Origin of the sequence: Megasphaera elsdenii DSM 20460 (assembly GCF_003010495.1) — a bacterium.
In the GTDB taxonomy this organism is placed as follows: domain Bacteria; phylum Bacillota; class Negativicutes; order Veillonellales; family Megasphaeraceae; genus Megasphaera; species Megasphaera elsdenii.
In genome coordinates this window covers 287,474-518,159 of record NZ_CP027570.1, presented here as the reverse complement: position 1 = coordinate 518,159, position 230,686 = coordinate 287,474, and the positions used below count along the sequence as shown (strand labels likewise).

The window sequence follows — 230,686 nt, the reverse complement described above, 5'->3', positions numbered from 1 at the left end:
AAGGTCGACTATACGCGCTCGAAGAACCTCATCCTCACGGCTGTCACCATGATTTCCGGCCTCAGCGGGGCGACTATCATCCTCGGGCCGGTCCAGCTCAAGGGCATGGGCCTGGCTACGGTCGTGGCCATGGTCATGAGCCTCGTTTTCCTGTTCTTTGAAAAAATCCATTGGGCCAACGAATAAGGCGGCCTGAAAGGAGTTCCGTCTATGACTATTTCCCAACCGAAAACCCGCGACGATTTGATTGCGCTCCTCTCGATTACCGATCCTGATGAACTCCAGGCTCTCTATGATGCGGCTTATGCCGTCAAGGCTGCCAATGTGGGCCGCGTCGTCTATTACCGGGGCCTTGTCGAATTTTCCAATTACTGCATCAAAGACTGCAAATACTGCGGCATCCGCAAGAGCAATGACGAAGTGGAACGCTTCGACACGCCGCGCGACGATATCCTGGCCATGGCCCGCTGGGCCTGGGAAAACCGTTACGGATCCCTGACCCTCCAGTCCGGCGAACGGCAGGATGAAGCCTTCATCGACTACGTCGAAGGCCTCGTCCGCGACATCAAGGACCTGAGCCACGGCGAACTGGGCCTGACCCTCTGCGTCGGCGAACAGACGGAAGACACGTACCGCCGCTGGTTCGAGGCCGGTGCCCACCGCTATCTCCTGCGCATCGAAACGAGCAATCCTGACCTCTACGCCACCCTCCATCCTCAGGACGGCCATCACCGCTGGCAGGTCCGCAAGGATTGCCTGGACAGCCTGCGCCGCATCGGCTATCAGGTAGGGACGGGCGACATGATCGGCCTGCCCGGCCAGACCCTGGGTGACTTGGCTGATGACATCCTCTTCTACCGCGACATGGATATCGACATGATCGGCATGGGGCCGTACGTCGTCCATCACAATACGCCTGTCGGCAAACAGGTACTGGCCGGCGGCCTGGACAGCGACGAGGAAAAACGGCGGCGCCTGGAACTGGGCCTCAAGATGATTGCCGTCACGCGTCTCTTCCTGCCCGACGTCAACATCGCCGCCACGACGGCCCTCCAGGCCCTCCATCCCCTGGGACGGGAACTGGGCCTCAAAGCCGGGGCCAACGTCCTCATGCCCATCGTCACGGTCCCCAAATACCGGCCGCAGTACCTCTTATACGACAACAAACCCTGCGTCGACGAAGTACCGGACCAGTGCAAGAACTGCATCAGCGCCCGCGTCGCCTCCGTAGGCGACACCATCGGCCTGGGACAATGGGGCGACTCGCCGCACTTTTTCCATAAAAAGTAGGGGCGCCCAAGTGCGCCCCGCCGGTCGCAGTTCGCAGGCCGCAGGCCGCTTCAGAATCAGATTGACAACATCACTTCAGAATACTCGTGACTCGTAAAAAAAGCCCCGATTGGGGCCTTTGCTAACCACTCAAAAAGGGCTGTCGCATGTGCGACAGCCCTTTTTGGAAGCTGGCGGAAAGGGTAATACAATGCCTTATTTACTCTGCTTTTTATCAATATTTTTATAAATTAAGCAAGAAATAAGCAGTTATCATATTTATTGCGCTTTTTGTTATCTCTGCCAGGTGGCCCGGTTTATTTTGCCGGGCTTTTTATATGGTCGATTTTTTCGATAAAAATAGGTGAATGTGATATAATGGAAAAAAGATTGTTGGGGGGGAGATGTGTACCTAATGCCTTTGATTAGTATGTTCTTTGGTATCCGTATCACTATTTATTATAGCGACCATAATCCACCACATATCCATGCAGAATACGCAGGAAATAAAGCCTTGATTGATATACAAAATGCTTGTATTATTCGTGGGTTCTTACCGAATCGGCAATTAAAAATCGTGTTAGCTTGGTGTGTGATGTATCAAGATGAGCTTATGCAGAACTGGGAACTGGTTAAAGATGGAAAGGAACCCGTCCCCGTACCGCCAATGAGAAAGGGGTGATTTTATGAACGATTTCATTCCGGAAGTTTTACAAGCCATTCCTGGTGAAGGTTATTCTATCTTCGTATATTTTAATGATGGAACCGTACGGCAATATGATGCTTCCCAATTAATTACTCAGCCCGGCGTTTTTCAAAAGTTACAGGATTTAAATACATTTCGCTCGTGCATGACTGTATTGAACGGTACTGTTGCCTGGGACTTGGAGGGGAATCGCGACGAAACACGGTGTATAGATATTGACCCCTTTACTGTGTACGATTCGCCAGTCGTAAAGGACCCGTTGGATAACGCACAAACAGCATAATTATGAGTTCGCTAGAAGCCCTGCAATCAATGCCGGGCTTTTTTTGCTTTATAAAAATTATCTCGATAATCTCAATGGCGAATGCTATAATAAAGGCATAAGGAACGAATCAAAAACAATTGGATGCGCATTTACCCATGTCTCTCCGAGACGTGGTCATGCGCTTTCCGCCAGCAGCGGAAAGGGCCTCCTTCGGAGGACGCCTGCGGCGTAGGCCACAAGTGGCCTGTCAATATATGGAATGCTATTTATAAATTTTCTATAATCTTTTGAGGTGGGCTATGGCACTCTATTATTTCGGCAATCATCCCCATGCAACAAGGGCAGACGGAACAAAAATAAATACGCGTGCACATTATGACTACATATGCCGTGAGGGAATCTATGCCAATATGAAGGGCAAGAAGGAAGACCTCGTCTTCACCTGTTCTGGGAACCTGCCGGAATGGGCACAGGATGCTGGGAAATTCTGGGATGCTGCCGAAGCCAACCGTCGTGTCAAAGGCCGGGCATACCGTGAAATTCGCATGGGATTGCAGGAAGAATTGAGCCTAGATGACAATATCGCCTTAGTCGAAGAGTTCCTAAAAGAATCCAGAATCGGCAAAAATCACGCCTTTACCTATGCCATTCATGATAAAGAAGCTGCCTATGATCCTGACCACCGAAACATTCACTGTCACCTTATGTTCTGTGAAAAAAGCATAGAAAAAGACCGTCCCCTTGGTCCGGATATGTATTTCAAGCAGTATGCCGTCAATCAATATGGGGAACCTTGCTCCGGGTATCGGGCCGACCGATTTTATCATGACAGACATGGAAATATTACTATGCGCAAGATGTGGGCTGACATCGTCAATCGCAAATTCAAGGAACTGGGTCTAAATCAGGAAATCAGCGAAAAATCCCTGGCTGCCCAGCGTCAGGACATGTTGGACCAGGGACGTTTTGAAGAAGCTGAAAAGCTGGACAGGATTCCTGCGCCTCATTTAGGCGAAGCCTACAAGAACCCGAAAGTCATGGAACGGATTCAGGAACGGGTACGGGAAATCGATGAACAGACGGACTCTGTGGATAGTGATGAAGCTGGAACCACGGCAACGGATACTACGGATACAGAAGACAGCGTCATGGAACAGAAAATTACCTGTTTTGCCATTGATAAGGTGCTGCGCCGGGTCATCAAGGAAATCGAACAGGAAGAACAGCGCATCCGTCATGAAGAAATCATGGAAATGGAAGCCAAGCTGGCTGCCGAAGCCGATGATGAACAGGCAGAAGAACTGGCTAATGAACCGATTGTTGTCACGGCAAATGATGTCTATGCTGGACTGAAGGCACGGGCTAAGGAACAGGCGAAGAAACAGGCGGAACAGCTGGCAGAATATAAAGAAATCAAGGCTAGAGTCATACCAGAAAGCTTATTTAGACACATAGCTATCGAACGTGTCGTTGGCAGGGACTATTATAATCTCAAAAAACGCCATCAGCGCATTCAGGAAGAACTCAAGCCGATGGAAAAGAAATATATCGAGCTGAAAGATGTTCGATATGAACAGAAAAAGGAATTCTATCTGGCTTATTCAGACAAGCTGCGTCAAAAACAGACTATGGAAAAACAGTTGAAGGCGTATGATGAAGAACTGCGCAATAGAGAATCTGACATTCAGCACATCGCGGACGAACTGTCCCAACAGAACAAAACTATCCAGGAAGAAGCCAAAAAAATCTACTGCGAAGTCGTCAAGGCCAAGAATCAGGAAAAAATGTACCTGGCAAAAGCTGCCGAACTTAAAGAAAACGTCCCAGATTCGGATACTATTCTGTATTCACGGCAGCTGCCGAAGCTCGTTATGCGCCACAGCAAGCTAGAAGGTTGCAAACCGTTGAAAGACTTCCAAATTCTGTCACGAAACGGGCGGGCTTATGTGGTCCTGAGTGATATACAGGCGGAGAAATTGGAACCCAAAAAAAAGACGGCACTCCTTTTGGGAGATACCGTTGAAAAAGGCCGGGCCTCTGTGTATATGCTGACTATGGGAACCGATGGGAAGGAAATTCTCGATGTTTCACGGACTAAAGAAAGCGTCTGTCTCTATGGCGATGCCAAGAAAACAATTCTCAAACGAGGAACGGAAAATCACTATCTGCCTCATGCGGAAGCTGTCAATCAACAACATCAGACGGAAGTCTTGGGGAAAATCAATCAGTTCCTGGAAAAAGCTGTCGAAGATACTCGCAGTCGCTATCAGGCCTGGTGGGATGACGAAGATCATAGCCAAAAGAAAGATGAACTGAAACGGGTCGAAGAAGAAATGTATCGTGGCTGGAGTATGTAGATTTCATTCATGAGTCTCTATTTTCATGATTCCATAAAACATGGGATTGACTCTTTTTTCTGACTATGGTATGGCTATATATATAGATAGTACGGCAAATTGCCCACTCGGGAACGAATGTTCTTAAAATGCGTGTCGTGGCCGTGGTTAAGCTGTGCAATGACATTTTAGGGAGTGGGCAATTTGCCGTACCGGAACCGCCAGTTTTTATGTTTCAGACTGTTAAGCAGTGGGCAAATTGCCGTACTGGTAGTGGGCAAATTGCCCACTCGACACTTTAATTTTATGGGGGCTTATAGCTTTCCCAATCGGCTGTCATTTTATATATAGCATGAGGAAAATGTTCACCGTTAGAGGACATATTTTGATATGGGGGATTGCTCTCCGAATCTTTCTTGATAGGATCTGACATAACTTGCACAATACTTGAAAAACGCTCTATATGCAATTTTAACGCTATTTTGGCGATTGCCGGTGAATTTGTATAAAGACGTAATAAAAACGACTTAAAACGCCGCATGGAGCAAACGGCCTTCCAATCGTTGCGCTGCAATGATGGGGGCTTTTTGTTTTCTTAAAGCTCTCTACGGTCTTTTTCGGTAACCCTGCAAGGCATTAGGTAACAGCTTGCGACGTCGAGTGATGATTGTTCAAAGGACGAAAATATCAATCTTTTCTGCTGGAGTAAGAGATAATTTTGATATGGACGATTGCTGTCCGAATCTTTCTTGAAGAATCCCTCTTGACTCGTATAATGCTTGAAAAACGCTCTGTATGCGATTTTGACGCACTTTCACAATACTATAGATAAAAATTACTAAAGGCACAATAAAACGCATTAAAACTCCGTATAAGACGAAATACGCATACATGACACAAGACTGTTTCTCTTTCGTCTGCTTATGGGCCTTCAAATCGCTGGGTTGCGATAATGGGGGCCCTTTTTGATTGCTAAAAGCTCTCTAAGGTCTTCTGCGTTGACCATGCAAGGCATCGGGAGACGGCTTGCAATGTCGAGTGATGATTGTTTTTTGCCGATAGCACCTCGTTCCTTTTCCAAAGCTTGAGCTGTTCAGAGGCGTTTCAGAGGCCGAAAATATCAATCTTTTCTGCTGGAGTAAGAGACAATAATTCGCTAAACAAAATGGCATCATCACAAGTAATCGCTACTCTCCCGTTCATTTTGTGAGCAATAGAAGACCGAGAGCAGCCAAGCGCCTTTGCAGCGTCTGCATACGTCTTTCCTTGTTCGACAAACTTTCCTTTCAATTTATTCAGTGCTACCATACTTTCACCTTCCTACTGTCTTCATAAGTACAATAAAACATGGGTTGACTCTTTTTTCTGACTAGGGTATATGCTGTATTGGTGGTGGGCAAATTGCCCACTCGACGTTTTAATTTTTTTATGGCCCTTGAAGAGTGCCCCAATTACGGGGGGAGATGGTATATCTATAGATATATGTGCCTAATGGGAGAAAGTAACGTGATATTGAGAATGGCTTAACCATCGCATTAACTCGTGTTATTATTCTCCTAATTGGAGAATGAAAAGTGATTTTCGTTGAAAATTTTTGCTATCATTCACCTAATTGGAGAATGATTAAAAACAGCTATTAATGGCTTAAGCAAGCCATTTAGTCGACTTTTTGGGGAAAATCATTATTCTCCCATTAGGCACATGGGATTTTAATCGTTTGGGCGGTAAGACTGCCACTTATCTGACAGCTTATAAATCGACAGAGATTGCGTTTTTTTGCCCGTACTCAACCGTTCAATGAAGCCAACTGTTTCGAGGGTCTTTATATCCGCGTAGTACTTCCGATTTGTTGGCTTGTATAATCCGTATTTGACAGCGACAGCCAGCCCCATATAAAAAACTTCATCGCGACGGTACTTGTCTACTCCTGGATAATCGTCTCTTGGCAAATGCTTTCGGGATGGATCATTGGCCTTATAATTTCCACGTCGCCAACAGCAAAAAAGTAAGCGAATCTGATTGCCAGATAGTTCTCGAAAAGCAGAACTGTGTTCCACTGATTTGGGGATACAGATGAAGCCGCCTTCTTTTTTATCCTTAGCTTGCCACGACGGCCAGTTGCGCCCTTTTCGACTCATGTAACCACTCCCCCGTCAATCGCTTGAAGGTCGCTTTCTGGTTATTTTCATTGCTCAATCGCCTCAATTCGTATATAATCAAATAGAAAAGTCGTTAGCTGCGGCTTTCTTTTTCCCCTGTCGAGTCTGCACACTCGCCAGGGGATTTTTCATTTTTGCAAATACTTTTTATCCTGATTTGTAAGCCATTCTTGAAAACGGTAAAGCGGGACGAGTTTCAGTGTTTTACTGATTTCAATAACCGCGTGTTCATTGCCTTCTTCAGCAGCAAAGGCGTTTAAAAGCCGCCATACAGTAGTTCTTGACAGGTGCAAGAGTTTGGCCAGTTGTGAGGGCCTTACATATACCATTGAATCGAGATTATTTTTTGATTTATAGACTTCCATGGTTTCATTCTCCTTTCAAATATGGGTGCATAATGAGCTTGCTTAATTCCTGGCAGGGAAATTTTATTCGTTATCTTTTTTGGGGAATTTCTGAGTGACGCCCCAAGTTTCGGGGATATACAACAGGCAGCAGCCGACACTATCAAAAGGGCATCCCTGGCAGTCAGGGTTGTCCAATTTAAAATACAAGCAGAATCGTTCAAGATACTTCGCTGTTTCTATTGCGCATTTCTTCGTGTATTTCATAGCTATCCTTCTTCCTTAATCAGCATTTGTGGTTCAACATTCAAGGCATGAGCAATTTTATAGGCAGTTATCATACTTGCACGCCGCCGCCCGGCTTTTAAAGCGAATAAGGTCGATTGAGTTACAGATGAATGGCGGGCCAGTTCTGCCCATGTCCATAAATGCTCATGTGACAACTGTTCTACTTTTTCCATATCTATAGAGACTGTGTTTTTCATTCTTTTTACCTCCCATTAATACCTTATAAAGGTATAATACATTAAAAAGGTATTAATGTCAATATCTTTTTATCGTTTTTTATTGACCTCTATACGCGTTTTAGGTAAAATGGGTATAAAGGAGGGAGGAAACTATGATATTCAATGAAAATCTAAAGCGGTATAGAGAAAATACTGGATGTACTGCAAAAGAATTTGCAAAAATTATTGATTTACCATATACGACATACATATCATATGAGAATCAAGGTCGTGAACCTAAATACGATACATTAAAAAAAATTGCGTCTACGTTACATGTTTCTATAGATGATTTATTAGGGTATGATCCAGGTCAGATAGACGATTTAGAAGAAGAGCTGGCTTTCTGTAAAAATAATGGTTTTACTGTTTTTCGATGGAGAGATTCACATGTTGTCATTGCATATAATCCAGAAAATCAACCTGTGCAGATACCTGATTTTACAGAACAACCGGACTTTATATTTAGCGTTTCTGATTTAATTTTTTTTACTTTCGATAATGAATGGTTTATGGACATAATGCGTGAGGCTACTATTTCTAAAAAATATACAAAAGCTAAAGATGCGCTATTGGCCAATACACTGCAAATGACTATTTTTAATATCGTTTTCAACTTACTCAGTAATTCACTTAATCATACTAAGGATGCTTTGGATAAAAAGTTATATACGGAGGCTTTGAATAAACTCAAACATCAAAAAAGATAATACTTTATTTCATGATGAAATTTACCTAAAAACGAAAAAAACGCCGTATATCTCCATTCATGAAGATTACGCCGTATACCCATAGACCAACCATAACGAGTTTGCTTAATTCCTGGCAGGGATACAAGAAGACGCGTGAAAGGTAGGGTTACTATGTGGATGGTTGAATTAAAAAATAGTAAAGGTACAAGATACTCATACCGGGAACGGTTTACGGATCCGGTGACAGGGAAGAAGATTCCCCTGTCCGTTACGATGAACAGCAAATCAAGGCACGCTCAACGAGTGGCCCGGCAACTGTTGCAAGAAAAGTATGATAAGCGTTTAGCTGCTGTGGGGGCGGCTCAAAAGCATAAAAAGAACCTTCTTTTTACGGCTGTTTGTGATGAATGGCAAGAAGCGATTGCGCCAACGGTCAAGATTGAAACACGCCATTCGCAAGACTGCTATTGCAAGCGTATCAAACGGGGCGTACCCGATGAATTATTGTTTGCTGATTTTACCCCGGCCATGGCCGAAAAACTTGTTTCCAATATGTATTATAAAGAAATGCTGTCTTACTCCTATTCCGTGACGACATTAGTCACCATCAAGCGAATTATGCGGTATGCGAAAAAGGCAGGCTACATCGATGATGTATCTGATTTTGAAGAGCTTACTTTAAAACGCCGCCCCGCGACGCCGCAAGAATTGGAGAAAAGAACCAATAAATTCTTGAATGAAGATGAAAGGCAGGAATGTTTCAGACAGCTTCGCAAAATGTCCCCGCGGCTGGCCCTGGCAATGGAATTTATCACCTTGACGGGCCTTCGCTGCGGCGAATTACTGGCCCTGCGCTGGCAGGACGTCGATATAAATAAAAGACAGGCCAATATTAATGGCACGCTTTTAAAGTCGGCCAGGAATGGGGAAGACATACAGCGCGGCACGCCAAAAAACATTTATTCTTATCGGACAATTGACTTGAACAGCCGGTCCATTGCTATTTTAAAATGGTTCCAGGTTGATAATAAGCGCATGGAATTGTGGAGGCCACGCACGAATTGCATTAGCCGTACATACAAGGATAGAGGCTATATCTTCACGACCAGGACGGGCGCGCCCTATAATATTCAGTTCATCAATACCAAGCTTCGTCAAGTGGTGATTCCAGGCAAAAAAATAAGCACGCACATTTTCCGGCATACCCACATCAGTATGCTGGCAGAAATGAACGTGCCCTTGAAAGCCATCATGCAGCGCGTCGGCCATAATGATCCGAATACGACGCTACAAATTTATACACATGTCACTAATGCCATGCGTGAAGATCTGCAGAAGAAGCTAGAGATGATTCAATAAGCGTGGCATGGCTCAAAACGATTAAGCAGAAATTAAGCAGAATTAAGCAAAAATGCGAAAAAGCAGGAAACGCTCGACATTCTCAAAAAGCCCTGTACATGCGATAAATAAAAGGGTTTTCAAAAGTGTGAAACGTTCCTGCTCCCTGCTAAAATCAATGGCGGAAAGGGTGGGATTCGAACCCACGGTGCGTTGCCGCATCACTAGTTTTCAAGACTAGCTCCTTAAACCACTCGGACACCTTTCCATAACGAAACTATTATAGCAGAGTTTTTACAATTCCGTCAAGGACGGCGCAGGGACTTGCTAATTGACTTTTATATGGTATATAATTAGGTGTATCTTTATGTCTAAATCTTTTGTTTATAGAAAAGGGGCAGTGATAATGTATCACATAAGTGTTTTGACAGGACGTCAGGATGAAGATGATTTTGGAGAGAGACTGCGCGATGTAGCGCGCGTTGAATATTGTCCTCCCGGAGATGAAGAAGAAATGGCCGACAGGCTCGAAGATGCGGACATCATCGTCTGCAAGTCCGAACCGATTACGGCTTCCCTTCTGAAAGAATTGGATGATCTGAAATTGATCGTCGTTTTATCGACGCGGTCGGATAATGTCGATTTGGAGGCTGCCCGGGAAAGGGGCGTCATGGTCATCAACAATACGTCGTACTGTGTCGACGACATCGCAGACCATACGTGTGCCATGATCCTGGCCCTCATCCGCCAGCTGCCGGAATACCAGAGCGATATCCGCACCAACAGCCGTTGGGAATACGGGTCCGTTTCCTGGCCCATTCACCGTGTCAGCAGCAATCTCATCGGCCTCGTCGGATTTGGCCATGTCGGCCGCGCCGTCGCCGCCCGTCTCCAGGCTTTTGGATGCAAGATCCAGGCTTATGATCCGTTTGTCAGTGAAAAGGTCATGATGGAACGCAGTGTCCGTCCCGTCGATTTTGACAAGCTTCTTCAGACCAGCGACGTCGTATCACTTCACATGCCGCTCAACGAAACGACACGTTACATCTTCCAGGACGAACAGTTCGAGGAAATGAAAGAAGGGGCCATGTTCGTCAATTGCTGCCGCGGCGGCCTGGCGGATGAAGCGGCCCTTTATCATGCTGTCGACGACGGCCACATCCGCAGTGCCGCTCTCGACGTATTATCTATGGAACATCCGAGCCCGATGCTGCTCAAGATGATCGCCCGGCCGGAATTCCTGCTCACGCCCAATGTCTGCTTCCATTCCGTAGAAGCCGACAAGGCCGTCCGTGATGATGCCGAACGGTATATCCGTTTGTTCCTGGCCGGCCATTACGACGAGCTGCCCGTTGTGACCCGGCGGGACAGCGAAGAATCTTAACGAGAGGGGCTGTACAATTTGCGTATATGGAAACTGGCCTGTCTGGCCGTTCTTTGCTGCTTCATGCTGGTTGGCTGTACGCCGACGCAGAGCGGCGATACGGCCAAGGCGGAAAAGCCGCAGCCGGCGCAGGTAGAAATGGCCGTGCCCAAACAGGGCATCCCGGTCCTGATGTACCACATGATCGGCGATGTGCCGGACAACGACGCGGTCCTCTTGGAATCGCACTTCCGGGAACAGATGAAGTTCTTGAAGGACAATGATTTCCATCCCATCACCATGGATCAGCTCTACGACTATATGGTCCACGACAAGCCCGTACCGGTCCGGCCGGTCGTCCTTACCTTTGACGACGGCTATCCCGATACGTACAGCATCGTCATGCCCGTTTTGAAGGAATACGGCTTTGCCGGGACGGTCTTCGTGCCGACCTATGATACGGACCAGGCGACGCGCCTGAACTGGCAGCAGGTCAAAGAAATGAAGGCTGCCGGCCTGACCATCGCGTCCCACAGTCATCATCATGAACGGGCGACGGACATGACGGGCAGTACCTTTGCCGATGAAATCAAGAAGAGCCAGGCTGAACTCAAGGAACAGCTGGGCATTACCAACGAATATTTCTGCTATCCCTATGGCGGCTATACGAAGAGCGCCGGCGACGCGTTGAAGGCAGCCGGCATCAAACTGGCCTTCACCATGGATCCAGGCTGGGCCAAATACGGGGACAACCCCTATGCAGTCAAGCGCATCTGGATCGGCAATGCCGTCGACATAGAAAACTTCAAGCAGCGCGTCACGACACCGCACTATGAAGAACGCTAACTTTATTATTTTCGAGGTTACTTATGAGGAAACACGTAAAAGAAATCGGTAAGTTTTTTGTCTTTGTCGCCATTTTCTTCGCCTTGACATCGCCTTTTGTCGTCCTCTTCGGACCGTTCGACAATCTGAAGCGCACCGTCGTCGGGGCCATCCTCAAGAGCCGTCATCCCCAGTACATTACCTGGCTCTTTTCGCAGGAAGAAATCGACAAGATCCTGGGCGGCATCAGCTCGACGCCGAAACAGGAATTGTTTAAATTCAAAGCCCGTACCGATTCGACATTGACTTTGAAGAATATCGATTCCAGCCGTTTCAAGGGATTCCTGCTGGAAATCCCGGATCCGCACCGCGTACAGGTCGCGACGGCTGAGAACATGGATGAAAAGGGCGATACGACCAGCGGCATCGCCGAACGTGTCGGCGCCGTAGCTGCCATCAATGCCGGCGGCTTCTACGATGCCAACGGGACCGGCACGGGCCGTCAGCCCTATGGCTTCATCCTCCACGATGGCAAATATCTCCTCGGCCAGGATGCGTCCGACGAGGAAGAAAATGAATTTGTCGGCTTCACCAAGGATGGCAACCTCATTGTCGGCAATTACTCCAAGGCCGAATTGAAAGAAAAAGACGTTGTCGAAGGCATTTCCTTCGGGCCGGCCCTCATCGTCAACGGTGAAAAGATGATTACCCGCGGCGACGGCGGCTGGGGCGTCGGTCCCCGCACGGCCATCGGCCAGCGCAAGGACGGGACGGTCCTGTTCCTGGTCATCGACGGCCGCCAGCCCGGCTATTCTGTCGGGGCGACACTGCGTGACATACAGAACATCATGTATGAAGAAGGCGCGGTCATCGCGGCCAACCTGGACGGTGGTTCCAGCTCGACCTTGTATTATAACGGCAAAGTCATCAACAAACCGGCGGACCTCTTAGGTGAACGCATGATTCCGACGGCGTTCGTCGTCAAGTAGGAGGCAGGCTATGAAAATACGAAAGTTCATCGCAGTCTTTCTGGCAGGCATCGCCGTCCAGGCTGCTATTTATCTCTATCTCGATCAGGTCCTGTTTGCGCCGACGTCGGACTTCCAGATCGGCGGCACGAACCAGCAGGAAGCCATGGGCGAAGGGACGGAACCGAACGGCCGCAGCTTCTATTCCTATGACAAGCGCTTCATGGCGACTATCGTCGACGACAGGGTCACGATTTACGAAGCCGGAAAGAAGAGCGATCCCCAGCGCATCAATCTCCACGGCCGTAAAGTTTCTTTCTTTGAATGGCTGCCCGACCGCAACCTGGCTATTTTCGCTACCTATGGCCGCGACAGGAAAAACGGCAAGTACGGCGTCTACATCGCCCAGTACAACCCGATTTATCCGGACCGCGAACTCGATACGCCTATCGAAGACGCACCGGTCGACAGCAAGATTACCGATGTCGCTTATTCGACAGCGACCAATGTCGTTTACATGAAGCTCCAAGTTGGCGAAAATAAATACCGCATCTACCGGACCGATGCCAACTACGATACGCGCCGCATCCACGTCCAGGCAGAAAACATCGGCCGCATTGCCGTCTTCTACGACTCGGATACCTTCTTCTACGACAACCTGAGGACCGGCGTCGTCTACATGTTCGACGGAGCGACCAGCAGCTGGCGTGAAATCTCGCCGAGCGGCAACTTCCGCCTCATCGGCATCGACGGCCAGGAAATCTACATCGCCGAAATGAACCACGACGACAAGGTCGTAGCCGCTTACCGGGGCCGCCTGCGCGTCGGCTTCAAGAAGATTGCGACGTACAAGACGCCGGAAGAATTTAATAAGATTACCCTTAATAGTATGCACGAAGCGTCGGAAAAATCCGACAAAATGGAAAAGAAGTAGGTGATTGTCATGGCAAAACATAAGATTCCCAAGAACCGCTCCATTGAAGACATGTTCCAGGGCGTTGAAGAAGAAGCGACTTTTGAAACGACGGGCTGGGAAGACGACGAAGTGAGCGTCCGCCGGCCGCAGGCCAAAAAGTCGGCCAAGAAGCAGACCGCATCGGACTTCCGCCGCCAGTTCTTCACGGATGACCTCCAGGAAAAAGTCGGCTCCATCCTGTTGGACATCAAGATGGCTTACTTCAAGGACGGCGTCGGCGACATCTCCCTGGAAGTCGTCAAAGACGGCCGCAACGTCGTCATCAAGACGGCGCCGAAGACGAGCAAGAAACTGAGAAAATGAAAAACGAGGACCTGGAAAAGCGCTTCCGCTGCGGTCCCGTCGAGGCGGCCTATGAGAACTCCAAGTGGTTCTCGGTCTTCATGAAGGTCCTCTTCCTCCTGGTGGCCATCTATTTCTTCTGGCTTATGATGGGCGAACAGCACCTCGTCGAGCACCTCGACAACTGGGCCGTCCTGGCTTTCTGCCTGTGGCGCATCCACCGCCAGGACGACGTCATGTGCTACGTCACCCGGAAAGGCCTCGTCGTCCGCCGCCAGTTCCGGTCCCTCCGCGAGTTCTACGACGATCAGTTCCATGAAGAGCGGAGCCTCGTCTTCCTCCCGTATAAGGATATCTTCGTCATCGGTGACAGCTGGCAGGAAATCCAGCTGGGCGAAGCCGAAGAAGGGGGGCTGGCCGTCCTGCCGGTCCACTTGCAGTTCCTCTCCAAGCGGAACAAACAGCGCATCATCGACCGCATCAAGCAGGCCCATGAGCGCGATGACGACGACAGCGCTCACTGACGGCGCCTGTCATATGTATGGTATGCATAAATCGGCATGGAGACATGCCGATTTTTTATACCCTAAAGCCTTTATCTTTTTAACGAAATAAAGTAAAATAAGGCTTGTACACAACGGTACGTCTAGATGATCTCAAGGGAGCGGATAATCATGGAATGGAGAAAATACGCAGCTGCCGGCATGGCGGCACTTCTGACAGCAACCTTCGTCGCCGGGTGCGGCGCTGACAAACAGACCGACAAGGGGGCGACGGCTCAAAAGGGGAAAATCGTCATCGGCCTCGATGATAACTTCCCGCCTTTCGGATTCCATGATGAAAGCGGCGAGCTCGTCGGCTTCGACATCGACATGGCCAAGGAAGCCAGCAAGCGCCTGGGCATGGAAGTCGAATTTAAGCCCATCGACTGGGACAGCAAGGAAACGGAACTGAAGAGCAAGAAAATCGATGCCATCTGGAACGGCCTGTCCATCACGCCGGAACGGGAACAGAACATCCTCTTCTCCCGGCCTTATGAAAACGGCCCGCAGATCCTGTTAGTCAAGAACGACTCGCCCATCCAGGGCAAGGCCGACCTGGCCGGCAAGATCGTCGGCACCCAGCAGGGCAGCACTGGGTTGGAAGCCATCGAAGCCGAACCGGAACTGCGCGATTCCTTCAAGGAATTGAAACAGTATTCGGATAACGTCACGTCCTTCATGGACCTGGAAGTCGGCCGCATCGACGCCGTTGTCGTCGCCCAGACGACAGCTGCCTACTTCATCAAGAAGAATAACGCGCCCTTCCGCATCATCGACGTCGGCTATCCGGACATCCCCAGCGGTGTCGGCATGCGCAAGGATGACACGGAACTGAAGGCCCGGATCGACAAGGTACTGGAAGATATGCACAACGACGGTACGTCGAAGAAGATTTCTGAAAAATGGTTTGGCATCGACGTCACGATGTAAGGAGGAATTTACATGAATTGGAAAAAAGCACTGGCTGCGGGCACCCTGGCTGTCGCAGCCGTTACCATGATCGCCGGCTGCGGCGGCAATACGGATAAACAGGCAGCACAGAAACTGCCCGATAAGATCGTCATCGGTCTCGACGACAACTTCCCGCCCATGGGTTTCCGCGATGACAGCGGTCAGCTCGTCGGCTTCGACATCGACCTGGCACAGGAAGCGTCCAAGCGCCTGGGCATCCCCGTCGAATTTAAGCCCATCGACTGGGACAGCAAGGAAGCGGCCCTCAAGAGCAAACAGGTCGACATGCTTTGGAACGGCTTGACCATCACGGACGAACGGTCTCAGCAGATTGCCTTTTCCAAGCCGTATATGAATAACGCTCAGCTCCTCGTCGTCCGCGCCGATTCGCCGGTTAGCGACCGGGCCGGCCTGGCAGGGAAAGTCATTGGCACCCAGGAAGGGAGCAGTTCCATCGACGCCCTGGAAAAGAACGCCGAATTCAAGGATTCCCTGGCAGAAGTCAAGAAATACGGTGACTTCGTCAATGCCTTCATGGACCTGGAAATCGGCCGTACCGACGGCATCCTCGTCGACAGCGTCGTCGGCCGTTACTACATGGCCAAGAAGCCGGGCAAATTCAAAGTCATCGACGACAAGATGGGCGACGAAAAATTCGGCGTCGGCATGCGCAAAGAAGATACGCTCTTGCAGGATAAACTCAACGACGTCTTGAAACAAATGAGCGAAGATGGTACAATGACTAAGTTGTCCCAGAAGTGGTTTAACGAAGATATTACCATTAAAGTACAGTAAGCGGAGATTCGCAGTTCGCAGTTTGCAACGGTCCTATGGACCGTATGTAGGGGCCGCCCAAAAGGGCGGCCCGCCTTGCGTATATAAGTGAATCCTATGCCGTATATGTGTTAATTCCCAAAAAGGAGCCAACATGGACTATTTATTTCACATCGTGCCTGCCGTTGCCGTAGGCCTTCAGATTACCCTGAAAATTTTCATCATCACCATCATCCTGAGCCTGCCCTTGGGCATCCTCATGGCTATCGGCCGTATTTCCAAAATCGCCATCCTGCGCAAGGCCATGTACGCCTATATCTATGTCATGCGCGGCACGCCGCTCATGCTGCAGATCCTGTTCATCTACTATGGCCTGCCTTTCATCATCGACGGCCTGAAACTGCCGGCCTTCCCGGCGGCTATCATCGCCTTCGTCCTCAACTACGCCGCGTATTTTGCCGAAATCTTCCGCGGCGGCATCCAGTCCATCGACCGCGGCCAGTATGAAGGTGCCAAGGTCCTGGGCATGACTTACGTCCAGACCATGCGCCGCATCATCCTGCCCCAGGTCATCAAGCGCGTCCTGCCGCCGGTATCGAACGAAACGATCAACCTCCTCAAGGATACGTCCCTGGTCTACATCCTGGCCATGAACGACATCCTGCGCATTACCCGTTCCATCGTACAGCGCGACTTTGATACGACGGCCTTCCTGGTAGCGGCTGTCTTCTATCTGTTCTTTACCTTTATCCTGACTAAGGTCTTTGGATATCTGGAAAAACGCTATGCCGTTTACGATGAATAAGGAGGATTATCATGAGTTTTATTGAAATGGACCATATCCGCAAGACCTTCGGCAGTCTCGAAGTCTTGAAAGACGTTACCCTCCACGTTGAAACGGGGGAAGTCATTTCCATCATCGGCCCGTCAGGGAGCGGCAAGAGTACCTTCCTGCGCTGTCTCTGTCAGTTGGAAACGATTAACAGCGGTTCCATCGTCGTCGACGGCCGGACCATGGTCAGTACGCCGGAAGGAAGCCAGCGTGCCGTCTATGCCCCGGCAGCCGAAGTCCGGGCCATCTGCCGCCGCATGGGCATGTGCTTCCAGCACTTCAACCTCTTCCCGCACATGACCGTTTTGGATAACATTCTGGAAGCGCCGCGCATCGTCAAGAAGATGAAGACCGAAGACATCATGCCCAAGGCCGAAGAACTCCTGAAGAAAGTCGGCCTCTGGGACAAACGCGATGCCTATCCGTCGCGCCTCTCCGGCGGCCAGCAGCAGCGTGTGGCCATTGCCCGCGCCCTGGCCATGGACCCGGACATCATGCTCTTCGACGAACCGACGAGTGCCCTCGATCCGGAACTGACCGGCGAAGTCCTGCGGACTATCAAACAGCTCGCCGATGAACACATGACCATGATCATCGTCACCCACGAAATGGCCTTCGCCAAGGAAGTCGCCGACCGGGTCATCTTCATGGCCGACGGCATCATCCAGGAACAAGGCAAACCGGAAGACGTCTTCGAACACCCGCAGAACGAACGGACCCAGAACTTCCTAAAATCCATGCTGCATTTTTGATTGCAAAATCGCAATTCGCAGGCCGCCAAAGGCGGTCTGAGAGGTTGCCATAGCCGCTTGCGGGAATCCCGTTATCAATCATTTACATGAACGGGCTCGCCACGTGCGAGCCCCTACAGCAAAAAAGGACTTGTCGTCATGCGACAAGTCCTTTTTCCACATCGGGCCCGTCCCCGTCCAGGAGGTAGCCCGTGCGCCCCGTTTTGTGCTATAATGACCTTATACGTGAATCAGACATTATTCTATCGAAAGGTAGGGAACTCACATGACCCAATTGAAATTACGTTCTGGATTTACTTTTGACGTAACCAACCTCTATGGTCCCAATGAAGTAACTGAAGATGAAGTAAAGGCTTTCGCGCCTGTCTATACAAAAGCCCACGAAGCCGTTATGAATATGCGCAAGACCGGTATCATGCCGGGCCATCTCTCGAAAGACGGCGAACCGGAAGAAGTCCTCTTCCCGCAGCTGCCGTACATCGAAGACGGCAACATCAACAGCCCGGAACGCATCTTTGCCCTGGAAGAACTGGCACGGACGACGCGCAACCGCGTAGACGCCGTCGTATTCCTCGGCATCGGCGGTTCTTATCTCGGCGGCAAGGTCCTCTTCGACGTCCAGTGCGGCGAATTTTGGAACCTTAAGAGCACGGCAGAACGCAAGGGCTTCCCGAAAGCCTTCTTTGCCGGCAACAACGTCGACTCCCATAAGATGACGGGACTCATCCATTTCCTCAAGGCTGACAGCCATACCAAACCGAACTACACGGTCATGGCCGTCGTCATTTCCAAATCGGGCTCGACCATCGAACCCATGTCCAACTACATGGTCCTCAAACAGGCCATGAACGACGCCGGCATCGCCCTGGAAACGGTCGCCGTTACGGACCCCCACGACGGTGGCGATAAAGAAACATTGCTCCACGGCCTGGCCAAGAAATCGGGCTGGCCCATCTTCTACGTTCCCGATGGCGTCGGCGGCCGTTTCAGCGTCTTCTCCGAAGTCGGCCTCATCGTCGGTGCCCTCACGGGCTTCGATATCCGCCAATTCCTCGACGGCGCCCGCGACATGGACCACGCCTGCCAGAATCCGGATATCTGGCAGAACCCGGCCCTGCTCAACAGCGTCCTCAAATTCCTGGCCGGCAAGAACCACGGCCGCGACCTGGAAGTCCTCATGCCCTATGCGGACAACCTGAAATCCCTGTCCGAATGGTACATCCAGCTCCTGGCTGAATCCCTGGGCAAACGCCTGGACAAACAGGGCAACGTCGTCAACTACGGCCGCACGCCGATCGTCGCCGTCGGTACGACGGACATGCACGCCCAGACCCAGGAACACCAGGAAGGCCCGCAGGACAAAGTCGTCCAGTTCGTCTCCGTCGAAAACTGGCCTGACGACGTCACGGTCCCCCATCTCTATGACGAATACCCGAAACTCGCTGCCTTCAGCGGCCTGCCCTTGAGCCAGATCCTGGAAGCCGCCCGTAGCTCCAATGCCGAAGCCCTCGCCGGTGACGGCCGCCCCAGCGCGAACTACATCTTGCCGGCCCTGACGCCGTATCACTTGGGCGAATTGATGTTCATGCTTTGCTTGTCCATCGCATACGAAGGCGAATACGCCAACGTCGACGCCTTCAACCAGCCCGGCGTCGAAGTCTATAAGAAATTCCTCGGCGGCCGCCTGAAGAAATTACAAGAAAAATAGATGATAATATAAGAAAGGCAGATTCTCAATGAATATTCTCGTTACAGGCGGCGCTGGCTACATCGGCAGCCACACGGTCAAAGCTTTATTGGCTCAAGGCCACGACGTCGTCGTTATCGATAATCTTTCCCGCGGCCATCGAGCAGCCGTCCCGGAAGAAATCCCTTTTTACGTCGTCGACATCCATGACATCGACCGGGTACAGCACATCATGGAAGACATGAACATCGACGCTGTCATGCACTTCGCCGCCCATAGCCAGGTCGGCGAATCCATGGAAAACCCGACGATTTACTATGATAACAACGTCGTCGGCTCATACAGCCTCTTGGAAGCCGTACGCCGGGCCGGCGTCAAATACTTCGTCTTCTCGTCGACGGCCGCCGTCTATGGCGAACCGGAACAGACGCCGATCACGGAAGACATGCCCTACCATCCGACCAACGTCTACGGCCAGACCAAGCTCATGATCGAAACCATGCTGGCCCAGTTCAGCCGGGCTTACGGCCTGCGCTACGTGGCCCTGCGCTACTTCAATGCCGCCGGGGCCGATGGAAGCGGCACCATCGGGGAAGACCATACCCCGGAAACACACCTCATCCCCTTGATCCTGCAGACGGCCCTGGGCCAGCGGGACAGCATCAAAATCTTCGGCACGGACTATCCCACGCCCGACGGCACCTGTATCCGTGACTACATTCACGTCACAGACCTCGCAGACGCCCACGTAAGGGTCCTCCAGTATCTCGCCGAAGGGGGAGAATCGCAGTACTTCAACTTAGGCTCTCAGAACGGCTTCAGCGTCCGTGAAATGATCGAAGCCGCTAAGAAAGTCACAGGCAAAGACTTCAAAGTCGAAGAAGCACCGCGCCGCGCCGGCGACCCGGCCATCCTCATCGCCGGATCCGAAAAGATCCGCCGCGTCACAGGCTGGCAGCCGACACACAGCAAAGTAGAACAAATCATTGCCGATGCCTGGAACTGGCATCAGCATCATCCGCAGGGCTATGGAGATAAGAAATAAGGTCTTATCCGCTCTGCCAAAGGTAAGGAACGGTCTCGTTCACCATCGCAAGACATGGCTTCCCTATGTGGGGATACTTGTCTGTCTTGGCGCCATCTGGTTGTGGTGGGACGAGCCGCAAGGACAAGAATACATGAAACGGGATGCTGTCCAGCATACTGCTGGAGCGCATCCCGTTTTTTCTGCCTCTGAAAAGGTGGAAAAGGGAAACGATAAGGGAAACCTCGTCTATGATGTCCGCCCGGCCTTGCGTTACAAATCCTTACCTGATTTATTTGCCGGCAGTCTGCCGAAGAAGACTGCTGCGCCTGAAGCGGTACAGCTGCCTGTTCCGGCGGCAGCGCCTAAAAAAGATAAGGAACCACCTAAAAAAGATAAGAAAGAATGGACATTGCCCATCGTTTGTGGGGCTGTCCACGAAGGAGAAGTCCATTTAGTCATTTTGAAATGGCAGGGACAGACGGCGACGTGTGCTGCCGGTGAATGGTGGAACGGCTGGTATGTCGCCTACGTCAACCGTCAGGCCACCGGCCTGCAGCGGGATGGACGGGTTTTTGAAATTCCTTTGTAAGGAAAGGCAGGGATGGTTGTGAATGAATGGAAAAAGTGGCTGGCTGTCAGCGTCTGTTGCCTTTGTCCCTGGACAGCGGGAGCCGTCGATGTACAGGTCCAGGATGTGCCGACGCGGACGGTACTGGAAGGACTGGCCAGGTCAGGGAATATCAATCTCGTCGTCGATGACAGCGTGCAGGGGGCATTGACGATGAACCTCCACGATGTCACCTTGGAAGAGGCCTTGCAGGCTATTGCCGACAGCCAAGGCTTGTACTATGAAAAATCCGGACTTATCCGGACGATGACCGGACCCAAAGCGGGAAAAGGCGTCAAGACGTTCCACACCTGGTCTCTGCGCTATGCCGACCCGGCCGTTTTGAAAGAAGCTGTCCAGGCGGCGGTACCGGAAGCCGATGTGCGCTGTCATAGTGATACGAATACCCTCGTCGTCGGCGGGACCCACCAAGTGCAGGCCGCTGTTCATTCCCTGGTGAAGCGCCTCGATGTGCCGGCGCGGCAAGTTGATGTTTCTGTAGAGGTCGCCTCCGTCGATGACAGCCTGTTGAAACAGACCGGTATGGAATGGAATTGGTCGACGGTGGAAGGCGGAGCGGACCACGATGTCTTTTCCCTGGCCGGGACAATCCACGCCCTCGAAGAAAAGGGACGGGCTCAGATTCTGGCTTCGCCGCATATGGTGGCCAGCAATGGCCGGGAAGCGCACATCCTCATCGGCGATAAGGTTCCCGTCCAGACAGAGCATCTGTCTGGCAAGGAGACGGCTGTGAGCACGACTTACGAAGAGGCGGGCATAAAATTGACCTATACTCCGCAGATCCATCCGGATAACTCGGTGACGGCCCAGTTGGTGGCAGAAGTGAGTACGCCTGTGTTTGTACCGGAAATGAAGGCCTACCGCATTGCGACGCGCCAGGCCCGGACGGTCGTGCGTCTGCGCGATGGCGAGCCCTTGGTCATTGGTGGTCTGATCCGCCGGGAAGAGGTGGAGCATTTCCGCAAGGTACCCATTCTGGCGTCATTGCCGGTGTTGGGGAAATTGTTTCGTTATCACTATAAGTCGCATAAAAACACAGAAATTGTTTTGGTTCTCAAGTCTCACGTTTTACTTGATTCGTAGTACGTTTTACGTGATTTTCTTTACATTTTTTCGTTACTTTTTCCTTGACTTTATTTTATTTTCCTGTATAATCATGGTCAACAACAGATTTCCTGATAACAGTTGTGATGGAAAAAAGTAGTGTCTTTGAGCTTTTCAGAGAGTCCCCGGCCGGTGTGAGGGGACAGGGGAGAGGGCATGAAGTTCATTCCTGAACTGTACGGCTGAACGTGAGTAGGCTGTACCGGGACGGCTGCCGTTATACGGCCATGAGTTGATCGATTCGAGATAATTAGGGTGGTACCGCGGAATCTTCCGTCCCTGGCGTACCACTCTTTTTTTATCCATATATCGATAAATTGGGTGGTACCGCGACTGAGTCGTCCCTTTTGTGAGGGGCGGCTTTTTTTTCGGGAAAGTATTTCAGAGAGGAGTTTTTTACTATGGGAACCACAGGGATTCAAGTCTTCATTATTTTAGTGTACATCGGCGTTCTCTTCGGTATCAGCTGGTATGTCAAGCATAAGGCTGCCGCTTCGACGGAAGCTTACGTATTGGCTGGCCGTAAATTGACGACGCCCCTCATCATGGTGTCTATCGTCGGCCTGGCTGTCGGCGGGGCTTCGACTATCGGCGTTGCCGAACAGGCCTACAAAGTCGGTCTGTCGGCCGGTTGGTATACGGCTGCCTGGGGCATCGGGGCCATCGTCATGGGCCTGACGGTCGCCAAGAAGTATCGTCAGCTCAACATTACGACGGTGCCGGAATTGTTGGAACGGTATTATGACCGCCGCAGCATGGTTGCCGGTATTGGCTGTCAGGTTTTGGTCCAGCTGGTCATCATGAGCTTGCAGTACGTCGCCGGCGGCGCTATCCTGGCCGCTTTGATGCCGAACATCTTCACGCCGGTTACGGGGATGCTCACCAGTGCCGTCGTCTTCATCGGCATTACCCTCATCGGTGGTATGTGGTCGGCCAGCCAGTCTAACGTCCTCAATGTTACCTTGCAGTACATCGGTATTACCGTCGCTGCTTTCCTTATCCTGAGCATGGCCGGCGGTATCGACGTCGTCGCTATCCAGGCTCCGTCCATTACGTCCATGGACCTCATCAGCGGTGTCGGCCCCATGACTATTGTCACGTGGATCGTCGTCCTCATTACGGTCAATGTTTCGCTTCAGGCTATTATCCAGATTTCCCTGGGTGCCAAGGATGTCCAGACGGCCCGCAAAGGCTTCATCATCGGCGGCCTGGTCATGCTGCCCGTTGGCTTCATCGCAGCACTCCTCGGCGTCATCGCTGCCGAAATGTATCCGGCTATTTCGCCGACGACGGCTTTGCCGAAACTCATCATGTCCCTCAATCCCTGGATTGCCGGCGTGACGTTGGCTTCGCTGTGGGCTGCCGATGTCAGCACGGCTTGCAATCTCCTGCTGTCGGCTGCGACGCTCTATTCCCATGATATTCATAAACAGTTCATCGACCCCAATATGTCCGATAAGAAATACATGACCGTTACCCGTATTTCTGTCCTGCTCCTGGGCCTGCTGACCTTGGGCTTCGCCCTGACCATCAGCGGCATCATTTCGACCCTCATGGCCGGCTTGTCGCTTATGACGGCTTTCGCAGTCATCGTCCTCATGACCATGTATGCACCGAAATATTGCTCCAGACAGGCTGCGTTCTACACGATTTTGGCTTCCATCATCGTCCTCGTCGCCTGGATGTTCGTACCGGCTGTCCGCGTACTGCCGCACGTCATCTATGCCGAATGGATCGTCTGCGCCGTCACTTTCTGCGGCATCAGCTTCGTATCCAAGAAAGCCATCGCAACAGACGGCCTCGTAGAAGAAGCCAAGACTGTCGGCGCACCGGCACAGCATTAGGAAAGTATCGGCCTAAAGTAAAAAAGGGGGCTGTCGCACGAAGGCTTTTGCCATCATGCGTGGCCCTTTTTCTTAAATGTTTGAGGTTTGATGTATGATGTTTGAGGCAATGGCTTTTAAAGTTTGTCCCATCCACATCAAACTTTCAACTTCAAACTTCAAACTCAAAAAGGCGTTGTCTTCATGCGACAGCGCCTTTTTTGCTCCCTTGAGAGGTTGTTTTTAAATCACCGCGTGGAAATTCAACCTCTCCGGCCCGTTGGGCCACCTCCCCTATGAGGGGAGGCTTTACGGCCTGCGGTCTGAGGGGGCCTTTCCCAAGGCTCGCCTCATAGGAGAGCTGTCAGCGAAGCTGACTGAGAGGTTGCTTTTGAAGTAGTGTGCGGAAATTCAACCTCTCCGGCCCGTTGGGCCACCTCCCCTATGAGGGGAGGCTTGCGGCCTGCGGTCTGAGGGGCCTTTCCCAAGGCTCGCCTCATAGGAGAGCTGTCAGCGAAGCTGACTGAGAGGTTGCTTTTGAAGTAGTGTGCGGAAATTCAACCTCTCCGGCCCGTTGGGGCGCCTCCCCTATGAGGGGAGGCTTGCGGCCTGCGGTCTGAGGGGCCTTTCCCAAGGCTCGCCTCATAGGAGAGCTGTCAGCGAAGCTGACTGAGAGGTTGCTTTTGAAGTAGTGTGCGGAAATTCAACCTCTCCGGCCCGTTGGGCCACCTACCCTATGAGGGGAGGCTTGCGGCCTGCGGTCTGAGGGGGCCTTTCCCAAGGCTCGCCTCATAGGAGAGCTGTCAGCGAAGCTGACTGAGAGGTTGTTTTTGAAGTAGTGTGCGGAAATTCAACCTCTCCGGCCCGTTGGGCCACCTCCCCTATGAGGGGAGGCTTTACTACGAGCCCCTAGCCACGAACCACTAACACTATCCCCACAAGGCGTTGCCCGTGGCGAAGCCTAGCCAGCAGCAGACGAAGCCGCCGATGACGTTGAAGGAGAAGTAGGCCAGGGCCGGGAAGAGGTCGCCGGTGCGGACGAAGGTGAGGAGTTCCATGTTGTACGTCGAGAAGGTCGTGAAGCCGCCGAGGATGCCTGTGACGAAGAAGAGTTTGACGACCGGCGGCAGGTTGCTGCTTTCGGAGAAGAAGACGAAGAAGACGCCGATGCAGAAGGAACCAATGATATTGGCCAGGACGGTGCCGTATGGGAAGAAGGCGCCGCCGTGAAGGTTGGCCAGTTCCGTGAGTAAATAGCGCAAGCCTGCGCCGATGCCGCCGCCCAGGGCGACGAAGAGGACTTTTTCCATGAAGAGGACTCCTTTTTTATGAAATAAGCGGGCCGCCCTTTGGGACGGCCCCTACGGAAGCGGTCCGTGGGGGTCTTTCAAAAGGCCCGCCTCATAGGAGAGCTGTCAGCGAAGCTGACTGAGAGGTTGCTTTTGAAGTAGTGTGCGGAAATTCAACCTCTCCGGCCTGTTGGGCCACCTACCCTATGAGGGGAGGCTTTGCGGCCTGCGGCCTGCGAACGGCGACCTGCGGGCCGCTCTTTTGAGCGGCCCCTACATCAATTAATACCATACCACGATGGAGAAGGCGATGCAAGACGCTGCTGGCCCATCGGGACATTCTGTGATACAATATAGGTTACCTATAAAGGATGAACGAAAGGGGAGGTGTATACATGAGCTGGCAAGTCGAAAAGGCCCTGGATGATTTGATGGCCCAGGAAACGGGAGCCGTATGCTATCCGTTCGGGACGCGTCACGCCATGGCTATCTGTTATCCCAATACGTACGACGTGGCCATGAGCAATCTGGGGATGCAGATCATTTACCGCGAAGTGAACGGCCGCGAGGACTGGCTCTGTGAACGGGCCTTCCTGCCGGACAAGGACCTCATGAAGGTCTTCGACAAGACGGGGGAACCGCTCATTTCCCTGGAGAACCGCCGGCCCCTGTCGGATTTTGAGATCCTCGGCTTATCGGTCAGTTTTGAAATGGATTATTTCAACGTGCCGAAGATCCTGGAAATGGGACGTATCCCCATCCTGGCAGCTGACCGCGGCGATGAGGATACGCTCGTCGTCATGGGCGGGCCCGTCGCCTTTTTCAATGCCGAACCGCTGTCGCCCTTCGTCGACGTCGTCCTGGTCGGCGAAGGGGAACACTTCATCCATTCCTTCCTCGATGCCTATGGGGAAGGCAAGGCCCGGGGCCTGGGGCGTCATGAACTGCTGCGCTATCTGGCCATCCACGTTCCCGGTGTCTATGTGCCGTCTTTGTACCGTCACGAATACGATGATGACGGCCATGTCGTGCGCATCGTCCCGGAAGAAGGCATCCCGGCCAAGGTCGAACGGCAATGGCATGAATTGGACCAACCGGCCGAGACGGTCATCGCCACGCCGAATACGGAGTTCGGCGCCATGTACCTCATCGAGATTGCCCGGGGCTGCGGCCGTCACTGCCGCTTCTGCATGGCCGGCTACTGTTACCGCCGGCCCCGCGTCCGCCCCTTGGACTATGTGAAGTCTGCCGTCCTGCGCGGCAAGGAGCTGGGCAAGAAGATCGGCCTCATGGGGGCAGCCATTTCCGATTATCCCTACATCGACGAACTGGTCACCTTCATCCGCGACCAGGGCCTGGCTTTTTCCTGCGCGTCCTTGCGGGCCGATTCGATTACGCCGACTATCGTCAAGGGACTGGCCGAAAGCGGCCAGAAGACGATCACCCTGGCGCCGGAAGCGGGCAGCAAGCACATGCGGGACATCATCAACAAGGGCATTACCGAGGAGCACCTGCTCCAGTCCATCGACCTGGCGACGGCCGCCGGCATCCGCCACGTGCGCATGTACATCATGGTCGGCCTGCCCATGGAGACCGATGACGATATACAGGGCATCGTCGACATGACCCGCCGCGTCCAGCAGCACATGGCGGCCATCGGCAACCTGAGCCGCATCACCCTGAGCATCAACCCCTTCATCCCCAAGCCCTTCACGCCCTTCCAGTGGATGGCCATGACGGAAAAGAAAGTCGTCGAGAAACGGCTCAATTTCCTCAAGAAGGCCCTGAAGGACAAGCAGATCGAGCTGCTCATCGAGCCCCTGCGTTCGGCCTATATCCAGGGCGTCCTGTCCCGGGGCGACCGCCGCGTCGGCGACCTCCTGGTCAAGGCCCATGAGTACGGCGGCGTCAAGGGCTGGAAGCGGGCGGCCAAGGAACTTCATTTCGATATTAAAGGATTTTTATATGATCAGCGTCCGACCGATGCCGTCATGCCCTGGGATACGATCGACACGGGACTGGTGCCGACGTACCTGACGGACGAGCTGAAGAAGGCCGAGACCGGCGAATTTACGATTCCCTGTTTTGACGGCTGCCGGCGCTGCCATATTTGCGGAGGTCATCATGACGAAGTGGGTAGAACATAAAAACGGAATCTGTTGGGAAGAAAGTACCCTCCTGGCCGGGGCCGGCCTGCGCCACGGCGTGACCGGCAAGAGCGGCGGCGTGAGCGAAGCGCCTTTTACATCGCTCAATCTGGCCCTTCACGTCGGTGACCGGCCCAAGGACGTCCTGGAGAACCGGCGCCGCCTGTGTGCTCTCCTGGGCTATCCCCTGCAGAAGCTGACGACGGCCCAGCAGACCCATGAAGACCACGTCGTCGCCGTCGGACCGGCTGAAATCGGCTGCGGTGCCGGCAGTTATGCCGACGCCCTGGCCCATACGGACGCCATCATGACAAATCTTCCCGGCGTGCCGCTCCTGCTCTGCATCGCCGACTGCGTGCCGGTCATCGTCTACGACCCGGTGAAGCAGGCCGTCGCCGTCATCCACGATGGCTGGCGCGGCACGGTACAGCGCCTGGCGGCCAAGACAGTCTTTGCCATGCGCCTGGCCTACGGGTCGGACCCGAAGGACCTCCTGGCCTATGTCGGGCCTTCCATTTCCCGATCCCATTACCAGGTCAGCGAAGACACGGCCATGGCCTTCCGCCGCCTGGGCCCGGACTACGCCGCCTGTGCCGGCGAGACTGACGGCGTCTGGTCCGTCGATTTGTGGCAGGCCAACCGCCTGCTCCTGCTGGAAGCGGGCCTCGCGCCGGACCACGTGGAAGTCACGACGAGCTGTGCCTTTTCCGAAGCGGATAAGTTCTTTTCCTACCGCCGCGATGGCGGCCATACGGGCCGCATGGGGGCCTTTGCCGTCCTTTGAAAAGCAGATGGGACAAATTTTTAAATATGACTAGCTTTTATAGCCTTAACTATATATAATAAAAGAAGTGTAATGTTTTATAAATATATATAATCACATGCACTACGGAGGGATAGGCTTGATTAAGGAAAATCTTGAGGCAGTAAATAAGAGAATTGCCGATGCAGCTGCCCGTGTCGGCAGAACTGACAAAATTACGCTTGTCGCAGTTACGAAGAATCATCCCGTAGAAATGATGGAAGAAGCCGCCAAATGCGGTGTCACGGACGTCGGTGAAAATCGGGTCCAGGAAGCACTCCAGAAGCTGGAAGCCTTTCCGGATAACCATTTGACCTGGCACTTGATCGGTCATCTGCAGACCAACAAGGCCAAGCATGCCGTCGAACACTTCGACCTCATCCACTCGATCGATTCGGAACACCTGCTCAAAGCTGTGGATAAGGAAGCCGGCAAGATCGGCAAGGTACAGGATATTCTCCTGCAGGTCAATGTGGCCCGCGAAGAAAGTAAATTCGGTATGGAAGTAGAGGACTTCCCGGCTATGTGCGAACTGGCCAAGGGTATGGAACACGTCCGCGTCCTGGGACTCATGTGTATCGCCCCGAATTACGACAATGTCGAGGATGTACGGCCTGTATTCCGCATTGCCCACGCTTTGTATGAAGACATGAAGCCAAAGTTTCCGGAAGGTCAGATCCGTTACCTGTCTATGGGCATGACCCATGATTTTGAAATAGCAATCGAAGAAGGCGCCAATGTCGTCCGCGTAGGTACGGCGATCTTTGGGCCCCGTAATTACTAAGGAGGAGTATTCACCATGGGAGTAAAGAAAGTTTGGGATAAATTAGTAGGTACTGTAGGCGGCGTCAACGAAGACGACGAATTTGAAACGGACGAATACGAAGACGAAGAAGAAATGGAAGAAGAACGTCCGCCGCGCCGCACGCCGGCCGTAGCTCCGCGCCGTTCCAGCGTCAACTATGCAGCACCGCAGGAAAAACCGCTGCGCATGGTCATCGTCGAACCGGAAACCTTTGATGATTCGCAGAGCATTGCCGATTACATCCGCGACCGCAAGCCCGTCGTCATCAACTTCGAATCGACGCCGGACGACATCGCCAAACGCGTCGTCGACTTCGTCAGCGGCGCTACGTATGCTCTTGACGGCAACATCCAGAAGGTCGGCAAGGAAATCTTCCTCTGCGTACCGAGCAACGTCACCGTCGATCACGGCAAACGCGACGATTACGGCGATTTCAACACGCCGCCCCTGTCCTGGAATGGCGGCAGCAACAATAACAGCAACGGCAATAACACGCCGCAGCACTAGTAATTGAGGGATTATCTTGAAGAACAGAGATCGGATTATCCGTTATTATCAGGGGACCGATAATGGCGAGCTCGCTGCCCGCCTTATCGATCTGGCTGACAGCACGGCCAAGGGCCGTCCTTATGCTGTCAGCGAGTTCGTATCTCCCGGCGCCGTCCAGATCGGCGAGACCATCCAGGCCCATGTGCCGTCCCTGGTCCTCCGGACCTTTGGCGGCTACGAAGGGGCTGAACGGGTCAAACTGGCCTTTGTCAGCGCCGATTACGACGGGCCTGTCGATTTCGGCATCACGGCCTGCCGTCTGTCCTGGGATGACCGCTACCGGCTCCTGGGGCACCGCGACGTCCTGGGCTCGCTCATGAGCCTCGGTGTCGGCCGGGAACGCTTCGGCGACATCATTATGCAGGAGGCCGGTGCCATCCTTTTGGCAGATACGAAGCTCGTCCCCTATTTACAGCAGAATTTCACAAAAATCGCTATGGTATCCATTGCCATCGAAGAGATGCCCCTGGAAGACATCGCGCCGCGCCAGGAAAAGGTCAAGGAAATCAAGACCACTGTTGCATCGCTCCGCCTCGATGCCATTGCCTCATCGGGCTTTGGCATTTCCCGTACCAAGGCGGCCGAAGCCATCAAGGGCGACCGGGTCCAGGTCAATTGGCAGCCTGCCAAGGGGCCGAGCCAGGACGTCAGTGAAGGCGATGTCATTTCGCTGCGCGGCAAGGGCCGGATGGAACTGGCCGAGATTACGGGTACGTCGAGAAAGGGCCGTATCGGCGTCTTGCTGAAGCGGTATATGTGATTCCCTTTTTCATACGGAGGAAATGCCATGCTTACACCAATGGATATTCACAACAAAGAATTTAAACGCGGCTTCCGCGGCTACAGCGAGGAAGACGTCGATGCCTTCATGAACAACATCGCCGGCGACTACGAAAAGGTATACCGGGAATATTGCGAATTGAAGGAACGCTGCGACAGCCTGCAGGATAAGCTGACGCAGTACGAAAAGATGGAAGCGACCATGAACAGTACGCTCATGCTGGCCCAGCAGACGGCAGAAAATGTCAAGGTCTCGGCCCGTAAGGAAGCCGACCTCATCCTGCAGGAAGCGGAAAGCAAGAAGAAGCAGATGCTCGACGAAACGATGATGAATCTGCAGAAATCCCAGCAGGAATGGGAAAAGCTCAAAGCCCAGACCGGGGCATACCGTGCCAAATGCCGCGCTATCCTGACCAGCCAGCTCAAGCTGCTCGACGATATGGCCCTCGACGGCGAAGCGGCGGCACCTGTCGCTTCGGATAAGGCTGTTGCCGTCAAGCCGGCAGCGGCTGCTGTCGCCGTTTCGGCCGAAGCGGCACAGAAAGCCGTACCCGACCATGGCAGCCACGACGGCAAGGACGCCGAAAAGGACGCCAACAAAGCCAAATAATACGTATTTTCTGGATATGCTCTCTTTCAGGTATGACGCACGTTAGACCCGGCAGGGAGTATATTTGTTTATAGAGGGGGGACCATCATGAAAAGACTCTTTCTTTTACTGGCAGCCTGGTGCTGCCTGGGCCTGGGCACGGTCCTGGCCTACAATCCCTACGCGCCGAACCAGTTCGACGCCGTCGACCGCCATACGTGGGAATACAAGGCCGTCTATGACCTGTCCAAGGCCGGCCTGACCGGGGCTCCGATGGAGCGGTTCGCCCCGTCGTATAATCTGACCCGCTATGAAGTGACGGAAATGATCGCGACGGCCATGAAGAACCGCAGCCGGGCTACGGCAGACCAGCAGCAGGAAATCGATAAGCTGGCCCAGAGCTATGCCGATGACCTGAGATATGTCACCGACGCGGCGCAGGAAGCCAATCAGACGCCGAAGGGCGTCGTATTCGACTGGAAGGAGGGAACCCTCGGTGCCGGCCATTAAGATGATCACCATCGACCTCGACGGGACCCTCCTGCGCAGTGACGGCAGCGTGTCGGACCGGACGGTGCGGACTTTGCAGGCCGCCCGCGATAAGGGCGTCGTCGTCGCCATCGCCACGGGCCGCATGTACCAGACGGCCCGGCCATACGGAGAACGGCTGGGGCTGGGCGACAGCCCGCTGTTGCTCTTTGCCGGCGGCCTCATCGAGACGCTGGAATCGAAGAAGATTCTCTTCCAGCAGGTCATCCCCAGGGAATGGGCGCAGGAACTGGCCGATTTGGCCCGCCGCCGGGGCTGGCAGCTCCAGACCTATATCGACGACGTCCTGCGCGCAGCCCGGGACGACGAGTGGATCCGCGACTATGAACGGATCACGCACAGCAAGGCCTGCATCTGCGGCGATGACTTTTACCACGTCCAGGGCGACTGCAACAAGCTCCTCAGCCGGGGCGGACACGACGACCTCGTCGCCCGCAAGGCCCTCATCGAAAAGACCTTCCCCGGCCGGTTCAATGTCCTCTTCTCGGCGCCGACGTTCCTGGAAATCATGCCCCAGGGCGTCGACAAGGGCGAGGGCATCCGCCGCCTGGGCGAGCTCTACGGCATCGGGACCGATGAAATCATGGCCCTCGGCGACTCCCAGAACGACCTGGATATGCTGAAGGCTGCCGGTTTCCCCGTAGCTATGGCCAACGCCGCCGAAGAAGTGAAGGCCGCAGCGGCTTATGTCACGGCGTCCAACGACGACGACGGTGTCGCCGCAGCTGTCGAGAAATTTGTATTATAACTCATTTAAAATAGGAGGTTCTTATGGACCATTTTCATTTGATCATTGTCACCGGCATGTCCGGTGCCGGTAAGAGCCATGCCGTCCAGGTACTGGAAGATATCGGCTATTTCTGCATCGACAATATCCCGCCGGTCCTGATTCCCAAATTCGCGGAATTATGCATCAAAGGCGGCGAACGGGTCCGCCACGTGGCCCTCATCGCCGATATCCGGGGCGGTGAATTTTTCGATGCCATGAGCCAGTGCCTGAAAGACCTCAAGGCCGAAGGCATTTCCTACGAAATCGTCTTCATCGAAGCCTCTGACCAGGCCCTGGTACGGCGTTACAAGGAAACGCGCCGCGTCCATCCCCTGGCCCCGCACGGCCGCATCAGCCAGGGCATTGCCGAAGAACGAAAGCGCCTGGCCAGCCTGCGCCAGAAAGCGGATTTCATCATCGACACGTCGAACCTCAAGCCGAAACAGCTCAAGGAAATCCTGGTCAAGCGCTATGCCATTACGGACAGCAAGAAGAACATGACCGTCACGGTCGTCTCGTTCGGCTTCAAGCACGGCATGCCCATCGACGCGGACATCGTCGAAGACGTGCGCTTCCTGCCCAACCCGTACTATATCGATGAATACCGTCATAAATCGGGCCGCGTGCCCTGTGTGCGCGACTATGTCGAAAGTTTCCCCATTACCCAGACGTATAAGGAAAAGTGGTTCGACATGATCGACTTCCTCCTGCCTAACTATGAACGGGAAGGCAAAAGCCAGCTGGTCATTGCCGTCGGCTGTACCGGCGGCATGCACCGCAGTGTCTGTATGGCTGAAGCCATGTATAAGCATTTGCGGGATAATGGTGTCGACGTATCCATCGAACACCGGGATATCCAGAAGAACGACGTCGAAGAAGATGCGCCGGGGTACGAAGGCGAAGCGTAGGAGGTGCTGTCATGCGTTTTATGAAATGGCTGCATCCGGGCTTGCACATCAAGCGATGGCTCTTCCTCTTCGGCCTGGGCATGATGTGTTCCAGCTTCGGCATTATCCTGACCTTTAACTACCAATGGCTGGGAGAATTGGAAGAATGGGCTTTCCGCCTGCTCTACGAAATGACCGGCCATTATAACTATACCATCCTGGCCAGTCTGGGCATCCTGGTCATCCTCCTGGGGCTGGTCGTCATGGCCTGGGCCACGCGGCGCCTGATCCGCACCATGATCGGCGTCGTCATGCCCGGCGAATCGGAGAACCTCAGCGACTTGATCTTCTCCAACCTGCAGCTGTCCAAAGGGCCGAAGGTCGTCGTCATCGGCGGCGGCACGGGCCTGTCGGTCATGCTGCGCGGCCTCAAGGCCAAGACCTATAATCTGACGGCCGTCGTCACCGTTGCCGATGATGGCGGCTCGACGGGCCGTATCCGCCAGGACCTGGATATCATCGCGCCTGGTGACCTGCGCAACTGCCTGGTCGCCCTGGCCGATAAGGAAGGGCTCATGGAAAAGCTCTTTGCCCACCGCTTCGGCGGCTCCGGCAACCTGACGGGCCACAGCTTCGGCAATCTCTTCATTGCCGCCCTTATCGAAGTCCTGGGCGACGTCGAAGAAGCCATGGATGCGACGAGCAAAGTCCTGCGCGTCCGCGGCAAGGTCATCCCGTCGTCGGCGGAAAAGATACGCCTCAACGCTGAAATGACCGACGGCCGCATCGTCGAAGGGGAATCACAGATTCCCCATGCCCACGGCAAGATCAAGCGCGTCTTTACGACACCGGAACATCCCAAGGCCATCCAGTCCGCCGTCCGGGCCATCCAGGAAGCCGACGCCATCGTCCTCGGACCGGGCAGCCTCTATACGAGTATCATGCCCAATCTCTGTGTGCCCGATATCGTCCAGGCCGTCCGCACCAGCAAGGCGCCGAAAATCTATATCTGCAACGTCATGACCCAGCCCGGAGAAACCGATGATTACACCGTATCCGACCACGTCAAGGCCATCAACCGCCAGGCCGGCGGCAGGGTCATCGACTTCGTCATCGCCAACAACGGTGACGTCGATCCGGCCGTCCTCCAGCGCTATGTCGCCACCGGGTCCCATCCGGTCATCATCGACAAGAAGGAAGTCAGCCAGGCCGGGGCGACGCTCATCCTGTCGGACCTCATCAACAAGGAAAACAGTGCCACCCACGATACGAAGAAGCTGGCCAACGTCCTCTTCGACCTGATCAATGCCTTGCGGACCGACTTATCGCCGGAACTGTTGCATTACTATTTGAAACGTTACACATTTACCCATCGTTAGGAGGCGGCATCTTTTGTCTTTTGCAGAAGAAGTGAAGAATGAAATCGCCCACTGCAAGCCGGAAAATGCTGCCTGCCGCTTTGCCGAACTGGCGGCGCTGCTCTGCATGGGCGGGTCCCTCATCCTCGGATCGCGCGGGACCATCGGCATCGAATTCAGTACGTCCAATAATGCCGTCGCCCGCAAGGCTTTGAAGATGTGGATGGAATCCTTTACGGTCCGGCCGGAAGTCCGCGTCCGCCAGGGATTGCGCCTGCGCAAGAAGAACTATTACATCCTGCGGGTGACGCCGTCGCCGGAGAGCACGGCCATTTTACGGGACCTGTCCTTATTTCCGACGGATGCGGAATTTTCCGCCATCGATCTCCGCAAGGCCGACTGCCAGCGGGCTTTCCTGCGGGGCGCTTTCATGGGCGGCGGTTCCGTCAACCAGCCCAAAGGGGACTATCACCTGGAACTGGTGACGGGCAATGCGGCCTTTGCCGAAAAACTGTTGAAAATCATGCGCCGCTTCCATCTGCCGGCCAAGACGACAGACCGCAAGGGTGATTATCTCGTATATATCAAAGAGGGAAATGGCGTGTCCCAGTTCCTGCAATATATCGGCGCGGCCCAGGCTTATCTCAAGTTTGAAAGCGTCCGCGTCGTCAAGGGGATGCGCAATAACGTCAACCGCGTCGTCAATTGCGAAACGGCCAATCTTCAGAAGACCGTCGACGCCGCTGTCCGCCAGCGCCGGGCCATTACCTGTATCCAGGAATCGGGCCTGTATCCGCGCATGTCCCCGAAGCTTCGGGAAGCGGCGGAACTGCGCATGGCCAATCCGGAAGCGTCCATGAGCGAGCTGGCGGCCCAGTCGGGACTGACGAAATCCGGCTTGTCCCACCGATTCAAAAAAATCGCTGATATAGCGAAACAGATAGAAGGTCAAAAAAAAGATGAAATTTAAGAAACTATGTACTTATATAGCCGGCCTGCTGACGGCCTGCCTGCCTCTGGCAAGTGCCCTGGCGGCGGACCTGCCGGCTGTGGACGATCCGGAGGTCATGGACCGCGTCGTCGCCCAGCGCATGCTGCCCATTTCCATGACGGCCCCTGTCGATACGGGGACGCTGCTGCTGTCAGACAGTCCGGAATACGCCGATGGTGACGGTATCCTCTATGGGGATATGGTCAGCGGCGACGTGCGCCTTTATTTCTATCATGTCAACCAGCATCCGTACAACCGGAAAATCGTAGCCATGCTCTACAACCCGCATCCTTATCCGCTGGAAGCCGTCCTCCAGGGCTATCAGTACACGCGGCCCAGCACGGATTACTACCAGGTTGGCAAGGAATTGTCCACCATGTATTATGAAGGCAATATGACGGTCAATAAGATTACCGTCCCGGCTCATAACTATGCCGTCGTCGGCCAGCGCCTCAACGAGACCGTCGTCCGTCCGGACCAGCTTTTTTCGGGCATCGTCAATGTCAGCCTGCCGGAACCGATGATCCTGTCATCCATGATCCTGCCGCCGCAGGAAGATCCTGTCGCCTTCATCCGTAAGCAGCAGTACCTGGCCAGCGACTCGGTTCAGCTGCGCGGTACCTTCCACGGCAAGGACCGCTATCTGAGTACGCTCATCCCGTACTCGACGGACAGCGGCATCGGCTATATCCTCCTGGCCGACGGCGTCTGGGACCGTTTCCTCCAGGGGCGCGACGTCATGGACAACCGGGCCTCGGAAGACACGGGCAACTACGGCGTCGATTACACCATCCACCTGCGCACGACAGGAAACGGGGATGTCCACTTGTATTTCAATCCCCAGGGCGGCGAATATGCCGGCGTGACGGAACTCATCTACAGCGACCCCAAGCGGGGGGAAGACAAGAAAATCGTCGAACTGCCGCGCCACCGCCATTCTATGGGCCTCAATGACCCGTATGCCATGGAATACGTCGATACCTTCCCGGCCGGGACAGACATGACCATCCGCATCATGCCGCCGGGAGCGGCCAACCTGCCGGTCCGCTTCCTCGTCGTCCCGGACAATAAACTCCAGCCCATCCGCGAAGCCGTCCAGGCCGAACGGACTGCCAAAGAAAAACGAACTGCTGCCGCTGCAGAAGCAGCTAAACGGAAAGCCGCCTACAAAGACACGACCATCCAACCCGAAGCCGAACTCCAGTCCGACAACCAGGGTGAGTTCACATCCCTGAAAGACCGCTTGGCCAAACTCCAGCAGAAGGATAAAAAATAAGTGGTTCGTGGCTCGCAAAGCCTCCCCTCATAGGGGAGGTGGCCCAACGGGCCGGAGAGATTCTTTTGCCTTATTGCTGCAAACTAAAAACTACAAACTTAAAACTCAAAAAGGCGCTGTCTTCATGCGACAGCGCCTTTTTTTACTGCTTCGGTTCTTCGCCGAACCATTTCTTATAAATCTTAGCATACGTTCCGTCCGCTTTGAGTTCCTTCAAAGCTTCGTTGACCTGCTTGCTCAGTTCCGGTTTATCCTTGCTGATGCCCATGGCTACGCCGCGGGACGTAATGGCTTCGCCGACGATTTTGAGCTTGTCTTTACCACCTTGCTGGAGGTAATATTGGGCGACGGCTTTATCGATGGAGACCGCGTCACACGTGCCGGCTTCCAGTTCCATCCAGCCCTGGGTATTGGTGTCAAATTCCTTGACGTTGGCACCGTGTTCACGGGCGTAGTCGGCTGCTTTGGAACCGACCTGAGCGCCGACGGTCTTACCGGCGATGGAGTCATAGCCGGTGATGTCCGTATTGCCCGTCGGGACGACGATGGTGTAGCCGCCCTGGTAGTAGACGTCGGTGAAGTCGATCTGTTTCTTCCGTTCATCCGTAGCGTCCATGCCGGCAGCGATGAGGTCAATCTGGCCGCTCTTCAGGGCCGGGATGAGGGCATCGAAGCCGAGGTTCTTGACTTCCATCTTGTAGCCCAGTTTGTCGCAGACGGCCTGGGCCAGGTCGATGTCGAAACCGACGTCTTTTTCGTTTTCCGTGAATTCAAAGGGCGGGAACGTCGGTTCCGTGCCGACGATGAGGGTCTTGTCACCTTTGGCAGCACCGTCTTTTTTGTCGGCTGTACCATTCGAGCCGCAGCCGGAGAGAAGGGTCAGGGCTGCCAGGGAGGCAGCGACGAGGGTCGTAACTTTTTTCTTCATCATAATAGGTTCCTCCATTAGGGAATAGTAAGGATTTCACTGAGATCCTTCATGATTGCCACATGGGGCAGGGGAGCAAATTCCTGGCTCGTCGTCGTGCCTGTCGTCACGGCGGCAAAGGCGACGCCTGCGTTTTGGGCCGCTTTGGCATCGATCGTGTTGTCACCGATATAGAGGACGTCTTTCTTGTCCAGCCCGAAATGGCGGCAGACGGCGTTGATTCCGTCCGGGGCGGGTTTTGCCTGGGCGACGTCTTCCATGCCGACGACGAGGTCGATGAGGCTTTCCATCTGATACTTCCGCAGCGTTTCACCGATGCGCGACCGGGTCTTGGTCGAGACGATGCAGCACAGGGCACCGGACTCTTTCAGGGCGCGGAGCGTCGGCAGGGTCTGCGGATAGAGGTGGGTATTGGCCGTCATGTATTTATCGGAGAAGCGGACCTTGTATTCCGTAGTCAAGGCCTGGATGCGGGCCGGGTCCGTTTCTCCGGTCAGGCTGGCCATGGCGTCGTACATGGTCATGCCGATCGTGCGGCGGATAGCTTCTTCGTGGATACCGTCATAGCCTTCGGCTTCGAAGAGGAGCTGGAAGCACATGACGATACCTTTTTCCGAATTTGCCAGGGTGTAGTCGAAATCGAATACGTAGGCTTTATACATGGATTATTCCTTGGGGTCTATGCCGAACCATTTTTTGTACAGTTTGGCGTAAGTCCCGTCGGCTTTGAGGTCGGCCAGGGCCTTGTTGACTTTTTCCAGGAGTTCCGGTTTATCTTTGGAAACAGCCATTGCGATGCCGGCATCGGCTTTCTTGGCATCGCCGACGATCTTCAGGTCCTTATCACCGCCTTCTTTCATGTAATAGAGGGCAACCGACGTGTTGATGACGACGGCGTCACACGTACCGCTCTGCAATTCCATCCAGCCCTGGCTGTTGGCGTCATACTGTTTGACCGTAGCGCCGGCTTCCGTAGCCAGGTCTACGCCCTTCGTGCCGACCTGGGAACCGACGGTGCGGCCTTTGAGATCATCAAAACCATTGATGGTCGTGTTGTCCTTGCGGACGACGACGGAGTAGCCATCATGGAAATAAGGATCCGTGAAGGAAACCTGTTTCTGCCGTTCCGGCGTAGCGTCCATGCCGGAAGCAATCATGTCAATCTGGCCGCTGCGCAGGGCCGGGATGAGGGCGTCGAAACCGAGGCTCTTGACTTCGACCTTGGAGCCCATCTTTTCGCCGATGGCATTGGCCAAGTCGATATCAAAACCGATATACTTGTCGTTTTCTGTAAATTCAAAAGGCGGGAATGTCGGTTCCGTGCCGACGACGAGGGTCTTCTGTTCACCTGAAGCGCCGTCTTTTTTATCTGCCGAAGAACCGCAGCCGGCGACCAACGTCACAGCTGCCATGGCAGCAGCTGCCAAAGCTAAACATTTCTTGTTCATGTGTAACAACTCCTGTTCATTGCCTAATAAGGAAAAATAAAATACAACTACTCGACATAATTATACTATATATAGCGCAAAAAATATAGCATAAAATGCGTAGGGGCCGACCTGAAAGGCGGCCCGCTGCGAGATTCGGCCACACCTATCCGAGTATAATGGCAGGTTTTTACGAGCCACGGACCACGAACAACGAGCCACGGCTTTTTCCTCGGACTCAGATGCGGCGTTCCGCCGCGACAGACTCAAACGGACAACGACGCTTCGGGATGCCCTCAGCGCGTAGCGGGACGCCCTTTGGCCGTCCCCTACGGATGCCGTTGCACAGCGGCATCTCAAACTGACAACATCGCCTCGAGTAACCCTCGGCTCGTAAAAAAATGCCCCGACCGGGGCCATCGTAGGGGCCGTCCTGAAAGGCGGCCCGCTGCGAGATTCGGCCACACCTATCCGAGTATAATGGCAGGTTTTTACGAGCCACGGACCACGAACTACGAACCACGGCTTTTTCCTCGGATTCAGGTGCGGCGTTCCGCCGCGACAGCCTCAAACTGACAACGACGCTTCGGGGAGCCCTCAGCGCGTAGCGGGCCGCGGCCTCTACGGATGCCGTTACACCGCGGCATCTCAAACTGACAACATTGCCTCGAGTAACCCTCGGCTCGTAAAAAAATGCCCCGACCGGGGCCATCGTAGGGGCCGACCCGGCTAGGGCGGCCCGCTGTGATATTTGATCATGGCCTATTCGGAATGATGGTGAGCTTTTACGAGCAACGAACCACGAACCACGGCTTTTTTCTCGGAATCAGATGCGGCGTACCGCCGCGGCAGACCCAAACTGACAACGACGCTTCGGGAAACCCTCAGCGCGTGGCGGGCCGCCTTCACAGGACGGCCCCTACGGATGCCGTTGCACAACGGCACCTTACACTGACAACGACGCTTCGGGATGCCCTCGGCGCGTAGCGGGCCGCCTTTACAGGACGGCCCCTACGGAATCGCGGCCAGGCGATGTTACGGATTGACGACGAACGATGAACGACGAACACATCGCCGCAGGCGATGATTCGCGGCCGGCGTCAAGGATTTGAAAAAATCCTTGACATATTCTTTACATAGTAGTACACTAAATGAGCTGTTGGGGCAAGGCCCTGACGCCGCAGGATTTTGAATTTTAAAAAGTTCAAATTAATCCTTGACAAGCTCTTCCGAGTTTGTTAAAATAAACAAGTCGTCGCCACCCGGTGATGACAACGATGACCTTTGAAAACTGAACAATGAACTGAATGAACGCCAGAGTGCGAGGTTCTATTTTATAGAACGTCAAACAATGAGTAATACCAATCAATAAACAAGAGCCAAACAGCTCTTCCATATATCATGGAGAGTTTGATCCTGGCTCAGGACGAACGCTGGCGGCGTGCTTAACACATGCAAGTCGAACGAGAAGAGATGAGAAGCTTGCTTCTTATTAATTCGAGTGGCAAACGGGTGAGTAACGCGTAAGCAACCTGCCCTTCAGATGGGGACAACAGCTGGAAACGGCTGCTAATACCGAATACGTTCTTTTTGTCGCATGGCAGAGAGAAGAAAGGGAGGCTCTTCGGAGCTTTCGCTGAAGGAGGGGCTTGCGTCTGATTAGCTAGTTGGAGGGGTAACGGCCCACCAAGGCGACGATCAGTAGCCGGTCTGAGAGGATGAACGGCCACATTGGGACTGAGACACGGCCCAGACTCCTACGGGAGGCAGCAGTGGGGAATCTTCCGCAATGGACGAAAGTCTGACGGAGCAACGCCGCGTGAACGATGACGGCCTTCGGGTTGTAAAGTTCTGTTATACGGGACGAATGGCGTAGCGGTCAATACCCGTTACGAGTGACGGTACCGTAAGAGAAAGCCACGGCTAACTACGTGCCAGCAGCCGCGGTAATACGTAGGTGGCAAGCGTTGTCCGGAATTATTGGGCGTAAAGGGCGCGCAGGCGGCGTCGTAAGTCGGTCTTAAAAGTGCGGGGCTTAACCCCGTGAGGGGACCGAAACTGCGATGCTAGAGTATCGGAGAGGAAAGCGGAATTCCTAGTGTAGCGGTGAAATGCGTAGATATTAGGAGGAACACCAGTGGCGAAAGCGGCTTTCTGGACGACAACTGACGCTGAGGCGCGAAAGCCAGGGGAGCAAACGGGATTAGATACCCCGGTAGTCCTGGCCGTAAACGATGGATACTAGGTGTAGGAGGTATCGACCCCTTCTGTGCCGGAGTTAACGCAATAAGTATCCCGCCTGGGGAGTACGGCCGCAAGGCTGAAACTCAAAGGAATTGACGGGGGCCCGCACAAGCGGTGGAGTATGTGGTTTAATTCGACGCAACGCGAAGAACCTTACCAAGCCTTGACATTGATTGCTATGGATAGAGATACCCAGTTCCTCTTCGGAGGACAAGAAAACAGGTGGTGCACGGCTGTCGTCAGCTCGTGTCGTGAGATGTTGGGTTAAGTCCCGCAACGAGCGCAACCCCTATCTTCTGTTACCAGCGGTTCGGCCGGGGACTCAGGAGAGACTGCCGCAGACAATGCGGAGGAAGGCGGGGATGACGTCAAGTCATCATGCCCCTTATGGCTTGGGCTACACACGTACTACAATGGCTCTTAATAGAGGGAAGCGAAGGAGCGATCCGGAGCAAACCCCAAAAACAGAGTCCCAGTTCGGATTGCAGGCTGCAACTCGCCTGCATGAAGCAGGAATCGCTAGTAATCGCAGGTCAGCATACTGCGGTGAATACGTTCCCGGGCCTTGTACACACCGCCCGTCACACCACGAAAGTCATTCACACCCGAAGCCGGTGAGGTAACCTTTTGGAGCCAGCCGTCGAAGGTGGGGGCGATGATTGGGGTGAAGTCGTAACAAGGTAGCCGTATCGGAAGGTGCGGCTGGATCACCTCCTTTCTAGGGAAAACCTAAGAAGTCGGCGCTTTGGCAATTCATTCATTGTTCAGTTTTGAGAGGTCATCCTCTCAATCGTACCTTGACAACTGCATAAAAATGTTAGAAAATACCTCTTTTTAAAAAGAGATCTTAACGAACCTTGAATTCTTGTTTATAGAAATTAGTCAAGTAAGTAAGGGCGTACGGCGGATGCCTTGGCCATATCAGCCGAAGAAGGACGCGATAAGCTGCGATAAGCTGCGGTGAGGTGCAAGTAACCTTTGACCCGCAGATTTCCGAATGGGGAAACCCGGCAGCAGTAGTGCTGTCATCCTCTATGAGGAAGGGCACCCGGTGAACTGAAACATCTAAGTAGCCGGAGGAAAAGGAATCAACAGAGATACCCCTAGTAGCGGCGAGCGAACGGGGCAGAGCCCAAACCGGAATGGGAAACCAATCCGGGGTTGTGGACTGCTATCAAATGCATGAGTGAAGCAGAATGAGCTGGGAAGCTCAGCCAGAGAGAGTGAGAGCCTCGTAGGCGTAAGCAAATGCATGGAGCAGGATCCAGAGTACCACGGGACACGAGAAACCCTGTGGGAAACTGGGGGGACCACCCTCCAAGGCGAAACACTGATATGGACCGATAGCGCATAGTACCGTGAGGGAAAGGTGAAAAGAACCCCGGGAGGGGAATGAAAGAGAACCTGAAACCGTATGTCTACAAGCAGTCGAAGCACTTTATAGGTGCGACGGCGTGCCTATTGAAGAATGAACCGGCGAGTTACTTCAGCTAGCGAGGTTAAGCGGAAAACGTGGAGCCGAAGCGAAAGCGAGTCTGAACAGGGCGTATAGTTAGTTGGAGTAGACCCGAAACCACAGTGATCTACCCATGTCCAGGTTGAAGCACAGGTAAAAATGTGTGGAGGACCGAACCAGTGAGCGTTGAAAAGCTTTTGGATGAGATGTGGGTAGGGGTGAAATGCCAATCGAACGTGGAGATAGCTGGTTCTCCCCGAAATAGCTTTAGGGCTAGCCTCATGGCGAGAGTACAGGCGGTAGAGCACTGAACGGGGTAGGGGCCTATCCGGCTACTGAACCTAATCAAACTGCGAATGGCTGTACTTATCCATGGGAGTCAGACTGTGAGTAATAAGGCCCATAGTCAAGAGGGAAACAGCCCAGACCAACAGCTAAGGTCCCCAATGCCGTACTAAGTGGCGAAGGATGTGGAATTTCGAAAACAACCAGGATGTTGGCTCAGAAGCAGCCACCATTAAAAGAGTGCGTAATAGCTCACTGGTCGAGAGACTCTGCGCCGAAGATGTCCGGGGCTAAAGTACGGAACCGAAGCTTTGGCAATTGACATTAGTCAATTGGGTAGGGGAGCGTTCCTGCATGGGAGAAGCCTGACCGGAAGGACAGGTGGACAGGCAGGAAGAGAGAATGCCGGTATGAGTAGCGAAAAGAAGGGTGAGAATCCCTTCCACCGAAAGCCTAAGGGTTCCTGGGCAACGATCGTCGTCCCAGGGTAAGTCGGGACCTAATCCGAGGCGGAGACGCGTAGGAGATGGACAACAGGTTGAAATTCCTGTACTGGCTGAGGCCGTTTGAGCGAAGGAGTGACACAGGAAGGAAGGCGCGCGTGCGATTGGAAGAGCACGTCCAAGCAGGTAGGTTGGGAGACAGGCAAATCCGTTTCCCGAGAGGCCGAGATGCGATGGGGAGCTTCTGGAGACAGAAGCGAAGGGGCTGGCACTAAACTGTCGAGAAAAGCTTCTAGTGAGGACTCAGGCACCCGTACCGAAACCGACACAGGTAGGCAGGATGAGAATTCTAAGGTGCGCGGGAAAACCCTCGTTAAGGAACTCGGCAAAATATATCCGTAACTTCGGGAAAAGGATAACCCAGCGTACGTGAAGTGCAGAAGCGCACGGAGCGGAGATGGGTGGCAGAAGAGAGGCCCAAGCGACTGTTTACCACAAACACAGGCGTCTGCTAAAGCGAAAGCTGATGTATAGATGCTGACACCTGCCCGGTGCTGGAAGGTTAAGAGGAAGTGTTAGCGCAAGCGAAGCAGTGAATTGAAGCCCCAGTAAACGGCGGCCGTAACTATAACGGTCCTAAGGTAGCGAAATTCCTTGTCGGGTAAGTTCCGACCCGCACGAAAGGTGTAACGATTTGGGCACTGTCTCAACGAGGGACCCGGTGAAATTGAAGTACCTGTGAAGATGCAGGTTACCCGCGACTGGACAGAAAGACCCCATGGAGCTTTACTGTAACCTGAGATTGGATTCCGGTAAGAGATGTACAGGATAGTTGGGAGGCTTAGATGCAAGTACGCCAGTATTTGCGGAGCCATTGGTGGGATACCAACCTTGTTTTATTGGAATTCTAACGAGAAGCGTAACGAGCTTGCGGACAGTCTCAGGCGGGCAGTTTGACTGGGGCGGTCGCCTCCGAAAGAGTAACGGAGGCGCCCAAAGGTTCCCTCAGCGCGGACGGAAACCGCGCGAAGAGTGCAAAGGCAGAAGGGAGCTTGACTGCGAGACGGACAGGTCGAGCAGGGACGAAAGTCGGGCTTAGTGATCCGGTGGTAGAGAGTGGAATTGCCATCGCTCAACGGATAAAAGCTACCCTGGGGATAACAGGCTTATCTCTCCCAAGAGTCCATATCGACGGGGAGGTTTGGCACCTCGATGTCGGCTCATCACATCCTGGGGCTGAAGTAGGTCCCAAGGGTTGGGCTGTTCGCCCATTAAAGTGGTACGCGAGCTGGGTTCAGAACGTCGTGAGACAGTTCGGTCCCTATCCATCGCGGGCGTAAGAAACTTGAAAGGGGCTGCTCCTAGTACGAGAGGACCGGAGTGGACCGACCAATGGTGTACCAGTCATGGCGCCAGCCGTGCAGCTGGGTAGCTACGTCGGGGACGGATAAACGCTGAAAGCATCTAAGCGTGAAACCAGCCTAGAGATGAGGTTTCTCATTGTTTTAACAAGTAAGGTCCCACAAAGACGATGTGGTTGATAGGCCGGGAGTGGAAGTACAGCGATGTACGGAGCGGACCGGTACTAATAGACCGAGGACTTGACTTAAGCAGAGAATCCTACCGAATGGTAGGGGTCGCCATGTGGGCGACCCGTTAAGAAAAACATTTTTATGCAGTTGTCAGGATACGAACATCCTGAACAATATAATTCAGTGGCGATAGCTGCGGGGATCCACCTGTTCCCATGCCGAACACAGCAGTTAAGCCCGCAAACGCCGAAAGTACTTGGGGGGAGGCCCCCTGGGAGGATAGGAAGCCGCTGATTAAAGAAAAAAGCACTAGCTTATGCTAGTGCTTTTTTGTGATTCGTGGTTCGTGGTTCGTAGCTCGTAGGGGCCGACCTGGTAAGGCGGCCCGCCTGAAATGTGATGTACACGTAATGCATGGTAAGTAAAGGAGCCTTGCGACGCGCAAAACCGTGTGAGTCGCTTATGCCGAATCTCGTGACCTGATGGTGTGAAAGTATACAGCCAGACAGAGATACCCTGGATTCGGCTGGATAGGTGGGACGACGGCTAGTGCTTTTTTGTTGTTAGTTGTTCGTGGTTCGTAGCTCGTAGGGGCCGTCCCGAAGGGTGGCCCGCTGTGATATTTGACCACAGCCCATTCGGAATGATGGTGCGCTTTTACGAGCCACGAACCACGAGCCACGGCTTTTTTCGCGGACTCAGATGCGGCGTACTGCCGCGACAGACGCATGATTGTATTACGACCGAGTGTCATTCGTCATAAATTCCGACTATACCCACGATTCACAGCGGGACGCCTTGATCAGGACGTCCCCTACGATATCGCATACAGGCGATGGAAATGCCATTAAATTTCCCTGGCCTTTCCTCGGCAGAACGTCTATAATAGAAAGAGCAAAATGACAAAGGTGGTAATAATATGACTGAATCTGAAATCCGCGATGCCGTCCGGGAAGCAGCGAAATTGGCTAAGGCGTCGAATCCGTTGACGCCGTCCATTACGAACACAGTGACTATTAATTTCGTCGCCAATGCTCAGCTGGCTGTCGGTGGTTCGGCTGCGATGGTCTATTTACCTGACGAAGGCGTCAGCATGGCCAAAGCCGGCGCGGCTATGTATATCAACGTAGGGACTTTATTCCCGATTTATGCGGAAACACTGCCGAAAACAGCAGCCGTACTCCATGAAGAAGGAAAACCTTGGGTCCTGGACCCCGTAGCCATTGGCATGGGCCAAATGCGGACGGACCTTTTGATGACCTTCAAGGACTATAAACCGTCTATCATCCGTGGCAATGCATCGGAAATCATTGCTTTGGCCGGCTTATGGGGCTTAGAAGGTGGTACGGACACGTCGGATGTGCGCGGCGTCGATTCGACCGATTCCGTCCGCTCCGCAGCTCATGCTGCCGCTGCGCTGGCTCAGTGGACAGGCGGTGCTGTCGCCGTTTCTGGAGAAGAAGATTTAATTACCGATGGCCGACAGATTGTCCTTTCCCAGGGCGGTTCAGAAATGATGCCCTGCATTACCGGGACGGGTTGCTCCCTGGGCGGTGTCATGGCCGTTTATGCTGCCGTAGCCGACCCTTTCATTGCCGCCATTACCGGGGCCGCTGTCTATAACCTGGCCGGGACGAAGGCCGCAGCCCATGCCAGTGGGACAGGCTCCTTCCAGACGGCGTTCATCGACGAATTATATATAGCTACACCTGATGCGATTGCCCAGAATCCATTAGCTGTAGAGGAGGTATAATATCATGAATACATTAATTGCCGTAGCGATTGCGCCGTGCGGGACAGGCGATGAATTTGCCCCTTATGTTGCTGAAATCGTGCGTATCATCCGGGAATCGGGCTTGCCGAACCGGACCAATTCCATGTTCACTGAAATCGAAGGCGAATGGGACGACGTCATGGCTGTCGTTAAAAAAGCGACACAGTACCTGACCGACCAGGGCTTGCGGGCAGAAGTCGTCTTGAAAGCCGATATCCGGCCAGGATATACGAATATGATGAACAATAAGACCAAGGCCGTAGAAGATATATTGAAAAAATAACTTGACAATCTCGCTCCATCGTAGTATACTGACATAGTCAGTTGACGCATGGAGTGATACTCAAGAGGCTGAAGAGGACGGTTTGCTAAATCGTTAGAGGTCGTAAGGCCTGCGAGAGTTCGAATCTCTCTCACTCCGCCAGATTACTGGACAGAGAGCACCTAGGAAATTTTCCTAGGTGCTCTTTTTTGGCTACGCAGGGGCCTGTTTTTTTGGTACAATATTCGTGGAATCTTATTTTCACGAGGTGTCTGACATGGATATAAAGTATTATGATATTGGACTCAATTTATTTACCCGATCATTTCCTAAGCCGGAAAAAATCATTGCCGATGCGGCGGCAGATGGTATTTGTTGCATCTTGACCGGGTCGGAAGCCCGGGAGAACCGCTTAGTCGATCAGTTTGTCCGCAATCATACGGCTTTTGGCACGGCTGGTATCCATCCTCATGTGGCCGATGAAGCGACGGATGCAGATTTAGAAGAAATCCGGCGCATCGTCATGACGAATCCGAAAGTCGTCGCCGTCGGTGAAACAGGGCTCGATTACGATCGCATGTATTCTAAGAAAGAGAATCAGCTCCATTTTTTCAAGGCCCTCATTGCTATGGCCGAAGAATTGGACAAGCCTTTGTTCCTGCACGAAAGGGACGCAGCTGACGATTTCCTGGCTTGTTTTAAAGGGCATGAAGCGATTTGTCCGAAATCCGTCGTCCATTGTTATACGGGTGATAAGAAGACGCTGGCAAAAATGCTCGACTTGGGTTTTTATATCGGTATTACCGGCTGGATTTGTGATGAACGGCGGGCCGCTCCCCTGCGCGATGCCGTGTCCATCCTGCCCTTGGACCGGGTCCTCATCGAAACGGACGCGCCCTATTTGACGCCGCGGGGATTCCACTTGCCTCGGACGAATGTTCCTAATAACATCACCTATGTGGCTCGGACGTTGGCTGGGTATATGGATGTATCTGTTGAAGAACTCATAGCCCATGCTAAGGAAAATACAGAAAAACTTTTCAAATTACCATAAAATTTCTTGACAAGTATAACGTTTGTTTTTATAATATATTTAAATTTAAAATTTATAAGTTTTAAATTCTTTAGATTTAATTTAATATGTTTGGCAATGACGCCTGGTCGTTTTTTACGGTCAGGCGTTCTTTTTTTTGCAAAAGGGGGAGGTTTTTATGGGTAAATTCAGACGTATCCTTCGGCGCGGCAGTCTGGCAGCTGTCTTGACCTGTAGTCCTTTGGCTGCATTGGCAGCAGAGGCTGAACCGGGCCGGTATTCATCGGTCGATACGATTTGGATTCTTCTCGGCGCTGCCCTGGTCTTCTTCATGCAGCCTGGTTTTGCCATGTTGGAAACGGGCTTGACGCGGGCTAAGAACGCCGGCAATATCGTCATGAAGAATTTCATGGACTTTGCGCTGGGGACTGTTTTCTTTTGGTTCCTCGGTTTTGGCCTTATGTTTGGTACCGATTTTCACGGTATCATCGGGATTCCAGATCCTTTTGTCCAGAACTTCCACGTCGCTGATGACGCCGGTTTCCCGGACATGGCTTTCCTCATTTTCCAGACTGTCTTCTGTGCGACATCGGCGACTATTGTTTCCGGCGCTATGGCAGAACGGACGAAGTTCTCTGTTTATTGTATTTATTCTGTCTTAATCAGTCTGCTCATTTATCCGATTTCCGGTCACTGGATCTGGGGCGGTGGCTGGCTCCAGGAATTAGGTTTTCATGATTTTGCCGGTTCCACTTGCGTTCACATGGTCGGCGGTGTCTGTGCTCTCGTCGGTGCCTGGATTTTGGGACCTCGTATTGGCAAATACAATAAAGATGGTAGTGTCAATGCTATTCCGGGTCACAGCCTGCCGTTGGCCTGCTTGGGCATGTTCATCCTCTGGTTCGGCTGGTTCGGGTTCAATGGCTGCTCAACCGTTTCCATGACCGGCGATGAAACGCTGGTATCGGCTTCGATGATTTTCGTTACGACCAACATGGCGGCTGCTGCTGGTGCTTGCACGGCTATGATTGTCACTTGGATCCACTATGGCAAACCGGATGTTTCCATGACCTTGAACGGCGGCTTGGCTGGTTTAGTCGCCATTACGGCTGGCTGCGATGCTGTCAGCGTTACCGGTGCCTTCATCATTGGCGTCATTTCCGGGGCTGTCATCATTTTCCTCATCGAATTCATCGACCAGAAATTGAAAATCGATGACCCTGTCGGTGCTGTTGCCGCTCACGGTGGCTGCGGTGCTTTAGGCACTATCCTGACGGGATTGTTCAGCGTCAAAGATGGCTTGCTCTATACGGGAGAAACCCACTTCTTCCTCATTCAGGTTCTCGGCGTCTGTGTCGTCGCCCTCTACGTCTTCGTCGCCATCAATATTGTCTTCCGCATCCTCAACGCCACCATGGGCTTGCGCGTTACGGCAGAAGAAGAAATCAACGGCTTGGACTTGGAAGAACACGGTATCGCTTCGGCTTATGCCGGCTTCATGATTACGCCCGATACGGTTACGCAGGCTATTGATGCAGGCAAGGCTCCGGCTGATGCTGTTGAAGTTCCTCTGGATAAACCGGAAGCGGCTCCGTCGGCCGTTACGGTTACGTCTATGCCGGCTGACGGCCATCATCTGTACAATGTCACGATCATTACCGATGAAAAACGCTTTGAACCGCTCAAAGCAGCTATGGAAGCTATCGGCATCACTGGCATGACTATTACCCGGGCCCTGGGTTTCGGCATTGAAAAAGGCCGTCCGGAAATGTATCGTGGCGCTAAAGTATCGGCTAAACTCCTTCCGAAAGTACGCGTCGAAATGGTCGTTTCCAAAATCTCGCCACGGAAGATCATCGATGTCGCCAAGAAAGTCCTGTACACCGGCAAATACGGCGATGGCAAAGTCTTCGTCTCAACCATCGACAATGCCGTTAAGATCCGTACTGGCGAAGAAGGCTATGAAGCCTTGCAGGATTATCCTATTAATAAGTAAGTATTCTATCGTAGTTCATCGCTCATCGCACGGGATTGATATTTTTAATTTCCTACGACAAATGATGAACGACCTACGACCAACATCAAAAGACGCTGTCTTCATGGGACAGCGCCTTTTTTTATGAGAAAATACTGAAATTTCCTATTTTTCAAGGGAATTTGGCCGATATTTTTATAATTCGAGGAGGAACTATGCGCAAAATCGTCAACTATCCCCACCTAACGCTTTCGGCGTTTGAGGTGGGAGCTTGTAAGTCGGAACTACATAGGTACTAACGACATCTAAAAGATGTCTTCCTAAATCCGCCTACATCATCGGGTGGCTGACAACACCCGCTTTGCTAAGGAGTTTACTCCGAAGCAGTTGTTATTCTTTCATAACGAGGATTGTTGTTCCCAGAAATCCACATGGTTCCGAGAAGCTGAATGTTCATGGCTCCAATACGGTCATCGTTGGACTTGTAACCACATTGGCAACTATACAGATGTCTGTGGTGGTCACGATTTTCTTTATGGATAGTACCGCATTTGGGACAACGTTGAGAGGTATACTTAGCAGATACCGTCAGAACTTCGGAACGATTTTCATGAGCCTTATAGGTCAAGAATTGCTCCAACTGATAGAACGCCCAGCTGCGCAGGTCGTAATTTTGTTTAGCAGTTTTTGAAAGATGGGACTCTTCGAAGCTAACGCCGGTCAGATCTTCAAGCACAAACAGCGTATCTTTGCCGTATTTTTCAACGAGTGTCTTAGAAATCTGATGGTTTACATCAGACATCCAACGGTTCTCTCGTCCTGAAATGGCTTTGAGTCTACGCTTTGCTGATTTTGTACCTTTAGACTGGAGCTGGCGGCGGACTTCCTGAAATTTATGGCGTTTAGTAGCCATCTTCTTACCAGAGACGAATTCAGATTTGCCCTGTTCGTCATAGCTAACGGTCAAAAAACGTAATCCACGGTCAATACCGACAACGTGACGGACGTTTTCTTTCTGAAAATCTTCGACAGCTTGGGTTACGGGAATGTGGAGATACCATAAACCTTTGAGTTCGACCAGTTTTGCTGTTCCAAGGTCATAAGCGCCATCAAGGTATTCAGCGAAATGTTCGCCCTCAAAAGTGCATTTGGTTCTTTTGCCGAGTGTATTGATAGATAGGATTTGACCATCATTAACGAAACTGTAATCTCGGTTACGGACCAAGTCTGCTTGTGGACGGCTGAAGAATACTGGCTTCCAGAGCCATTCCAAAGTTTTGGTAATGCGTTGCCAGTTGCCATTCCTATCCTTATATCTGTAGGGATTTTGGAAGAGCTGTTGTTTTACCGTTTTATATCTGGCAATCGTCGTCTTGATAGAAGACTGGGCCAGCTGCGATTTCAGACCGAACTGGCTGCGTAGGTCACTGTACAGCTCTCTGTTGAGACTTTGGTAGGCCATGTTAAATCGGTTGTTGAAGATGTACTGCGACACGAAGTTACAAGCCTGACGGTATTGTTCGGTCATCTGACGGAACAGAAACTCTTGTTCAGAAGTAGCATGTATACGAAGTTTTATCGTTTTAGTTAGGTTAGACATTTTTTCACCTGCCTTTCTAAAATCTATATTATTTCATTAAAATTATTATATCATAATTTTTTTGCTAAAAGTCTATTATTTATTATTGAAAGGAGGAAGCGGGCATTCCTCCCCAACCTAAGAGGTCAGGGTCTCCTGCCCGCGATATGATGAAAATTCTTTCCGGCGCCGTCGCAGCCGGCATCATCCTGGTCGTCGCCGGGGCGGTGTCGCTCATGGTACCGTCGACGTCGGCAGCCAAGCAGCGTCCCCAGCCGACTTTTGACAACAATGCCTGGATTGCTTATTGGGATTACGACAAAGGGCTGAAAGAAGCCAAGGATATTAGCAGCCAGCTCAATTCGGTCAGCTATTTCGGCGGGGCACTCGATCGTCAAGGCCAGGTCATCGTCCTGGGGCCGGCCAAGGCGTTCGCGGCAGAGAAACTGCCCCGCTATAAGGTGACGGTCAAGAAGTACCTGACCGTCGTCAACGATGTCTATGACAACCCGCAGGACCCGAAGGGGCAGACCAAGGTCAAAGATACGTCAATCCTGGAAACTATTCTGGCCACGCAGGCTTCGCGTCAGGCCCATATTGACGATTTGTTCCGGACTATGAAAGCCTATGGCTATGACGGCCTGGAAATCGATTATGAACAGGTTTGGAAGAATCCCCTCGTGGCATTCCGTTATGTGAAATTCATTCAGGAAATCGCCGCGGCAGCTGACGAACAACAGGTGCCTTTGCGCATCATTTTTGAACCGTCTGTCCCGGCCAACAAGCTCATTTTCCCGGAAGGTCCGGAATACGTCATCATGTGCTATAATCTCTATGGTACGCATACGAAAGACGCAGGTCCCAAGGCGGATCCGGACTTCATCAATACCGTCCTCGGACGGGTGGACCGTCTGCCGCGGCCGCACAGCATCGCCTTTGCTACTGGTGGCTGTATCTGGGAAAGCGGACAGAGCCCGCGTATGGTCACGGAAGGAGAAGCCCGGGAGCTGGCTAAATCCCTCCATGCCAAGGTCCAGCGCGAACCGTCCAGCCAAGCCTTACAGTTTGAAGGACATCGGGCCGATGGCACGGCCGTTACCGGCTGGTATGGTGACAGTGAGACCCTCCGGGCTTGGAAACAGCAGGCATTGGAACATGGCGTCGACGGCATTTCCCTGTGGCGCTTAGGGGGAAATGACCACATCAGGACATACTATGTTGGCTTGATGCCATAGTATATTTATGCTTTTGTATGCTGTTTATTGACACAAATTTAGGCTGGGTATATAATGCTTGATGTAAAAAGTAAACATTAAATTCGGCAAACCCGGGGAAACCCGGCGACGCAAAGCTATAGGGCCTCTGCTGGCAGCCAGTTGCAATCTCTCTTTTTTGTGTGCAAAAAAGGAATCAGGTTTCTGATGACGGCCGCCGTACAGCCAGTATGGGGCCGTTTTTTTTGTGTGTATCAGACAGGGGGATTCCATGTACTGTAATCAGAAAAAGATGATGACGCTTATTGCGATTTTGCAGGATGCCGTGTGTCAGGCTATGACTAATGATGATCCAGACGACATCCTCTTTTCCTTTGTTGCCCGCATTGGCTCATTTTTAGGCGCTGGAAAAGCGTTTCTCTTCGATGATACGCCTATCCACTTCTATTGCTGGACCCCGGACGGCATGACTTATGATACGGATCGTGTCATCCCGAACGAAGATCGGCAGAAGCTGCGGGGCTGGTTCAAGGACTTGGCCAGTCGGGGCCATCCGGTCTTCATTGCCAATACGGCGGACTGGCCGGACCTGGATTCTTCTATAAAGGAACATATGCATCGCGCTCACATCCACAATGTAGCGGCGATGGCTTTTTTCATGCCGGGCAACCGGATTGGCGCGATTGTCTTGGAAAATATTCATCCCGATGCAAGAGAACAGGCCGATGAATTACTCCGCCTGGCAGGCAGCTTCCTTTTGGTGCTGCTCAAAGGCCGGGACCATATCTATCAGATGCGGAACCACAGTTTCATCGATCAGATGACCGGCGTGTCTAACCGCAATGCCTTCGATGCCTATCAGCAGCACGTCAACTGCCAGGTCAGCATGGGCGTCCTCTTTGCCGATATCAATAACCTCAAGAAGACGAACGATGAAGAAGGTCATGCCAGCGGCGACCGGCTCATCTGTCATACGGCGTCGATTCTCCAGCAATACCGCCATGGCGGAGAAGTCTTCCGCATCGGCGGCGATGAATTCGTCATCATCTGGCAGCATGTAGAAGAACGGGATTTCCATCAGGCTTGCTGTCAGATCCGCAGACAAATCGCGTCCCAAAACTTGAACATTGCCCTTGGCTATCATTGGGTAGCCGAAGCCATCCAAGGCTTGCCTCCTGTCCTGCAAGCCGCCGATAAGCACATGTATGAAGAAAAACGACGTTACCATAGGCGGCAAGTCATCCGCCCGTAGGGGCCGACCCGGCCAGGGCGGCCCGCCACGAGCCACGAGCCACGAGCCACGAGCCACGAGCCACGAGCCACGAGCCACGAGCCACGAGCCACGAGCCACGAGCCCTTGCGGCCCGCCCTTCTTTGCTGGTATAATAAACTTGATAAATTATGCATTGAAGTTTATTTTTTACCCTGCAAAGGAGGGTTTTTTATGAATATTGCGCAATATACGAAAGCGGCATCGCTGGAAGAAGCGTGGAAACTCAAGCAAAAGCGGTCCGCTGTCGTCCTCGGCGGCTGCTGCTGGCTCCGCTTGTCGCCGCAGCGGCGCATTGCCCAGGCCATCGACTTGTCCGGGCTGGGGCTGGACCAGATCGAAGAAGGAGACGATGTCTTCCGCATCGGCGCTATGGTCACGTTAGGGCAGCTCGAAGGTCATGAAGGGCTGGCCGCTTTTACCCAGGGGGCTATGAAAGAAGCCGTCCGCCATATCGTCGGGACCCAGTTCCGCAACATGGCGACTGTCGGCGGCAGTATCAGCGGCCGCTTCGGCTTTTCTGACATCTGGACGCTGTTCTTGGCCTTGGATGCTCAAGTCGAATTGTACAAAGGCGGCGCGGTCAGCCTGGCAGACTTCGGCCAGACCGGGCCGGGTACGGATATCGTCACGCAGGTGGTCATCCCGAAAAAGGCCTGCCAGACGGCGTATGATTCGCTGCGCCTCAATGAAACAGACTTCCCTGTCATTGCTGTCGCCGTGTCGGCTGATGCAGAAGACGTGCGCTGTGCTATCGGTGCCCGTCCGGCTCGGGCCCAGGTGCTCTGCCAGTCCGTGAGCGACGTGCGCCGCCAAGGACTGGAAGGGGCTGCTGAAAAGATGGCTGGCTCCCTGAACTATGAAAGCAATATGCGCGGTTCAGCCGATTATCGCCACGATATGGCTGTCGTCCTCTGCCGGCGCTTATTGACGAAAGTACTGGGAGGTGACCAGTGATGACCATTACGTATTGGCTGAACGGCAAGAAGGCGACGGCTGACGTCGCGCCGGGCCTGATGCTCTATGATTTTCTTCGCAGCCAGGGCTGTTACAGCGTCAAATGCGGCTGTGAAACGACGAACTGCGGCCTCTGTACGGTCTGGGTCGATGACGTACCCGTCCTGTCCTGTGCCATGCTGGCCGTCCGCATCGACGGCTGTCATGTGACGACCCTGGAAGGCTTGCAGGACGAAGCCAAAGAATTTGCCCTCTATATGGGCCGTGAAGGCGCCGATCAGTGTGGCTTCTGTAATCCCGGTTTCGTCATGAACGTCCTGGCCATGGTCCGTAAGCTGGATGCGCCGACAGAAGACGAAATCAAGGAATTCCTGTCAGGGAATCTTTGCCGCTGCACCGGTTATATAAGCCATATGCGGGCTATTAAGGCTTATTTCAAAGCCAAAGGGAAGGAGGTCCGGGCATAATGGAATACAAAGTCATCAATCACGGCGTCGCTAAGAAAGATTCTCAGGCCCTGGTCACGGGACAGCCAGTCTATACAGATGACCTGCGGCCCAAGGACTGCCTCATCGTCAAGGCCCTGCGCAGTCCTCATGCCAGAGCCATCGTCAAGAACGTGAACAAGAGTGCGGCCGAAAAGGTGCCGGGCATCGTCTGCATCGTCACGGCCGATGACGTACCGCAGTCGCGGTTCACCATTGCCGGCCAGACCTATCCGGAACTGAGCCCGTATGACCGCCTCATCCTGGATAAGCAGATCCGCTTCGTCGGTGATCCCGTCGCCCTCGTCGCCGGTACGAGTGAAGAAGCCGTCGACAGGGCCCTGCGCGTCCTCCGCGTCGAGTACGATGTCCAGGAACCGCTCCTGGATTTCACCAAAGCCTTGGATAACGATATCGTCGTCCATCCCGAAGACAACTGGAATCCCCTCGTCGACGTCGGCGGCGACAACAAGCGCAATCTCGTCGCCCAGGCCTGTGATGAACACGGCGACATCGATGCCGTCCTGGCTTCATCGGACGTCGTCATCGACAGGACTTATCATACGCGCCAGAACCAGCAGGGCGCTATGGAAACGTTCCGGGCCTATGCCTATAAGGACGCCTTCGGCCGCCTGACCATTGTCAGTTCGACGCAGGTTCCGTTCCACGTCCGCCGCATCGTTGCCAATGCCCTGGAAATCCCGAAATCGAAGATCCGCGTCATCAAGCCGCGCATCGGCGGCGGCTTCGGCTCCAAGCAGACAGCCGTCATGGAAGTCTATCCGGCGTATATTGCCTGGCTGACGGGAAAACCGGCGTATATGATTTACAGCCGGGAAGAATCCATGACCGTATCGACGCCGCGCCATGAATCGCAGATCCGCGTCGTCCTCGGCGCCAGCAAGGACGGCCATATCCGCGGCATCTTCGTCGATTCCCTGTGGAACGCCGGTGCTTATGGCGAACATACGCCGACGACGGTCACGTTGTCGGGGCATAAATCGATTCCCTTGTATAATGCAGCCGAAGCTTTCCGCTTCAGTTATACCTGCGTCTATACCAATACCATCGCCGCCGGTGCCTATCGCGGTTACGGTGCGACCCAGGGCTTGTTTGCCCTGGAAACAGCCGTCAATGAACTGGCAGCAGCCCTGCACATGAGCCCTGTGGCCCTGCGCCTGAAGAACCTGGTCCGTCAGGGACAGGTCATGCCGGCTTATTTCAATGAAACGGCCCTGAGCTGTACCCTCGACAAGTGCCTGGAACGGGTGGTCCAGATGTCCGGCTGGCACGACGACTGCCCGCGTCAGGTCCTGCCCAATGGCCATATCCGGGCTATCGGCATCGCTGCGGCCATGCAGGGGTCGAGCATTACCAACGTCGACGTCGCCTCGGTCACCATCAAGGTCAACGACGACGGCTTCTATTCCCTCAATATCGGCGCTACCGATATGGGGACGGGCTGTGATACTATCCTGGCCCAGATTGCTGCGGAATGTCTTCTCTGCCCGGTCGACAACATCGTCACCTATGGCGTCGATACGGATACGTCGCCGTATGACAGCGGCTCCTATGCGTCGTCGACGACGTACCTTACGGGCAATGCCGTCGTCAAGACCTGCCAGAGCCTGATACAGCGCATGAAAGAACGGGCTGCCGTCAAACTGGGCTCGGCCGGTATCGACAATCTGGAATTTGACGGCCAGGCCATCACTGACCTGGCGACAGGGAAGAAAATCACCATCAAGGACCTGGGCAACGACGCCATGTTCATGAATGACATCGCCCTGGAAGCGACGGAATCGTGCTACTCGCCGACCAGTCCGCCGCCGTACATGGCCGGTGCCGCTACCGTCGACGTCGACCCGGAAACGGGCCATATCTCGCTGGTACAGTATGACGCCGTCGTTGACTGCGGCACGGTCATCAATCCGGCCCTAGCCAAAGTCCAGACCGAAGGCGGTATCGTCCAGGCCATCGGCATGGCCCTGACTGAAAATATCCAGATTACGCCGTCAGGCCGTATCCAGAACAACTCCTTCATGCAGTACCGCATGCCGACGCGCATGGACCTGGGCCAGATCAACGTTGAATTTGAACCGAGCTATGAACCGAACGGACCGTTCGGGGCCAAATCCATCGGCGAACTCGTCATCGACTCGCCGGCGCCGGCCATCGCCCATGCCATCTATAATGCCACCGGCATCTGGCTGCGCGACCTGCCCATGACGGCAGAAAAACTCTACAAAGCGATGAGAAAAAAATAGTGGCTCGTGGCTAGTGATTCGTGGCTCGTGTAAGGGCGCCCGCAGGTCGCACTCCGCAATGCAGGCGCCGTCCTGTACGGCCTGCCCTGGCTCCCTTTATAGGGGAGCTGTCAGCAACGCTGACTGAGAGGTTGCTTTTTCTCAGAAATTTCAATGGAAAGGGGCTATCCCATTAAGTATTTTTGCTTAATGGGATAGCCCCTTTTTATGTATTCGGGTGTATTCGGAGAACTACGGCCTGCGTTATCCCCATCATTCAGGGCGGGCCGCCTTAGCAGGACGGCCCAGGGGACCGTTGCGGTCTACGAACCACGAACCACTAGGCCGCAGGCCGAAGCCACGAGCTCATCATTTTACAATCATGACGGGCAGGCCCGAATGGGTCGTGATGTAGCGGCTGACGCTGCCCAGGAGAATCGAGGTCAGGCCGCTGCGGCCGCGGCTGCCCATGATGAGCAGGTCCGAGCCGTCTTTTTCGGCTTTTTTGAGGATTGTCGGACCAGGGCGGCCGATGTTGGCGACGAAGTGGATGTCCACGCCGCCTTTATGGTCGGCTACGGCAGCCTTGCACAGGGCAAAGACGCGGTCGGCGCTCTGGCGCAGGCGGTCTGTCAGGTCTTCCAGGCCGTGTTTTTTCTGGTCCAGTGCCGTTTCTTCGGCAATGAGGTCGCGCATGTTGGCGACGTGGAAGACCGTCACCGATGCGCCGTCGGCTTTGGCAAATTCTACGGCGTAGCGGACGGCTTTCAACGATTCTTCCGAGCCGTCGGCCGGGACGAGGATGCGCTGATACGGGCCTTCTTTTTCATTATGTGCCAGCAGGACCGGGCATTTGGCATGGGCCAGGACATACGTGCTGGCGCTGCCCAGAATCTGTTCCGACAGGGAATGGCTGCCGCGGCGGCCCATGACGATGAGATCGGCGTCGCATTTTTCCGCTTCGCTGAGGATGCCGATTTCCGGTGTGCTGACCAGCTGGACCGTGTGGACCATCAGATTTTCCGGAACGGCTTCCATGGCTTTTTCCAGGACGTAGCCGCTCTTGTCCTTGGCCAGCTTGGTCAGGTCCTTGACTTTTTCGTCCGTCATGTCTTCGAAGACATCGAAGCTGTCCAGAACGGCATCGGCATTGGTGATATTGACGATGGTCAATTCAGCGTTGTAGACGTTGGCAATGTCGATGGCATGCTGCAAGGCGTTGTGCGACGGATGGGAACCGTCAATGGGAACTAAGATGTTTTTCATGATACATACCCCCTTTTTATTGGAACTATTTTTCCAGTGAGCTGTTGATGCGGACGCCGCTCATGAAGGGCAGGACCGGTTTCGCATCTTCCTGCACCGGTTCGCGGATGCCTTCAAAGGTCGTCGTCAGCATCAGTTTCAGACGGTTTGTCTGGTTGACTGAGCTGGCACTGGGGTCATAGTCGATAGCGACGATGTTCGTTTCCGGGAAGGCGGCCTTCAAGGTCTTGATCATGCCTTTGCCCGTAACGTGGTTCGGCAGGCAGGCCCAGGGTTGGAGGCAGACGATGTTCTTGGCTCCGCGGTGGATGAGGTCAATCATATCCCCCGTGAGGAACCAGCCTTCACCGGCTTCATGGCCCAGGGACAAGTATTTCTTCGCTTCGTCGGCGATATCGTAGATGGATGTGATGGAATCGAAATGGCGGCTCTTGGCGACGGCCTGTTCATAAGGCTTGCGGTACCATTCCAACAGGCGGACGGCGGTCTTGCTGAGGAAGGAATCCTTCCAGCTGCCCGACAGGTACTTGTGGCGGAACTGGCTGTCCAGCTGGCCGTAGAGGAAGAAGTCTGCCAGGCCGGAGACGATGATTTCGCCGCCTTCTTCTTCAATCATGCGGACGATATGGTTATTGGCGATGGGGTGGAACTTGACGTAGATTTCACCGACCAGTCCGATGCGCGGCTTCATGGTTTCGCTCATGTCGATGTGGTCAAATTCGTCGACGAGGTCGCGGATATTTTTCCTGAACGATTTGAAATCGGCTTTCTTCAGCTGTTCGGCGCACTTCTTCTGCCACTTGTGGAAGAGGGCTTCGGCCGTGCCCTTGACCTTTTCATAAGGCCGTGTGCGGTACAGGACCTGCTGCAGGGCGTCACCGTAAATCATGCCCATGACCAGGCGGTGCCAGAAACCGATGCCGGGCTGGAAGCCGGGCTGCTTGTTCATGCCCTTGAGGTTCAGCGACAAGATGGCGACTTGCGACATGTTGGCGTCGTTCAAGGCCTTGCGGATCATGCCGATGTAATTCGTCGCCCGGCAGCAGCCGCCGGTCTGGGAAATCATGACCGTCGTGTGGTCCAGGTCGTATTTGCCCGACTTGAGGGCCGTAATGATCTGGCCCAGGCTCATGATGGCCGGGTAGCAGGCGTCGTTGTGGATATAAGCCAGCCCCGTATCGATGGCTTTCTGGCCCTGGTGGGGCAGGAGTTCGACGCGGTAGCCTTCGTGTTCGAAAGCGGCCATGAACAGCGGGAAATGGATCGGCGTCATCGACGGGGCCAGGATGACGTTCTGCTTGGCGTCTTCCTTGGTGAATTTCGTCTTTTCGTAGGAATACGGTTCGATGACGTGATCTTCTTTGGGCCGGTGATTCATGACGAACAGCAACGAGCGGAGGCGGATGCGGATGGCGCCCAGGTTGGACCCTTCGTCGATCTTGAGCAGGGTGTGGATTTTGTGACCATGGGCCAGGATGTCCTGGACCTGGTCGGCGACGATGGCGTCGAGGCCGCAGCCGAAGGAATTGAGTTCTACCAGTTCCAGGTTCGGATGCTGCGTGATGTACTGGGCCGCCCGGTAGAGGCGGGAATGGTACGACCACTGGTCGACGACGCGCAGGTGGCCCGGGAACTGGCCCAGCGGTGCCACGCCGTCTTCGGTGAGGACGGCCAGGCCCAGGCTGTTGATGAGTTCCGGTATGCCGTGGTTGATTTCCGGGTCGATATGGTACGGGCGGCCGCAGAGGACGATGGCCCGCTGACCGGTCTTTTCCAGGTTGTCCAGGATTTTCTTAGTCAAATCATAGATTTTCTGTTTATACGCTTCTTCTTCGTCCCAGGCGGCAGCGGCAGCGGCTTTGATTTCGTGAGCCGGCAGGTTCCAGGCCTTGAGTTCTTCCGCCAGGCGCTTGCCGATGCGCTTCTTGTCGTGGAGCGGCAGGAAGGGGCAGAGATAGGGCGTATTGGTTTCGGCCAGGCGTTCGCCCATGTTGTTGCGGATGACTTCGGGATAGCTCATGACCATGGGGCAGTTGAAGGTATTGTCCTTGCTGCCTTCGCTGGGGCCGTTCTGGATGCAGGGATAGAAGATTCGGTCGACGCCTTTTTCCAACAGGTTTTCGATGTGGCCGTGGACCAGTTTGGCCGGGTAGCAGGCCGAATCCGACGGGACCGTGTCCATGGCCTTTTCAAAGAGGGGTTTTGAGGACGGGTCGGAAAGGACGACGGTATAGCCGAGTTTGGTGAAGAACGTGAACCAGAAGGGATAGTCTTCGTACATATTGAGGACCCGCGGGATACCGACGGTGCCGCGCGGCGCATTTTCTACGGGCTTGTAGCCGAAGAGCAGGTTGTATTTCACCTTGTACATATTGGGCAGGGGCTTCTTGCGGGCCGATGTCGAGCCGGCGGCGCCGCGTTCGCAGCGGTTGCCCGTGATGAAGGACCGGCCGTCGTTGAAGGTATTGACTGTCAGCAGGCAGTTATTGGTGCACAAGCCGCAGTGGCGGATGGACGTCGTGACCTGCAGTTCTTCCAGGGCCTTCGGGCTGACGATGGTCGACTTGGCGTGGTCCTGGTGATAGGCCGTGCGGCAGACGAGGCCCATGCCGAAGGCGCCCATGAGGCCGGAAATGGCCGGACGGATGACCTGGCGGCCCAGGAGTTTTTCGAAAGCCCGCAGGACGGCGTCGTTGTAGAAAGTGCCGCCCTGGACGACGATGTGCTTGCCGAGCTTGGCCGGGTCTTTGACCTTGATGACTTTATACAGGGCATTCTTGATGACCGAGTAAGAGAGGCCTGCCGAGATGTCGGCCAGTGTAGCTCCTTCTTTCTGGGCCTGCTTGACTTTGGAGTTCATGAAGACCGTGCAGCGCGAGCCCAGGTCGATGGGGCTCTTGGCCAGGAGGGCGGCCTGAGAGAAGTCCTGGATGGACATTTTCAGGGATTTGGCGAAGGTATCCAGGAAGGAACCGCAGCCCGACGAGCAGGCTTCATTGAGCAGGATGTCTTCGATATGGCCGTCTTTGATGCGGCTGCATTTCATGTCCTGGCCGCCGATATCGAGGAGGAAGTCGACGTCCGGGCAGAAGTGGGACGCTGCCTGATAGTGGGCAATGGTTTCGACTTCGCCCAGGTCGAGGTGCAGCGCTTCCTTGAGCAGGGCTTCGCCGTAGCCGGTGATGCCGGCTTTGGCGATGAAGGCCTTTTCCGGCAGGCGGCGGTAGACTTCGGCGACGATGTTCTTGGCCGCTGTCAAAGGGCTGCCTTCATTGTTCTGGTAGTGCGAATAAAGGATCTTCATGTCTTCGCTGAGGACGACGGCCTTGATGGTCGTCGAGCCGGCGTCGATGCCCAGGTAGCACGGGCCGCTGTAGGTGGTGATGTCCGCCTGCGGGACCGTGTGCTGGCTGTGGCGGGCCCGAAATTCGTCGAGTTCGGCCTGGTTGTTGAACAGCGGTTCGACGCGGTCCGATTTGGCCAGGGTCGATTCGTCGACGTTCTTCAGCTGGCCCATGAGGTTCATGAAGGAAACGGGCTTCGTATCTATGCTGCCCAGGGCGGCGCCGATGGCCACGTAGACCTGAGCGTTTTCCGGGGCAATAACCTGTTCCGGCGTCAGATGGAGGGTCTTGGCGAATTGTTCCCGAAGCTGGGACAGGTAGGTCAGCGGACCGCCGAGGAAGCAGACCGTGCCTTTGATGGGACGGCCGCAGGCCAGGCCGGTGATGGTCTGGAAGACGATGGACTGGAAGACGGAAGCGGCGACATTTTCCTTGCTGGCCCCTTCGTTGAGCAGGGCCTGGATGTCCGTCTTGGCGAAGACGCCGCAGCGGGCGGCGATGGGATAAATGGTGTCGGCTTTCTTGGCCAATTCATTGAGGCCGCTGGCATCGGTGTCGAGGAGGGTCGCCATCTGGTCGATGAAGGCCCCGGTCCCGCCGGCACAGTTGCCGTTCATGCGGTGTTCGTTGCCGCCGGTCAGGTAGGTGATCTTCGCATCTTCACCGCCGAGTTCGATGATGACGTCCGACTGGGGATAATAAGTGCGGACGGCTTTGGTACCGGCAATGACTTCCTGCAAAAAGGGAATGTGCAGGTAGTCTGCCAGGGCGATGCCGCCAGAGCCGGTGATGGCCATGGTGATTTGACGGTCGCCAAAGATTTCATAGGCGTTTTGGAGTAAATCCCAAACTTTTTGGCGTATATCCGTATAGTGGCGGACATAGCATGCGTGAAGGCATTGTTTGGCATGGTTGAGGACGGCAATCTTTACCGTCGTCGAACCGATGTCGATGCCGATATGTAAGAGATTTTTCATGTTTTGTCACCCTATCGGTTTACCAACCGATTCTTTCTTATAAATTTCTATATTATAAAGACTGTATATAAAAAGTCTACTTTATATTGTACCATAATCCCCTTGTTCTGTAAGGGGGTGGGAGAGAGGATTTTTTGCTGCGCCATAAAATGAGTTACGACAAATCCTGGCAAATATGATAGAATAAAGGTGTCCCTGTCTTAATGAAAGCTATATTTTTATCATAAAGGAGCCCTGTCATGAGAAAATTCGTAAGCGAACACCAGTCCCCGTATTTGGATTTGACGACGGAAGTGTCGGATATCCTCTATCGCGGTCACTCGCAGTTCCAGGACATCATCGTCGCCGATTCCAAGGAATTTGGCCGCATGCTGGTCCTGGACGGTGTTTTCCAGACGTCTATCAAAGATGAATTTATGTATCACGAAAGCATCGTCCACATCCCCCTGTTCCTCCATCCCAATCCGAAGAAAGTCCTCATCATCGGCGGCGGCGACGGCGGCGCTGCCCGGGAAGCCGTCCGTCATCCGGAAGTCGAATCGGTCACCATGGTCGACATCGATGGCCAGGTCATCGAATTGTCCAAGAAATATTTCCCGGAAATCTCTAAAGCCATCCTTGAAAAGGATCCCAAACTGACCGTCAAAGTCGGCGACGGCATCGCCTTCATGCGGGAAGCCGAAAACTATTACGACGTCATCATCGTCGACTGCTCGGACCCCGTCGGCCCTGGCGAAGGACTGTTCTCGTATGATTTCTATAAGGACACCTTCAAGGCCCTCAAAGAAGACGGTCTCTTCGTCCAGCAGACCGAATCGCCTTTCATGCACCGCAAACTGGTCAAGGACATCTTCGACTGCGTATCGGACATCTTCCCCATCACCCGCCTGTACACGGCCTTCATCCCGCTCTACCCGTCGGGCATGCACTGCTTCACCATGGGCTCGAAGAAATACGATCCCTTGGCATGGGAACCGAACCGCAAACGGACCTTCCCGACCAAATACTACAACGAAGGAATCCAGAAGAGCGCCTTCGTCCTGCCGAACTTCGTCAAGGACTTATTATACGGAGAAAAAGAAAGATAAAAAAGTTTGAAAAAGTGCTTGACTTTGTGAAGGGTTCATGGTAAGATTATCTACGTTGACGGCGCTAATACAGCGCGGCCGACGCAGATAATCTCATATGGCGGGTATGGTGAAGTGGTTAACACGGCGGATTGTGGCTCCGTTACGCTAGGGTTCGAATCCCTATACTCGCCCCATAGGGGTATAGCCAAGTGGTAAGGCACCGGACTTTGACTCCGCTATGCGCTGGTTCGAATCCAGCTACCCCTGCCAGCCATGATTCATTAGCTCAGCTGGTAGAGCACCTGACTTTTAATCAGGGTGTCCCGAGTTCGAATCTCGGATGGATCACCAGTTAAAAAAGCTGTCGCATTTGCGACAGCTTTTTTGTGTGTTTGTAGTGGATGGTTAAAAAATTAAAACCATTGCGGCTGCAGCCGCAATGGTTTTTTTATCGCCTGCATGCGATTTCGTAGGGGACGTCCTGATAAGGCGGCCCGATACGCGCTGAGGGTTATCCCGAAGCGTCGTTGTCACTTTGAATCCATCGCCGCATAGCGGCATCTGAGTCCATAACGAGCCACTAGCCACTAGCCACGAATTACAAGAAGAAGACGACCATGTCGATGATGAACAGCGGGATGAGGATGGCTACGGACCAGCCCATGTAGCCGAAGAAGCTCGGCATTTTGATTTTGTTTTCTTCTGCAATGGATTTAACCATGAAGTTCGGTGCATTGCCGATATAGGTATTGGCGCCCATGAAGACGGCACCGGCCGAGATGGCTTCCAACATGATCTGGGAGACCGTCCCGACGGACGTCGTAATACCCTGGGTAGCACCGAGGGCACCGGCTGTCTGGAGGAAGACCAGGTACGTCGGCGTGTTGTCCAGGAAGGACGACAGGGCGCCGGTGGCCCAAAACATCTGCCACGGATGGGACAGGCCCAGTTCAGCACCGTGGGCTTTGAGCAAGATCAAGGCCGGAATCATGGTGACGAAGATGCCGATGAACAGTTTAGCCACTTCCAGAATCGGGGCATACGTAAATTCGTTGAGGTCCCGCGTTGATTTCCGCGTCGTCTTGATGGACAGGAAGGCCGCGACGAGGATGATGGCGATTTCTGCCAAGGTGGCATAGGGGAAGACGATTTCATCGTAAATGTGCAGGCCTGCGCCGTTGGCGAAAGCCGGGAACATATCCGGCAGGAGGCCGTTGGCCAGGACGCCGATGATGATCAAAGCGATGAAGATGAGGTTGTGAGCGCCTTCCAGGCGAAGGGGCTGTTTGTCGTTTTCATCGATCAAGTCGAGCGGAGTCCGGCCTTCTTTTACTTCCTTATTATAGAAGTGTTTGTCCAAGAAGGCGAAGAGGGCGAACATGAGGACCAGGTTGAGCACCAGGATGGGCAGGAGATGGAAGGTCCAGGTAAAGGGGACGCCGCGCTGGAAGCCCATGAACAGGGGAGGATCGCCGAGCGGTGTCAGACAGCCGCCCATGTTGGCGACGAGGAAGATGAAGAACACCATGAGGTGTACTTTGTTCTTGCGCCAGGCATTGGCCCGGATGAGGGGACGGATGAGCAGCATGGCAGCGCCGGTCGTACCAATCCAGCTGGCCAGGAACGTGCCGATGAACAGCAGGAGGCAGTTGATCTTCGTCGTACCGGCTAAGGTGCCGCGGACGGCGATGCCGCCGGCGACGACGAACAGGCCGAAGAGGAGGACGATGAAGGGAATGTAGTCGAGGAGGACCGATTCTAAGAGCCGGAACCACGATTCACCGACGCCATAAGCTGCAGCGAAGGGGATGAGGAACAAAAGAGACCAGGCGATGGCTGCACCGAGCATGTGCTTTTCCCACCATTCCGGGCGGACAAGGGGCACGATGGCGATGGACAAGAGCATCCCGGCGAAGGGGATGATACTCCATACGGGCAAGGTCGCACTTACGAGTTCATGTGTCATAAAAACCACCTTTCTTATTATCTGATTGCAGAGAAACTTAAAAATATTACAATCATATTCAGTATTATAGCATAGAGACATGAAAGTTTATACTCATTTTTCAGATTTCGCATGGTCATTTAAGTATAGGCCGGATAGATTTCTAAAAATAAAAAGCGGACATTTTCTGAAAAAATTTTGGATGACAAAGAAGGAATCCATAAAAGTCATGGCGAATATATATATCAAGGATAAGTACAGGCCTTAATAAGGAGGGATTCATATGAAAAAATATAATAACATCATCGTACCGACGGACGGTTCTGTTAACTCAAAACGCGCGCTGGAACATGCCGTCGTCATCGCCTCGTCCTTAGGCGCTACGATTACGCTGGTCTATGTCGCCAACATCGTATCGGTCATTTCTAACTTCGACCAGATCCCCAATGCCAGCGGCTACGTCACGGAACAGGTCGCTTTGGACATGGAAGAAGAAGGGAAGGGCATCCTCGACGAATTTGCGAAATCCATTCCCCAGAACATCGAAGTCAAGAGTGTCTTTGAAGTCGGTTCGCCCGGTCCGGCCGTCTTGTCGGTGGCCAAGAAATACAATGCCGACCTCATCGTCATGGGCAGCCGCGGCCTCGGGCCGTTGAAAGGCTTGTTCATGGGTTCCGTCAGCAGCTATGTCGTCACCCATTCGGTCTGCCCCGTATTGATCGTTAAATAGTGAGTAGTGGTTCGTAGTTAGTGGTTCGCGGAGAAGCAATCTGTATTGCTAACCCCTAGCCACTAGCTGCTAACCACTAAAAAAAGGCTGTCGCACATGCGACAGCTTCTTTTTTTTTAAAATTTCACGTCGTGCCATAGGGGAATTGTTCTTTTTGTGGTATACTGGGTACACAGGTATGCCTTTTTTTGCCTGTTTGAAAAATGAGTGCCTGGAGGCAACTATGGAACGAAATACCAATGTATGGCTCGACAGAAAAGTCGATGACTGGGTTTCTAAAGGCTGGATCAGCGAAGAAGCCCGGCAAAAAATACGAAAATCTTATGGCAGGGACGAACAAAGGAAATCTCTTTTGACGACCCTGCCTTTATATGCCCTGCTGGCCGTCATCGGCCTGGCTGCGGCCGGTATCGCCCTGATTTGGGGCGTTTCCCAGTTCTGGTACTACGTGTCGATTACGGTCCGCATGGGACTGGCCTGTGTCCTGCTCCTGATTACCCAGATCGGCGTCGGCGCCGCCATGTTCCAGGAACGGCAGGGAAGCCTCGTCGCTGAAGGCGTGGCCCTGGTCCATTGCCTGGGCATCTTTGCTGTCCTGGCGATGGCCGAGCAGTCTTTTTATATCGGCTGGGATGTGACGGCCTATGTCGCCGTCTGCGCCCTCCTCTGCCTGCCTGTGGTCTACCTGCTGCGGTCCCTGGCGGCCCTGGTCGTCTATGATTTGTCTCTCCTGTATTGGACGGCTGCCGGCGGCCCCATGAATACGCCCGGCGGGACGGCGCTGTTATGGGTCCTGCTCCTGCTGGCCGTACCTTTTTATAATACCCTCATCACCATGCGCGATGAACGGCGCCTGTCCGGTTTTTCCTGGCTCATGACCATGACGGTCTTCGCCGCCTTTGGCTTGTCCGCCCGGGCGACGGACTATATCCCCTTCCTCTTATTGGGGAGCCTGGCCGTGACAATCATGCTGATCGGGTATTCTATCGACATCCATCAGTCCTGGGGTGTCCCTTTCCGCTGGTTCGGCCGTTTTGCCGCTGCCGGATCCCTGCTCATTTCCTGTCTGCCTGCTGCCTGGGACGGGATTGCCAGGGTACACGAGTTCCATTGGGTGACGGCTTTGGTGACGCTCGTCCTCTTTGCCGTGATGATCGCCCTCATGGCCAGGACCGTAAAGAAACGCTTGTGGGGACCGGTCTTGTACTTGGCCGTCCCGTTCATCCTGGCCTTTGAAACCCTTCTCGTCCGGGCCGGGCTCTATTCTTCGATTCCCCTGGTCTTGTCGTCGCTGTACATGGTCGTCTTAGGTTTCTTTGAAACGTCCCAGGGCTTTAAGCCCGGTCACAGCCTGCATATGAAGTTCGGCGTCGTCCTTTTTGTCAGTCTGATCCTGGCCTTCATTTTTGGGACCCAGTTCTCACCGCTGGCACCGCTGCTGGCAATCGTCGTCCTGGCACTGATCCTTTTCCAGTTCAAACGGACCCGGAAGGCTAAGGCCTGGGCAGCTTTGCGCGCAGCCCGGCGGACCGGCCTTCGCCATTCGTCGACGCGCGTCCGCGGCCAGGTGAAAGAAGACCGTGAGGCCGACGTGCCGCCTAAGGATGCGACGCCGTCCTGGCAGGTCCAGGATGCGGCCAGTGATGCCGACAGTCTGGCCGAATGGATGAAGGACGTCCGTATCCCATCGCCGGCCGAATTGGGGCTGTCTGCGGAACCGGCTGGGGAAGAAAAGGCAGACGATTTGCCGAAAGCACCGCCTGTACCAGCCGAACCGGCAGAAGCTCCGCCAGCTTTCACCTTTACGGCTCCGGCTGCCGATACAGAGAAATCTGACGTAACGCCTATAGTGCCGGTCAGCCAGACCGTCCACGAAACGACGGAGGCCGTGCCGCAGCAGATGGCTGTTCCTCAGGAACCGGTGCCGGAAGAAAAGCCGCGGATCACGGAATCGCCGTGGAGTTCGATGAAGCCGGCTCCGAAACGTAAAAAATACTTTACCCACTCGCCGTGGTCTCATCAAGGAGGCAATCGAAAATGAAATTTTCACCGCCTTTGCAGGGACTCCATCTTTCCTTTTCGCTCGACGGACGGTATCGCTGGATCTTTTTCACCCTTGTCGTCCTCATCCAGTTCGCCGTCGTCGCCTATATGGGATGGCGCTGGCATAACATCGCTGTCGATGGGATCCCTTATCAGTGGCGCTGCGTTCCCCGTCTGGAAGTAGCTTCTTTCGGGACGGATTATGTCCGCGTCGTCTTCCCCGAAGATACGACCCGGTGGCGGGACGACACGCCGCCAGAAACGGGACAGCAGATTTATGTTTATATTTCACGGGATGCTTCAGGCCTTATGGAAATCCAGGGGGCTTCGGCATCCAAGCCTTTCGTCGGCGGCGACTATATGCAGGCCACCGTCGTTTCCTATCAAGATGGCTACGTCCAGTTCCAGGTCGGCTTTGACCGCTACCGCCTGGCTCCGGAACTGACCGATGGCATCTATGGGCTCCGCCAGGATGACAACATCATCGCCAGTATCCGCATCAAGCGGGGGGAAGGCGTCATCGAGGGCATCTTCGTCAATGGGATTCCCTTGGCGGATATCAGCAATGGCGCGGCCATGGCCAAGGCCCGCCAGGAGAAAGAGGCCCAGACCTTATTTGACCGGCCTCATCTCGTCGATACCGGAATGGTACCGCCGAAAGAAGAATGACGGCACAGAAAGAAAGCGAGGAGACTATGAAAGCATACGCGAAAATTGCCAAGATTGCTATGACGGTCATGCTGTTGGCAGCGTTCTTCCTCTTATCGGGGTTCCGGGCGCAGACCATCATCCACGACGATGGCAGCGAAACACAGGATGTCCTGAAGGTGTCCGATTCGGCTCAGGGACAGAAGTCCTTGAAAGATGATGCCGATGAATTCCAGAAGCGCAATTATACCATTATGGATTATAACAATGATAATGGCGAAGGCTTCCGGGCCATGAAGACCATCACCAAAGACGGGGCCAGCAAGAGCTCTGTCGACCATATCGTCCACAAGACGCACGACGGCCTCATCTGTTCGACTTATTATATCGATTATAATTTTGATGGAGACAGCATCCAGAGCCTGCGCTTAGGCGCACCGATGCCGGAAAACGGCGTCGACCTGGAATACATCGTTTCCTTCCCGTCCGGAACCCGCGTCGTCAGCAACAGCGATAAAGCCGACGACCAGGGCAGCACCTATCTGTGGAATCTGTCCAATTCCAACCCGACGGAAATCAAGCTTCAGGCCACGGTCTGGCATAAATTGTTCATCTATATCGCCTTGTTCCTGGTCGTCCTCGTCCTGATCATCGTCCTCATCATGGAACACCGCCGCAAGAATGTCATCAGCTGGAAGCGGGCCGCCCATATGCGCAAAGTCGAAATGATGCTTCTCTGTATTCCACTCATCATCTTGGGCTACATGGGCTATGAATACTACGTTGGGACCCATGTGACGGCGGCGTCCCTGGATAAAGTGGCCGAACAGCAGCAGGAAGAACTGCTGGAAAACCGGGAAGAAGACAAGCGCCTGCAGGATGCTGATGCCCGGAAACAGCGCAGCGGCGAAATGGTGGCTGCCCGTATCCGCAGCAAGGCCAATGACATTTCCAATGAACTGCGCAGCCTGAAGGTCCAGTACCGCAACGGCTCCATCAGCCGCAGCTCGGCCCGTTCCCAGGCTCAGAGCCTGGCTCAGCAGGCCAAGGATATGCTCAATGAAAGCACGAACCTGTCCCAGGCCGACCGCGAGGTCCTGGAACAGCTCATCGACAACGTCGTAGCCGAAGCCGATTCCATCGGTGCATCGGCGCCGAGCCGCAGCTCTTCTCAGGAAACACGGCGCAGTGAATCGACTTCCAGCTCCCAGAGTACGACTCGCAGCCGGTCTGACGATAAGTCGACGAATACTAAGAGTTCCGATTCGTCGAAAAGCCGTCAGTCGTCCGATAACAACCGCGATACAGGCAAAACAAATAAACAATAAGGATTTTTAATTAACTTTTTTCTTGTTAGTATTTCCTATTTGTCCAAAAAATGGTATGATATGGGTATGAGAATTGCCATTACAGCAGGACTGCTGCTTGTACTTTTTAAGGAGGTCATATCAATATGCATTGTGTAGAAGAAATTAAAAATGGTATTTATTGGATGGGATGCAACGATTTCCGTACCGAACTGTTTGAACGGATTTTCCCGATTCCCGAAGGCGTAACGTACAACTCCTATTTCATCGATGATGAAAAGACATGCGTCGTCGATGCCATGGATAAATCGTGCCGCGACGAATTCCTGGAAGATGTAGAATACTTGCTCAAAGGCCGTAAACTGGACTACTTCGTCCTCCAGCATATGGAACCGGACCATGCCAGCTCCGCCTTGGCTCTCTTGGAAAAATATCCCGATGCCAAGATCATCGGCCAGCCGCAGACGTTCAAACTCTTTGAACAGTTCTTCCGCCATCCCATGACGGACCGCTACGTTGCCGTCAAAGAAGGCGACCAGCTGGCTTTGGGCAAACACACATTGCAGTTCGTCAAGGCTCCTATGGTCCATTGGCCGGAAGTCATCATGTCCTATGACTTGACAGACCACGTCCTCTTCAGTGCCGATGCCTTTGGCCAGTTCGGTACGGTCGGCAATGTCTATGCAGACCAGGTCGACTTTGAAGAAAACTACCTCGATTCGGCCCGCCGTTATTATGTCAACATCGTCGGCAAATACGGCCCGCAGGTCGTCAACGTCCTCAAGAAGGCATCGGGCCTTCCCATCGACTTCATCTGCCCGCTCCACGGCTTCGTATTCCGCACGCCGGCTACGATTAAGTACATCATCGACAAATATCTCCACTGGGCTAAATACGTACCGGAAAAGAAAGGCGTCGTCATCGCTTTCTCGTCCATTTATGGCAACACCGAACGGGCTGCCTGCGTCCTGGCCCATAAATTGAGCCAGCGTGGCATCCAGGACATCCGCCTCTACGACGTAGCCAAGATCCATTCGTCGTACATCACGGCAAAAGCCTGGGAATACAGCCACCTCGTCCTGGCTGCTCCGACGTACAACCTGAACCTCTTCCTGCCGATGGAAAACTTCCTCCACGACTTGAAGACCCTCATGTTCCAGAAACGCACCATCGGCGTCATCGCTTGCCACAGCTGGGCATCGGCTGCTTACAAGACCATGGTGGACTACGTCGAAAATCAGTTCAAATGCTGCGAACTCCTGGAACCGACGATGGATATGAAATCGTCCCTCCGCGACGACCAGGAATGTGAACTCGACGAATTGGCTGACAAACTGGTTGAAAGCATTAAAGAATATCCCGATCCGAAAACTTTGATCTAAGGTGGTGTAAGCGTGATCATCCGTGACGATAGCGCCAAGAGCGGCGATAAGCACGAACAGGACAAGGCCCGCAGTAATGGGGAAGAACTCCACATCGACCTGGGCCGGGACCTGACCGAAGACGAACAAAAAATCTTTGAAAAATTGCGCGAAGGATTACATATGTAAGGAAAAAGGACTTGCCCTCATGGGCAGGTCCTTTTTCACTGTGGTCGATTTGAAATGAAGCGAGAAAGAAGTGAAAAAAAGTATTTCTTTTTCCCGGCACTTGTTATATAATAGTAACATTGGATTTGTGATAGGAAAGGTGGAATACATTGAAACCTGTCTTAGTAAGTGTAAAGAGTATCCAACGTAACAAAGAGGGAGAAGAGCTGAAAATGGAGCTCGTTTCCGAAGGCAAATACTACGTCAAAGACGGGACGCAGTACATCGTCTACGAAGAGAGCGAGCTGACGGAAATGAAAGGCGTTACGACGGTCATCAAGGTATTACCCGGAGGGTCCGTCTTATTGTTGCGCCTCGGGAAGCTCCGCCAGCGTCAGGAATTTCGCAAGGGAAAGGTGACGCGCTCCCAGTATGACACACCGGTCGGCACGTTCGACGTGCAGATGAAGACCTATGAATGCCGTGCCGATCTGCTCGATGGGACCGGTACGATTCAGTTAGGCTACGACGTCCATATCGAAGGCGTCAGCGCCAATTATACACAATTAACCATAACCGTGCAGGAGGATCAAGCGTAATGGAAATGAAGGATTTATTGAAGCAGGGCATTACGGAAGCCCTGAACAAGGCTATTGCAGCCGGCACGCTTCCCGCTGGCGACTATCCCGATGTCGCCCTGGAAGTACCGCCGCAGAAGGAATTCGGTGATTTTGCCAGCAACATCGCCATGCAGTCGGTCCGCGTCGCCCACAAGGCACCGCGCATCATTGCCCAGGCCATCGTCGACGGCATGGATTACCCCTGGCTCGACCATGCTGAAATCGCCGGTGCCGGCTTCATCAATTTCTTCTTGAAGAACGACGTCATCTACGATACGCTCAAACAGATCCTGGCAGCCGGTGACGCTTATGGTCATGCACCGCTTCGGCAGGAAGACACGATCCAGGTCGAATACGTCAGTGCCAACCCGACGGGGCCGCTCCACGTCGGCCACGGCCGCGGTGCCGCTTATGGCAGTGCCCTGGTCAACCTCCTGCGGGCTGCAGGCTATAACGTCCAGGCTGAATATTACATCAACGATGCCGGCAACCAGATGAACAACCTGGCTGCGTCGGTCAACGCCCGTTATCTGGAACTCCTGGGCAAGCCGGCGGAAATCCCGGAAAACGGCTATCACGGCCATGACATCATCGAAACGGCCCAGGCCATCATCGACCAGGACGGCGATAAATATTTGGACATGCCGGAAGCAGAACGGCTGGAACTGTTCAAGGACCGGGCCTATGCAGAAAAACTCAAGGCCCTCAAACGGGACCTGGCTCATTTCAACGTCCATTACGATAACTGGTTCAGCGAACGGACGCTCCATCCCGATGCCATCCAGGCAGCCTGCAAGGTCTTGGAAGAACGGGGCAAGATTTATGAAAAAGACGGTGCGCTGTGGCTGAAATCGACGGACTACGGCGACGACAAAGACCGTGTCGTCATCCGCGACAACGGCGTACCGACTTATTTGGCAGCCGATATCGCCTACCATAAGAATAAGTATGACCGGGGCTTCAAGAAGATGATCAACATCTGGGGCGCCGACCACCACGGCTATGTAGCCCGCGTCAAAGCGGCCATGGCAGCCCTCGGTTACGACGTCGATCAGCTGGAAGTGCTCCTCTTGCAGATGGTCAGCCTCTTCCGCGACGGCAAGCCCGTCAAGATGAGCAAGCGTACGGGTCAGGCCATTACGCTGAACGAACTCATCGAAGAAGTCGGCACCGATGCAGCCCGCTACTTCTTCATCATGCGGTCCCTGGATACGCAGCTCGATTTCGACCTGGACCTGGCGAAATCCCACAGCAACGAAAATCCGGTCTACTACATCCAGTACGCCCATGCCCGTATCTACAGCATTTACCGTCAGGCCAAGGAAGCCGGTGCCAACCTCAGCATGGACTGGTCCGACGTCAAATGGGATACGCTGACCAATGAATACGAACTGGAACTGATCAAGAAGATGGCCGCTTTCCCGGAAGAAGTCCAGCGCGCAGCCCGCGAACGGGCGCCGCACCGCATCGCCCACTTCGTCCACGAACTGGCCGGCATGTTCCATACGTTCTATAACCACTGCCGCATCATCCAGGAAGATAAGGACTTGGAAAAAGCCCGTCTGGCCCTGGTCACGGCAGTCCGCATCACCATTGCAAACAGTTTGGCTATTTTAGGGGTTTCTGCTCCTGAAAAAATGTAATATAATAAAATAATAAGCGATTTGATTTTTGATTCGATGAGCAGAAGCTCAACAGGGAGGAAATATGGCTAAATACATCTTTGTCACAGGCGGCGTCGTTTCTTCGTTAGGGAAAGGCATTACAGCAGCATCGCTGGGCCGTTTGCTGAAGAACCGCGGCTATAAGGTCACGATCCAGAAGTTTGACCCTTATATCAACATCGACCCGGGTACGATGAGCCCGTACCAGCACGGCGAAGTCTTCGTCACTGACGACGGTACGGAAACGGACCTCGACCTCGGTCATTATGAACGCTTCATCGACATTAACCTCGGCAAGAACTCCAACGTCACGACCGGCAAGATTTACTGGTCTGTCCTGCAGAAAGAACGCCGCGGCGATTATTTGGGCCATACCGTCCAGGTCATCCCGCACATCACCAATGAAATCAAGAACCGCGTCTATCGCGTCGGCGACGACGACAATGCGGACATCGTCATCACGGAAATCGGCGGCACTGTCGGCGACATCGAAAGCCTGCCGTTCCTGGAAGCCATCCGCCAGATCAAGAAGGAAGTCGGCCGCAATGACGTCTTGTACATCCACGTCACCCTCGTGCCGTACATCGGCGCTGCTGGCGAACTGAAGACCAAACCGACCCAGCACAGTGTCAAGGAACTGCGCAGCATCGGTATCCAGCCGGACATCATCGTCTGCCGTACGGAACGCCCCTTGTCGGATGAAATGAAAGAAAAACTGGCCCTGTTCTGCGATATCGATAAAGATGCCGTCATCGAAAACAAGACCTTGAACAGCATCTATGAAGTGCCGCTCCTCTTGTCGGAAGAAGGCATGGACCGCATCGTCCTGGACAAACTCGACCTGCCCGACCGCCCGTGCGATATGGAAGACTGGAAGAAGATGGTTCACGCCATTTACAATACGGAAAAGACCCTGGAAATCGCCCTGGTCGGCAAGTATGTCGCCCTTCACGATGCTTACCTCAGCGTAGCCGAAGCCTTGAACCATGCCGGCATCGCCTATAAGACCAAAGTCAACATCCACTGGATCGATTCGGAAACCCTGGAAGATCCGAACCTGTCCATGGAAGAAGTCTTCAAAGGTATCGACGGCATCGTCGTTCCCGGCGGCTTCGGCAACCGTGGCGTCGAAGGCAAAATCCGCGCCGTCCAGTATGCCCGTGAAAACAACGTGCCTTACCTCGGCCTTTGCCTGGGCATGCAGTGCGCTGTCATGGAATTTGCTCGCCACGTCGTCGGCCTCGAAGGTGCTACGTCGTCGGAATTTCACGAAGATGCCAAATTCCCGGTCATCGACCTCATGCCGGACCAGGTCGACATCTCCGATAAAGGCGGCACGATGCGCCTCGGCCTATATCCCTGCAAATTGACGGAAGGCACCAAGGCCCACGAAGTCTATGGGACAAACCTCATTTACGAACGCCATCGCCATCGCTGGGAATTTAACAACAAATACCGTACGGAAATGGTCAATGCCGGCCTGGTCCTGTCGGGCACGTCGCCGGACGACCGCCTGGTAGAAATCGTCGAACTCAAAGATCATCCCTGGTTCGTCGGCTGCCAGTTCCATCCGGAATTTAAATCCCGTCCGACCAACGCTCATCCGCTGTTCAAAGGCCTGATTAAAACGGCCCTGGAATTAAAAGGGGAATAATTGGTGGCTCGTGGCTCGTGGCTCGTGGCTCGTGGCTCGTGGCTCGTAGGGGCCGTCCTAAAGGGCGGCCCGCCGTTAGCAGTCAGCCACTAGCCCCTAGCCCCTAACAACTAGCCACTCAAAAGGGGCTGTAACAAAATGAGCTTTTTAGCTCATTTTGTTGCAGTCTTCTTTCTTTCCCATAACTAACACAATAGCTGGCATTTTTCATTTTCGTGAAAAATGCCAGCTATCTGTTTTTAGGCGTACTTTAATAAGCCTTGCTGTTTTTTCTTTTTTTAGCAGGCTACTGTATGTGTTTCTTCTTTTTCTAAATAGTGTTGTTGTAATCGGTCCGTATCCCGGCGACTTCGGTATTTTCTCAGATTAAAGCCGAATGCCATGAACAACAGTTCCTTTTCTACACTTTCTTTTCCCTTATGTCTCACTCGGCGGTATTCGTAGTTTCCCTTTACTGTTCCAAACGCCCCTTCTATCTGTATGGAGCGGTTAATCCGCAACTGGATTCCTTTTTCACTATGAATGAAGTCGTAGTCCCTGTCCAATAAGGATTGGTAGTAAGGATTGTACTGTACCATTTTATTCTGTGTTGGTTTCTTTCCTGTACGGGTCGGCTGGCATTGATTCCGTTTTCCACAATACTGACAGTTTTCACATTGGTAAATTCGTACGGTCCGTTCATATCCGCTGGCCCTATCGCGCTGCTTTTTTTCCGTTATGAAATGCAGCTTCCTTCCTTTGGCACAGGTATAGGTATCGCTGTCTGCGTCATAGGCCATATTGCTTCGGTGCCCGATTTTTTTCTTGAAGGCAGACGTCTTCCGGTATTCATACTCCCGTGGCTTGATGCATACCGTGCTTCCTTTCTTTTCTATCCAGTCCATATTCTCTTCACTGTCATATCCGGCATCCGCCACGATATGATCTGCCAGTCTTCCATACTCTGATTCCAATGCCGTCAAAAACGGGATCAAGGTCCGGGTATCTGTTGGATTCGGGAATAGACCCAGTCCGATAATATATTCAGACTGTACGGCTAACTGAAGATTGTAGGCCGGCTTCAGCTGCCCGTTTTTCATGTGGTCTTCTTTCATGCGCATAAATGTAGCATCGGGATCGGTCTTGGAATAACTGTTCCGTGTGCCCAGTATGGTCAGGTGGGCATCATATTCTTGCTGTTTCTCCCGGATGGCTGCCACTTCTTCAAATAGTTTTTGTTCGACTGTTTTTCGGTGGCCAGACCCTTGCACGAATGTGATGCCGTTTCCTTGGCATACGTCTGCGGCAGACCGGAGTAATTCATCGTCATCCAGTGTACAGGTATCCATGCCCGTGAAAGCTAGCATCTGTTCCTGGATTTGCCGCCGTTTTTCCTTTAGCTTAGCGATCCCTTTTTCCACTCGCTTGCGCCAGACAAACGTATAGCGGTTCGCGTTGGCTTCCATCTTGGTCCCATCAATATACCATTCTGTAAAATCTACGGAATCCAGCAAAGACAGTTGATGCACAAACTGGGCAAACAAATGGCGGAGCACTTCTATGGGAATCCGGTGAAAGAAACGGCCAAACGTCATGTGGCTGGGAGCCGGATACCCTTCCAGCAACCACATATATTCTATATTGACACGGCATTGTTCGCTGATACTGCGCAGGGAATATACGCCCTGGGCTGCAGCAAAGACCCTCACTTTGAACAAGATCTTGGGCGGTACCTTAGGATTTCTGCCTTTAACAGAGTAGAGATGCTGTAATGCTGAATAATCCAACCTTTCTAATAATGCATCTACGATACAAACCAACCGATCTTGTTCTAGTGAAATGCCATAATCCAATGGCAAAACGAGTTGCCTCGGAGTGTAAGTTTTGGTATACTTTACGTGGTTGATTTTGTTTGGCATACAATAATTATACCAGCAAAGAGGCCCTTTGGGGCCTCTTTTGCTTAAAAAAAATGGGCTCAGATAACTGAGTCCATTTTTTAGATGAGGCTATTCTGTTACAGCCCCTTTTCACGTCTATGCCCTTGATGCATATGTGATGCATATATATGTGATTTCTTGAACATATGGCAAGTTGCTTTATTTCGGCAAAATACGATAAAAGTTAGTTACTGTGAAAAGAAAAATAAACTATTTTATGTTATTATGCATCCTTGTAAAATGAGATAAAACGGCCCTTTATAGTATACAAAACGGGTAATGTATACGGAAATGTAAACTGTAGTATCTCTTTGTATCTGGACCTTTTTTGACTTCTTTTTCCTTCGCATGGCAGGTCATAAAAATGAGTTAAATGTGTAACTTTGCTCTGATTTTCACATTGAATAATATGCTACATAATGATATAATGTAAGCGATTGAAAGCATGATTCATGTTTTTATTATTTTTCATTATATAATAATGAGGTGATTTTTGATGTTGAATACCTTTAAAAGAGGTGGGGTCCATCCTGACGATGGCAAGATCTATGCAAAAGACAAAGCCATAGAAACCCCGGCAGTACCGGCTCAAGTCGTCATTCCCATGAGCCAGCACTTTGGTGCGCCTTGTACGCCGACCGTCAAAGTCGGTGACCTGGTCAAGAAAGGCCAGCTTATCGGGACGAGTGACGCATTCTTGCATGCCGACATCCATGCATCTACGTCCGGCAAAGTCATCAAAGTTGCGCCTATGCCGCACAACATGATGGTTAAGTGCATGGCTGTCGTCATCGAAGCAGATGGCAAAGATGAATGGGCAGAAGGGATTCCTCAGGCTCACGACTGGAAACAGCTCGACAGCAAGGAAATCTTGGAACTCATCAAGAAGGCCGGCGTCGTCGGCTGCGGCGGTGCTACCTTCCCGGCTCATGTCAAACTGGCTCCGAACAAACCGGTCGATACGTTCATCGTCAACGGTGCTGAATGCGAACCGTACCTGACCTGCGACTATCGCGCCATGGTTGAAAAGGAAACGACGGACAAACTCGTCACGGGCGTCCAGATCTGCATGAAAGTCCTCGGCGTCAAGAAAGCATTCATCGGCATCGAAGACAATAAGCCCGAAGCCATCCAGAACCTGACCGAAGCTTTCAAAGATATTCCTGAAGTTACTGTTCTCGCTTGCAAGACGAAGTACCCTCAGGGCGCTGAAAAGATGATGATCGAAGCCTGCACAGGCCGTCAGGTCGAACCGGGCGGACTTCCTATGAACGTCGGCTGCGTCGTCAGCAACGTCGGTACGGTCATTGCCATCACCGATGCTGTCTGTCAGGGCATCCCCTTCATCGAACGTCTTACGACCGTCACCGGTGACTGCATCAAAGAACCGAAGAACCTCCGTCTCCGCATTGGCACGACTTTCCAGGAAGCCATCGATTACTGCGGCGGCTTCTCCAAACAGCCGGATCGCCTGATCGCCGGCGGCCCGATGATGGGTCTGGCCCAGTATCAGCTCGATGTACCGATCACCAAAGGGGCTTCCGGTATCCTGGCTCTCTCTCCGGAAAAATGCCAGGTCGGCGAAGAATCTCCGTGCATCCGTTGCGGCCGCTGCGTAGAAGCATGTCCGATGGGCCTCATTCCGAGCCAGCTCAGCATCTTCTCGTCCTGCCAGGCATGGGATAAATGCATGGAATACGGCGTCATGAACTGTGTCGAATGTGGCAGCTGTGTCTACACCTGCCCGGCAAAACGTAACATTGTCCAGTATATCCGCAATGCGAAAGGCCAGTGCAAAGCTATCCAGCGCGCAGCGCAGGCTAAAGCTGAAGCACAGAAAGCCAAGAACTAATTGGAAGAAGGGATATCATGAGTCCAGAAGCTAAAGGACAAACAAATGGAAAGGATGCTAAAGACATGCAGGAATTTAAACTTACCGTAGCATCTTCACCGCATGTTCGCTGTAACGAAACCATTCCTAAAATCATGTGGAATGTCGTCGCCGCCCTTGTACCGGCTGCTGCGTTCGGCGTCTACTATTTCGGTGTTAATGCTCTCGTCAATATCATCGTCGCAATTGTCTCGGCAGTTGTATTCGAATTTTTATGGGAAAAACTGATGCACAAACGCGTCACCATCACAGATGGTTCTGCCGTCATCACGGGCCTTCTCCTGGCTATGTGCTGCCCGCCGAGCCTTCCCTGGTGGATGAGCATCGTCGGTTCCTTCCTGGCAATCGTCGTTTGTAAACAGGCCATGGGCGGCCTTGGCTACAACATCTTCAACCCGGCTCACGTTGGCCGTGCTGGCTTGATGGTTTCCTGGCCGATTGCCATGACGACCTGGACCCAGCTCAACGGGACCGTCGTCGACGGTGTCGCTGGTGCTACGCCGCTGAACGTCTTCAAACACGGCGGCACAGACGCTCTCTTCAATCTCTTCGGCACGAACGATTGGGGCACCATTTATCAGAGCCTGTTCTTCGGGTTCCGCAACGGCTCCCTCGGTGAAACCTCTACGGTCCTCCTCATCCTCGGCGGTTTGTGGCTGATCTACAAAGGTTACATCAACTGGCAGGTTCCGGTCATCATGATCGCTACTGTCGGTATCCTCATGGGTGCCATCTATGGCAGTGCCAACGTTGCACTCTTTGAAATGATGGCTGGCGGCCTCATCATCGGTGCTTTCTTCATGGCAACCGATATGGTCACCGCTCCGATTACCCTCAAAGGCCAGATGATCTTCGCTCTGGGCTGCGGCCTCATTACGGTCCTCATCCGTACACTCGGCGGCTATCCTGAAGGGGTTTGCTACTCCATCTTGCTCATGAATACCTTGACTCCGCTCATCGACCGTCTGGTCAAACCGACCGTCTTTGGCGCAGTAAAAAAGGGGGCTAAATAAAATGGCAGACAAAAACGAAAGCGGGATCTTCAAGGTTGCGATGAACCTTGTCCTCACCTGCCTGGTTTCCGGCTGTATCATCGGCGCTGTCTTCTTCATTACCGGCCCGACCGCTACGGCTAAAGCAGAACAGATGAAACAGGATTCCATGAAATCACTCGTTCCGCAGGCTGAAAAATTCGTTCCCGTCCAGGGCGAAAAAGATACCTTCATCGCTGAACAGGGCGGCAAAAAAGTTGCTTATATCATTCCGACGGCTCCGAAAGGCTACGGCGGCCCCATCAAGATGCTGACGGCTGTTTCCATGGACGGCAAAGTCCTGGACTACACGGTCCTCGAAGCCAACGAAACTCCGGGCCTCGGTGACAGAGGTGCTAAATCTCCGTTTAAAGATCAGTTCAAAGGCAAGAAACTGGAAAACCTGGAAGTCACTAAAGACCATGGCGTAAAGGATAAGATCCAGGCCATGACCGGTGCTACCATTTCTTCCCGTGCTTTCACTTTGGGCGTTAAGCAGGCTGTTGAAAAAGCAGCACAGTTAGGGGGTAAATAATAATGAATCTTTGGAAAGTATTTACTAGAGGCATTATTGAAGAAAACCCGTACTTCGTCCTGGCCCTGAGCCTGTGCCCTGGCCTTGCCGTCACGACAAGCGTCATCAATGGTCTGACCATGGGCTGCACAGTATGGTTCGTTATCACGGCTAACAACACAGTCGTTTCCATCATCCACAAGTTGATCAACAAAAAAGTCCGTATCCCTGTTTACATCACCTGTATCGCTACCATCGTAACCTGCGTACAGCTGTTCTTACAGGCCTATGCTCCGGATTTGTACAAAGCCTTGGGCGTATACCTCGACTTGGTCGTCGTATTTGCTATCATCCTGGCTCGTGCTGAATCGGTTGCATCGAAAAACGGCGTCGTCGTTTCCTTCCTCGACGGCATGGGCATGGGCATTGGCTTCACCATTGCTATGTTCATGATTTCCTTCGTCCGTGAAATCCTCGGCAACGGCACTTTCTTTGGCATGGAAGTCTTCGGTCCGTCCTATCAGCCTGCTCTGATCATGGCACTGCCGCCTGGAGCTTTCATGCTCATCGGTTTCATCATGGCCGGCTTCAAGATCTGGAATGAACATGTTGAAAGACAGAGACAACTGAAAGGGAGTGAAGGATAATGGAATACTTTACGCTGTTCATCGGGGCTGTCTTGATTAACAACTTCGTATTGACCAAGTTCCTCGGTTTGTGTATCTTCTTCGGCGTTTCCAAGAACCTGAACGCCTCTGTCGGCATGGGCTTCGCCGTTACTGCCGTCATCACTTTGAGTACTATCCTGGCATGGTGCCTTTACAACTGGGTCCTCGTACCGCTTAACCTGACCTTCTTGCGGACGATTTCCTTTGTTATCTTGATCGCAAGTTTCGTACAGTTACTGGAAATCGTCATCAAGAAAGAATCGCCGACATTGTATAACATGTGGGGCATTTACCTCATGCTGATCGCTACGAACTGTATCGTATTGTCCGTCCCGGTCATCAGTGTCACCAGCGGTTATAACTTCCTGGAAAACATCGTCTTCGCCGTTGGCGCAGGCCTCGGTTTCGCCCTGGCTCTGATTCTCATGGCAAGCTGCCGTGAAAAATTGGACTATGCCGATGTTCCTCATGCTATGAAAGGCACACCGATCGCTTTCATCATCGCCGGCATGATGTCCCTGGCATTCCTCGGCTTCTCCGGTATGATTTAAGGCAAAGGAGTTGGAATTAAATTATGGATTACTCGTTCATTGCAATCATGGCCGTCGTTATCATGGCCTGCATCGGTATCGTCTTCGGCTTTATCCTTGCAAGTGCTGATAAGAAGTTTGCCATGGAAGAAAACCCGCTCATCGGCGAAGTAAAAGAAGCACTTCCTCAGGGCCAGTGCGGTGCCTGCGGTTTCGCCGGTTGTGCAAAATATGCGGAAGCCGTCGTCCTCGACCCGAACGTTCCGCCTAACCTCTGTGTTCCTGGTAAAGCTGAAGTCGCTGCTGTCGTCGCTAAATTGACGGGCAAAGTCGCTGAAGCTACGGAACCGAAATATGCTCACATCAAATGCCGCGGCGGCAATGGCATTGCCAAACTGGCTTATGAATACAAAGGTATTCATGACTGCGCGGCTGCTAAAATCGTCCAGCAGGGTCCGAAATTCTGTAAGTTCGGCTGTCTTGGCTTCGGCAACTGCACGCGTGCCTGCCCGTTCGGTGCTATGAGCATGGGCGAAAATGGCCTGCCGGTCGTCAACAAGACGCTCTGCACGGGCTGCGGCAAATGCGCTTCTGTTTGCCCGAACCACGTCATCGAACTCCTGCCGGTCAGTGCCAAAGTCAGCATCAGCTGTAGCTCCAAAGATTTCGGCGCTCCGGCTATGAAGAACTGCAAGGCCCTGTGCCTCGGCTGCGGTTCCTGCATGCGTAACTGCTCGCACCAGGAAGAAGGAGCTATCAAGATCATCGACCATCTGGCTGTCGTCAACCAGGACATCTGCCACAACTGTGACAATGCAACCTGCCTGACCAAGTGCCCGACCGGTGCCATCAACGAAATGATCAAAGGTTCTTTCAAGAAAGAAGAAAACGTAGGTTAATACATGGATAAGAAACGGTATGTATGGGTTCTTCTCACCATGGCGTTCCTCATCGTTTTAAGTTGCTCCGGATGCACTCTGCATCCGGAGTCTTCTTTTGATAGGAGCGGTGTCGCCATGGATACGACGGTGTCCCTGCGGGCGTCGGGGAAAGAAGCCAAAGAAGCAGTCGACGAAGGTTTCGACCGCCTGGATCAGCTGGATAAACTGGCCGGCCAGAATGAAGACAGCGATGTGAGCCGTATCAATGCGGCTGCCGGCAGGGAATACGTCCAGGTCGACCCGGCTGTTTATGAAATGATCGAATATGCCAAGGATTATTCTGCCAAGAGCCAGGGCGAATGGGACATCACGGTCGGCGTCATGACCAATTTGTGGCGCATCGGCAATGACGACCAGCACGTACCCTCAGCCGATGAGATTTCCCGGGCCTTGATGAAGGTCAACTATAAGGACATCCTCCTGCGGCCGGAAGACCACAGCGTCATGCTGGCGAAAGCAGGTATGGCCATCGACTTGGGCGGTGTCGCCAAAGGCTATGCGGTCGACGAAATCCGTAAGATCTATGAAAAGCACCACATTGAAAGCGGTCTCATCAATCTCGGCGCCAGCTCGATGTATGCCGTCGGCAAGACGAGTAAAGGCAAGCCCTGGCGCATCGGCATCAAGCATCCCCGGTCTGACGATGATAAGGCTTTCCTGGGCATCGTATCCATCGAGAACCAGGCCCTGTCCACGTCAGGCGACTACGAACGCTATTTCATCCAGGATGGCGTCCGCTACCACCACATCTTCGATCCCCGCACGGGTTATCCGGCCCGGTCCGGCGTCATGAGCGATTCCATCATCATCGACGGCTCGGTACCCCATGCCGGCATGCTCAGCGACATGATGACGACCATCGTCTTCGTCCTGGGGCCGCAGAAAGGGATGGAACTGGTGAACAGCATGGAAGGCGTCGACTGTGAAATCACGGGCACTGATAATGCCGTCTATATGACTCAGGGATTCAAGGATAATTTTTCCGATCTGAACGGTGATTTTCATTTTTCAGAATAAACCCGACTCCATAGAAGTAAAAAGTATAGCAGAAGAAAAATTAATATCTTTAAGTCTATTTACTTTTTCATTCGTTTGTAAGATAATAGATATGTAAAATTTAAGAACTATGGAGGGTAGTATCTACATATGGATCATATTGATGACAAAATTTTAACGATACTCAAACACAATGGCAAGGCTTCGGCTACGGAAATCAGCAAGGTCGTCGGCCTGTCCATCCCGGCTGTTGCCGAACGTATCCGCAAGATGGAACACAACGGCATCATTGAAGGCTACGGTGCCAAGATAAGCCGCCGCAAGACCGGCTATAACGTGACGGCTTTCATCATGGTCAACCTCGAACGGTCTGGCGATGTCGAAGAATTTCGCTCGAAAATCGTCCAGTACCCGGAAGTATTGGAATGCCATCACGTCGTCGGCGCCTTTGACTACTTATTGAAAGTCCTGGTCAAGACGCCAGATGACCTGGAACACTTCCTCATGCAGGTCCTGAACGAAATCCCGACCGTCGCCTCGTCGCAGACCTTCATGTGCCTGTCGACACTCAAAGAAGAATGGAACGTGTAAAATGAAAAAAGCTGTCCTTGCGGACAGCTTTTTCGTTTGCCGTGGGTCGTGGCTCGTTTGTCGCTAAATGTGGGATTTCTTCAGTAAACGAACCACGCCAAACGGACCACGGAAAGGAGCTGCCTTATAAGGGCAGCTCCTTTTCCTATGCCTTTATTTTCCCATCCAAACTGATGGTGTATACGTTCATGGGAATCGCCTTGCCGCTTTGCTGGAGGGCTCTTTTGGCGGCCATTTCCAGCCCGCCGCAGCACGGGACTTCCATGCGGACCAGGGTGAGGTCCTGGATATCGTTCTGACGGATGATTTCTGTCAATTTTTCGGCGTAATCGATGTCGTCGAGTTTGGGACAGCCGATGAGGGTGATGCGCCCTTTGATGAAGTCTTCATGGAAACGGGCGTAGGCATAGGCCGTGCAGTCGGCGGCGATGAGCAGGCTGGCGCCGTTGAAGTAAGGCGCATGGGGCGGGACCAGCTTCAGCTGAACCGGCCACTGGCTCAGGCGCGATGGCATGTCGGGCGTGCTTGCCGGCACTGTTTCTGCCGGTTCGAGGCAGCGTGCCTGGCTGCCCGGGCAGCGGCCACGGTAGACCCTTCCCTGGGCGGCCATGTGCTTCTTGACGGCTTCTTCGTCGTAGGCGACGGCTTCGCGTTCGATAAAGGTGATGGCATTTGTCGGGCAGTGAGGCAGGCAGTCGCCTAAGCCGTCGCAGTAGTCGTCGCGCATGAGACGGGCTTTACCGTCGACCATGGCGATGGCTCCTTCGTGACAGGCCGTGGCGCAGGCGCCGCAGCCATTGCATTTTTCTGAATCAATCTGTATAATTTTACGTATCATAGTTTCCTCCGCAGTGATGATGAATCAATAATCTTGGACCTTTTATGGTCTCAGTATATCTCATGGAGGAGGAATAAGCTGTTGTTTTTCCAACTATTATCTTTTTTCGGGAGGTTTTCCAATGGAACCCTATCTTTCCCTTATCAAAAAATCACCGCTTTTTTGTGGTATTACTGAAGCCGATGTCCTGCCGCTCCTGGAGCACTTGAAGGTGCGCAAAAAAAAGTATCAGAAAGGGGAATTTCTCTTTTATTCCGGCGATACTGTCCCCTATATCGGATTGGTTCTGGACGGCGCCGTCCATATCATCCAGGAAGATTACTGGGGCAATCGCAATATCCTGTCCCAGATCCCGGCGGGCTTCTTCTTTGGCGAAGCCTTTGCCTGTCTGCCTGAGTCACTGGCTACGGTCGACGTCGTGGCCGCGTCGGATACGGTCATCATGCAGGTCCACGTCGATAACGTCCTCCATGCCGGCCAGGTGCTGACGCCGGCCCAGGCCCGCTTCATGAGCAACCTCCTGGCCATGATGGCCGAAAAGAACCGTCTCCTGACCGAAAAGATACGCTACCTGACCCAGCGGTCGACGCGCCAGAAAATCGTCCTCTATTTGTCCGACCTGGCCCGCAAGAAAGGCAAGGCCACGTTCAGCCTGCCCTTCAACCGCCAGCAGATGGCCGACTTCCTTTCCGTAGACCGCAGCGCCTTATCGGCCGAACTGAGCAAGATGAAGAAAGAAGGCCTCATCGATTACCGAAAGGATAAATTCACTTTGCTGCAATAGGAGAGTGTGTTGTATGAAGGTTTCTGCCATCATGCTAGGTTCCTTTTACTTTATAGTTTGTAGTACGGAGTTTGTAGAAATTCCCGAGGCGTCACATCTGTAGAGGCTTGCACGTGGCAAGCTCTGCAAACTTCGAACCACATGCTGAAAGAGCAACCTCTCAGTCAGCTTCGCTGACAGCTCTCCTATAAGGAGAGCCACGAGCCACGAACCACGAAACACGAACCACGAAAAAAGGCGCTGTCTTCATGGGACAGCGCCTTTTTTCCTCGCTCTTAATGCAGATGGGGGAGGATGTGGCCCATTTTATTCTTTTTCGTTTCCAAGTAAAATTCGTCGAATTTCTGCGGTTTCATTTCAATGGGGACCCGTTCTACGATTTCGACTCCGAAGCCTTCGAGGCCGTAGACTTTTTCCGGGTTGTTCGTGAGCAGGCGGATTTCTTTGGCGCCCATGTCCTGGAGAATCTGGGCACCAATCCAGTATTCACGAAGGTCCGGTGCGAAACCGAGTTTTTCATTGGCTTCGACCGTGTCGTAGCCCTGTTCCTGGAGGACATAGGCCTTGAGTTTATTGATGAGGCCTATGCCGCGGCCTTCCTGGCGCATGTAGAGGAGGATGCCCCGGCCTTCGGCGTTGATCTGCGTCAGGGCAGCTGCCAGCTGTTCGCCGCAGTCGCAGCGGCGGGAGCCGAAGACGTCGCCTGTGAGGCATTCGGAGTGGACACGGCACAAGAGGTTCTTGCCATCGCCGATTTCGCCTTTGACCAGGGCGACGTGGTGTTCGCCGGTCAGGTCGTTGATGTAGCCGTAGATCTTGAATTCGCCGAACTTCGTCGGCATCTTGGCGACGGCTTCGCGGATGACGTGTTTGTCGTGGCGGCGGCAGTAGTTCTGGAGGTCGTGGATGGTGATGAATTTCAGGCCGTATTTATCGGCGATTTTCCAGAGGTCCGGCGTGCGCATCATCGTGCCGTCATCGGCCATGATTTCACAGCACAGGCCGACTTGTTTGAGCCCTGCCAGGCGCATGAGGTCGACCGTGGCTTCTGTGTGGCCATTGCGGGTCAGGACGCCTCCGCGTTTGGCGATGAGCGGGAAGTTGTGGCCAGGACGGCGGAAGTCTTCGGGACGAGCCGATTCTTCGACACATTTGCGGGCCGTCAGGGCGCGTTCGACAGCGGAGATACCCGTCGTCGTATCGACGTGGTCGATGGAAACGGTGAAGGCCGTTTCGTGATTATCTGTATTTTCACTGACCATCTGGGGCAGACCGAGCTTATGGGCATATTCGATGCTCATAGGCATGCAGATAAGGCCCTTGCCGTGGCTGGCCATGAAGTTCATGTTTTCGGTCGTGCAGTACTGGGCGGCGCAGATGAAGTCGCCTTCGTTTTCGCGGTCCGGGTCATCGGTGACGATGATGATATGGCCGGCCTGCAATTCTTCCAGTGCTTCTTCGATGGTGTTGAATTTACGTTTTTCTGTAGTCAAAATAAAGACCTCCTTAAAGTCTGTTTATCAGTTTTATGAATGGTATCAAAAAAGCCCTGGCCAGTGGCACAGGGCTTTGACATGCAAGGAAAGGCAGGCTGCAAGCGCAGCACGCCACATCTTCTTCCATCCAGACTATACTGTCGGTTTTGGAATTGCACCAAATCACGAGCCAGTGGCTCCTACGCCGTAGCGTTCGCGGACTATACCGCCGATCGGGAATTTCACCCTGCCCTGAAGATATATGTCTTATTCAGTTCTGTTATGTATTATACACGGTAGCCGCCATTTTTGCAAGTTACTCGACGTCGAAGATTTTCCCCGGGTTGAGGATGTCGTTGGGATCGAGGGCCTTCTTGATGGCTTTCATCATTTCCAGTTCGCCAGGATCGGTAAATTCCTCCATCAAGTGCTTGCGCTTATAGCCGATGCCGTGTTCGCCGGACAGGCGGCCGCCGTGGGCATAGATGAACTTGTACAGTTCCTGCTGGTTGGCCTTGACCCGCTGGTCCCAGTCTTCATAGGTGGCATCTTCGTTCTTGAGGATGTTCAAGTGGATATTGCCGTCGCCGGCATGGCTGGCGATGCGGGTGACCAAGTTATATTTCTGGGCCAGGCGAAGGATTTCATCGAGGAGGGCTGCTTCCTGGTCGACAGGGACGACGACGTCTTCTTTGCAGACGATGAGGCTTTCGGCACGGACGGCTTCGGCAAAGGCCTTGCGGGCCTGCCAAATCTTGTTGTGGTCGGCGACGAGAACTGACGAAGCGCCATTTTCCGTGCAGACTTCGTCGAGGACGACGGCTTTGTCGTCCAGGTCGTCTTCGCTGGTCCCTTCGACTTCGACGATGACGTAGTTGCCGTTGTCGCTGCCCTGGAGGTTTTCATTGAGGTACTTTTCGACGGACTTGATGGTGATGTTGTCCATAAATTCAACGCACGTCGGCGTGATGCCGGCTTTGATGATCTTGGTGACGACGCCCATGGCCTGGCGGCGGTCGTCGAAGATGGCCAGCAGATCCAAGGCGTATTTCGGCTTGGGCAGGAGTTTCAGCGTGGCCTTGGTGATGATGCCCAGGGTCCCTTCCGAGCCGATGACCAGCTGGTCCAGGGAATAGCCTGTCGACTGTTTCTGCAGCCGCGCGCCGAGGTTGACGATGCGCCCTGTCGGATTGACGACTTCTACGCTGTAGACCTGGTGGCGCGTCGTCCCGTATTTGACAGCCCTATTGCCACCGGCGTTGGTGGCGATGTTGCCGCCGATGAAGCATGAATCGCCGCTGCACGGGTCGCCGGCATAGAAGAGGCCTTTCTTTTCGGCTGCTTCCTGCAGGTCTGACGTGCGCACGCCCGGTTCGACGACGGCATAGAGTCCGTTTTCATTGATTTCCAGGATCTTATTCATCTTTTCCAGTGACAAGACGAGGCCGCCGTATTCCGGGACAGCCCCGCAAGCCAGGCCTGTGCCGGCCCCGCGGGGGACGACAGGGAAGTGGCAGGCGTTGGCCAATTTGATGATGGCACTGACCTGCTGTGCCGTTTCGGCAAAGACGACGGCTTCCGGCATGTGGTGATAAGCCGGATCGGTCACTTCGTCATGGGAGTAAGGCTGCATGGCATCGGCGTCGGTGACGACGTTCTTCGGGCCGACGATGGCCTTTAATTTTTCCAGGATTTCTGTCGTGATTTTTTCGTAATGCATAAGTGTTCCCCCTCGGAATAAGATACAAAATGTCGTGCCTCTATTATATATAACCTCTGCCCATTTTAAAAGGAATTTTGCAAAAAAACTTTATCTTGTGCTTAAAGCACGGTATACTATAAGGTAAGACTTTTTCAGTCTCTTGTTCTTAGAAAGGGTGATTGGGTGGAAACCAAGCAGTATCGCCAGCCTGGGCGCCGGAAGAAGCGCCGCAAGGTTCGCCGGAAGCGCCGTCCTGGCCTGCTCATCCGGCTTCGGCAATTGAGCTGGTACAATCTTTTTCTCATGGCCATCATCATTGCCGGGTTCTATCTCATCGGCATCCGCCTTTACCGGTTGTGGGAAATCCATGAGGACATGAATCAGACTTTGCAGCAGGAACAGACCTTGCGGGATGAGAACCTCCGGCTCCGGGAGCGGCGTGACGAGCTGAATGATCCCGATGAAATCGCCAAGGAAGCGCGAGAACAGTTTGGATTGGCCAAGCCCGATGAAATTCCTTATAAGCCGTAATCGCTATATTTTGTATTTTGATGATTGAATTTTTTAGTGATTATGAGTATAATGGCTGTATACGTTTAGCAATAATGCTGATATTACAAGGAGGAAATTAAAACAGCATGACAATCGAAGTAGGCAGTGTGATGGAAGGTACCGTTACAGGAATCACAAAGTTTGGCGCATTCGTAGAACTTCCGGATAAGAAAGTGGGTCTCGTACATATTTCTGAAGTCGCTAATGAGTATGTCAAAGATGTAAATGATTTTTTGAAAGTGCGAGATAAGGTCAACGTCAAAGTGTTGTCTGTAGACGATAAGGGAAAGATCGCCCTGTCTATCAAACAGACCCAGCCGGCGCCGGAAAAGAAGGAATTTCGCCCGAAACGCGATTTTCGCCAGAAACATGAATTTCGCCAGCATAATGGCTTTGATTCGCGCCGTTCGTCGGGTTCTCTTTCTTTTGAAGACCGACTCAGCAAGTTCCTCAAGGAAAGCGATGAACGCCTGATGGATTTAAAACGCAATACGGAATCGAAACGCGGCGGCCGCGGTGCACGCCATGCTGATTGAGTAAGTATTGAATAGCAGATGGTAAGAAAGGGGTGCTGTCGCACGAAGACAGCGCCTTTTTACGTTTTCCCCAGGGTCGTTTGAGAGAACCGGCCGTGGGGATGGACGAAATCGGAAAGGAGCAACTATGGAGTATCAGAAGTATGCAGTCATCGATATCGGCTCCAACTCCCTGCGCCTCATGACGGGCTGGCAGGAAGTCCCGGGTACGTGGATTTTTTCGCCGAAAGAACTGGCGACGACGCGGCTGGGAAAAGATATCGATGAAACACACCACTTGTCGCCGGCAGGGATGGAGGCGTCCTTTGCGGCCATGGAACGCTGGAAAGGGCAGCTGACGGGGATCCCCGTCTGTGCCGTGGCTACCAGTGCCGTCCGCGAAGCCGTCGACGGCCAGGCTTTCCTGGCAGAAGTGCGGGCCCGCTTTGGCTGGCACTGCCGGGCGATTTCCGGCCTGGAAGAAGCGTCGCTCAGCTTTACGGGAGCTACGGCTTCCCTCAATCCCGACGTGACGGCTGCCGTCATCGACATCGGCGGCGGCAGCAGTGAAGTCGCTGCCGGCCGGGGCGGGGACCTGTGCTGGTCCCACAGTTATCCCATGGGTGCGGTGCGCTTTACGCGGGGCGAGGTCATGAGCCATCAGGATGTGGCTCATCTGGAGCGCCATTGCTATCAGGAATGGCTGCCCATGAAGATACGGCCGGATCTGCTCATCGGCGTCGGTGGGACGCTGACGACGCTGGCCGCCATGGATCTGCAGCTGGCCGTCTACGATGCGGAAAAAGTCGAAGGCCACTGCATTTCTTATGAAGCCCTGTGCGGTCATATCGAACGGCTCCAGGCCATGACGCCGGAAGAACGGCGCCATGTGCCGGGCCTTCAGCCCAAGCGCAGCGATATCATCATCGCCGGCCTGCTCATCGCCAAGTCCTTTCTTCAGCGGTATCAGATCCCGGCGATTACCGTCAGTGAACGGGACCTCATGGAAGGCGTCTTTTTCCGCCATTCTTTCCATGATGCGGCCTGGAATTCCCGGGACCGCCAGCCGTGAACCTCGTCGAACGCGTAGACGCTTACGGCAGGCAGCACGACCTGTGGCAGCCGGGAAGGGCCCTGGTCGTCGCCTGCTCCGGTGGGCCCGATTCGCTGGCCCTGCTGGATATACTGAACCGCCTGGCCCCGTTATATAGGCTAAGCCTGACGGCCTGTTACGTCCATCACGGCATCCGCCGGGCTGCCGACGACGAAGTCGCCCTGGTTCGGCAGGAAGCCCTGCGCCGCCACTGTGGTTTTGCCTGGCAGTATGTCGACGTGCCGGCCCTGGCCCGGAAAGAAAAGGCTTCGGAAGAAGCCGTAGGGCGGCGGGAACGTTACCGCATCCTGCGGGAAACGGCCCGGGCCTGTGGGGCAGACCGCATTGCCGTGGCCCATCATGCCGATGACCAGGCCGAAACGGTACTGCTCCATCTCTTGCGTGGCAGCGGCCTCGACGGCCTTTGTGGCATGGCTCCCAGGCGGGGCGACATCATCCGCCCGCTCCTGGCTGTGACCAAGGCTGAATTGACAGCCTACGCCGCCCAGCGCCAGCTGCCGGTCTGCCACGATGAGACCAATGACAGCCGGCGCTACAGCCGCAACCGGATACGGCTGGATCTGTTGCCGCAGCTGCAGCAGTACAACCCGGCCATTACAGCGGACTTGAACCGCCTGGCCGACATCGTCAGGGCCGACGAAGTCTTTCTGGAAAACGCGGCAGAAGCCCTGTACCAGCAGCTCGCCCTTCCAGACGGCGCCATGCCGGCCCTGGATAAGAAAGGTTTGCTGGCTCAGCCGCTGGCCATGCAGCGGCGCTTGATCCGCCGCCTGTGGCAGGAAGGGACGGGCTCTCGTCAAGACCTGCCTTTTCATTATGTTGAAACCATACGGGACCTGGCTGCTAAAGGAGCGGGAAAACAGTTCCAGTGCGGCCGGGCCTGTGTTTATACGACCCGGACAGCCCTCTGCCTGGGTCCTGCCGTCCCCCGACGGAGACGGCATCGGTAATTCACTTTATTACGGAGGAAAACAAGATGCATCAGGATATTAAAGAAATTTTATTGACAGAAGAACAGATTGCTGCCCGCGTTCACGAACTGGGCGCCCAGATCACCAAAGATTATGCCGGCAAGACCATCCTCATGTGCGGCATCCTCAAAGGGGCCGTCACCTTTTTCACCGACTTGGCCCGCTGCATCGATGGCCCGGTCTACTTCGATTTCATGAGCTGCTCCAGCTACGGTTCGTCGACGACGTCGTCCGGTGTCCTCAAGATCCGCAAGGACCTCGACAACGATGTCAAGGATAAAGATGTCCTCATCGTCGAAGACATCATCGACACGGGCGTCACCTTGAGCCACCTCGTCCCCATGCTCAAAGAACGGGGCGCCCGCTCGGTCAAACTGGCCACGCTCCTCAGCAAGCCGGCCCGCCGTCAGGTCGAGGTGCCTGTCGACTACAACGGCTTTGAAATCCCCGATGCCTTCGTCGTCGGCTATGGCCTCGACTACGACAGCCGTTACCGCAACCTGCCGTATATCGGTATCTTGAAAGAAGAAGTATATTCCAAATAGTTGTTGCTTTACAAGAAGTGTGGTAATATAAGACTGTATTGGTTGGAATAAAAAGCATTATCATAAATTAAATGAAAGGAGCCATATTTTGAGTAAATTTGTGCGGAATGTAAGTTTATACTTACTCATCATCATCGTCGCCGTATCGATCATAGATGCCTTTACGAGCAGTAAGACAGACAAATCGGAAATTTCTTATACGAATTTCATGAGTCAGGTACAGCAGAAGAAAGTCGATGCCGTCCAGATCACAGCGGACCATGCCATCGTGGGCCAGCTGAAAGACGGAACGTCCTTTACTTCATACGCCCCGACCGATTCGTCCCTCTTGCCGGCTCTGCGCGATGCTGATGTCAACATCATCGCCAAACCGCCCGAACAGCCTTCGTGGTGGATGAACATGCTGACAGCAGTCCTGCCAATCCTGGTCCTTATTGCCGTCTGGTTCTTCATCATGCAGCAGACCCAGGGTGGCGGCGGCCGGGTCATGAACTTCGGCAAGAGCCATGCCAAGATGCACGGTGAAGGTAAGATCAAAGTTACCTTTAAAGACGTTGCTGGTGAAGACGAAGCGAAGGAGGAACTGGCGGAAATCGTCGAATTCCTGCGTAACCCCAGCAAGTATAATGCCATTGGCGCCAAGATACCCAAAGGGGTGCTCCTCTTTGGCCCTCCGGGGACCGGGAAGACCCTCCTGGCCCGTGCCGTAGCCGGTGAAGCCGGCGTGCCCTTCTTCAGCATCAGTGGTTCCGACTTCGTTGAAATGTTCGTCGGCGTCGGCGCTTCCCGTGTCCGTGACTTGTTCACTCAGGCCAAGAAGAATGCGCCCTGCATCGTCTTCATCGACGAAATCGACGCCGTCGGCCGTCAGCGTGGCGCCGGCCTTGGCGGCGGCCACGACGAACGGGAACAGACGCTGAATCAGCTCCTGGTCGAAATGGATGGCTTCGGGTCCAACGAAGGCATCATCACCATTGCTGCGACCAACCGTCCGGATATCCTCGACCCGGCCCTGCTGCGTCCCGGTCGTTTTGACCGGCAGATCACGGTCGACCGTCCGGATCTGCGCGGCCGCCGGGCTATCCTCGACGTCCACGCCAAAGGCAAGCCCCTCGGCAAGGATGTCGATCTCGACGTCATCGCCAAGAAGACACCGGGCTTTACCGGTGCCGATCTGGGCAACCTGCTTAACGAAGCAGCCCTCCTGGCTGCCCGGGCCAATAAGAAAGTCATCAATATGGCTGAACTGGAAGAAGCCAGTGAAAAAGTCTGCTTCGGTCCGGAACGCCGCAGCCATGTCATCAGCGATAAGGAAAAGCGTCTGACGGCAGTCCACGAATCGGGCCATGCCCTCATCGCCTATCTCCTGCCGGATGCCGATCCGGTCCATAAAGTCACGATCATCCCTCGCGGCCGGGCTGGCGGCTATACCATGATGCTGCCCGAAGAAGACCGGTCGTATGAAACGAAGTCGTATTACCTGGCTCAGATCCGCGTCGCCCTCGGCGGCCGGGCTGCCGAAGAAATCGTCTTCAACGAAATCAGCAGCGGTGCATCCGGAGACTTGCAGAGCGTCACCCGCATCGCCCGCCAGATGATCACCCGCCTGGGCATGAGCCCGAAACTGGGTCCCATGGTCTTCGGCGAACAGCAGGACCAGGTCTTCCTCGGCAAGAGCTTGGGGCATGAACGCAACTACGGTGAAAGTGTAGCCGAACTCATCGACAAGGAAATGCACGATACCGTATCCGAAGCCTATGCCGACGTACTCCACATGCTGCGCGAACACCTGGATACGCTGAAGCATATGGCCGACGCCCTGATGGAAGTCGAAACGATCAACCATCAGCAAGTCGACAACCTGGTCAAGTACGGTACCCTGGAAGGGCCGGAAGACCAGAAAAAGGAAACGGAAGCTGCACCGGCTGTCCCGGCGGAAACGACGGAAGCCGGAACACCGGACACCACAGCCGCTCCTGAAGCCAAGGAAGAAAAAGCCGAACCGGCTGCTCCCAAGGCAGAACAGACAGAAATACAGATCAGCCCCTGGGGCAACCCCGTCCCCAAAGGCGGCCTGACTACAGGCCTGACCGATAAAGACGACGAAGAGAAAAAGGCTGACGAAGAAAAATAGGAAACAAGTGAAAAAAGGGTTTGTCGCATGACGACAAACCCTTTTAAGTTGTTAGTGGATGGTTTTGAATTGAAAAAGAACACTACGTGGGCGATCCGCTGGATATTTGGAGATTCTTTCTACGGGCCACTAGCTGGCAGGCCACTGACTGCTGACTACTAACTGCTAGCCACGAGCCACTACCTCCCAGCCTCCCCTTGACAGGGGGATGGTTTATGTTAAAATTTTTACATAGAATAGGCATATTGTGCGCCGTTGGTGGCGCTTTTTTTTGAATGGGGCTGCCAGGGGCAGCGGCAGGGGTGATTGTGATGAGACAAGATATTCTCGATTTTTTGATACACCATAAGGATGAATTTGTATCGGGGCAGCAGATTTCCGACCAGCTCGGTATTTCCCGGACGGCCGTATGGAAACATATCCGTGCGCTGAAGCAGCGGGGCTATGTCATCGAGTCCTATACCAAGAAAGGCTATTGTCTGCGGGAAGCTCCGGAACTCTTGTCGGAAAAGGCCATCCTTGATGGTTTGCAGACGAAGTTCGTCGGCCGCCCTGTCGTCTATCGGGAGCGGGTCGATTCGACGAATAACGTCGCCAAGAAACTGGCTGACCAGGGGGCGCCGGAAGGAACGATCATCGTGGCAGAAGAACAGACGGGCGGGCGCGGCCGCATCAATCGGACCTTCCTCTCTCCCTATGCCAAGGGCGTCTGGTTTTCCTTGATCCTGCGGCCCGATATTTCTCCCATGGAAGTGGCTAAGATGACCTTGCTGGCTGCCGTCGCCGTAGCCCGCTCCATCCGCCGGCACGGCCTGGCAGACTGCGGCATCAAGTGGCCCAATGACATCCTGGTCCAGGGGCGGAAGATGGTCGGCATCCTGACCGAACTCAACGGGTCGGCTGAAAAGGTCAATTACATCATCATGGGCATCGGCGTCAACACGGACATCATGGCCGATGATTTGCCGGAAGACTTGAAATCCATCGTCACCAGCTTTGCCCGGGAAGGCATCCGTGTCAGCCGGCTAGCCCTGCTGGAAACGCTGCTGGCAGAAATCGAACGGCTCTACGATACGGTCTGCCGCCAGGGGTTCAGCCAGGTATTGGCCGAATGGCGGTCCTTGTCGTGCATGCTGGGGCAGGAAGTGACCGTCAGTTCCGTGAACCGGACTTTTTCCGGCATGGCACGGGATATCGATGAAAACGGCAATCTCCTCGTCGATACGGCAGCCGGTACAGAAGTCGTCATGGCAGGGGATATTCATGTCCGGCCCGTCTAATTTCTTGGGAAAAGACTATTCAAGACAGGAAAACTCTGTTATTATAATAGGCGTATTATCAACTTATAGTAGGCAGGAGATAAAGTTATGTTATTAGTCATTGATGTAGGGAATACCAATATTGTCCTGGGCATTTTCAAGGGAAAGGAGCTCATGGACCACTGGCGCGTATCGACGGACCGTCTCCGTACGACCGATGAATACGGCGTCCTCATCCGCAACCTCTTTTATTTGAACGGCGTCAACTCCGACGAAATCGATGCCATCATCATTTCGTCCGTCGTCCCGCCGGTCATGCCCACGCTGGAACGCATGTGCCAGCGCTATTTCGGCCTGACACCGCTGGTCATCGGACCGGGCGTCAAGACGGGCATGGACATTAAATACGATAATCCCCGTGAAGTCGGCGCTGACCGCATCGTCAACGCTGTCGCAGCGTATGAAAAATTCGGCGGCCCGGTCATCATCATCGACTTCGGCACGGCGACGACCTTCTGCGCCGTCGACAAGAAAGGGACCTACCTCGGCGGTGCTATCTGCCCGGGCATCGGCATCTCTACAGATGCCCTGGTACAGCGCACGGCGAAATTGCCGCGTATCGAAGTCGTCAGCACGGATAAGGTCATTTGCCGCAACACCGTCGAAAGTATGCAGGCCGGTGTCTTCTATGGCTTCGTCGGCCAGGTAGACGGCATCGTGGCCCGCATGCGCAAGGAACTGGGCTGTAAGGCCAAAGTCGTCGCTACCGGCGGCCTGGCTGTCATCGTCGCTCCGGCAACGGACGCTATCGACGTCGTCGAACCCATGCTGACCCTGGAAGGGCTGAGAATCATTTATGACCGCAACCATTAAGCCTTTCTCCATCGGCACGGTCGAACTCGAGGCGCCGGTCATCCTGGCGCCGATGGCCGGCGTCTGTGATGCGCCATACCGGGTCATCGCCCACCGCTATGGGGCGGCCCTGGTCTGTGCGGAAATGGTCAGTTCCCAGGGTATCCGCTATCGCAACCAGCATACGGAAGAACTGCTGCACATCGAAGACGGGGAACATCCCCTGTCCATGCAGATTTTCGGTTCGGATCCGGAGGTCATGGCCCAGGCAGCGGCTGTCGTCGAAGAAGCCGGCGCCGATATCGTCGACATCAATATGGGCTGTCCCGTCAAGAAGGTCGTCAAGAATGGCGATGGGTCGGCCCTGATGAAGGACCTGCCCCTGGCAGAGAAGGTCATCCGTGCCGTCGTCCGCGCCGTGTCCATTCCGGTCACGGTCAAGATGCGTACCGGCTGGGATGACGCTTCGTTTACGGCACCGGAGCTGGCCAAACGGGCTGAAGCGGCCGGTGCGGCTGCCGTCACGGTCCACGGCCGGACACGGGAACAATTCTATAGCGGCAAGGCGGACTGGCAAAAAATCAAAGCCGTCGTCCAGGCCGTATCCATCCCGGTCATCGGCAACGGCGATGTCGTAGATGGCCCGTCGGCTGCTGCCCTGATGAAGGAAACGGGCTGCGGTGCCGTCATGGTCGGCCGCGGTGCCCAGGGGAATCCCTGGATTTTCCCGCAGATACGCCATTACCTGGCGACGGGGGAAGTCCTGCCACCGCCGACGGCGATGGAACGCTATGAACAGATGTTGTCCCATTTCGAAGCCCTGCTGGCCTATAAAGGCGAATACATCGGCGTCCGGGAAATGCGTTCCCATGCGTCCTGGTATACGCACGGCCTCTACGGCTCGGCAGCACTCCGCGAAAGAATCAATCGCGCCGCTTCGGCTGATGAATTTCGATCCATCGTCCGCGATATGATGGACAAGGCGCGCTGAAGCGATACGAAAGCCGCTTTATTGACACAAGGGACAGATATGCATATAATTAAGAGTACGGTATAAATTAAAGATATCATAGTGAAACGTGATTATATCGCAGGAGGATCAGGAAAATCATGACTAATGAAACGCTGATTACCCAGGAAGGGTTACAGAAGTTAAAAGATGAATTGAATGAACTGAAATCAGTTCGCCGTATTGAAATTTCCCAGCGCATCAAAGAAGCAATCGCCCTTGGTGACTTGAGCGAAAATGCCGAATACGATGCCGCCAAGAATGAACAGGGCATCATCGAAGGCCGCATTGCCGAATTGGAAGCTAAAATCCGCACGGCGAAGATCATCAAGGAAACCGATGACGGTTCGGATAAAGTCCGCCTCGGTTCGAAAGTCATCCTGGAAGATGTCGAAACAGGCGACCGCTTCGAATACACCGTCGTCGGTACGGCTGAAGCCGATCCGTTCAACGGCCGCATCTCCAATGAATCTCCTGTAGGGAAGGCCATTCTCGGCCAGGTCATCGATACTGCCAATCCGGCTATCGTTACCGTCAAAGCACCGGCAGGTGAAATCAAATACCGCATCTTGCCGCCTGATGCAGAATAATCCTAGGAGGAATAACATGTCGGATACGAAAGAAAAAGAAACGCCTATTATTGAAGAAGAAAAATTGAATGACCAAATGAAGGTCCGCCGCGAAAAGATGCAGGAATTTATCGACGCCGGCGTCTATCCCTTCGGTCAGAAATACAACTGGGATCATCATGCACAGGAAGTCAAGGATGACGCTGCAGAACTGGAAAAGAATGAAACCGTCGTCAGTGTCGCCGGCCGCCTCATGGCTATCCGCCGCCACGGCAAGACGGCTTTCTGCGTCCTTCGCGATTTGAGTGGTGAAATCCAGCTCTATTTCCGTAAAGATGTTCTCGGTGAAGAATCATATACCTTATTCAAACTCCTCGATATCGGTGATATCGTCGGCATCGAAGGGACGGTCTTCGTTACTCATACCGGTGAAACGACGATCCGCGTCGAAAAATGGACCCTCTTGTCCAAATCCCTCCGCCCGCTGCCGGAAAAATTCCATGGCCTGACGGACAAGGAAACGCGTTATCGTCAGCGTTACCTCGACCTCATCGTCAACCCGGAAGTCAAAGATACCTTCATCAAACGGTCGAAGATCATCAAAGGCATCCGCAAATACCTCGACGACCGTCATTTCCTGGAAGTTGAAACGCCGATGCTCCATACCATTGCCGGCGGCGCGGCTGCCCGTCCGTTCAAGACGCATCACAACGCCCTCGATATGGACATTTATCTGCGCATCGCTCCGGAACTCCACCTCAAACGCCTCCTCGTCGGCGGCTTGGAACGAGTCTATGAAATGAACCGCTGCTTCCGCAACGAAGGCATCGACACGCGGCACAATCCGGAATTTACGACGGTTGAATTGTACCAGGCTTACGGCGACTTGGAAGATGTCATCAACATCACTGAAGACATGGTTTCCAAACTGGCTGAAATGCTCTATGGCACGATGAAATTGACCTATATCGACAAAGAAATCGACCTCACGCCGCCTTGGGACCGCATGACCATGATCGAAGCGGTCAAGAAATTCAGCGGTGCTGACTTCGAAGGCATTACAGACGTCGAAACAGCCCGCAAGATGGCTGACGAACATGACGTCGAATACGGCCAGTTCGATGGCGTCGGCAAGATTATCAACGCTTTCTTTGAAAAATTCGTCGAAGAAAACCTCATCCAGCCGACCATCATCACCGGTCATCCCCTGGAAATTTCGCCGCTCACCAAACAGGACCGCGATAATCCGCTCCTGACTTATCGTTTCGAAGCCTTTATCTACGGCCGTGAACTGGCAAACGGTTTCTCGGAATTGAATGACCCCATCGACCAGCGTAACCGCTTCATCGAACAGATGAAAGAACGGGAACGCGGCGATGACGAAGCGCATCAGATGGATGAAGACTACTGCCGCGCTCTGGAATACGGCCTGCCTCCGACAGGCGGCTTGGGCATTGGCATTGACCGCCTGGTCATGTTCCTGACCAACAGCCCGTCCATCCGCGACGTCCTTCTCTTCCCGTTGAGCCGTCCGGAACAGCATAAATAAGATAAGGACGGTTCCATGAAGGTTTCTGCCATCATGCACGATTCCTTTGACTTAACAGTTTTTCGTTCGTCGTTCGTCGTTCATCGCGATGGCTTGATATTGTTGGATCCCTTGCGACAAACGATGAACGGCTTGCGACCAACGTAAAACGGAGCTGTCTTCCTAGGACAGCTCCGTTTTCTCAATCCTACGAAGGAGGGACGCCATGAAACGTACAGCTATGGCTGCACTGGTCTTTGCTGTGTCTTTGGCCTGGGGAACCGCTATGGGAGCAGTTCCGGCGGAAAAAACGGGGAAAGCCCTGGCCGGGGCTGCGGCTGTTACGGCTGAGAAGGCCGGGACTAGCCAGACAGCCCCTAAGGCTGTCAAAGCCGCTGCATACGGGACAAGCGATAAAGACGGCAAGGTGGATAAAAAAGCGGATAAAACCGATAAAGACGGCAAAGATAGTAAAAAAGAGACGGCCCATGTACCGACGGATGATGACTGCGTCCTCCTCGACTCCCTGAATACGCTGTCTATCCCGCCGCTGCAGGCCAGCGATTTCTATATTGGCAGTATCCATCATGGCGACAGCCCGGCCAAGGTCAAACGCATCTTCGGGCCGCCGACGAAGTTTTCGCGCAGTACCCATTATACGACCATGCAGTACAACGACAAGGACTTGAAGATGCGCTTCGTCTTCCGCAACAAGACGGCGGACAGCCTGCGCTACAGTGCCGGGAACCGGAAAGCCGTCATTCCCGGGGCAGAATCGATGTTCCTGTCGTCTGGGACGAACATCCTCATCGGCCGGGATGTCCGCCTGAAATATCCGGCAGAAGTGCTGTTGCGCCAGTACGGCCTGCCCGATTCCGTCCTGCGCGACGCCGATGCCAACGTCTATTACTTTACCTATGAAAGCCCGCGGAAAGATGTCATGTACGTCTTTGCCATCGGCAACCGCCGCATCGAACGAGTGGCCCTCATGCCGGTACGGCCGCCGTACATTACGGGAGAAGAAGCGGCGGACCGCATGAAATTGGGCGAACGGGACTTTACCCTCATGGGCTTCGGCCTCAACCAGCCTTTTGAAGCGAACAAGTACAACATGTGGACTAACCTGGTCAAGCGCAACAACAGTAATTTCTGGCTCTATGGCGATTACGGCGTCGAAGTAGACCGGCGCAACATTGTGCAGAAAGTCTTCCTCTTGACGAATAACGCTTACACGGGCCGCGGCGCGACCTTGGGCTATCACGTCTCGACAATCCTGGCTTTATACGGCCGGCCGGACCGCATCGAATGGGGACCGGATAAGGAGAAATCCGTCGACGCCTATTACTATGACAGCCCGTATCAGAAGGGCGTATCCCTGGTCATCGTCGTGCGCCACAACGAGCCCTATGTCGATGACATCATCTTGACGGCGACGCCCATCAAGAACATCCAGGACCCGATGGAACGGTATGGTTTGAAATGATGCTACATACTGCTTTATCATATGTCAAAATAAAATAGCAAAAATGCTTTACTTATATGATGAAAGTTAGGTATAATAAAATAAATAATATAAGAAAACGAAGGTGATTTTCATGGTTACAGATGCAGATGTTTTAAAACGGTGGAAGTACATTGCCCAGGACGATGAAAAATTGTTGATTCTCATTGGCGGCCCTGGTTCCGGCAAGAGCAAACTGATTCGTGAACTGACTTTCCAGGACGGCTGGAAAATCTGTGAAGCCCGGGAACTCTTTGACGATGAATTTTTGGAAATTCCTCGTGCCGACCGCCCGGATAAGGCCATTGCCCTGGTATCGGCAGCAATCCACCGCCTCAATGCCCGTGTCGTCATGATTGATAACGTGGAATTTCTGTTCGCACCGATCTTGAACCTCGACCCCGTCGCCATGTTGAAGAAGTTGAGCCGGGAATGCCCGATCATCGTCAGCTGGCGCGGCAGTTTGGAAGGCAATACCTTGTACTTTGAACACAATGGCGATCCGAAATATGCTAAATTCGTCATCGACAACCCGAATCACGTCATTTGCCTGGATGAATAAAGGCCGTTTTTCACAGGCCCTCGTCTCTGTAAGTGCTGTTACGCAAAGAAGTACTCTTTGCGCAGCAGCACTTTTTTTTTACCTGCCATTGTGGTATACTTTCAAGTATTGTTGTAAGCTTTTCATCAAGTGTTCCGCGAAAAGGAGTTAGAAAAATGAGTGATTATATTATTGCCGTCATCCTGGGTATCGTCGAAGGGGTGACTGAATATTTGCCAGTTTCTTCGACGGGCCATATGATTCTCGTCGGCGATATGCTCGGCTTTACAGGACCCCGGGCCAGTGTCTTTGAAGTCTTCATCCAGCTTGGCGCCATCTTGTCGGTCATCATCATCTATAAAGAGAAATTCATCCGCATGCTCCACCAGTACCGCTGCTGGGACCTCTTCCGCCGGGAAAACTGGTTCCGCACCGATACGGGTCTGACCCTGGCTCACATCGCGGCCGGTATCGTACCGGTCATGGGTATCGGCTATCTGGCCCACCATGCCATCAAGACCTATCTCTTTTCAGCCGGTACGGTCATCATCGGCCTCATCATCGGCGGTATCTTCATGCTCGTCGCTGAAAAATCCCATACCAAGACGGTCTGCAACGACGTCGAAAGGATGACCATTGCCCAGGCTTTCCTGACGGGCATGTTCCAGGTCCTGGCTTTATGGCCTGGCTTTTCCCGTTCCGGTTCGACCATCGCCGGCGGCCTCTTCCTGGGCCTCAGCCGGAAGGCAGCGGCTGACTTTTCCTTCATCATCGCCGTGCCGGTCATGATCGTCGCCTGCTTCTACGACCTCTTGAAGAGCTTGAGCGACCTCAGCGGAAACGACCTGGTCATGATCATCATCGGCTTCATTACGGCCTTCATCGTCGCTTACATTTCGGTCCTCTGGTTCCTGAAGTTCATGAATAAATCGACGCTGGCATCCTTTGCCTACTATCGCTTCGTCGTAGCCGTCATTTCCTTTGTCTACTTCTTCATCCTGTAATTTGTGAGACTCAATTCGTAGGCTGCATTCGTAGGGGACGCCCAGAGGGCGTCCCGCAGGTCGAAATAAGGGGCTGAACTTTCAACTTCAAACTCAAAAAGGGCTTGTCGTCGTGCGACAAGCCCTTTTTATGGAACGAGATGCGGGATTCCCGCAACGGGCGCCCACGTGGTCGCCCCTACGGATTGCCGATGGTGGGATTCCCACAACGGGCCGCCCTTTGGGACGGCCCCTACGGACGGTCCTTACGATGCGGCCACTAGGCCGCAGGCCGAAACCACGAGCCACCAGGCCGCAGTCCGAAGCCACGAGCCACTAGGCCGCAGTCCGAAGCCACGAGCCACTAGGCCGCAGGGCGCCATCACGATCCGCTGCCGGCGAGCTGGCGAAATTCGTTGGCCAGTTCGTCAAGGAAGGGGATGATTTTTTCGTCTTCGATGTCGGCGTTGAAGGCTTCCATCATGTTGGGGAAGAAGATATACAGGCCCTGCATATAGACGTAGTAATAGTACTGCAGGTCGTCGTGGCTCATGATGGCCGAAGCCAGGGCGTCGTTGACGGCGAAGTTGAGGTCGTAGAAATCGAGGATTTCATCTTTGAAACGGCCCAGGTCGAGTTCGCCGCGCTGGTAGTCTTCCATGAGGTGGCTGCCCATTTCTCCCAGGGCGTCGGCGACGTCGCCGACGTTATCCGGGACGGCGATGCCGGCATCTTCCATGACGTGCGTCAAGGTATGGAGTGAGGTAATCAAGGATTCACAGAAAAAATTAAAGGTCAGGGCTCCTTCAGAGCCGCGCAGATTCGTAAAGACAGTAGATTCCATAAGGACCTCCTTAAAGTAATTTTTTCTATTATATCATATTTTGACAGAAATGAATTGAATCGAGGCCATGAATATAGTAGGATAGTACTGTAAGCATTTTATAGGAGGTAATCGTTGTGTCTCAACGCAATCAAAAAATTAAATTGAAGAAGCGGTCCCGCCAATCAGCCCGGATTCACCGCGGTTTTGCCATGCCTGTCGGTCCGGGGAGCGAAAACAGCCTGGTCAGTTTCCGTGACTTTGCCGATCTGAAGGCCAAGTATTTCCGCTTTACCGGCCGTATTCAGCGCCGGCCTTTTATTTTCCGGACATTGATTTTAATGTTCGCCCAGTTCATGTTCTCTATCATCCTCTACAGCAAGATCGTTGAATCTATTTTGATCAATCATATGGAATATGCCATCATTTTCGCGATTATCTTCGTCCTGCTGTCCATTCCGGCTGTCTGGTCCCAGATTTCCCTGGGCGTCCGCCGCTGTCACGACATCAACAAGCCGGGCCTCATGTTCGCCGTTCCTTTTATTTGTTACCTGGCCAGCTATGTCCTGCCCGTCCTGGGACAGGATACAGCCGCTATGGCAGCTCAGTCGATCATGGCTGTGTCTTATCTGGGCTTGTTTACCGTCAAGGGGACGTCCGGCGACAATGCCTATGGCCCGGAACGGGCGCGATAGGGGGCGGCAGTATGACTTTAGCAGAAGGGAAAATCGGTTGCGATTATATTGTAGAAAAATTGACCTTGCCGGACCAGACGGAAAAACGTCTGCAGGCCCTGGGCATGATCGAAGGGACGGAAATCTCCGTGCTCAACAATAAGAACGAAGGAACGGTCATCATCAAGATGCGCAGTACCCGCCTGGCTTTGGGCAAAGGGATTTCGTCGCACATCGAAGTAAGGGGGAAGGACCATGACTAGCGAAGTAAAGGCGCAGACGAGGGAAGCACAGGTTCCTAAGGCACCGGCCCAAGTGGAAAAGAAGGAAATGACAGTTGCTTTCATCGGCAACCCGAACTGCGGCAAGACGACTTTGTTCAACGCCTACACCGGGGCCAACCTCAAAGTGGCCAACTGGCCCGGCGTCACCGTCGAAAAGGTCGAAGGCGCCATCAATGCCCACGGTTATCACATCCACCTCGTCGACCTGCCCGGGACGTACAGCTTGACGTCGTATACCATGGAAGAACAGGTTTCGCGTAATTTCATCCTCAGTGACGATGTCGACGTCATCGTCGACGTCATCGATGCATCGGCCCTGGAACGCAATCTCTACCTGACCTTGCAGCTCCTGGAACTGGGCAAGCCCGTCGTCGTCGCCTTGAATATGATGGATATCGTCGAGAAGCGGGGTATGGAAATCGACTTGCACCGTCTGCCGGAAATGCTCGGCGTGCCGGTCATCCCCGTATCGGCCTTGAAACGCCGCGGCCTGAGCGTCCTGCTCCATGCCGCCGTCCATCATAAGGACCACGTCCATCCGGACCGGCTCATCCACAACCATTCGGATCAGACCAATCATCAGCACAACCATCACAGTGAATTTGCCATGGTCTACAGCGATGAAATGGAAGACCGCATCGACGCCGTGCGCCACCTTTTGCACGATAAATATCCGGACTTGTACAATCATCGCTGGCATGCCTTGAAGCTCCTTGAAAAGGATCCGGAGATTGCGGCCAAATATCCCGTCGACGACGTCCACCACGTCCTGGACCGCAGTTATGAAACGGATATCATTACGGAGAAATACGCCTTCATCGAAGAAATCATCCATGAAGTCGTCGTCAATCAGGCGTCGAAGGCGGCTGCTACGGACTCCGTCGACCGCTACCTGACCGATAAATGGCTGGGCATTCCGATTTTCCTGGCCATCATGGCTATCGTCTTCTTCTTGACCTTCTTCGTCGGCGACATGGTACAGGATTCCTTCCAAGGGTCCATCGATGCCCTGTCGGCCATGGCGGAAGGGGGACTGACCTCGCTGGGCGCTGATGATATGCTCATTTCCCTGGTCTGCGACGGCATCATCGCTGGCGTCGGCGGGATTTTGACTTTCCTGCCCAACATCTGTATCCTCTTTTTCGCCCTGGCCCTCTTAGAAGACAGCGGCTATATGTCCCGCGTGGCCTATGTCATGAATGACATCATGAACCGCCTGGGCTTATCGGGCCGGGCTTTCATCCCCATGATCCTCGGCTTCGGCTGCAGTGTACCGGCCATCATGGCTTCGCGGGCCCTGGAAGATAAGCGCGACCGCTATCGGACGATGCTGGTCACGCCGTTCATGTCCTGTAGTGCCCGCCTGCCGATTTACATCCTCTTTTCGGGTATGTTCTTCCCTAACGACGCCATGATCGTCGCCTATTCCATGTACCTCATCGGCATCGTCGTGGCCCTGGTCGCCTTGAAGGCCATGAATGTCTTCAGTCATGTCAAGAAGGAAAACGACCTGCTCATCGAACTGCCTGAATACAAGCGCCCCAGTGCCCACACGGTCTATATCTACGTCTGGGAAAAGATCAAGGACTACTTGAGCCGTGCCGGTACGGTCATTTTCGCCGCATCCATCCTCATGTGGTTCATCCTCAACTTCGGCCCCGCCGGTTATGGCGACATGGCCGACAGTTTCGGCGCTATCATCGGCAAGGCCATCGTACCTTTCTTTGCGCCCATCGGCCTGGGGTACTGGCAGATTTGTCTGGCCCTCCTGGCCGGTATTTCCGCCAAGGAAGTCGTCGTTTCCAGTTTTGCCGTCCTCTTCGATGGCGTCAACATCAATTCGCCGGCGGCCCTGGCAGCCCTGGCGTCCATGATGAGTCAAGGCGGGTTCACCCAGCTCAATGCCTACTGCATGATGCTCTTTTCCCTGCTCTATATCCCCTGCGCCGCGACAATCGCCACGATTCACGCTGAATCGCACAGCTGGAAGTGGACGGCCTTTTCCGTCTGTTTCCAAGTTGCCGTCGCCTGGGGCCTGACCTTCGTCGTCTACCAGGTCGGAAGCCGTATTTTTTAACCATGAATAACTAAGGAGTTAGTATGACAGAACCTATGATTAAAACGGATCATCTCAGCCATACCTATGAAGATGAAGACGGCAAGGTGGTCTATGCCTTGAAGGATATTTCCCTGGAAATTGGCAAGGGCGAATTTGTCGCCATCATCGGGACCAACGGTTCCGGCAAGTCGACGTTGGCCAAGCATTTCAATGTCCTCCTGACGCCGACGTCCGGCACGTGTGAAGTCTGCGGCATGCGGACCGATGACCCCGCCAATATCTGGAAGATACGCCAGCATGTGGGCATGGTCTTCCAGAATCCGGATAACCAGATCGTCGCCGCCGTCGTCGAAGAAGACGTGGCTTTTGGGCCGGAAAACCTGGGCATCCCGTCTGATGAAATCAAGGCCCGTGTCAGCGATGCCCTGCGCCGCGTCAATATGACTATTTATGCCAAACACGGGCCGCACCTCTTGAGCGGCGGCCAGAAGCAGCGCGTCGCCATTGCCGGTATCCTGGCCATGCAGTGTGACTGCATCGTCCTGGACGAACCGACGGCCATGCTTGACCCCGTCGGCCGCAAGGAAGTCATGGATACGCTCCATCAGCTCCATGACGAAGGCATTACCATCATCATCATCACTCATTTCATGGAAGAAGCCGTCCAGGCCGACCGCGTCGTCGTCGTCGACCGGGCCGAAATGAAGATGGACGGGACGCCGCGCGACGTCTTTACGCATGTCAAGGAACTGAAGGCTATGGGTCTCGACGTGCCCGTAGCTGCCGAACTGGCAGAACGGCTGCGCCAGAAAGGCCTTGATTTGCCGGATTCCATTATTACCGAGGAAGAATTAGGAGATGCATTATGTCGATTAAGTTAAGCAATGTGACCTATACCTACGGAATCGGGACGCCTTTCGAGAAGACCGCCCTTTACGATACGGATGTCGAAATCCATAAAGGGGAATTTGTCGGCATCATCGGTCATACCGGCTCGGGCAAGTCGACGCTGGTCCAGATCCTCAACGGCCTCATCAAGCCGACGGCCGGGACCGTGACCGTCGACGGGACGGATATCGGCAAGAAGACGAAAGAAGCCATGGCCGTGCGCCACAAAGTGGGCATGGTCTTCCAGTACCCGGAATATCAGCTCTTTGAAGAAACGATTGCCAAAGACATCGCCTTCGGGCCGCGCAACTTCGGCCTGAGCGAAGACGAAGTGACAGAACGGGTCAAAGAAGCGATGGACTTCGTCGGCCTCGATTACAAGACCTATGCCGACCGCTCGCCGTTCCGCCTGAGCGGCGGCCAGATGCGCCGCGTTGCCATTGCCGGCGTCATCGCCATCCACCCGTCGTATCTCATCCTGGACGAACCGTCGGCCGGACTGGATCCCATCGGCCGGCGGGAAATCTTTTCAGAAATCCAGCGCTGGCATCAGGAGAAGGGCATTACGGTCATCTTAGTCTCCCATAATATGGACGATATTTCCCGCCTGGCCAGCCGCCTGCTGGTCTTGTCCCAGGGCCATATCGTCCTCGACGGCGAACCGCTGGATATCTTTGCGACCCAGCAGCGCGCCTTGCACGATGCCGGTGTATCCGTGCCGCCCGTCACGGGAGTGCTCCAATACCTCCAGGGACGGGGCCTTGCCGTCGACGACCGGGTCCGGACCGTCGAAGAAGGGGCACAGGCTATTTTCGACTGCCTGAAAGGAGGCAAGGGCCATGCTCACTGATATTACGCTGGGCCAGTATTTTCCCGGCACGTCTTTCTTACATAAACTCGATCCGCGTATCAAGATCGTAGCTACGATGATTTTCATCATCGCCATCTTCTTTGCCCATTCCCTGGCCTCATATGCCCTGGTCACGGCTTTCGTCGCCTTGAGTTTTGCCATTTCCCGCCTGCCGGTGAAATTCATCCTCAAGTCCTTGAAGCCCCTGTGGGTCATCATCATCTTCACGATGGGCGTCCATATCTTCACGACGCCTGGCGATGTCCTCTGGCAGTACGGTATCTTCCACATCACCAAAGAAGGCCTGTACCAGGGGGCGCTCATGACGGCCCGCCTGGTCTTCCTCATCGTCTTTTCGTCGCTCCTGACCTATACGACGTCGCCAATCGTCCTGACCGACGGCATTGAACACCTGCTCAATCCTTTCAAGCGCATCGGCGTGCCGGCACACGAACTGGCCATGATGATGACCATCGCCCTGCGCTTCATTCCGACGCTCCTGGAAGAAACGGACCGCATCATGAAGGCCCAGACGGCGCGGGGGGCTAATTTTACCAGTGGCAGCCTCTTGCAGCGCGGCAAGAATATGATTCCCCTCCTGGTGCCGCTCTTCGTCAGCGCTTTCCGCAGGGCCGATGACCTGGCAACGGCGATGGAAGCCCGCTGCTATCGCGGCGGCGAAGGGAGGACGCGGATGAATGAATTGTCCTATACCTATCGCGACGGCATCGCCATGGCCGCCGTCCTGATTGTCACGGCCGTCCTGGCGGCTATGCGGTGGTTATGATGAAGAAGAATATCTGCCTCGTCGTTGCCTATGATGGCACCGATTTCCACGGCTTCCAGCGCCAGACCAATGCCGAATCGATCCAGCGCTGCCTCGAGCAGGGGCTGTCGGCTATTTTCCGGACACCCATCACCATTTACGGCGCCGCCCGCACCGATGCCGGCGTCCATGCCCGCGGCCAGGTCGTCAACTTCTACGGCCAGGGCTCGATTCCGACGGAAAAGATTCCGTATGCCATGAAGGGCTATTTGCCGCCGGAAATTGCCGTCTTATCGGCTAAAGAGATGCCGGACCGCTTCAGCGTCCGCCATGATAATGTCGGCAAGCACTATCGCTATTCCATCGACAATAACCGCATGCACGACCCTTTCCTCCTGCGCTATGCCTGGTTCATCCGCAAACCCCTGGACCGGCAGGCCATGCGCGAAGGCGCGGCTATCCTCTTGGGGACGCATGATTTTTCGGCGTTTGAAGGCCAGAATACGACGCCCATGAATCCCGTCAAGACCATGTACTCTATTACCCTTCACGAGCGGGGCCATGTCCTCGACATCGACGTCGTCGGCGACGGCTTCCTCTACCACATGGTACGCAACATCGCCGGAGGCCTCGTCGACCTGGGACTCCACCGCCTGACGCCGGACCGCTTCCGGGAAATCCTGGAAGGTGGCGACCGGACCCAGCTGGGAGCGACGGCACCAGCCCAGGGCCTGTGCCTGGAAAAAGTTTTTTACGAAGAACGGGAATTGAAACAGCGCATTGCCGAGTTAGAGGAAGAATGAGCCTTTTTGCGGCGCTGATGGGCATAATATGCTATAATAAAAGGGAATAGTACGGTTCCGTTTTTTCAGGCGGAGGTGAGTATGATGCTGACCAGTTTACTGAAAACCATTACTAAGGGAAAGGACCTTAACCAGCGGGAAAGTTCCATCGTCATGGAGCAGATTATGGAAGGGACGATTTCTGATGTCCAGTTGGCCGGTTTTTTAGCAGCCTTGACGACGAAAGGCGCGTCGGAAGAAGAAATCACGGCTTTTGCCCGGACTATGCGGCAATATAGTATGCACGTTCCCTGCACGATGGACGTCTTCGATATCGTCGGTACTGGCGGCGGCCGGACTAAGACCTTCAATATCTCGACGACGGCATCGTTCGTCATCGCCGCCGGCGGCGTCCGCGTCGCCAAGCATGGCAATCGGGCCAAGACGTCTCGCAGCGGGTCGGCCGATGTCCTGGAGGCCTTGGGGGCCAATATCTTCCTCAGTCCCGAAAGTTGTCTGGACATGCTCCAACAGATCGGCCTTTGTTATTTTTATACGCGGTATTACTACTACATGATGAAACGCATCGATGCTGTCCGCGAACAGTTGGGCATTTATACTGTCTTCGATGTCCTGCGGCCTTTGACCAATCCGGCTCACGCCGTATATGAGATCCTCGGCGTCAATGCACCGCATCTGGTCGAGCCCATGGCTCATGTCCTGGCTGCCCTCGGTGTCCGTCACGGCATGGTTGTCTATGGCCAGGATGGCAGTGATGAAATTTCGGCGTCTGCGGCGACGACGATCTGTGAATTTACGCCGGAATCGTTTTCGACGTATGAAATCAGGCCGGAAGATTTCAACCTGCCCAGGGCTTCGCGCGATGAACTGCGCGGCGGCCTGCCGAAGCATAACGCGGCCATTACCCGTGCCGTCCTCGATGGACACAAGGGCGGGGCCCGGACGGCAGTCCTCCTCAACGCAGGCGCTGGCCTCTACGTCGGCGGCAGCGTCCTCAATCTCTATGCCGGCATCCGCAAGGCGGCCCGCCTCATCGACAGCGGCCTGGCCCGGCAGAAGCTCGACGACTTCCTCGTCCTGAGCCAGCGCCTGGGACAGGCGGAAAAAGTGAAGCTCATAGCAGACAGGGAACCGGAAGATATGGTATAATAAAGGGTACGAAAAAATTCATTATTACGTGAGGACCGTATTTCTATGAATGATAAATATTTAGGCTGGCTCCTTCATATCGGCGGGGGTCTGCTCGTCATCGTGATGTTTTTGTCGATTCAGCTCATGGCACCTGATTTTTATTCCATCATGTGGCATCTGACTGTCAGCGGCGACTTGGATGGGTTAGCCGATTACATTGCTTCTTTTGGCTTCTATGCTATCGGCATCAGTATTTTCATGATTGCCTTTGTCAATGCCATTGGCCTGCCGTCCATTCCTTTCTTGACGGTCAATGGGATCATTTTCGGCCTCATCCCGGGCATCATCATTTCCTGGATTGGGGAAGTCATCGGCATTGAAATCAGTTTCCGTCTGACTCGGACGCTGCTCCGCAAACAGGCACAGAAAGTCATTTCCAAGAGCAAGATGCTGGAAAAACTCGATTCCTATAGCTGCATCAAGACAGTCATGATGGGCCGGGCCATCCCGTATGCGCCGAATGTCGTCGTCACTGCTTTCAGTGCCTTGAGCCATATTTCTTACCGTGACCATTTCATTGCCAACTTCTTTGGCAAGATGCCGGCTGTCCTGGTCGAAGTCTGGCTGGGCCATGATCTCCTGCGCATCCAGGAACATTGGGGCCGCCTGCTCATCCTGCTGGCCCTGGTATCTATCATCTACGGTATCATCTGGTGGCGCAAACGCCACATAAAAAAAAACCGCTATCATAGCGGAATGTAAAAAAGAGGCTATCGCATTAAGCAAAAAAATGCATAATGCGACAGCCTCTTTTTTGAGTTTGAAGTTTGAAGTTGAAAGTTTGATGTGGATGGGACAAAATTTAAAAGTTATTGCCTCACCCTTTTGGATATCCATGAAGGGCTTACGAGATTTCCTGTTCTGTCTGTTTTTTATCGGCCTGGATGATGTCAGTCCATAATTTATCGGCTGCCGGCTGCCAATGTTTGGCATAGGCCTGACATTTGGCGCAGAGATGTTCTACCGATTCCGGGGACTGCATGTCTGTCGATTTGGCGCCTGTCCGTTTGACCATATCGATGAGGGCCTGGGGATTTTCCAGCATCGGGCAGGGGCGGAGGTGATTATGGTTGAAGGGCTGTCCTTTGGCATATTCTTGGAACAGGGGCTGCTGGAGACAGGGGATGAGGTCCTGGTCGTTGATGTTGGCGCTGGAGTAGTGGATGAAGACGCACGGTTCGACGTCGCCGTTGGGATTGATATGGCAATAATTGCGGCCGCCGGCGACACAGCCGTCGATGAATTGGCCGTCGTTCTGGAAGTCGATGGCGAATATCGGCTTGCCGCCTTTGACGCTGCGGATTTCACGGATGCGGCGTACCATATAGGCCCGCTGTTCCGGCGTGGGCAATAAATCGATAGAAGCGTCGTTGCCGACGGGCATGTAGTGGAAGTACCAAGTGAACCAGGCGCCTTTGCTGATGAGGAGGTCCAAGAATTTGTCCGACGTGACGGTCTGGATATTTTTGCGGGTGTAGCAGATCGACGTACCGAAGACGATGCCGTACTGGCGCAGCAGGTCCATGGCATGCATGACCCTGTCGAAGACGCCTGGGCCGCGGCGGCTGTCATTGACTTCGCGGAAGCCTTCGACGCTGAGGGAGAAGCTCAGATTGCCGACTTTGACGACTTCTTGGCAGAAATCGTCGTCGATGAGGGTGCCGTTCGTGAAGGCGTGGAACTCACAGTCCGGATGCTTCCGGCAGAGTTTCAGGATATCGGCCTTGCGGACCAGCGGTTCGCCGCCGGTGAGGAGGTAGAAATGACAGCCGACTTCTTTCCCCTGGCTTACGATTTTGTCCATGACTTCATAAGACAGGTTCAGCGTGTGGCCGTATTCCGCAGCCCAGCAGCCGATGCAGTGCAGGTTGCAGGCACTCGTCGGGTCGAAGAGGATGGCCCAGGGGATGTTGCAGTGGTATTTGGCTTTGGCTGCATCCCGCGTGCGCAGGCCGTAGAAGCCTGATTCAAAACCGAGGTCCATGACGGCGGTGCGGACGACATTGGGATTCAAGGTGTCCAAGGCGCGGTTGAGGAACTGGAACCACTTGCCATCTTCGTCGATGAGCTTGCGGGCCTTGTCGAACGATTCTTTTTCAAATAAATCGCCGAAGAACGTTTCCATGATTGTCGTTAGGCGTTTCAAGGTTTTCTTGCGGTCTTCGGGATTTTTTTCGGCCATGATGCGGTTGACCAGCAGGGCGACCGATTCTTTTTGGGCTTTATGTACGAGTGTATTCAAGGGTATCATCTCCTGAGAAAATGAATGAAGCCGCTGTTAGCGGATGATGAGGACGGGCAGACCGGAATGAGAGGCCACGTAACGGCCGACGCTGCCTAAGAGGACGCTTTGGATGCGGTTCAGGCCGCGGCTGCCCATGACGATGAGGTCTGTATCAATATCGGCTGCGGTCTGCAAGATGACCGGGCCGGGAGAGCCGATTTTATAAAGACATTGTAAGGGGAGGTCAGACGATAGTTGTTCCTGGCAGCGCAGGAAGGCGTTATGGCCTTTGGACCGCATGTGGGCTGCCAGTTCCTGTAGTTTATGCGGTTCCATCGTATCGGGGACTGCTGTATCGTGCAGGCTGTCGCTGATGCTGGCGACGTAAAGGACGGTCAGCGAAGCCTGATCTCCCTTGGCCAGGATTTCGGCCTGCTTCAGGGCCTGGAGCGATGATTCCGAGCCGTCTACGGGTACCAGGATGTGACGGTACGGCCCCTTCTTTTCGTCGTGAGCCAGGAGGACCGGGCACGGTGCGTGGGTAATGACATAGGTGCTGACACTGCCGAGCAGGAAATTCTTGAGAGGCTGTTTACTGCCGCGGCCCATGCAGATGAGGTCGGCTGGCAAAGCTTTTTGTTCTTGTAGAATCGATACTTCCGGGGCACTGAGTTCAAAAAGGGATTGGACCGGAATCGACGTCGGGACCAGGCTGGCGAATTCTTTCAATAAGCCCGTACTGTTGACTTGAGCAGTTGCGGAGAGTTCGTCTATTGTCAATTCGCTCGTATTTTCCATTTGACTGAACTGATTGATGATGTCGGCCATATTGGCGACGTTCAGCAGCGTAATCGAAGCGCCGGTCAGTTTGGCAATATCGATGGCATGTTGTAAGGCTTGTTTTGCATAATCAGACCCGTCGATGGGGACGAGGATATGATGATATGATTTCATGAAAATACCTCCTTCAAGGGTATCTTTAGGATAATCTCGAAGGAGGCTGGCGTCAAAGTGGTTTTGTCGTATACGAGTTATAGTTTTTGCGTTATAATTAGGTATGCGAAGTATTTTTATTGCATAAAGGAGAGCTTATGGATTTTGAAAGAAGAGAATATGAATATGTCCGTAAAATTGCCGAAACAGGGAGTTTCCTGGCGGCAGCAGACAAATTATATATCACCCAGCCGTCGTTGAGCCAGTTCATCCGCCGTATCGAGCGCCATATCGGAGCCGAACTCTTTGACCGTTCCCATCAGCCCGTGACCTTGACGGAAGCCGGGCGGATTTATCTGGACATCGAAGGACAGATACAGGAATTGTGTAAAGTACGGGAACAACGGATCCAGGATTTGGGGCAGACCATTGGCGGGACCGTGCGCATTGGCAGTTCCAATTATCGGAGTTCGACGATACTGGCCAAGGCGATCCCTGTCATCAATGAACGCTATCCGCATATCGATATCTGCCTGGAAGAAGGGACGACGCGGGAACTGGAAGATTTCGCCCTCCAAGGGAAGACGGATTTTTCCATCGTCGTCAGGACGGCCGGCCATTCGGATTTGGAATATGTTGAGCTTTTCCAGGAAGAACTGCTCCTGGCCATCTCACCGGCCTGGGACCTGGAACGGGAACCGCTGTATGATAAGAAGCGCCACTCCCGCTACCCGGCCTTTGATTATCATAGCCTTGACGGCCATCCTTTCCTGGTCATGAAAGAAGGGCAGGAACTGCGCCATTCCTTTTTTTCCCTTGTCGAAGCCCTGGATATATCGCCGACCGTGGCTCTGGAAACGACGGACATGGCCACGGCGCAGACCCTGGCCGGCATCGGCGTCGGCGCGGCTATCGTACCGGGCGGCCTGGCTGTAGCCAATACGCCGGCCGTGGAACCGAAGTATTTTTCCCTGCGGGCCTATTTGGACGATTGGGACGTCGTCCTGGCCTATAAGCGGGGACGCTATTTGTCCAAGGCGGACAAAGCCGTCATCAGCGTCATCTGCGATGTCGCTGGGTGAGTGTAAAAAAAGGGCTGTCGCACGAAGGTTTTTGCCATCATGCAGGGCCCTTTTGCTTCATAGTTTGTAGTACGGCGTTTGTAGAAGATAGCTTTAAATTTAAAAACCTTCACTAAAAACTATAAACTGAAAACTTAATACTCAAAAAGGGACTTGTCGTCATGCGACAAGCCCCTTTTTTGCATTCCTAAACGGATTATTTTGCGAAGTAACGAGCCAGGAGGCCATCGAATACACGGCCGTGGCGAGCTTCGTCTTTTGCCATTTCATGAACCGTGTCATGGATAGCGTCGAGGTTGAGCTGTTTAGCGAGGGTGGCGATTTCTTTCTTGCCTGCGCAAGCGCCCTGTTCAGCAGCAGCACGCATTTCGAGGTTGGTCTTGGTGTCGTCGGTAACGACTTCGCCGAGGAGTTCAGCGAATTTAGCAGCGTGTTCAGCTTCTTCGAAAGCGATGCGTTTGTAAGCTTCTGCGACTTCCGGATAGCCCTGGCGGTCAGCGACACGGCTCATAGCGAGGTACATGCCGACTTCGGAACATTCACCAGTGAAGTTGAGGCGGAGGCCTTCAAGGATGCGTTCGTCGACGCCTTTAGCAACGCCTACGCGATGTTCGTCAGCGTATTCTTTGACGCCAGCGACGAGTTCCGTGAATTTTTCTTTCGGAGCGCCGCACTGAGGACACTTTTCCGGAGCTTCCGTACCTTCATAAACAAAACCGCAGATGCCGCATACAAATTTTTTCATCATTCATTCCTCCTGATATTATAATACATTTTGAATAAAATGGATATTAACTGAATACTAACAAATAACTTTTATTTGTTATGGCTACATTATAACAGACCGATAGGGGAAAATCAAGAGTAATTTTGTAAAACTTTTAATTGAAAATAATTATTAATTAAATGAGGCGGGGAAGAACCGGCCATTCACGGTCAATTTTATTGCAATTTAGACATCACTCCTATATAATGGAGATAGTATCCATAAAAGCCTAGACGATATCATGATTATAAAATGAGACTGAAATTTGGAGGTTACGCCTATGTGGAAAAAGAAAGCTGCCTGCATCCTGGCGGTCATGGCCCTGTGCGGGACCATGGCTGCCAGTGCAGCGAATTATACGATTCTGGAAAAAGCGGATAAAGTAGAAACGACGGTCTACGGGACGACGCAGACTGGATCCTTGAACGACCGTATTGCTGCCCTGGACAAACTGCTCAATGGGCAGTCGACCGTTTCGGGCAGCCTGCAGGACAAGACCAATGCCTTATATAAAGATGTATATGGAAATTCGGGTTCCGATTTATCTTTGCTGACGGCAGTCAATCTCATGCAGTGGCAGTACTCCGGCCAGATTACGGATGAACCTCTTCTGGTCCGGGTGGAATCGCTGGAACAGAGCATCGATGGCAAGACCTTGAGCGGTTCCCTGGAAGGCCGCGTCCTGTCCCTGCGCCAGGCACTCCTGGGCAATAAGAAGTACGTGTCCCAGACCGTCACGATCCCGGCCAATACACTGGTGACGATGACTAATATCGATGCCCTCAATTCTAAGACCATCCAGGAAGGTGACGTCGTCCGCTTTGCCGTGGCTGATGACGTCTGCGTCGGCGATGTCATCGCCATCCCTCGCGGCATGGAAGCGACGGGGACGGTGACGAAAGCCCGGAAGTCGGGCCGTTTTGGCAAAGATGGCAAGATTGAGATTACTTATGACAATGTCCGCGCTGCCGATGGATCACCGGTAGCCCTTACGGTGGGCGATAAGACCAAGGAAGAATATAAGCGGACGGCCGGCGCTGTCGGCGCGTCAGCAGCTGGCGCCATCATCCTCGGCCCGGTCGGCCTGGTCGGCGGTCTTTTCGTCCATGGCAATGAAGTCGATATTCCTGCAGGGACGACGATGTATGCCGAAACGAAGGAAAATGCCGAAGTCGTCGGATTCAAGGAAAACGGCGTCATGGACAATATGAAGACGGCCAATATGGCAGCCAGCGGCGTACAGGTCCCGTCCTTTGCGCCCGTTGCCAACAATGACGTCGACAATAGCGGGAATGGCGATACAGGGGCCTATACTGATACGGATACAGCTCCCCAGAGCAGTGGAGGCGATTTGCAGGCCGGCCTCCAAAATGGTACGGTAACGCCTGTCGACCTGGACAATAGCAAACACAACGATGACCAGCAGGCCGTCGTGACGATTCAATCCGATACCGCAGGTGACGCGAATGAATAAAACGTGGACAGCGGCGATGATCGCAGCCCTGCTGCCGCTGACTCTTTCGGCCAGTGCCGCTGATACAGCTAAACTTCATACGGATAAGGTCATGGCCGTTCCCGTGACAGAAAAGAAAATCCTGCCTGTCGATTTGGACCAGGCCGCCGCTTCGCAAGACGTCGTCCTGCCGCAGCAGCCCGTCCATATGACGGCCGATACCTTTTTCGCCCGTAATGCCGACGGCTATGTCAAGAGCCGGGGTAATGTCGACATCAAGCAGGGCATGGATGAAGTCCATGCCAACTATGTCGAAGGCAATATGAAAAGCGGCGTCTACCATACGAAAGGGCCTGTGGTCTATGTCAATGAGACCAATGCCCTGACCGGGCAGGATGTGACCTATAACAGCCAGAACGGCAGCATGAGCATGGATAAGGTCGAAGGCTTCATGGGTCCTACGACCTATATCCGCGGGACCGATGCCGAAATGTACGACAATATCGGCTACGTCAAGCACGGCCTGATTACGACGCCCCATGCCGTTGCCAAGACGCCGGACTATTATATTACCGGTGACGATATCCGCATCTATCCGGGGGAAAAGTTCACGGCTGAAAATACGGCCCTCTGGTTCAAGCACGTCCGCCTGTTCACCTATGGCCATTACGAGGGCCGGTTGGATAACAAGAATAAAACCAAGCATTACATCTTTACGTTGCTGCCGCGGCCGACGTATAACAGCGATGACGGCATCGGCGTCCGGGGGTATGCTGATGTACCGCTTAATCAGTCAGGTGACTTGAAATTCCATGCCAGCTATGCCTTGAACTCCAAGAATGGCCTCAAGCCGGCGGCACAGATACAGAAGGATACCAAAATCGGGTCCTTCCGCTTTGGCTACAGCAAGGAGGAAAGTACCGATAACGACGATAACATCTGGGCTACGAAGTGGCCGGAACTGGAATACTTTGCACCGCGCCTCCATCTCGGCGACACCGGCATTTACATCGATTCCAGTGCCAACTGGGGCCGCTGGGCCGAAGATGGCGTCAAGACGGGGACCCATAAAGGCTTCCGCACGGAAATCACTCATACGCCTATCCCCTTATGGCAGCGTGCCAATGTGCGCTTCTTCGCCGGCTACCGCAAGGATTGGTATTCTACCGATGATGCTCAGCGCCGCGATCCTTATTCCGGCGTCATCCTCAACCAGGGCATCAACGATCGCTTGTGGACCAGCTTCTGGTATAAGAAACACAACGTCAGCGGCTACACGCCGTATCGCTTCGATACCCTCGATGACCCCCGTCAGCACGGCCTGTCCATCGGCTACGTCCTGACACCGCGGGATACGGTCATCTTCTCCTGGGCCCAGGACCTCGACGATGATCACATTTCCGACCGCAACTACACCTGGGTCCGCGACCTCCACTCCTTCATTGCGACCATTACCTATAAACAGGTCGATAAAGAATGGCAGGTCAAGATCAAGGCCAAGGACTTCGATTTCTAAAAGGGGCACTGCCGCACGAAGGTTTCTGCCATCATGAGAGGCCCCGTTTACTTTATAGTTTGTAGCACAGAGTTTGTAGTTTGCAGAGAAAACCTTCAAATTTAAAGCCATCCGCTAACAACTAACTGCTAGCCACTAACAACTTTAAAGGGCTTGTCGTCGTGCGACAAGCCCTTTTTTTACCCTCTTTTTACACTGTTTTTAGCCGGTTTTGCGCTATAATGGAATAGAATGAGAAAACTGGATTTTACATGAAAGGACTGTAGCCCTATGCCTTTGATTTACTGTGTCGAAGATGATGAAAATATTCGTGAACTCGTCGGTTATGCCCTGCGCAGCCAGGATTTTGAAGTCGAGACTTTTGCCGACAGCAAGGAATTTTGGCCGGCCTTAGAGAAGCGGATGCCGGCTTTGCTCCTTTTGGACATCATGCTGCCCGGTGAAAGCGGCAACGACATATTGGAAAAACTGCGCAAGACCCAGCCGTATAAGACGCTTCCCGTCATCATGCTGACGGCCAAGACCAGCGAATATGACATTGTCAAAGGCCTGGACGGTGGCGCCGACGATTACGTCTGCAAACCCTTCGGCATCGTCGAGCTCATTTCCCGTATCCGCGCTGTCCTGCGCCGTTCGGGCCGGCAGAATACGGAAACGAATCTCTATACGTATGGGCCGGTTGCCCTGGACCAGGAAAAGCATGTCGTCACCGTCGAGGGCAAGCCGTGTCACTTGACGGTAAAAGAATTTGAACTCCTGCGCTATCTCCTGGTCAATACGGATATCGTCCTCAAGCGGGAACAGATCATGGAAGCGGTCTGGGGCTTTACCTATGAAGGCGAAAGCCGGACCATCGACATGCACATCAAGAGCCTGCGCCAGAAGCTGGGCGATGGCGGCAAGATCATCCATACCGTGCGCGGCGTCGGATACGTCATTGGAGGGAATGTATGAAGCGGAAAGTCTATCTCAGCCTGTTGTCCATGGGCCTGGCCTGTATGGCTGTGACCCTGCTCATTTCGACGTGGTTCTTCTGGCGTTCTACACAGCATCAGATCCAGCAGGAATTGACGATGACCATGGATGTCGTCGAAACGGCCCTTGAAGAAGGCCATGATACGTCCCTGTATTTGAAGAAAATCGGCATCCATCATACGAACGGCCTGCGTATCACTTGGATCAATGCCCGCGGCGATGTCCTCTTTGAATCGGATTACGATAAAGGAATCATGGAAAATCACCTGGCCCGGCCGGAAGTACGGGCGGCGATTGAAAATGGGGAAGGGACAGCCGTCCGCGATTCCCAGACCCTGTCTAAGGCCCTCTATTATTATGCCAAGAAATTGCCTGATGGGACCATCTTGCGGATCAGCTTGGAAAGGGATACGTTTTATGCTCACTTCCTCAGCCTCCTGCCGTGGGCCCTCCTGCTCTTGGGACTGTCGGCCCTGGCCTGTGTCAAGGCCTCGCGCCTGCTGACGGCGAGCCTGCTCAGCCCGCTCCGGCAGACGGCTTTGTTCATCCGCCAGATCAATGACAGCGATGTGAAGATGGTCCAGCCGCCGCGCGTCGACCATGAATTACAGCCCTTAGTGGACAAGGTCTTTTTGCAGAGCCAGACCATTGCGGATAATATGCGCAGTCTGGAACAACAGCGCAATATCATGCGCCTCATCATGGAAAATCTCCAGGAAGGCGTCATCCTGACGGATAAATCCTATGGCATTGCCGGCCTCAACCTGCGGGCAGCCCGCTTCCTGGGCGCTGGGAATACACAGGCTGTCCTGCAGCGCAACCTCCAGGAACTCCTTCCCGATGCGCCCTGGGACAGGCTGCAGCATATGGACAGTGTCTGTGAGACGAAACTCATGCGGGCGGACCGCCTCTATCTGCTGACTCTTCAGCCAGTCTATAAAAATGATGATTTCTACGGCATGTTGTTCATCATCGATGATGTGACCGAACAAGAACACCGGGAACAGCTGCGGCGGGAATTTACGTCCAATGTATCCCATGAACTGAAGACGCCGCTTACTTCCATCAGCGGCTTTGCCGAAGTCTTGTCGACGGGCCTCTTCAAGAATAAAGACGACGTCATCCATTTCGGGACGCTCATCCGTAAGGAAGCCCTGCGCCTCTTGCAGATGATCGAAGAAATCATGCACTTGGCCCGCATCGAAGACGGCAAGCGCCAAGTTAACCTGGAACGGCTATGCTTGCGCGACTTGGTCCAGGATATCGTAGAATTTATGGAGCCGGTCCTGACGGAAAAGAAAGTGACCGTCCAGTGTACCATGGACGACACCGAAGTGCTGGCCGACCGCGGCCTTTTCCGGGAACTGATCATGAATCTCCTGGACAATGCCGTCAAGTACAACCGCCCAGGCGGCCATGTCTACATCACTGTCCGCCACGACGACCATAAGGCCTTTTTCAGCATCTGTGATACGGGCATCGGCATCCCTGAAGACAAACAGCAGCGCGTCTTTGAACGCTTTTACCGGGCCGATTCCAGCCGGTCCCGCAAAATCAAAGGGACCGGCCTGGGCCTGGCTATCGTCAAGCACATCGTCGAACAGCATCACGGCACTATCGCCTTGAGCAGCAAGGAAAACGAAGGCACGACGATTACCATCACCTTACCGATGTAGGGAGGAGGGGCCATCCGTAGGGATGATTTTCCGGTCAGGGGCCCCATACCCGTCCGATACATCAAACATCAAACTTTCAACTTCAAACTCAAAAAGGCGCTGTCTTCATGGGACAGCGCCTTTTTTACAATATTTTACATTACATACATAAAGTCCTTACATCTCCTTGGTAGGATAAGACTGTATTCAGAATCAGGAACATCTCAGATTCGTTTATTCAAAGGAGAGGATTTTTTATGAAATGGAAAAAGTTAGTTCTTGTCGCCTTAGCTGCTACTATGGCCATTGGGGCTGCCGGCTGCGGAAGTCAGCAGAAAGCAGATGCCGGGAAAGGTTCGGCTGTTTCCGGCAGTATTACCGGTTCGGGTTCTTCGGCGCTGCTGCCTTTGGTCAAAGATGCAGCTGAAAAATTCAAGACGACGAATAAAGACGTAACGATCACCTTGAATGCCGGCGGTTCTGGCACGGGTCTGAAACAGGTTTCCGATGGTTCTGTCGATATGGGCAACTCCGACGTACCGGCTGAAACGAAACTAGATAAAGCCAAAGCGGAAAAATTGGAAGACCATAAAGTCTGTGTCATGACGGTCGCTACGATCATCAATAAAGACGTAGGCGTCAAGAACCTGACCCGTCAGCAGTTACAGGACGTATTCACGGCGAAAGTCACGAACTGGAAAGATGTCGGCGGCAAAGATATGCCAATCGTCCTGGTTACCCGCCCGAAGACGTCCGGTACGCGGGCCCTGTTCAAACAGTACGCTATCAACGGCGCGGAAGAAGCCGACAATAAATCCCTGGAAACGGATAACTCCGGTATCCTCATCCAGAGCGTCGCTCAGAATCCGGGCGCTATCGGCTATGTTGCACTGCCGTACCTGCTCAATAACGACACAGTCGACTCCGTTTCCATCGATGGCGTAGCACCGACCCTGGAAAATACCTATAACGGTACCTACAGCGTCTGGGGCTATGAACATATCTACACCAGCAAAGAACCGAAAGCTGCCGTCAAAGCCTTCATCGAATACATTACGGGCGCCGATTACGGCAAACGCATCGAAGAACTCGGCTATGGCGTAAGCTCGAAGATGCAGACCAAAGAAGTTCACTAATTTTACTGGAGGAACGACATGAATGCAATCGAAACGGTAGTCCAACGGGCTCACCGCAACGAGAAAGCAGCCAAAACGTTCATCACTATTTGCGGCATCGGTATGGCACTGGTGCCGCTTCTCATTGGCGCTTTTCTCTTCATTAAAGGTACAGATACGTTTTTCACCTTTGGCCACAGCGTGACGGAATTTCTCTTTTCCGGTCAGTGGAAACCGAGTGATACCGCCGAAGGCGGCGGCCAGGTCGGGGCGGCCATGTTCCTGGCCGGTTCGCTGGTCACCTGTCTCTTGTCGCTGATCATTTCCCTGCCCTTCAGCCTGGCTTCGTCCATCTATATGACGGAAATCGCGACGCCTCAGCGGCGGCGCCTCATCCAGCCGGCTATCGAATTGTTCACGGGCATCCCGTCCGTTGTCTATGGCTTCGTCGGCATGACCGTCCTCATCCCGGCCCTGCGCCACATTTTCCCCATGCCCTTTGGCTTTTCCGTCCTGGCTGCCGGCATTGTCCTGGCTATCATGATTTTCCCGACCATTACGACTATGGCTGCCGATGCCATGGCCGCCGTGCCTAAGTCCTGGCGTGAAGCGTCTTACGGCCTCGGTGCGACGCGGTGGGAAACGATTGCCCACGTCGTCCTGCCGGCAGCGAAAAGCGGTATCTTCACCGGCATTATCCTAGGCCTGGCCCGTGCTTTGGGCGAAGCCCTGGCTGTCGCCATGGTCATCGGCCAGATGAAAGTCTTCCCGACGTCCCTGTTCCTGCCGGCCAGTACGCTGACGACAGCTATTTCTGCCGACATGGGCGGCGCCATGGAAGGCGGTGAATACAACGCAGCTCTGTGGACGATGGCTTTGGTCCTGTTCCTGCTGTCGTTCTTGTTCATCTTCGTCATTCATCAGATCAATGCCGCTTCCGAAGTAAAAGGGGGACGGAATTAACATGACAAGTGTGGAAACGAAAAAAAATAAAGATAAAATGATGACGGCCCTTTTTACGGCTGGCGCTGCTTTTGCCGTCATCCTGCTCATCGCCTTTGTCCTCTACGTCGTCGTCAGCGGCATCAGTGGTATGACGCCGCAGCTCTTGTCCTTCAGCCCGACGGGGTTGGGGAACATGTTCTTCAATACGATTTATCTGGTCGTCCTGGCCCTCGTCGCCAGTACCATTACGGGGATCCCGGCCGGCATTTTCCTGGCTGAATACGCCAAGAAAGGGCGCATCACTCATTGGGTCCGCATGGCTGTCGAAACCTTGGCATCCCTGCCGTCTATCGTCGTCGGCCTGTTCGGCTACCTGGTCTTCATCGTCATGACCGGTTCCCAATGGAACCTCATGGCCGGCGCCATGGCCGTATCCATCCTGACCCTGCCTTTGGTCACGTCCGTCACCGAAGACGCCCTGCGCAACTTGCCGTCGAGCTACCGTAACGGCAGCCTGGGCCTGGGGGCCTCGCATTGGCAGACCATCTGGCATGTCCTCTTGCCGGCCTGCTTCCCGCGCATCATGACCGGCCTCATCCTGGCCGCTGGCCGTGGCTTCGGTGAAGCCGCAGCCCTGATGTTCACGGCCGGTATGTCGACGGATATCGACTGGACGAACTGGGATATTACGGCCACGTCGTGTCCCCTCAATCCCTTCCGTCCCGGCGAAACCCTGGCCCTGCACATCTGGGCCCTGCGCACGGAAGCTCTTCATGCCGATGCGGCCCAGCAGGCAGCTGCGTCGTCGGCCATCCTGATGGTCATGGTCCTCGTCTTCAGCCTGGCTGCACGCTATCTCAGCTATCGAATTGACAAGAAAATGGGAGGAAATAAATAATGTCAGAATATACCTTCGATGTCAGCCATATGGATCTCTTTTATAATGATTTCCAGGCCTTGAAAGACATCAACATGAAGATTAAGAAGAATGAAATCACGGCTCTCATCGGCCCGTCTGGCTGCGGCAAATCGACATTCCTCAAGACACTGAACCGCATGAACGACTGGGTTGAAGGCTGTCGGGTTACTGGGGATATCCGCTTTGAAGGCAAAGATATCTTCAAAGAAGTCGACCCTTTGGCCCTGCGCTACCGTGTCGGCATGGTCTTCCAGCAGCCGACGCCGTTCCCGAAGAGCATCTATGAAAATATCGCTTATGGTCCGCGCATCCAGGGCATCAAAGATAAGAAGCAGCTCGACGCCATCGTCGAAAAGAGCCTGCGCCAGGCTGCCTGCTGGGATGAAATGAAAGACCGCCTCAGTAAGAGCGCCCTCGGCCTCTCTGGTGGTCAGCAGCAGCGTCTCTGTATCGCCCGTACGTTAGCAGCCGATCCATCGGTCATCCTCATGGACGAACCGACATCTGCTTTGGACCCGATTTCGACGCAGAAAATCGAAGACCTGGCCTTAGAACTGAAGGAAAAATATACGATCGTCATTGTCACACACAGCATGCAGCAAGCCCGCCGCATTTCCGATAAGACGGCATTTTTCCTCTTAGGCGAACTCATTGAATACGATAATACTTTGAATATGTTCACCAATCCGTCCAATCCCAAGACGGAAGAATACATTACCGGCCGTTTCGGTTAAGAGGAGGAAAGGCACTTATGCTGGAAATTTACGAAAAATCCGTAGCAGAATTGAAAAACGATATGATCAACTTGGGCATAAAGGTCGAACAGGCCGTCGATAATGCCTGGAAGGCGCTGGAACAGAAAGATATCGAACTGGCCCAGCGTATCTACGATGGCGATGACGTCATCGATGAACTGGTCAAGAACTGCATGAAGAAAGACTTGACCATCAGTATGATGCAGGGTCCCGTAGCGGCTGATTACCGGAGCTTGATGGCGACGTTGAAAATCCTCTCCGACTTAGAACGCATTGCCGATCATTGCGCCGACATCAGCCACTACGTCATCCATTTGGAACAGACTCATCACAACGTACCCTTGCCGCAGGGCATTAAGGAAATGTACGGCGTCATGGCCTCTATGGTCAGCGATGTCATTGATTTCTATAAAAAGCGGGGCACTTCGTCCCAGGCCAGCCTCATGCGCGATAAAGACGATATCGTCGACCAGGCCTTCAACAACCTCATGGAAACGCTGGCTGCCGAAATGACGGCCCATCCGGAAAACTCCAAGGACTACATCGACCTGGTCCTGGTCGTCAAATACATCGAACGCATGGCCGACCACGCCAACAATATCGCCGAATGGCTCATCTATCGCGATACCAACGAAATCAGATTATAATAGGCATAAAAAAAGCTGCGCAATTGATGCGCAGCTTTTTTTTATGCCGTGGTTCGTGGTTCGTTGAGCCTCCCCTGCGAAGGGGAGGTGGCCCGTCAGGGTCGGAGGGGTTCTTCACCAGGCGATGTGTCAGCGAGCCCGTTTCCCAACGACGAACGATGAACGACCAACGACGAACAACGAACGGCCGCAGGCACGTTCGCCACGGTCCACGACCCACGGCAAACGACCCACAGCGCCGCAGGCGCCTAGTATTCCGGCGGCATGTTTTTTTTTGTATGCGGCATGGAGAGGGCATCGCCGGGATACTGGTGGTATTTGACGGGCGATGTCGTGAAGCCCCGGCCTACGACTTCCGAAGCGTCGCTGATGATCATGAAGGCCTGCGGGTCGAGTTTGTTGACGATTTCCTTGACCTTGGCCACTTCCGTCAGCTTGATGACGGCGTAGATGACCCGTTTGTCCTGCATGGTGTAAGCTCCCTGGCCGTGGAGATAGGTGGCGCCGTGGCCGACGTAGCGCATGAGGACCTGGGCGATCGGCGTAGCCCGGTTGGAAATGATGATGACGCTTTTACGCTGTTTGAGGCCGATGACGACCTTGTTGGTAATGAAGGCTGCAATGTAAATGGCGACGAAAGTCAGGACGGCCCGTTCCAGGGAGAAGAGCCAGGCGGCCGCCAGGAGGATGACCAGATTGAGGATCATCGTGACCGTGCCCATTTCCAGGGAATAATATTTCTTGACGATGGCGCCGATGACGTCCAGGCCGCCGCTGTTGCCGTTGTATTTATAGATGATGCCGAAGCCGATGCCGGCCAGGATGCCGCCCGTAATGGACGAGAGCATGGCATCGTGCATGATGTTCCACGTCGACAGGAAGGCCGTTGCATCGACCAGGACCGAGAGCATGATCGTGCCGACGATGCTCAGGACCGTATAGCGGCGGCCCATGAATTTATAACAGGCAATCATGATCGGGATGTTGAGGATGAAGATACCGATGCCGACGGGCAGGCCTGTCAGGAAGTAAATCATGATGGCTGCCCCGCTGAGGCCGCTGCTCAGCAAATGGAAGGGGATGAAGAAGGCATTCATGCCGATGGCGACGACCAGGCTGCCGACGAAGGACGCCAGGTAGGGGACGGCTAATTCCCAAAGCGTGTGTGAAGTCAGGGTTTTCATAATTTTTTTTCCTCCGTAATGAATGAAGAATTGTAAAGTAAAGGAAAAAACGGTATAATCATTATAGTATAATGATGAAAGTGTGCACTCAGAGAGGATGCGGAAATGGCGCAGCTCCCTGCTGTCGTCTCATTATAACATAGGAAAAATTTTAATCAATAAGACAATGCACATTTTATACACGGAGTGGAAGTATGACTAAAATAGTAGAAACAGGATACGGAAAAATTAATCTGGCCTTGGCGATAACCGGCCGTCGTTCCGATGGTTATCACGATATTGATACCGTCTTTCAATCTATCGGCCTTTGTGATACCGTGACCTTGCAGGACGCCGATGAATGGCAGCTCACTTGCTCGGTCCCGGGACTGGCCTGCGATGAAACGAATTTAGCGTACAAGGCCTGGCAAGCACTTTGTCCATATAAAAAGGACAATCAGCCAGTCGCCATCCATATCGAAAAAAATATCCCCATTGCCGCCGGCCTGGCTGGCGGCAGTACCGATTGCGCCGCTGTCCTGCGCGGTCTCAACCGCCTGTGGGGCCTGGGATTGTCTCAGGCAGACCTCTGTCATATCGGGACCGGCCTCGGTGCCGATGTACCTTTCTGCATCTGCGGCGGGACCATGCGCGGGACCGGTATCGGCGAAGAGCTGCGGGAGCTGCCGCCCCTGCCGGACTGGCCCGTCGTCATCGTCCATCCTCATGCCGCGGTACAGACGAAGAAGGCCTATGCCTTATTCGACAGCCGGGAAAGAACGAAGCCCATCGATGTCGATGCCGTAGAACGCGCTGTCTGCCGCAGTGATTTCCAGGCCCTGACGGCTTCGATGGGCAATACTTTTGAAGAACTGGTCATTCCCGATGTGCCCGAAGTCGCCCGTTGTCAGCAGCTCCTGTCCTCGTCAGGATTGCGGCCGCTCATGGCCGGCAGCGGACCGACGGTCTTTGCCCTGGTCCCGCCGGAGCGGGAAGGGGAGATACGGCGTCAGGCGGCTTCGTGGCGAGACGTCGACGCCTATGTGACAAAGGTTGTGAAACGAGTGGAAGGTGAAGCCTAGAATGATGAAAACGACAAAAAGACAGCATGCATTGGAACCGATTAAATTAGATGCTTATAAACCGCTGCGCGAAGTGGTCAGCGAAACGCTGCGCCAGGCCATCAAGGACGGCGTGCTCAAGCCGGGGGAACGGCTCATGGAAATCCAGCTGGCCGATGAGCTCGGCGTCAGCCGGACGCCGATCCGCGAGGCTATCCGCAAATTGGAACTGGAAGGCTTCGTCGTCATGGTTCCCCGGCGCGGGACGTATGTTGCAGATATTTCCTTGAAGGATATTGCCCAGGTCTTTGAAATCCGCAGTGCCCTGGAAGAACTGGCTGCCGGCCTGGCTGCCGAACGGATCACGCCGGACGAGCTGGAATACCTGGAACGGATTCTCGTCGAGATCAACGAATATATCGACAATGACGAATTTGATAAGATCGTCGATGCCGATGTCCGTTTCCACGACGTCCTCTATCACGCCAGCCGTAACCAGCGCCTCGTCGATATCCTCAACAATCTGCGCGAACAGATGCTGCGCTTCCGTTCCATTTCCATGCACTATCCGGGCCGCCTGGCCGCGACCTGGGAAGAACATCGGCAGATGGTCGAAAACATTGCCGAACACAATAGTGCCATGGCCCGGAAAGTGGCCAAGAAGCATATGGAAAATTCCGAACGGACCTTGCTGAAGGGCATCAGTAAGGATGAAGAATCGGCCCGCCGCGTTCATGAATTGTTTCCCCATAAAGGCGAATAAGGAAAGGAAGCGACCATGGGATGGGACATTTTCTCTTGAATCATTTCCGCCATGTCCACGAAAAGTCAGAACACATGGATGATTTTGAAAACTTTTTGTATATCCTGACGTACATCTTGTTTGTCTGTCTGTTCATCCGCTCCCTGGTCGCCTTGTACATGGGACGGTGGAACTTGTTCTAAAACTATTATTTTATAGTAAAGAGGGGTTTTTTATGATGAAGACTTTTTCTCTTCCTTTTGGGAAGAGCACACAGACTGTTTCACTCGATGAAGCACACGTATTATATGACCTGCACGGCAACCATGTCGACGCCGTCGCCGATGAACAGGCTGCCATCCGCCAGGCCCTGCGCCATCCTATTGGCAGCGCGCCTTTGAAAGATGTCGTCCAGGCCGGCGATACGGTCGCCATTGTCGTCAGCGATATTACCCGCCTGGTCCATACGGCCCAGATGCTGCCCATCATCGTCGATGAATTGAACCAGGCCGGCGTCAAGGATGACCAGATTACGGTCGTCACGGCCCAGGGGACGCATCGGGCCCATACGCCGGAAGAAGATGCCATCGTCTGCGGTGCAGACATGGTCAAGCGCGTAAAGATCGTCAGCCATGACTGCCGCGATGCCTCCCAGCTGACCAAAATCGGGACGACCACCTATGGCAATGACGTCTATCTCAATTCGCACGTCGTCCAGGCCGACAAGGTCATCTTGACCGGTGCCGTGTCCTTCCATCCCATGGCCGGGTTTGGCGGCGGCCGCAAAGCCGTCCTGCCAGGCGTTGCCAGTTATGAAACGATCATGCGCAACCACGCCATGGCCTTGACGGAAACCTTCGGCGGCGGCTGCAATCCTAAATGTGAAACGAGCCTTTTGGAAGATAATCCCCTCCATGACGATATGAAGCAGGCCGCAGCCCTGCTCAATCCTTGTTTCCTGGTCAATACGGTCTTTTCGGCAGACGGCGACCTCTATGAAGTCGTCGGCGGCCACTGGTACGAAGCCTGGAAAAAAGGTTGTGACGACTTGCTGCACATCGCCAGCGTACCCATCCAGGACCTGGCAGATATCACCATTGCTTCGGCTGGCGGCTATCCCAAGGACATGAACCTCTATCAGAGCATGAAAGCGCCGATGAATGCCGTCTTCGCCACCAAACCGGGCGGCACGATGATTCTGACCCTGGACTGCCCGGACATCAAGGAACCGGCCATCTTTACGGACTGGTTCTTCCGCAGCGATATGGACGCCTTTGAAAAGGACCTGCGGGCCGATTTTTCCATCCCGGCCTTCGTTGCCTTCAAATCGCACTGTATCTTCCGGTCCCTGAAAGAAGCCTACGTCGTCACGCGGCCGGAAAACTTCGACATCATCCGCCACAGCGGCCTCATCCCGGCAGCTACCCTGGAAGAAGCCTGGGAAAAGGCCCAGAAAAACTTGCCGGAAAACTATAAAGTCACCATCATGGGCCACGCCGCCGCCACCTTCCCAGTGCGTAAGTAGGGGCCGGTGGCTCGTGGCTAACGGCTAATGGTCGTAGGGGCCGTCCTGTTAAGGCGGCCCGCTTGTGGGAATCCCGTAGGTGATGGGTGGAAACATCCTGCTATCATATCCCCGGATGATTTTATCCACGATTCACAGCGGGGCGCCTTTTAGGCGACCCCCTACGGAAAAAGGCACTGTCTTCATGCGACAGTGCCTTTTTTTATTCCCTACGGTTATACGTTTTACCTTTTACATAACTTTATTGCATGGTATAAAATGACTAAACTATATATCTTTTTTTTATAATTTCCAAGACAAATGGCGCCTTGTGTACTATAATATTCATAATTCACGAGAAAAAGTTGCAATAGGTGAAATGATAGTTCCATTTTCGTTAAAAAGTAAAGGGGTTCTTACAATGAAAGAATACAATCCAGTTACAGCTGAAGTTATCGACGCATTGAAAGCTGTCGTCGGCGATAAATATGTCAAGACCGATGCAGATGTCCTGGATGTCTATAAATCGGACGAAAGCCTGGCACCGTCTTTCTGGAAGACGCCGGAAGTCGTCGTCCTGCCGGCCAATACGCAGGAAGTCTCGGAAATCATGAAGATTGCCAACCGCTTCGACGTCCCGGTCACGCCGCGCAGTGCCGGTACCAGCGTCAGCTGCGGCGCCGTCCCGGCTTATAAGGGCATCGTTCTGCTCATGGAACGGATGAACCACATCATCGAATTGAATGAAGATGGCATGTATATGACCGTCGAAGCCGGCGTCCGCACTATCGACATCCAGAATGCAGCCCACGAAAAAGGTCTGCTCTATGCCGGCGACCCCTGCAGTTCCGACAGCTGCCTCATCGGCGGCAACCTGGCTACCAACGCCGGCGGCAACAAGGCCGTCCGCTATGGTACGACGCGCCATCAGGTCTATTCCATCGAAGCCGTCCTGCCGACGGGCAAGATCGTCAACCTCGGCGCTACCTTGAAGAAGTGCTCGACCGGCTTCTGCCTGGACCAGCTCATCATCGGTTCTGAAGGGACTTTGGGTATCATCACGAAAGCGACGTTGAAACTCGTCCCCTTGCCGCCGTATAAGCTCGACGTCCTGGCTGTCTTTACCGACCTGGCCAAGGCGACGGCACTGGTACCGAAACTGATTAAAGCCGGCCTCAACCCGACGTCTGTCGAATTTATGGACAACAACTTCGTCCGCAGCGCCAGCGATTACAGCGACTTGAAACTGCCTCATTATGAAGATGGCTGCTATGACATCATCTCCATCGAAACCTTTAATGAAGATGAACTGGACGACAAGATGGAAAAGTTGGCCGCTGTCTGTGAAGAATGTGGAGCTACGGACATCGTCGAAGCCGACGACCGCGTCTGGAAAGTCCGCCGCAACTGCCTGGAAAGCACGCGTGTCTTCTCGAAAGTCGCCACGTCAGAAGATTTGGTCGTTCCGGTCACGAAAATCGCCGACTGCATCCAGACCTTGGTCAAAGAAAGCCAGAATTACGATTTCCGCGTCTTCTGCCTGGCCCATGCCGGTGATGGCAACCTCCACTTCCAGATCCTCAAATGCGATATGAGCGACGAAGACTGGGAAAAACAGTTGAAAGAATTTCGTGCCAAAGCCTATAAATACGTTTACGGCTTAGGCGGCCGCCTGTCCGGTGAACACGGCATCGGCTTGAAACGCCTGAAATACATGGAAGAATATACGGATCCGGCTGAACTGGACCTCATGAAGACCATCAAACGGGCCGTCGACCCGAAATGGATTCTCAACCCGGGCAAAGTCATTGAAGAAAACTAGATGAGTTAGTGGCTAGTGGAAGATAGCTTTAAATTTAAAAACCTTCACTAAAAACTACAAACTGCAAACTTAATACTCAAAAAGGGCTTGTCGTCGTGCGACAGGCCCTTTTTATGTTTGAAGTTCTACTTAAACGTATTACTTTAAACTATAAAGATTCAGCTTAAAATTATAAATTAGCTATTGGACAAATAACGGACTCTTGTGGTATACTATATATAGTTATAAATCGATAATTAATATCAAAATAATACAGGAGGAGATGTTTCTATGAAAGCCATCGTCGTCTATTCTTCGAAAACAGGGCGCATACAGCAGATTGCCCAGGCTATGGTGCAGGTCTTGCCGCAAGGGACGCCTTGCGTTCCCGTCGATGAGATGCCGTCTGATTTTTCCAATTATGACTGCGTATTCATGGGCTTTTGGATTGATGAGAACCAGGCAGACCCTAAGGGACAGGAAGCGTTGAAGAAAATTGCCAATGACCACGTGGCCATCTTTACTACCATGTACGACGACCCCTATTCGGACCAGGCGTCGAAACACCTGCGCAGTGCCGTAGAGCTGCTGAAGCCTGGCAGCGGTGTCGTCGGGACCTATATCACCTGGACTGATAAAGCGCGTTATATGTACGAACCGGAGGCCGGCGAGGACCTGCATCTCGATGAGGCCCAGTCCTTCGCCAAAAATACCGTGAGCCGCCTCAAGGGAAATTGACGAAAAGACCCCGGACTTCTCAGAGTCCGAGGTCTTTTTTATAGGCTTCTGCGCCTTGTTCCTGGCTGATATAGCCCTGTTCGGCCATCAAGGTCAGGACCGTCTTCTGCCGGGCTTTGGCACCTTCGTAATTTTTCAGGGGATTATAGTACGTCGGCGCCTGTACCAGGCCGGCCAGCAGGGAGGCCTGGGCCAGGTCCAGTTTTTCCGGCGTCGTCGTGAAGTACGTCCGGGCCGCATCGTCGATGCCCGTGGCATTGGCACCGAAGTAGGCCGTATTCAAATAGATTTCCAATATTTCATCTTTGCTGTAGTAATGTTCCAATAAGAAGGCCATGACAAATTCCTGGGCTTTGCGGGCCATCGTCCGGTCCTGGGACAGGAAGACGTTCTTGACGACCTGCTGGCTGATGGTGCTGCCGCCTTCGACGGTTTCGCCCGATTCGATATTGACCAGGACGGCCCGGATGATGCCAATCGGGTCGATGGCGCCGTGGTCGTAGAAGCGGCGGTCTTCCGTAGCCACGACGGCGTGCTGCATGGGCTTGGAAATGGCGCTGATGGCCACGTAGACGGGGATTTTCTTGATTTTATTATCCATGGCTTCGTGGAAGTGCAGGTAGGGATAGACCCGGATTTCCAGCGGCCGCAGCGGCGACGGCCAGCTCCCTTGGGGTTCCTTTTCTTCTTGGAGCTTGGCAGCCGTCTCGACAGCAGGCTTGGCCGTCTTCGGCGCGTCAAAGAGCAGGTTCCAGCCGGCACAGACGGCGAAGGTCAGGGCAAAGATGGCAATGTATTTAAGTTTCATGGAATTCCTCCTACATAAACACCCTTATTATACTATACTTTGCAGGGTGAGGGAATTGACGAGGCCGTAAAAAAAGTTTGAAAATTTTTTATGCAATATACTTGCATAATATTTCAACTAGGTGTATACTATCAAACGTAGACAGAAACAAACACACATCAATCGCATTGGTTCATTCGATAGAGGAGGAAATCATCATGAGCAACACGAAAAAAGATATTAAAAAAATTGTCCTGGCTTATTCCGGCGGCCTTGATACGTCGGTCATCATTCCCTGGCTGAAAGAAAACTATCCCGGTGCCGAAGTCATCGCTGCCTGCGCCGATGTCGGCCAGCCTGACGACTTTGAAGCCATCGAAAAGAAAGCCTATGCTTCGGGCGCTTCCAAAGTCTATGTCATGGACATCAAAAAAGAATTTATGGAAGAATACGTTTGGCCGACCGTCAAAGCCGGTGCCGTTTATGAAGGAAAATACCTCTTGGGCACGTCCTTTGCTCGTCCCCTTATTTCTAAGAAACTCGTCGAAGTCGCCAAGGAAGAAGGCGCTGACGCCATCGCTCACGGCGCTACGGGCAAAGGCAATGACCAGGTCCGTTTTGAACTGACTGTCAAAGCCCTGGCTCCGGAAATGACCCTCATCGCTCCCTGGCGGATGTGGGACCTCAAATCCCGTGAAGATGAACTGAAATACGCCGAAGCCCACAACGTCCCCATCGACTATCAGTCTGAAGAAAACCCCTATCCGTACAGCATGGACTGGAACATCTGGCATTTGAGCCACGAAGGGGATGACCTGGAAAATCCGGCCAATGCTCCGAAAGACATGGTCTACATGGTCACCAAGACGCCGGAACAGGCTCCGGATGCTCCGGAATACGTCAAGATCGACTTCGAACAGGGCGTACCGGTTGCCGTCAACGGTCAGAAACTCGGCGCAGTCGAACTCATTACGACCCTCAATGAAATCGGTGCCCGCAACGGCGTCGGCATCGTCGATATCGTCGAAAACCGGCTGGTCGGCATGAAGAGCCGTGGCATCTATGAAAACCCGGGCGGTGCCATCATCATGTATGCCCACAGAGAACTGGAATATCTCTGCCTCGACCGCGACACGTACCACTATAAAGAAAATGTAGCCAATAAATTTGCCGAACTCGTCTATGACGGCAAATGGTTCTCGCCGCTTCGCGAAGCCCTGTCGGCTTTCGTCGATGAAACGCAGAAGACCGTTACCGGCCAGGTCACATTGAAACTCTATAAGGGCAACATCATCAGCGCTGGTTCTACGTCGCCGTACTCCTTGTACAATGAAGAATTTGTCACTTTCGGCGAAGACGACGTATACGATCAGACCGATGCCGAAGGCTTCATCAACCTCTTCGGCCTGCCGCTCAAGATGCGGGCCCTCATGAAACAGCACGTAGAAAAACAGGGTAAATAAGGAGCGATTCGTATGAAGTTATGGGGCGGCCGTTTTACTAAGGCCACGGATAAAAGTGTAGAAGAATTTAATGCATCCATCCAATTCGATTGCCGCATGTACGCTGAAGATATCTGCGGCAGCATTGCCCATGCGACGATGCTGGCTAAACAGGGCATCATTTCCCAGGAAGATAAAGATGCCATCGTCAAGGGGCTGAAGGCCATTTTCCAGCAGATTGAAGACGGGGATTTCGATTTCTCCGTCGAACTGGAAGATATCCACATGAACATCGAAAAACGATTGACCGATGCCATCGGCGAAGCCGGCAAGCGCCTGCATACCGGCCGCAGCCGTAACGACCAGGTCGCCTTGGATACGCACATGTATGTCCGCCGCGAAATCGCCGCCGTCGCCAAGCTCCTGGTCAAGCTCCAGGAATCGCTGGTCAAGGCTGCCGAAAAGTACAGCGACGTCATCATGCCGGGGTACACCCATCTCCAGCGGGCCCAGCCGATTCTCTTCAGTCACCACCTCATGGCCTATTTCTCCATGCTATCCCGTGACTTCATCCACTTGAAATATGCCTGGGACATGGCCGACATGATGCCCCTCGGCGCCGGCGCCCTGGCTGGCACGACGTATCCTCTCGACCAGCCCTTCGTCGCCAAGACCTTGCATTTCGGCAAGATTTATGATAACAGCCTCGATGCCGTCAGCGACCGCGACTATATCATCGCCTTCCTGGAATTTGCTGCCGTCCTGATGATGCACCTCAGCCGCTTGTCGGAAGAATTTATCCTCTGGTCCAGTTCGGAATTTAAGTTCATCGAACTCGACGATTCCCACTGCACGGGCTCGTCCATCATGCCTCAGAAGAAGAATCCCGATATCTGCGAACTCGTCCGCGGCAAGACAGGCCGGTTCTACGGCCATCTCATGGGTGTCCTGACTATGATGAAGGGCATCCCCATGGCCTACGACAAGGACATGCAGGAAGATAAAGAAGGCGTCTTCGATGCCATCGATAATTTGAAGTTCGCCCTGACCATCTATGCCGCCATGATCGACAAGATGACCGTCAATGGCAAGCACATGCGGGAAGTCCTGGAAAGCGACTTTTCCAATGCGACGGATATGGCCGACTACCTGGCCAAGAAAGGCCTGCCCTTCCGGGAAGCCCATGCCGTCGTCGGCAAAGCCGTCCACTACTGCATCGAACAGGGCAAAGTCTTACAGCAGTTATCGCTGCAGGAGCTGCAGGCTATGAGCCCGCTCTTCGCAGAAGATATCCACCACTACCTGGATATCGAAACCTGCGTCAAGCAGCGTAACACATATAACGGCACGTCGCCCCAGTCCGTAGCCCGCCAGTGTCAGTCTGGCAAGGCTGCCATCACAGGGGAACAGTCCCAGATCGAAACCTGGAACGACGTCGTCGCCTCTGTCTATGAACTATTGAAGTAAAAGCGATTGAATGAAAAGGAGCTGTCCCTGTGGGGCAGCTCCTTTTCAAGTTTGAAGTTGAAAGTTTGAAGAAGATGGCTTTACATTTAAAACCATTCATTAAAAACTACAAACTGCAAACTTAATACTCAAAAATAGGCTGTCTTCATGCGACAGCCTATTTTCATGATTTGCCACGAACTACGAGCTACGAACTACGAGCCACTAGGCCGTAGGCCGAAACCACGAACAATTCCCTTGTCATACATGCTATAAATAAGGTATAATAAAAAAGTATGAAAAAAATCAACTATTTACTCGTAACAGGAAAGGAGGGGCCTGCCTATGTCAATTGTCGCACAAACGACGCTGGCTCATGATGTTTCGTATAACGGTATCGGCCTGCATGCTGCGAATGAAGTCCATATGGTATTGCGCCCGGCTCCGGCTGATACAGGCATCGTCTTTATCCGGACGGACTTGCCCGGAAGACCGTCTGTACAAGCCCATCTCACGAATGTAACCAATACAATGCGGGCGACGACGCTGGAAAAAGGGGAGGCCAAGGTCTTCACGGTAGAACACCTGCTGTCCGCTTTGAGCGGTATGGAAGTGGACAACTGCTTCGTCGAAATGGATTCTGTCGAACCGCCTGTCGCCGATGGCAGCAGCCTGACCTTTGTCAAGCTCATCAAAGAAGCCGGGATCCGTGACCTCGAGGCACCGCGCCGACCGCTGGTCGTCCAAAGACAGCATCTCGTCCAGGAAGACGATAAATTCATTGCCATCGTGCCCTATGACGGTTTCCGCATCACCTTTACATCGATTAACCCGCATCCCCTGCTGGGCGTACAGTTCTTGGATACGACCATCACCCAGGAATCCTATGTCCGGGACATCGCCTTTGCCCGTACCATCGCCTTTACGGAAGAATTGGAAATGCTCAAGAAATTAGGCCTGGGCAAGGGCGGCACCATCGAAAATGTCGTCGTCTATGATAAGACGTCGTGCTTATCCGTGCCCCGCAGCGACGATGAACTGGTCCGCCATAAGGTCCTCGATATCATCGGAGACCTGGCCATGCTCGGACGGCCCGTGCGGGGACACATCATTGCCGTCAAATCAAGCCACAAACTGAACAACCTGCTGACCCATAAAATTTTTCAAGAACTGCAGTGATCTAAGGAGGAATTCTCATGACTTTGGAAGTAACTGATATTATGGAAATTTTGCCGCATCGCTATCCCATGCTGCTCGTCGATCGCATCATCGAATTGGAACCGATGAAGTATGCCATCGGCATCAAGAATGCGACCTTTGATGAACAATTTTTCCAGGGCCATTTCCCGGGTAAACCGGTCATGCCCGGCGTCCTCATCGCCGAAGCCATGGCTCAGGTCGGCGGCGTAGCCCTGCTCTATCCGGAAGAAAACCGCGGCCTCATCCCGTTCTTCACGGGCATCGACAAACTCCGCTTCCGCCATCCCGTCATCCCCGGCGACCAGCTGGTCATGCGGGCCGACATCGAAAAAATCAAAGGCCGTATGGGCAAGGTCAAGGCCCAGTGCCACGTCGGCGATACGCTCTGTGCCGAAGGGGAATATCTCTTTGCCCTCATGCCGGGCCAGAACCCGAAGAAATAATTTTAAAAAAGTTTAAAAATTTTGCTTTGTGTTAAATAAAGCCTTAAATGGGCGCATTTGTGAGCATGAAGTGGAAATTAGCGGGAAAAAGCCTGATTTTGCCCGGCAAAACCGGACGCTATTTCTGTGAGTATAACCTATATAGTTTGTGTTGAAAATAAGCGCCTGCCAGTGAGGCAGGGAAGCGAGGAGTGACTTTAATGACCGAGGAAACGAATAACATGCCTCAGAGCATGATACATCCGACGGCTATTATAGACCCGCAGGCAAAAATCGGTGCCGGTGTCAAAATCGGGCCGTATGCCGTTATCGGGCCCCACGTTACCATTGGTGACGGAACAGAAATCATGGCCCACGTTACTATCGACGGCTGGACGACAATCGGCAAGAACTGCCGGTTTTTCCCCAGCTGTTCCATTGGTTCGGAACCGCAGGATCTGAAATATCACGGCGAAAAGAGTTACCTGATCATCGGCGACCGTTCGGTGTTCCGGGAATTCGTCACGGTCAGCACGGCGACTGGCGAAGGGGAAGAAACGCGCATCGGCAACGACTGCCTCTTCCAGGCCTGCACGCATGTAGCTCATAACTGCGTCGTCGGTAACCACGTTATCATGAGCAACTGCGCCGGCCTGGCCGGCCATGTCACCGTCGAAGACCGCGTCGTCATCGGCGGCATTGCCGGCGTCCATCAGTTCGTCAAAATCGGCCGCAACAGCATGATCGGCGGCCTGGCGAAAGTCGTCCAGGATATTCCGCCTTTCGTCATCGCCGACGGCCAGCCCGCCCGCTGCATCGGCTTGAACAGCGTCGGCCTTTCGCGGGCAGGTATCCCGGAAGAAGTACGCCGGGAACTGAAGAAGGCCTTCCGCATCTTGTACCGTTCCGGCCTCAACCTGCGCCAGGCTATTGCCGAAATGGAACAGGAACTGGACAGCTATGAAGAAGTAGAACATTTTCTACGCTTCCTCCGCAATGCCGACCGCGGTATCTGCAGAGGGACGAAAGATTAGGCAGCCGCTAGTGGCTAAAAAGGGGTGTCGCGTCTGCGATGGCCCCTTTTTTTGCTGACAGGGAGCCTGTTTTTTTGTTATAATATAAAGATGAATATTTCTCTTTATGAATAAGGATGATTGCTATGGAAAAAGTAGGATTGCTTGCCGGTGTCGGCAAACTACCTGTAGAATTTATGCGCGCTGCCAAGCAGCTGGGCCACGAGGTCATCGTCATCGCCGTCGTCGATGGCGTAGAGCCGGAACTGGCTGCCGAAGCAGATGCTTATTATGAAATCAATGTCGCCAAATTGGACAAAGTCATCAAGACCCTCAAGAAGAATGGCGTCGCCAAAGTCACCATGATTGGCAAAGTCACCAAGGAAATCCTCTTCAAGGGCTTGAAGTTCCCAGATTGGCGGGCCATCAAGCTGTTGGCGAAACTGCGCAACCGCAAGGACGATACGATCATGCTGGCCATCGTCGAAGAACTGGCCAAGGATGGTCTGGAAGTCGTCGACCAGACCTTGTACCTGAAGCCCCTCATGCCGGCTTGCGGCGTCTTGTCGCGCCGTAAACCGACGGCCGATGAAGAAGACGATATCCGCTTCGGCTTCGTCACGGCCAAGGCCATGGGCGGCATGGACATCGGCCAGACCGTCGTCGTCAAGCACAAGGCCGTCATGGCTGTCGAAGCCATCGAAGGGACGGACGCCTGCATCCGCCGCGGCGGCGCCCTGGGACGGGAAAAGTCCGTCGTCGTCAAAGTGGCCAAACCCAATCAGGACCCGCGTTTCGATGTGCCTGCCGTAGGCAAGCAGACCATCCTGTCCATGATTGAAAGTAAGTGCAATGTCCTGGCCATGGAAGCCGGCCGGACGCTCTTCGTCGAACAGGACGAAGTCCTGGATCTGGCCAACCGCCACAATATCTGCATCTGTGCCGTCGATAAGAATTTTTAGGAGAGCCTATGAAAATCATGTTTTCTGCCGGTGAGGCATCGGGCGACCTCCATGGCGCCAACCTGGCCCGGGCTTTGCGGGAACTCGATCCGCAGGTCGAACTGCTCGGTATGGGCGGTAAGGAAATGGAAACGGCCGGCGTCGACATCGTCTACGATATCAAGAACTTAGGCGTCATCGGCGTCGGGGAAATCCTTCGCAAGATTCCTTTCTTCTTCCGCCTTCGCGATTTCCTCGTCGAGACGATGCGCAGGGAAAAGCCGGACGTCCTGGTCTGTATCGACTATCCTGGCTTCAATATGCGCCTCATCAAAGTGGCCAAAGCGGCGGGCATACCCGTCGTCTATTATATCCTGCCGACTATCTGGGCCTGGCACAAGAGCCGCGGGAAGACCATTGCCAAGTATACGGATTTAGCTATTTCCCTGTTTCCGTTTGAAGCCAAGATGTATGAAGACATGGGGACGAATGTCATCTATACCGGCCATCCCCTGGTCGATACGGTCCATGCGACCATGAGCCGCCGCGAAGCTTGTGCCTATTTTGGCCTGGACGAGCGGAAAAAGACGGTCCTTCTCATGCCGGGCAGCCGGGTCCAGGAAGTGCGCGGCCTCCTGCCGTGTATGCTGGAAGCGGCCAAACTCATCCGCCAGGAAGCTGGCGACGTCCAGTTCATCCTGCCGCGGGCCTCAACTATTGACGAGGTTCTGCTGGACGAATTGATCAAGCCTTCGGGAATCGATGTCACCATCGGCGAAGACCGGGTGTACGATATGATGAACCTCAGTACGGCGGCCATAGCGGCTTCCGGGACGGCGACGCTGGAAACGGCCCTCATGGGGCTTCCGACGCTCCTGGTTTACCGCGTCAACCGCCTGACCTACTGGCTGTCGAAGGTCCTGGTCCATATCGACAGCATCGGCCTGCCCAACATCATCATGGGCCATCGGGTCATCCCTGAATTGTGGCAGGACGAGGTGACGCCCGGGAATATCGCCGCCGCCATGGTGCCCATGATCACCGATAAAGCGCGCCGTGAAGCTTTGCACGAATCCCTGGCGGCTGTCCGCCGCACGATGGGGGAACCCGGTGCTGTCCAGCGGACGGCCCAGGCTATCTTAGATTTTGCAAGAGAAAGAGGTGCCCATGAAGCAATACAATAGTTGGCAAAGTTATAAGAGATTATTAATGTTCATCAAGCCGTACAAGATGCGCCTCGCCGTCGCCGTCATCTGTATGGCCCTGTCCGGGGCGAGCAACGTCGTCGTCCCGTGGCTCATCAAGGACGTCATCGATAAGGTCCTGGCCAATAAGGATATCTACACGCTGAACCTCATCGTCATCGGGATCCTGATCTTGTTCCTGCTCCGTGGCTTCTTCTACTTCGGCCAGAAGTACCTCATGAGTTTCGTCGGCCAGAAAATCGTCAACGACATCCGCGAAACCTTGTACCGCCATTTGCAGACCTTGTCCCTGTCGTACTTCGACAAGCACAAGACGGGCAATATCATGAGCAACCTGACCAATGACGTCACGGCTTTGCAGACGGCCATTGCAGGCAACCTCATTTCCTTCGTCCAGGAAGCGGTCATCCTCGTCGGCTCCCTGGGGTCCATGCTCTTCCTCTACTGGAAGCTGACCCTCTTGACCCTGGTCATCGTCCCCCTCGTCGTCTTTACAATCAACTTCTTCGGCTCCCGTCTGCGCCGGGCCGGTCATGACGTCCAGGGCAAGATGGCCGATATTACGTCGCTCCTGGAAGAAGCCATTTCCGGGATCCGCATCATCCGCTCCTTCAACCGCGAAGACTTTGAAATCCACCGCTTCATGGTCCAGAACGACCGCAACTTCTGGGCCCTCATGACGACGACTAAGCTGACGGCCTTATTGACGCCGTTCATCCAGTTCTTCGCAGCCATTGCCGTTACGGGCATCATCTGGTACGGCGGCATGAGTGTCATCAACGGTGAAATGACGGCCGGTGCCCTCATCGCCTTCCTCATTTACGCCATCAACCTGGCCAATCCGGTCCGCCGCATCAGCGAAATCTACGGCGACATCCAGAAATCCCTGGCCGCTGCCGACCGTGTCTTTGAAACCATCGACACCGAACCGGATGTCAAGGAAAAGAAAGACGCCATCGTCCTGCCGCCGGTCAAAGGGGAAGTCGAATTTGACCACGTTTCCTTTGCCTACGATAAAGACCACCCGGCCCTGACCGATTTCAACTTGAAAGTCGCTCCGGGCGAAGTCGTCGCCCTCGTCGGTCCCAGCGGGGCCGGTAAATCGACGGTAGCTAACTTGCTGCCCCGTTTCTATGACGTTACCGGCGGCAGCCTGACCATCGACGGCATCGACGTCCGCGACGTCACTTTCTCGTCCCTGCGCCAGCAGATCGGCCTGGTACCGCAGGAAACGATGCTCTTCAACGCTACGGTCCGGGAGAACATCCTCTACGGCCGCCTCGATGCGACAGACGAAGAAGTCGTCGCTGCGGCCAAAGCGGCCAATGCCCATGAGTTCATCATGGAACTGCCTGGCGGCTACGAAGCCCTCGTCGGCGACCGCGGCAGCTCCCTGTCCGGCGGCCAGCGCCAGCGCATCGCCATCGCCCGGGCCATCCTCAAGAACCCGCGCATCCTCATCCTCGATGAAGCGACGTCGGCCCTCGATACGGAAAGCGAAAAAATCGTCCAGGCCGCCTTGGACCGCCTCATGGAAGGCCGTACGGCCGTCGTCATCGCCCATCGCCTGAGTACGGTCCGCAATGCCGACAACATCGTCGTCATCGACCATGGCCGCATCGTCGAAGAAGGAACCCATGAAGAACTGCTGGCTAAGGACGGCCTCTATGCCCATCTCTATGCCGTACAGTTCAACGATACTACGGAAGACACAGCGTCAGAAGGTTGATTCGTGATGAAAAATCTAAAATCCCATCCTATGTACTGGCTGTATAATATCCTGCTCCTCATTTACTGGGCGACACTCATTCCCATGCTCATTTACCGGCTCATCCGGGAAGAAGGATTTTATCAGCGCATCAAACAGAGTATCGGCTTTTTGCCGGAAGAATTAAAAGATAAAATATCCAATCGCCATGCCATCTGGGTCCATGCCGCGTCGGTCGGGGAAATCGTCGCGGCCAGCCCGATTGTGCGGGAAATGCGCAAGACTCATCCCGACGAAGTCATCATCGTCTCTGTCGTCACGGCGACGGGTTTCCGCATGGCCCATCAGATCATCAAAGGCGCCGATGGGATCCTCTATTTCCCGCTGGACCTGCCTTATCTGACCAACCGCATCCTGACCATCGTCAATCCCCAGGCCATCGTCCTCGTCGAAACGGAAATCTGGCCGAATTTCCTGCGCATCGCTGCCGACAAGCACATCCCGGTCATGATGATGAACGGCCGCATCAGCCAGCGCAGTGCCGTCCGCTACCGGATGATCACCTTCTTTACGCGCCGCGTCTTGTCGACAATCCGCATGTTCTGCATGCAGAGCCGCATCGACGCCCAGTATATCATCGACATCGGCGCCGACCCCAATAAGGTCATTGTTACGGGCAACACCAAGTACGACCAGACCTACGGCATCGTCACGGAAGAAGAAAAGAAGCGCTTCCTCCATGAACTGGGCTTTGCCGAAGGGACGTACCCCATCATGATCGCCGGCAGCACCCATAGAGGGGAGAACGGTTCGGTCTACAAGGCCTTCGTCAAGATACGGGACCATTTCCCGGACGCTAAATTGATCATCGCGCCGCGCTATATCTACCAGGCCGACCTCATCGCCGACGAAGGGCTGAAGCATGGCGTCACCATGGTCAAGCGCAGCGATATGAAGGCCGGGAAACCGGTCAAAGCCGACTATGACGGCGTCATCCTCGATACGATCGGCGAATTGGGCCGCGTCTACAGCCTGGGCGACCTCATCTTTGTCGGCGGCAGCTTGGCCCATATAGGCGGCCATAATATCCTGGAACCGGCAGCTCATGGCAAGCCCATCGTCGTCGGTCCCAATATGTTCAACTTCGTTGAAATCTTCGATCTCCTCAGCAGCCGCGGCGCCTGCGTCATGGTCAAGAATGAAAAGGAATTTATCGACACCTGCCTGGATATCCTCATCCATCCGGACCGGGCCGAAGCCATGAAACGCAGCTGTATCGAAGTCGTCCAGGAAAACCAGGGGGCGACGCGGAAGAACCTGGAACAGCTGCAGCAGATGCTCGATGCTGTCCACGGCGGGAGGTGAGGCCATGTCTTTTCGCAACTGGGCAACGGCCTATTTCCATTACCTCACCGGCAGCGGTCCGCATCGCTGCTGGGACTGTCCGGCCCTGGCCCTGCTGAGCGGGGCGTCCTGGCTGTATCGGAAAGGCGTCCTGGCCAAGTATCATTCCATCGCTTCTCATCCGGAACGGCAGGAACACGTGCCGGCCGTCGTCATCAGCCTGGGCAATATCACTGTCGGCGGTACGGGTAAGACGCCGACAGCGTGTATGCTGGCCCGGCGCCTGCAGGCCCAGGGCTGGCGCGTAGCCCTGCTCAACCGGGGCTACCGCTCCCAGCGGGAACAGGGCGGGGCTGCCGTCATGTCCGACGGGCAGCACGTCCTGCTGACGGCTGAAGAAGGCGGCGATGAAGCCTGCCTTATGGCCCGCAGCCTGCCAGGTGTTCCCGTCCTCGTCGGCCGCCATCGGGCCGCCGGCGGCCGTCTGGCTGTCGAACGCTTCGGGACGCAGGTCCTCCTCCTCGACGACGGCTTCCAGCACTGGCAGCTGTACCGGGACTTGGACATCGTCCTCGTCGACGGAACCAATCCGTTCGGCAACGGCCACGTCCTGCCGCGGGGAATCCTGCGGGAACCGCTGGAACAGCTGGCACGGGCCGGCGCCTTCATCATTACGAAAAGGGACCAGATTTCCCAGGACCGGGCGGATGCCATTGTCCGTCAGCTGCGGCAGTACAACCGGCAAGCGCCGGTGGCCATGGCCATCCACAAGCCGTCGCGCTGCCTGTCCTTTGCCGCCTGGCACGAAGGCCGGAGCGATGGCGCCGGAGAGTTACGGCCCGACGGGCAGCCGGTCCTGGCCGTATCGGCCTTGGGCAATCCGGCCTCCTTTGAACGGACTTTGAGCGATGCCGGTTTTACCGTCACCGGTGCCATCCGCTATGAAGACCATCACCAGTACAGCCGCGACGATATCCGTCAGATGGCTGACCAGGCGGCGGCTGCCGGCTGCCCCCTGGTGACGACGGAAAAAGATGCCGTCAAGCTGCCGGCATCCCTCATCCATGAATACGACCTGCCACTGTACGTTTTGAGTATCACCATTGAAATCGTAGAAGGACAGGAGACAATAGATACGATTCTGCAAGCAGTATTGGAGGATAAACTATGAAATTTGTATGCATCATCCCATCGCGCTATGCATCGACGCGCCTGCCGGGCAAACCACTGTGCGATATTGCCGGCAAGCCCATGGTACAGCGCGTCTACGAACAGGCTGCCAAGGCCTCGAAACTGACGTCTGTCGTCGTTGCCGTAGACAATCCGAAAGTCTATGACACGGTCGTCACCTTCGGCGGCCATGCCGTCATGACCCGGGAAGACCACGCCAATGGTACGGACCGCCTGGCCGAAGCGGTCGGTCATTTTCCCGATGCCGACGTCATCGTCAATGTCCAGGGCGACGAACCGCTCATCGCGCCGGACGTCATCGACGACTTGTGCCGGGCCTTTGAAGCGGAACCGGACCTGACCATGGCTACCGTCGCTGCGCCTTTGCAGGAAGACGAATACGACGACCCGAGTGCCGTCAAAGTCGTCCTCAACCAGAAGGATGAAGCCATGTATTTTTCGCGCTCCCTCATCCCGTACCCGCGCCACTCCTTTGAAGAAGGGGGAATTCAGCCCTATAAGCACATCGGTATCTATGCCTATCGCCGGGACTTCCTCCTGCAGTACGCGGCCATGGAACAGACGCCGGCAGAAAAAGTCGAGTCCCTGGAACAGTTGCGGGTTCTCGAAAATGGTTATAAGATAAAAGTAATAAAGACTCATCACCAATTCATCGGTATCGATACGCCGGATGACCTGGAACACATCCGCCGTTATTTTGCCGAATCTGCTCATAAAGGGGAATAGACTATGGAAAAAGTGAAACAAATTCAGGTTGGCAGCCAGACCGTCGGCGGCGATGGCAAGCTTTTCGTCATGGCCGGCCCGTGCGTCATCGAAGACCCGGAACGGACCCTGGCCATTGGCAAGGCCATGAAGGCTATCTGCGAAAAATTGGGCCTGACCTATATCTTCAAGGCTTCTTTTGATAAGGCGAACCGCTCGTCCTATACGTCGTACCGCGGACCGGGCCTGACAGAAGGACTGCGCATCCTGGCCGATATCAAGAAAGAACTCCAGGTCCCCGTCGTCAGCGATATCCACGAAACCTGCCAGGCCGAAGCGGCTGCGGAAGTCCTGGACGTCATCCAGATCCCGGCCTTCCTCTGCCGCCAGACCGATTTATTAGAAGCCGCTGCGGCTACGGGGAAATGCGTCAACGTCAAGAAAGGCCAGTTCCTGGCACCGGAAGACATGAAGAACGTCGTCGCCAAGATCGAACACGCCGGCAATGAAAACATCATGCTCACCGAACGGGGCATCAACCTGGGTTATCACAACCTGGTCGTCGACATGCGGTCCTTCCCGATCATGCGAAGCTTCGGCTATCCCGTCGTCTTCGATGCGACCCACAGCGTCCAGCTGCCCGGCGGAGCCGGCACGAAATCGGCCGGCCAGCGCCAGTTCGTCGGCAACCTGGCACGGGCCGCTGCTGGCGCCGGTATCGACGGCGTTTTCATGGAAGTCCACGATAACCCGGCCGAAGCCCTCAGCGATGGGCCGAACATGCTGTACTTATCGCAGGTCGAAGGCGTCCTCCGCGATATGGCAGCCATCAACGAAATCGCCCAGCGAAGCGTAAGCACGGATAAATAAGCACGGGCAAGAAGGAGACGAAATCATGATGGATATTTTAGAAGAAGCAAAAGACGTGCTCCATCAGGAAGCACAAGGCATTGAAAAGTTGATTCCTACGCTCAATCAAAATTTCGTCAATGCCGTCAACATGATTATGAAATCGAAGGGCCGGGTCATCGTCACGGGCATGGGGAAATCCGGCCACATTGCCCGCAAAGTATCGGCGACGCTGTCCAGTACGGGGACGCCGTCTATTTTCCTCCATCCGGCCGAAGCCATCCACGGCGACTTGGGCATGGTCACGTCCGATGATGTCGTACTGGCCTTTTCGAACAGCGGGGAAACCGTAGAAATCCTCAACATCCTGCCGTCGCTCAAGCGTATCGGTGCCAAACTCATCACCGTCGTCGGCAACCACAATTCGACGCTGGCCAAGCACGCCGACATCATCCTCGACGCATCCGTAGAAAAAGAAGCCTGCCCGCTGGGACTGGCTCCGACGACGAGTACGACGGCTGCCCTGGCCTTGGGTGATGCCCTGGCAGTGGTCCTCTTGACGCAGCATCATTTCACGAAGGAACAGTTCGGCATCTTCCATCCCGGCGGAGCCTTGGGCAAGAAGCTCCTGCTCACCGTCGACGATGTCATGCATAAAGGCCAGGATAATCCTGTCGTCAGCGAAGACAGCATCGTCCAGGATGCCCTCTTCCTCATGACGGAAAAAGGCCTGGGTGCCGTATCTGTCGTCGATGAAGACGGTAAGCTCGTCGGCCTGGTCACTGACGGCGACGTCCGCCGCGGCCTGGAAACGGGCTCCAATTTCCTCCAGTGGCCTGTCGATGCCATGATGACCAAGAACCCGCGGGTCATTGCCAACCATAAACTTGCGACGGAAGCCCTGCACATCATGGAAAAGAACCAGCCCCGTCCGATTACGGTACTGCCCGTCGTCGACAAGGACGATAAAGTTGTCGGCATGATCCATATTACCGATTTGCTGCGGCAGGGAGTGGTCTGATGAGCTTTTTGACACATATCAAGATGCTGGCCCTCGACGTCGATGGCGTCATGACCGACGGCATCATCTATTACAGCCCGTCCGGCGATGCCATGAAGGGCTTTTCCGCCCGCGACGGCATGGGCATTTCCCTCATCCGGGCTGCCGGCCTCAAGACGGCCCTGGTCACGGGACGCCGGTCGCCCATGGTCGAACAGCGGGCGAAAGACCTGCATATCGACTACGTCCTGCAGGACTGCTCGCGCAAGCTCCTGGCCATGCAGCAGTTGTGCAGTGAAATCGGCCTGTCCCTCGACGAAGTGGCCTATATGGGCGACGACTTGAATGACGTCGAGCTTATTGCCAATGCCGGTTTCGGTGCAGCGCCCCTCGATGCCTGCGAAGAAGCCCGGCGGTCGGCCGCTTTCGTTTCGGCCTATCCTGGCGGCCACGGGGCCCTGCGGGAATTTGCCGAATATATCTTGAAGAGCCAGCATGTCTGGGACAAGGTCCTGAGCCGTTATTTAGGCGATGGGAGCCTTACGTTGCGCCAATAGGAAAGGAGAGTCTGTATTGTGAGTAAGGAATGGCAGTACCATGCTGCGCGCGGATTTGGCAAGATCCTCTGTCATCTGCCCTATCCGTTTATCATTTCCTTGGGTCGCAAACTAGGCCCTCTCGTAGGAAAGTTGATGAAGAAGCAGCGCAACCGTGGGATTTTCCAGATCCAGCGCGGCCTGGAATGTAGCCGGGAAGAAGCGGAACGCATCATGACCGAAGTCTTTCGCAACCTCGGCCAGTCGCTCATGGAAATCCTCTATACGCCTAATCTGAACCCCGGGAATATCCGCGACTATGTCACCCTGGAACATCCGGAACGCCTCGATGAGGCCGTGAAGGAAGGGAAGGGCGTCATCGTCCTGACGGCCCATATGGGCAACTGGGAATGGCTCGGCGCCCTGGCCATGTACGGCTATCCGGCGTCGACCATCGTCAAGAATCAGGCCAACGACGCCGTCACGCGCCTGCTCAACGAAAACCGTGAAGGCATGGGGCTGGAAGTCTTTGCCCGCGGCGGCAATGAAATGATCATCGCTGCCCGTGCCTTGAAGCGCAAGAAGCTCCTGGGCTTCCTGGCCGACCAGGACGGCGGCTTCCACGGCGTTCCTCAGCCGTTCTTGGGCAAGATGAGCTCGACGCCTAAGGGGCCGGCCATGTTTGCCCAGAAATTCCATTCCCCCATCGTGCCGGTCTTTCCCGTCCATGACGAAAACCATCGGACCCATTTGATGATCGGCGAGGTCATGCACTTTGAAGATACGGGGAATAAAGAAGAAGATATTGCCCGCATGACCCGCAAGATGGCTGTGGTCACAGAGCAATTCATCAAAGAACATCCGACAGAATGGCTGTGGTTCCAGCACCGCTGGAGTACAGAACCGGAAGAAATCATAGCGTTGCAGCAGAAACCGGAGGCGCATACCGATGATAGCAGAAAAGCTGAAAAAGAATAAAATTTCCATCATTGCCGCCGTCGTCGTCATCGCCTTCGCCGTCATGCTCTACGTTTTCATGCATCCCCAGAAGACGGAAGACCCGATGGTCAGCCCGGATAAGCTCGTCGAATTTGAAGGGACGGAGCTGGAAGAAAAGAAGGAGGGCCAGCTCGTCTGGAAATTGACAGCCGATAAGATCCAGATCGACCCGGACACGCAGATCATGTATTTCACCAATCCCAAGGCCCTGGTCATCGCCGAAGACGGGACACAGATGACCATTACGTCGGATAAAGGCGTCGTCGACCGTCAGAAGCGGACCATCGAAATCAAACCGCCGGTCAAAGCGGAAACCGATAAGGGCGATACGTTGCAGACCGACGGCAGTGTGTATTATAATATGGATACGCGTATGATCAAAGGCGGCAAAGTCGTCATGGACCGCCATGATAAGACGTCGCTCAAAGCCGATGCCTTTGAAACGGACAGCAGCCTGACCAACGTAAAGCTGACTGGCCATGCGCAGGTGACAAAGGGAGAATGACTATGATGGAATTACTTGGAAAGAAACTGGCTGTGGCCGCCCTCCTGGGAGCCATGGTCCTGCCGGCCGTCGGCGCCGTGGCAGCGGATAACAATGGCAATCCTGCCGTATCCGTTACGGCAGACACGCTGGAATATAACGGCAAGACCCAGGTCGCTACGGCGACGGGCAATGTCGTCATCGTCCGCGACCAGGCTACGATGACCGGCAATAAAGCCGTCTACAACCTCAGGACGGCCGAAGCCGACATGGAAGGCAACGTATCGATTCAGCAACCGGATATGCAGCTCAACGCCGATAAAGTCCATTCTACGAATAAGAATTACGTCGTTGCTACCGGCAATGTCCGCGGCGTCTACGACGATAAGAAAGTCAATGGCGATAAAGTCGAATACTACCTCGACCAGGATTACGGCATCGTCACGGGCAACGGCTATCTCGAAGCCCAGGGGTCGCAGATGTGGGCTGACCATATCGATGCCTGGTTCAAACAGATAAAGGCCGTCGGTACGGGCAACGTCCACATCGAATCGCCAGCAGAAAACCTCGTCGCTTATGCCAACCAAGCCGTCTATACCCAGACACCAGGTCAGAATGACGGCGTCATTCGCTTGACGGGGAACGTCAATGCTACCCAGAATGGCAATTCCCTCAATGGTGACAACGTCGATATCCGCCTGGCCGATAATTCCGTCCAGACCCGGAGCCGGTCGACCATCGTCATCGTACCGGGCAGTAATCCGTAAGAGTAAGGGGTACCTATGTTTATTCAGACTGAAGATCTCGTAAAAGCGTATAAAGAACGGAATGCCGTCAACGGCGTCAGCATCCGCGTCGACCAAGGGCAGATTGTCGGCCTCCTGGGGCCGAACGGTGCCGGCAAGACGACGACGTTCTACATGATCGTCGGCATCGAACGGCCGACGGCGGGGAAAATCACCATCGACGGCAAGGACATCACCCGCCTCCCCATCCATAAGCGGGCCGCCTATGGCATCGGCTATCTGCCCCAGGAAGCGTCGATTTTCCGCAAGCTCACCGTCGAAGATAACCTCCTGGCCATGCTGGAGACGACGAAACTCAGCAAGAAGGAACAGCGTGAAAAGGCAGAGGCCTTGATGGAAGAATTTTCCATCACCCAGCTCCGCGACCGCCTGGGTATCCAGCTTTCCGGCGGCGAACGGCGCCGCGTCGAGATTGCCCGCTGCCTGGTCATGGACCCGGCATTCATCCTCCTCGATGAACCTTTTGCCGGCATCGACCCCCTGGCCGTCAACGATATCCAGGGCATCATCAGCCATTTGAAGAACCGCGGTATGGGCGTCCTCATTACCGACCACAACGTCCGGGAAACGCTGAGCATCGTCGATAAGGCCTATATTTTGAGTGAAGGGAAGATTCTCCTCGAAGGCAGCCCGGAAATGATTGCCAATGACCCGATAGCCAAGAAATTCTACTTAGGCGAAGAATTTAGGATGTAACAGGGAGTATGGAATGCGAATATTAGATAAGTATATATTAAAAGAATTTATTGGCCCCTTTTTGTTTGGCGTCTGTGCTTTTACAGCGGTCTTCGTCGGCACGGGGACGCTCTACCGTATTGCCAACTTAATCAACCAGTACGGGGCTTCGGCCTGGGCCGCGTTCCGCGTCTTCGTCCTGGCTATGCCGTCGATCATCGTCGTCACCTTTCCCATGTCTGTCCTCTTGGGATCGCTCATGGCCTTTGGCCGCTTGTCCAGCTCCAGTGAAATGATCGTCATGCGGGCTGGCGGGCAGAATTTCATCCGCCTGGCCATGCCGATCTTCGTGGCGGCTTTCTTCATTTCCATCGGGGCGACGGCCTTCAATGAATACGTCGTGCCTAAGGCCAATAATGCCTACAATACGATCATCAATGAAGAAATCAAACACAACGTCGCGCCGACGACGCAGGACCATATCATCATCAAGAATACCAAGGGATCGGATATCTCCAGCCTCATGTATGCCCGTCAATATGACGCCAATACGAAGCAGCTCAAGGATATTACCGTCCAGGAATTTGAAAATGATACGCTCATGCGCGTCGAACAGGCTGACCGGGCCGACTGGAACGGCCAGAAATGGATCATGCACGAAGGCATGATATACGACGTATCGGCCAATGAACAGACGACGCGGTCCTTGAAGTTCCAGAACCAGGCCCTGCCGATCACGCAGAAGCCGAATAAGATCAATGCGTCCCAGAAGAAACCAGATGAATTGACGATTCGCGAATTGCGGGAACAGATCAAGCTCCTGGACCAGAACTCGGTCAATACCAATAAGATGAAAGTCGAAATGTACAACCGCTTTGCCCTGCCCCTGGCCAGCCTGGTCTGTGCCATCGTCGGCGCTCCCCTGGGGATGCAGAAACAGCGCGGCAGTTCGTCCATCGGCTTCGGCATCAGCGTCGTCGTCATCTTTATTTACTATTCCATCATGACCCTGGGCAATGCCTTGGGCAACGGCGGCAAGATACCGCCGTACATCGCCGCCTTCCTGCCAGACATCATCTGCGGCATCGCCGGCGTCATCTTAGTCTATAGAAAATCGAAGTGAGGAAAAGGGTTTGTCGCATGACGACAAGCCCTTTTTGAGTTTGAAGTTTGAAGTTGAAAGTTTGATGTGGAGGGGACAAAATTTAAAAGCCATCGCCTCAAACATTTAAGAAAAAGGGGACCTAGCATGATGGTAGAAGCCTTCGTGCGGCAGCCCCTTTTTAGGGATTAGCAGTTAGGGGTTAGTTACGGACGGCTGACGGCTAGGGCAGGACGGCCCTTGCAGGCCAGGGCTGTTATAGGCTATAATATAATGATATAAAGATATGAGCAAAGGTGGTGTCTTATGGAATACGGATGGGTCATGCTGATCGTCTTGTCTGTTATGGGCGGGATTATCGCTTATCTCGGTGATAAGATCGGCTCCCGGGTAGGGAAACAGAAAATTAAATTATTCGGCTTGCGCCCGAAATATACGTCCATCCTGGTCACGATCCTGACGGGTATCAGCATTGCCGTCATCACCTTAGGCGTCATGTCTATTTTGTCGGAAAATGTCCGCATTGCCTTGTTCGGCATGCACCAGCTGCAGATGCAGAAGGCCCAGCTCGAAGCCCAGCGCGACGAACTGCTGCAGCAGGCTAAGGAGTTGGGGCAGGAATTGGATGACAAGAACAACCTCATCGCTTCCAATGAAGAATTGCTGAAGAAGCAGCAGGAACAACTGGATGGCAAGAACGAGGAAATCCGGACGACGCAGCTCGACTTGCAGCAGGCCCAGTCGGCCCGCGACGACAAGGCCCGTCAGCTGACGGTCATCCAGGTCGCCATGGACGAAGCCAAGAAGCAGCGCGACTCGGCCCTGGCCGACAGTGAAAAGGCCCGCCAGGACGTAGCTCTGCTGGAAGAAACGAAGCAGAAGATGATGAGCACCATCGACGTCCTCGACAAGCGTATCAAGCTGCTCAATGAAACGATGACTAATATCCGCGAAGGGACCGTCGTCTTCCGCGTCGGCGAAGTCCTGTCCAGTAATGTCCTCAACGGCGGCCTGAGCCAGGCCCAGACGAGGGAAGAACTGAGCCGAGCCATGAGCCAGACCAATACTATGATCTGCCGCCACCTCGGCGTCCGCGATGAAAATACAGTCCTCCTCTACATTTCGCCGGATGAGTTCAATGCCACTGTCGACGCCCTGCAGAAGGCCGGGAAGTCGCAGAAACTGGTCCGTATCATCGCCGCCGGCAACATCATGCTCGGCGAACCGGCCCTGGTCCACGTGGAAATGTATGACAACAACCTCATCTATCACCGCGGCGACGTCGTCTATGAAGAACGGCTGACGGCTCAGGAATTGTCGAACAATGCCGAATTACAGGTCATGCGCTTCCTCCATAACGTCAATCAGCAGGCCCAGGCGAAAGGCCTCCTGCCGAACCCTCTGACGGGGAATGTCGGGGCCCTGACGGCCACGGAAATGTTTGAAACCATCAGCAAGATAAAGAATCACGGCGGCTCCGATATCGTCCTCAAAGCCGTGACTGAAACCGATACCTACACGGCCGGCCCGTTGCAGATCGATATCCGCGTAGAAGCCGATGAATAAGGGGGAGATATTTTGATCTTTGCTATTGATCCTGGTTCGGAAAAGACCGGGACCGCTGTCGTCGCAGAAGATGGCAGCCTGGTTACCAAGGCCATCGTGCCAACGCCGGAGCTGGGCGATTATTTGAGCCGGGTTTATGAAACCCATCCCTTTTCCCACATCGTCATGGGCGACGGGACGAATCACAAGAAGCTGCAGCCCCTGGTCGAGCAGTGGATTGCCCGGGATCATCAGGATATCACCTTTTCCCTGACCGACGAGAAATTCACCACTGTCGAAGGGCGCAAGCTCTACTTCAAATACACGCCGCGCAGGGGCTGGCGCCGCTTCGTGCCCCTGTCCTTCCAGTATCCGCCGGAACCGGTCGATGATTTCGTCGCCTGGATTATCGGCCGCCGTTATTTAGCCAAACAACGAGGAGGAAATCCATGAAATATATCTTGCGTGCCCTGGGCCTGGCCTTTGGCGCTCTCATCTACACCATCGGCCTGGACGTCTTCCTGGTCCCGAACCACGTCATCGACGGCGGCGTCGTCGGCATCGCCCTCATGGCCGCGCAGCTGACGGGTATCAGTTTCAGCGTGTTCATCATCATCCTGAACATCCCGTTCTTCATCTTCGGCTATAAGAAGATAGGGGCCTTTTTTACGGTATCTTCGCTCTTTTCCATCCTCTGCCTGTCCGGGTGGAGCAATTTCATCCATTACGAACCGGTCACGTCGGACCCCTTCTTGTCGACCATTTACGGCGGCATCATCATTGGTCTCGGCGTGGGCCTCATCATCCGCTGGGGCGGCTCCCTGGACGGGACGGAAGTCCTGGCCATCATCGCCGACAGGCGCACGCCCTTTTCCGTCGGCGAGACGATCATGTTCTTCAACCTCTTCATCCTGGGCAGTTCGGGCTTCGTCTTCTCCTGGGACAGCGCCATGTATTCCCTGGTGGCATACTTCATCGCCTATAAGATGATCGACGTCGTCACCAACGGCCTCGACGAAATGAAGGGCATGCTCATCGTCACAGGCAAGCACGACCAAGTCACGGACTGCCTGACCAAAGACATGGGCCGCGCCGTGACCCTCATCAACGGCGAAGGCGCATACAAGCGGGAAAAGACGATGATTCTCTACTGCGTCGTGTCGCGCCTGGAAGTCACTAAGATCCGCGATGCCATTACCAGTGTCGACTCCAATGCCTTCGTCTCGGTCTTTGATATCAGCGAAGCGCACGGCGGCCTGTTTAAAAGACATAAAATGCATGGGTAAAAAGTCAAAAAAGGCTTGACATAATTGGCGAATCTGCTGTATTGACATACAGCGCATATTTGCTATTATATAAAATAATTGGGTTATAGCGTTAACCTGAAAATGACAACACAGGTGGGAGAACACCTATTGGGAGGTATACAATGGCACAGTTAAATTTCAATATCGAAGATATTTGCGGGACGCTGTCGGAAAATAAAGACGGCTGGCGCAAAGAACTGACGTACATCAGCTGGAACAATCGGGCTCCGAAATTCGACCTTCGCTCGTGGGACCCGGATTACCAGGCCATGACCAAAGGTATTACCATGACCAAGGAAGAACTGGAAAAACTGCGTGATGTATTGAACGAAATGGATTTCGATAAATACTAAGGAGTGATGAAGTATGCTTTCGGCAATTCAATGAGTTGAATGAAAAGAAAGCATACTTTTTTATTTTCCTTGCCAAATTTGTCAAAACATTATATAATCTCTAGTTGTATGTGCTGTTAGTACTTGGTAATAATTTCAAGGGTGAATGAAATGGTTCGTATAGCGAGAGAGAAGCGACATGCTTTATTACAGAAGCGGATTGAAGAAAATCCTTTCATAAATGACGAAGAATTAGCTGAAGAATTTTCTGTCAGCGTAGCGACAATCCGCCTGGACCGCATGGCTTTGGGGATACCTGAAATGCGCATCCGCATCCGCCAGAAAGCGGAAGCGGCGCAGCCGAAACTGCGCAATGCGACCGTCGTCGGTGAGCTCGTCGACTGCATCATCGGCAAGAACGCCATTTCGATCATGACGGCTACGGACGATATGGTCGACGAAGCTCACATCGTGCGCTCCCAATGCCTGTATGCCCAGGCCAGTTCCCTGGCGCGGACGGTATTGAACCTTCCTGTCTGCATTACGGCAGTAGCGAATATAAAATATAAACAGCCCGTCACCGTAGGCGATAAACTGATTGCCAAGGCCGAAGTCATGCGCCAGCGCGATCAGAAGTACTACGTATGGGTCACCATCCGGAAAATGCGTAAAGAAGTATTCCGGGCGAAATTTATTATAGAATCTTTGGAATAATGGAGCGGTAGTAGAATGAAAATAGCTGTAGATGCTATGGGCGGTGATTACGCACCGGAAGAGATTGTCCTCGGTGCCGTAGAAGCCGTCAAGGCATATGATTTTGATGTCGTCCTGGTAGGTGACGAAAAGAAAATACGCGGCGTCCTGACGAAATATGGCGCCAAAGAAAGCGACCGCCTGTCCATCGTCCACGCCAGCGAAGTCATTGAAATGGGCGAACATCCAGCCCAGGCCATCCGCCGCAAGAAAGACGCTTCCATCGTCGTGGCGACGCGGCTGGTCAAAGACGGCCTCTGCGATGCTGTCGTCGCCGCTGGCAGCACGGGCGCCGCTGTCACGGCGGCTCTCTTCGGGCTGGGGCGCATCAAAGGCATCGAACGGCCCTGTATCGCGACGCCTATCCCATCGAAGAAGGGCATTACGGTGCTCCTCGATTCCGGGGCCAATGCCAACAGTAAGCCGAAGCACCTCGTCGAAGGGGCTATCATGGGCTATCACTACGCCAAGTATATCCTGGGCGTAGAAAAGCCGACGGTCGGCCTGCTCAATATCGGCGAAGAAGCGTCGAAAGGCAATGAACTCTGCCAGAAGACGTATCCTATGCTGGAAAATTTGAAAACTATCTCTTTCTATGGTAACGTAGAAGGGAGAGACATACCGAAAGGCACGGTCGATGTCGTCGTCTGTGACGGCTTCGTCGGCAATGTCATCTTAAAATTTGGCGAAGGCATGGCCATGTTCATCATCCGCCTCGTCAGAGATACGATTAAAAACAGCGGCTTCATCGCTAAATTAGGGGCCTTAGCGGTTTACCCGGCGCTGAAATCGCTGAAGAAACGGCTTGATTTCACTGAGTACGGCGGTGCGCCGCTGCTCGGTGTCGATGGCAGCTTTATCATCTGTCATGGCAGTTCGAAAGCCAAGGCCATCAAGAACGCCGTCCGCGTTGCCGGAGAAGTGGCAGAACGGGACGTCGTCGGCCATATTCGTAAAAGTATAGAGGAAGAAGAGGTAGAACAGTATGATAGTGAAAGCTAATCCCGCTGGGATTCTTGGTACAGGTCACTGTGTACCTGATCAGGTATGGACGAATAAAGATTTAGAAAAAATGATGGATACATCCGATGAATGGATCCGCAGCCGTACAGGCATCGGCGCCCGTCACGTCGCTCCGAAAGGCGTCAATACGTCGGACCTGGCTACTAAAGCCGGCGAAGAAGCCTTGAAGAATGCCGGCATCAAAGCGGAAGATTTGAATTTGATCATCGTCTGCACGCTGACCCCGGACCGGGCCCTGCCGTCGACGGCCTGCAAAGTCCAGGCCAATCTCCACGCTGTCAATGCAGCGGCCTTCGATTTGGAAGCAGCCTGCTCGGGCTTTGCTTACGGCTCGATCATCGCTTCCCAGTTCATTGAAAATAAGATGTATAAATATATTTTGGTCATCGGTGCAGAAATCCTGACCCGCGTCGTCAACTGGAAAGACCGCTCGTCGTGCGTCCTCTTCGGAGATGGCGCCGGCGCTGCTGTCATCGGCCCGGTCCCCAGCGGCTATGGCATCCTCGGCGGTGCTATGGGTGCCGATGGGACAGGCGGTGATTTCCTGACCATCCCGGCCAGCGGTGTCGAAATGCCGCCGACCGATGCCCTGCGCGAAAACGGTATGGCCTATGCCAAGATGGACGGCAAAGAAGTCTATAAATTCGCCGTCAAAGCTATGCCTCACGCAGCTGAATTAGCCCTTAAACGCTCGGAACTGACGAAGGAAGACATCGACGTCCTTGTTCCCCATCAGGCCAACATCCGCATCATCCAGTCTGCGGCAAAACGGCTCCATGTACCGATGGAAAAAGTCTTCGTCAACATCGAGAAATATGCGAATACATCCGGCGCTTCCATTCCTATCGCCTTGGATGAAGCCGTTCACGCAGGCATGATCCACCGCGGCGATATCGTCTGCCTGGATGGATTCGGAGCCGGTCTGACCTGGGCCAGCTTAGTTATGAAATGGTATTGATTTTTTTACGAGAGGTGTGACTGATGATGAAAAAGGCATTTGTTTTCCCCGGCCAGGGTGCCCAGAAAGTCGGCATGGTCAAAGATTTATACGATGCATATCCCGTGGTCAAACAGCTTTTTGAAGAAGCTGACGACGCATTGGGCTTTTCCTTGACCAAGCTCTGCTTCGAAGGTCCCGATGAAGAACTCATGAAGACCTATAATACACAGCCGGCTATCCTCACGGCCAGCACGGCCTGCTGCCGCGTTCTCGCCCAGGAAGGGCTGACACCGGACATCGCTGCCGGCCACAGCCTCGGCGAATATTCGGCCCTCGTCGCTGCCGGCGCCCTGACCTTTGCCGACGCCGTCCGCACCGTCCGCCTCCGCGGCCAGTTCATGCAGGAAGCCGTGCCTCTCGGTGAAGGCGGCATGGCCGCTATCCTCGGCCTGGCTGAAGATAAGATCAAAGAAATCTGCGCTCAGATTTCGGCCCAGGGCGGCACCGTCCAGGCTGTCAACTTCAACTGCCCCGGCCAGATCGTCATCGCCGGCAGCACCAAAGCCGTCGAAGAAGCGGCTGCGGCTATGAAGGAAGCCGGTGCCAAACGGGCTATCCTCCTCCACGTCAGTGCGCCTTTCCACAGCACCCTCATGGAACCGGCAGCCAAACGCCTGGCAGAAGTCCTCGATGACATCACCATTTCCGATGCCAAGATCCCTGTCGTTGCCAACGTCAACGGCCAGATCGAAACATCGGCTGCCGATATCAAGGCCAACCTGGTCAAACAGGCTGCCAGCCCGGTCCTCTGGATCGACTGCACGAAAGCCATGCAGGCCTTTGGTGCCGAAACCTTCGTCGAAGTCGGTCCGGGCAAGACTTTGTGCGGGTTCAACCGGAAAATCGACCGCAAAATCCACAGCGAGAATGTAGAAGATATTCCTTCCTTGCAGAAAACGCTTGAATTTTTCCAGGAGGTTCGATAAAATGCACTTAACAGGGAAAACTGCAATCGTCACTGGCGGCTCCCGCGGCATCGGCCGCGCCGTTGCCCTGGCCCTGGCTGAAGCCGGCGCCAGCGTCGCCATCATCTATGCCGGCAATACGAAGGCTGCTGAAGAAACGAAGCAGGCCGTCGAAGAAAAAGGCGTCCAGGCCATGGCCATCCAGTGCGATGTCTCTGATGAAAAAGCGGTTGCCGATATGGTAAAAGCGGTCAAGAAAGAATGGGGCCGCGTCGATATTTTAGTCAATAATGCGGGCATCACCCGCGACGGGCTGCTCATGATCATGAAAGAAGAAGATTGGCAGGCCGTCCTCAATACCAACCTCAACGGGGCCTTCCACTGCACCAAGGCCGTATCGCGGCTGATGATGAAACAGCGCAGTGGTTCGATCATCAACATTACGTCCGTCGTCGGTGAAACGGGCAATGCCGGCCAGGCCAATTACGCCGCTGCCAAAGCCGGCCTCATCGGCTTCACCAAATCCGTCGCCAAGGAACTGGCATCGCGCAACATCCGCTGCAATGCCGTCGCTCCCGGCTGCATCGCAACGGATATGACCGCTGTCCTCGGTGAAGAAGCCGTCGATGCTATGGTCAAGACCATTCCCATGGGCCGCGTGGCCCAGCCGGAAGAAGTGGCGAAAGCCGTCTTGTTCCTGGCATCGGATGACGCCAGCTATATTACCGGCCAGACCCTCAATGTCGATGGCGGCATGGTAATGTAATAGAGAAAATATACTCCATTGAAAGGGGGTGAATGGAAATGAGCGAACAGGATACTTTTGAAAAAGTTAAGAGCATTGTTGTTGAACAGTTAGGCGTTGACGAAAAAGAAGTCAAAATGGACGCTGCTTACATCGATGATTTAGGCGCTGATTCCTTGGACATTGTTGAACTTATCATGGCTTTCGAAGAAGAATTCAATATCGAAATCCCTGATGATGTTGCCGAAAAAATCAAAACTGTCAAAGATACAGTTGATTACATTGAAAAGGAAAAGAAAGCGTAAGTACGCAATAAGAGCCCGAAGGGGGAGGCATGTTGCATGTCTTCCCCTCCCGGTATCTTGAATGGAGGAAAACAGAGTGAAGCTGCCAGAATTAAGAATAGGCAAGCTCGTAGCAAAGGTGCCAATCATTCAGGGCGGCATGGCCATCCGTTTGTCCACAGCCCGGTTGGCTGCAGCCGTAGCCAATGAAGGCGGTATCGGCCTTATTGCGGCATCTGGCATGCCTTTTGACGAATTGCGACATGAAATTAAATTAGCCAGAAAATTATCTCCTCATGGAATCATAGGTATAAACGTAATGGTTGCAGCCCGTGAATTCAAGGGTATCGTGACCACTGCTATTGAAGAAGGAATCGATCTGGTTGTGGCAGGCGCAGGCTTTTCCCGGGACATGTTCGCCTGGGGCAAAGCATCGGGCACGCCTATTGTCCCTATTGTGTCTTCTGCCAAACTAGCTAAAATATCCCAATCCCTGGGTGCTTCGGCCGTCGTCGTCGAAGGTGCAGAAGCAGGCGGGCATTTGGGAACTAACCGTTCGAGCCGTCTCATCGTGCCGGAAGTCCGCGCTGCCGTCGACATCCCTGTCATCGGTGCCGGCGGGGTCTTGCATGGTGAAGATGTAGCAGAAATGCTGCGCCTCGGTGCCAATGGCGTCCAGATGGGCAGCCGTTTTGCCGCCAGTGTCGAATCGAACGGTGCTGATGAATTGAAGAAAGTCTATCTCCGGGCCAATAAACCGGAAGATTTTGTCCTCGTACACAGTCCTGTCGGCCTTCCCGGCCAGGCCATCCGCACGCCTTTCTCCGAACGGATCCTCCTGGGCACGGCGCCGAAACCGGAAACGTGTGACCAGTGTCTCAAGAAGTGCAGCCATAAGTACTGCATTATCCGGGCACTGACGCGGGCCCAGCAGGGCGACGTCGAAACAGGCCTGGTATTTTCCGGCAAGCGCATGATGGAAATCCACGACATCCTGCCGGTCAAGGATATATTTGCGAATATCAAACGGGAAATGGAAGCCATTCCCGACTGATTGGTGTTAACTTTTTTAATGAGGTGAAAACTTTGGAAAAACGCGTAGTAATTACCGGGTTAGGTGTCATTTCTCCTGTCGGCATCGGCAAGGATACCTTCTGGAATGCCCTGCTCAACGGCGAAAACGGCATCGGCCCCATTACCCACTTTGACACAACCGAATATGCTGCCCGCATTGCCGGCGAAGTCAAAGATTTTAACCCCGCTGACTACGGCATCGACCGTAAAGAAGCCCGCCACATGGATCCGTCTACTCAGTTCTCCGTAGCGGCTGCTAAATTGGCTCTCGACGATTCCAAAATCAATCTGGATGAAGAAGACCGCGACCGCATCGGTACGATCATCGGTACCGGCATTGGCGGTATGGAAACGCTCCACAACTTGTACAAAGGCTTGTTCGCCAAAGGTCCGTCCCGCGTCAATCCCTTCGTCGTACCGAAGATGATCGCCAACATGGCATCGGGCCAGGTATCGATCTTCTTTGGCCTCCAGGGCCATTGCGCCAGCGTCGTCACGGCTTGTGCTACGGGTACGAACTCCATCGGCGCTGCTTACCGCATGATCCAGCGCGGCGAACTCGACGCTGCCGTTGCCGGCGGTACGGAAGCCGCTGTTTCTCCGGGCGCTGTCGCCGGCTTTGCCGCTATGAAAGCCTTGAGCACGCGCAACGATGACCCGGCTCATGCATCGCGCCCCTTCGATAAAGACCGCGACGGTTTCGTCATGGGCGAAGGTGCTGGCGTCGTCTTCCTCGAAGAATTGGAACACGCTAAGAAACGCGGCGCTCACATCTACTGTGAAATCGGCGGTTATGGCAGCAATGCCGACGCTTACCACATCACCGCTCCGGCTCCGGAAGGCATCCAGCAGTCCAAGTGCATGGCCCTGGCTGTCAAAGACGCCGGCCTCCAGCCGGAAGACGTCGACTATGTCAACGCTCACGGCACGTCGACGCACCTCAATGACCTCAACGAATCGAAGGCCATTGCCCGCGTCTTCGGCGACCATGCCAAAGATATGCTCATCAGCTCAACGAAGTCCATGACAGGTCATCTCCTCGGCGCTGCCGGCGCTGTCGAAGCCATTGCCTGCGCCATGACCATCGAAACGGGCAAAGTCCATCCGACGATCAACCTCGTCGAACCGGAAGACGAATTGAAAGAACTGGGCCTCAACTATGTACCGAACAAAGCCGTAGAAGCCGACGTCAACGTCGCCATTTCCAACTCCTTCGGTTTCGGCGGTCACAATGCAACCCTGCTCTTCAAGAAGTACGCTGAATAATAAAGAAGACTGACCTGATGGATACAGAACGGAAACAACAGTTAGAACAATTCATACAGGTCCTGGGCCTCAAGGAATTCCATAACCTCCTCGTTTTGGACCAGGCCCTGACCCATTCTTCCTACGCCAATGAAAACAAGGCCAGCCATGGCTATTACAATGAACGCCTGGAATTTTTAGGCGATGCCATCCTGGACCTGGTCGTAGGGGAGTACCTGTTCCTTCATTATCCCAACATGCCCGAAGGGGAACTCTCTAAGGCCCGGGCCAGCGTCGTCAGCGAAACGCCGCTGGCTTCGGTCTGTGCCAAGTTCCACATGGGGGACTATATCCTCCTGGGCAAGGGGGAACTGGCTACGGGCGGCCGCACGCGGCCGAGCATCATGGCCGACGCCTTTGAAGCCGTCGTCGGTGCCATCTACATCGACAGTTCCTATGAAGAAGCACGGAAATTCATCCTTCACCAGCTCAAAGGCTACCTGGACCTAGTCAAGAGCGGCCATTATGAAAAAGACTATAAGACCCTCTTCCAGGAATACGTCCAGCAAGAAGGCCCGCAGCACATCGAATACGAACTGTGCCGCAGCGAAGGACCGGATCATGACAAGACCTTCTACATGGAAGTCAAGGTCAACGGCAAAGTCCTGGGCGAAGGATCGGGAAAAACAAAAAAAGACGCCGAACAACATGCAGCGCACACAGCACTCATGAAATTGAAAGGCGAAGAGTTTTGAGTGGCTAGTGATTCGTGGCTAGTGGCTAGTATTACGAACCACAAACCACGAACAACGAACCACTAAAAAAGGCGCTGTCTTCATGCGACAGCGCCTTTTTTTTACAGGAGGCCTCATGCAAACGTCTATTATCCCTATTTTCATTCCTCATATCGGCTGTCCTCATCGCTGTGTCTTTTGTAATCAGTGGCAGATTACCGGGCATAGAGGGGTTCCGTCGCCTGATGAGGTGCGCCGCCTCATTGCCTCTTATACGGCTTCGGCCCGGACGCCGCGCCGATGGGAAGTTGCCTTCTATGGCGGCAGTTTCACGGCTATTCCCGTAGAGATCCAGGAAGGCCTGCTGCAGCCGGCGCATGAAGCCCTTATGGCCGGTACCATTGACGGAATCCGCTGTTCGACCCGGCCGGACTGCATTACGCCGGCTATCTTGGAGCGCCTGCAAGGCTATGGCCTGACCTGTGTCGAACTGGGCGTCCAGTCCATGGATGATGATGTCCTCACAAAGGCCCGGCGGGGCCACACAGCAGGGGACGTCGTGGCGGCGACGGAACTCTTGCGGCAGTACGGCTTCACTGTCGGTCATCAGCTCATGCCCGGCCTGCCTGGGGAAGACTGGGACAGCCTGGTCCGGACGACAGACGCCATCTGCCGCCTCCAGCCGGATTTGGCCCGCATCTATCCCGTTGCCGTCCTCACCGGGACGGACCTGGCCGACAGCTGGCGGGCCGGCTGCTACCATGCCCTGACCATCCATGAAGGCGTCGTCCGGGCCGCCTATATGAAGCAACGCTTCCTGGAACAGGGCATAAATTGCATCCGGACGGGCCTGCAAGCCACGGAAGACCTGGATGACGACACGCAGGTCCTGGCCGGGGCCTATACGCCGGCTATGGGCGAATTAGTCGATACCCGCCGCTATGGCCGGCAGCTCCTGTCCTTCCTCCGCAGCCTGCCTGCTGGACCGGGCATCACCATTTGTTACAACCGGCGCGACACGTCCCGCGTCCGGGGCTATCGCAACGTCACCGTCAAGACGGCCCGCTGGAGCCTGCCTCATCGCCTGACCTGGCGCCAGGATGAGGTGCCCGTCGGTCATATCCGCGTCTGCCAGGGGCGGACAAGCTATGACCTCGATGTGAATAGCAAAACCGGTCCTACTATGATATAATAAAATAGTACGCATGATTTTCGCATCCAACCTTTGAAGATAAATACAATATTGGAGGAAATAGAATGGCAAGAGTAAAAATCACAGAAACGGTCCTTCGCGACGGCCACCAGTCCATTGCGGCCACGCGTATGCGCCTGCGCCAGATGCTGCCGGTCCTGGAAGCGATGGATGAAGTCGGCTATAATGCCCTGGAATGTTGGGGCGGCGCTACCTTTGATTCGTGTATGCGCTTCCTCGACGAAGACCCTTGGGAACGCCTGCGGACCATCAAGAAGCACGTCAAGAAGACGCCGCTGCAGATGCTGTTCCGCGGCCAGAATATCTTAGGCTACCGCCATTATGCCGACGACGTCGTCTACGAATTTGTCAACCGTGCCGTCGATAACGGCATTGACATCATCCGCGTCTTCGACGCTCTCAACGACCCGCGCAACCTGGAAGCATCCATCAAAGCGGCGAAAGATACGAAATCTGTCCATGTCCAGGGTGCCCTGGTCTACACCATCAGCCCTATCCATACGATGGAATCGTTCACCAAAGTCGCTAAAGAATTGCAGGATATGGGCGTCGACTCGATCTGCATCAAAGATATGTCCGGCCTGTTGTCGCCGTATGATGCCTACAACCTGATCCGCATGCTCAAGAAGCACTTGTCCGTCCCCATCGAACTGCACACGCACTGCACGTGCGGCCTCGGCGAAATGACCTACATGAAGGCCATCGAAGCCGGTGTCGATATCATTGATACGGCCTTGTCGCCGTTCGGTGAAATCACCAGCCAGCCGGCGACGGAATCAATGGTCATGTCCCTGCAACACAGCATTTACGATACGGACATCGACGTCGACCGCCTGTGGCCCATCGTCGACCACTTCAAGAACGTCCGCAAGGAACTGGAAGATGAATTTAAACTGACCATGCCCAGCCAAATCAACCCGGCTGTCCGCAAATACCAGATTCCCGGCGGCATGCTGACCAATCTCTACAATCAGCTCAAGGCCCAGGGCGCCGAAGACCGCTTCGACGAAGTCCTGGCCGAAATGCCCAACGTCCGCCGCGACCTCGGTTATCCGCCGCTGGTCACGCCGACCAGCCAGATTACCGGCTCGGCAGCGGCCCTGAACGTCCTCTACGGCCGCTATAAGATCGTCACCAACGAAGTCCGCGACATCGTCCGCGGCAAATACGGCCGCGTTCCCGGCAAGATTGACGAAAAATTCCGCAAGATGTGCATCGGCGACGAACCGGTCATCACCCATCGACCGGCTGACGACTTGGAACCGGAACTGGAAAAATCGAAGAAGGCCCTGGCTGATGAAGGCTTCCCCAATGCCAGCCCGGAAGACGTCCTGAGCTATACCTTGTTCCCGGAAGTCGCCCTGCCGTTTTTCCGCAAAAGAGATAACAAATAGACTATTGACAAGTCCCGTCGAATCAGTTAAAATAGAAAAGTCGACGGGACGTGGCGCAGCTTGGTAGCGCGCTTCCTTGGGGTGGAAGAGGTCGCGAGTTCAAATCTCGCCGTTCCGACCAAGACAAAAAAGAGAGGCTGTTATTAATATAACGGCCTCTCTTTTTTTGTTGTAGGGACTCGCACGTGGCGGGCCCGTTCCGGAATTTGGATAATTCTTCTGACAGACTAGTTGGGAAAAATCATACATATCCTGAAGCGGGCCGCACTTTGGGACGGCCCCTACGAACGGCTTGCTAGCCACTAACAGTTGCTTTTTTGGCCATTTCTGATAGAATGAAAATAAATAGTATAGTATATCCGCATTTGTCATCCGCTTATTTTCTGTCAGAGGAGGTTTTCATCATGGGTTATATTTTGAAGAAAGATCAGCAGGATCTGGTTAACTTGGCAAAGGATTTTGCTGAAAAGAAAGTGGCTCCCTTTGTTCATGAACTGGATCAGGCCAAGGAACCGGGCCAGAAATTGCTGGACATCTATCAGGAAGCCGTTGACATGGGCTTCTGCGGCCTGGAAATCCCGGAAGAATACGGCGGCCTGGGCCAGGATTACTACACCGTCGCAGCGGTCTATGAAGAACTGGCCAAAGTCGACGCCGGCGTCGCTACGGCTATCGCCGCTTCCGGCCTGGGCCTGAAACCGGTGCTTCAGCACGGCACGGACGCCCAGAAGAAGCTCTATGCCGAATACCTGACCGGCGAAAAGGGCAGCGGCTTCTGCGCTTTCTGCCTGACCGAAGCCAACGCTGGTTCCGATGCGGCAGCCGGGACGACCGTCGCTGTCAAACAGGGCGATGAATACGTATTGAACGGCACGAAATGCTTCATCACCAACGGCGGCGTCGCTTCGGTCTACACGGTCTTCGCCATCACCGACAAGACGAAAGGCGTCAAAGGCATTTCGGCCTTCATCGTCGAACGCGACCGCCCAGGCGTTTCCGTCGGCAAAGAAGAAGATAAGATGGGTATCCGCCTGTCCAATACGACGGAAGTCATCTTCCAGGACGTCCACATCCCGGCAGACCACCTCATCGGCCAGGAAGGGAAGGGCTTCATCTATGCCATGCAGACTTTGGACCTGGCCCGTCCTATGGTTGCCTCGTTGGCCGTCGGCATTGCTCAGCGGGCTATCGACGAATCGGTCAAATATGCTAAACAGCGCGTCACCTTCGGCAAACCGATCATTAAGCACGAAGTCATCGCCTTTAAACTGGCCGATATGGATATGAAGACCGAAGTCGCCCGTGCGTCGATCATCAACTTCCTCAACACGTACTATGCCGTACCGAAACGGAACTACACCCGCGAAGCCGCCATTGCCAAATGCTTTGCCGGTGACATAGCCGTCCAGGTCGCATTGGAAGCTGTCCAGATCCTTGGTGGCTTCGGTTACAGCCGGGAATATCCGGTAGAAAAACTCGTCCGCGATGCTAAGATCATGCAGATTTACGAAGGCACCAATGAAGTACAGCGCATGGTCATCGCCGGCTTCGTGGCAAATCAATAGCGTTCATCTATAAAGGGGGAATCAATTCATGAGGGATTTGAATATCATACGTTCTAAAAAGGGTTTCATCAGTGATATGGACGGTGTCATCTACCAAGGCAGCACCTTGATTCCAGGGGTAAAGGAATTTGTAAACTGGCTCCAGAAAGAAAAGAAGCAGTTCCTGTTCCTTACCAATTCTAGCGAACGGACTCCGCTGGAACTTCGAAAAAAGCTCCAGTCTATGGGACTGGATGTCGAGGAAAGTCATTTTTACACGAGTGCCCTGGCGACGGCTCATTTCCTGAAGACCCAGGCTCCAGGCTGCTCGGCTTACATCATCGGGGCCCACGGCTTGATCAATGCCCTTTATGAAGTCGGTATCCCCTTCAATGATGTCAATCCGGAATACGTAGTCGTCGGCGAAACGACAGGCTATAATTATGAAATGATCATCAAGGCGACCGAGCTGATCAACAAAGGGGCCAAGCTGATTGGCACCAACGGCGATATGACCAGCCCTAGCGACCGCGGCGTCATCCCGGCATGCCGGGCCTTGATTGCACCGATTGAACTGGCTACGGGGAAACAAGCCTACTTCATCGGCAAGCCCAATCCGTTGATGATGCGCACAGGCTTGAAAAAACTGGGCGTCCATTCTGAAGAAGCCGTCATGATTGGCGACCGGATGGATACGGATATCATCGGCGGGGTAGAATCGGGTATGGAAACCGTCTTGGTCATGAGCGGTGTCTCGAACCGGGAAAATATCCAACAGTTCTCCTACCAGCCCCATTATATCCTGGACCGGATCGGCGATTTAGTACCGAAAAAAGCAAAAGCTTAATTAAAAACTACAAACTTAATACTCAAAAATAGGCTGTCCTTAATAGGACAGCCTATTTTTGGCATACCCGCACATCTTCCAGGCGATATTCCCGATGAGGATGCCCAGGACCGCGCCGGTGAAGACGTCGCTGGGGAAGTGCATGAACAGATACATGCGGGAAATGGCGACGACACAGGCCAAGCCGTAGGCTGCCATGCCCAGGCGCCGGCGGAAACGGAACAAGACCGTTGCGCCAGCAAAGAAAAAGAAAGAATGGCCCGACGGGAAGGAATAGCTGATCGGGTATTTCAGCGTAGCCAGCGTCGGCGCATCGGGAATGACCAGATACGGCCGGATGCGCATGACGACGTGCTTGATGGCCACATCACCGACGAGGATGGCCAGGAAGACAGCGACGATGATGGAAATCGTGACCCACCGGCTCTGCCGTTTCCAAAGACCGCCAGCAGCCAGGATAGCCCAGAGCCAGATTGTATTGATCATCGTCGTGAACCAAGTCATGAACATATCCATGTGCGGCCCGGCCAGGTGGTGCAGCCCAAAGAGAATGTGAATATCCGTCGTCGTAATCCATTCCATAATAAGACTCCTTTCGTAGAAACAAAGGTCAGTATATCATGAATTGTACGATTAGGAAAATATATATATCGTTATCTTCCCATATGGAAAACATATTCTATGAGGTGTTGTAAATACAACAGCCTCCCGTCTTTTTCCATGGTATAGTACAGACATAGAAAGTGATGTCCATCCATAGGAAAGGAGCGTGGAAACTATGAAAGCCTTAGTACTGTATTCCTCCCAGACAGGGAGAGTTAAAAAATTAGCCGAAGCTATCCGTTCGGTCTTGCCTGCCAATACAGATTTCCTGCCCATGGAACAGGCCCCAGAAAACTTTGACGATTACGACATCGTCTTCGCCGGCGTCTGGTTCCTGAACCTGAAATTAGATAGTATCTCCCAAGCCGTCCTGCCGCGGCTCAAAGCCGGGAAAGTGGCCCTCTTTGCCATCATGCATCGCGACCTCTTCTCCGACGATATCTCCAAGAACCTGCGCAGCGCCGTAGAACTCCTGCCAGCCGGTGTCTGGGTCGCAGGGACCCATGTCGACTACGTAGCTGAATCCATGGCCAAGACGCCTTTGGGAGACAATGAATTATTTAACGTAGAATCGGTCAAAGACTTTGCCGAAAATACCTATTACCGTACCCAAACTGATAAGGTTGCCTGATTCGTTTACCAGAATCCCACTCCGGTAAAATAGTCAGATGCAAAGGGACCATCGCATAGCACTTTTGCTACTATGCGCGGTCCCTTTTCCTTAAAGCACGAATAAAAAAAACGACAGTTCCTGTTGCTGGTTACTGTCGTTTTTTTTATTGCTAACCCTAGTGCTAACCTTCTTCAGTTTTTCATGTAATAAAAAATAACCACGCGGCTCATGAACCGCGTGGTTATCGTATTCTTTATGGTGGAGATAAGGAGGATCGAACTCCTGACCTCTTGCATGCCATGCAAGCGCTCTCCCAGCTGAGCTATACCCCCATGTGTTTGGTACGAAAAATATTATAGCATGAACTATGGATTATTGTCAAGTTTCAAAGACTTTTTTCTTATTCAAGAAATTCCCATAATATGTTGACACCGTCGACGGTATTGTTTACCTTGAATTTGCAAATTGCATATATTATACTAAAAGAGGTCTGAATATGAATCTTGGGGGAGCTCCCTGGATTTGTTATATAGTAATATTAACGACCAACATGCGAGGGAGTTCGTGTGCCGGACTGAGAGGGTGCCAGAGACGCCGACCGTTATGTGGGAATCATAGTCCCTTTTTGTCGCATGGACTGGTTGTACGGAGAGGGACGCAGGGACCTCTCTTTTTTTGTATGGCTGTAATGTGTATTATTATATTGTTGTGAGGAGTCGATGATGATGAAAAAATGGCAAGTCTTGATATCTGCACTGCTTATGAGTTGTGTATTCCTGTCTGGTTGTGGCAGCAGCGATACGCAGAAGAGCGGGTCGAAAGAGGTAGAAGAATTAAAAATTGCCGTATCTCCTTATCAGGATGCTGATACCATCCAGACGAAAACGGAACCGCTGGGGAAGATGATTCAGGAAAAAATGAAGGAAAAAGGATACAATATCAAGAAAGTAACTATCAATGTCGGTACCTCTTATAATGCTGTCGGAGAAGCGCTGAGTTCGGGCAGTGCCGATATGGGTTTCATTTCCGGCGCTACGTATGTCATGTATGACAACGATGTTGATGTACTGTTGACGGCTCTACGCCAGGGCATTGACAAGGATACGACAGATTTGTCTGTTTGGAATAACGGCATACCGGAAGTGTTCAAGAAGGATTTGGTAAAGTATTATCGATCGGCAATCGTTGTCGGGCCCAGTGCCAAAGGGCAGGCGCTTCTTGCCAAGGTAAAACGGGGGGAAAAGCCAACATGGGATGAATTGAATGACTTGACCTGGGGCGTCATGAGTCCGGCATCTGCTTCGGGGTATCTGTATCCGTCATTGTGGTTGAAGGATAATTATGGCAAGAAGATTTCTGATCTGTCCCATGTTGTACAGTCTGATTCATATACGACTTTGACAGCGCGCCTGGCATCGGGACAGGTAGATGTCATCGTGGCTTATTCACATATCCGCGCCCATATGGCCAAAAACTGGCAGGAAAAATTTGGCGGTACGGCGGATATCTGGTCTCAGACCGGTGTCATTGGCGTAACGGATAAGATTTATAATGATACGGTCAGTGTCAGCAAGACCAGCAAGGTCATGCAGGATGAAAATTTCCGCAAGGCTCTGGGCGAATCGCTCATTGAAATCGGAAAGACCGATGAAGGCTTGAAGGTATTACAGACACTGGGTCATAAAGGATATGACTGGGCACAGAGTTCGGATTATGATGGCGAACGAAAAGTTCAAAAAGAATTGAAATAATGATGTGAAAAGGGGAAGAATCATGGCTATGCTGGAATTAAAACACATCTGCCAGTCATATAAGAAAGGAAAGCCTGTCCTGCGTGATATATCTTTTACGATTCCGGCCGGACAGTTCGTATCGGTCATTGGTCCCAGCGGTGCCGGTAAGACAACGCTACTTCGCCTGTTCAATCATATGGTATGTCCTGATTCAGGAGAAGTCTGGATTGACGAAGTTCGATTCGATACGCTGAAAAGCCGGAAGCGACGGACTATTCAACAGCGGGTCGGCATGATTTTCCAAGATTTCTGTCTGGTCGATACGTGTACGTGTTTGCAGAATGTGCTCAATGGCTGCTTGGCCCGGATTCCGCTCTGGCGGGCCCTGTCAGGTTTCTTCCCTCGGGTGGAAAGAGAAAAAGCGCTGGCGGCATTGGAAGCTGTGGGAATGGAAGAATACCGCCAGACGCTGGCTCATGCCCTGAGTGGAGGACAGAAACAGCGTGTAGCTATTGCCCGGACGCTGATGCAGGATGCTACGATTCTCCTGGCCGATGAACCGGTCGCCTCGCTGGACCCGCTAACAGCCCGGCAGGTATTAGAGCTCATGTGCAGGCTGCAAAAAGAACAGGGCCTTACCGTCGTCATGAACAGCCATAACGTGGAACAGGCACGGACCTGGTCGGACCGAATTATCGGGTTGAAAGATGGACGGATATTTTTTGACGGGGCCCCGGCAGACTGGACAGAAGACCGGCTGCAGGCCTTGTATGGGAGGCAGACGTCATGAGGTATTCCTTGCGCCGTACGGTCATGGTGCTGCTGTTTCTGGCATTAACTATCCTCTGCGGGGAAAGTGCCGGCGTGTCTTTATCACTCTTATTGCGGCGAGGTGTGCGTTTCTTCGATATTGCCGGAGCCATGATACCTCCGGATATGTCCTATGGCCGGATCGTACTGGCACCACTTTGGGCCACGGTGCAGATGTCCCTGGCCGGTACAGGCATCGGAGCTGTGCTGGGATTGGTGGGGGGCTCCTTTGCCAGTGCCTATCTCAATCCTCATGCCTGGCTGCGTGTTCCGTTCAAGGCAGTCATCCATCTCATCCGTACTATCCCGGCTCTGATCCTGGCACTTTTGTGCACCTTTCTCGTCGGTTTGGGAACGCTGGCAGGGACACTGGCCCTGAGCATATATACGACAGCGGTCATGGCCCGTATGGGTTATGAAGATATGGAAAATGCTGACCAGAAAGCAGCCAAAGCGCTGGAAGCGGCGGGATGCGGCCGTCTGCGGGCGTTCATTCGCACTATCCTTCCGGTGGTGCTGGCAGGATATCTGATTAATGTATTGTATATGCTGGAAGCCAATGTGCGTCATGCGGCTATCCTTGGCTACGTCGGGGCCGGTGGTATCGGCCTGTTGCTGAATGAAAGGCTGGCCTGGCGCGAATACAGTGAAGTTGGCATGATTCTATTACTGTTATATGGGGTTGTCATATTGACCGAAGGAGTCAGTGAATGGCTGCGCCAGGTCCTTTCTGGTAAAAGACATTTATCCCGGACAGAAAAGACGGTATTGGGACTAGTATTGGCCGGGTTATTTCTTTCCTCTTTTCAGACGCTGGTTCTGCCAGATACAGATGGGAAGGGAATGGCAGCCGCTGCGGCTATGGTACAGGGAATCATTCATCCCGACTGGTCTATGATATGTTCTTTAGCTCATGATGGCGTTCCCTGGTTATTATATGAAACATTTTGCATTGCTTTTCTGGGTACACTAGGGGGAACGGTCATTGCTGCCTGGTTTTCCTTTACCGCTAGTTTCCGGCTCTTTTCTGCACCAGCAGCACTGGCTTCCCGGCTGATATTGTTGCTCATCCGCACTGTTCCCGTCTTTGTATATGGCTTGATGTGGATTCGCGTTACCGGTCCTGGGCCTTTTGCCGGTGTGCTGACACTGACTCTGTGCAGTGTGGGCCTCCTGGCCAAGCGGTTCCTCATCGCTATCGACGATATTCATCTGGAGCCGTACCGCGCATGCCGGGGCATGGGGGTTTCTGCCGTGCGATCTGTCCGTTGGGCTGTCCTGCCCCAATTGGGACCTCGTTACGGAGCGGCTATCCTGTACCGGTTAGATATCAATCTGCGTGATGCTGCCATCCTGGGTCTGGTCGGTGCCGGTGGCATCGGTACCCCGCTGATTTTGGCGATGATGCATTATGAATGGGCCGCTGCCGGAGCCTTGTTATGGGGGATGGTAGGAATGGTGACGGTCGTTGAAATATTTTCGGAATGGCTGCGTAAAAAACAGCGGATCAACAACATGTCATAATGAATCCATCTTGTCATCATAAAGAATACGATAACCACGCGGTTCATGAGCCGCATGGTTATTTTTTTACGGCCTGCGTTCATTTTCATCGCCTCTATGCGATACCGTAGGGGACGCCCAAAGGGCGTACCGCTGTGAATCCTGTACATAGCCGGAATTTATGACAGATGGCACATGGTCGTAATACAATCATGAAATTGACGCGGCGAAGCCGCATCGGAATCCGGGAAAAATAAAGGAAATCTGACAGCTGTTGGCGAAAATATTTAAGGTAGGAATGTATCTTTCACGGCCAATGGGGAGATGTCCGTCTCTAGGCCGGTACGAATGAGGAAGCCTTCTGTGACAGCTGTCAGAGCTATATTGACAAATATCACAAATCTAGATGCGCGCAAGGAGAACTGAAGGAGAAATAAAATGGATTTTAAAGATATAATATATTGTGTTGGCATAAGTATACTTTTATTCGAAATATTAAAATCATTTATTTTTAGAGTAAAACAAACAGATAAAGAAAAAATATTATTGAGATATGTGCCTAAAAAACAATTTTTTATTATTAGCATTATATTTTCCGCAGCGTTGTTTAATTTTATATGTGTAATCATTATGAAGCCAGATGAAGTGTACTATTTTTTTTCGGCAATTTTTACACTTATTTTTTTCTTCATTTGGTATGGCGTAATGATTTATGGAAGAAGGAATTATTTGCGAGCTCAACATAAGTCCATGAAAGAAATTTATGTTAATTTAATAATATGGATTATAGCTGCACTTTATTTCGGCATACTAATCATTTTATACCTATCGTAAACGCTACATAATGCCAAGAGTGTTATGTGATAGATTGATATGATTTTAAAGTTAATGATATTAATGAATGGACTGGAAATACCACCACCAAAGCTAAAGGAATTGGTAATGTCCTCGTGTTACTGTTTTATCAAGCTAATGTTCCTAGTCCTGCCTTCAAAATTTCTAAATTACCTTACCGTAGTGAACTTCCTATTGAATCCTTCCGCGGCGCCGTCCGCACGGCCCAGTCGCGGGACAATAAGACCTTGCAGGGCTTGGAACTGGTAGAAGCCGGCCGGAACCTCCGGAAGGATCTGAAAGGAAAATCGCCTGCCGATGTGACGTCAGTTGGCCTGCACGTCGGGATTGGCTCCAGCTCCTTCAAACAGGAATCAGAAGTGAATCATCAGACCTATGCCGGCGGCCGGATGATGAGTGCCGGCGACGTGACGGTCCGGGCTGAAAGTTCACCGAAAAATAAAGGAAATCTGACGGCGGTTGGCGAATCTATTCAAGGGAAGAATGTATCCCTCACGGCCAGCGGAGCTGTCCGCCTCCAGGCCGGTACGAATGAAGAAACCATCCGCGACAGCTATCAGAGCCATGGCGCTTCAATCGGAGCGTCCTTCCATGGCGGCCTGACCAGTATCGACGCATCGTATGGCAAGATGAAAGACCAAGGGACGACGACGCGCGTCACCCATACGGGCAGCCACGTCACGGCACAAGACCGCCTGATGATGAGTTCTGGAAAGGATACAACCCTCGTCGGTTCCCAGCTCCAGGGACAGTCTGTGACCGTAAAGACGGGCGGAAATCTGCACATCGAAAGTGTACAGGATTCAGAGACCTACCGGGGTAATCGTTCGTCGACTGGAATTAGCGTAGCTTATTCCCCCTCTGTTGACGTCCAGGAAAATTTCTTGCCACAAGGGACCCATGCTACGCATTTCACCTATACTGGGACGGGGGCGAAAAGTGGAAACGCTTCGTACAGCCGTGGGAAGACGACCAGTGATTACGCCAGCGTGACCGAACAGGCCGGTATCTATGCCGGTGACCAGGGGTATGATGTGGATGTGAACAAGGATACCCAACTCAAAGGGGCTGTCATCGCCAGCACGGCCGATGCCAACCGTAATCACCTGACGACCGGCACCCTGCACCTGGAAGACATCCAGAATAAGGCCGCTTATGACGTAAAAAATACCGGTGTGGCTTATAACCACTATGCGTCAGACCAGGAACGCAACCAGCATTTCAACGAAACCGGCCTCACACCGGATATTTTGCCAGGTGCTGCTAAAGATGCACATTCAGTCACCCGGTCAGCCATTTCCCAGGGGACGATTCAAGTCACCCAAGGAGTCACGGATGTGACGAAAATCAACCGTGATACAGCCCATGCCCTACAGACGCTGAATCACATCTTTGATAAGCAGAAAGTAGAAGAACGGCAGGAACTGGCCCGACTCTTTGCGAAAAATGCAGATGAACTGCTTCATTACTATGACCGCGACGGCAAATTCGATAAAGCCCTGGCTCATGGCCTTGTAGCCGAAATCACGAGCCAGCTTGCCGGAAATAAGGCCGGCAGTGGCTTTGCCGCGGGCATGACGAATGAACTGCTCATGAATAAGATTAAAGAATGGGCGGGAAATGACCCGGCCAAAGCCCAATGGATTAGCGCAGCTTTGGGTGCTACTGTCAATGCGGCTACCGGCAAGAATATCCAGACAGGCGGAGCTACAGCACAGTATGGTATCAAATGGAATGGATTAGATCATTTTCAACAAAGTTTTGATGGGGATGGATCATATCCGTCGATTGCTCAATACTTACACGAAAACTTAGAACAAGGCAATTTCAATGGAGTTATCATGGTTTTAGAAAGTGCGTACATCATTAGCAGAGATAATCCTGATGTACCTGAAGTTGGTGAGAATGATTTTATATATACATTTAATAGAGCTGCTCAATATTTGGGTATAACTTATAAGTATTGTTCGGATTTTACAATGACAGAAAATTTGCGTGAGTTATTGCGCTTATATGCAGAAACACTTCCTAAACGAACTAGAGCTAGCGTAGAAGGGCATCTAGGAATAGGATTAGGAGGGAAGATTGGTTTTATTTCCATTGGGGGAAATGTTTATTTGAATATATCTACAAATTCACCTTTAACAATTAATAATAATGGAGAGATTGGTCTTTTTGATGGCCTTTTAGGAAGTAGTTATGAACGTTCATATAATCCACAAACTGGTTCTTATACTGAAGACTTTTCCATATTATCAAATTTGAAGCCAATAGGCACTACATATACAGGAAAAGACGTGTATTTAAGTATTGGTGGAGAAATTTATGTTGGGGGCGGAGGAGGATTATTATTAAAAATTAATACTATTAAATTAGCTGAAGATATGGGCTTGATTCCTCGGACTGTGGATAAAGTAGGACGGGAATACATTGAAATGCTTATAAAGGATGAAATATAAATGGAGGTATAAGTATGCTCCCCAAAAAATATAAAGAGATATGGAAAAAGTATTTTTCTTTTCAAGGAAACATCAATTTATTAGAATATCGGAGACGTTTTTTGCATATTAATATTGTTTACTTTTTGGGTGTAGTTATTTTAAGTGCCATTCTATTGTCGTTACATTTTGCCAACCTTTTGGATGATTTGTTTATTTCGATTTTTATATCTTTATTTTTAATTTTATATCAATTTCTCTTTTCTTGGTTGGTAATAGTTATTAGTGTAAAAAGATTGCATGATGTAAACAAAAGTGGTTATTGGATGTTTGCAATATTTATGCCTGTATTGGGAATATTATTGATTATTTATTGGATTACTAGACCGAGTGTAGATAACAAGACATAATCTTGCACTAGCGGCGACGGCCTATACCGAGGTCAAGTTGTCCGGCGTTCTCGGTGCCGGATTGGGCGTCCTCATCGGGACCCAGCAGACAAAGGATAATTATGAAGGAGAATGGAAAACCCAGGTCGGCAGTACCCTGGCATCGACAGGCGGCAGCCTGACCCTGGCTGCGGGCGATACGGCCCATTTGACGACAGCCGATGTCTTCGGCCAGCAGGGCGTGACCTTGACGGGACAGGAAGTGCTCGTCGATGGGGCGACGAATGAAGCCCACGAAAAACGGACCCATGAAGAATCCCGGTCGGGCCTGAGCCTCAGTCTGAGTAATTCGGCCATTTCGGCGGGTGAAACCTTCCGCGGTGCCGTCCGCACGGCCCAGTCGCGGGACAATAAGACCTTGCAGGGCTTGGAACTGGTAGAAGCCGGCCGGAACCTCCGGAAGGACCTGAAAGGCAAATCGCCTGCCGATGTGACGTCAGTTGGCCTGCATGTCGGGATTGGCTCCAGTTCCTTTAAACAGGAATCAGAAGTGAATCAGCAGACCTATGTCGGCGGCCGGATGATGAGTGCCGGCGACGTGACGGTCCGGGCTGAAAGTTCACCGAAAAATAAAGGAAATCTGACGGCGGTTGGCGAATCTATTCAAGGGAAGAATGTATCCCTCACGGCCAGCGGAGCCGTCCGCCTCCAGGCCGGTACGAATGAAGAAACCATCCGTGACAGTTATCAGAGTCATGGCGCTTCCATCGGAGCGTCCTTCCATGGCGGCCTGACCAGTATCGACGCATCGTATGGCAAGATGAAAGACCAAGGGACGACGACGCGCGTCACCCATACGGGCAGCCACGTCACGGCACAAGACCGCCTGATGACGAGTTCTGGAAAGGATACAACCCTCGTCGGTTCCCAGCTCCAGGGACAGTCTGTGACCGTAAAGACGGGCGGAAATCTGCACATCGAAAGTGTACAGGATTCAGAGACCTACCGGGGTAATCGTTCGTCGACTGGAATTAGCGTAGCTTATTCCCCCTCTATTGACGTCCAGGAAAATTTCTTGCCACAAGGGACCCATGCTACGCATTTCACCTATACTGGGACGGGGGCGAAAAGTGGAAACGCTTCGTACAGCCGTGGGAAGACGACCAGTGATTACGCCAGCGTGACCGAACAGGCCGGTATCTATGCCGGTGACCAGGGGTATGATGTGGATGTGAACAAGGATACCCAACTCAAAGGGGCTGTCATCGCCAGCACGGCCGATGCCAACCGTAATCACCTGACGACCGGCACCCTGCACCTGGAAGATATCCAGAATAAGGCCGCTTATGACGTAAAAAATACCGGTGTGGCTTATAACCACTATGCGTCAGACCAGGAACGCAACCAGCATTTCAATGAAACCGGCCTCACACCGGATATTTTGCCAGGCACCACTAAAGATGCTCATTCAGTCACCCGGTCAGCCATTTCCCAGGGGACGATTCAAGTCACCCAAGGAGTCACGGATGTGACGAAGATCAACCGTGATACAGCCCATGCCCTACAGACGCTGGACCACATCTTTGATAAGCAGAAAGTAGAAGAACGGCAGGAACTGGCCCGGCTCTTTGCGAAAAATGCAGATGAACTGCTCCATTACTATGACCGCGATGGCAAATTCGATAAAGCCCTGGCTCATGGCCTTGTAGCCGAAATCACGAGCCGGATTGCTGGAAATAAGGCCGGCAGTGGCTTTGCCGCGGGCATGACGAATGAACTGCTCATTAATAAGATTAAAGAATGGGCAGGAAATGACCCGGCTAAAGCCCAATGGATCAGCGCAACTTTGGGTGCTACTGTCAATGCGGCTGCCGGCAAGAATATCCAGACAGGCGGAGCTACAGCACAGTATGGAACGAAATGGAATGATGAACTTGCTGCTGAGGTTTATGCTGCCGCGCTTCTTTTAGAGGATGGCGCAGGAGAAATCGCAGGAGCAACGGTAGGCAGCATAGGTGTAGCAGGTGCCCTCATCCTGGGTGGTACACAAGAAGCTGGCGGCGACGTTTCTTATAATACGGATGCAAATGATTGGAACTATGAAAGTGTGTTAAATGTAGAAAATAATTATCCCAATAGTGGCTCATCATCAGACGATAATATTGATAATTATGATGACAGCGATACATCGGAATCAGTTTCCACTTCACCAGAATCAGTCCCTATTGATCCTCCGGTAACATACCAAGAGGTAGTGGCTGAAGATGGCTCTATTCATAAAATGGGTAGTGATGGGAGCAATATAGTTACAGGAAAATATCAAATTGACGGGCATCTATATTCTGATGATGGCGGATATGATCAACTACATCGCAGATTTTTAACTGGCATTGATACCGGTAATCTTTATAGCGGTTATTATCAGACTGCTGATGGAGAGGATGATTGGAAAGAATTGCCTTATGATAGAATCCATAATAAATTTGGAAATATTGAATTATCGAATCCACAAAACGAAACAGCACAGTTGTTAGATGTCACTTATGGCGAAGAATCGGTACTTGATGGAGCGGATATTGTTTATTCCGCACCCAGAAAAATGTATGTTGATACAAAAATGGAAGCTCCTATACCTGTGTCTTTTGTAAATGAACATAAAGACAAAATTATTCCTTCTTCGCTGCCGCCAGCAGCTATGCAAGTAAGCGATGATGGATTTACGGCAATACCTCCAGCCCCTAAAAAGCCCAATGATGCTGATTTAGCTTTGATTGGAAGTGGCATTGCTCTTTCACAACCAGTTCAACGAAAAGTACCGGTTCCGGACAATGCAATGACCCGATATTCCGCAGATGTCCTGAAAGAAAATGTGCTTAGTACCGGTGATGATACAGTCCTTAAAGCAGTTGGCAAAGATTTGAAGCCGTTGGGGACGCTAGATGATTTTTATACAGCACGAGAAGATGTGCAAAATTATATCGTTCCTTATGGACATATTTTTGCTGTATCAGATGTTTTTTTACCTACGGCAGGAGGAGCCTATATTGGATACTTTGCTGGTAGATTAGGATACGACCCATTAGTTAATACTATATTGGGAAAAGTAATGATTTCTAGAATTTTAGATAGCATTAAAAATGATAACTTAAAAAATCTAAAAAAGAGGAAGTGATGCTTATGCTGGCCAGTCATTCTTCGAATAATATTTTGATTTTTGGTTGCTTTTTGATTATATATGCTCAAAGCATTCATCTTTCTCGATTTAACATCTATCGACGAAGAACGATACCTTTTATATTATATTCATCGAGTTTTGGTATCACAGGGATTGCATTAATCAGCATGGTAATCTTCTTAAAGGCTGATAGTGCTTTTAATTATTCGATAGTCTTGTATATTTTAGGGCTATTAATCAAAGCGCTGGGAAAACTCATATATGCGAGACAACAAAATGATGAAAAAGTGTATAAAGAAACTTTATTTCCCTTTAAAGTTATGGGACATTTTGTTGTTATGTCTAGCATTGTGATGGTTTTAGCTTCAATAATTATATGGATTATATACAAAATGCTTTATTAGTTGAGAAGGTAGTAGAGATGAAAAAATCAATGCATTTGGTAGCTATTCTCGTTGCGGTTGGAGTTGTTGCTTTACTTTATCCGCATGTGAAAGCTTTGATTGCTGAATACCGGCAGCCTGCTGAAAAGACGAAGGTCGTTCAAACCATTAAGGGAAAGCCGAAAGAAGGCGTCGTCAGTGCTTATGTACCGAATCAGCCAGTAGAAGATGATGACGGGTATCATGCACTCGTTATTGATAATAGTAATAATGAAAACCCCGTGTACGCACGCCTTTGGACAACCGGCGAGGATGCTCATCCAATCCGTGCTTTCACGATTTGTGAACACGGAAGTTTTAAAATGGAAAATCTGCCATCCGGTACTTATGAACTCCGTTTCAAGATGCTTTATGAGGGCAACGATGCTGTCGATGGCTATAAGGTCGATGGGATTGTATTGGAGCCAAAACAAGTAGAAGGTGGCGTCAGCTATCCTACGTACACCCTGCAAATAGCCCTGCGCAATGGAAAAGGAGAAGCCTCGAAACATACGTTAGCTAGCGACGTGTAAATATTAGATGCTCCATTTCTTTAATTTCTAACCTACGATATTGTTGGCTATCGTAGGTTAGCTTTTGTATAGCAATTACTACCAGAAGTATTTTTCTCATTGGACATATGGGACTGTTTGTACTATTTAAATGATATATATAAGGCTGATTGAGCTTATTTTCCGGGAATTTGGAGATGGCATGCAAGAGGTCAGGAGTTCGATCCTCCTTATCTCCACCATAAAGAATACGATAACCACGCGGTTCATGAGCCGTGTGGTTATTTTTTTTTTCAATCGGCCGCCTGCGCTCTGCGAACGGCGTATGATTTGCGGCTAGCTTCCCGACCTTACTTGAAGCCCGATAACTTCGTATGATAAAATATAAAAAAAGCAACACAAAGGGATGGTAACATTGGCAAATTTTGAGAGTAAGGAGTATCCCAGTCTGGCAAAATTAGCGGATAGCGCAGAGCTTTTGATGTATTCGGATGTCAAGAGCAGCTTGACTATTTTTGGCTCCTTTGCTGAACAGTTAACCAAACTGATTTTTCGCTTAGATGGCCTGAAGGATTGGAATTTACAGCAGAATGAGCGCATTTTGCGGATGCAGGCTTCGGGCAATGATTATCCATACAGCGTGACCGTGGCTTTGGACAAAATTCGCCGCTTGCGTAATAAGGCGGCTCATGAAGCTGATTTCCATCCCTCTCTTGAGGAGGCGCTCACTGTCGATCAGCGGGCCTTCTTTGTGTGGTGCTGGTTCCTGGAAACGTTCACCCAAGATGAAATAAAGCCTTATCAGAAGCCTCTAAATCAGCAGGCTGTCGTTGACAATCAGCAAAAGAAAATTGAAGAGTTGACGGCTGAGATTGAACAACTCCAGCATACGCAGTCCGTAAAGGTACCCGAAAGTGTGCGTGCTGAACGCCGACGTAAAAATAAAAAATTTGCAGCCCAAAACAGGTTAACAGAAGCACAGACACGGGAAATCATTGATCAGCAGCTTCGGGATGCGGGATGGGAAGCCGATACGCCAACCCTTAATAACTGGACGAAAGGGACGCTTCCGCAAAAGGGACACAATATGGCGATTGCCGAGTGGAAGCTGCCCCATAGAAGGGAACGGGCTGATTATGTCCTCTTTATCGGTGAACGCGCCGTAGGTATTGTCGAAGCCAAAAGGTATGGAGAAACGGTAGCCACCAGTGCGTTGGGACAAGCCTATGATTATTATAAGTACCTAAAGAACTCGGAAAAATATCAGATGGAGAACGTCGCATTTTTATTCGGCGCCAATGGACGGCCTTATTTATCTCAGATGAAAAGCCAGTCAGGTATCTGGTTTCGGGATATGCGCAATCAAAATCACCCCGATGGCCCTCTCGAAAGCTGGCTGACGCCGGATGATATCAAGATGAAGGAAATGGCCCGTCCCGAAGAGGATGCTGATTCGGCGTTGCAAAAGGACGATTACTATCCTGATTTTGCTGGACGCTATTATCAAAAGTTAGCTATCCAGAAAATTGAAGAGGCCATCGGCAAGCATAAGAACCGTATCCTGCTGGCTATGGCAACGGGGACCGGGAAGACGCGTACAGCTATTGCCCTGATGTACCGGCTGATTAAGCATAAACGGGCCCGCCGCATCTTATATCTTGTAGACCGGCAGTCACTGGCACAGCAGACGGCAGATGCCCTCAAAGATAACAAGGTAGAAGGCCAGTCCATCAGCAGTATTTATGGTGTCAAAGAATATGGTGATAAAAATCCGGAAGCCCATACCCGCATCCACATCGCCACCGTACAAGGGTTGGTACAGCGGCTGTTCCATAATGAAGAAGAGCTTCCCCAGCTTTCTCCGGGGACGTATGATTTTATCATCGTTGATGAAGCGCACCGCGGCTATTTAGAAGACCGCGAGATGAGCGATGAGGAAATGGAACATTACGACCCCAGTGAATATATCAGCCAATACCGCCGTGTCATCGACTACTTTGATGCCGTAGCCATTGGGATGACTGCGACGCCGGCTTTGAATACGGTCAATATTTTTGGCACCCCTGTCTATAGTTATACCTACCGGCAGGCCGTCCTTGATGGCTATTTGATGGACCATAATGCTCCTTATGTCATCACGACGGAACTTTCAAAAGAAGGCATTCATTTTCATAAAGATGAAGAAGTCGAAGTCTTTCATGAGTCCGATGCGTCTATCAAAAAATATCAGCTGCCCGATGATATGGATTTCGATGTCGATGCGTTCAATACGAAAGTCGTGACCGAATCCTTCAACCGTGTCGTTTGTCAGGCGTTGGCAGAACGGCTGGACCCGCTGGACCGCGAACTCGGCAAGACGCTTATCTTTGCCGCCCGTGATTCTCATGCCGACATGATAGTATACTTGCTGCAGGAAGCCTTTGCCAAAGCCGATAAGCCTTTACCGGCGAATGCCATCATGAAAATTACGGGCCATGATCGTCACAAAGAACAGCATATCCGGGAATTTAAAAATGAGGAATTCCCGAATATCGTCGTTACCGTAGACCTTTTGACGACGGGCATTGACGTGCCGTCCATTATGAACCTCGTGTTCATGCGTCGTGTGAAGTCCCGTATCTTATTTGAACAAATGCTGGGCCGTGCTACGCGCCTGTTCCCAGGCATGGACTATTTCAATATCTATGACGCCGTCGGACAATTCGCCAGTATGGAAAAAGTAACTGACATGAATTCCGTCATTCACGAAAAGAACGTCCATCGTTCTATGGAAGACCTCTTTCAGCTAGTTACGGAAGCTGAAAAGGAAGGGGACTTTGAAGAGTATCGGGATCAGCTGATTGCCAAAGTGCAGCGCAAGTTGCATCGCCTGAATGAGAAAGAACGAAAATCACTGGAAACGGCGACAGGTATCAAGGACCTCTTTCAATGGACCCGGTTATTGGAAAAAAGCGACCAGCAGGCCATGGTAAAAGAAGGACAGGCCATCTGGCTCATTGATGCTTTCCACAGGGATTCCCGGAAGGTCCTTATTTCCCATCAGGATGATATGCTGGTCGACGTGCGTCAGAGCTATGGCAAAACCGGGGAAGGCCCTGGCGATTATCTGGAAGAATTTAACGCCTTCATCAAGCATAACGTCAATGCCATTGCGGGCATCGGCGTCATCGTGAACCGTCCGAGAGATTTGACCTTGAAAGAGTTACAGCAAATTGATGCCATCCTTCAAACACAGGGGTTCCGGGAACGCGATTTGCAGTCTGCATGGCGGCAAGTGAATAAAGAAGCGACAGCGGCTAATATTATCAGCTTTATCCGCCAAGCCGCACTGGGGACACCGCTGGAGTCTGAAGACGCTCTGGTAGAACGCGCCATGAACAAGGTCTATGGCTTGGCAGAATGGACACCCACGCAGATGAAATGGTTGGAACGAATTAAAAAACAACTGCTCCTGAACAATGTCTTAGGGCCTAATGCCCAAGTCGCCTTCGATTCTAACGACGCCTTCCGCAGCCGGGGAGGCTATAAAGGGATGCAGCGGATTTTTAAAGATAAAACAGATGAAATTGTCGATGTCATTAATGATATCATATTTGCGTAATAGAAAGAGAAGATTATGACCAATCAGGAAATTGTACAACGTTTGTGGAATGAATGTAATGTCCTTCGGGATGATGGCATTACTTATCAGGATTATGTGACGGAACTTACGTATATTTTGTTCCTCAAGATGAGCAAGGAACAGGGCCAGGAAGAAGGAATCCCGGAACGATATCGTTGGGATGAGCTCAAAGCGAAAGAAGGGCTGGAACTCAAGACTTTCTACAAACAGATGCTCCTGGACCTGGGCAATGCCCAAAAGACGCCTAACCCTAAAGTCAATGCCATCTATAAGGATGCGTCGACCAGTATTGATGAGCCGGCCAACTTGGAAAAAATCATCAAGGATATTGATGAGCTCGACTGGTTTTCTGCCAGAGAAGAAGGGCTGGGCAACCTGTATGAAGGGCTGCTGGAGAAAAATGCTAATGAAACCAAGTCTGGCGCCGGCCAGTATTTTACACCGCGTCCCCTCATAAATATGATGGTGCGAATGGTACATCCTAAACCGGGAGAGCGCCTCTGTGATCCAGCAGCCGGGACTTTCGGCTTTATGGTAGCTGCCAATGACTATCTGAAAAAGCAGACTGATGATTATTTTGACTTGTCTGATGAGGAGCAGCAATTCCAGCGGCATGAAGCTTTTTCCGGCATGGAGCTGGTCCCGACTACTCATCGTCTGGCTCTTATGAATGAATATTTGCATGATATGGACGGACGCTTGGAACAGGGCGACAGCCTTTCGGCGGCAGGGAAATGGATGAAGGACTTCGACGTCATTTTGACCAATCCGCCCTTTGGTACGAAAAAGGGCGGTGAACGGGCTACCCGTGACGACCTTACTTATGCCACATCGAATAAGCAGCTCAATTTTTTGGAAATCATTTACAATGCCCTCAATCGAAAAGGGACAGCTCGTGCCGCTGTCGTAGTGCCGGATAATGTCCTCTTTGCCGATGGCGCAGGCGAACAGATTCGCCGTGACTTGATGAATAAATGCAATCTCCACACCATTCTGCGCCTTCCGTCCGGCATTTTCTACGCCCAGGGCGTGCAGACCAACGTCCTGTTCTTTGACCGTGGGACTACAGACCAAAATAATACAGCGGAAATCTGGATCTATGATATGCGCCATAAAATGCGCACTTTTGGCAAGCGCTCTCCTCTGAATGAAAGGGACTTCGCTGAATTCGAGAAACTGTACTGCCCTGACAATCGTACAGAACGTAAAGAAACGTATGATGCAAAAAACAACACTGAAGGACGGTGGCGCAAATTTACGAAAGCGGACATCGAGGCCCGGCCCAATACCAGTCTCGATATTTCCTGGATGACCGATGAAGAAGAAGCGGATACCCGCAGCCTTTCTGAAATCCTGACGGCCATGCAGGAAAAATCCGAAGAGATTGCCCAGGCCGTAGCCTTACTTAACCAGGAATTGGCGGGGGTGGATCAGGATGACTAAGAATCTCCACATCGACACCCAAGCCATGCGGGCCAAAATCCTCGACTTGGCCATACAGGGAAAACTTACGGACCAGCGGGAAGAAGACGGCAACGCACGGGACCTCCTGAGAGAGATACAGGCAGAAAAAGAAAAACTCATCAAAGAAAAGAAAATCAAGAAAGGAAAGCCACTGCCAGAGATAACAGAAGAAGAAAAGCCCTTTGAAATTCCTGAGAACTGGGAGTGGGTAAGACTGGGGGATATTGCTCAAGCAGTTAATGGAGATAGAGGGAAAAATTATCCCAAACGTGAAGAATATGTAGCTTCAGGAATAGCTTGGATTAATGCAGGACATATCACCGACGATGGATATTTAAATGCGGACAAGATGAATTATATAACCCCAAATAAGTATGATTCATTACGCAATGGAAAAATTCAAAGAAATGATTTACTGTTTTGTTTAAGAGGCTCATTTGGCAAAGTTGCTCGTATAGAACCCTTTTGTGAAGGGGCTATTGCCTCATCGCTGGCTATTATTCGACTATTTAACACTGCTCTGAGGGCATATCTTTTCATCTATTTAAAATCCCCACAAGCTGCCAATGAATTAAATAAATATGCAAATGGTACTGCGCAACCTAATTTAGCTGCCAAAGATGTTTTAAAATACCTTATTCCACTTCCACCACTGGCCGAACAACACCGCATTGCCGACAAGGTATCCGCTCTCTTTGCCCAGCTGGATGCCATCAATAAGGCCTATGAAGAATACCGGGAACTGCAACAAGCTATGAAAGCCAAACTGCTGGACCTGGCTATGCAAGGGAAACTCACGGACCAGCGAAAAGAAGACGGCGACGCACGGGACCTCTTTAATGACATTCAGAAAGAAAAACAGCGGCTCATAGCTGAAAAGAAAATCAAAAAAGAAAAGCCCCTGCCGGAAATCGAAGCGGATGAAATTCCCTTTGAAATTCCGACAAACTGGATGTGGGCGAGATTAGGAGATATTGTTAGTAAGACCATAAAGCGAGGCAAATCTCCTAAATATAGTATAACTGGAGATGTGTTAGTTTTTGCGCAAAAATGCAATACTAAGCCAGGTCGCATTAATTTAGAGCTTGCTAAGAAGCTGGATTTAAGTACATTAAAAAAATATCCTGAAGAAGAATTTATGCTATCTGGTGATATAGTTATTAATTCAACGGGAAATGGGACTATGGGACGTGTTGGATTCTTTCGGGATAAAGATAATCCGTATAATCTTAAAATTGTTCCAGATTCGCATGTTACTACGATTCGAGTTCTCCATGATTTGATTGATAGCCAATACATATTTTATTTCTTAAAGAAGTTACAACCCAAATTAGAGTCATCAGGTGATGGTTCGACAAATCAAAAAGAATTAAAAGCGACAATAATAGCTTCAATATGTATTCCCCTTCCTCCTCTGGACGAACAAAAACGCATCGTCGCCAAACTGGATGAACTGTTGCCGCTTTGTAATGTGCCTGGAGTGTACTCAAAGGGAAAATAACGATAGGCGGCTATTTTTGCGTTTGTCTTATCATTTTCTTCGCTTCCATGCGATATCGTAGGGGACGTCCTGTTAAGGCGTCCCGCTACGCGCAGAGGGTTTCCCGAAGCGTCGTTGTTAGTTTGAGTTTATAGCGGCGAAGCCGCATCTGAATCCGAGGAAAAGCCGTGGCTCGTTGTTCGTGGTTCGTAGCTCGTAAAAAAAGCCATTATACTCGGCTAGGCTGTGGTGAAATCTGGTCCTATGTCAAGATTTCGGACAAATTAAATTGAGGTTTTTCGTTTCTTAGATTCCCAGACGCATATTATGTTTCTGGAAATCAGCATACAGCTTTTCATAGTCATCCGGTGACATGTAGTTGCAATGGCTATGAATGCGTACGGTGTTGTAAAAGGTATTGATGTATTCAAACACCAACAAGTACGCTTGCTGATAATTTTGAATCTTGAAGCGATTGAGCCATTCCCGTTTAATCAGGGAGTGGAAGGATTCGATGCAGGCATTGTCCCATGGATAGCCTTTCTTCGAATAGCTGCGGCGCATTTGGGATGTCTCCCGAATATATGCCTGCGAAACATACTGGCAGCCACGGTCCGAATGGATAACCAACAGCTGTCCGGGTTTCCGGCATTGTTTGGCTTCCTGCAGCATCTTGACGATGCCGGCGACGTCCAGATTACGGGCCAGATTCCAGGCGATGATTTTCCTGGAGAACAAATCCATAATGCTTTCCAAATAGACGAAACCTTCAGCTGTCCAGATATAGGTGATGTCGCTGCACCATACTTGATCCGGTTCTTCAGGATTGAAGCATTCCTGAAGGATATTCACCAGCGCCACGTCAAAGTCACTGTTACGGGTCGTTACGGTGTAATGCTTTACCCAGCAGGCCTGAATGCCCATTTGCCGCATGTATACGCCAACTGTGCGTTCAGAGATACTGTCCCCGTTCTGCTGCATAACTTGGGCAATCTTCGGGGCTCCGTAAATCTGCTTGGAATCGTCGTAGATAGTTTGAATCTTTTTCTTCATCTCCTTGCGGTGCTGGGCCTGTTTCGATGGTTTGCGCGCCGCCCAGTCATAATATCCTGAAGAAGAAACGTCGAGTTCAGAAAGCACTCCGGACACCGAAAAACGACGTTCTGCCTGATGGGCATTTTCGGCTTCTTCCTGGACACTGCGATAGATGGCAATGGTCATTTGTCCAGAATGCTGATAGCTTTTTTTAGGACATTCAACGCATCCTTCGCATCCCGCAGTTCACGCTGCAGACGGGCGATTTCCTTAGCTTCATCCGAAGCATAGTTGCCGGAACCACGATAAGGCATTTCGCCATTGTCCTTCAGCTGCTTTTGCCAACGGGACAAGGTTTGTGGAGCAATACCTAGATTCGTAGCACAGCCAACCAAGCCGAGTTCCCGATGTTCATGATAATATTTAACTGCGTTGATTTTGAATTCTTTGTTGAATTTTGCCATACTGAGGCCTCCTTAGTTAATCCTATTGTACCACCATTAGGAACCTCAGTTTGACTTGTCCTATTTATATGCTAACACCAATCTCTCTAGCGGGCTTCCCACGTGGAAACCCCTACGAAACGGCCGCAGGCCGTGTATTTTTTTACGGCCTGCCATCTGCGAATGCGACCTGCGTTCATTTTCATCGCCTCTATGCGATACCGTAGGGGACGCCCAAAGGGCGTACCGCTGTGAATCCTGTACATAGCCGGAATTTATGACAGATGGCACATGGTCGTAATACAATCATGAAATTGACGCGGCGAAGCCGCATCTGAGTCCGAGGCTTGACGATGATTGAGGGTTGACGGTATAATAGATATGTGAAAAGGGGTCTTGCCGCGGGACGGTTGGCCTTCATGAATTGCTACAGGAGTAGCCGCTCAAGATAGGAGTCGCGGGCGGCTCTTTTTTTGTTTTGTCGTCAGTATGCCAGGAAGGGCAGGATTGTATAGATGGGTAGTATTAAAGTACAGAAATTGAGTAAGTCTTTTGGAGTGCATACGGTATTCCATGATGTGAGTTTTGAAATCCGCCGGGGCGAACGGATCGGCCTCATCGGGGCCAATGGGGCCGGGAAGTCGACGCTGCTCAAGTGCCTCATGGGCGAAGAGGACTACGACAACGGGGCCTTTGTCGTTTCGGAAGGTGAATCCATCGGCTATTTGCAGCAGGATATCACCTACGCCGACGATGTGACCTTGCGCCAGACGATTACCGAGGCCTGGCAGGATGTCATGAAGCTGGAAAAGGATTTGAAGGCTGTTGAAAAGGCCATGCAGGCCCATCCCGATGATGAAGGCTTGATGAACCGCTATGCCCGCATGCAGGAACGGTTCGAGTGGCTCGGCGGCTATGAATACGAATCAATGTCGCGGAAAATCGTCCAAGGCCTGGGTTTTTCGGAAGCCGATATGGACCGGCCGGTACAGAGCTTTTCCGGCGGCCAGAAGACGCGTATCAACCTGGCTAAGGCCCTCGTCCGCCGGCCGGATTATTTGTTCCTTGATGAACCGACGAACCATCTCGACGTGGACATGCTGGAATGGCTGGAAAGTTATCTCTTGTCCTATGGCGGCGGCATCCTCATCGTCTCTCATGACCGCTATTTTCTGGACCGCGTGGCGACGGGAATCTTGGAATTGTCCCACGGTAAGATAACGAAATATAAGGGTAATTATTCGCGCTACGTCGAGCAGCATGCCCAGCAGCAGAAGGCCCTGGAAAAGGCCTATAAGAAGCAGCAGGAACACATCCACGAAACGGAAGAATATATCCGCAAATACAAAGCCGGCATCAAGGCCAAGCAGGCCCGCGGGCGCCAGTCCCAGCTGGACCGGTTGGAACGCATCGAATGGCAGCCCGAAGATGAGTCGCTGCACTTCAATTTCAAGCCCGTCGAAGAGTGCGGCCAGAAAGTCCTGGTCCTGGACAAGGTCAGCGGCGGCTTTGCCGACCGCCAGTTGTTCGACCATTTATCGCTCCTCCTGCGCCGCGGCGAAGCGGCTTCCCTCATCGGCCCCAATGGGACGGGGAAGACGACGCTCATCCGCATGATCATGGGCGAAAAGGAACCGACAGACGGCCATATTACCTTGGGCAGCCGCGTCCATATCGGCTATTTTGCCCAGGAACACACGGATTTGCACGGGGCCTGGACGGTCCTCGATGAAATCATGAACGATTTCAGTTATGGCGAAGAAGAAGCCCGGTCCGTCCTGGGGCGCTTCATGTTCCGCGGCGACGATGTCTTCAAGGTCATCGACAGCCTCAGCGGCGGCGAACAGGCCCGGCTGGCCCTATTGAAGCTTTTCCTGCAGGGGCCGAATTTCCTTATCCTCGACGAACCGACGAACCATCTCGACATCCCGACGAGGGAAGTGCTGGAACAGGCTTTGCTGGATTTCGGCGGGACGTACCTCGTCGTATCCCATGACCGTTATTTCCTCGATAAGATTACCCAGCGGACGCTGGTCCTGGAACATAAGCAGCTCACGGAATACGTCGGCAATTACAGTTATTACCGGGAAAAGGTCCGTGAAGCCCAGGAAGCGGCAGAAAAGGCGGCAGCCGAAGGGCAGAGCTCCTCGCCGGCTCATGAAAAAGAGGCCGCTCCGGCAGCCAGGAAGGCGGAACCGGCACCGGCCGTGAAAGCGCCGGCCAAGGCCCCGGCTTATGGCCAGGCGGCCAAGCTGGAAAAAATCGAGATGAAGATTGCTGAACTGGAAGCGACCATCAAGATGTATGAAGTGCAGATGAATATGCCCCAGAACCAGACCGATGCCGACGCCATGATGGAATTGACCCGGGAATATGAAGCGGCCCAGGCCCAGCTCGATGAGGCTTATGAAAAGTGGGAAGCCCTTTCGGAGTCTTAAAACTGTCCGTGCATGGAAGATATGAAAAATAAATATAAACTTTAGGATTGGAAATAGCGTAAAACGTAAAACTTTACGTATCCATCCCGATGTGTGGTTTCAAAAAGCCCGTTTTCTTGATGCATTTTTTAAAAATGTCAAGAAAACGGGCTTTACAAGTTTCTGCTACGTGGTATACTATGCTCAACTCCCATTCGGAGGATAAACTTATTATATCTTTAAAGCATACGGAAAGATTCCGATAGAAAGGAAGCGTTTATATATGGCAGCACAGTTTAACCCGGTTACGCCGGAATTATTAGCAGAATTACGTCAGGTCGTCGGTGATAAATACGTCAAGACGGACGAAGATTATTTGGAAAGATACCAGACAGACGAAGAAGGGAACTCCCATTATTTCCATAAACCGGAAGTCGTCGTCTTCCCGGGCTCGACGGAAGAAGTGGCCGCTATCGTCAAATTGGCCAATAAGTACCTCGTTCCGATTACGCCGCGCTCGGCTGGTTCCGGTGTTGCCTGTGGTGCTATTCCTGTTTATCACGGCATGGTCGTCGAATTGGAACGGATGAATCAGATCCTCAAATTCGATGCCGACAATATGTATGCCGTCTGCCAGACTGGCGTCATCACTGGGGACTTGCAGCGTGAAGCTGCCAAACACGGCCTCCTCTATGCCGGGGACCCGTCCAGTGCCGACAGCAGCATGATCGGCGGCAACGTCGCCAACAATGCCGGCGGCAATAAAGCCGTTAAATACGGCACGACGCGCCATCAGATCTACAGCCTGAAAGTCGTTACGCCGACAGGGGACATCCTCGACGCCGGTGCCCGCCTCAAGAAGAGTTCTACCGGCCTCTGCCTGGAACAGCTCTTTGCCGGTTCCGAAGGCACGCTGGGCATCATTACGGAAGTCACGGTCAAACTCCGTCCCATGCCGCCGTATGCCTTCAATATGGTCTGCGTTTTCAAGACCGATGAAGAAGCCTTTGCCCTGCCCAATAAGATCCTCAAAGCCGGCATCGACCCGACGAGCATCGAATTTATGGACAATGAAGCCCTGCGCATGACCTGCAAATTCCTGGACATGAAAATGCCTCATGTCGACGAAGGCTGTGATTACGTCATCGTCACGGTCGAATCGTTCAGCGAAGACGACTCGGACCGCAAGATGGAACAGCTCTGCGACTTGGCGGAAGCCAACGGCTCGATCGACGAATTTGAAGCGGATAAACGGATTTGGACTCTGCGCAAGCAGTTCGCCGAAGCCGCCCGCGACGTTGACAAGATGTTCCAGACGGAAGACTTCGTCGTCCCCTTGGACAAGATTCCGGAAATCACCAAACAGATTCCGGAACTGCGCGAAAAATACGACCTCTACTGCGTCACGGTTGCTCACATCGGCGATGGTAACATCCACGTCCTGCCTCTGAATGCCAAAGGCTTGTCGCCGGAAGAATGGTTCCAGAAGATCAAAGCCTTCCATCGCGACCTCTTCCCGCGCGTCTATGCCCTGGGCGGCAAGATGTCCGGTGAACACGGCATTGGCTATAAAAAATTAGAAGAATTTGCCCTTTGCACACCGCAGGCGGAACTTAACGTCATTAAAGCCATCAAGAAGGCTTTGGACCCGAATAACATCATGAATCCTGGAAAATTAGTAGAAATCGGCTAATTATTTCATAGAGGGGAAGTCAAATTGCAAAGACGGCAACGATTATATTCATAATAATCGTTGCCGTCTTTTTATATATTTACTATAATAGAATCAAGGAATTTACTAATGTACTTATTATAGTCCTAGATCTATGAAAACAGGTGATGACATGAAATACTACAGCCGCTTAAAGACGCTTCGGTTGGAAGCAAGGCTTTCTCAGGCCGACGTGGCAAAAATCTTGAAGTGTTCACAAGTTGGATACGGCATGTATGAATTGGGGAAACGGAAGATCCCCGTAGAAAAGTTGATCCAGCTGGCAAGGCTGTACCACACCTCACTCGATTACATTGCCGGATTGACAGATGAACGGGAACCACGCCCAAAACATCGGGAGGACGATACTAGTTTGTAGTACGGAGTTTGTAGTTTGTAGCAGATGGTTTTTAAATTTAAAACCCATCCGCTAACCCCTAACTGCTAGCCACTAACCACTTAAAAAGGGGCTGTAACAAAATGAGCTTTTTAGCTCATTTTGTTGCAGTCTTCTTTCTTTCCCATAACTAACACAATAGCTGGCATTTTTCATTTTCGTGAAAAATGCCAGCTATCTGTTTTTAGGCGTACTTTAATAAGCCTTGCTGTTTTTTCTTTTTTTAGCAGGCTACTGTATGTGTTTCTTCTTTTTCTAAATAGTGTTGTTGTAATCGGTCCGTATCCCGGCGACTTCGGTATTTTCTCAGATTAAAGCCGAATGCCATGAACAACAGTTCCTTTTCTACACTTTCTTTTCCCTTATGTCTCACTCGGCGGTATTCGTAGTTTCCCTTTACTGTTCCAAACGCCCCTTCTATCTGTATGGAGCGGTTAATCCGCAACTGGATTCCTTTTTCACTATGAATGAAGTCGTAGTCCCTGTCCAATAAGGATTGGTAGTAAGGATTGTACTGTACCATTTTATTCTGTGTTGGTTTCTTTCCTGTACGGGTCGGCTGGCATTGATTCCGTTTTCCACAATACTGACAGTTTTCACATTGGTAAATTCGTACGGTCCGTTCATATCCGCTGGCCCTATCGCGCTGCTTTTTTTCCGTTATGAAATGCAGCTTCCTTCCTTTGGCACAGGTATAGGTATCGCTGTCTGCGTCATAGGCCATATTGCTTCGGTGCCCGATTTTTTTCTTGAAGGCAGACGTCTTCCGGTATTCATACTCCCGTGGCTTGATGCATACCGTGCTTCCTTTCTTTTCTATCCAGTCCATATTCTCTTCACTGTCATATCCGGCATCCGCCACGATATGATCTGCCAGTCTTCCATACTCTGATTCCAATGCCGTCAAAAACGGGATCAAGGTCCGGGTATCTGTTGGATTCGGGAATAGACCCAGTCCGATAATATATTCAGACTGTACGGCTAACTGAAGATTGTAGGCCGGCTTCAGCTGCCCGTTTTTCATGTGGTCTTCTTTCATGCGCATAAATGTAGCATCGGGATCGGTCTTGGAATAACTGTTCCGTGTGCCCAGTATGGTCAGGTGGGCATCATATTCTTGCTGTTTCTCCCGGATGGCTGCCACTTCTTCAAATAGTTTTTGTTCGACTGTTTTTCGGTGGCCAGACCCTTGCACGAATGTGATGCCGTTTCCTTGGCATACGTCTGCGGCAGACCGGAGTAATTCATCGTCATCCAGTGTACAGGTATCCATGCCCGTGAAAGCTAGCATCTGTTCCTGGATTTGCCGCCGTTTTTCCTTTAGCTTAGCGATCCCTTTTTCCACTCGCTTGCGCCAGACAAACGTATAGCGGTTCGCGTTGGCTTCCATCTTGGTCCCATCAATATACCATTCTGTAAAATCTACGGAATCCAGCAAAGACAGTTGATGCACAAACTGGGCAAACAAATGGCGGAGCACTTCTATGGGAATCCGGTGAAAGAAACGGCCAAACGTCATGTGGCTGGGAGCCGGATACCCTTCCAGCAACCACATATATTCTATATTGACACGGCATTGTTCGCTGATACTGCGCAGGGAATATACGCCCTGGGCTGCAGCAAAGACCCTCACTTTGAACAAGATCTTGGGCGGTACCTTAGGATTTCTGCCTTTAACAGAGTAGAGATGCTGTAATGCTGAATAATCCAACCTTTCTAATAATGCATCTACGATACAAACCAACCGATCTTGTTCTAGTGAAATGCCATAATCCAATGGCAAAACGAGTTGCCTCGGAGTGTAAGTTTTGGTATACTTTACGTGGTTGATTTTGTTTGGCATACAATAATTATACCAGCAAAGAGGCCCTTTGGGGCCTCTTTTGCTTAAAAAAAATGGGCTCAGATAACTGAGTCCATTTTTTAGATGAGGCTATTCTGTTACAGCCCCTTTTTTTCCTATACATTAAAGCGGAAGTATGTGACGTCTCCGTCTTGCATGACGTAATCTTTCCCTTCCAGACGGACAAGGCCTTTTTCTTTGGCAGTTTGTTCGCTGCCGCAGGCGATGAGGTCGTCGTAGGAAACGATTTCGGCGCGGATGAAGCCGCGTTCGATGTCGGTGTGGATCTTACCGGCTGCTTTCTGGGCTTTCGTGCCGTTGACGATGGTCCAGGCGCGGACTTCGTCAGATCCGGCCGTGAAGAAGTTGATCAGACCCAACAGGGAATAGCTGGCTTTGATCAGCTTGTCCAGGCCCGATTCGGGCAGGCCCAGTTCTTCCAGGAAGACTTCGGCTTCGTCGTCCGGCAGTTCGGCGATTTCGGCTTCAATCTTGGCCGAGACGGCGACGACCTGAGCGCCTTCCTTGGCGGCGTATTCTTCGACGCGTTTGACGTTGGGGTTGGCGTCGGGATTGCCTGCTTCGTCTTCTGCGACGTTGGCGATGTAGATGATCGGCTTCAAGGTCAGGAGGTTGAGTTCTTTGACCTGCGGCAGTTCATCTTTTGTCAGGCCGGCTTTGCGGGCCGGGTCGCCGTTTTCCAGGCAGGCCAGGACTTTTTTCAGGACGGCGTATTCGACTTTGGCGTCCTTGTCGCCACACTGAGCGACTTTGGCGATGCGGTCCGCCCGTTTCTGGGCCGATTCCAGGTCGGCCAGGCACAGTTCCGTATTGATTGTTTCGATGTCGCGGATCGGGTCGATGGAGCCGTCGACGTGGGTGATGTTCGAGTCTTCGAAGCAGCGGACGACTTCAGCGATGGCATCGGTTTCACGGATGTGGCTGAGGAACTTGTTGCCCAGGCCTTCGCCCTTGGAGGCACCGGCGACGAGGCCGGCGATATCGACGAAGCGCATGACAGCGGGAATTGTTTTTTTCGGTTTGTACATGTCGGTCAGGACCTGGATGCGTTTATCCGGGACTTCTACGACACCGACATTCGGTTCAATCGTGCAGAAGGGATAGTTTGCCGCTTCTGCGCCGGCCTTGGTAATCGCGTTGAACAGCGTGCTCTTACCGACATTCGGCAGGCCGACGATGCCTACTTCCAGATTGGTACTCAATGGTTAAACCACCTTTATTTGAATAATTTTAAATCAGCAATGCGTTTGACAGCTTCGACGGTGTTTTCTTTGGTGCCGAAAGCGGTCAGGCGGAGATAGCCTTCGCCGTGGGGGCCAAAGCCCGAACCCGGTGTCGTGACGACGTGGGCTTTTTCCAGGAGCAGGTCGAAGAAATCCCAGCTCTTCATGCCGTTCGGCGTCTGTACCCAGGCGTACGGCGAGTTGGTAGCGCCGTAGACGGTGAAGCCGGCTTCGGTCAGGCCGTCGCGGATGATGTGGGCGTTTTCCATGTAGTATTCGACGTCAGCCAGGCACTGTTTCTGGCCTTCCGGGCTGTAGTAAGCTTCAGCTGCGCGCTGGACGATGTACGGCGTGCCGTTGAAGAAGGTGCACTGACGGCGGTTCCACAAGGGATTGAGTTCGACAGCCGTGCCGTCTTTCTTGTAAGCGACGCAGGCATGGGGGACGACGACATAGGAGCAGCGCGTACCCGTGAAGCCGGCGCACTTGGAGTAGGAGCGGAGTTCGATGGCTACTTCTTTAGCGCCTTCGATTTCAAAGATGCTGTGGGGAACGTCCGGTTCGGTGATGTACGTTTCATAAGCCGAATCGTAGATGATGATGAAGTTGTTTTCTTTGGCGGCTTTGACCCAGTTGGTCAATTCTTCCTTGCTCATGGCCGTGCCGGTCGGGTTGGACGGGTTGCAGAGGTAGACGATGTCGACTTTTTCCTTCGGCGGTTCGGCTTTGAAGCCGTTTTCCGGAGTGCATGGGAGATAGACGACGCCGTCGTAGATGCCTTTTTCAGCGTTCCATTCGCCGGTATGGCCGAACATGACGTTGGAGTCGAGGTAAACCGGGTATACCGGGTCGGCTACGGCGAATTTCAGGTCGTCGCCGAAGATTTCCTGGATGCAGGCGACATCGGTCTTGGCGCCATCGCCGACGAAGACTTCGTCCAGATCGAGGTCGATGCCGCGCGTCTTGTAGTCGCCGTCGATGATAGCCTGACGGAGGAAGTCATAGCCCTGTTCCGGACCGTAGCCGCGGAAGGTTTCGGCTTTGCCCATTTCGTCGACGGCCTTGTGCATGGCGTCGATGATAGCCGGGGCCAGGGGACGGGTGACGTCGCCGATGCCGAGGCGGATGATATTCGCTTCCGGATGTGCTTTGGAATAAGCTTCAACTTTTTTTGCAATGGTTGCAAAAAGATAGTTGCCGGGGAGTTTTAAGTAGTTTTCATTTACATGAGCCATAAAGGGACCTCCTTGTATTGCTTAGCATAGTAATCTATTGACAAACTCTATTTTACTACATTATATGGGCCTTGGAAAGATACTGGGCGCCGGGCAGGCATGATAAAATAAAATGGCCGTCATTCATGATAGTGATTGAATGGCAACGATTTTTGCCGTATAATGAAAACTGTATCGGGAATTTTTAAGTCAAACATATCAGGGAGGTTTGATTGACTGATGGATTATCAAGGTAAGAAATGCCTCATTGCATATTTTTCACACGCCGGCATGAACTATGTCAGCGGTAAGATCGTCGACCTGCCCGTGGGCAATACGGAACGGGCGGCACAGATGCTGCGCCTGTTCACGGGCGGCGACCTCTTCCACATCCGCACGGCTTCGGTCTATCCCAATGACTATCAGGAAGTCGTCAAGATCGCCAAGAAAGAAAAGGCCGACAACGCCCGGCCGGTCCTGGAAAGGGATATCGACAGCATCGATGATTACGACGTCATCTTCCTGGGCTATCCCAACTGGTGCGGCACCATGCCCATGGCTTTGTGGACGTTCCTGGAAAACCACGACTTCACGGATAAGACGATTTATCCTTTCTGCACCCATGAAGGCAGCGGCGTCGGCCACAGTCTGGAAGACATCCATGCCCTCTGCCCGACGGCCAAACTCGGCAAGAGCCTGGCCCTCCTGGGTACGACCATCGAAGATGCCGAAGACGACATCCGCCGCTGGCTGAGAGATTAGTGGCTCGTGGCTCGTGGCTAGTGGCTAGTGGTTCGTGGCTCGTAGGGGCGGCCCGCCGATTGCAGAGCGCCAAGCCTCCCCTGATAGGGGAGGTGGCCCAATGGGCCGGAGAGGTTGAATTTCCAGATTCAACCTCTCAGTCAGCTGCGCTGACAGCTCTCCTAGCAGGAGAGCCGGGACGCCCGCTACAGCTTTAAAGCCATCCGCTAACAACTAACTGCTAGCCACTAACAACTTTAAAGGGCTTGTCGTCATGTGACAAGCCCTTTTTTTATTCATACCGCAAGGCTTCGATGGGGTCGAGCTTGGCTGCTTTCCGGGCTGGGTAGATGCCGAAGAAGAGGCCGATGCCTACGGAGAAACTGAAAGAGATGATGATCGGCGCCGCCGTGATGACCGTCTGGAACAGGCCGGACTTGGCGATAGCCAGGGCGATGCCGACGCCGCAGGCGATGCCCAGGAGGCCGCCGATGACGCCGATGACGACAGATTCGATGAGAAACTGCATCATAATGTTCTGAAAAGTTGCGCCCAGGGCTTTCCGGATGCCGATTTCCCGCGTCCGTTCAGTGACGGAGACCATCATGATGTTCATGATGCCGATGCCGCCGACGATGAGCGAAATGGCGGCGATACTGCCCAGGAAGAGGGTCAGCATGGTCGTCGTGCTGGTCATGGTTTCCATGAGGCTCGTCAGGTTACGGACGGTGAAGTCATCTTCGCTGCCGCTGCGGATATGGTGGCGCTGGCGCAGGAGCGTTTCGACTTCGGCCTGGACCTGTTCGATTTTATCGGCGCTGGAGACCTGGATGTTGATGGAGCGGACGTAGGTGATGCCCATGAGGCGTTCCTGGGCCGTCGTCAAGGGGACGATGACGATGTCGTCCTGGTCCTGGCCCATGGAGGACTGGCCTTTGCTTTCCAGGACGCCGATGATCTTATAGGGCTGGTTGTTGATGCGGATGTTCTTGCCAACGGGATTGACTTCGTCGAAGAGGTTGGCGGCGACCGTCGGGCCGATGACGGCGACGCGGTTGCGCGAGTTGAGGTCGCTCTGGGTGATGAAGGATCCCGACTGGACGACGAGGGACCGGATGTGCAGGTATTCTGGCGTGACGCCGTAGACCGACGTATTCCAGTTCTGGTTGCCGTTGACAATCTGGTAGGAACTGTTGACTGTCGGCGATACGTAGTCGATGTTCTTTATTTTATTCTTGATGGCTACGGCGTCGTCGTATTTCAATTTCTGGCTCGAACCGGCTGCCGAACGGACGCCGCCGTGATTGGTCGAGCCTGGCGAAACGATGAGCATATTGCTGCCCAGGCTGGCGATGGAGTTGGTGACGTTCTGCTTGACGCCCATGCCGATGGAAATCATGGCGATGACGGCGCCGACGCCGATGATGATGCCCAGCATGGTCAGGATGGAGCGCAGTTTATTGGACAGCAGGGCCGTAATGGCAATCTGCACGCTTTCACTAAATAACATCCATGACGACCCCCTTTCCGGCGTCTTTTGTGATCCTGCCGTCTGAGAGCAGGAGCTGGCGGTTGGCACAGGCGGCGATTTCCGGTTCATGCGTGACCAGGATGATCGTCTTGTGCTCTTCGTGGAGCGCTTCGAAAAGGCGCATGATGTCTTTCGTCGATTTCGTATCCAAGTTGCCCGTCGGTTCGTCGGCCATGATGATATGCGGGTTATTGACCAGGGCCCGGGCGATGGCGACGCGCTGGCGCTGGCCGCCGGACAGTTCGTTGGGCTTGTGGTGGGCCCACGTTTCCAGGCCGACGGATTTCAGCTTTTCCATGGCCCGTTCCGTCCGTTCCCTGCGGCCGACACCGGCGTAGACCAGGGGCAGGGCGACATTGTCCAGGGCGGAGATGCGGGACAAGAGGTTGAAGTTCTGGAAGACGAAGCCAATGTGCTGGTTGCGGACGACGGCCAGTTCATCGTCGCCGAGGTGGGCGACTTCCTTGCCGCCGAGCTTATACGAACCCGACGTCGGCCGGTCCAGGCAGCCCAGGATGTTCATGAGCGTCGATTTTCCTGAGCCCGATGGCCCCATGAGAGCGGCAAATTCGCCTTCTTCGATGTTTAAGGTAATGCCGGCCAGAGCGGCGAAGTCTTCACCGCCGATGTGGTAGATTTTTTTGATATCTTTCAATTCGATGACATGCTTCATGGCGAGGCCCCCTTACATGGGCGGCGGGCCCTGGCGTCTATTGCTGTTCGACGAGGACGACGACTTGCTGGAGGCCGTATAGGCGATGGAAACCTTGTCGCCCTGGGTCAGGCCCGAAAGGATTTCCACGTATTCATCGCTGTAGATGCCCGTCGTGACCGGTACTTGTTCCGTCTGGCCATTGGCATCGACGCGGATGACGTAAGAGCCGGAGTCGTTGGTCTTCAAGGCGGCGATGGGTACGACGAGGGCGTCATCTTTTTGCGAGGTCGTAATGTCGACGCGGGCCGTCATGCCCAGTTTCAGGACGTCATCCGGGTCGTCGACGTCGAGGGTGACGTAGTAGTAGATGACGCTGGCCGACGAACTCGACGAGCTGGACGTCGAACTGGAGCCGTTCGTATCCCACGTATTGCCCGTATCGGTTTTGGCGATTTTCGAGACGTGGGCCGTGAAAGTCCGGTCTGTAAAGGCGTCAACAGTGAAGGTCGCATCTTGGCCGACTTGGATCTTGCCGATATCCGTTTCATCGACTTTGGCCAGAATCTGCTTCGTCGACGTGTCGGCAATGCGCATGATGACCGTCGGGTTGCTGTTACCCTGGACGGCCATGGTGCCGACAGTCTTCGGTTCGCCGACGACGACGCCGTCCATGGGCGCCGTGATGACCGTTTCGGCAACGTCCGATTCGGCTTCCGTCAAAGTACTGACGGCAGTGTCATAGTTGAATTTCGCCGTATCCAGGGCCTGTTTGGTGCCGGCACCGAGGTCATAGAGCTGCTGGGCCCGGTCGTATTCGACTTTGGTGTTTGTGACCTTATACTGGGCCTGGTCGCGTTTGGCTTCATAATCTTTGCCGTCGAGGACTGCTACGGTCTGGCCGGCTGTGACCCGGTCATTTTCTTTGACCAGGACCTGGCTGATGCGGGCCGTGATCTTCGGCGAGACTTCGACGGAATCGACAGGGCTGATGGTCCCTGTGGCGGAAACGGTCGAACGCAGGTCTTTGCGGACGACATCGGCTGTTTCGATGGCCTTGGATTGTTTTGCGGCTTGCTGGGATTCATAGTATTTATAGCCGCCAAAGGCACAGGCCGCCACGATGACAGCGGCAATGACGATTTTCAGGCGCTTGTCAATTTGCATGGTATCACTCCAGTCATGATGTTAAATAAGTAGGTATAGTTATCATTGATTCATTAAGTATAGCATGTCATTTTATAGCAATAAAGGTAAAGCCATTTTTTCTTAGTAAAGTGAGTTGGAATTGTAACAAAGATGTTGTGTACGTAGGGTTTTCCCGGAGAATGTGTTATACTGATGTAGCATTATAAAAGAAAGGTTGGTATTTTATTATGAATGAACGTAAGACGTCTGTCTTTTCCAACGGCCTGTTATGGTTCGGCGCCGGCATTTCCATCGCCGAAATCCTGACGGGTATGCTCCTGGCGCCGCTGGGCTTTGCCAAAGCCTTTGCGGCTATCATCCTGGGCCATCTCATCGGCGGTGTCGTCATGTACCTGGCCGGCCTCATCGGAGGCCGGACGGGCGGCAGTGCCATGGAAACGGTCCGCATTTCCTTCGGGACCCAGGGGGCCAAGCTCTTTGCCGGCCTGAATGTCATCCAGCTCGTCGGCTGGACGGCGGTCATGGTCGCCAGTGCCGCTTTGGCTGCCAATACCATCGCCGCCATCGGCGTGTCCTGGTGGAGCCTCATCATCGGCGCCTTCATCGCCGTGTGGATCGTCATGGGACTGAAGAACCTCAGCAAGATCAACGTCGTCGTCATGGCGGCCCTGTTCATCTTGACGATTGTCCTCAGCCTGGTCGTCTTCAAAGGCGGGGCGCCGCAGGTACCGGCTGGCGACCTCACCTTTGGCGGCGCCGTCGAACTGGCTGTCGCCATGCCGCTGTCATGGCTGCCCATTATTTCGGACTATACGCGGACGGCTGAAAAGCCGGGCCTGGCTACGGCGGCCAGCTGCAGTGCCTATTTCATCGCCAGCTCGTGGATGTTCCTCATCGGCATGGGCGCGGCCCTGTTCACCGGCCAGGATGACATTGCGGCCATCATGGTCCAGGCCGGCCTGGGCGTCGCCGGGATCCTCGTCGTCCTCTTGTCGACGGTCACGACGACCTTCCTCGATGCCTTTTCGGCCGGCGTCAGCTGCCAGAGCCTGGTCCCGAAGGTATCGGATAAGATTTTAGCGCTTATCGCGACGGTCCTGGGCGTCCTGCTGGCCATCTTCGCCGCACCGGACCAGTTCCAGGATTTCCTCTACCTCATCGGTTCCGTCTTTGCGCCGATGACGGCCATCCTCTTGTCGGACTTCTTCATCCTCAAGCAGGACCATACAGCAGACAGCGTCAACTGGCTCAACCTCGTCCTCTGGGTTTTGGGCGTCGCCCTGTACCGCTTCCTGCTCAATGTCGATACGCCCGTGGGCATCACCGTCCCTGTCGTCGTCATCCTGATGGCCGTCAGCGCTTTGGTCCATAAGGTATTGAATAAAGCGTAGAACGATTCTAATATTGAATGGATGAAATGCAAAAGTAATTCGTGATTAGCATTGACAAAAAGACATTGAAAAGCGTAAACTTATGCTCAAGCAAGATAATAAAAACTTGAGCATCTTCAGAGGAGGCTTTTCAAATGGATAAACACTTTACTTTTGATGATATGATCAACACCATGATGCCCCTGCCCATCAGCGGCGCTGCCAACGGCGAAGGCATCTACTGCCGCGGCCAGGAACTCGTCGCTTCCATGGGCCAGCCGAAAGAAACGGCCCGTCAGGAAAAAGAAAGCCGCCGCTTCGACCTCCGCGGCATCTTCTGTCAGTATTGCGTAGATTGATAAAAAAGCCAGTGGTTAGTGGTTAGTTGTTAGCGGATGGTTTTAAATTTGAGGGATTCGCTGCAAATTGCAAACTCGTTCTCTTATTAGGAAAAGTGGTCCAACTGGATCGGAGAGGTTTAACCTTGTAGGGAACACGAGCCACGAACTACGAACCACTAAAAAGGCGCTGTCGTAAGACAGCGCCTTTTTTATGCCTTTCTGGTATAGGCTTTTTTCTGGAACCTATGATATAATATGATTATAAAGAAAGGTATTCATTCGTTTTTGTTATAATAATGAGGAGGGATTCATATGAAACTCAACAAGTTACATTATACCGTTGAAGATGGCATCGCTGTCGTTCAGCTCGATTATCCGACGAACCTCAATGCCATCGATGAAGAAATGGCCGATGAACTCCTTTATGTCGTCCAAGCGGCTGAAGCGGATGAATCGGTAAAGGTCGTCGTCTTCAAAGGGCTGCCCCGTGCTTTTTCGGCCGGCGGCGATATCGGCTACTTCTACCAGCTCATCAAGGCCGGCGGCGATGTCAATATGGACGGCCTTATCGGCAAGGTCGGCAAGGTCACGGATGGCCTGAAGAAGATGAGCAAGATGGTCATCGCCTCGGTCAGCGGGGCTGCGGCCGGTGCCGGTGCCAGTTTGGCCCTGACAGCGGATTTCATCATTTGCAGTGAAAACGCCAAGTTCATCATGGCCTTCGTCAATCTGGGCCTGGTCCCCGATACGGGCGGTTCCTATCTCCTGGTCAAACAGCTGGGGCCGAAACGGGCCATGGACATCTGCGCTACCGGACGCCCTGTGAGCGCACAGGAAGCCAAGGATCTGGGCATTGTCTACCGCATTGTGCCCAACGATGCCCTCGATGAAGAAACGATGAAATTTGCCAAGAAACTGGCTGCCGGACCGATTATTTCCTATAAGAACATCAAGCGCCAGATTTATGCCGCTGCTTTTGCTGAATATCAGCACTACCTGGAAAACATCGAAGTCCCGTGCCAGCGTGAATGTGCCCGGACCCAGGACTTTGCCGAAGGCGTCTGCGCGTTCATGGAAAAACGGCGTCCCCATTTTACCGGCCAGTAAGGCTGTCCTCTGAAAGGGAGTGAGTACGGTGTTATCGAAGGTATTTTCTCTCCAAGATATCCTGGAGCATATCCATGACGGACAGACCATCATGTTCGGTGACTGGCATGGCCAATTCGCGGCTGATGAAATCATCGACGGCATGCTGGAAAAAGGCGTCAAGGATATCAAAGCCATCGCCGTATCGGCCGGCTATCCCGGCCAGGGCGTAGGCAAGCTGATCGTGGCTCATCGCGTGTCGTCCATCGTTACGACGCATATCGGCCTCAATCCGGAAGCGCTGAAACAGATGCTGGCCGGTGAACTGGCCGTCGAATTCGTCCCCCAGGGGACCTGGGCCGAACGCGTGCGCTGCGGCGGTGCCGGCCTGGGCGGCGTCCTGACGCCGACCGGTGTCGGTACGAGTGTCGAAGAAGGGAAACAGAAGCTGGTCATCGATGGGAAGGAATATCTCCTGGAATTACCGCTCCATGCCGACGTAGCCCTGGTCAAGGCGACCAAAGCCGATACGGCAGGGAACCTCTATTTCCGCATGAATTCGCGGGCGACGAACAGTACCATCGCTTATGCGGCTGATTTCGTCGCCGCCGAAGTCGAAGAAATCGTCCCCGTCGGCCAGCTCTTGCCGGAAGAAATCGCCATCCCGGCTCCTGTCGTCGACATGGTCTATGAACGGCAGGGCGAAAAACGGTTTATCTGCCCGATGTGGAAAAAGGCCAGGGCCCGTGCCGAAGCCAAGGCGCGGGAACGGCAGGAAAGGGGATGAGGTCATGGTTGAACGGAAAGGAAGAGCTTTGATTGCCTGGCGTTGTGCCCAATTCTTCAAAAATGGGGACTTCGTCAACTTAGGGATCGGCCTGCCCCTGATGTGCGTCAACTATCTGCCCGAAGGCGTATCCCTCTGGCTGGAAGCTGAAATCGGCACCGTTGGCAGCGGCCCGTCGCCGGACTGGAATCATGTCGATATCGACGTCATCGATGCTGGCGGCCAGCCGGCTTCGGTCATTACCGGCGGCAGTGTCTACGACCACGAAACGTCCTTCGCTTTCATCCGCGGTGGCCATATTGACGCGACTGTCTTGGGGACGCTGCAAGTCGACCAGGAAGGGAATATCGCCAACTGGACCATCCCCGGGAAATTCGTGCCCGGTATGGGCGGGGCCATGGACCTCTGTGCCGGTGTCAAGAAGATCATCGTCGCCACGGACCATTGCGAAAAGAGCGGCCATTCCAAGATACTGAAGAAATGCACGCTGCCCCTGACGGGAGCCCGTTGCGTGACCGACATCGTAACCGAACGCTGCTACTTTGAAGTCACGCCGCAAGGCCTGGTCCTGCGGGAACTGGCCCCGGGCTATACCGTAGAAGATATCCGGGCCTGCACCGAAGCGGACTTCATCGTCCCCGAAACCATCGCCGTCATGGGCGAGTGAGGGGAGGCCGCACGAAGGCTTCGTAAGCCTCTCCTGCTAGGAGAGGTGTCCCGAATGGGCCGGCCCCTACGAACCACGAGCTACGAGCCATTAACTACGAACCACTAAAAAGGCGCTGTCGTAAGACAGCGCCTTTTTCCTTATTCCTTATTATTGCGGTCGGCTTGTTGTTTGGCCGGCTGCTGGGTCTGTTGTTTGGATTTTTCTTTGGTCGTCGGTTTTTCTGACGTTGCCGATTTTTTCTTTGGTTCTTCCCGGTCATCGCTGCGGGACGAGCTCTTATTGGATGATGCCGTCTCTTTGCGGCGTTCCATGCCGGACGGAGCGGAGAAGTCGCCACCCGATTCATCGGACGTGGCCGACGACATGTAGTCGCGCCAGATTTCGGCCGGGACCGTGCCACCGTAGATGTCGCCTAAGCTGTGGGCTCCTGTATCGTCGCCGATCCAGACGGCCGTGACGATATCCGGCGTGTAGCCGACGAACCAGGCGTCTTTGTTGTCGTCCGTCGTCCCGGTCTTGCCGGCTGCCGGACGGCCGATGGCGGCAGCCCGCCCTGTGCCGTGGTCGATGACGCCTTCGAGCATGGTCGTCATTTCATAGGCTTCCCGTTCGGACATGACGCGGGTCTTCGTTTCTTCTTTTTCTAACGTCGACGAATCTTCCAGGACGTTGCCGTTGCGGTCGAGGATCTTGACGATGGCCGTCGGTTTGACGTGGACGCCTTTATTGGCGAAGGTGCCGTAGGCACTGGCCATTTCCAGAGGCGTGACGCCCCGGGTCAGGCCGCCCAGGGCCATGGCCAGGTTGTCGTCTTTGGCGTCGAGGGTGGTGATGCCCATCTTCTTGGCGTTGGCGATGATGTTCTTGGTGCCGACTTCGTCAGCCAGCTGGACGGCGATGGTGTTGACCGAGTGGGCCAGGGCATCGCTGAGGCTCATAGCGCCGCTGTAGGAGCCGCCGGCGTTCTTCGGACTCCAGCCGCCGTAGGTGACGGGCTGGTCTTTCATGGTCGTATCCGGCGTCATGTCGTGCTGCAGTGCCGTCAGGTAGACGAAGGGCTTGAAGGCCGAACCCGGCTGGCGGACGGCCATGCTGGCGCGGTTGAAGCTGTCCTGTCCGCGGCCGCCGACCATGGCCAGGATATGGCCCGTCTTGGGGTCGATGGAGACGAGAGCCGCCTGCGGCTGGGTCAGGCCGTTTTCGTCGGTATAGTTGTTGGGCAGGTTGCGCATGGCCCGGACGGCGGCGTGTTGTTTGTCGACGTCCATGGTCGTGTAGATCTTGAGGCCTTCTTTATAGAGGGCATCGTCGCCGTATTTCTTGGCGACCTGCTGGGAGACGTAGTCGATGAAGGAAGCGTATTCGTCGGCTTCTTTCGCCTGGTGGCTCTTGGAGAGGCCCAGGTCCTGGTTCTTGGCGTCTTCCGCTTCTGCTGCCGATACGTAGCCGTATTTGACCATCTGGTCGAGGACGACGTTCTTGCGCTTCTTGGCTTCGTTCAGGTTGTTGAACGGCGAGTAGTAGTTCGGGCTCTTGGGCAGGCCGGCCAGCATGGCACACTGCGTCAGGCTCAGTTCGTTGACGTCTTTATTGAAATACGTCTTAGCCGCTGTCTGGATGCCATAGGCGCCCTGGCCGAAGTAGATCTGGTTCATGTACATTTCCAGGATTTCTTTTTTACTGTATTTGTGTTCGATTTCCAGGGCCAGCATGGCTTCCTGTATCTTACGCTTCAATGTCTGTTCCTGGGACAAGAAGGCATTCTTGGCCAGCTGCTGGGTGATGGTACTGCCGCCCTGGGCGATGCCGCGGTTTGTCAGGTTGGCAAAGATGGCGCGGAAGATGCCGATGGGGTCGATGCCGATGTGTTCATAGAAGCGGTTGTCTTCGGCAGCGATGAAGGCGTTCTGCAGGTTCTGCGGCACTTTATTGATGTCGATGGGCAAGCGGTTCTGGTCGGAATGAAGGGTCGTAATCAGCCGGCCGTGGGAATCGAAGACCTGCGATGAAACGGCAGGCCGCATGTTATTGCCTACGGCAGGCAAACTTTGATAGGCTGCAAAAATATAGCCAAAGCCTAGGCCTGCGAAAACGACAAGGCATAAGGCGATGAAAAGGCGGATGCGGCGAAGGGGACCGGCTTTTTTGGCTTTTTTTGCTCTGCGTCTGGGTGTATACATATTTTCCTCCTACGTGACGACATAATCGTTCAAGATGAGCAGGTAATGAAACATTACTAGTTTCTTATTATATCACATCCGCCATTATTATCCTATATAGGCAGGGCAGGTTGAGAAAATTTAAAGCGTTTTTGGGACTTAAATCGTTTTACGCTATACGGATTCTGAAAATATTTCACATATAGTATACCATTAAAAGAGGTATCACATAGCTTTTTAAGAAAGGCCATTGACATTTACAAATAAATAGCGTACTATAAACGTAACAAGCAGACAATTTAGCGTACACGCTTGGGTATAGCAGCAGGAGGTAAGGATTATGGCAAAGGACAGAGAAAAAGCATATGTATTGTGGTTCGATGAACTGCGCAGGGCTGATGTTTCCCTCGTAGGCGGGAAATCGTCTTCCCTTGGTGAATTGACATCCCAGACGGATGTCCCCGTTCCCTATGGGTTTGCGACGACGGCAGAAGGCTATCGTCATTTCATGCATGAAACGGGCATGGACGTCACCATCCCGGAATTGCTGAAAGGCCTGACTGACGTCGAAGACGCTGTCCAGCTCCGCGATGTCACGGCTAAGATCCGCAAGGCAATCTGCGATGCTGAAATGCCGGCTGATTTGGCAGCAGACATCCGCAAGAGTTATGAAGAATTGGGCAAGAAAGTCGGCGAAGCCAATCCCTTCGTCGCCGTCCGTTCCAGTGCAACGGCAGAAGATTTGCCTGATGCCAGCTTTGCCGGCCAGCAGGACACGTACCTCAACGTCCAGGGCGCTGACATGGTCATCCAGAAGGTCAAGGAATGTTATGCATCGACCTTTACGGACCGCGCTACGTACTATCGTACGAAACAGGGCTTCGATCATCTCTCCGTCGCTTTGAGCGCCGCCATCCAGATGATGGTCTTCTCCAAAGCCGCCGGCGTCATGTTCACGGTCGACCTGGTCACGGGCGACGATTCGACGATTACCATCGAAGGCGCCTGGGGCCTCGGCGAATACGTCGTACAGGGCACGGTTACGCCGGATAACTTCAAAGTCCGCAAAGATGACTTGACCATCCTCTCCAAGATGATCAATACCAAACCGATTGAACTGGTCCGCAAACCGGGCGGTGACTGCGAAGAAAAACTCGTTCCGCCGGAACTGCAGAAACAGCAGGTCATTACGGACGAACAGGTCAAAGAACTGGCTACATATGCCAAAGCCATTGAAAAACATTACGGCTGCTACATGGATATGGAATGGGGCGTCGATGAACGGACCAATAAGGTATGGCTCCTCCAGGCCCGTCCGGAAACAGTCTGGTCCAAGAAGAATAAAGAAAAGAAAGAAGCTGCTGCCGCTAAGGCTGCTGTCACGACGGACCGCAAAGTCGTCGTCAAAGGCCTGCCGGCCAGCCCGGGCAGTGCCGCTGGCAAAGCTCATGTCATCCTCGACCCGGCTAAAATCGCTGAATTCAAAGACGGCGAAATCCTGGTAACGACCATGACGGCACCGGACTGGGTTCCGGCCATGAAGAAGGCCAAAGCTATCGTCACCGATGCCGGCGGCATGACCTGTCACGCTTCCATCGTCAGCCGTGAACTGGGCATCCCCTGCATCGTCGGCACGAAGAGCCGCAGCGTCGAAGCGACGACGACCATCCAAGATGGCGCAGAAATCACGGTCGATGCGACGAACGGCATCGTCTATGAAGGCATCGTCGCCGACATCGTCAAACCGGAAGCTGCCGAAGCTCCGGCCGGCCAGGCTGCAACGACAGTCGTCGCTGCCGAAGCCGCACCGATTACGGGCACGAAAATCTACATGAACCTGGGCAACCCGGATCTGGCTGAAAAATACGGCAAACTGCCTTGCGATGGCATCGGCCTCATGCGTGAAGAATTTATCTGGACGACGTTCATTCACGAACATCCTTTGTATCTCATCGAAACGGGCCGGGCTGACTACGTCGTCGATCAGCTGTCCGAAGGCATCCGCAAGGTCTGCCAGGCACTGGCTCCGCGTCCGGTCACGCTGCGCCTGAGCGACTTCAAATCGAGTGAATACCGCAACCTGACGGGCGGTGATAAATACGAACCCCAGGAAAGCAGCGCCCTCCTCGGCTGGCGCGGTGCTTCCCGTTACTATGACCCGAAATACGTCGAAGCGTTCAAACTGGAATTGAAAGCCGTCCGCAAAGTCCGTGAAGAATACGGTTTCAAGAACCTCAACGTCATGATTCCCTTCTGCCGCCGCGTCGATGAAATGCAGAAAGTCGTCGACCTCATGGCTCAGGAAGGCCTCCATCGCGGTCCGGACTTCAAAGTATGGCTCATGGCTGAAATCCCGGCCAACATCATCCTGGCTGACCAGTTCAATCAGTTCGTCGATGGCTATTCCATCGGCTCCAACGACCTGACCATGCTCGTCATGGGCTGCGACCGCGACAACGATACAGTCGCACCGCTCTTCGATGAACGCAACCTGGCTGTCAAACGGGCTATCCGCCATCTCATCACGGTTGCTCACAAAGACGGTAAGACCGTTTCCATCTGCGGCCAGGCGCCGAGCGTCTATCCGGACTTCGCCGAATTTCTGGTCAAGAGCGGCATCGATTCCATCTCGGTCAACCCCGACGCTGTCGTATCGACACGGAAACACGTAGCACAAGTCGAACAGCGTATCCTCCTCGATTCGCTGACAGGCAAGGGCCGTGCTGATACGGAAGACTATACGTGGTAATTGGTAATAGCATATCCGATTTATGAGTAATAGAAAGGCGGTCCCAAAAGAAAAGCAGACTTTTGGGCCGCCTTTTTCTCATACTACGGCCTTGTATTATACACTATTTGCATATTATACATCTTATATCGCGGGATGTTTTTATATATGTTATGATAATAAGTGAATAAGAGAACGCTTGCTATATAGGGGGTGAAAAGACGCTATGTTATCGGAACGTCAGGAAACGATTTTACAGATTGTAAAGGAAAACAGTCCGATTACGGGCCAGCATATTGCCAACCGGCTCCACGTGACGCGGGCAGCTTTGCGCTCGGACCTGGCCATCTTGACCATGTTAGGGCTCATCGATGCGCGGCCGAAATTAGGCTATTTTTTTACGGGCAACAAAGAGAAAGACCTGCTCTCACGGGCTATTACGGATATTACCATTGATTCCTGCCTGTCTCAGCCGGTGATCGTCGGCGAGCATACGAGTGCTTACGATGCCATCATCGCCATGTTTACGGAAGACGTGGGGACCGTATTTGTCGGGACGGACAATATCCTGGCCGGCGTCGTATCGCGAAAGGATTTATTGAAAACCGCTATGGGCAGCAATGACCTTCGGGCCCTGCCGGTACGCATGGTCATGACGCCTGTGAGCAAGGTGATTTACGCCCAGCCAGAAGAAAAGGCGATCGTCGCGGCTCAGCGCCTGATCGAATATGAAATCGACTGCCTGCCCGTCGTCGAGGTCAAAGGGACTGACGAAGATGACAAGAAGGAATTGAAGGTCCTGGGCAGAATATCAAAAACGAACATAACCCGTCTCTTTGTAGAATGTGGGTTAGGGAGGAGATAACCGTGGAAAAACCGATTATTTATGCTTGCTCTGACTCGCTCGGTGAAACAGCCGAACGCGTGGCCCGGGCAGCAGCCAGCCAGTATGACAAACAGGAATTTAACATCATCCGTGTGCCGTATATCCGGTCGGAACAGCAGATCGAAGAACTGGTCTGCAAAGCCGAAGCCAACAAGGCCATGATCTGCTATACGATCATTTCCCCATCCCTGCGCCGGAAGCTGCGGGAACTGACCAAGACGGCCAACGTTACCGTCGTCGACATCATCGGCCCCATGCTGGCCGGTGTCGGCACCTTGACCGATACGGAACCGACGTTGAAAGCCGGCATGATCCACCAGCTCGACGAAGAGTATTTCAAACGCGTCGAAGCCATTGAATTTGCCGTCAAATACGACGATGGCAAGAACCCCATGGGCTTCTTGAAGGCCGATATCGTCATCGTTGGCGTATCGCGTACGTCGAAGACGCCCCTTTCTATGTACTTGGCTCATAAGCGTATCAAAGCGGCCAACCTGCCGCTGGTACCGGAAGTCAGCCTGCCGCCGGAATTGTTCCAGATCCCGGCCCGCAAGATCGTCGGCCTCATCATCGACCCGTTCAAGCTGAACTTCATCCGGTCTGAACGCCTGCGCAGCATGGGCCTCGATGCCAATGCCAGCTATGCCAACATCGAACGGATCAATGAAGAACTGGAATATGCCCGCGGCGTCATGCGCCGTCTCCATTGTCCCATCATCGATGTGTCGTCCAAGGCCATCGAAGAAACGGCCAACTTGGTCATGGAAATCGTAAAACGGAACAAAGAACTGTATCCAGAATAAAGTTAGCCAATGGCGGCTAGCGGGAAAAAGGCTTGTCGCTCGGCGACGAGCCTTTTTTTATGACTATAAGGAAAGCGAGGTAGGTTATGAAAGATTCAACGACAGCCATTTTCACGTCCATGACGGCGGCCTTGGAGAGCCGGCATTTTTTAGCGACGCTGGGAATGGACAAAGAGGAAATGACGGCCTGGATCCGCCGCAGCCATCTGCGGGCCCTGGCCGATGAGCTGCAAGGATGCCGCGATGAAGATGGGCGTTTCCTGTCGCCACAGGTCCTGGCGGCAGCGCAGCTGTACTTGGATTGCCTTCGCCAGGAACCGCCCGGAGGTTGGCTGAAATGCTGCTACCGGCGGGTCCTGGTCCGGCTGTTCCCCGGGTCCTGTCAGGGGAACCGGGAATTGGAAGCGGCTGTAGGCCGCGGGGCCCAAGGGGATATCTATCGCCAGGGCTGCCTCATTTTTATGCAGCTCCTTCGCGGCCTCTATCACTATGAACGGAACGTATTGCCTTTTGATCCGAAAAAGGACATGCCACTCATTCCAGCGGAAGAAATCGCCCGTAAAGGCTACATCAAGGAATACCTCCGCCTGCGGATGCTGGCCACTGATGATTATATTTATGAATTTATGCGCATCGGCATCGATATTACGCCGTTCAATACGCTCGGTCATGTCGGCGGCGTCCATTACGTCGCCGTCTATGCGGCCCGCCAGCTGGCCCGGAACGGCATCCCCGTCGACGTGGCCCTCATTTCCGGCGCCGCCGCCTGCCACGATATCGGCAAATATGGCTGCAAGAAGAATGAAGAAAAGCGCGTCCCTTATTTACATTATTATTATACGGGCATGTGCTGCCGCCGCCTGGGCCTGCCGGCTATCGGTCACATCGCGGCGAACCATTCGGTATGGGACCTGGAGCTGGAAAACTTGTCCGTCGAATCGCTGCTCCTCATCTATGCCGACTTCCGCGTCAAGAGCAGCCGCAATGATAAGGGCAAGGAAATCGTCCATTTCTATTCCCTGGCCGAAGCCTTCGATGTCATCTTAGGCAAACTGGATAATGTCGATGAAGCCAAGCGCCAGCGTTACCAGAAAGTCTATGCCAAACTGGCGGATTTTGAAGCCTTTATGGAAGAACACGGCGTCGTCACGGAACTGCCGGCGGACTTTGCCTGGCAGCCGGCCGACCCGCCGCAGCCCGTCCATCGGGAAAAGGTCCTCCTCGAAGGCAACGACGTCATTGACCAGCTCAAATATGCCGCCATCGACCACAATATCCGCCTCATGAGCATCTTCCGCGATGAAAGCGATTTCGGCAACCTCATCGAAGCGGCCCGAAGCGAACGGCTGTGGAAGAATGTCCGCACGTATATCGGCATTTTCGAGGAATATTCGACGTACATGACGGAACATCAGAAACTCATGACCTTGAAGTTCCTCTACGAGCTCTTGTCCCACCGCGAAGGGGATATCCGCCTGCAGGCAGCCGCTCTCATGGGGCGCATCATTGCCAACTTCAACGATACGTATACGAAGGAACTGCCCGAAGGCGTCTCCCTGCCGGCGAAATCCGTGACCAACCTGTCCTTGTTTACGACCTACCTGGACCGCATCATCTGTCCGGACATCCGCTTCACAGAACAGCATAAATTGTGGATCGGCTATTGCCTGAGTACATTCATCTCAGCCGTTCTGCAGCGCTGCGCCCCGTCCCAGTGCTGCCGCTATACGGCCATCATGGGGCCGTACTACGAGCGGCGCAACTACAGTGAAGAAGAGTATATCATCCTCTTGAAGGTCCTGGCCGATATGGACCGGATTTATCTGGATGACGGATTCATGGCGGCAGCGGCACCTTTCGTCGAAACGGCGAGGAAAAGCGATTCCTTCAACCTGCGCGTCGCTGCCCTCAACTGTGCCCGCCACGTCTTCGCCGACTATTCCGACGATTTGTATTATAAAGACCTGCTGACGGTCATGGACCTGCCCGAAGGGCGGGATGCCTTTTTTGAACGGGAAGGCAATCTCTTCCTGGTCGACCTCAAGATGGGGACCCATTGGGTCGTCAAGGTGGCCAACCTGGAACTCATGCTGCGCTATATCGACGGCCAGAGCGACGCCGGCAGCGTCATGCACCTGGGGACGCATCTGACCAACCTCCTCAAGGTCAGCGAATCCATTTTCGTCCGCCGCGCCGCCGGCGACAGCCTGCTCAAGATCGCTTCCACCATGACCTATGCCCAGCGGAATGAATTGACGGTGGAACTGTTCAACGGCCTGGAAATCGGCGACCCGCAGATATCCAAGTACGTGCCGGAGTTTCTGGGCAAGATGATCCTCAAGCTGCCGCCGCGGGAATTTGACGAATTTGTCAAGACCATCGAAGGGCAGATACTCAATGTCAATATCCCCCTGGCTTCGTCCATGGTCCAGACGGTCGGCATCATTTTGGAACATTTCGATGAATTTGCCAAGGAATTTTCCCAGGACCCGGCAGTCAACGACAAACGTCAGCGCCAGCTGTTGTACATCATGATCAAGGCCTACGCCCATTACAATAAGGAGCTGAGCCGCGACGCCTTCCGCGATTTGGGGAAATTCATCTTCCACAGCCCGATCATGCCGGAAGAGCGGAAGGATTTCTTGTTCAGCCATTGCTATAAGAAGCTCCTGGTCCTCCTCGATGAAAATAGTGAAGAGAACCTGGATTTCTACAGCAATTCGGCCGTGCTCAACCACATCTACCGCTATATCAGCCAGCATGAATTTGCCTGCGGTTCCTTTGCCTTCGAAAAGGGCCGCAAGCCCTGCTTCTATCCGGGGACCTTCGACCCCTTCAGCCTGGGCCATAAGGCCGTGGCCTGCAAGATACGCGACCTGGGCTTCGATATTTACCTGGCCCTCGATGAATTTTCCTGGTCCAAGCATACCCAGCCGCGGCTCATGCGCCGCAAGATCATGAATATGTCCGTCGCCGATGAAGAGAATATGTATCCTTTCCCCGATGATATCCCCATCAACATCGCCAATCCGGCGGACATCAAGAAGCTCAAGGAAATCTTTGCCGGCCGGGACCTGTACATCGCCGTCGGGACGGACGTCATCGAGAATGCCTCGGCCTACCGGGCCGTGCCGACTCCCGATTCGATCCATACGGTGAACCACATCGCCTTTGCCCGGGAGACCCGGGAAAACCCGGAAACGGACCAGCCGGAAAAGACTTACGGCATCCAGGGCAAGGTCATCCGCCTGACTCTGGACAAATTCTACGAAGACATCAGTTCGACGAAGATACGCGAGAACATCGACCTCAACCGGGATATTTCCAACCTCATCGACGCCGTGGCCCAGAATTTCATTTACGACAATAACCTTTATCTGCGCGAACCGGCCTATAAGCACGTCCTGGAAGCCCGGGAAATCGGCATCGGTTCCTTCAAGCCGCGCGGCGCCGAAAGCTTGTGGCCCATTTGCAGTGCCCTCTGGGACAAGGGCTACCATACGGAAACCGTCGACAGCTATGTCGAAAAGGATTACGTCTGGACCTTGTACATCGACGACGCCAGTCAGGAACGGAAGATGATCGCCTATGCCGCCGTCCATCGCGTCGGCTCCCGCGATTTGCTGCGCGAATTTCACGACTCGGCCATTGCCTCCCACATCCGCGACGCGGCCGACGGCGGCATTGCCTGCATCGGCTTCCTCTATGCCGATGATATGGCCGGCATTGCCAACGTCAGCCAGATCATCATTACGGAAATCCTGACGGAACTCATTGCCCGCGACTTCGCTTATGCCGTCTACCATCCCGTCGATCCGGCCGGCTATGAAGCGACCGTCATCGACGCTTTGCGCCGCCAGGGCTTCGTCAACATTGCTCCGTCTGGGGAACAGCCGATTTATGCTGTCAATATGAAGTCGCCTATCGTCATTTTCCGCGACGTCGAGACGACCATCAAGAACCCCTTCAATAAGAATCCCCGCGTCCGCCGGGCTATCTATGAGGCTCACAACAACTTACTGTCGGTCATGAACCACATTTATCCGGGCCAGCTCATCTTGTCGTTCAACATGAGTGCCTTTTACAACAAGATCATCAAGAAGGTGGCTGAAATCAACGGTGTCTCCATCGTCGAAGATAAGAAGAAGCGCCGCGGGCCGTACATGTCGGTCCCCTTCGGCAAGGCCCTGAGCGATGTCCTCGTGCCCAATACGGTCACTAAGGGCCTCCATATCGACAAGTATTTCAACCGCACCGTCAAGGGCTTTACCATTGCAGAGTGTCAGCATTATTCGTCCGTCGACAACCAGGTCAAGACCATCAAGTCCTTCAACCGGCCGGTCATCCTCATTGACGACCTCCTGCACAAGGGCCATCGCATGCGCATGCTGACGCCTTATCTGGAACAGAACGACGTAGAGATCAAAGAAGTCCTGGTCGGCGTCATGACCGGTCAGGCCATGGATATGATGGAAGAAAAGAACATCCGTGCCGAAAGCGCTTATTTCCTGCCCAGCCTGGAAGTCTGGCTCAATGAAAGGGACTGCTATCCTTTCATCGGCGGCGACAGCCTGGACAATGCCCATAACTACAGCGGTTACGGCCGCAACCCGTCGATCAACCTGGTCCTTCCCTATGTCAAGCCGGCCTTCATCGGCAAGGGGAAGAGCGAAGCCGATTACCTCTATTCCCTGACGTGCCTGCAGAACGCCGCGTCCATCATGGAAACCTTGCAGGACGTCTATCAGGAAACGTTTGAAAAGCGCCTGACCCTGAAGCGGCTCGGCGAAGTTATTACGTACCCGCGCATCCCCGATATCGACGTCGGCGTTAAGTTCGATGAGAACATGGACCCGACGCGGTTCATCAAGAACGATATCGAACGGCTCATCCGCCTGCGCTGGGGAGAAGGAGATGAAGACTTTGAATAAATGGATCCACGATTTACCCGCTGACATCGGGGCGTCTGCCATGCCTCTCGACAGGGCGCCGCAGCTGGCCCGGAAAGCCCGCGTCCACATCGTCGCCTTAGGCGATGTGGGGACGACCATGCTCATCGGACTGCTCCTGGCCGGGCAGGACGTCATCGCTTCCGTCGGCATGTGCGACATCAATGAGAAGAACCTGGCCCGTCTGGAAATGGAAATGAACCAGATTCGCTATCCCTTTGCCGGCCAGGAAGGCTGTCCGGACCCGGTCCTGCCAGCCGTGACGGTCGTCGGGGAAGAAGACGTCTTCGACTGCGACGTCTTTATCTTCTGTGCCAGCAAGGGCGTGCCGCCTGTCGGAGCCGGCGGCGATGTACGCATGGCCCAGCTCGAAGCCAACCGCAGCCTCATCGCCCACTATGCCGGCCTGGCCCGCCAGGCGGGCTTCGGCGGCCAGGTCTGTATCGTATCGGATCCGGTCGACCCCTTGTGCCGGGCCTTCTTGACGGAATCGGGCCTCCATCCGGCCCAGATCCAGGGCTATGGCCTGGGCGTCATGCATGCCCGGGCCTGCTATTACGCCAAGAAAAATCCGCGTTTTGCCCACTACCTGACGGAAGGCCGGGCCTTTGGCCCCCATGGGGCGGACCTGGTCATCGCCGACAGCATGGAAGACTACGACGACGCCTTGTCGCGGGAGCTGACGGACCTCGTCGTCCATGCCAACATCGCCGTCCGCGACCTGGGCTATAAGCCCTATATCGCGCCGGCCCTGTCGTCAGCGGCCCTGTCGATCATCCTGACCCTTCGGGGCCAGTGGCATTATGGCTCAGTCTATCTCGGCGATGCATCGAAGGGAGCCTTTTTCGGCGTCAAGAACCGCGTCGCCGGCGGCCAGGTGACTTATGAAGACGTCTGTGCCTGCCCGGCCCTGTACGAACGCTGGAAGCGGGCCTATACGGCGTTGAGCCGTCTCGTCTAGGAAGGGGGCTGTTCTATGCTGTTAGTCGTGAAGGTCGGCTGGGACGAAGCCGGTCATACGGAGCGCATCGGCCGCGTTCTCAGCCGGGCCCTGGAAGGGCGGACGTATCAGGTCATCGAACGGGAAAAGGCCTTCTTGCGCTGGTGCGTCCGGACGCGGGCCGAAAAAGAGGGGACAGCTGTCCTCTTCGCCGTCGCCCTGCCCAAGGCCGGCGTCAGCCTGTCCTATGTCCACCTCGTATCCTGTCTGGTCCGCCACCGCCATTGTCTGGCCGGCTGCCGCGGTGCCGTCCTCGTCGACGGGCAGGGGGAGTTTTTTACAAAAAAAATAGGCCGGGAGCTGATTTTCTTTGCCAATCAGGCCGGCTGTGTCTTTCCCGGCAAGCCCCTTGTCGAGGCTACGGGATCCCTTTATAATTTTAATACCCAGGCTCAGATCCAGGGCCTTTCCAATGAGGAAGCCTACGCCGTCAGTGCCGGCCGCCTGGTCAGTAAACTGCTGGCTTTCACCCGGCCCGACGGGACCGGGAAGACTAAGGACGTCGTCGTCCTCCACGCCAGCAGCCGCCGCACGTCGAACACGCTCCTCCTCTGGGAAATGGTGCAGCGCCATTTACAGGGGAAGGCCAGGGTCACGGAAATTTCCCTGCGCAATGGGACTGTCGTCGACTGCCGGGGCTGCAGCTATGAAACGTGCCTCCATTTCGGTGAAAAAGGGGACTGTTTCTACGGCGGCGTCATGGTGGAAAAAGTCTATCCCGCTGTCCGCAAAGGGGATGTCATCGTCCTTGTCTGTCCGAATTATAACGACGCCGTCAGCGCCAACATTATGGCTTTCTTCAACAGGCTGACGGCCTTGTTCCGCAAGGAAGAAGCGGCCTTTGCCAGAAAGGAAGTCTATGCCCTGGTCGTTTCCGGCTACAGCGGCGGCGACATCGTAGCCGAACAGGTCATCGACGCCATGAACTGCAACAAGAACTTCATCCTGCCGCCGTACTTCGCCCTCATCGAAACGGCCAATGCCCCCAAGAGCATCCTCCAGAACGAAGGAATCGAAGACCGGGCGGCCCGCCTGGCAAGATACATATGCATGTAGGGGACGCCCAAAGGGCGTCCCGCCGTTCGCCGTTCGCCGTTTGCGGGCCGCATGTAGGGGCGCCACGAGCCACTAAAAAAAGCGTTGTCTTCACAGACAACGCTTTTTTTATCATCCTTAAACATCACGCTGGACTTTACCGGAACGAAGGCAACGAGTGCAAACATTAACTCGTTTTACTTCGCCGTCGACGACAGCGCGGACACGCTGGATATTCGGTTTCCAGGTTTTTTTCGTTTTCAAGTGGGAATGGCTGACATTCATGCCGCTCATTGTTCCTTTACCACAGATTTCGCAAAAGTTTGCCATTGGTTACACCTCCCTGCACCATCACAGTACAACATATAAATCTTATCACAGATTATTAGGTAAAGCAAGTTTTATTTTTTATAAAAAGCCTACGAAATATGATACAATAAAAACGAATATTTGACAAGGAGTTTTTGGTATGAATTTTTCTATTCGCGATTTAAAAGGCATCGGACCGCGCAAAGAAGCCCTGTTTGCCCGGCTTCATCTGGCGACGGTGTCCGACTTGCTGCAATATTTTCCCCGCGACTACGAAGACCGCAGCCATATCTGGCCCATCGGCCAGGCCCCGTGCGGGACGGGGAAGTCCCTGGTCCTCTGCGGGACCGTCGCGTCAGTCCAGGAAATGCGGCCCCGCCGGGGCCTGTCGCTGTTGAAAGTCAGGGTCAGCGACGGGACGGGGGCGGTCGAGCTGGTCTGGTTCAACCAGGCTTTCAAGAAACGCCAGTTACGCGTGGGCATGACTTTGACGGCTTTTGGCAAGCTGGAATGGGCTTATGGCCGCCGTCAGATGAATGGGCCTGACACGGAAGAAGGGCGGGCCGAAGGCGAGGGCTTCGTCCCCCTGTACGGCCTGACCGATGGCCTGCGCCAGCAGGATATCCGCAAAGCCGTGCGCCAGGCCCTGGACCTGGCCAGGGAGCATCTGGACATCCTGCCGGGCTGGGACGGCTGCCGCCAGTCGCCCTTTGCCACCATGCCGACGCTCGAAGCCTATGAGCAGATACACTTTCCCGATTCTATGGAGAAACGGGAACAGGCCCGGCGCCAGCTGGCCTTTGAAGAGCTCTTCGACATGCAGCTCGGCCTGCTCCTGCGTCGGCGCCATGAAGGCAAGCGCCAAGGCCTCAAATGCAGTCCCAATGGCAAGCTGCTCAAGACCTTTTATGAGCACCTGCCCTTTACCCTGACGAAAGGCCAGACCCAGGCCTTCCTCGATATCCAGGCCGACATGGAAAGCGAAGTCCCCATGCAGCGCCTGGTCCAGGGCGATGTCGGCTCGGGCAAGACCGTCGTCGCCGCCCTGGCCCTGGCGAAAATCGTCGAGAATGGCTACCAAGGGGCCCTCATGGCGCCGACGGGTATCCTGGCGGCCCAGCATTACGACGAATTTTGCCGCCTCTTCCAGGGCCTGGACGTGCGCATCGCCTTATTGACCGGCCGGACGACGGCAAAAGAACGGAAACAGCTGCTGGCAGACCTGGCTGACGGCCGGATCGACATCCTCATCGGGACCCATGCTCTCATCCAGGACGACGTGGCCTTCCGCTGCCTGGGACTGGTCGTCACGGACGAACAGCACCGCTTCGGCGTCCGCCAGCGGTCAGCCCTGGAACAGAAGGGAAAAGAGCCGCACGCCCTGTTCATGACGGCCACGCCCATTCCCCGGACGCTGACCCTGTCCCTCTATGGTGACCTGGACGTGTCGTCCATCCGCGAGATGCCGCCGGGCCGGAAACGGGTCAAGACCTATGCCGTCGGCGAAGCTCTGCGCCGGCGGGTCTATGTTTTCATGGACAAGCTCATGGCCCAGGGCCAGCAGTGTTACGTCGTCTGTCCCCTCGTCGAAGCGTCGGAGACAGTCGACTTGCAGGCGGCGACGGAACTCTATGAACAGCTGCGGACCCAGGTCTTTACCAAGCGGCCATGCGGCCTCGTCCACGGCCGCATGGCCGGCAAAGAAAAAGAAGCCGTCATGGAAGCCTTCCAGAAAGGGGATATACAGCTCCTGGTCGCGACGAGTGTCATCGAAGTTGGCGTCAACGTCCCTAACGCGACGGTCATGTTCATCGACGGCGCCGAACGCTTCGGCCTGGCCCAGCTCCATCAGCTGCGGGGCCGCGTCGGCCGCGGCGACCAGCAGGCCTATTGCATCCTCATGGCCAAGGGCGGCAGCGACGAGACGCGGCAGCGCCTGAAATGGATGGAACAGATACATGACGGCTTCACGCTAGCCGAAAAAGATCTGCTCCTGCGCGGTTCGGGCCAGCTCTTCGGCTACATGCAGCACGGACTGCCCGATTTGAAGGCCGCCGACATCCTGAGCGATGTGCCCATCCTGGCGGCAGCCCGCGATGCAGCCCGGCAGTGGTGGCTGGACCACGAGGATACGGCCCAGGCCGAGGCGCCCTTGAAGCGGCGTTTTGGCCAGACTTTTGCCGGACTTTTAAATAACTGACAGAAATTTTTCTGTAATATATGTACATACGAGTTGATTTCAGTTATAATAAGGGATAAGCTATTTAGGGGTATTTCCCCTTAGTTTCTTATATTTTTCAAAACAGAGGTGCAAATATGAGATCTGATAAATTTGGTATGAGAGGTTTGACATTTGATGACGTTCTCCTGGTTCCGGCAAAATCCGACGTGCTTCCGAAGGAAGTCGACGTTTCGACGAACCTGACGCGCGATATCAAACTGAATATTCCTATTATGAGCTCTGGTATGGATACCGTTACAGAAGCTCCTATGGCTATTGCCGTTGCCCGCGAAGGTGGTATCGGCGTTATTCATAAGAACATGTCCATCGCCGCCCAGGCGCGGGAAGTCGACAAAGTAAAACGGTCGGAACACGGCATCATCATCGACCCGATTTTCCTTCATCCCGATAATCTCCTGGCTGATGCCAATGAATTGATGGGCAAGTACCGCATCTCCGGCGTCCCCATCACGGTCGATGGCAAACTCGTCGGCATCATCACCAACCGTGATATGCGCTTTGAAGAAGACATGAGCCGCCGCATCGGTGACATCATGACCAAAGAAAACCTGATTACCGCTCCTGTCGGCACATCCCTGGCAGAAGCTAAAGAAATTCTCCGCAAGCACCGCATTGAAAAATTACCCCTTGTCGATAAAGAAGGTAACCTGCAAGGCCTCATTACCATCAAGGATATCGAAAAAGCTACGAAATACCCGAACTCGGCCAAAGACGGTAATGGCCGCCTCCTGGTCGCCGCTGCTGTCGGCGTAACCCATGACATGACGGACCGCCTCGATGCCCTCGTCGCAGCCAAAGTCGACGTCGTCGTCATCGATACGGCTCACGGCCATTCCCTGGGCGTCCTCAATACGCTGAAAGAAATCAAGAAGATGTATCCGCACCTCCCGGTCATCGCCGGCAACGTCGCTACGGGCGCCGCTACGGAAGCCCTCATCGAATGTGGCGTCGACGCTGTCAAAGTCGGCATCGGCCCTGGCTCCATCTGCACGACCCGTATCGTCGCTGGTATCGGCGTACCGCAGATCACAGCCGTCTATGAATGTGCTAAAGTCGCTCAGCGCTATGGTATCCCCATCATCGCCGACGGCGGCATCAAATATTCCGGTGATATGGCCAAAGCCATCGCTGCCGGCGGCAACGTCGTCATGATGGGCAACCTCCTGGCCGGCACGGAAGAAAGCCCGGGCGAAACGGTCATCTACCAGGGCCGCAGCTACAAAGAATACCGCGGCATGGGCTCCCTGGCTGCGATGGAATGTGGCAGTAAGGACCGTTACTTCCAGGAAGACGCTAAGAAGCTCGTCCCCGAAGGCATCGAAGGCCGTGTACCGTACAAAGGACCGGCAGCTGACACGATTTACCAGATGGTCGGCGGTCTCCGCGCATCCATGGGTTACTGTGGCTGCCACAACATTAAAGAAATGATTGAAAATACGCAGTTCATCCAGATTACCGCAGCTGGTCTTCGTGAAAGCCATCCGCATGATGTCAATATCACGAAAGAAGCTCCGAACTACAGCGTAAACTAAGCAGGGCGGAGGGATACGTTGATTAGTACCATCGATATCTTGTCCATCCCTATATGGAACGTCACTATGGAAGAAGCTCGTAACCTGGCCTTTAAGTGCATCGACGAAGGCCGGGCCGCTTCCATTGCGACGGCCAATGCAGAAATGGTCATGCGGGCCCAGACGGACCGCGAACTGGCCCATATCCTCCAGCATGCCGACCTGGTAGTTCCCGACGGGGCCGGCGTCCTGTGGGCTGCAGAACAGCAGGGCAAGAAATTTAAAGAACGCGTGACAGGTGTCGATTTGGCGTGCAGTCTGCTCCAAGAAGCAGCCGCACGCCAAACTCCTGTCTACCTCTTTGGCGGTGCTCCGGGCATCGCTGAACAGGCTGCGGCCAATGTGCAGCAGCAAATCGGGTCCCTTCATATCGCCGGGACTCATTCGGGATTCTTTTCGGCCGATGAAGAAAAGGATATCATCGAAGATATCCGCAGCCAGGGGACGCGCATCCTCTTGGTCGCCTTAGGCGTGCCGAAACAGGAAAAATGGATATCCGAGCATCTTTATGAACTCGGCCCCTGCGTCTGCATGGGTGTCGGCGGAACTTTCGACGTCCTGGCTGGCAAAGCCGGCCGGGCTCCGAAGTGGATGCAGGATAACCGCCTGGAATGGCTCTATCGCCTGTTGAAAGAGCCGACCCGGTTCAAGCGCATGCTGGCGCTGCCGAAATTCGTCGCGGCTGTCAAGCTGGGCGGCCGGGCTAAGTGATGAGGTGATGAGTTGAAAAGTGATGTCTTGAACAAACCTTATATCGTAGAAGACGGATACCCCTTCATTATCGTGCCCCTGTTGCTGGCTGTCGCCGCCGGATATTTCCTCAATGCCTATGTAGCGGTCCTGCCGTTGCTGCTGGCCGGGTATTTTACCTATTTCTTCCGAAATCCCAGCCGGACCATACCGGCTGATGAACGGCTCCTGGTGTCGCCGGCAGATGGGACTGTCGTCGGCGTCGAAGACGTAGAAGAAGATTCGTACCTCAACCAGAAGTGCCGGAAAATCATCATTTTCCTGTCCATCTTCGATGCCCATGTCAACCGGGCACCGCTGGCCGGGACCATCGATTTCCAGCAATATACCTGCGGCCGCTTCCGTCCGGCCTATAAAGAAGGCGTCGGCTATGAAAATGAACGCTATTCCATCGGCATCCATTCAGCCCATACGGATATCCTGGTCACCATCATTGCCGGCATCCTGGCGCGGCGCATCGTCTCCTGGGTCACCTTGGGCGACGAACTGCAGCACGGCCAGCTGTACGGTATGATCAAATTCGGTTCCTGTGCGGAAATCTATGTCCGCGACAATGTGGAAATCACGGTCAAGAAGGGCGATAAAGTCCGCGGCGGTGAATCAGTCATAGGGAGGATTGTCCAATGAAAAATGTAATACCGTGTCTGTTTACCTCAGGGAACCTCAGTTTCGGGGTCCTGAGTATGATCATGACCCTCCACGGGCTCTATACCTGGGCCGGTGTCTGCATCCTGCTGGCCATGGTCTGCGACGCCTGCGACGGCCGTTCGGCCCGCGCTCTGGGCGTCGCCGGTGATTTTGGCAAGGAACTCGATTCCTTGTCCGATGTCGTATCCTTCGGGGCGGCTTCGGCCTTTTTGATTTATTCCTATTCGCTGCAGTCCCTGGGCTGGATCGGCGCCATCCCGGCCATCATCTATGCCGCCCTCGGCGGTATCCGTCTGGCCCGGTTCAACTTGAATACCGGCGTCATCCATGGCTATTTCCAGGGCATGCCTATCCCGAACGGCGGCTGCCTCATCGCGACGTATGTCATTTCCGGAGCCGTCCTGCCGGCCTGGCTGCTGGCCATTTTCGTCGTCCTCTTGGGCTATCATCTGGTCAGCAAGGTCCACAACCCCGATTTCAAAGGGGCCAGCCCGGACGTACTCCACAAATCGGCCCTGGCTATCGCCCTGGTCTTCGGTGCCCTGGTCCTGGCCTTTGTCGACTGGCATCTGGTCATCACCATGCCCTTCTTACTGTACATCGTCTTCGGGTTAGTCAATACGGCCATGAACGTCGCAGCTGCTCGCTAAGTCTTTAGGGAGAGTCGCATATGGAACACATCTTGGATATCATCATGATACCCATACAGGTCATCATCGTTTTTTATTCCCTGTATTATTTCATCCTGGCCTGCTTCGGCCTCATGAAGCGGCGGGAACGCATTACGGTAGCGCCTAAGAATACCTTCGCTGCCGTTATTTGCGCGCATAACGAAGAAAAAGTCGTCTGGCAGCTCATCGACAACCTGAAGCAGCTCAACTATCCTAAGGATATGTATGACATCTACGTCGTCGCCGATAACTGCACGGACCATACGGCCGACATCTGCCGTGAACACGGGGCCATCGTCAAAGTGCGGACCAATAAGGAACAAGTCGGCAAGGGCTATGCCCTGGACTGGATGTTCTCGCAGATGCTGGCCCAGGAAAAGCAGTACGACGCCTTCGTCGTCTTCGATGCGGATAATCTGGTCCATCCGGAATTTCTGCGGGAAATGAACAACCACCTCTGCAAGGGGGAAAAGGTCATCCAGGGCTATATGGATTCTAAGAATCCGACGGACTCGTGGATTGCCGGCACCTTTTCCATCGCCTTCTGGCTCATCAACCACATGTGGCATTTGGCCAAGTACAACATCGGCTTGTCGACGGCCCTGGGCGGCACGGGCATGTGCATCGCCACGGAAATCGTCCGCAAGTACGGCTGGGGCTGTGACTGCCTGACGGAAGATATGGAATTTTCCATGAAAGTCCTCCTGGAAGGCGTCCGCACCTGCTGGGCCCACGACGCCATCATTTATGACGAAAAGGTCGTCGGCTTCATGCAGTCCTGCCGCCAGCGCAAGCGCTGGGCCCAGGGCCAGTGTGACTGTGGCGAACGCTTCATTCCCAAGCTCTTCGCCCGGGGCATCAAGACCGGCAACATCCGCATGCTCGACGGCATCATTACCTTGTCCCAGCCGTTCTTCATGATGGCTTCGACGATTTATGCCGTCCTGGCTTCAATCAATTCCTACCTGCCTTTTTACACCAATATCCTCAATGCCATCGTGCCCGTCCAGATTTGGACGATCATCGGCGTCGGACAGTACCTCATCCCGGTCATCGTCCTCTTGCAGATCAAAGTGCCGCCGAAATCATGGGCTTATCTCATTATTTATCCGATTTTCATGTACAGCTGGATTCCCGTCAACTTCCTCGGTTTCAAAGACCGGCATAAGATGAAATGGAGTCACACGCTGCATACGCGGGCCCTGTCTTATGAAAGCGCGGCCTTATTGCGGAAAGAAAACAAGAAGTAAGGAGTTCGACTATGCATATTTTGTTGACCAATGATGACGGTTTGAAGGCCCCGGGCCTTCAGACGCTGAAACGGGAGCTGGCATCCCACGACTGCCGCCTGACTGTCGTTGCGCCCAATGGCCAGCGCAGTGCGGCGTCTCATTCCATGACGATCAATAAGGCCCTCTACTGCCGTGACGAATCGACGGTACCGGGAATCCGGGAAATCGCCGTGTCCGGTACACCTGTCGACTGCGTCAAGATGGCCATGGAATACTTCCTCAAAGACGACAAGCCGGACCTCATCATTTCCGGCATCAACGACGGCTACAACCTGGGCAGCGACGTCCTCTATTCCGGTACCGTCTCGGCCGCCATGGAAGGGCCTTACTACGGTCTGCCGGCCTTTGCCGTATCTATGCTGGGCATGACGGACGAACGCTGTGTCCAGACGGCTCACCTCGTCTGGGACCTGGTCCAGAAGCTCATCGTGAAAGGCCGCTTCCCGGGCATCGTCAACGTC

The 230,686-nt window shown here is 53.4% G+C and carries 206 protein-coding genes, 7 tRNA genes, 3 rRNA genes, 2 riboswitches and 1 other annotated feature (2 of these 219 cut by a window edge); of the genes, 180 read left to right on the top strand and 36 right to left on the bottom strand.

All coding sequences use genetic code 11. The annotated features are described in order from the left end of the window. The 5 genes from uraA to C6362_RS02465 all read left to right on the top strand — a co-directional run. Positions 1-186 carry the final stretch of a uracil permease gene (gene uraA / locus C6362_RS02485; RefSeq protein WP_014015189.1) on the top strand. It extends 1,080 nt beyond the left edge of the window, so 186 of the gene's 1,266 nt are visible here — the last part of the coding sequence; the start codon falls outside the window, past its left edge; the stop codon is at positions 184-186. 24 nt (positions 187-210) lie between these two features. After that, positions 211-1,290, top strand: coding sequence for a [FeFe] hydrogenase H-cluster radical SAM maturase HydE (gene hydE / locus C6362_RS02480; RefSeq protein WP_014015188.1), 1,080 nt, complete (start codon positions 211-213; stop codon positions 1,288-1,290). Between the two features lie 409 nt (positions 1,291-1,699). Then, positions 1,700-1,951 (top strand): DUF4160 domain-containing protein, encoded by a 252-nt coding sequence (locus tag C6362_RS02475; protein ID WP_198407950.1) that lies wholly within the window; start codon positions 1,700-1,702, stop codon positions 1,949-1,951. A 4-nt stretch (positions 1,952-1,955) separates the two neighbouring features. After that, complete coding sequence (locus tag C6362_RS02470) at positions 1,956-2,258, top strand: DUF2442 domain-containing protein (RefSeq protein ID WP_036202415.1); 303 nt, start codon at positions 1,956-1,958, stop codon at positions 2,256-2,258. 281 nt (positions 2,259-2,539) lie between these two features. Continuing rightward, complete coding sequence (locus tag C6362_RS02465) at positions 2,540-4,597, top strand: MobA/MobL family protein (protein WP_014015186.1); 2,058 nt, start codon at positions 2,540-2,542, stop codon at positions 4,595-4,597. A gap of 1,083 nt (positions 4,598-5,680) precedes the next feature. On the opposite strand, the gene C6362_RS02460 is transcribed toward C6362_RS02465, so the two are convergent. The 5 genes from C6362_RS02460 to C6362_RS02440 all read right to left on the bottom strand — a co-directional run bounded on the left by C6362_RS02460 (position 5,681) and on the right by C6362_RS02440 (position 7,564). After that, a complete protein-coding gene (locus C6362_RS02460; protein WP_014015185.1) occupies positions 5,681-5,884 on the bottom strand; it encodes a helix-turn-helix domain-containing protein in 204 nt (67 codons plus the stop codon). 401 nt (positions 5,885-6,285) lie between these two features. Further along, positions 6,286-6,714 (bottom strand): hypothetical protein, encoded by a 429-nt coding sequence (locus C6362_RS11765; protein ID WP_155274713.1) that lies wholly within the window; start codon positions 6,712-6,714, stop codon positions 6,286-6,288. A gap of 149 nt (positions 6,715-6,863) precedes the next feature. Continuing rightward, positions 6,864-7,100: a hypothetical protein gene (locus C6362_RS02450; protein WP_014015184.1), complete on the bottom strand. Its 237-nt coding sequence runs from the start codon at positions 7,098-7,100 to the stop codon at positions 6,864-6,866. A gap of 63 nt (positions 7,101-7,163) precedes the next feature. Continuing rightward, positions 7,164-7,346 carry a hypothetical protein gene (locus C6362_RS02445; protein ID WP_014015183.1) on the bottom strand — a complete coding sequence of 61 codons (183 nt, stop codon included), beginning with the start codon at positions 7,344-7,346 and terminating at the stop codon, positions 7,164-7,166. 2 nt (positions 7,347-7,348) lie between these two features. Continuing rightward, positions 7,349-7,564 carry a helix-turn-helix transcriptional regulator gene (locus C6362_RS02440; RefSeq protein ID WP_014015182.1) on the bottom strand — a complete coding sequence of 72 codons (216 nt, stop codon included), beginning with the start codon at positions 7,562-7,564 and terminating at the stop codon, positions 7,349-7,351. A 134-nt stretch (positions 7,565-7,698) separates the two neighbouring features. Between C6362_RS02440 and C6362_RS02435 the strand changes: the two genes are divergently transcribed. Both C6362_RS02435 and C6362_RS02430 read left to right on the top strand, forming a co-directional pair. Further along, entirely contained in the window at positions 7,699-8,295 is a 597-nt protein-coding gene (locus C6362_RS02435) for a helix-turn-helix transcriptional regulator (RefSeq protein WP_014015181.1), read from the top strand. A gap of 159 nt (positions 8,296-8,454) precedes the next feature. After that, positions 8,455-9,636, top strand: coding sequence for a tyrosine-type recombinase/integrase (locus C6362_RS02430; RefSeq protein WP_198407949.1), 1,182 nt, complete (start codon positions 8,455-8,457; stop codon positions 9,634-9,636). 158 nt (positions 9,637-9,794) lie between these two features. On the opposite strand, the gene C6362_RS02425 is transcribed toward C6362_RS02430, so the two are convergent. Beyond that, positions 9,795-9,883 (bottom strand) — tRNA-Ser (locus C6362_RS02425). 138 nt (positions 9,884-10,021) lie between these two features. Here C6362_RS02425 and C6362_RS02420 point away from each other — a divergent pair. The 15 genes from C6362_RS02420 to C6362_RS02350 all read left to right on the top strand — a co-directional run bounded on the left by C6362_RS02420 (position 10,022) and on the right by C6362_RS02350 (position 24,170). Beyond that, on the top strand, positions 10,022-10,999 hold the full coding sequence (locus C6362_RS02420) for a C-terminal binding protein (RefSeq protein ID WP_014015179.1): 978 nt from the start codon (positions 10,022-10,024) through the stop codon (positions 10,997-10,999). Between the two features lie 18 nt (positions 11,000-11,017). Continuing rightward, a complete protein-coding gene (locus C6362_RS02415) occupies positions 11,018-11,824 on the top strand; it encodes a polysaccharide deacetylase family protein (RefSeq protein WP_014015178.1) in 807 nt (268 codons plus the stop codon). Between the two features lie 23 nt (positions 11,825-11,847). Next, a complete protein-coding gene (locus tag C6362_RS02410; protein WP_014015177.1) occupies positions 11,848-12,792 on the top strand; it encodes a phosphodiester glycosidase family protein in 945 nt (314 codons plus the stop codon). 10 nt (positions 12,793-12,802) lie between these two features. Next, entirely contained in the window at positions 12,803-13,705 is a 903-nt protein-coding gene (locus C6362_RS02405) for a hypothetical protein (RefSeq protein ID WP_014015176.1), read from the top strand. Between the two features lie 9 nt (positions 13,706-13,714). After that, positions 13,715-14,050, top strand: a complete 336-nt coding sequence (locus C6362_RS02400) for a hypothetical protein (RefSeq protein ID WP_014015175.1) — start codon at positions 13,715-13,717, stop codon at positions 14,048-14,050. Further along, on the top strand, positions 14,047-14,553 hold the full coding sequence (locus C6362_RS02395; RefSeq protein ID WP_014015174.1) for a hypothetical protein: 507 nt from the start codon (positions 14,047-14,049) through the stop codon (positions 14,551-14,553). The genes C6362_RS02400 and C6362_RS02395 overlap by 4 nt, the downstream gene beginning before the upstream one ends. A 150-nt stretch (positions 14,554-14,703) precedes the next feature. Further along, complete coding sequence (locus C6362_RS02390) at positions 14,704-15,501, top strand: amino acid ABC transporter substrate-binding protein (RefSeq protein WP_014015173.1); 798 nt, start codon at positions 14,704-14,706, stop codon at positions 15,499-15,501. Between the two features lie 12 nt (positions 15,502-15,513). Next, the gene (locus C6362_RS02385) at positions 15,514-16,317 is read left to right on the top strand and encodes an amino acid ABC transporter substrate-binding protein (protein ID WP_014015172.1); all 804 of its coding nucleotides are present in this window, start codon (positions 15,514-15,516) and stop codon (positions 16,315-16,317) included. Between the two features lie 133 nt (positions 16,318-16,450). After that, positions 16,451-17,101 carry an amino acid ABC transporter permease gene (locus tag C6362_RS02380; RefSeq protein ID WP_014015171.1) on the top strand — a complete coding sequence of 217 codons (651 nt, stop codon included), beginning with the start codon at positions 16,451-16,453 and terminating at the stop codon, positions 17,099-17,101. Positions 17,102-17,112: 11 nt separating this feature from the next. After that, positions 17,113-17,880: an amino acid ABC transporter ATP-binding protein gene (locus C6362_RS02375; RefSeq protein WP_014015170.1), complete on the top strand. Its 768-nt coding sequence runs from the start codon at positions 17,113-17,115 to the stop codon at positions 17,878-17,880. Positions 17,881-18,145: 265 nt separating this feature from the next. Beyond that, positions 18,146-19,588: a hypothetical protein gene (locus C6362_RS02370; RefSeq protein ID WP_014015169.1), complete on the top strand. Its 1,443-nt coding sequence runs from the start codon at positions 18,146-18,148 to the stop codon at positions 19,586-19,588. A gap of 28 nt (positions 19,589-19,616) precedes the next feature. Then, complete coding sequence (galE, locus tag C6362_RS02365) at positions 19,617-20,612, top strand: UDP-glucose 4-epimerase GalE (protein WP_014015168.1); 996 nt, start codon at positions 19,617-19,619, stop codon at positions 20,610-20,612. 133 nt (positions 20,613-20,745) lie between these two features. Beyond that, positions 20,746-21,183 carry a hypothetical protein gene (locus tag C6362_RS02360; protein WP_014015167.1) on the top strand — a complete coding sequence of 146 codons (438 nt, stop codon included), beginning with the start codon at positions 20,746-20,748 and terminating at the stop codon, positions 21,181-21,183. A gap of 12 nt (positions 21,184-21,195) precedes the next feature. Beyond that, the gene (locus C6362_RS02355; RefSeq protein ID WP_014015166.1) at positions 21,196-22,305 is read left to right on the top strand and encodes a type II secretion system protein GspD; all 1,110 of its coding nucleotides are present in this window, start codon (positions 21,196-21,198) and stop codon (positions 22,303-22,305) included. Positions 22,306-22,400: 95 nt separating this feature from the next. Beyond that, positions 22,401-22,610: a binding site (T-box leader), on the top strand. Positions 22,611-22,727: 117 nt separating this feature from the next. Then, positions 22,728-24,170, top strand: coding sequence for a sodium:solute symporter family protein (locus tag C6362_RS02350; protein WP_014015165.1), 1,443 nt, complete (start codon positions 22,728-22,730; stop codon positions 24,168-24,170). A 908-nt stretch (positions 24,171-25,078) separates the two neighbouring features. Here the strand turns inward: C6362_RS02350 and crcB are convergent. Next, entirely contained in the window at positions 25,079-25,459 is a 381-nt protein-coding gene (crcB, locus tag C6362_RS02345) for a fluoride efflux transporter CrcB (RefSeq protein WP_014015164.1), read from the bottom strand. A 374-nt stretch (positions 25,460-25,833) separates the two neighbouring features. On the opposite strand from crcB, the gene C6362_RS02340 reads away from it, so the two are divergent. From C6362_RS02340 to C6362_RS02285, 12 genes are all read left to right on the top strand, one after another. Then, positions 25,834-27,585 (top strand): radical SAM protein, encoded by a 1,752-nt coding sequence (locus tag C6362_RS02340; protein ID WP_014015163.1) that lies wholly within the window; start codon positions 25,834-25,836, stop codon positions 27,583-27,585. Continuing rightward, positions 27,563-28,369 carry a peptidoglycan editing factor PgeF gene (pgeF, locus tag C6362_RS02335; RefSeq protein WP_014015162.1) on the top strand — a complete coding sequence of 269 codons (807 nt, stop codon included), beginning with the start codon at positions 27,563-27,565 and terminating at the stop codon, positions 28,367-28,369. The genes C6362_RS02340 and pgeF overlap by 23 nt, the downstream gene beginning before the upstream one ends. Before the next feature lie 118 nt (positions 28,370-28,487). Next, positions 28,488-29,171, top strand: a complete 684-nt coding sequence (locus tag C6362_RS02330; protein WP_014015161.1) for a YggS family pyridoxal phosphate-dependent enzyme — start codon at positions 28,488-28,490, stop codon at positions 29,169-29,171. A 15-nt stretch (positions 29,172-29,186) separates the two neighbouring features. Beyond that, positions 29,187-29,699 (top strand): cell division protein SepF, encoded by a 513-nt coding sequence (locus C6362_RS02325; RefSeq protein WP_014015160.1) that lies wholly within the window; start codon positions 29,187-29,189, stop codon positions 29,697-29,699. Positions 29,700-29,715: 16 nt separating this feature from the next. Next, on the top strand, positions 29,716-30,501 hold the full coding sequence (locus tag C6362_RS02320) for a YlmH family RNA-binding protein (protein WP_014015159.1): 786 nt from the start codon (positions 29,716-29,718) through the stop codon (positions 30,499-30,501). 39 nt (positions 30,502-30,540) lie between these two features. Continuing rightward, entirely contained in the window at positions 30,541-31,131 is a 591-nt protein-coding gene (locus C6362_RS02315; RefSeq protein ID WP_080596475.1) for a DivIVA domain-containing protein, read from the top strand. 87 nt (positions 31,132-31,218) lie between these two features. Next, positions 31,219-31,620: a hypothetical protein gene (locus tag C6362_RS02310; protein WP_014015157.1), complete on the top strand. Its 402-nt coding sequence runs from the start codon at positions 31,219-31,221 to the stop codon at positions 31,618-31,620. Next, entirely contained in the window at positions 31,607-32,407 is an 801-nt protein-coding gene (locus tag C6362_RS02305) for a Cof-type HAD-IIB family hydrolase (protein WP_014015156.1), read from the top strand. Before C6362_RS02310 ends, C6362_RS02305 begins: the two co-directional genes overlap by 14 nt. Positions 32,408-32,430: 23 nt before the next feature. After that, complete coding sequence (rapZ, locus tag C6362_RS02300; RefSeq protein WP_014015155.1) at positions 32,431-33,336, top strand: RNase adapter RapZ; 906 nt, start codon at positions 32,431-32,433, stop codon at positions 33,334-33,336. A gap of 11 nt (positions 33,337-33,347) precedes the next feature. Further along, a complete protein-coding gene (locus tag C6362_RS02295) occupies positions 33,348-34,694 on the top strand; it encodes a gluconeogenesis factor YvcK family protein (protein WP_014015154.1) in 1,347 nt (448 codons plus the stop codon). Positions 34,695-34,707: 13 nt separating this feature from the next. After that, positions 34,708-35,643 carry a DNA-binding protein WhiA gene (whiA, locus tag C6362_RS02290; RefSeq protein ID WP_014015153.1) on the top strand — a complete coding sequence of 312 codons (936 nt, stop codon included), beginning with the start codon at positions 34,708-34,710 and terminating at the stop codon, positions 35,641-35,643. After that, positions 35,633-36,940 carry a hypothetical protein gene (locus C6362_RS02285; RefSeq protein WP_014015152.1) on the top strand — a complete coding sequence of 436 codons (1,308 nt, stop codon included), beginning with the start codon at positions 35,633-35,635 and terminating at the stop codon, positions 36,938-36,940. Before whiA ends, C6362_RS02285 begins: the two co-directional genes overlap by 11 nt. A gap of 142 nt (positions 36,941-37,082) precedes the next feature. On the opposite strand, the gene C6362_RS02280 is transcribed toward C6362_RS02285, so the two are convergent. From C6362_RS02280 to C6362_RS02270, 3 genes are read right to left on the bottom strand one after another with little or no spacing between them, the layout of a single operon-like run. Continuing rightward, positions 37,083-37,868, bottom strand: coding sequence for a basic amino acid ABC transporter substrate-binding protein (locus C6362_RS02280; protein WP_027895017.1), 786 nt, complete (start codon positions 37,866-37,868; stop codon positions 37,083-37,085). A 17-nt stretch (positions 37,869-37,885) separates the two neighbouring features. Then, positions 37,886-38,530 (bottom strand): HAD family hydrolase, encoded by a 645-nt coding sequence (locus C6362_RS02275; protein WP_014015150.1) that lies wholly within the window; start codon positions 38,528-38,530, stop codon positions 37,886-37,888. 3 nt (positions 38,531-38,533) lie between these two features. Next, a complete protein-coding gene (locus C6362_RS02270) occupies positions 38,534-39,316 on the bottom strand; it encodes a basic amino acid ABC transporter substrate-binding protein (RefSeq protein ID WP_014015149.1) in 783 nt (260 codons plus the stop codon). 1,377 nt (positions 39,317-40,693) lie between these two features. Between C6362_RS02270 and C6362_RS02265 the strand changes: the two genes are divergently transcribed. The 8 genes from C6362_RS02265 to C6362_RS02230 all read left to right on the top strand — a co-directional run bounded on the left by C6362_RS02265 (position 40,694) and on the right by C6362_RS02230 (position 50,320). After that, a 16S ribosomal RNA gene (locus C6362_RS02265) occupies positions 40,694-42,257 on the top strand. A 162-nt stretch (positions 42,258-42,419) separates the two neighbouring features. Continuing rightward, a 23S ribosomal RNA gene (locus C6362_RS02260) occupies positions 42,420-45,332 on the top strand. Positions 45,333-45,434: 102 nt separating this feature from the next. Further along, positions 45,435-45,551, top strand: a 5S ribosomal RNA gene (rrf, locus tag C6362_RS02255). The 16S, 23S and 5S rRNA genes sit together here, the layout of an rRNA operon. A 623-nt stretch (positions 45,552-46,174) precedes the next feature. Then, positions 46,175-47,008 (top strand): hydroxyethylthiazole kinase, encoded by an 834-nt coding sequence (thiM, locus tag C6362_RS02250; RefSeq protein ID WP_014015148.1) that lies wholly within the window; start codon positions 46,175-46,177, stop codon positions 47,006-47,008. A 4-nt stretch (positions 47,009-47,012) separates the two neighbouring features. Continuing rightward, positions 47,013-47,312, top strand: a complete 300-nt coding sequence (locus C6362_RS02245) for an MTH1187 family thiamine-binding protein (RefSeq protein ID WP_014015147.1) — start codon at positions 47,013-47,015, stop codon at positions 47,310-47,312. A 50-nt stretch (positions 47,313-47,362) separates the two neighbouring features. After that, positions 47,363-47,453 (top strand) — tRNA-Ser (locus tag C6362_RS02240). A gap of 115 nt (positions 47,454-47,568) precedes the next feature. Beyond that, a complete protein-coding gene (locus C6362_RS02235; protein WP_014015146.1) occupies positions 47,569-48,345 on the top strand; it encodes a TatD family hydrolase in 777 nt (258 codons plus the stop codon). A 157-nt stretch (positions 48,346-48,502) separates the two neighbouring features. Next, entirely contained in the window at positions 48,503-50,320 is a 1,818-nt protein-coding gene (locus C6362_RS02230) for an ammonium transporter (RefSeq protein ID WP_014015145.1), read from the top strand. Between the two features lie 352 nt (positions 50,321-50,672). Here the strand turns inward: C6362_RS02230 and C6362_RS02225 are convergent, their stop codons facing one another. Continuing rightward, the gene (locus C6362_RS02225) at positions 50,673-51,899 is read right to left on the bottom strand and encodes an RNA-guided endonuclease TnpB family protein (RefSeq protein ID WP_014015144.1); all 1,227 of its coding nucleotides are present in this window, start codon (positions 51,897-51,899) and stop codon (positions 50,673-50,675) included. Between the two features lie 146 nt (positions 51,900-52,045). On the opposite strand from C6362_RS02225, the gene C6362_RS02220 reads away from it, so the two are divergent. From C6362_RS02220 to C6362_RS02200, 5 genes are all read left to right on the top strand, one after another. Beyond that, on the top strand, positions 52,046-53,113 hold the full coding sequence (locus tag C6362_RS02220; RefSeq protein ID WP_014015143.1) for a glycosyl hydrolase family 18 protein: 1,068 nt from the start codon (positions 52,046-52,048) through the stop codon (positions 53,111-53,113). A gap of 75 nt (positions 53,114-53,188) precedes the next feature. Next, positions 53,189-53,262: riboswitch (cyclic di-GMP riboswitch) on the top strand. A gap of 101 nt (positions 53,263-53,363) precedes the next feature. Continuing rightward, positions 53,364-54,344 carry a sensor domain-containing diguanylate cyclase gene (locus tag C6362_RS02215; RefSeq protein ID WP_014015142.1) on the top strand — a complete coding sequence of 327 codons (981 nt, stop codon included), beginning with the start codon at positions 53,364-53,366 and terminating at the stop codon, positions 54,342-54,344. A 192-nt stretch (positions 54,345-54,536) separates the two neighbouring features. Next, positions 54,537-55,319: an FAD binding domain-containing protein gene (locus C6362_RS02210; protein WP_014015141.1), complete on the top strand. Its 783-nt coding sequence runs from the start codon at positions 54,537-54,539 to the stop codon at positions 55,317-55,319. Further along, on the top strand, positions 55,319-55,786 hold the full coding sequence (locus tag C6362_RS02205) for a (2Fe-2S)-binding protein (protein ID WP_014015140.1): 468 nt from the start codon (positions 55,319-55,321) through the stop codon (positions 55,784-55,786). The genes C6362_RS02210 and C6362_RS02205 overlap by 1 nt, the downstream gene beginning before the upstream one ends. Next, the gene (locus C6362_RS02200) at positions 55,786-58,071 is read left to right on the top strand and encodes a xanthine dehydrogenase family protein molybdopterin-binding subunit (RefSeq protein WP_014015139.1); all 2,286 of its coding nucleotides are present in this window, start codon (positions 55,786-55,788) and stop codon (positions 58,069-58,071) included. The genes C6362_RS02205 and C6362_RS02200 overlap by 1 nt, the downstream gene beginning before the upstream one ends. A gap of 348 nt (positions 58,072-58,419) precedes the next feature. Here the strand turns inward: C6362_RS02200 and C6362_RS02195 are convergent, their stop codons facing one another. Together C6362_RS02195 and C6362_RS02190 are read right to left on the bottom strand one after the other, a co-directional pair. Beyond that, on the bottom strand, positions 58,420-59,316 hold the full coding sequence (locus tag C6362_RS02195; RefSeq protein ID WP_014015138.1) for a universal stress protein: 897 nt from the start codon (positions 59,314-59,316) through the stop codon (positions 58,420-58,422). 25 nt (positions 59,317-59,341) lie between these two features. Then, positions 59,342-63,637 carry a 2-hydroxyacyl-CoA dehydratase gene (locus C6362_RS02190; RefSeq protein ID WP_014015137.1) on the bottom strand — a complete coding sequence of 1,432 codons (4,296 nt, stop codon included), beginning with the start codon at positions 63,635-63,637 and terminating at the stop codon, positions 59,342-59,344. Positions 63,638-63,876: 239 nt separating this feature from the next. On the opposite strand from C6362_RS02190, the gene speE reads away from it, so the two are divergent. The 4 genes from speE (at position 63,877) to C6362_RS02170 (ending at position 65,058) form a co-directional block, all read left to right on the top strand. Beyond that, positions 63,877-64,725 carry a polyamine aminopropyltransferase gene (gene speE / locus C6362_RS02185; protein ID WP_014015136.1) on the top strand — a complete coding sequence of 283 codons (849 nt, stop codon included), beginning with the start codon at positions 63,877-63,879 and terminating at the stop codon, positions 64,723-64,725. Positions 64,726-64,825: 100 nt separating this feature from the next. Beyond that, a tRNA-His gene (locus tag C6362_RS02180) sits at positions 64,826-64,901 on the top strand. A 1-nt stretch (position 64,902) separates the two neighbouring features. Continuing rightward, positions 64,903-64,977: transfer RNA gene (locus tag C6362_RS02175), tRNA-Gln, on the top strand. 5 nt (positions 64,978-64,982) lie between these two features. After that, a tRNA-Lys gene (locus tag C6362_RS02170) sits at positions 64,983-65,058 on the top strand. Between the two features lie 247 nt (positions 65,059-65,305). Here C6362_RS02170 and C6362_RS02165 read toward each other — a convergent pair. Continuing rightward, positions 65,306-66,673 (bottom strand): sodium:proton antiporter, encoded by a 1,368-nt coding sequence (locus tag C6362_RS02165; protein WP_014015135.1) that lies wholly within the window; start codon positions 66,671-66,673, stop codon positions 65,306-65,308. Positions 66,674-66,935: 262 nt separating this feature from the next. Here C6362_RS02165 and C6362_RS02160 point away from each other — a divergent pair, with 262 nt between their 5' ends. The 9 genes from C6362_RS02160 to C6362_RS02125 all read left to right on the top strand — a co-directional run bounded on the left by C6362_RS02160 (position 66,936) and on the right by C6362_RS02125 (position 76,847). Next, entirely contained in the window at positions 66,936-67,382 is a 447-nt protein-coding gene (locus C6362_RS02160) for a universal stress protein (RefSeq protein WP_014015134.1), read from the top strand. Between the two features lie 223 nt (positions 67,383-67,605). Then, complete coding sequence (locus C6362_RS02155) at positions 67,606-69,423, top strand: DUF2157 domain-containing protein (RefSeq protein WP_014015133.1); 1,818 nt, start codon at positions 67,606-67,608, stop codon at positions 69,421-69,423. Then, the gene (locus C6362_RS02150; protein ID WP_014015132.1) at positions 69,420-70,094 is read left to right on the top strand and encodes a hypothetical protein; all 675 of its coding nucleotides are present in this window, start codon (positions 69,420-69,422) and stop codon (positions 70,092-70,094) included. The genes C6362_RS02155 and C6362_RS02150 overlap by 4 nt, the downstream gene beginning before the upstream one ends. 26 nt (positions 70,095-70,120) lie before the next feature. Further along, positions 70,121-71,401, top strand: coding sequence for a hypothetical protein (locus C6362_RS02145; protein ID WP_014015131.1), 1,281 nt, complete (start codon positions 70,121-70,123; stop codon positions 71,399-71,401). Between the two features lie 125 nt (positions 71,402-71,526). Continuing rightward, positions 71,527-72,762 carry an FprA family A-type flavoprotein gene (locus C6362_RS02140; RefSeq protein WP_014015130.1) on the top strand — a complete coding sequence of 412 codons (1,236 nt, stop codon included), beginning with the start codon at positions 71,527-71,529 and terminating at the stop codon, positions 72,760-72,762. A gap of 12 nt (positions 72,763-72,774) precedes the next feature. After that, positions 72,775-72,930 (top strand): hypothetical protein, encoded by a 156-nt coding sequence (locus tag C6362_RS11900; RefSeq protein ID WP_014015129.1) that lies wholly within the window; start codon positions 72,775-72,777, stop codon positions 72,928-72,930. A gap of 149 nt (positions 72,931-73,079) precedes the next feature. After that, entirely contained in the window at positions 73,080-73,508 is a 429-nt protein-coding gene (locus C6362_RS02135) for a YwiB family protein (protein ID WP_014015128.1), read from the top strand. Next, positions 73,508-75,172 carry an arginine--tRNA ligase gene (argS, locus tag C6362_RS02130; protein ID WP_014015127.1) on the top strand — a complete coding sequence of 555 codons (1,665 nt, stop codon included), beginning with the start codon at positions 73,508-73,510 and terminating at the stop codon, positions 75,170-75,172. Before C6362_RS02135 ends, argS begins: the two co-directional genes overlap by 1 nt. Positions 75,173-75,236: 64 nt before the next feature. After that, positions 75,237-76,847 (top strand): CTP synthase, encoded by a 1,611-nt coding sequence (locus C6362_RS02125; protein WP_014015126.1) that lies wholly within the window; start codon positions 75,237-75,239, stop codon positions 76,845-76,847. 278 nt (positions 76,848-77,125) lie between these two features. On the opposite strand, the gene C6362_RS02120 is transcribed toward C6362_RS02125, so the two are convergent. Next, on the bottom strand, positions 77,126-78,745 hold the full coding sequence (locus C6362_RS02120; protein ID WP_041647043.1) for an IS1182 family transposase: 1,620 nt from the start codon (positions 78,743-78,745) through the stop codon (positions 77,126-77,128). A 517-nt stretch (positions 78,746-79,262) separates the two neighbouring features. On the opposite strand from C6362_RS02120, the gene rsxC reads away from it, so the two are divergent. From rsxC to C6362_RS02080, 8 genes are all read left to right on the top strand, one after another. Then, positions 79,263-80,618 carry an electron transport complex subunit RsxC gene (gene rsxC, locus C6362_RS02115; RefSeq protein WP_014015125.1) on the top strand — a complete coding sequence of 452 codons (1,356 nt, stop codon included), beginning with the start codon at positions 79,263-79,265 and terminating at the stop codon, positions 80,616-80,618. 17 nt (positions 80,619-80,635) lie between these two features. After that, the gene (locus C6362_RS02110; protein ID WP_014015124.1) at positions 80,636-81,670 is read left to right on the top strand and encodes an RnfABCDGE type electron transport complex subunit D; all 1,035 of its coding nucleotides are present in this window, start codon (positions 80,636-80,638) and stop codon (positions 81,668-81,670) included. Position 81,671: 1 nt separating this feature from the next. After that, positions 81,672-82,223 carry an RnfABCDGE type electron transport complex subunit G gene (locus tag C6362_RS02105; protein ID WP_014015123.1) on the top strand — a complete coding sequence of 184 codons (552 nt, stop codon included), beginning with the start codon at positions 81,672-81,674 and terminating at the stop codon, positions 82,221-82,223. Positions 82,224-82,225: 2 nt separating this feature from the next. Beyond that, positions 82,226-82,849, top strand: coding sequence for an electron transport complex subunit RsxE (gene rsxE / locus C6362_RS02100; RefSeq protein WP_014015122.1), 624 nt, complete (start codon positions 82,226-82,228; stop codon positions 82,847-82,849). Then, on the top strand, positions 82,849-83,421 hold the full coding sequence (locus C6362_RS02095; protein WP_014015121.1) for an electron transport complex protein RnfA: 573 nt from the start codon (positions 82,849-82,851) through the stop codon (positions 83,419-83,421). The genes rsxE and C6362_RS02095 overlap by 1 nt, the downstream gene beginning before the upstream one ends. Positions 83,422-83,444: 23 nt before the next feature. Next, complete coding sequence (rnfB, locus tag C6362_RS02090; protein WP_022497725.1) at positions 83,445-84,299, top strand: RnfABCDGE type electron transport complex subunit B; 855 nt, start codon at positions 83,445-83,447, stop codon at positions 84,297-84,299. A gap of 117 nt (positions 84,300-84,416) precedes the next feature. After that, the gene (locus C6362_RS02085; RefSeq protein ID WP_014015118.1) at positions 84,417-85,358 is read left to right on the top strand and encodes an FAD:protein FMN transferase; all 942 of its coding nucleotides are present in this window, start codon (positions 84,417-84,419) and stop codon (positions 85,356-85,358) included. 129 nt (positions 85,359-85,487) lie between these two features. Continuing rightward, on the top strand, positions 85,488-85,928 hold the full coding sequence (locus C6362_RS02080) for an Lrp/AsnC family transcriptional regulator (RefSeq protein ID WP_014015117.1): 441 nt from the start codon (positions 85,488-85,490) through the stop codon (positions 85,926-85,928). 145 nt (positions 85,929-86,073) lie between these two features. Here C6362_RS02080 and C6362_RS02075 read toward each other — a convergent pair whose 3' ends face one another. Continuing rightward, entirely contained in the window at positions 86,074-86,766 is a 693-nt protein-coding gene (locus C6362_RS02075; RefSeq protein WP_014015116.1) for an ATP-binding protein, read from the bottom strand. A 121-nt stretch (positions 86,767-86,887) separates the two neighbouring features. On the opposite strand from C6362_RS02075, the gene C6362_RS02070 reads away from it, so the two are divergent. After that, positions 86,888-87,550: a Crp/Fnr family transcriptional regulator gene (locus C6362_RS02070; protein WP_014015115.1), complete on the top strand. Its 663-nt coding sequence runs from the start codon at positions 86,888-86,890 to the stop codon at positions 87,548-87,550. Positions 87,551-87,825: 275 nt separating this feature from the next. On the opposite strand, the gene C6362_RS02065 is transcribed toward C6362_RS02070, so the two are convergent. Together C6362_RS02065 and C6362_RS02060 are read right to left on the bottom strand one after the other, a co-directional pair. Next, a complete protein-coding gene (locus C6362_RS02065) occupies positions 87,826-89,043 on the bottom strand; it encodes a bifunctional 3,4-dihydroxy-2-butanone-4-phosphate synthase/GTP cyclohydrolase II (protein ID WP_014015114.1) in 1,218 nt (405 codons plus the stop codon). Positions 89,044-89,157: 114 nt separating this feature from the next. Then, positions 89,158-89,289, bottom strand: a riboswitch (FMN riboswitch). A 52-nt stretch (positions 89,290-89,341) separates the two neighbouring features. Continuing rightward, complete coding sequence (locus tag C6362_RS02060) at positions 89,342-90,745, bottom strand: FAD-binding oxidoreductase (RefSeq protein WP_014015113.1); 1,404 nt, start codon at positions 90,743-90,745, stop codon at positions 89,342-89,344. 165 nt (positions 90,746-90,910) lie between these two features. On the opposite strand from C6362_RS02060, the gene C6362_RS02055 reads away from it, so the two are divergent. The 14 genes from C6362_RS02055 to C6362_RS01990 all read left to right on the top strand — a co-directional run bounded on the left by C6362_RS02055 (position 90,911) and on the right by C6362_RS01990 (position 104,821). Beyond that, complete coding sequence (locus tag C6362_RS02055; RefSeq protein WP_014015112.1) at positions 90,911-91,258, top strand: FtsB family cell division protein; 348 nt, start codon at positions 90,911-90,913, stop codon at positions 91,256-91,258. Positions 91,259-91,365: 107 nt separating this feature from the next. Beyond that, the gene (locus tag C6362_RS02050) at positions 91,366-91,815 is read left to right on the top strand and encodes a S1 domain-containing RNA-binding protein (RefSeq protein WP_014015111.1); all 450 of its coding nucleotides are present in this window, start codon (positions 91,366-91,368) and stop codon (positions 91,813-91,815) included. 127 nt (positions 91,816-91,942) lie between these two features. After that, entirely contained in the window at positions 91,943-92,866 is a 924-nt protein-coding gene (locus C6362_RS02045) for a Ppx/GppA phosphatase family protein (protein WP_014015110.1), read from the top strand. Further along, positions 92,863-93,858, top strand: a complete 996-nt coding sequence (gene tilS / locus C6362_RS02040; protein ID WP_014015109.1) for a tRNA lysidine(34) synthetase TilS — start codon at positions 92,863-92,865, stop codon at positions 93,856-93,858. Before C6362_RS02045 ends, tilS begins: the two co-directional genes overlap by 4 nt. Positions 93,859-93,884: 26 nt before the next feature. After that, positions 93,885-94,424 (top strand): hypoxanthine phosphoribosyltransferase, encoded by a 540-nt coding sequence (gene hpt, locus C6362_RS02035; RefSeq protein WP_014015108.1) that lies wholly within the window; start codon positions 93,885-93,887, stop codon positions 94,422-94,424. Between the two features lie 88 nt (positions 94,425-94,512). Further along, a complete protein-coding gene (ftsH, locus tag C6362_RS02030) occupies positions 94,513-96,558 on the top strand; it encodes an ATP-dependent zinc metalloprotease FtsH (RefSeq protein WP_014015107.1) in 2,046 nt (681 codons plus the stop codon). A gap of 311 nt (positions 96,559-96,869) precedes the next feature. Then, a complete protein-coding gene (locus C6362_RS02025) occupies positions 96,870-97,838 on the top strand; it encodes a biotin--[acetyl-CoA-carboxylase] ligase (RefSeq protein WP_014015106.1) in 969 nt (322 codons plus the stop codon). Between the two features lie 87 nt (positions 97,839-97,925). Next, positions 97,926-98,690 carry a type III pantothenate kinase gene (locus tag C6362_RS02020; RefSeq protein ID WP_014015105.1) on the top strand — a complete coding sequence of 255 codons (765 nt, stop codon included), beginning with the start codon at positions 97,926-97,928 and terminating at the stop codon, positions 98,688-98,690. After that, positions 98,674-99,660 carry a tRNA dihydrouridine synthase DusB gene (gene dusB / locus C6362_RS02015; RefSeq protein ID WP_014015104.1) on the top strand — a complete coding sequence of 329 codons (987 nt, stop codon included), beginning with the start codon at positions 98,674-98,676 and terminating at the stop codon, positions 99,658-99,660. The genes C6362_RS02020 and dusB overlap by 17 nt, the downstream gene beginning before the upstream one ends. Positions 99,661-99,779: 119 nt before the next feature. Continuing rightward, positions 99,780-100,268 (top strand): transcription elongation factor GreA, encoded by a 489-nt coding sequence (greA, locus tag C6362_RS02010; protein ID WP_014015103.1) that lies wholly within the window; start codon positions 99,780-99,782, stop codon positions 100,266-100,268. Between the two features lie 16 nt (positions 100,269-100,284). Continuing rightward, entirely contained in the window at positions 100,285-101,796 is a 1,512-nt protein-coding gene (gene lysS, locus C6362_RS02005; RefSeq protein WP_014015102.1) for a lysine--tRNA ligase, read from the top strand. A gap of 205 nt (positions 101,797-102,001) precedes the next feature. Next, on the top strand, positions 102,002-103,258 hold the full coding sequence (locus C6362_RS02000) for a hypothetical protein (RefSeq protein ID WP_014015101.1): 1,257 nt from the start codon (positions 102,002-102,004) through the stop codon (positions 103,256-103,258). 112 nt (positions 103,259-103,370) lie between these two features. After that, the gene (gene brxF / locus C6362_RS01995) at positions 103,371-103,838 is read left to right on the top strand and encodes a BREX-3 system P-loop-containing protein BrxF (protein WP_014015100.1); all 468 of its coding nucleotides are present in this window, start codon (positions 103,371-103,373) and stop codon (positions 103,836-103,838) included. Positions 103,839-103,993: 155 nt separating this feature from the next. Next, positions 103,994-104,821 (top strand): undecaprenyl-diphosphate phosphatase, encoded by an 828-nt coding sequence (locus C6362_RS01990; protein WP_014015099.1) that lies wholly within the window; start codon positions 103,994-103,996, stop codon positions 104,819-104,821. A gap of 361 nt (positions 104,822-105,182) precedes the next feature. On the opposite strand, the gene C6362_RS01985 is transcribed toward C6362_RS01990, so the two are convergent. Then, entirely contained in the window at positions 105,183-105,644 is a 462-nt protein-coding gene (locus C6362_RS01985) for a hypothetical protein (RefSeq protein ID WP_014015098.1), read from the bottom strand. 116 nt (positions 105,645-105,760) lie between these two features. On the opposite strand from C6362_RS01985, the gene C6362_RS01980 reads away from it, so the two are divergent. The 9 genes from C6362_RS01980 to C6362_RS01940 all read left to right on the top strand — a co-directional run bounded on the left by C6362_RS01980 (position 105,761) and on the right by C6362_RS01940 (position 113,840). Further along, on the top strand, positions 105,761-106,318 hold the full coding sequence (locus C6362_RS01980) for a DUF805 domain-containing protein (protein ID WP_014015097.1): 558 nt from the start codon (positions 105,761-105,763) through the stop codon (positions 106,316-106,318). 11 nt (positions 106,319-106,329) lie between these two features. Then, entirely contained in the window at positions 106,330-106,560 is a 231-nt protein-coding gene (locus tag C6362_RS01975) for a FeoA family protein (protein ID WP_014015096.1), read from the top strand. After that, the gene (gene feoB, locus C6362_RS01970; protein WP_014015095.1) at positions 106,553-108,658 is read left to right on the top strand and encodes a ferrous iron transport protein B; all 2,106 of its coding nucleotides are present in this window, start codon (positions 106,553-106,555) and stop codon (positions 108,656-108,658) included. The genes C6362_RS01975 and feoB overlap by 8 nt, the downstream gene beginning before the upstream one ends. A gap of 23 nt (positions 108,659-108,681) precedes the next feature. Continuing rightward, positions 108,682-109,521, top strand: a complete 840-nt coding sequence (locus tag C6362_RS01965; protein WP_014015094.1) for an energy-coupling factor transporter ATPase — start codon at positions 108,682-108,684, stop codon at positions 109,519-109,521. Further along, positions 109,506-110,378 carry an energy-coupling factor transporter ATPase gene (locus C6362_RS01960; RefSeq protein WP_014015093.1) on the top strand — a complete coding sequence of 291 codons (873 nt, stop codon included), beginning with the start codon at positions 109,506-109,508 and terminating at the stop codon, positions 110,376-110,378. The genes C6362_RS01965 and C6362_RS01960 overlap by 16 nt, the downstream gene beginning before the upstream one ends. Further along, on the top strand, positions 110,368-111,165 hold the full coding sequence (locus C6362_RS01955; protein ID WP_014015092.1) for an energy-coupling factor transporter transmembrane component T family protein: 798 nt from the start codon (positions 110,368-110,370) through the stop codon (positions 111,163-111,165). The genes C6362_RS01960 and C6362_RS01955 overlap by 11 nt, the downstream gene beginning before the upstream one ends. After that, the gene (truA, locus tag C6362_RS01950) at positions 111,165-111,947 is read left to right on the top strand and encodes a tRNA pseudouridine(38-40) synthase TruA (RefSeq protein ID WP_027894732.1); all 783 of its coding nucleotides are present in this window, start codon (positions 111,165-111,167) and stop codon (positions 111,945-111,947) included. The genes C6362_RS01955 and truA overlap by 1 nt, the downstream gene beginning before the upstream one ends. An 81-nt stretch (positions 111,948-112,028) precedes the next feature. Then, positions 112,029-113,096 carry an anthranilate phosphoribosyltransferase gene (gene trpD / locus C6362_RS01945; protein WP_051014177.1) on the top strand — a complete coding sequence of 356 codons (1,068 nt, stop codon included), beginning with the start codon at positions 112,029-112,031 and terminating at the stop codon, positions 113,094-113,096. A 45-nt stretch (positions 113,097-113,141) separates the two neighbouring features. Continuing rightward, entirely contained in the window at positions 113,142-113,840 is a 699-nt protein-coding gene (locus C6362_RS01940; protein ID WP_014015089.1) for a TVP38/TMEM64 family protein, read from the top strand. Between the two features lie 142 nt (positions 113,841-113,982). On the opposite strand, the gene C6362_RS01935 is transcribed toward C6362_RS01940, so the two are convergent. Both C6362_RS01935 and C6362_RS01930 read right to left on the bottom strand, forming a co-directional pair. Beyond that, complete coding sequence (locus C6362_RS01935; RefSeq protein ID WP_230579021.1) at positions 113,983-115,389, bottom strand: radical SAM protein; 1,407 nt, start codon at positions 115,387-115,389, stop codon at positions 113,983-113,985. Positions 115,390-115,416: 27 nt separating this feature from the next. Further along, positions 115,417-116,316, bottom strand: a complete 900-nt coding sequence (locus C6362_RS01930; RefSeq protein ID WP_014015087.1) for a universal stress protein — start codon at positions 116,314-116,316, stop codon at positions 115,417-115,419. A 137-nt stretch (positions 116,317-116,453) separates the two neighbouring features. Between C6362_RS01930 and C6362_RS01925 the strand changes: the two genes are divergently transcribed. Next, complete coding sequence (locus tag C6362_RS01925; protein ID WP_014015086.1) at positions 116,454-117,377, top strand: LysR family transcriptional regulator; 924 nt, start codon at positions 116,454-116,456, stop codon at positions 117,375-117,377. A gap of 196 nt (positions 117,378-117,573) precedes the next feature. On the opposite strand, the gene C6362_RS01920 is transcribed toward C6362_RS01925, so the two are convergent. Then, entirely contained in the window at positions 117,574-118,122 is a 549-nt protein-coding gene (locus C6362_RS01920; protein WP_027894728.1) for an NADH peroxidase, read from the bottom strand. Positions 118,123-118,423: 301 nt separating this feature from the next. On the opposite strand from C6362_RS01920, the gene C6362_RS01915 reads away from it, so the two are divergent. From C6362_RS01915 to phoU, 9 genes are all read left to right on the top strand, one after another. Then, positions 118,424-119,617, top strand: a complete 1,194-nt coding sequence (locus C6362_RS01915) for a hypothetical protein (protein WP_014015084.1) — start codon at positions 118,424-118,426, stop codon at positions 119,615-119,617. Further along, a complete protein-coding gene (locus C6362_RS01910; protein WP_036202255.1) occupies positions 119,610-121,112 on the top strand; it encodes an LPS-assembly protein LptD in 1,503 nt (500 codons plus the stop codon). Before C6362_RS01915 ends, C6362_RS01910 begins: the two co-directional genes overlap by 8 nt. A gap of 270 nt (positions 121,113-121,382) precedes the next feature. Beyond that, on the top strand, positions 121,383-122,066 hold the full coding sequence (locus C6362_RS01905; RefSeq protein ID WP_014015082.1) for a response regulator transcription factor: 684 nt from the start codon (positions 121,383-121,385) through the stop codon (positions 122,064-122,066). Beyond that, positions 122,063-123,763, top strand: a complete 1,701-nt coding sequence (locus C6362_RS01900; RefSeq protein WP_014015081.1) for a sensor histidine kinase — start codon at positions 122,063-122,065, stop codon at positions 123,761-123,763. The genes C6362_RS01905 and C6362_RS01900 overlap by 4 nt, the downstream gene beginning before the upstream one ends. A gap of 236 nt (positions 123,764-123,999) precedes the next feature. Beyond that, complete coding sequence (locus tag C6362_RS01895; protein ID WP_014015080.1) at positions 124,000-124,878, top strand: phosphate ABC transporter substrate-binding protein; 879 nt, start codon at positions 124,000-124,002, stop codon at positions 124,876-124,878. An 18-nt stretch (positions 124,879-124,896) separates the two neighbouring features. Next, a complete protein-coding gene (gene pstC / locus C6362_RS01890; protein ID WP_014015079.1) occupies positions 124,897-125,820 on the top strand; it encodes a phosphate ABC transporter permease subunit PstC in 924 nt (307 codons plus the stop codon). 1 nt (position 125,821) lies between these two features. Further along, positions 125,822-126,700: a phosphate ABC transporter permease PstA gene (pstA, locus tag C6362_RS01885; protein ID WP_014015078.1), complete on the top strand. Its 879-nt coding sequence runs from the start codon at positions 125,822-125,824 to the stop codon at positions 126,698-126,700. Next, a complete protein-coding gene (gene pstB / locus C6362_RS01880; RefSeq protein WP_014015077.1) occupies positions 126,700-127,455 on the top strand; it encodes a phosphate ABC transporter ATP-binding protein PstB in 756 nt (251 codons plus the stop codon). The genes pstA and pstB overlap by 1 nt, the downstream gene beginning before the upstream one ends. Before the next feature lie 17 nt (positions 127,456-127,472). After that, on the top strand, positions 127,473-128,123 hold the full coding sequence (gene phoU, locus C6362_RS01875; RefSeq protein WP_014015076.1) for a phosphate signaling complex protein PhoU: 651 nt from the start codon (positions 127,473-127,475) through the stop codon (positions 128,121-128,123). A 248-nt stretch (positions 128,124-128,371) separates the two neighbouring features. Here phoU and C6362_RS01870 read toward each other — a convergent pair whose 3' ends face one another. Next, positions 128,372-129,307: a YitT family protein gene (locus tag C6362_RS01870; protein ID WP_014015075.1), complete on the bottom strand. Its 936-nt coding sequence runs from the start codon at positions 129,305-129,307 to the stop codon at positions 128,372-128,374. A 194-nt stretch (positions 129,308-129,501) separates the two neighbouring features. On the opposite strand from C6362_RS01870, the gene ispE reads away from it, so the two are divergent. The 6 genes from ispE to C6362_RS01845 all read left to right on the top strand — a co-directional run bounded on the left by ispE (position 129,502) and on the right by C6362_RS01845 (position 135,132). Continuing rightward, complete coding sequence (gene ispE, locus C6362_RS01865; RefSeq protein ID WP_014015074.1) at positions 129,502-130,368, top strand: 4-(cytidine 5'-diphospho)-2-C-methyl-D-erythritol kinase; 867 nt, start codon at positions 129,502-129,504, stop codon at positions 130,366-130,368. A 1-nt stretch (position 130,369) separates the two neighbouring features. Continuing rightward, complete coding sequence (locus C6362_RS01860) at positions 130,370-131,110, top strand: GntR family transcriptional regulator (protein WP_014015073.1); 741 nt, start codon at positions 130,370-130,372, stop codon at positions 131,108-131,110. Positions 131,111-131,130: 20 nt separating this feature from the next. Continuing rightward, the gene (locus tag C6362_RS11895; RefSeq protein ID WP_014015072.1) at positions 131,131-131,292 is read left to right on the top strand and encodes a hypothetical protein; all 162 of its coding nucleotides are present in this window, start codon (positions 131,131-131,133) and stop codon (positions 131,290-131,292) included. A gap of 32 nt (positions 131,293-131,324) precedes the next feature. After that, entirely contained in the window at positions 131,325-132,614 is a 1,290-nt protein-coding gene (gene larAH10 / locus C6362_RS01855; protein WP_014015071.1) for an NPN-dependent 2-hydroxyacid racemase, LarAH10 family, read from the top strand. A 400-nt stretch (positions 132,615-133,014) separates the two neighbouring features. Further along, a complete protein-coding gene (locus C6362_RS01850; protein WP_014015070.1) occupies positions 133,015-134,415 on the top strand; it encodes an FAD-binding oxidoreductase in 1,401 nt (466 codons plus the stop codon). Positions 134,416-134,685: 270 nt separating this feature from the next. Next, the gene (locus C6362_RS01845) at positions 134,686-135,132 is read left to right on the top strand and encodes a flavodoxin family protein (protein WP_014015069.1); all 447 of its coding nucleotides are present in this window, start codon (positions 134,686-134,688) and stop codon (positions 135,130-135,132) included. 19 nt (positions 135,133-135,151) lie between these two features. Here C6362_RS01845 and C6362_RS01840 read toward each other — a convergent pair whose 3' ends face one another. Further along, positions 135,152-135,940 carry a transglycosylase domain-containing protein gene (locus C6362_RS01840; RefSeq protein ID WP_014015068.1) on the bottom strand — a complete coding sequence of 263 codons (789 nt, stop codon included), beginning with the start codon at positions 135,938-135,940 and terminating at the stop codon, positions 135,152-135,154. Positions 135,941-136,137: 197 nt separating this feature from the next. On the opposite strand from C6362_RS01840, the gene C6362_RS01835 reads away from it, so the two are divergent. From C6362_RS01835 to C6362_RS01655, 37 genes are all read left to right on the top strand, one after another. Then, a complete protein-coding gene (locus C6362_RS01835; protein ID WP_014015067.1) occupies positions 136,138-137,382 on the top strand; it encodes an argininosuccinate synthase in 1,245 nt (414 codons plus the stop codon). Between the two features lie 12 nt (positions 137,383-137,394). Continuing rightward, a complete protein-coding gene (gene argH / locus C6362_RS01830; protein ID WP_014015066.1) occupies positions 137,395-138,828 on the top strand; it encodes an argininosuccinate lyase in 1,434 nt (477 codons plus the stop codon). Between the two features lie 324 nt (positions 138,829-139,152). Beyond that, positions 139,153-139,986: a UDP-3-O-acyl-N-acetylglucosamine deacetylase gene (gene lpxC / locus C6362_RS01825; protein ID WP_014015065.1), complete on the top strand. Its 834-nt coding sequence runs from the start codon at positions 139,153-139,155 to the stop codon at positions 139,984-139,986. Positions 139,987-140,003: 17 nt separating this feature from the next. Then, positions 140,004-140,450, top strand: a complete 447-nt coding sequence (gene fabZ / locus C6362_RS01820; protein WP_014015064.1) for a 3-hydroxyacyl-ACP dehydratase FabZ — start codon at positions 140,004-140,006, stop codon at positions 140,448-140,450. A 200-nt stretch (positions 140,451-140,650) separates the two neighbouring features. Beyond that, on the top strand, positions 140,651-141,463 hold the full coding sequence (lpxA, locus tag C6362_RS01815; RefSeq protein WP_014015063.1) for an acyl-ACP--UDP-N-acetylglucosamine O-acyltransferase: 813 nt from the start codon (positions 140,651-140,653) through the stop codon (positions 141,461-141,463). Between the two features lie 125 nt (positions 141,464-141,588). Next, a complete protein-coding gene (locus tag C6362_RS01810) occupies positions 141,589-142,404 on the top strand; it encodes an LpxI family protein (protein WP_014015062.1) in 816 nt (271 codons plus the stop codon). An 8-nt stretch (positions 142,405-142,412) separates the two neighbouring features. Next, the gene (gene lpxB, locus C6362_RS01805; protein WP_014015061.1) at positions 142,413-143,567 is read left to right on the top strand and encodes a lipid-A-disaccharide synthase; all 1,155 of its coding nucleotides are present in this window, start codon (positions 142,413-142,415) and stop codon (positions 143,565-143,567) included. Further along, positions 143,551-145,317: a lipid A export permease/ATP-binding protein MsbA gene (gene msbA / locus C6362_RS01800; RefSeq protein ID WP_014015060.1), complete on the top strand. Its 1,767-nt coding sequence runs from the start codon at positions 143,551-143,553 to the stop codon at positions 145,315-145,317. Before lpxB ends, msbA begins: the two co-directional genes overlap by 17 nt. A 6-nt stretch (positions 145,318-145,323) precedes the next feature. Then, positions 145,324-146,661 (top strand): 3-deoxy-D-manno-octulosonic acid transferase, encoded by a 1,338-nt coding sequence (locus C6362_RS01795; protein WP_014015059.1) that lies wholly within the window; start codon positions 145,324-145,326, stop codon positions 146,659-146,661. A 4-nt stretch (positions 146,662-146,665) separates the two neighbouring features. Then, complete coding sequence (gene lpxK / locus C6362_RS01790; protein WP_014015058.1) at positions 146,666-147,811, top strand: tetraacyldisaccharide 4'-kinase; 1,146 nt, start codon at positions 146,666-146,668, stop codon at positions 147,809-147,811. After that, on the top strand, positions 147,808-148,557 hold the full coding sequence (kdsB, locus tag C6362_RS01785) for a 3-deoxy-manno-octulosonate cytidylyltransferase (RefSeq protein ID WP_014015057.1): 750 nt from the start codon (positions 147,808-147,810) through the stop codon (positions 148,555-148,557). Before lpxK ends, kdsB begins: the two co-directional genes overlap by 4 nt. 3 nt (positions 148,558-148,560) lie before the next feature. Then, a complete protein-coding gene (gene kdsA / locus C6362_RS01780) occupies positions 148,561-149,406 on the top strand; it encodes a 3-deoxy-8-phosphooctulonate synthase (RefSeq protein ID WP_014015056.1) in 846 nt (281 codons plus the stop codon). Positions 149,407-149,434: 28 nt separating this feature from the next. Next, complete coding sequence (locus C6362_RS01775; RefSeq protein WP_027894710.1) at positions 149,435-150,406, top strand: KpsF/GutQ family sugar-phosphate isomerase; 972 nt, start codon at positions 149,435-149,437, stop codon at positions 150,404-150,406. After that, on the top strand, positions 150,406-150,942 hold the full coding sequence (locus C6362_RS01770) for a KdsC family phosphatase (protein WP_014015054.1): 537 nt from the start codon (positions 150,406-150,408) through the stop codon (positions 150,940-150,942). The genes C6362_RS01775 and C6362_RS01770 overlap by 1 nt, the downstream gene beginning before the upstream one ends. 18 nt (positions 150,943-150,960) lie before the next feature. Further along, positions 150,961-151,899, top strand: coding sequence for a lysophospholipid acyltransferase family protein (locus C6362_RS01765; protein ID WP_014015053.1), 939 nt, complete (start codon positions 150,961-150,963; stop codon positions 151,897-151,899). Next, positions 151,871-152,425 carry an LPS export ABC transporter periplasmic protein LptC gene (gene lptC / locus C6362_RS01760; RefSeq protein WP_014015052.1) on the top strand — a complete coding sequence of 185 codons (555 nt, stop codon included), beginning with the start codon at positions 151,871-151,873 and terminating at the stop codon, positions 152,423-152,425. The genes C6362_RS01765 and lptC overlap by 29 nt, the downstream gene beginning before the upstream one ends. A 2-nt stretch (positions 152,426-152,427) precedes the next feature. Beyond that, positions 152,428-153,171, top strand: a complete 744-nt coding sequence (locus tag C6362_RS01755) for an LptA/OstA family protein (RefSeq protein ID WP_014015051.1) — start codon at positions 152,428-152,430, stop codon at positions 153,169-153,171. A gap of 15 nt (positions 153,172-153,186) precedes the next feature. Further along, positions 153,187-153,906: an LPS export ABC transporter ATP-binding protein gene (lptB, locus tag C6362_RS01750; protein ID WP_014015050.1), complete on the top strand. Its 720-nt coding sequence runs from the start codon at positions 153,187-153,189 to the stop codon at positions 153,904-153,906. A 13-nt stretch (positions 153,907-153,919) separates the two neighbouring features. Further along, positions 153,920-155,008 carry an LPS export ABC transporter permease LptG gene (lptG, locus tag C6362_RS01745; RefSeq protein ID WP_014015049.1) on the top strand — a complete coding sequence of 363 codons (1,089 nt, stop codon included), beginning with the start codon at positions 153,920-153,922 and terminating at the stop codon, positions 155,006-155,008. A gap of 285 nt (positions 155,009-155,293) precedes the next feature. Continuing rightward, on the top strand, positions 155,294-156,553 hold the full coding sequence (locus C6362_RS01740; RefSeq protein ID WP_014015048.1) for a DUF3084 domain-containing protein: 1,260 nt from the start codon (positions 155,294-155,296) through the stop codon (positions 156,551-156,553). Positions 156,554-156,565: 12 nt separating this feature from the next. Beyond that, a complete protein-coding gene (locus tag C6362_RS01735) occupies positions 156,566-156,985 on the top strand; it encodes a RuvC family protein (RefSeq protein WP_014015047.1) in 420 nt (139 codons plus the stop codon). After that, complete coding sequence (locus C6362_RS01730) at positions 156,982-157,818, top strand: YitT family protein (protein WP_014015046.1); 837 nt, start codon at positions 156,982-156,984, stop codon at positions 157,816-157,818. Before C6362_RS01735 ends, C6362_RS01730 begins: the two co-directional genes overlap by 4 nt. A gap of 143 nt (positions 157,819-157,961) precedes the next feature. Then, complete coding sequence (locus C6362_RS01725) at positions 157,962-158,192, top strand: YdbC family protein (protein ID WP_014015045.1); 231 nt, start codon at positions 157,962-157,964, stop codon at positions 158,190-158,192. 150 nt (positions 158,193-158,342) lie between these two features. Further along, positions 158,343-158,885 carry a transcription factor FapR gene (fapR, locus tag C6362_RS01720; RefSeq protein ID WP_014015044.1) on the top strand — a complete coding sequence of 181 codons (543 nt, stop codon included), beginning with the start codon at positions 158,343-158,345 and terminating at the stop codon, positions 158,883-158,885. Between the two features lie 15 nt (positions 158,886-158,900). Continuing rightward, the gene (gene plsX / locus C6362_RS01715; RefSeq protein WP_014015043.1) at positions 158,901-159,926 is read left to right on the top strand and encodes a phosphate acyltransferase PlsX; all 1,026 of its coding nucleotides are present in this window, start codon (positions 158,901-158,903) and stop codon (positions 159,924-159,926) included. Then, positions 159,910-160,905: a beta-ketoacyl-ACP synthase III gene (locus C6362_RS01710; RefSeq protein ID WP_014015042.1), complete on the top strand. Its 996-nt coding sequence runs from the start codon at positions 159,910-159,912 to the stop codon at positions 160,903-160,905. Before plsX ends, C6362_RS01710 begins: the two co-directional genes overlap by 17 nt. 26 nt (positions 160,906-160,931) lie before the next feature. Continuing rightward, positions 160,932-161,873, top strand: a complete 942-nt coding sequence (fabD, locus tag C6362_RS01705; RefSeq protein ID WP_173364618.1) for an ACP S-malonyltransferase — start codon at positions 160,932-160,934, stop codon at positions 161,871-161,873. Position 161,874: 1 nt separating this feature from the next. Next, positions 161,875-162,618: a 3-oxoacyl-[acyl-carrier-protein] reductase gene (gene fabG, locus C6362_RS01700; RefSeq protein ID WP_014015040.1), complete on the top strand. Its 744-nt coding sequence runs from the start codon at positions 161,875-161,877 to the stop codon at positions 162,616-162,618. Between the two features lie 38 nt (positions 162,619-162,656). Continuing rightward, on the top strand, positions 162,657-162,902 hold the full coding sequence (locus tag C6362_RS01695; protein WP_014015039.1) for an acyl carrier protein: 246 nt from the start codon (positions 162,657-162,659) through the stop codon (positions 162,900-162,902). A 76-nt stretch (positions 162,903-162,978) separates the two neighbouring features. Beyond that, on the top strand, positions 162,979-163,935 hold the full coding sequence (locus tag C6362_RS01690; RefSeq protein WP_014015038.1) for an NAD(P)H-dependent flavin oxidoreductase: 957 nt from the start codon (positions 162,979-162,981) through the stop codon (positions 163,933-163,935). 32 nt (positions 163,936-163,967) lie between these two features. Continuing rightward, the gene (fabF, locus tag C6362_RS01685; protein ID WP_014015037.1) at positions 163,968-165,221 is read left to right on the top strand and encodes a beta-ketoacyl-ACP synthase II; all 1,254 of its coding nucleotides are present in this window, start codon (positions 163,968-163,970) and stop codon (positions 165,219-165,221) included. A 17-nt stretch (positions 165,222-165,238) separates the two neighbouring features. Further along, positions 165,239-165,955 (top strand): ribonuclease III, encoded by a 717-nt coding sequence (rnc, locus tag C6362_RS01680; protein WP_014015036.1) that lies wholly within the window; start codon positions 165,239-165,241, stop codon positions 165,953-165,955. A 115-nt stretch (positions 165,956-166,070) separates the two neighbouring features. Beyond that, entirely contained in the window at positions 166,071-167,126 is a 1,056-nt protein-coding gene (locus C6362_RS01675; protein ID WP_014015035.1) for an elongator complex protein 3, read from the top strand. A gap of 65 nt (positions 167,127-167,191) precedes the next feature. Next, positions 167,192-168,541, top strand: coding sequence for a pyruvate carboxylase subunit B (locus C6362_RS01670; protein ID WP_014015034.1), 1,350 nt, complete (start codon positions 167,192-167,194; stop codon positions 168,539-168,541). A gap of 44 nt (positions 168,542-168,585) precedes the next feature. Beyond that, a tRNA-Pro gene (locus C6362_RS01665) sits at positions 168,586-168,662 on the top strand. A gap of 283 nt (positions 168,663-168,945) precedes the next feature. Beyond that, positions 168,946-170,106 carry an acyl-CoA dehydrogenase family protein gene (locus C6362_RS01660; protein WP_014015033.1) on the top strand — a complete coding sequence of 387 codons (1,161 nt, stop codon included), beginning with the start codon at positions 168,946-168,948 and terminating at the stop codon, positions 170,104-170,106. A gap of 28 nt (positions 170,107-170,134) precedes the next feature. After that, entirely contained in the window at positions 170,135-170,932 is a 798-nt protein-coding gene (locus C6362_RS01655) for an HAD-IIA family hydrolase (RefSeq protein ID WP_014015032.1), read from the top strand. 39 nt (positions 170,933-170,971) lie between these two features. Here C6362_RS01655 and C6362_RS01650 read toward each other — a convergent pair whose 3' ends face one another. Further along, positions 170,972-171,514, bottom strand: a complete 543-nt coding sequence (locus C6362_RS01650; RefSeq protein WP_014015031.1) for a phosphatase PAP2 family protein — start codon at positions 171,512-171,514, stop codon at positions 170,972-170,974. Positions 171,515-171,710: 196 nt separating this feature from the next. Here C6362_RS01650 and C6362_RS01645 point away from each other — a divergent pair, with 196 nt between their 5' ends. Then, complete coding sequence (locus C6362_RS01645; protein WP_014015030.1) at positions 171,711-172,166, top strand: flavodoxin family protein; 456 nt, start codon at positions 171,711-171,713, stop codon at positions 172,164-172,166. 238 nt (positions 172,167-172,404) lie between these two features. Here C6362_RS01645 and C6362_RS01640 read toward each other — a convergent pair. Further along, positions 172,405-172,480: transfer RNA gene (locus C6362_RS01640), tRNA-Ala, on the bottom strand. Positions 172,481-172,909: 429 nt separating this feature from the next. Between C6362_RS01640 and C6362_RS01635 the strand changes: the two genes are divergently transcribed. The 12 genes from C6362_RS01635 to C6362_RS01580 all read left to right on the top strand — a co-directional run bounded on the left by C6362_RS01635 (position 172,910) and on the right by C6362_RS01580 (position 190,572). Further along, entirely contained in the window at positions 172,910-173,899 is a 990-nt protein-coding gene (locus C6362_RS01635; RefSeq protein WP_198407948.1) for a phosphate/phosphite/phosphonate ABC transporter substrate-binding protein, read from the top strand. Between the two features lie 22 nt (positions 173,900-173,921). Continuing rightward, positions 173,922-174,671 carry a phosphonate ABC transporter ATP-binding protein gene (gene phnC / locus C6362_RS01630; protein WP_014015028.1) on the top strand — a complete coding sequence of 250 codons (750 nt, stop codon included), beginning with the start codon at positions 173,922-173,924 and terminating at the stop codon, positions 174,669-174,671. Further along, a complete protein-coding gene (locus C6362_RS01625; protein WP_014015027.1) occupies positions 174,668-176,215 on the top strand; it encodes a PhnE/PtxC family ABC transporter permease in 1,548 nt (515 codons plus the stop codon). Before phnC ends, C6362_RS01625 begins: the two co-directional genes overlap by 4 nt. Before the next feature lie 417 nt (positions 176,216-176,632). After that, positions 176,633-177,028: a hypothetical protein gene (locus C6362_RS01620; protein ID WP_041647050.1), complete on the top strand. Its 396-nt coding sequence runs from the start codon at positions 176,633-176,635 to the stop codon at positions 177,026-177,028. Between the two features lie 116 nt (positions 177,029-177,144). Beyond that, complete coding sequence (locus tag C6362_RS01615; RefSeq protein WP_014015026.1) at positions 177,145-179,508, top strand: hemagglutinin repeat-containing protein; 2,364 nt, start codon at positions 177,145-177,147, stop codon at positions 179,506-179,508. 14 nt (positions 179,509-179,522) lie between these two features. Then, positions 179,523-179,897 carry a DUF805 domain-containing protein gene (locus C6362_RS01610; RefSeq protein ID WP_014015025.1) on the top strand — a complete coding sequence of 125 codons (375 nt, stop codon included), beginning with the start codon at positions 179,523-179,525 and terminating at the stop codon, positions 179,895-179,897. Positions 179,898-179,934: 37 nt separating this feature from the next. After that, positions 179,935-183,048 (top strand): hemagglutinin repeat-containing protein, encoded by a 3,114-nt coding sequence (locus C6362_RS01605; protein ID WP_014015024.1) that lies wholly within the window; start codon positions 179,935-179,937, stop codon positions 183,046-183,048. Positions 183,049-183,053: 5 nt separating this feature from the next. Continuing rightward, entirely contained in the window at positions 183,054-183,455 is a 402-nt protein-coding gene (locus C6362_RS01600) for a hypothetical protein (protein ID WP_157868791.1), read from the top strand. Next, positions 183,428-184,006, top strand: coding sequence for a hypothetical protein (locus C6362_RS01595; protein WP_162137550.1), 579 nt, complete (start codon positions 183,428-183,430; stop codon positions 184,004-184,006). The genes C6362_RS01600 and C6362_RS01595 overlap by 28 nt, the downstream gene beginning before the upstream one ends. A 460-nt stretch (positions 184,007-184,466) precedes the next feature. Further along, positions 184,467-187,586 carry a type I restriction-modification system endonuclease gene (hsdR, locus tag C6362_RS01590; protein WP_014015022.1) on the top strand — a complete coding sequence of 1,040 codons (3,120 nt, stop codon included), beginning with the start codon at positions 184,467-184,469 and terminating at the stop codon, positions 187,584-187,586. Between the two features lie 15 nt (positions 187,587-187,601). Next, positions 187,602-189,050, top strand: coding sequence for a class I SAM-dependent DNA methyltransferase (locus C6362_RS01585; RefSeq protein WP_014015021.1), 1,449 nt, complete (start codon positions 187,602-187,604; stop codon positions 189,048-189,050). Then, a complete protein-coding gene (locus C6362_RS01580; RefSeq protein ID WP_014015020.1) occupies positions 189,043-190,572 on the top strand; it encodes a restriction endonuclease subunit S in 1,530 nt (509 codons plus the stop codon). Before C6362_RS01585 ends, C6362_RS01580 begins: the two co-directional genes overlap by 8 nt. 285 nt (positions 190,573-190,857) lie before the next feature. On the opposite strand, the gene C6362_RS01575 is transcribed toward C6362_RS01580, so the two are convergent. Both C6362_RS01575 and C6362_RS01570 read right to left on the bottom strand, forming a co-directional pair. Beyond that, positions 190,858-191,772: an IS3 family transposase gene (locus tag C6362_RS01575; protein ID WP_014015019.1), complete on the bottom strand. Its 915-nt coding sequence runs from the start codon at positions 191,770-191,772 to the stop codon at positions 190,858-190,860. Then, a complete protein-coding gene (locus C6362_RS01570; protein WP_014015018.1) occupies positions 191,769-192,050 on the bottom strand; it encodes a transposase in 282 nt (93 codons plus the stop codon). Before C6362_RS01570 ends, C6362_RS01575 begins: the two co-directional genes overlap by 4 nt. 494 nt (positions 192,051-192,544) lie before the next feature. Here C6362_RS01570 and C6362_RS01565 point away from each other — a divergent pair, with 494 nt between their 5' ends. The 3 genes from C6362_RS01565 (at position 192,545) to C6362_RS01555 (ending at position 196,536) form a co-directional block, all read left to right on the top strand. Further along, a complete protein-coding gene (locus C6362_RS01565; protein WP_014015017.1) occupies positions 192,545-194,467 on the top strand; it encodes an ABC-F family ATP-binding cassette domain-containing protein in 1,923 nt (640 codons plus the stop codon). A 262-nt stretch (positions 194,468-194,729) separates the two neighbouring features. Further along, positions 194,730-196,139 carry an FAD-binding oxidoreductase gene (locus C6362_RS01560; RefSeq protein WP_014015016.1) on the top strand — a complete coding sequence of 470 codons (1,410 nt, stop codon included), beginning with the start codon at positions 194,730-194,732 and terminating at the stop codon, positions 196,137-196,139. A gap of 151 nt (positions 196,140-196,290) precedes the next feature. After that, positions 196,291-196,536 (top strand): helix-turn-helix domain-containing protein, encoded by a 246-nt coding sequence (locus C6362_RS01555; protein ID WP_014015015.1) that lies wholly within the window; start codon positions 196,291-196,293, stop codon positions 196,534-196,536. A 241-nt stretch (positions 196,537-196,777) separates the two neighbouring features. Here the strand turns inward: C6362_RS01555 and C6362_RS01550 are convergent, their stop codons facing one another. From C6362_RS01550 to C6362_RS01540, 3 genes are all read right to left on the bottom strand, one after another. Further along, a complete protein-coding gene (locus C6362_RS01550) occupies positions 196,778-198,397 on the bottom strand; it encodes an IS1182 family transposase (protein WP_041647043.1) in 1,620 nt (539 codons plus the stop codon). Between the two features lie 116 nt (positions 198,398-198,513). Next, positions 198,514-199,620 (bottom strand): redox-regulated ATPase YchF, encoded by a 1,107-nt coding sequence (gene ychF, locus C6362_RS01545; RefSeq protein ID WP_014015013.1) that lies wholly within the window; start codon positions 199,618-199,620, stop codon positions 198,514-198,516. A 14-nt stretch (positions 199,621-199,634) separates the two neighbouring features. After that, entirely contained in the window at positions 199,635-200,876 is a 1,242-nt protein-coding gene (locus tag C6362_RS01540; RefSeq protein WP_014015012.1) for an LL-diaminopimelate aminotransferase, read from the bottom strand. A 219-nt stretch (positions 200,877-201,095) separates the two neighbouring features. On the opposite strand from C6362_RS01540, the gene C6362_RS01535 reads away from it, so the two are divergent. Continuing rightward, the gene (locus tag C6362_RS01535; protein ID WP_014015011.1) at positions 201,096-201,617 is read left to right on the top strand and encodes a flavodoxin; all 522 of its coding nucleotides are present in this window, start codon (positions 201,096-201,098) and stop codon (positions 201,615-201,617) included. A gap of 271 nt (positions 201,618-201,888) precedes the next feature. On the opposite strand, the gene C6362_RS01530 is transcribed toward C6362_RS01535, so the two are convergent. Genes C6362_RS01530 through C6362_RS01520 form a run of 3 tightly spaced genes read right to left on the bottom strand, consistent with a single transcriptional unit; the run spans position 201,889 to position 204,946 of the window. Next, positions 201,889-203,106 (bottom strand): ABC transporter permease, encoded by a 1,218-nt coding sequence (locus C6362_RS01530; RefSeq protein ID WP_014015010.1) that lies wholly within the window; start codon positions 203,104-203,106, stop codon positions 201,889-201,891. After that, positions 203,096-203,800: an ABC transporter ATP-binding protein gene (locus C6362_RS01525; protein ID WP_014015009.1), complete on the bottom strand. Its 705-nt coding sequence runs from the start codon at positions 203,798-203,800 to the stop codon at positions 203,096-203,098. The genes C6362_RS01530 and C6362_RS01525 overlap by 11 nt, the downstream gene beginning before the upstream one ends. Positions 203,801-203,812: 12 nt before the next feature. Further along, entirely contained in the window at positions 203,813-204,946 is a 1,134-nt protein-coding gene (locus C6362_RS01520; protein ID WP_014015008.1) for an efflux RND transporter periplasmic adaptor subunit, read from the bottom strand. 209 nt (positions 204,947-205,155) lie between these two features. Between C6362_RS01520 and cytX the strand changes: the two genes are divergently transcribed. The 5 genes from cytX to C6362_RS01495 all read left to right on the top strand — a co-directional run bounded on the left by cytX (position 205,156) and on the right by C6362_RS01495 (position 209,179). Then, positions 205,156-206,319, top strand: coding sequence for a putative hydroxymethylpyrimidine transporter CytX (cytX, locus tag C6362_RS01515; RefSeq protein ID WP_014015007.1), 1,164 nt, complete (start codon positions 205,156-205,158; stop codon positions 206,317-206,319). Between the two features lie 134 nt (positions 206,320-206,453). Continuing rightward, positions 206,454-206,657 (top strand): hypothetical protein, encoded by a 204-nt coding sequence (locus C6362_RS01510; protein ID WP_014015006.1) that lies wholly within the window; start codon positions 206,454-206,456, stop codon positions 206,655-206,657. A 294-nt stretch (positions 206,658-206,951) separates the two neighbouring features. Beyond that, positions 206,952-207,746 carry an enoyl-CoA hydratase/isomerase family protein gene (locus tag C6362_RS01505; RefSeq protein WP_014015005.1) on the top strand — a complete coding sequence of 265 codons (795 nt, stop codon included), beginning with the start codon at positions 206,952-206,954 and terminating at the stop codon, positions 207,744-207,746. A 28-nt stretch (positions 207,747-207,774) separates the two neighbouring features. Beyond that, positions 207,775-208,512: a CoA transferase subunit A gene (locus tag C6362_RS01500; RefSeq protein ID WP_014015004.1), complete on the top strand. Its 738-nt coding sequence runs from the start codon at positions 207,775-207,777 to the stop codon at positions 208,510-208,512. Positions 208,513-208,516: 4 nt separating this feature from the next. Beyond that, positions 208,517-209,179 (top strand): CoA transferase subunit B, encoded by a 663-nt coding sequence (locus C6362_RS01495; protein WP_041647040.1) that lies wholly within the window; start codon positions 208,517-208,519, stop codon positions 209,177-209,179. A 140-nt stretch (positions 209,180-209,319) separates the two neighbouring features. Here the strand turns inward: C6362_RS01495 and C6362_RS01490 are convergent, their stop codons facing one another. Next, on the bottom strand, positions 209,320-211,362 hold the full coding sequence (locus C6362_RS01490) for a transglycosylase domain-containing protein (protein ID WP_014015002.1): 2,043 nt from the start codon (positions 211,360-211,362) through the stop codon (positions 209,320-209,322). Positions 211,363-211,681: 319 nt separating this feature from the next. On the opposite strand from C6362_RS01490, the gene ppsA reads away from it, so the two are divergent. The 6 genes from ppsA to C6362_RS01460 all read left to right on the top strand — a co-directional run bounded on the left by ppsA (position 211,682) and on the right by C6362_RS01460 (position 222,763). After that, positions 211,682-214,090, top strand: coding sequence for a phosphoenolpyruvate synthase (ppsA, locus tag C6362_RS01485; protein ID WP_014015001.1), 2,409 nt, complete (start codon positions 211,682-211,684; stop codon positions 214,088-214,090). A 205-nt stretch (positions 214,091-214,295) separates the two neighbouring features. After that, a complete protein-coding gene (locus C6362_RS01480; protein WP_014015000.1) occupies positions 214,296-214,934 on the top strand; it encodes a helix-turn-helix transcriptional regulator in 639 nt (212 codons plus the stop codon). 2 nt (positions 214,935-214,936) lie between these two features. Further along, positions 214,937-215,758 carry a pyruvate, water dikinase regulatory protein gene (locus C6362_RS01475; protein ID WP_014014999.1) on the top strand — a complete coding sequence of 274 codons (822 nt, stop codon included), beginning with the start codon at positions 214,937-214,939 and terminating at the stop codon, positions 215,756-215,758. Positions 215,759-215,844: 86 nt separating this feature from the next. Continuing rightward, positions 215,845-220,689, top strand: a complete 4,845-nt coding sequence (locus tag C6362_RS01470; RefSeq protein WP_014014998.1) for a nucleotidyl transferase family protein — start codon at positions 215,845-215,847, stop codon at positions 220,687-220,689. Then, positions 220,673-221,668, top strand: coding sequence for a Rossmann-fold NAD(P)-binding domain-containing protein (locus tag C6362_RS01465; RefSeq protein WP_014014997.1), 996 nt, complete (start codon positions 220,673-220,675; stop codon positions 221,666-221,668). Before C6362_RS01470 ends, C6362_RS01465 begins: the two co-directional genes overlap by 17 nt. A 15-nt stretch (positions 221,669-221,683) precedes the next feature. After that, on the top strand, positions 221,684-222,763 hold the full coding sequence (locus C6362_RS01460; RefSeq protein ID WP_014014996.1) for a flavodoxin family protein: 1,080 nt from the start codon (positions 221,684-221,686) through the stop codon (positions 222,761-222,763). Positions 222,764-222,880: 117 nt separating this feature from the next. Here C6362_RS01460 and rpmB read toward each other — a convergent pair whose 3' ends face one another. After that, positions 222,881-223,072: a 50S ribosomal protein L28 gene (gene rpmB, locus C6362_RS01455; RefSeq protein ID WP_014014995.1), complete on the bottom strand. Its 192-nt coding sequence runs from the start codon at positions 223,070-223,072 to the stop codon at positions 222,881-222,883. A 139-nt stretch (positions 223,073-223,211) separates the two neighbouring features. On the opposite strand from rpmB, the gene recG reads away from it, so the two are divergent. The 7 genes from recG to surE all read left to right on the top strand — a co-directional run. Next, entirely contained in the window at positions 223,212-225,251 is a 2,040-nt protein-coding gene (gene recG, locus C6362_RS01450) for an ATP-dependent DNA helicase RecG (protein WP_014014994.1), read from the top strand. Between the two features lie 116 nt (positions 225,252-225,367). Next, positions 225,368-226,825 carry an IMP dehydrogenase gene (gene guaB, locus C6362_RS01445; RefSeq protein ID WP_014014993.1) on the top strand — a complete coding sequence of 486 codons (1,458 nt, stop codon included), beginning with the start codon at positions 225,368-225,370 and terminating at the stop codon, positions 226,823-226,825. 18 nt (positions 226,826-226,843) lie between these two features. Continuing rightward, complete coding sequence (locus C6362_RS01440; RefSeq protein WP_014014992.1) at positions 226,844-227,575, top strand: WecB/TagA/CpsF family glycosyltransferase; 732 nt, start codon at positions 226,844-226,846, stop codon at positions 227,573-227,575. A 27-nt stretch (positions 227,576-227,602) separates the two neighbouring features. Then, positions 227,603-228,241: a phosphatidylserine decarboxylase gene (locus C6362_RS01435; RefSeq protein ID WP_027894684.1), complete on the top strand. Its 639-nt coding sequence runs from the start codon at positions 227,603-227,605 to the stop codon at positions 228,239-228,241. Then, on the top strand, positions 228,238-228,912 hold the full coding sequence (locus C6362_RS01430) for a CDP-alcohol phosphatidyltransferase family protein (protein WP_014014990.1): 675 nt from the start codon (positions 228,238-228,240) through the stop codon (positions 228,910-228,912). Before C6362_RS01435 ends, C6362_RS01430 begins: the two co-directional genes overlap by 4 nt. A 20-nt stretch (positions 228,913-228,932) precedes the next feature. Then, positions 228,933-230,183 carry a glycosyltransferase family 2 protein gene (locus C6362_RS01425; protein WP_014014989.1) on the top strand — a complete coding sequence of 417 codons (1,251 nt, stop codon included), beginning with the start codon at positions 228,933-228,935 and terminating at the stop codon, positions 230,181-230,183. A gap of 11 nt (positions 230,184-230,194) precedes the next feature. After that, a protein-coding gene (surE, locus tag C6362_RS01420) for a 5'/3'-nucleotidase SurE (RefSeq protein ID WP_014014988.1) crosses the window boundary here: on the top strand, positions 230,195-230,686 show its 5' portion. Its footprint extends 267 nt past the window's final position; only the first 492 of its 759 coding nucleotides appear in the window; its start codon is at positions 230,195-230,197; the stop codon falls past the right edge of the window.

What these genes read in the sequence shown, in the direction of transcription:
- hydE (WP_014015188.1), top strand. Translation starts at nt 211, where the DNA reads ATGACTATTTCCCAACCGAAAACCCGCGACGATTTGATTGCGCTCCTC.
- C6362_RS02475 (WP_198407950.1), top strand. Translation starts at nt 1,700, where the DNA reads ATGTTCTTTGGTATCCGTATCACTATTTATTATAGCGACCATAATCCA.
- C6362_RS02470 (WP_036202415.1), top strand. Translation starts at nt 1,956, where the DNA reads ATGAACGATTTCATTCCGGAAGTTTTACAAGCCATTCCTGGTGAAGGT.
- C6362_RS02465 (WP_014015186.1), top strand. Translation starts at nt 2,540, where the DNA reads ATGGCACTCTATTATTTCGGCAATCATCCCCATGCAACAAGGGCAGAC.
- C6362_RS02460 (WP_014015185.1), bottom strand. Translation starts at nt 5,884, where the DNA reads ATGGTAGCACTGAATAAATTGAAAGGAAAGTTTGTCGAACAAGGAAAG.
- C6362_RS11765 (WP_155274713.1), bottom strand. Translation starts at nt 6,714, where the DNA reads ATGAGTCGAAAAGGGCGCAACTGGCCGTCGTGGCAAGCTAAGGATAAA.
- C6362_RS02450 (WP_014015184.1), bottom strand. Translation starts at nt 7,100, where the DNA reads ATGGAAGTCTATAAATCAAAAAATAATCTCGATTCAATGGTATATGTA.
- C6362_RS02445 (WP_014015183.1), bottom strand. Translation starts at nt 7,346, where the DNA reads ATGAAATACACGAAGAAATGCGCAATAGAAACAGCGAAGTATCTTGAA.
- C6362_RS02440 (WP_014015182.1), bottom strand. Translation starts at nt 7,564, where the DNA reads ATGAAAAACACAGTCTCTATAGATATGGAAAAAGTAGAACAGTTGTCA.
- C6362_RS02435 (WP_014015181.1), top strand. Translation starts at nt 7,699, where the DNA reads ATGATATTCAATGAAAATCTAAAGCGGTATAGAGAAAATACTGGATGT.
- C6362_RS02430 (WP_198407949.1), top strand. Translation starts at nt 8,455, where the DNA reads ATGGTTGAATTAAAAAATAGTAAAGGTACAAGATACTCATACCGGGAA.
- C6362_RS02420 (WP_014015179.1), top strand. Translation starts at nt 10,022, where the DNA reads ATGTATCACATAAGTGTTTTGACAGGACGTCAGGATGAAGATGATTTT.
- C6362_RS02410 (WP_014015177.1), top strand. Translation starts at nt 11,848, where the DNA reads ATGAGGAAACACGTAAAAGAAATCGGTAAGTTTTTTGTCTTTGTCGCC.
- C6362_RS02405 (WP_014015176.1), top strand. Translation starts at nt 12,803, where the DNA reads ATGAAAATACGAAAGTTCATCGCAGTCTTTCTGGCAGGCATCGCCGTC.
- C6362_RS02400 (WP_014015175.1), top strand. Translation starts at nt 13,715, where the DNA reads ATGGCAAAACATAAGATTCCCAAGAACCGCTCCATTGAAGACATGTTC.
- C6362_RS02395 (WP_014015174.1), top strand. Translation starts at nt 14,047, where the DNA reads ATGAAAAACGAGGACCTGGAAAAGCGCTTCCGCTGCGGTCCCGTCGAG.
- C6362_RS02390 (WP_014015173.1), top strand. Translation starts at nt 14,704, where the DNA reads ATGGAATGGAGAAAATACGCAGCTGCCGGCATGGCGGCACTTCTGACA.
- C6362_RS02385 (WP_014015172.1), top strand. Translation starts at nt 15,514, where the DNA reads ATGAATTGGAAAAAAGCACTGGCTGCGGGCACCCTGGCTGTCGCAGCC.
- C6362_RS02380 (WP_014015171.1), top strand. Translation starts at nt 16,451, where the DNA reads ATGGACTATTTATTTCACATCGTGCCTGCCGTTGCCGTAGGCCTTCAG.
- C6362_RS02375 (WP_014015170.1), top strand. Translation starts at nt 17,113, where the DNA reads ATGAGTTTTATTGAAATGGACCATATCCGCAAGACCTTCGGCAGTCTC.
- C6362_RS02370 (WP_014015169.1), top strand. Translation starts at nt 18,146, where the DNA reads ATGACCCAATTGAAATTACGTTCTGGATTTACTTTTGACGTAACCAAC.
- galE (WP_014015168.1), top strand. Translation starts at nt 19,617, where the DNA reads ATGAATATTCTCGTTACAGGCGGCGCTGGCTACATCGGCAGCCACACG.
- C6362_RS02360 (WP_014015167.1), top strand. Translation starts at nt 20,746, where the DNA reads ATGAAACGGGATGCTGTCCAGCATACTGCTGGAGCGCATCCCGTTTTT.
- C6362_RS02355 (WP_014015166.1), top strand. Translation starts at nt 21,196, where the DNA reads ATGGTTGTGAATGAATGGAAAAAGTGGCTGGCTGTCAGCGTCTGTTGC.
- C6362_RS02350 (WP_014015165.1), top strand. Translation starts at nt 22,728, where the DNA reads ATGGGAACCACAGGGATTCAAGTCTTCATTATTTTAGTGTACATCGGC.
- crcB (WP_014015164.1), bottom strand. Translation starts at nt 25,459, where the DNA reads ATGGAAAAAGTCCTCTTCGTCGCCCTGGGCGGCGGCATCGGCGCAGGC.
- C6362_RS02340 (WP_014015163.1), top strand. Translation starts at nt 25,834, where the DNA reads ATGAGCTGGCAAGTCGAAAAGGCCCTGGATGATTTGATGGCCCAGGAA.
- pgeF (WP_014015162.1), top strand. Translation starts at nt 27,563, where the DNA reads ATGACGAAGTGGGTAGAACATAAAAACGGAATCTGTTGGGAAGAAAGT.
- C6362_RS02325 (WP_014015160.1), top strand. Translation starts at nt 29,187, where the DNA reads ATGGGAGTAAAGAAAGTTTGGGATAAATTAGTAGGTACTGTAGGCGGC.
- C6362_RS02315 (WP_080596475.1), top strand. Translation starts at nt 30,541, where the DNA reads ATGGATATTCACAACAAAGAATTTAAACGCGGCTTCCGCGGCTACAGC.
- C6362_RS02310 (WP_014015157.1), top strand. Translation starts at nt 31,219, where the DNA reads ATGAAAAGACTCTTTCTTTTACTGGCAGCCTGGTGCTGCCTGGGCCTG.
- rapZ (WP_014015155.1), top strand. Translation starts at nt 32,431, where the DNA reads ATGGACCATTTTCATTTGATCATTGTCACCGGCATGTCCGGTGCCGGT.
- C6362_RS02295 (WP_014015154.1), top strand. Translation starts at nt 33,348, where the DNA reads ATGCGTTTTATGAAATGGCTGCATCCGGGCTTGCACATCAAGCGATGG.
- C6362_RS02285 (WP_014015152.1), top strand. Translation starts at nt 35,633, where the DNA reads ATGAAATTTAAGAAACTATGTACTTATATAGCCGGCCTGCTGACGGCC.
- C6362_RS02280 (WP_027895017.1), bottom strand. Translation starts at nt 37,868, where the DNA reads ATGAAGAAAAAAGTTACGACCCTCGTCGCTGCCTCCCTGGCAGCCCTG.
- C6362_RS02275 (WP_014015150.1), bottom strand. Translation starts at nt 38,530, where the DNA reads ATGTATAAAGCCTACGTATTCGATTTCGACTACACCCTGGCAAATTCG.
- C6362_RS02270 (WP_014015149.1), bottom strand. Translation starts at nt 39,316, where the DNA reads ATGAACAAGAAATGTTTAGCTTTGGCAGCTGCTGCCATGGCAGCTGTG.
- thiM (WP_014015148.1), top strand. Translation starts at nt 46,175, where the DNA reads ATGACTGAATCTGAAATCCGCGATGCCGTCCGGGAAGCAGCGAAATTG.
- C6362_RS02245 (WP_014015147.1), top strand. Translation starts at nt 47,013, where the DNA reads ATGAATACATTAATTGCCGTAGCGATTGCGCCGTGCGGGACAGGCGAT.
- C6362_RS02235 (WP_014015146.1), top strand. Translation starts at nt 47,569, where the DNA reads ATGGATATAAAGTATTATGATATTGGACTCAATTTATTTACCCGATCA.
- C6362_RS02230 (WP_014015145.1), top strand. Translation starts at nt 48,503, where the DNA reads ATGGGTAAATTCAGACGTATCCTTCGGCGCGGCAGTCTGGCAGCTGTC.
- C6362_RS02225 (WP_014015144.1), bottom strand. Translation starts at nt 51,899, where the DNA reads ATGTCTAACCTAACTAAAACGATAAAACTTCGTATACATGCTACTTCT.
- C6362_RS02220 (WP_014015143.1), top strand. Translation starts at nt 52,046, where the DNA reads ATGATGAAAATTCTTTCCGGCGCCGTCGCAGCCGGCATCATCCTGGTC.
- C6362_RS02215 (WP_014015142.1), top strand. Translation starts at nt 53,364, where the DNA reads ATGTACTGTAATCAGAAAAAGATGATGACGCTTATTGCGATTTTGCAG.
- C6362_RS02210 (WP_014015141.1), top strand. Translation starts at nt 54,537, where the DNA reads ATGAATATTGCGCAATATACGAAAGCGGCATCGCTGGAAGAAGCGTGG.
- C6362_RS02205 (WP_014015140.1), top strand. Translation starts at nt 55,319, where the DNA reads ATGACCATTACGTATTGGCTGAACGGCAAGAAGGCGACGGCTGACGTC.
- C6362_RS02200 (WP_014015139.1), top strand. Translation starts at nt 55,786, where the DNA reads ATGGAATACAAAGTCATCAATCACGGCGTCGCTAAGAAAGATTCTCAG.
- C6362_RS02195 (WP_014015138.1), bottom strand. Translation starts at nt 59,316, where the DNA reads ATGAAAAACATCTTAGTTCCCATTGACGGTTCCCATCCGTCGCACAAC.
- C6362_RS02190 (WP_014015137.1), bottom strand. Translation starts at nt 63,637, where the DNA reads ATGAAAAATCTCTTACATATCGGCATCGACATCGGTTCGACGACGGTA.
- speE (WP_014015136.1), top strand. Translation starts at nt 63,877, where the DNA reads ATGAGAAAATTCGTAAGCGAACACCAGTCCCCGTATTTGGATTTGACG.
- C6362_RS02165 (WP_014015135.1), bottom strand. Translation starts at nt 66,673, where the DNA reads ATGACACATGAACTCGTAAGTGCGACCTTGCCCGTATGGAGTATCATC.
- C6362_RS02160 (WP_014015134.1), top strand. Translation starts at nt 66,936, where the DNA reads ATGAAAAAATATAATAACATCATCGTACCGACGGACGGTTCTGTTAAC.
- C6362_RS02155 (WP_014015133.1), top strand. Translation starts at nt 67,606, where the DNA reads ATGGAACGAAATACCAATGTATGGCTCGACAGAAAAGTCGATGACTGG.
- C6362_RS02150 (WP_014015132.1), top strand. Translation starts at nt 69,420, where the DNA reads ATGAAATTTTCACCGCCTTTGCAGGGACTCCATCTTTCCTTTTCGCTC.
- C6362_RS02145 (WP_014015131.1), top strand. Translation starts at nt 70,121, where the DNA reads ATGAAAGCATACGCGAAAATTGCCAAGATTGCTATGACGGTCATGCTG.
- C6362_RS02140 (WP_014015130.1), top strand. Translation starts at nt 71,527, where the DNA reads ATGCATTGTGTAGAAGAAATTAAAAATGGTATTTATTGGATGGGATGC.
- argS (WP_014015127.1), top strand. Translation starts at nt 73,508, where the DNA reads ATGGAAATGAAGGATTTATTGAAGCAGGGCATTACGGAAGCCCTGAAC.
- C6362_RS02125 (WP_014015126.1), top strand. Translation starts at nt 75,237, where the DNA reads ATGGCTAAATACATCTTTGTCACAGGCGGCGTCGTTTCTTCGTTAGGG.
- C6362_RS02120 (WP_041647043.1), bottom strand. Translation starts at nt 78,745, where the DNA reads ATGCCAAACAAAATCAACCACGTAAAGTATACCAAAACTTACACTCCG.
- rsxC (WP_014015125.1), top strand. Translation starts at nt 79,263, where the DNA reads ATGTTGAATACCTTTAAAAGAGGTGGGGTCCATCCTGACGATGGCAAG.
- C6362_RS02110 (WP_014015124.1), top strand. Translation starts at nt 80,636, where the DNA reads ATGAGTCCAGAAGCTAAAGGACAAACAAATGGAAAGGATGCTAAAGAC.
- C6362_RS02105 (WP_014015123.1), top strand. Translation starts at nt 81,672, where the DNA reads ATGGCAGACAAAAACGAAAGCGGGATCTTCAAGGTTGCGATGAACCTT.
- rsxE (WP_014015122.1), top strand. Translation starts at nt 82,226, where the DNA reads ATGAATCTTTGGAAAGTATTTACTAGAGGCATTATTGAAGAAAACCCG.
- C6362_RS02095 (WP_014015121.1), top strand. Translation starts at nt 82,849, where the DNA reads ATGGAATACTTTACGCTGTTCATCGGGGCTGTCTTGATTAACAACTTC.
- rnfB (WP_022497725.1), top strand. Translation starts at nt 83,445, where the DNA reads ATGGATTACTCGTTCATTGCAATCATGGCCGTCGTTATCATGGCCTGC.
- C6362_RS02085 (WP_014015118.1), top strand. Translation starts at nt 84,417, where the DNA reads ATGGATACGACGGTGTCCCTGCGGGCGTCGGGGAAAGAAGCCAAAGAA.
- C6362_RS02080 (WP_014015117.1), top strand. Translation starts at nt 85,488, where the DNA reads ATGGATCATATTGATGACAAAATTTTAACGATACTCAAACACAATGGC.
- C6362_RS02075 (WP_014015116.1), bottom strand. Translation starts at nt 86,766, where the DNA reads ATGATACGTAAAATTATACAGATTGATTCAGAAAAATGCAATGGCTGC.
- C6362_RS02070 (WP_014015115.1), top strand. Translation starts at nt 86,888, where the DNA reads ATGGAACCCTATCTTTCCCTTATCAAAAAATCACCGCTTTTTTGTGGT.
- C6362_RS02060 (WP_014015113.1), bottom strand. Translation starts at nt 90,745, where the DNA reads ATGCATTACGAAAAAATCACGACAGAAATCCTGGAAAAATTAAAGGCC.
- C6362_RS02050 (WP_014015111.1), top strand. Translation starts at nt 91,366, where the DNA reads ATGACAATCGAAGTAGGCAGTGTGATGGAAGGTACCGTTACAGGAATC.
- C6362_RS02045 (WP_014015110.1), top strand. Translation starts at nt 91,943, where the DNA reads ATGGAGTATCAGAAGTATGCAGTCATCGATATCGGCTCCAACTCCCTG.
- hpt (WP_014015108.1), top strand. Translation starts at nt 93,885, where the DNA reads ATGCATCAGGATATTAAAGAAATTTTATTGACAGAAGAACAGATTGCT.
- C6362_RS02025 (WP_014015106.1), top strand. Translation starts at nt 96,870, where the DNA reads ATGAGACAAGATATTCTCGATTTTTTGATACACCATAAGGATGAATTT.
- C6362_RS02020 (WP_014015105.1), top strand. Translation starts at nt 97,926, where the DNA reads ATGTTATTAGTCATTGATGTAGGGAATACCAATATTGTCCTGGGCATT.
- dusB (WP_014015104.1), top strand. Translation starts at nt 98,674, where the DNA reads ATGACCGCAACCATTAAGCCTTTCTCCATCGGCACGGTCGAACTCGAG.
- greA (WP_014015103.1), top strand. Translation starts at nt 99,780, where the DNA reads ATGACTAATGAAACGCTGATTACCCAGGAAGGGTTACAGAAGTTAAAA.
- lysS (WP_014015102.1), top strand. Translation starts at nt 100,285, where the DNA reads ATGTCGGATACGAAAGAAAAAGAAACGCCTATTATTGAAGAAGAAAAA.
- C6362_RS02000 (WP_014015101.1), top strand. Translation starts at nt 102,002, where the DNA reads ATGAAACGTACAGCTATGGCTGCACTGGTCTTTGCTGTGTCTTTGGCC.
- brxF (WP_014015100.1), top strand. Translation starts at nt 103,371, where the DNA reads ATGGTTACAGATGCAGATGTTTTAAAACGGTGGAAGTACATTGCCCAG.
- C6362_RS01990 (WP_014015099.1), top strand. Translation starts at nt 103,994, where the DNA reads ATGAGTGATTATATTATTGCCGTCATCCTGGGTATCGTCGAAGGGGTG.
- C6362_RS01985 (WP_014015098.1), bottom strand. Translation starts at nt 105,644, where the DNA reads ATGGAATCTACTGTCTTTACGAATCTGCGCGGCTCTGAAGGAGCCCTG.
- C6362_RS01975 (WP_014015096.1), top strand. Translation starts at nt 106,330, where the DNA reads ATGACTTTAGCAGAAGGGAAAATCGGTTGCGATTATATTGTAGAAAAA.
- feoB (WP_014015095.1), top strand. Translation starts at nt 106,553, where the DNA reads ATGACTAGCGAAGTAAAGGCGCAGACGAGGGAAGCACAGGTTCCTAAG.
- C6362_RS01965 (WP_014015094.1), top strand. Translation starts at nt 108,682, where the DNA reads ATGACAGAACCTATGATTAAAACGGATCATCTCAGCCATACCTATGAA.
- C6362_RS01960 (WP_014015093.1), top strand. Translation starts at nt 109,506, where the DNA reads ATGTCGATTAAGTTAAGCAATGTGACCTATACCTACGGAATCGGGACG.
- C6362_RS01955 (WP_014015092.1), top strand. Translation starts at nt 110,368, where the DNA reads ATGCTCACTGATATTACGCTGGGCCAGTATTTTCCCGGCACGTCTTTC.
- truA (WP_027894732.1), top strand. Translation starts at nt 111,165, where the DNA reads ATGAAGAAGAATATCTGCCTCGTCGTTGCCTATGATGGCACCGATTTC.
- trpD (WP_051014177.1), top strand. Translation starts at nt 112,029, where the DNA reads ATGATGCTGACCAGTTTACTGAAAACCATTACTAAGGGAAAGGACCTT.
- C6362_RS01940 (WP_014015089.1), top strand. Translation starts at nt 113,142, where the DNA reads ATGAATGATAAATATTTAGGCTGGCTCCTTCATATCGGCGGGGGTCTG.
- C6362_RS01935 (WP_230579021.1), bottom strand. Translation starts at nt 115,389, where the DNA reads ATGATACCCTTGAATACACTCGTACATAAAGCCCAAAAAGAATCGGTC.
- C6362_RS01930 (WP_014015087.1), bottom strand. Translation starts at nt 116,316, where the DNA reads ATGAAATCATATCATCATATCCTCGTCCCCATCGACGGGTCTGATTAT.
- C6362_RS01925 (WP_014015086.1), top strand. Translation starts at nt 116,454, where the DNA reads ATGGATTTTGAAAGAAGAGAATATGAATATGTCCGTAAAATTGCCGAA.
- C6362_RS01920 (WP_027894728.1), bottom strand. Translation starts at nt 118,122, where the DNA reads ATGAAAAAATTTGTATGCGGCATCTGCGGTTTTGTTTATGAAGGTACG.
- C6362_RS01915 (WP_014015084.1), top strand. Translation starts at nt 118,424, where the DNA reads ATGTGGAAAAAGAAAGCTGCCTGCATCCTGGCGGTCATGGCCCTGTGC.
- C6362_RS01910 (WP_036202255.1), top strand. Translation starts at nt 119,610, where the DNA reads ATGAATAAAACGTGGACAGCGGCGATGATCGCAGCCCTGCTGCCGCTG.
- C6362_RS01905 (WP_014015082.1), top strand. Translation starts at nt 121,383, where the DNA reads ATGCCTTTGATTTACTGTGTCGAAGATGATGAAAATATTCGTGAACTC.
- C6362_RS01900 (WP_014015081.1), top strand. Translation starts at nt 122,063, where the DNA reads ATGAAGCGGAAAGTCTATCTCAGCCTGTTGTCCATGGGCCTGGCCTGT.
- C6362_RS01895 (WP_014015080.1), top strand. Translation starts at nt 124,000, where the DNA reads ATGAAATGGAAAAAGTTAGTTCTTGTCGCCTTAGCTGCTACTATGGCC.
- pstC (WP_014015079.1), top strand. Translation starts at nt 124,897, where the DNA reads ATGAATGCAATCGAAACGGTAGTCCAACGGGCTCACCGCAACGAGAAA.
- pstA (WP_014015078.1), top strand. Translation starts at nt 125,822, where the DNA reads ATGACAAGTGTGGAAACGAAAAAAAATAAAGATAAAATGATGACGGCC.
- pstB (WP_014015077.1), top strand. Translation starts at nt 126,700, where the DNA reads ATGTCAGAATATACCTTCGATGTCAGCCATATGGATCTCTTTTATAAT.
- phoU (WP_014015076.1), top strand. Translation starts at nt 127,473, where the DNA reads ATGCTGGAAATTTACGAAAAATCCGTAGCAGAATTGAAAAACGATATG.
- C6362_RS01870 (WP_014015075.1), bottom strand. Translation starts at nt 129,307, where the DNA reads ATGAAAACCCTGACTTCACACACGCTTTGGGAATTAGCCGTCCCCTAC.
- ispE (WP_014015074.1), top strand. Translation starts at nt 129,502, where the DNA reads ATGACTAAAATAGTAGAAACAGGATACGGAAAAATTAATCTGGCCTTG.
- C6362_RS01860 (WP_014015073.1), top strand. Translation starts at nt 130,370, where the DNA reads ATGATGAAAACGACAAAAAGACAGCATGCATTGGAACCGATTAAATTA.
- C6362_RS11895 (WP_014015072.1), top strand. Translation starts at nt 131,131, where the DNA reads ATGGGACATTTTCTCTTGAATCATTTCCGCCATGTCCACGAAAAGTCA.
- larAH10 (WP_014015071.1), top strand. Translation starts at nt 131,325, where the DNA reads ATGATGAAGACTTTTTCTCTTCCTTTTGGGAAGAGCACACAGACTGTT.
- C6362_RS01850 (WP_014015070.1), top strand. Translation starts at nt 133,015, where the DNA reads ATGAAAGAATACAATCCAGTTACAGCTGAAGTTATCGACGCATTGAAA.
- C6362_RS01845 (WP_014015069.1), top strand. Translation starts at nt 134,686, where the DNA reads ATGAAAGCCATCGTCGTCTATTCTTCGAAAACAGGGCGCATACAGCAG.
- C6362_RS01840 (WP_014015068.1), bottom strand. Translation starts at nt 135,940, where the DNA reads ATGAAACTTAAATACATTGCCATCTTTGCCCTGACCTTCGCCGTCTGT.
- C6362_RS01835 (WP_014015067.1), top strand. Translation starts at nt 136,138, where the DNA reads ATGAGCAACACGAAAAAAGATATTAAAAAAATTGTCCTGGCTTATTCC.
- argH (WP_014015066.1), top strand. Translation starts at nt 137,395, where the DNA reads ATGAAGTTATGGGGCGGCCGTTTTACTAAGGCCACGGATAAAAGTGTA.
- lpxC (WP_014015065.1), top strand. Translation starts at nt 139,153, where the DNA reads ATGTCAATTGTCGCACAAACGACGCTGGCTCATGATGTTTCGTATAAC.
- fabZ (WP_014015064.1), top strand. Translation starts at nt 140,004, where the DNA reads ATGACTTTGGAAGTAACTGATATTATGGAAATTTTGCCGCATCGCTAT.
- lpxA (WP_014015063.1), top strand. Translation starts at nt 140,651, where the DNA reads ATGACCGAGGAAACGAATAACATGCCTCAGAGCATGATACATCCGACG.
- C6362_RS01810 (WP_014015062.1), top strand. Translation starts at nt 141,589, where the DNA reads ATGGAAAAAGTAGGATTGCTTGCCGGTGTCGGCAAACTACCTGTAGAA.
- lpxB (WP_014015061.1), top strand. Translation starts at nt 142,413, where the DNA reads ATGAAAATCATGTTTTCTGCCGGTGAGGCATCGGGCGACCTCCATGGC.
- msbA (WP_014015060.1), top strand. Translation starts at nt 143,551, where the DNA reads ATGAAGCAATACAATAGTTGGCAAAGTTATAAGAGATTATTAATGTTC.
- C6362_RS01795 (WP_014015059.1), top strand. Translation starts at nt 145,324, where the DNA reads ATGAAAAATCTAAAATCCCATCCTATGTACTGGCTGTATAATATCCTG.
- lpxK (WP_014015058.1), top strand. Translation starts at nt 146,666, where the DNA reads ATGTCTTTTCGCAACTGGGCAACGGCCTATTTCCATTACCTCACCGGC.
- kdsB (WP_014015057.1), top strand. Translation starts at nt 147,808, where the DNA reads ATGAAATTTGTATGCATCATCCCATCGCGCTATGCATCGACGCGCCTG.
- kdsA (WP_014015056.1), top strand. Translation starts at nt 148,561, where the DNA reads ATGGAAAAAGTGAAACAAATTCAGGTTGGCAGCCAGACCGTCGGCGGC.
- C6362_RS01775 (WP_027894710.1), top strand. Translation starts at nt 149,435, where the DNA reads ATGGATATTTTAGAAGAAGCAAAAGACGTGCTCCATCAGGAAGCACAA.
- C6362_RS01770 (WP_014015054.1), top strand. Translation starts at nt 150,406, where the DNA reads ATGAGCTTTTTGACACATATCAAGATGCTGGCCCTCGACGTCGATGGC.
- lptC (WP_014015052.1), top strand. Translation starts at nt 151,871, where the DNA reads ATGATAGCAGAAAAGCTGAAAAAGAATAAAATTTCCATCATTGCCGCC.
- C6362_RS01755 (WP_014015051.1), top strand. Translation starts at nt 152,428, where the DNA reads ATGATGGAATTACTTGGAAAGAAACTGGCTGTGGCCGCCCTCCTGGGA.
- lptB (WP_014015050.1), top strand. Translation starts at nt 153,187, where the DNA reads ATGTTTATTCAGACTGAAGATCTCGTAAAAGCGTATAAAGAACGGAAT.
- lptG (WP_014015049.1), top strand. Translation starts at nt 153,920, where the DNA reads ATGCGAATATTAGATAAGTATATATTAAAAGAATTTATTGGCCCCTTT.
- C6362_RS01740 (WP_014015048.1), top strand. Translation starts at nt 155,294, where the DNA reads ATGGAATACGGATGGGTCATGCTGATCGTCTTGTCTGTTATGGGCGGG.
- C6362_RS01730 (WP_014015046.1), top strand. Translation starts at nt 156,982, where the DNA reads ATGAAATATATCTTGCGTGCCCTGGGCCTGGCCTTTGGCGCTCTCATC.
- C6362_RS01725 (WP_014015045.1), top strand. Translation starts at nt 157,962, where the DNA reads ATGGCACAGTTAAATTTCAATATCGAAGATATTTGCGGGACGCTGTCG.
- fapR (WP_014015044.1), top strand. Translation starts at nt 158,343, where the DNA reads ATGGTTCGTATAGCGAGAGAGAAGCGACATGCTTTATTACAGAAGCGG.
- plsX (WP_014015043.1), top strand. Translation starts at nt 158,901, where the DNA reads ATGAAAATAGCTGTAGATGCTATGGGCGGTGATTACGCACCGGAAGAG.
- C6362_RS01710 (WP_014015042.1), top strand. Translation starts at nt 159,910, where the DNA reads ATGATAGTGAAAGCTAATCCCGCTGGGATTCTTGGTACAGGTCACTGT.
- fabD (WP_173364618.1), top strand. Translation starts at nt 160,932, where the DNA reads ATGAAAAAGGCATTTGTTTTCCCCGGCCAGGGTGCCCAGAAAGTCGGC.
- fabG (WP_014015040.1), top strand. Translation starts at nt 161,875, where the DNA reads ATGCACTTAACAGGGAAAACTGCAATCGTCACTGGCGGCTCCCGCGGC.
- C6362_RS01695 (WP_014015039.1), top strand. Translation starts at nt 162,657, where the DNA reads ATGAGCGAACAGGATACTTTTGAAAAAGTTAAGAGCATTGTTGTTGAA.
- rnc (WP_014015036.1), top strand. Translation starts at nt 165,239, where the DNA reads ATGGATACAGAACGGAAACAACAGTTAGAACAATTCATACAGGTCCTG.
- C6362_RS01675 (WP_014015035.1), top strand. Translation starts at nt 166,071, where the DNA reads ATGCAAACGTCTATTATCCCTATTTTCATTCCTCATATCGGCTGTCCT.
- C6362_RS01670 (WP_014015034.1), top strand. Translation starts at nt 167,192, where the DNA reads ATGGCAAGAGTAAAAATCACAGAAACGGTCCTTCGCGACGGCCACCAG.
- C6362_RS01660 (WP_014015033.1), top strand. Translation starts at nt 168,946, where the DNA reads ATGGGTTATATTTTGAAGAAAGATCAGCAGGATCTGGTTAACTTGGCA.
- C6362_RS01655 (WP_014015032.1), top strand. Translation starts at nt 170,135, where the DNA reads ATGAGGGATTTGAATATCATACGTTCTAAAAAGGGTTTCATCAGTGAT.
- C6362_RS01650 (WP_014015031.1), bottom strand. Translation starts at nt 171,514, where the DNA reads ATGGAATGGATTACGACGACGGATATTCACATTCTCTTTGGGCTGCAC.
- C6362_RS01645 (WP_014015030.1), top strand. Translation starts at nt 171,711, where the DNA reads ATGAAAGCCTTAGTACTGTATTCCTCCCAGACAGGGAGAGTTAAAAAA.
- C6362_RS01635 (WP_198407948.1), top strand. Translation starts at nt 172,910, where the DNA reads ATGAGTTGTGTATTCCTGTCTGGTTGTGGCAGCAGCGATACGCAGAAG.
- phnC (WP_014015028.1), top strand. Translation starts at nt 173,922, where the DNA reads ATGGCTATGCTGGAATTAAAACACATCTGCCAGTCATATAAGAAAGGA.
- C6362_RS01625 (WP_014015027.1), top strand. Translation starts at nt 174,668, where the DNA reads ATGAGGTATTCCTTGCGCCGTACGGTCATGGTGCTGCTGTTTCTGGCA.
- C6362_RS01620 (WP_041647050.1), top strand. Translation starts at nt 176,633, where the DNA reads ATGGATTTTAAAGATATAATATATTGTGTTGGCATAAGTATACTTTTA.
- C6362_RS01610 (WP_014015025.1), top strand. Translation starts at nt 179,523, where the DNA reads ATGCTCCCCAAAAAATATAAAGAGATATGGAAAAAGTATTTTTCTTTT.
- C6362_RS01600 (WP_157868791.1), top strand. Translation starts at nt 183,054, where the DNA reads ATGCTGGCCAGTCATTCTTCGAATAATATTTTGATTTTTGGTTGCTTT.
- C6362_RS01595 (WP_162137550.1), top strand. Translation starts at nt 183,428, where the DNA reads ATGGATTATATACAAAATGCTTTATTAGTTGAGAAGGTAGTAGAGATG.
- hsdR (WP_014015022.1), top strand. Translation starts at nt 184,467, where the DNA reads ATGTATTCGGATGTCAAGAGCAGCTTGACTATTTTTGGCTCCTTTGCT.
- C6362_RS01585 (WP_014015021.1), top strand. Translation starts at nt 187,602, where the DNA reads ATGACCAATCAGGAAATTGTACAACGTTTGTGGAATGAATGTAATGTC.
- C6362_RS01580 (WP_014015020.1), top strand. Translation starts at nt 189,043, where the DNA reads ATGACTAAGAATCTCCACATCGACACCCAAGCCATGCGGGCCAAAATC.
- C6362_RS01575 (WP_014015019.1), bottom strand. Translation starts at nt 191,772, where the DNA reads ATGACCATTGCCATCTATCGCAGTGTCCAGGAAGAAGCCGAAAATGCC.
- C6362_RS01570 (WP_014015018.1), bottom strand. Translation starts at nt 192,050, where the DNA reads ATGGCAAAATTCAACAAAGAATTCAAAATCAACGCAGTTAAATATTAT.
- C6362_RS01565 (WP_014015017.1), top strand. Translation starts at nt 192,545, where the DNA reads ATGGGTAGTATTAAAGTACAGAAATTGAGTAAGTCTTTTGGAGTGCAT.
- C6362_RS01560 (WP_014015016.1), top strand. Translation starts at nt 194,730, where the DNA reads ATGGCAGCACAGTTTAACCCGGTTACGCCGGAATTATTAGCAGAATTA.
- C6362_RS01555 (WP_014015015.1), top strand. Translation starts at nt 196,291, where the DNA reads ATGAAATACTACAGCCGCTTAAAGACGCTTCGGTTGGAAGCAAGGCTT.
- C6362_RS01550 (WP_041647043.1), bottom strand. Translation starts at nt 198,397, where the DNA reads ATGCCAAACAAAATCAACCACGTAAAGTATACCAAAACTTACACTCCG.
- C6362_RS01540 (WP_014015012.1), bottom strand. Translation starts at nt 200,876, where the DNA reads ATGGCTCATGTAAATGAAAACTACTTAAAACTCCCCGGCAACTATCTT.
- C6362_RS01535 (WP_014015011.1), top strand. Translation starts at nt 201,096, where the DNA reads ATGGATTATCAAGGTAAGAAATGCCTCATTGCATATTTTTCACACGCC.
- C6362_RS01530 (WP_014015010.1), bottom strand. Translation starts at nt 203,106, where the DNA reads ATGTTATTTAGTGAAAGCGTGCAGATTGCCATTACGGCCCTGCTGTCC.
- C6362_RS01525 (WP_014015009.1), bottom strand. Translation starts at nt 203,800, where the DNA reads ATGAAGCATGTCATCGAATTGAAAGATATCAAAAAAATCTACCACATC.
- C6362_RS01520 (WP_014015008.1), bottom strand. Translation starts at nt 204,946, where the DNA reads ATGCAAATTGACAAGCGCCTGAAAATCGTCATTGCCGCTGTCATCGTG.
- cytX (WP_014015007.1), top strand. Translation starts at nt 205,156, where the DNA reads ATGAATGAACGTAAGACGTCTGTCTTTTCCAACGGCCTGTTATGGTTC.
- C6362_RS01510 (WP_014015006.1), top strand. Translation starts at nt 206,454, where the DNA reads ATGGATAAACACTTTACTTTTGATGATATGATCAACACCATGATGCCC.
- C6362_RS01505 (WP_014015005.1), top strand. Translation starts at nt 206,952, where the DNA reads ATGAAACTCAACAAGTTACATTATACCGTTGAAGATGGCATCGCTGTC.
- C6362_RS01495 (WP_041647040.1), top strand. Translation starts at nt 208,517, where the DNA reads ATGGTTGAACGGAAAGGAAGAGCTTTGATTGCCTGGCGTTGTGCCCAA.
- C6362_RS01490 (WP_014015002.1), bottom strand. Translation starts at nt 211,362, where the DNA reads ATGTATACACCCAGACGCAGAGCAAAAAAAGCCAAAAAAGCCGGTCCC.
- ppsA (WP_014015001.1), top strand. Translation starts at nt 211,682, where the DNA reads ATGGCAAAGGACAGAGAAAAAGCATATGTATTGTGGTTCGATGAACTG.
- C6362_RS01480 (WP_014015000.1), top strand. Translation starts at nt 214,296, where the DNA reads ATGTTATCGGAACGTCAGGAAACGATTTTACAGATTGTAAAGGAAAAC.
- C6362_RS01470 (WP_014014998.1), top strand. Translation starts at nt 215,845, where the DNA reads ATGAAAGATTCAACGACAGCCATTTTCACGTCCATGACGGCGGCCTTG.
- C6362_RS01465 (WP_014014997.1), top strand. Translation starts at nt 220,673, where the DNA reads ATGAAGACTTTGAATAAATGGATCCACGATTTACCCGCTGACATCGGG.
- C6362_RS01460 (WP_014014996.1), top strand. Translation starts at nt 221,684, where the DNA reads ATGCTGTTAGTCGTGAAGGTCGGCTGGGACGAAGCCGGTCATACGGAG.
- rpmB (WP_014014995.1), bottom strand. Translation starts at nt 223,072, where the DNA reads ATGGCAAACTTTTGCGAAATCTGTGGTAAAGGAACAATGAGCGGCATG.
- recG (WP_014014994.1), top strand. Translation starts at nt 223,212, where the DNA reads ATGAATTTTTCTATTCGCGATTTAAAAGGCATCGGACCGCGCAAAGAA.
- guaB (WP_014014993.1), top strand. Translation starts at nt 225,368, where the DNA reads ATGAGATCTGATAAATTTGGTATGAGAGGTTTGACATTTGATGACGTT.
- C6362_RS01430 (WP_014014990.1), top strand. Translation starts at nt 228,238, where the DNA reads ATGAAAAATGTAATACCGTGTCTGTTTACCTCAGGGAACCTCAGTTTC.
- C6362_RS01425 (WP_014014989.1), top strand. Translation starts at nt 228,933, where the DNA reads ATGGAACACATCTTGGATATCATCATGATACCCATACAGGTCATCATC.